General features: G+C 63.3%; 201 protein-coding genes, 1 tRNA gene, 1 other RNA gene and 5 pseudogenes (2 of these 208 cut by a window edge). 75 read left to right on the top strand and 133 right to left on the bottom strand.

Annotation, left to right across the window (positions count from 1 at the left end):
* Together ACWAT4_RS11890 and ACWAT4_RS11885 are read right to left on the bottom strand one after the other, a co-directional pair.
* A protein-coding gene (locus ACWAT4_RS11890; protein WP_449731199.1) for a 2Fe-2S iron-sulfur cluster-binding protein crosses the window boundary here: on the bottom strand, positions 1-166 show its 5' portion. 77 nt of this gene lie to the left of the window's left edge; only the first 166 of its 243 coding nucleotides appear in the window; its start codon is at positions 164-166; the stop codon falls past the left edge of the window.
* A gap of 77 nt (positions 167-243) precedes the next feature.
* Positions 244-414 (bottom strand): hypothetical protein, encoded by a 171-nt coding sequence (locus tag ACWAT4_RS11885; protein WP_449730589.1) that lies wholly within the window; start codon positions 412-414, stop codon positions 244-246.
* Positions 415-588: 174 nt separating this feature from the next.
* On the opposite strand from ACWAT4_RS11885, the gene ACWAT4_RS11880 reads away from it, so the two are divergent.
* Positions 589-2,175 (top strand): phytoene desaturase family protein, encoded by a 1,587-nt coding sequence (locus tag ACWAT4_RS11880; protein ID WP_449730588.1) that lies wholly within the window; start codon positions 589-591, stop codon positions 2,173-2,175.
* Positions 2,176-2,757: 582 nt separating this feature from the next.
* Here ACWAT4_RS11880 and ACWAT4_RS11875 read toward each other — a convergent pair.
* The 3 genes from ACWAT4_RS11875 to ACWAT4_RS11865 form a co-directional block, all read right to left on the bottom strand.
* Positions 2,758-3,243, bottom strand: coding sequence for a MarR family winged helix-turn-helix transcriptional regulator (locus tag ACWAT4_RS11875; protein WP_449730587.1), 486 nt, complete (start codon positions 3,241-3,243; stop codon positions 2,758-2,760).
* Positions 3,244-3,389: 146 nt separating this feature from the next.
* On the bottom strand, positions 3,390-4,376 hold the full coding sequence (locus ACWAT4_RS11870; RefSeq protein ID WP_449730586.1) for a 3-hydroxyacyl-CoA dehydrogenase NAD-binding domain-containing protein: 987 nt from the start codon (positions 4,374-4,376) through the stop codon (positions 3,390-3,392).
* Positions 4,373-5,452, bottom strand: coding sequence for an NAD/NADP octopine/nopaline dehydrogenase family protein (locus tag ACWAT4_RS11865; RefSeq protein WP_449730585.1), 1,080 nt, complete (start codon positions 5,450-5,452; stop codon positions 4,373-4,375). Before ACWAT4_RS11865 ends, ACWAT4_RS11870 begins: the two co-directional genes overlap by 4 nt.
* Before the next feature lie 69 nt (positions 5,453-5,521).
* On the opposite strand from ACWAT4_RS11865, the pseudogene ACWAT4_RS11860 reads away from it, so the two are divergent.
* A pseudogene (locus ACWAT4_RS11860) lies at positions 5,522-5,880 on the top strand (hypothetical protein); the annotation flags it as partial.
* A 521-nt stretch (positions 5,881-6,401) separates the two neighbouring features.
* The gene (locus tag ACWAT4_RS11855; RefSeq protein WP_445083392.1) at positions 6,402-6,767 is read left to right on the top strand and encodes a helix-turn-helix domain-containing protein; all 366 of its coding nucleotides are present in this window, start codon (positions 6,402-6,404) and stop codon (positions 6,765-6,767) included.
* 257 nt (positions 6,768-7,024) lie between these two features.
* Here ACWAT4_RS11855 and ACWAT4_RS11850 read toward each other — a convergent pair whose 3' ends face one another.
* The 13 genes and pseudogenes from ACWAT4_RS11850 to ACWAT4_RS11790 form a co-directional block, all read right to left on the bottom strand.
* Entirely contained in the window at positions 7,025-8,017 is a 993-nt protein-coding gene (locus ACWAT4_RS11850; protein WP_449730584.1) for a transporter, read from the bottom strand.
* A 644-nt stretch (positions 8,018-8,661) separates the two neighbouring features.
* Positions 8,662-8,904, bottom strand: a complete 243-nt coding sequence (locus ACWAT4_RS11845) for a helix-turn-helix domain-containing protein (protein ID WP_338311048.1) — start codon at positions 8,902-8,904, stop codon at positions 8,662-8,664.
* 414 nt (positions 8,905-9,318) lie between these two features.
* Entirely contained in the window at positions 9,319-10,758 is a 1,440-nt protein-coding gene (locus ACWAT4_RS11840) for an MFS transporter (RefSeq protein WP_338311049.1), read from the bottom strand.
* 632 nt (positions 10,759-11,390) lie between these two features.
* Positions 11,391-12,323, bottom strand: coding sequence for an AraC family transcriptional regulator (locus ACWAT4_RS11835; protein ID WP_449731198.1), 933 nt, complete (start codon positions 12,321-12,323; stop codon positions 11,391-11,393).
* Between the two features lie 1,013 nt (positions 12,324-13,336).
* A pseudogene (locus ACWAT4_RS11830) lies at positions 13,337-14,505 on the bottom strand (IS3 family transposase).
* 79 nt (positions 14,506-14,584) lie between these two features.
* On the bottom strand, positions 14,585-15,226 hold the full coding sequence (locus ACWAT4_RS11825; protein WP_338311051.1) for an MSMEG_1061 family FMN-dependent PPOX-type flavoprotein: 642 nt from the start codon (positions 15,224-15,226) through the stop codon (positions 14,585-14,587).
* A 659-nt stretch (positions 15,227-15,885) separates the two neighbouring features.
* Complete coding sequence (locus tag ACWAT4_RS11820) at positions 15,886-16,677, bottom strand: alpha/beta hydrolase (protein ID WP_338311052.1); 792 nt, start codon at positions 16,675-16,677, stop codon at positions 15,886-15,888.
* A gap of 942 nt (positions 16,678-17,619) precedes the next feature.
* Positions 17,620-18,417 (bottom strand): SDR family oxidoreductase, encoded by a 798-nt coding sequence (locus ACWAT4_RS11815; RefSeq protein ID WP_338311053.1) that lies wholly within the window; start codon positions 18,415-18,417, stop codon positions 17,620-17,622.
* Positions 18,414-18,986: a cysteine hydrolase family protein gene (locus tag ACWAT4_RS11810; protein WP_449730583.1), complete on the bottom strand. Its 573-nt coding sequence runs from the start codon at positions 18,984-18,986 to the stop codon at positions 18,414-18,416. Before ACWAT4_RS11810 ends, ACWAT4_RS11815 begins: the two co-directional genes overlap by 4 nt.
* A 29-nt stretch (positions 18,987-19,015) precedes the next feature.
* Positions 19,016-19,549 (bottom strand): aromatic-ring-hydroxylating dioxygenase subunit beta, encoded by a 534-nt coding sequence (locus ACWAT4_RS11805; protein ID WP_449730582.1) that lies wholly within the window; start codon positions 19,547-19,549, stop codon positions 19,016-19,018.
* A 10-nt stretch (positions 19,550-19,559) separates the two neighbouring features.
* Positions 19,560-20,900 carry an aromatic ring-hydroxylating dioxygenase subunit alpha gene (locus tag ACWAT4_RS11800; protein WP_338311056.1) on the bottom strand — a complete coding sequence of 447 codons (1,341 nt, stop codon included), beginning with the start codon at positions 20,898-20,900 and terminating at the stop codon, positions 19,560-19,562.
* Between the two features lie 70 nt (positions 20,901-20,970).
* Positions 20,971-21,102 (bottom strand): hypothetical protein, encoded by a 132-nt coding sequence (locus tag ACWAT4_RS11795; protein WP_449730581.1) that lies wholly within the window; start codon positions 21,100-21,102, stop codon positions 20,971-20,973.
* 13 nt (positions 21,103-21,115) lie between these two features.
* On the bottom strand, positions 21,116-22,366 hold the full coding sequence (locus ACWAT4_RS11790) for an NAD(P)/FAD-dependent oxidoreductase (protein ID WP_338311058.1): 1,251 nt from the start codon (positions 22,364-22,366) through the stop codon (positions 21,116-21,118).
* An 837-nt stretch (positions 22,367-23,203) separates the two neighbouring features.
* Between ACWAT4_RS11790 and ACWAT4_RS11785 the strand changes: the two genes are divergently transcribed.
* Positions 23,204-24,178, top strand: coding sequence for an AraC family transcriptional regulator (locus ACWAT4_RS11785; protein ID WP_338311060.1), 975 nt, complete (start codon positions 23,204-23,206; stop codon positions 24,176-24,178).
* A gap of 88 nt (positions 24,179-24,266) precedes the next feature.
* Here the strand turns inward: ACWAT4_RS11785 and ACWAT4_RS11780 are convergent, their stop codons facing one another.
* Positions 24,267-24,512, bottom strand: a complete 246-nt coding sequence (locus ACWAT4_RS11780) for a 2Fe-2S iron-sulfur cluster-binding protein (protein WP_449731197.1) — start codon at positions 24,510-24,512, stop codon at positions 24,267-24,269.
* Between the two features lie 115 nt (positions 24,513-24,627).
* The gene (locus ACWAT4_RS11775; protein ID WP_338311062.1) at positions 24,628-25,860 is read right to left on the bottom strand and encodes a cytochrome P450; all 1,233 of its coding nucleotides are present in this window, start codon (positions 25,858-25,860) and stop codon (positions 24,628-24,630) included.
* 230 nt (positions 25,861-26,090) lie between these two features.
* On the opposite strand from ACWAT4_RS11775, the gene ACWAT4_RS11770 reads away from it, so the two are divergent.
* The 4 genes from ACWAT4_RS11770 (at position 26,091) to ACWAT4_RS11755 (ending at position 29,525) form a co-directional block, all read left to right on the top strand.
* Positions 26,091-26,585 carry a MarR family winged helix-turn-helix transcriptional regulator gene (locus ACWAT4_RS11770; protein ID WP_449730580.1) on the top strand — a complete coding sequence of 165 codons (495 nt, stop codon included), beginning with the start codon at positions 26,091-26,093 and terminating at the stop codon, positions 26,583-26,585.
* A 452-nt stretch (positions 26,586-27,037) separates the two neighbouring features.
* Entirely contained in the window at positions 27,038-27,766 is a 729-nt protein-coding gene (locus tag ACWAT4_RS11765; RefSeq protein WP_449730579.1) for a LuxR family transcriptional regulator, read from the top strand.
* An 84-nt stretch (positions 27,767-27,850) separates the two neighbouring features.
* The gene (locus ACWAT4_RS11760; RefSeq protein WP_449730578.1) at positions 27,851-28,483 is read left to right on the top strand and encodes an acyl-homoserine-lactone synthase; all 633 of its coding nucleotides are present in this window, start codon (positions 27,851-27,853) and stop codon (positions 28,481-28,483) included.
* 82 nt (positions 28,484-28,565) lie between these two features.
* A complete protein-coding gene (locus tag ACWAT4_RS11755) occupies positions 28,566-29,525 on the top strand; it encodes a LysR family transcriptional regulator (protein WP_449730577.1) in 960 nt (319 codons plus the stop codon).
* Here ACWAT4_RS11755 and ACWAT4_RS11750 read toward each other — a convergent pair.
* The 7 genes and pseudogenes from ACWAT4_RS11750 to ACWAT4_RS11720 all read right to left on the bottom strand — a co-directional run.
* The gene (locus ACWAT4_RS11750) at positions 29,492-29,737 is read right to left on the bottom strand and encodes a DUF2274 domain-containing protein (protein ID WP_128918413.1); all 246 of its coding nucleotides are present in this window, start codon (positions 29,735-29,737) and stop codon (positions 29,492-29,494) included. The two genes, ACWAT4_RS11755 and ACWAT4_RS11750, sit on opposite strands and share 34 nt — an antisense overlap.
* 4 nt (positions 29,738-29,741) lie before the next feature.
* Positions 29,742-30,890 (bottom strand): TraB/TrbI/VirB10 family type IV secretion system protein, encoded by a 1,149-nt coding sequence (locus ACWAT4_RS11745; protein WP_449730576.1) that lies wholly within the window; start codon positions 30,888-30,890, stop codon positions 29,742-29,744.
* Positions 30,887-31,699, bottom strand: a complete 813-nt coding sequence (gene istB, locus ACWAT4_RS11740; protein WP_208764263.1) for an IS21-like element helper ATPase IstB — start codon at positions 31,697-31,699, stop codon at positions 30,887-30,889. Before istB ends, ACWAT4_RS11745 begins: the two co-directional genes overlap by 4 nt.
* Positions 31,696-33,210: an IS21 family transposase gene (istA, locus tag ACWAT4_RS11735; RefSeq protein WP_433995304.1), complete on the bottom strand. Its 1,515-nt coding sequence runs from the start codon at positions 33,208-33,210 to the stop codon at positions 31,696-31,698. Before istA ends, istB begins: the two co-directional genes overlap by 4 nt.
* Before the next feature lie 197 nt (positions 33,211-33,407).
* Positions 33,408-33,602 (bottom strand): annotated as a pseudogene (locus ACWAT4_RS11730) (TrbI/VirB10 family protein); the annotation flags it as partial.
* Positions 33,599-34,555, bottom strand: coding sequence for a P-type conjugative transfer protein TrbG (gene trbG / locus ACWAT4_RS11725; protein WP_449730575.1), 957 nt, complete (start codon positions 34,553-34,555; stop codon positions 33,599-33,601). The gene trbG and the pseudogene ACWAT4_RS11730, both read right to left, overlap by 4 nt.
* A 620-nt stretch (positions 34,556-35,175) precedes the next feature.
* Positions 35,176-36,000 (bottom strand): annotated as a pseudogene (locus ACWAT4_RS11720) (recombinase family protein); the annotation flags it as partial.
* 264 nt (positions 36,001-36,264) lie between these two features.
* Here ACWAT4_RS11720 and ACWAT4_RS11715 point away from each other — a divergent pair.
* Positions 36,265-37,806, top strand: a complete 1,542-nt coding sequence (locus ACWAT4_RS11715) for a DUF2235 domain-containing protein (RefSeq protein WP_449730574.1) — start codon at positions 36,265-36,267, stop codon at positions 37,804-37,806.
* A 190-nt stretch (positions 37,807-37,996) separates the two neighbouring features.
* Here ACWAT4_RS11715 and ACWAT4_RS11710 read toward each other — a convergent pair.
* The 5 genes from ACWAT4_RS11710 to ACWAT4_RS11690 all read right to left on the bottom strand — a co-directional run bounded on the left by ACWAT4_RS11710 (position 37,997) and on the right by ACWAT4_RS11690 (position 42,942).
* A tRNA-Lys gene (locus ACWAT4_RS11710) sits at positions 37,997-38,072 on the bottom strand.
* Between the two features lie 168 nt (positions 38,073-38,240).
* Positions 38,241-38,837 carry a Spy/CpxP family protein refolding chaperone gene (locus ACWAT4_RS11705; RefSeq protein WP_212298758.1) on the bottom strand — a complete coding sequence of 199 codons (597 nt, stop codon included), beginning with the start codon at positions 38,835-38,837 and terminating at the stop codon, positions 38,241-38,243.
* Between the two features lie 238 nt (positions 38,838-39,075).
* Entirely contained in the window at positions 39,076-40,077 is a 1,002-nt protein-coding gene (locus tag ACWAT4_RS11700) for a TRAP transporter substrate-binding protein (RefSeq protein ID WP_212444645.1), read from the bottom strand.
* 276 nt (positions 40,078-40,353) lie between these two features.
* Positions 40,354-41,916 (bottom strand): 2-isopropylmalate synthase, encoded by a 1,563-nt coding sequence (locus ACWAT4_RS11695; RefSeq protein WP_212298760.1) that lies wholly within the window; start codon positions 41,914-41,916, stop codon positions 40,354-40,356.
* A 756-nt stretch (positions 41,917-42,672) separates the two neighbouring features.
* Complete coding sequence (locus tag ACWAT4_RS11690) at positions 42,673-42,942, bottom strand: hypothetical protein (protein ID WP_449731196.1); 270 nt, start codon at positions 42,940-42,942, stop codon at positions 42,673-42,675.
* Positions 42,943-43,267: 325 nt separating this feature from the next.
* Here ACWAT4_RS11690 and ACWAT4_RS11685 point away from each other — a divergent pair.
* Positions 43,268-44,491 (top strand): annotated as a pseudogene (locus ACWAT4_RS11685) (SMP-30/gluconolactonase/LRE family protein).
* Positions 44,492-44,599: 108 nt separating this feature from the next.
* On the opposite strand, the gene ACWAT4_RS11680 reads toward ACWAT4_RS11685, so the two are convergent.
* Positions 44,600-45,763 carry a hypothetical protein gene (locus tag ACWAT4_RS11680; protein WP_449730573.1) on the bottom strand — a complete coding sequence of 388 codons (1,164 nt, stop codon included), beginning with the start codon at positions 45,761-45,763 and terminating at the stop codon, positions 44,600-44,602.
* Positions 45,764-46,049: 286 nt separating this feature from the next.
* On the opposite strand from ACWAT4_RS11680, the gene ACWAT4_RS11675 reads away from it, so the two are divergent.
* From ACWAT4_RS11675 to ACWAT4_RS11630, 10 genes are all read left to right on the top strand, one after another.
* Positions 46,050-46,160 carry an NAD-binding protein gene (locus ACWAT4_RS11675; RefSeq protein WP_212425452.1) on the top strand — a complete coding sequence of 37 codons (111 nt, stop codon included), beginning with the start codon at positions 46,050-46,052 and terminating at the stop codon, positions 46,158-46,160.
* Between the two features lie 95 nt (positions 46,161-46,255).
* Positions 46,256-47,008 carry a 3-deoxy-manno-octulosonate cytidylyltransferase gene (locus ACWAT4_RS11670; RefSeq protein WP_449730572.1) on the top strand — a complete coding sequence of 251 codons (753 nt, stop codon included), beginning with the start codon at positions 46,256-46,258 and terminating at the stop codon, positions 47,006-47,008.
* Positions 47,005-47,520, top strand: a complete 516-nt coding sequence (locus ACWAT4_RS11665; protein ID WP_212298764.1) for a GNAT family N-acetyltransferase — start codon at positions 47,005-47,007, stop codon at positions 47,518-47,520. Before ACWAT4_RS11670 ends, ACWAT4_RS11665 begins: the two co-directional genes overlap by 4 nt.
* A 95-nt stretch (positions 47,521-47,615) precedes the next feature.
* On the top strand, positions 47,616-48,734 hold the full coding sequence (locus ACWAT4_RS11660) for a D-alanine--D-alanine ligase family protein (protein ID WP_449730571.1): 1,119 nt from the start codon (positions 47,616-47,618) through the stop codon (positions 48,732-48,734).
* A gap of 235 nt (positions 48,735-48,969) precedes the next feature.
* Positions 48,970-50,214 carry an ABC transporter substrate-binding protein gene (locus ACWAT4_RS11655; RefSeq protein WP_212425450.1) on the top strand — a complete coding sequence of 415 codons (1,245 nt, stop codon included), beginning with the start codon at positions 48,970-48,972 and terminating at the stop codon, positions 50,212-50,214.
* 103 nt (positions 50,215-50,317) lie between these two features.
* Entirely contained in the window at positions 50,318-51,193 is an 876-nt protein-coding gene (locus ACWAT4_RS11650) for a branched-chain amino acid ABC transporter permease (protein WP_063688885.1), read from the top strand.
* 1 nt (position 51,194) lies between these two features.
* The gene (locus tag ACWAT4_RS11645; protein WP_212444650.1) at positions 51,195-52,121 is read left to right on the top strand and encodes a branched-chain amino acid ABC transporter permease; all 927 of its coding nucleotides are present in this window, start codon (positions 51,195-51,197) and stop codon (positions 52,119-52,121) included.
* On the top strand, positions 52,121-53,602 hold the full coding sequence (locus ACWAT4_RS11640; protein ID WP_449730570.1) for an ATP-binding cassette domain-containing protein: 1,482 nt from the start codon (positions 52,121-52,123) through the stop codon (positions 53,600-53,602). The genes ACWAT4_RS11645 and ACWAT4_RS11640 overlap by 1 nt, the downstream gene beginning before the upstream one ends.
* 40 nt (positions 53,603-53,642) lie before the next feature.
* Positions 53,643-54,881 carry an ABC transporter substrate-binding protein gene (locus ACWAT4_RS11635; RefSeq protein WP_449730569.1) on the top strand — a complete coding sequence of 413 codons (1,239 nt, stop codon included), beginning with the start codon at positions 53,643-53,645 and terminating at the stop codon, positions 54,879-54,881.
* 164 nt (positions 54,882-55,045) lie between these two features.
* Positions 55,046-55,945, top strand: a complete 900-nt coding sequence (locus ACWAT4_RS11630; protein WP_449730568.1) for an SMP-30/gluconolactonase/LRE family protein — start codon at positions 55,046-55,048, stop codon at positions 55,943-55,945.
* A gap of 50 nt (positions 55,946-55,995) precedes the next feature.
* On the opposite strand, the gene ACWAT4_RS11625 is transcribed toward ACWAT4_RS11630, so the two are convergent.
* From ACWAT4_RS11625 to ACWAT4_RS11605, 5 genes are all read right to left on the bottom strand, one after another.
* Positions 55,996-56,976, bottom strand: coding sequence for an alpha/beta hydrolase family protein (locus ACWAT4_RS11625; RefSeq protein WP_249154273.1), 981 nt, complete (start codon positions 56,974-56,976; stop codon positions 55,996-55,998).
* A gap of 185 nt (positions 56,977-57,161) precedes the next feature.
* The gene (locus ACWAT4_RS11620; protein ID WP_212298771.1) at positions 57,162-58,121 is read right to left on the bottom strand and encodes an ABC transporter permease; all 960 of its coding nucleotides are present in this window, start codon (positions 58,119-58,121) and stop codon (positions 57,162-57,164) included.
* On the bottom strand, positions 58,118-59,230 hold the full coding sequence (locus ACWAT4_RS11615; RefSeq protein WP_212425446.1) for an ABC transporter permease: 1,113 nt from the start codon (positions 59,228-59,230) through the stop codon (positions 58,118-58,120). The genes ACWAT4_RS11620 and ACWAT4_RS11615 overlap by 4 nt, the downstream gene beginning before the upstream one ends.
* Complete coding sequence (locus ACWAT4_RS11610; protein WP_449730567.1) at positions 59,223-60,770, bottom strand: sugar ABC transporter ATP-binding protein; 1,548 nt, start codon at positions 60,768-60,770, stop codon at positions 59,223-59,225. The genes ACWAT4_RS11615 and ACWAT4_RS11610 overlap by 8 nt, the downstream gene beginning before the upstream one ends.
* 64 nt (positions 60,771-60,834) lie before the next feature.
* A complete protein-coding gene (locus tag ACWAT4_RS11605) occupies positions 60,835-61,965 on the bottom strand; it encodes a sugar ABC transporter substrate-binding protein (RefSeq protein WP_212298774.1) in 1,131 nt (376 codons plus the stop codon).
* 475 nt (positions 61,966-62,440) lie between these two features.
* Here ACWAT4_RS11605 and ACWAT4_RS11600 point away from each other — a divergent pair, with 475 nt between their 5' ends.
* A complete protein-coding gene (locus ACWAT4_RS11600) occupies positions 62,441-63,751 on the top strand; it encodes an ABC transporter substrate-binding protein (RefSeq protein WP_212298775.1) in 1,311 nt (436 codons plus the stop codon).
* Positions 63,752-64,202: 451 nt separating this feature from the next.
* Positions 64,203-64,382: a hypothetical protein gene (locus tag ACWAT4_RS11595; protein WP_212298776.1), complete on the top strand. Its 180-nt coding sequence runs from the start codon at positions 64,203-64,205 to the stop codon at positions 64,380-64,382.
* A gap of 159 nt (positions 64,383-64,541) precedes the next feature.
* On the opposite strand, the gene ACWAT4_RS11590 is transcribed toward ACWAT4_RS11595, so the two are convergent.
* The 4 genes from ACWAT4_RS11590 to ACWAT4_RS11575 form a co-directional block, all read right to left on the bottom strand.
* Positions 64,542-65,711, bottom strand: a complete 1,170-nt coding sequence (locus ACWAT4_RS11590) for a Gfo/Idh/MocA family protein (protein ID WP_212425442.1) — start codon at positions 65,709-65,711, stop codon at positions 64,542-64,544.
* 43 nt (positions 65,712-65,754) lie between these two features.
* The gene (locus ACWAT4_RS11585; RefSeq protein WP_212298778.1) at positions 65,755-66,069 is read right to left on the bottom strand and encodes a septal ring lytic transglycosylase RlpA family protein; all 315 of its coding nucleotides are present in this window, start codon (positions 66,067-66,069) and stop codon (positions 65,755-65,757) included.
* A gap of 102 nt (positions 66,070-66,171) precedes the next feature.
* Entirely contained in the window at positions 66,172-67,017 is an 846-nt protein-coding gene (locus tag ACWAT4_RS11580; protein ID WP_212298779.1) for a CmcJ/NvfI family oxidoreductase, read from the bottom strand.
* Between the two features lie 330 nt (positions 67,018-67,347).
* Positions 67,348-67,776, bottom strand: a complete 429-nt coding sequence (locus ACWAT4_RS11575; RefSeq protein ID WP_212298780.1) for a hypothetical protein — start codon at positions 67,774-67,776, stop codon at positions 67,348-67,350.
* Positions 67,777-68,121: 345 nt separating this feature from the next.
* Here ACWAT4_RS11575 and glgC point away from each other — a divergent pair, with 345 nt between their 5' ends.
* From glgC to ACWAT4_RS11560, 3 genes are all read left to right on the top strand, one after another.
* On the top strand, positions 68,122-69,384 hold the full coding sequence (gene glgC, locus ACWAT4_RS11570; RefSeq protein ID WP_212298781.1) for a glucose-1-phosphate adenylyltransferase: 1,263 nt from the start codon (positions 68,122-68,124) through the stop codon (positions 69,382-69,384).
* A complete protein-coding gene (gene glgA / locus ACWAT4_RS11565) occupies positions 69,381-70,832 on the top strand; it encodes a glycogen synthase GlgA (RefSeq protein ID WP_449730566.1) in 1,452 nt (483 codons plus the stop codon). Before glgC ends, glgA begins: the two co-directional genes overlap by 4 nt.
* Before the next feature lie 246 nt (positions 70,833-71,078).
* On the top strand, positions 71,079-72,239 hold the full coding sequence (locus ACWAT4_RS11560) for a hypothetical protein (protein ID WP_449730565.1): 1,161 nt from the start codon (positions 71,079-71,081) through the stop codon (positions 72,237-72,239).
* A 303-nt stretch (positions 72,240-72,542) separates the two neighbouring features.
* Here the strand turns inward: ACWAT4_RS11560 and ACWAT4_RS11555 are convergent, their stop codons facing one another.
* Entirely contained in the window at positions 72,543-73,337 is a 795-nt protein-coding gene (locus tag ACWAT4_RS11555) for a DODA-type extradiol aromatic ring-opening family dioxygenase (protein ID WP_449730564.1), read from the bottom strand.
* 161 nt (positions 73,338-73,498) lie between these two features.
* Between ACWAT4_RS11555 and ACWAT4_RS11550 the strand changes: the two genes are divergently transcribed.
* Positions 73,499-73,678 (top strand): hypothetical protein, encoded by a 180-nt coding sequence (locus tag ACWAT4_RS11550; protein WP_027519499.1) that lies wholly within the window; start codon positions 73,499-73,501, stop codon positions 73,676-73,678.
* A 7-nt stretch (positions 73,679-73,685) separates the two neighbouring features.
* Here ACWAT4_RS11550 and ACWAT4_RS11545 read toward each other — a convergent pair whose 3' ends face one another.
* Both ACWAT4_RS11545 and ACWAT4_RS11540 read right to left on the bottom strand, forming a co-directional pair.
* On the bottom strand, positions 73,686-75,158 hold the full coding sequence (locus tag ACWAT4_RS11545; RefSeq protein ID WP_212298785.1) for a carboxylesterase/lipase family protein: 1,473 nt from the start codon (positions 75,156-75,158) through the stop codon (positions 73,686-73,688).
* A gap of 81 nt (positions 75,159-75,239) precedes the next feature.
* Positions 75,240-75,449, bottom strand: coding sequence for a hypothetical protein (locus ACWAT4_RS11540; RefSeq protein ID WP_212425438.1), 210 nt, complete (start codon positions 75,447-75,449; stop codon positions 75,240-75,242).
* A gap of 229 nt (positions 75,450-75,678) precedes the next feature.
* Here ACWAT4_RS11540 and ACWAT4_RS11535 point away from each other — a divergent pair, with 229 nt between their 5' ends.
* The 3 genes from ACWAT4_RS11535 to ACWAT4_RS11525 all read left to right on the top strand — a co-directional run bounded on the left by ACWAT4_RS11535 (position 75,679) and on the right by ACWAT4_RS11525 (position 79,193).
* Entirely contained in the window at positions 75,679-78,366 is a 2,688-nt protein-coding gene (locus ACWAT4_RS11535; RefSeq protein WP_449730563.1) for a flavin-containing monooxygenase, read from the top strand.
* 125 nt (positions 78,367-78,491) lie between these two features.
* Complete coding sequence (locus ACWAT4_RS11530) at positions 78,492-78,755, top strand: hypothetical protein (protein ID WP_212425436.1); 264 nt, start codon at positions 78,492-78,494, stop codon at positions 78,753-78,755.
* Between the two features lie 132 nt (positions 78,756-78,887).
* Positions 78,888-79,193 carry a hypothetical protein gene (locus tag ACWAT4_RS11525; protein WP_212298789.1) on the top strand — a complete coding sequence of 102 codons (306 nt, stop codon included), beginning with the start codon at positions 78,888-78,890 and terminating at the stop codon, positions 79,191-79,193.
* Positions 79,194-79,227: 34 nt separating this feature from the next.
* Here ACWAT4_RS11525 and ACWAT4_RS11520 read toward each other — a convergent pair whose 3' ends face one another.
* From ACWAT4_RS11520 to ACWAT4_RS11485, 8 genes are all read right to left on the bottom strand, one after another.
* A complete protein-coding gene (locus ACWAT4_RS11520; protein ID WP_212298790.1) occupies positions 79,228-79,380 on the bottom strand; it encodes a hypothetical protein in 153 nt (50 codons plus the stop codon).
* 78 nt (positions 79,381-79,458) lie between these two features.
* On the bottom strand, positions 79,459-79,989 hold the full coding sequence (locus ACWAT4_RS11515; RefSeq protein ID WP_212298791.1) for a septal ring lytic transglycosylase RlpA family protein: 531 nt from the start codon (positions 79,987-79,989) through the stop codon (positions 79,459-79,461).
* A 152-nt stretch (positions 79,990-80,141) separates the two neighbouring features.
* Positions 80,142-80,306, bottom strand: a complete 165-nt coding sequence (locus ACWAT4_RS11510) for a hypothetical protein (RefSeq protein ID WP_212298792.1) — start codon at positions 80,304-80,306, stop codon at positions 80,142-80,144.
* Positions 80,307-80,475: 169 nt separating this feature from the next.
* The gene (locus ACWAT4_RS11505) at positions 80,476-82,995 is read right to left on the bottom strand and encodes a M56 family metallopeptidase (RefSeq protein WP_449730562.1); all 2,520 of its coding nucleotides are present in this window, start codon (positions 82,993-82,995) and stop codon (positions 80,476-80,478) included.
* The gene (locus ACWAT4_RS11500) at positions 82,992-83,384 is read right to left on the bottom strand and encodes a BlaI/MecI/CopY family transcriptional regulator (protein WP_148753097.1); all 393 of its coding nucleotides are present in this window, start codon (positions 83,382-83,384) and stop codon (positions 82,992-82,994) included. The genes ACWAT4_RS11505 and ACWAT4_RS11500 overlap by 4 nt, the downstream gene beginning before the upstream one ends.
* Positions 83,385-83,762: 378 nt before the next feature.
* Positions 83,763-85,358, bottom strand: coding sequence for an NAD-dependent malic enzyme (locus ACWAT4_RS11495; RefSeq protein WP_249148991.1), 1,596 nt, complete (start codon positions 85,356-85,358; stop codon positions 83,763-83,765).
* A 387-nt stretch (positions 85,359-85,745) separates the two neighbouring features.
* Entirely contained in the window at positions 85,746-86,744 is a 999-nt protein-coding gene (locus ACWAT4_RS11490; protein WP_449730561.1) for a tripartite tricarboxylate transporter substrate-binding protein, read from the bottom strand.
* A gap of 102 nt (positions 86,745-86,846) precedes the next feature.
* Entirely contained in the window at positions 86,847-89,177 is a 2,331-nt protein-coding gene (locus tag ACWAT4_RS11485; protein WP_449730560.1) for a mechanosensitive ion channel domain-containing protein, read from the bottom strand.
* A gap of 547 nt (positions 89,178-89,724) precedes the next feature.
* Between ACWAT4_RS11485 and ACWAT4_RS11480 the strand changes: the two genes are divergently transcribed.
* Together ACWAT4_RS11480 and ACWAT4_RS11475 are read left to right on the top strand one after the other, a co-directional pair.
* A complete protein-coding gene (locus ACWAT4_RS11480; protein WP_212298797.1) occupies positions 89,725-90,717 on the top strand; it encodes an ABC transporter substrate-binding protein in 993 nt (330 codons plus the stop codon).
* A gap of 102 nt (positions 90,718-90,819) precedes the next feature.
* A complete protein-coding gene (locus tag ACWAT4_RS11475) occupies positions 90,820-91,710 on the top strand; it encodes an MBL fold metallo-hydrolase (protein ID WP_212298798.1) in 891 nt (296 codons plus the stop codon).
* A gap of 244 nt (positions 91,711-91,954) precedes the next feature.
* On the opposite strand, the gene ACWAT4_RS11470 is transcribed toward ACWAT4_RS11475, so the two are convergent.
* The 8 genes from ACWAT4_RS11470 to ACWAT4_RS11435 form a co-directional block, all read right to left on the bottom strand.
* Complete coding sequence (locus ACWAT4_RS11470) at positions 91,955-92,914, bottom strand: polyphosphate kinase 2 family protein (RefSeq protein WP_449730559.1); 960 nt, start codon at positions 92,912-92,914, stop codon at positions 91,955-91,957.
* On the bottom strand, positions 92,874-93,893 hold the full coding sequence (locus ACWAT4_RS11465) for a branched-chain amino acid ABC transporter permease (RefSeq protein WP_449730558.1): 1,020 nt from the start codon (positions 93,891-93,893) through the stop codon (positions 92,874-92,876). The genes ACWAT4_RS11470 and ACWAT4_RS11465 overlap by 41 nt, the downstream gene beginning before the upstream one ends.
* On the bottom strand, positions 93,890-94,771 hold the full coding sequence (locus ACWAT4_RS11460) for a branched-chain amino acid ABC transporter permease (protein ID WP_212298801.1): 882 nt from the start codon (positions 94,769-94,771) through the stop codon (positions 93,890-93,892). Before ACWAT4_RS11460 ends, ACWAT4_RS11465 begins: the two co-directional genes overlap by 4 nt.
* A 7-nt stretch (positions 94,772-94,778) precedes the next feature.
* Positions 94,779-95,483, bottom strand: coding sequence for an ABC transporter ATP-binding protein (locus ACWAT4_RS11455; RefSeq protein WP_449730557.1), 705 nt, complete (start codon positions 95,481-95,483; stop codon positions 94,779-94,781).
* Positions 95,483-96,253: an ABC transporter ATP-binding protein gene (locus ACWAT4_RS11450; protein ID WP_212298803.1), complete on the bottom strand. Its 771-nt coding sequence runs from the start codon at positions 96,251-96,253 to the stop codon at positions 95,483-95,485. Before ACWAT4_RS11450 ends, ACWAT4_RS11455 begins: the two co-directional genes overlap by 1 nt.
* Before the next feature lie 16 nt (positions 96,254-96,269).
* Complete coding sequence (locus tag ACWAT4_RS11445) at positions 96,270-97,592, bottom strand: ABC transporter substrate-binding protein (protein WP_212298804.1); 1,323 nt, start codon at positions 97,590-97,592, stop codon at positions 96,270-96,272.
* A 91-nt stretch (positions 97,593-97,683) separates the two neighbouring features.
* Positions 97,684-98,388 carry an NUDIX hydrolase gene (locus ACWAT4_RS11440; RefSeq protein WP_212298805.1) on the bottom strand — a complete coding sequence of 235 codons (705 nt, stop codon included), beginning with the start codon at positions 98,386-98,388 and terminating at the stop codon, positions 97,684-97,686.
* A gap of 29 nt (positions 98,389-98,417) precedes the next feature.
* Positions 98,418-99,443, bottom strand: coding sequence for an ABC transporter substrate-binding protein (locus ACWAT4_RS11435; protein WP_212298806.1), 1,026 nt, complete (start codon positions 99,441-99,443; stop codon positions 98,418-98,420).
* Positions 99,444-99,582: 139 nt separating this feature from the next.
* Between ACWAT4_RS11435 and ACWAT4_RS11430 the strand changes: the two genes are divergently transcribed.
* Positions 99,583-100,032 carry a cupin domain-containing protein gene (locus ACWAT4_RS11430; RefSeq protein WP_212298807.1) on the top strand — a complete coding sequence of 150 codons (450 nt, stop codon included), beginning with the start codon at positions 99,583-99,585 and terminating at the stop codon, positions 100,030-100,032.
* Positions 100,033-100,076: 44 nt separating this feature from the next.
* On the opposite strand, the gene ACWAT4_RS11425 is transcribed toward ACWAT4_RS11430, so the two are convergent.
* Together ACWAT4_RS11425 and ACWAT4_RS11420 are read right to left on the bottom strand one after the other, a co-directional pair.
* On the bottom strand, positions 100,077-100,862 hold the full coding sequence (locus tag ACWAT4_RS11425; protein ID WP_212298808.1) for an ABC transporter permease: 786 nt from the start codon (positions 100,860-100,862) through the stop codon (positions 100,077-100,079).
* Positions 100,862-101,680 (bottom strand): ABC transporter ATP-binding protein, encoded by an 819-nt coding sequence (locus ACWAT4_RS11420; protein WP_449730556.1) that lies wholly within the window; start codon positions 101,678-101,680, stop codon positions 100,862-100,864. Before ACWAT4_RS11420 ends, ACWAT4_RS11425 begins: the two co-directional genes overlap by 1 nt.
* A gap of 135 nt (positions 101,681-101,815) precedes the next feature.
* Here ACWAT4_RS11420 and ACWAT4_RS11415 point away from each other — a divergent pair, with 135 nt between their 5' ends.
* A complete protein-coding gene (locus ACWAT4_RS11415; RefSeq protein ID WP_212298810.1) occupies positions 101,816-102,598 on the top strand; it encodes an ATP-binding cassette domain-containing protein in 783 nt (260 codons plus the stop codon).
* A complete protein-coding gene (locus ACWAT4_RS11410; RefSeq protein ID WP_449730555.1) occupies positions 102,595-104,154 on the top strand; it encodes a glycine betaine ABC transporter substrate-binding protein in 1,560 nt (519 codons plus the stop codon). Before ACWAT4_RS11415 ends, ACWAT4_RS11410 begins: the two co-directional genes overlap by 4 nt.
* 30 nt (positions 104,155-104,184) lie before the next feature.
* Here the strand turns inward: ACWAT4_RS11410 and ACWAT4_RS11405 are convergent, their stop codons facing one another.
* The 3 genes from ACWAT4_RS11405 to ACWAT4_RS11395 all read right to left on the bottom strand — a co-directional run bounded on the left by ACWAT4_RS11405 (position 104,185) and on the right by ACWAT4_RS11395 (position 107,178).
* On the bottom strand, positions 104,185-104,562 hold the full coding sequence (locus ACWAT4_RS11405; protein WP_212444679.1) for a rhodanese-like domain-containing protein: 378 nt from the start codon (positions 104,560-104,562) through the stop codon (positions 104,185-104,187).
* A gap of 136 nt (positions 104,563-104,698) precedes the next feature.
* A complete protein-coding gene (locus tag ACWAT4_RS11400; protein WP_449731195.1) occupies positions 104,699-106,411 on the bottom strand; it encodes a sulfatase-like hydrolase/transferase in 1,713 nt (570 codons plus the stop codon).
* Between the two features lie 197 nt (positions 106,412-106,608).
* On the bottom strand, positions 106,609-107,178 hold the full coding sequence (locus tag ACWAT4_RS11395) for a TetR/AcrR family transcriptional regulator (RefSeq protein ID WP_449730554.1): 570 nt from the start codon (positions 107,176-107,178) through the stop codon (positions 106,609-106,611).
* 190 nt (positions 107,179-107,368) lie between these two features.
* Here ACWAT4_RS11395 and ACWAT4_RS11390 point away from each other — a divergent pair, with 190 nt between their 5' ends.
* Positions 107,369-107,989: a hypothetical protein gene (locus tag ACWAT4_RS11390; RefSeq protein WP_449730553.1), complete on the top strand. Its 621-nt coding sequence runs from the start codon at positions 107,369-107,371 to the stop codon at positions 107,987-107,989.
* A gap of 7 nt (positions 107,990-107,996) precedes the next feature.
* On the opposite strand, the gene ACWAT4_RS11385 is transcribed toward ACWAT4_RS11390, so the two are convergent.
* The 8 genes from ACWAT4_RS11385 to miaA all read right to left on the bottom strand — a co-directional run bounded on the left by ACWAT4_RS11385 (position 107,997) and on the right by miaA (position 116,454).
* Entirely contained in the window at positions 107,997-108,848 is an 852-nt protein-coding gene (locus ACWAT4_RS11385; RefSeq protein ID WP_449731194.1) for an SDR family oxidoreductase, read from the bottom strand.
* Positions 108,849-109,362: 514 nt separating this feature from the next.
* Positions 109,363-110,382 (bottom strand): ketol-acid reductoisomerase, encoded by a 1,020-nt coding sequence (gene ilvC, locus ACWAT4_RS11380; RefSeq protein WP_092228371.1) that lies wholly within the window; start codon positions 110,380-110,382, stop codon positions 109,363-109,365.
* A gap of 133 nt (positions 110,383-110,515) precedes the next feature.
* Positions 110,516-111,118 (bottom strand): LysE family translocator, encoded by a 603-nt coding sequence (locus tag ACWAT4_RS11375; RefSeq protein WP_212298816.1) that lies wholly within the window; start codon positions 111,116-111,118, stop codon positions 110,516-110,518.
* 7 nt (positions 111,119-111,125) lie between these two features.
* Positions 111,126-112,016, bottom strand: a complete 891-nt coding sequence (locus ACWAT4_RS11370) for an EamA family transporter (RefSeq protein WP_449730552.1) — start codon at positions 112,014-112,016, stop codon at positions 111,126-111,128.
* Between the two features lie 48 nt (positions 112,017-112,064).
* On the bottom strand, positions 112,065-112,760 hold the full coding sequence (locus ACWAT4_RS11365; protein ID WP_212298818.1) for a class I SAM-dependent methyltransferase: 696 nt from the start codon (positions 112,758-112,760) through the stop codon (positions 112,065-112,067).
* 3 nt (positions 112,761-112,763) lie between these two features.
* Positions 112,764-113,306, bottom strand: coding sequence for an acetolactate synthase small subunit (ilvN, locus tag ACWAT4_RS11360; RefSeq protein ID WP_212425418.1), 543 nt, complete (start codon positions 113,304-113,306; stop codon positions 112,764-112,766).
* A 60-nt stretch (positions 113,307-113,366) separates the two neighbouring features.
* Positions 113,367-115,142 carry an acetolactate synthase 3 large subunit gene (locus tag ACWAT4_RS11355; protein ID WP_212425417.1) on the bottom strand — a complete coding sequence of 592 codons (1,776 nt, stop codon included), beginning with the start codon at positions 115,140-115,142 and terminating at the stop codon, positions 113,367-113,369.
* Positions 115,143-115,539: 397 nt separating this feature from the next.
* Positions 115,540-116,454, bottom strand: coding sequence for a tRNA (adenosine(37)-N6)-dimethylallyltransferase MiaA (gene miaA / locus ACWAT4_RS11350; RefSeq protein ID WP_449730551.1), 915 nt, complete (start codon positions 116,452-116,454; stop codon positions 115,540-115,542).
* 11 nt (positions 116,455-116,465) lie between these two features.
* On the opposite strand from miaA, the gene serB reads away from it, so the two are divergent.
* Positions 116,466-117,371 (top strand): phosphoserine phosphatase SerB, encoded by a 906-nt coding sequence (gene serB, locus ACWAT4_RS11345; RefSeq protein ID WP_212298822.1) that lies wholly within the window; start codon positions 116,466-116,468, stop codon positions 117,369-117,371.
* A 116-nt stretch (positions 117,372-117,487) separates the two neighbouring features.
* Here serB and ACWAT4_RS11340 read toward each other — a convergent pair whose 3' ends face one another.
* From ACWAT4_RS11340 to ACWAT4_RS11285, 12 genes are all read right to left on the bottom strand, one after another.
* Positions 117,488-118,993 (bottom strand): Do family serine endopeptidase, encoded by a 1,506-nt coding sequence (locus tag ACWAT4_RS11340; protein ID WP_449730550.1) that lies wholly within the window; start codon positions 118,991-118,993, stop codon positions 117,488-117,490.
* A gap of 143 nt (positions 118,994-119,136) precedes the next feature.
* Positions 119,137-119,343, bottom strand: coding sequence for a DUF2065 domain-containing protein (locus ACWAT4_RS11335; protein ID WP_157331196.1), 207 nt, complete (start codon positions 119,341-119,343; stop codon positions 119,137-119,139).
* 71 nt (positions 119,344-119,414) lie between these two features.
* Entirely contained in the window at positions 119,415-120,311 is an 897-nt protein-coding gene (hflC, locus tag ACWAT4_RS11330; protein WP_212298824.1) for a protease modulator HflC, read from the bottom strand.
* Positions 120,308-121,444, bottom strand: coding sequence for an FtsH protease activity modulator HflK (gene hflK / locus ACWAT4_RS11325; RefSeq protein ID WP_212444687.1), 1,137 nt, complete (start codon positions 121,442-121,444; stop codon positions 120,308-120,310). The genes hflC and hflK overlap by 4 nt, the downstream gene beginning before the upstream one ends.
* A gap of 160 nt (positions 121,445-121,604) precedes the next feature.
* Positions 121,605-122,120, bottom strand: a complete 516-nt coding sequence (locus ACWAT4_RS11320; RefSeq protein WP_212298826.1) for a dihydrofolate reductase — start codon at positions 122,118-122,120, stop codon at positions 121,605-121,607.
* The gene (locus ACWAT4_RS11315) at positions 122,120-122,605 is read right to left on the bottom strand and encodes a GNAT family N-acetyltransferase (RefSeq protein WP_449730549.1); all 486 of its coding nucleotides are present in this window, start codon (positions 122,603-122,605) and stop codon (positions 122,120-122,122) included. The genes ACWAT4_RS11320 and ACWAT4_RS11315 overlap by 1 nt, the downstream gene beginning before the upstream one ends.
* Positions 122,606-122,610: 5 nt before the next feature.
* Positions 122,611-123,405: a thymidylate synthase gene (locus ACWAT4_RS11310; RefSeq protein ID WP_449730548.1), complete on the bottom strand. Its 795-nt coding sequence runs from the start codon at positions 123,403-123,405 to the stop codon at positions 122,611-122,613.
* Between the two features lie 170 nt (positions 123,406-123,575).
* Positions 123,576-124,556 (bottom strand): tripartite tricarboxylate transporter substrate-binding protein, encoded by a 981-nt coding sequence (locus tag ACWAT4_RS11305; protein ID WP_212298829.1) that lies wholly within the window; start codon positions 124,554-124,556, stop codon positions 123,576-123,578.
* Between the two features lie 137 nt (positions 124,557-124,693).
* Positions 124,694-126,208, bottom strand: a complete 1,515-nt coding sequence (locus ACWAT4_RS11300; RefSeq protein ID WP_212298830.1) for a tripartite tricarboxylate transporter permease — start codon at positions 126,206-126,208, stop codon at positions 124,694-124,696.
* Positions 126,209-126,215: 7 nt separating this feature from the next.
* A complete protein-coding gene (locus tag ACWAT4_RS11295; protein WP_212298831.1) occupies positions 126,216-126,980 on the bottom strand; it encodes a tripartite tricarboxylate transporter TctB family protein in 765 nt (254 codons plus the stop codon).
* 93 nt (positions 126,981-127,073) lie between these two features.
* Positions 127,074-127,604, bottom strand: coding sequence for a chromate transporter (locus ACWAT4_RS11290; protein ID WP_449730547.1), 531 nt, complete (start codon positions 127,602-127,604; stop codon positions 127,074-127,076).
* Entirely contained in the window at positions 127,601-128,218 is a 618-nt protein-coding gene (locus ACWAT4_RS11285) for a chromate transporter (protein ID WP_449730546.1), read from the bottom strand. Before ACWAT4_RS11285 ends, ACWAT4_RS11290 begins: the two co-directional genes overlap by 4 nt.
* A gap of 95 nt (positions 128,219-128,313) precedes the next feature.
* On the opposite strand from ACWAT4_RS11285, the gene ssrA reads away from it, so the two are divergent.
* The 7 genes from ssrA (at position 128,314) to feoB (ending at position 133,847) form a co-directional block, all read left to right on the top strand.
* Positions 128,314-128,680: a transfer-messenger RNA gene (gene ssrA, locus ACWAT4_RS11280) on the top strand.
* Positions 128,681-128,794: 114 nt separating this feature from the next.
* The gene (locus ACWAT4_RS11275) at positions 128,795-129,313 is read left to right on the top strand and encodes an SspB family protein (protein ID WP_212298834.1); all 519 of its coding nucleotides are present in this window, start codon (positions 128,795-128,797) and stop codon (positions 129,311-129,313) included.
* A gap of 89 nt (positions 129,314-129,402) precedes the next feature.
* On the top strand, positions 129,403-130,830 hold the full coding sequence (gene fumC, locus ACWAT4_RS11270; protein ID WP_449730545.1) for a class II fumarate hydratase: 1,428 nt from the start codon (positions 129,403-129,405) through the stop codon (positions 130,828-130,830).
* A gap of 278 nt (positions 130,831-131,108) precedes the next feature.
* Positions 131,109-131,297, top strand: coding sequence for a DUF4169 family protein (locus ACWAT4_RS11265; protein WP_212298836.1), 189 nt, complete (start codon positions 131,109-131,111; stop codon positions 131,295-131,297).
* On the top strand, positions 131,294-131,548 hold the full coding sequence (locus ACWAT4_RS11260; RefSeq protein WP_027529561.1) for a ribbon-helix-helix domain-containing protein: 255 nt from the start codon (positions 131,294-131,296) through the stop codon (positions 131,546-131,548). Before ACWAT4_RS11265 ends, ACWAT4_RS11260 begins: the two co-directional genes overlap by 4 nt.
* Before the next feature lie 128 nt (positions 131,549-131,676).
* Positions 131,677-131,952 (top strand): FeoA family protein, encoded by a 276-nt coding sequence (locus tag ACWAT4_RS11255; RefSeq protein ID WP_212298837.1) that lies wholly within the window; start codon positions 131,677-131,679, stop codon positions 131,950-131,952.
* A gap of 23 nt (positions 131,953-131,975) precedes the next feature.
* Positions 131,976-133,847 (top strand): ferrous iron transporter B, encoded by a 1,872-nt coding sequence (gene feoB, locus ACWAT4_RS11250; RefSeq protein ID WP_212298838.1) that lies wholly within the window; start codon positions 131,976-131,978, stop codon positions 133,845-133,847.
* Positions 133,848-134,217: 370 nt separating this feature from the next.
* Here feoB and ACWAT4_RS11245 read toward each other — a convergent pair whose 3' ends face one another.
* The 3 genes from ACWAT4_RS11245 to ACWAT4_RS11235 form a co-directional block, all read right to left on the bottom strand.
* Positions 134,218-134,496: a hypothetical protein gene (locus ACWAT4_RS11245; RefSeq protein WP_349630135.1), complete on the bottom strand. Its 279-nt coding sequence runs from the start codon at positions 134,494-134,496 to the stop codon at positions 134,218-134,220.
* A gap of 26 nt (positions 134,497-134,522) precedes the next feature.
* The gene (locus ACWAT4_RS11240; protein WP_449730544.1) at positions 134,523-134,717 is read right to left on the bottom strand and encodes a hypothetical protein; all 195 of its coding nucleotides are present in this window, start codon (positions 134,715-134,717) and stop codon (positions 134,523-134,525) included.
* Positions 134,718-134,822: 105 nt separating this feature from the next.
* Complete coding sequence (locus tag ACWAT4_RS11235) at positions 134,823-135,662, bottom strand: DUF3313 domain-containing protein (protein ID WP_449730543.1); 840 nt, start codon at positions 135,660-135,662, stop codon at positions 134,823-134,825.
* A gap of 188 nt (positions 135,663-135,850) precedes the next feature.
* On the opposite strand from ACWAT4_RS11235, the gene ACWAT4_RS11230 reads away from it, so the two are divergent.
* From ACWAT4_RS11230 to ACWAT4_RS11210, 5 genes are all read left to right on the top strand, one after another.
* Complete coding sequence (locus tag ACWAT4_RS11230; protein ID WP_212298841.1) at positions 135,851-136,513, top strand: TetR/AcrR family transcriptional regulator; 663 nt, start codon at positions 135,851-135,853, stop codon at positions 136,511-136,513.
* Positions 136,514-136,719: 206 nt separating this feature from the next.
* Positions 136,720-137,001: a hypothetical protein gene (locus ACWAT4_RS11225; RefSeq protein WP_212425412.1), complete on the top strand. Its 282-nt coding sequence runs from the start codon at positions 136,720-136,722 to the stop codon at positions 136,999-137,001.
* A 152-nt stretch (positions 137,002-137,153) separates the two neighbouring features.
* Entirely contained in the window at positions 137,154-138,257 is a 1,104-nt protein-coding gene (gene cax, locus ACWAT4_RS11220; protein ID WP_449731193.1) for a calcium/proton exchanger, read from the top strand.
* Positions 138,258-138,459: 202 nt separating this feature from the next.
* The gene (locus ACWAT4_RS11215) at positions 138,460-138,957 is read left to right on the top strand and encodes a GNAT family N-acetyltransferase (protein ID WP_449730542.1); all 498 of its coding nucleotides are present in this window, start codon (positions 138,460-138,462) and stop codon (positions 138,955-138,957) included.
* 188 nt (positions 138,958-139,145) lie between these two features.
* On the top strand, positions 139,146-139,376 hold the full coding sequence (locus tag ACWAT4_RS11210; RefSeq protein WP_212298845.1) for a hypothetical protein: 231 nt from the start codon (positions 139,146-139,148) through the stop codon (positions 139,374-139,376).
* Positions 139,377-139,572: 196 nt separating this feature from the next.
* Here the strand turns inward: ACWAT4_RS11210 and ACWAT4_RS11205 are convergent, their stop codons facing one another.
* Complete coding sequence (locus ACWAT4_RS11205) at positions 139,573-139,944, bottom strand: cupin domain-containing protein (RefSeq protein WP_212425408.1); 372 nt, start codon at positions 139,942-139,944, stop codon at positions 139,573-139,575.
* A 147-nt stretch (positions 139,945-140,091) separates the two neighbouring features.
* Here ACWAT4_RS11205 and ACWAT4_RS11200 point away from each other — a divergent pair, with 147 nt between their 5' ends.
* Positions 140,092-140,454 carry a hypothetical protein gene (locus ACWAT4_RS11200; protein ID WP_212299193.1) on the top strand — a complete coding sequence of 121 codons (363 nt, stop codon included), beginning with the start codon at positions 140,092-140,094 and terminating at the stop codon, positions 140,452-140,454.
* 70 nt (positions 140,455-140,524) lie between these two features.
* Here the strand turns inward: ACWAT4_RS11200 and ACWAT4_RS11195 are convergent, their stop codons facing one another.
* Together ACWAT4_RS11195 and ACWAT4_RS11190 are read right to left on the bottom strand one after the other, a co-directional pair.
* A complete protein-coding gene (locus ACWAT4_RS11195) occupies positions 140,525-141,073 on the bottom strand; it encodes a sterol desaturase family protein (RefSeq protein WP_249148955.1) in 549 nt (182 codons plus the stop codon).
* On the bottom strand, positions 141,052-144,435 hold the full coding sequence (locus ACWAT4_RS11190) for an AAA family ATPase (RefSeq protein ID WP_212444702.1): 3,384 nt from the start codon (positions 144,433-144,435) through the stop codon (positions 141,052-141,054). The genes ACWAT4_RS11195 and ACWAT4_RS11190 overlap by 22 nt, the downstream gene beginning before the upstream one ends.
* A gap of 160 nt (positions 144,436-144,595) precedes the next feature.
* Between ACWAT4_RS11190 and ACWAT4_RS11185 the strand changes: the two genes are divergently transcribed.
* Complete coding sequence (locus ACWAT4_RS11185) at positions 144,596-145,435, top strand: class I SAM-dependent methyltransferase (RefSeq protein WP_449730541.1); 840 nt, start codon at positions 144,596-144,598, stop codon at positions 145,433-145,435.
* 9 nt (positions 145,436-145,444) lie between these two features.
* Here ACWAT4_RS11185 and ACWAT4_RS11180 read toward each other — a convergent pair whose 3' ends face one another.
* The 5 genes from ACWAT4_RS11180 to ACWAT4_RS11160 all read right to left on the bottom strand — a co-directional run bounded on the left by ACWAT4_RS11180 (position 145,445) and on the right by ACWAT4_RS11160 (position 154,328).
* Positions 145,445-147,064, bottom strand: a complete 1,620-nt coding sequence (locus tag ACWAT4_RS11180; RefSeq protein ID WP_212444704.1) for a di-heme-cytochrome C peroxidase — start codon at positions 147,062-147,064, stop codon at positions 145,445-145,447.
* A gap of 506 nt (positions 147,065-147,570) precedes the next feature.
* Positions 147,571-147,816 (bottom strand): hypothetical protein, encoded by a 246-nt coding sequence (locus tag ACWAT4_RS11175; RefSeq protein WP_212298849.1) that lies wholly within the window; start codon positions 147,814-147,816, stop codon positions 147,571-147,573.
* 25 nt (positions 147,817-147,841) lie between these two features.
* A complete protein-coding gene (locus ACWAT4_RS11170) occupies positions 147,842-148,966 on the bottom strand; it encodes a DUF2336 domain-containing protein (RefSeq protein WP_212444706.1) in 1,125 nt (374 codons plus the stop codon).
* A gap of 364 nt (positions 148,967-149,330) precedes the next feature.
* On the bottom strand, positions 149,331-152,954 hold the full coding sequence (locus tag ACWAT4_RS11165) for an AsmA family protein (RefSeq protein ID WP_449730540.1): 3,624 nt from the start codon (positions 152,952-152,954) through the stop codon (positions 149,331-149,333).
* Between the two features lie 144 nt (positions 152,955-153,098).
* Positions 153,099-154,328, bottom strand: a complete 1,230-nt coding sequence (locus tag ACWAT4_RS11160; protein ID WP_449730539.1) for a cytochrome P450 — start codon at positions 154,326-154,328, stop codon at positions 153,099-153,101.
* 131 nt (positions 154,329-154,459) lie between these two features.
* Between ACWAT4_RS11160 and ACWAT4_RS11155 the strand changes: the two genes are divergently transcribed.
* Positions 154,460-155,080, top strand: a complete 621-nt coding sequence (locus tag ACWAT4_RS11155; RefSeq protein ID WP_212298853.1) for a TetR/AcrR family transcriptional regulator — start codon at positions 154,460-154,462, stop codon at positions 155,078-155,080.
* Positions 155,081-155,130: 50 nt separating this feature from the next.
* On the opposite strand, the gene ACWAT4_RS11150 is transcribed toward ACWAT4_RS11155, so the two are convergent.
* The 4 genes from ACWAT4_RS11150 to ACWAT4_RS11135 all read right to left on the bottom strand — a co-directional run bounded on the left by ACWAT4_RS11150 (position 155,131) and on the right by ACWAT4_RS11135 (position 162,488).
* Entirely contained in the window at positions 155,131-155,826 is a 696-nt protein-coding gene (locus ACWAT4_RS11150) for an alpha/beta fold hydrolase (RefSeq protein WP_449730538.1), read from the bottom strand.
* A 106-nt stretch (positions 155,827-155,932) separates the two neighbouring features.
* Positions 155,933-158,518, bottom strand: coding sequence for an EAL domain-containing protein (locus ACWAT4_RS11145; protein ID WP_449730537.1), 2,586 nt, complete (start codon positions 158,516-158,518; stop codon positions 155,933-155,935).
* A gap of 148 nt (positions 158,519-158,666) precedes the next feature.
* The gene (locus ACWAT4_RS11140; RefSeq protein ID WP_449730536.1) at positions 158,667-159,968 is read right to left on the bottom strand and encodes an MFS transporter; all 1,302 of its coding nucleotides are present in this window, start codon (positions 159,966-159,968) and stop codon (positions 158,667-158,669) included.
* Positions 159,969-160,058: 90 nt separating this feature from the next.
* Positions 160,059-162,488, bottom strand: a complete 2,430-nt coding sequence (locus ACWAT4_RS11135) for a bifunctional diguanylate cyclase/phosphodiesterase (protein ID WP_449730535.1) — start codon at positions 162,486-162,488, stop codon at positions 160,059-160,061.
* A 285-nt stretch (positions 162,489-162,773) separates the two neighbouring features.
* Here ACWAT4_RS11135 and ACWAT4_RS11130 point away from each other — a divergent pair, with 285 nt between their 5' ends.
* Positions 162,774-163,940 (top strand): ABC transporter substrate-binding protein, encoded by a 1,167-nt coding sequence (locus ACWAT4_RS11130; protein ID WP_212298858.1) that lies wholly within the window; start codon positions 162,774-162,776, stop codon positions 163,938-163,940.
* 9 nt (positions 163,941-163,949) lie between these two features.
* On the opposite strand, the gene ACWAT4_RS11125 is transcribed toward ACWAT4_RS11130, so the two are convergent.
* From ACWAT4_RS11125 to ACWAT4_RS11110, 4 genes are all read right to left on the bottom strand, one after another.
* On the bottom strand, positions 163,950-164,927 hold the full coding sequence (locus tag ACWAT4_RS11125) for a hydroxyacid dehydrogenase (protein ID WP_212444710.1): 978 nt from the start codon (positions 164,925-164,927) through the stop codon (positions 163,950-163,952).
* A gap of 12 nt (positions 164,928-164,939) precedes the next feature.
* Entirely contained in the window at positions 164,940-166,793 is a 1,854-nt protein-coding gene (locus tag ACWAT4_RS11120; protein WP_212444749.1) for a TRAP transporter large permease, read from the bottom strand.
* Positions 166,794-166,815: 22 nt separating this feature from the next.
* Entirely contained in the window at positions 166,816-167,847 is a 1,032-nt protein-coding gene (locus ACWAT4_RS11115) for a TRAP transporter substrate-binding protein (RefSeq protein WP_212298860.1), read from the bottom strand.
* Positions 167,848-168,179: 332 nt separating this feature from the next.
* Positions 168,180-168,623: a DoxX family protein gene (locus ACWAT4_RS11110; RefSeq protein WP_212298861.1), complete on the bottom strand. Its 444-nt coding sequence runs from the start codon at positions 168,621-168,623 to the stop codon at positions 168,180-168,182.
* Between the two features lie 96 nt (positions 168,624-168,719).
* On the opposite strand from ACWAT4_RS11110, the gene ACWAT4_RS11105 reads away from it, so the two are divergent.
* The 3 genes from ACWAT4_RS11105 to ACWAT4_RS11095 all read left to right on the top strand — a co-directional run bounded on the left by ACWAT4_RS11105 (position 168,720) and on the right by ACWAT4_RS11095 (position 173,110).
* The gene (locus ACWAT4_RS11105) at positions 168,720-169,640 is read left to right on the top strand and encodes a LysR family transcriptional regulator (protein WP_212444711.1); all 921 of its coding nucleotides are present in this window, start codon (positions 168,720-168,722) and stop codon (positions 169,638-169,640) included.
* Between the two features lie 145 nt (positions 169,641-169,785).
* Complete coding sequence (locus ACWAT4_RS11100) at positions 169,786-171,267, top strand: caspase family protein (protein ID WP_212444712.1); 1,482 nt, start codon at positions 169,786-169,788, stop codon at positions 171,265-171,267.
* 175 nt (positions 171,268-171,442) lie between these two features.
* Entirely contained in the window at positions 171,443-173,110 is a 1,668-nt protein-coding gene (locus ACWAT4_RS11095) for a SulP family inorganic anion transporter (protein ID WP_449730534.1), read from the top strand.
* A gap of 6 nt (positions 173,111-173,116) precedes the next feature.
* Here ACWAT4_RS11095 and ACWAT4_RS11090 read toward each other — a convergent pair whose 3' ends face one another.
* From ACWAT4_RS11090 to ACWAT4_RS11080, 3 genes are all read right to left on the bottom strand, one after another.
* Positions 173,117-173,479 carry a hypothetical protein gene (locus ACWAT4_RS11090; protein WP_212298865.1) on the bottom strand — a complete coding sequence of 121 codons (363 nt, stop codon included), beginning with the start codon at positions 173,477-173,479 and terminating at the stop codon, positions 173,117-173,119.
* 38 nt (positions 173,480-173,517) lie between these two features.
* Positions 173,518-174,870, bottom strand: coding sequence for a Spy/CpxP family protein refolding chaperone (locus ACWAT4_RS11085; protein ID WP_449730533.1), 1,353 nt, complete (start codon positions 174,868-174,870; stop codon positions 173,518-173,520).
* 102 nt (positions 174,871-174,972) lie between these two features.
* Positions 174,973-176,397 carry an FAD-binding oxidoreductase gene (locus ACWAT4_RS11080; protein WP_212298867.1) on the bottom strand — a complete coding sequence of 475 codons (1,425 nt, stop codon included), beginning with the start codon at positions 176,395-176,397 and terminating at the stop codon, positions 174,973-174,975.
* A gap of 87 nt (positions 176,398-176,484) precedes the next feature.
* Between ACWAT4_RS11080 and ACWAT4_RS11075 the strand changes: the two genes are divergently transcribed.
* The gene (locus tag ACWAT4_RS11075; protein WP_212298868.1) at positions 176,485-176,991 is read left to right on the top strand and encodes a thioesterase family protein; all 507 of its coding nucleotides are present in this window, start codon (positions 176,485-176,487) and stop codon (positions 176,989-176,991) included.
* 16 nt (positions 176,992-177,007) lie between these two features.
* On the opposite strand, the gene ACWAT4_RS11070 is transcribed toward ACWAT4_RS11075, so the two are convergent.
* Positions 177,008-177,178 carry a DUF1328 domain-containing protein gene (locus tag ACWAT4_RS11070; protein ID WP_128950323.1) on the bottom strand — a complete coding sequence of 57 codons (171 nt, stop codon included), beginning with the start codon at positions 177,176-177,178 and terminating at the stop codon, positions 177,008-177,010.
* A gap of 240 nt (positions 177,179-177,418) precedes the next feature.
* Here ACWAT4_RS11070 and ACWAT4_RS11065 point away from each other — a divergent pair, with 240 nt between their 5' ends.
* From ACWAT4_RS11065 to ACWAT4_RS11030, 8 genes are all read left to right on the top strand, one after another.
* Positions 177,419-180,019, top strand: coding sequence for an ATP-dependent helicase (locus ACWAT4_RS11065; protein WP_449730532.1), 2,601 nt, complete (start codon positions 177,419-177,421; stop codon positions 180,017-180,019).
* 7 nt (positions 180,020-180,026) lie between these two features.
* Entirely contained in the window at positions 180,027-180,314 is a 288-nt protein-coding gene (locus ACWAT4_RS11060) for a type II toxin-antitoxin system HicB family antitoxin (protein ID WP_212298870.1), read from the top strand.
* A gap of 88 nt (positions 180,315-180,402) precedes the next feature.
* The gene (locus tag ACWAT4_RS11055) at positions 180,403-180,819 is read left to right on the top strand and encodes a hypothetical protein (RefSeq protein ID WP_212444750.1); all 417 of its coding nucleotides are present in this window, start codon (positions 180,403-180,405) and stop codon (positions 180,817-180,819) included.
* Positions 180,816-181,487, top strand: coding sequence for an OmpA family protein (locus tag ACWAT4_RS11050; RefSeq protein ID WP_449730531.1), 672 nt, complete (start codon positions 180,816-180,818; stop codon positions 181,485-181,487). Before ACWAT4_RS11055 ends, ACWAT4_RS11050 begins: the two co-directional genes overlap by 4 nt.
* 173 nt (positions 181,488-181,660) lie before the next feature.
* Entirely contained in the window at positions 181,661-182,179 is a 519-nt protein-coding gene (locus tag ACWAT4_RS11045) for an Mpo1 family 2-hydroxy fatty acid dioxygenase (RefSeq protein WP_212298872.1), read from the top strand.
* A 33-nt stretch (positions 182,180-182,212) separates the two neighbouring features.
* Complete coding sequence (locus ACWAT4_RS11040) at positions 182,213-183,244, top strand: NAD-dependent epimerase/dehydratase family protein (protein WP_449730530.1); 1,032 nt, start codon at positions 182,213-182,215, stop codon at positions 183,242-183,244.
* Between the two features lie 30 nt (positions 183,245-183,274).
* Positions 183,275-183,901, top strand: coding sequence for a methyltransferase family protein (locus ACWAT4_RS11035; RefSeq protein WP_212444719.1), 627 nt, complete (start codon positions 183,275-183,277; stop codon positions 183,899-183,901).
* A 395-nt stretch (positions 183,902-184,296) separates the two neighbouring features.
* Positions 184,297-185,601 carry a PQQ-dependent sugar dehydrogenase gene (locus ACWAT4_RS11030; protein WP_212444720.1) on the top strand — a complete coding sequence of 435 codons (1,305 nt, stop codon included), beginning with the start codon at positions 184,297-184,299 and terminating at the stop codon, positions 185,599-185,601.
* Positions 185,602-185,681: 80 nt separating this feature from the next.
* Here the strand turns inward: ACWAT4_RS11030 and ACWAT4_RS11025 are convergent, their stop codons facing one another.
* Together ACWAT4_RS11025 and ACWAT4_RS11020 are read right to left on the bottom strand one after the other, a co-directional pair.
* A complete protein-coding gene (locus ACWAT4_RS11025; protein ID WP_212425386.1) occupies positions 185,682-186,506 on the bottom strand; it encodes an aspartate dehydrogenase in 825 nt (274 codons plus the stop codon).
* A 37-nt stretch (positions 186,507-186,543) separates the two neighbouring features.
* Positions 186,544-187,461: a LysR family transcriptional regulator gene (locus ACWAT4_RS11020; protein WP_212444722.1), complete on the bottom strand. Its 918-nt coding sequence runs from the start codon at positions 187,459-187,461 to the stop codon at positions 186,544-186,546.
* A 222-nt stretch (positions 187,462-187,683) separates the two neighbouring features.
* On the opposite strand from ACWAT4_RS11020, the gene ACWAT4_RS11015 reads away from it, so the two are divergent.
* The 3 genes from ACWAT4_RS11015 (at position 187,684) to ACWAT4_RS11005 (ending at position 191,386) form a co-directional block, all read left to right on the top strand.
* Positions 187,684-188,835 (top strand): IS4 family transposase, encoded by a 1,152-nt coding sequence (locus ACWAT4_RS11015; RefSeq protein WP_449730529.1) that lies wholly within the window; start codon positions 187,684-187,686, stop codon positions 188,833-188,835.
* 157 nt (positions 188,836-188,992) lie between these two features.
* On the top strand, positions 188,993-190,291 hold the full coding sequence (locus tag ACWAT4_RS11010) for an MFS transporter (RefSeq protein ID WP_212447570.1): 1,299 nt from the start codon (positions 188,993-188,995) through the stop codon (positions 190,289-190,291).
* A 21-nt stretch (positions 190,292-190,312) separates the two neighbouring features.
* Positions 190,313-191,386, top strand: a complete 1,074-nt coding sequence (locus ACWAT4_RS11005) for a tartrate dehydrogenase (protein ID WP_212298879.1) — start codon at positions 190,313-190,315, stop codon at positions 191,384-191,386.
* Between the two features lie 7 nt (positions 191,387-191,393).
* Here the strand turns inward: ACWAT4_RS11005 and ACWAT4_RS11000 are convergent, their stop codons facing one another.
* A complete protein-coding gene (locus ACWAT4_RS11000; RefSeq protein WP_212447569.1) occupies positions 191,394-192,347 on the bottom strand; it encodes a LysM domain-containing protein in 954 nt (317 codons plus the stop codon).
* A 112-nt stretch (positions 192,348-192,459) separates the two neighbouring features.
* Positions 192,460-193,176, bottom strand: coding sequence for a hypothetical protein (locus ACWAT4_RS10995; RefSeq protein WP_212447568.1), 717 nt, complete (start codon positions 193,174-193,176; stop codon positions 192,460-192,462).
* 282 nt (positions 193,177-193,458) lie between these two features.
* Between ACWAT4_RS10995 and ACWAT4_RS10990 the strand changes: the two genes are divergently transcribed.
* Positions 193,459-194,382: an ABC transporter ATP-binding protein gene (locus ACWAT4_RS10990; RefSeq protein ID WP_449730528.1), complete on the top strand. Its 924-nt coding sequence runs from the start codon at positions 193,459-193,461 to the stop codon at positions 194,380-194,382.
* Positions 194,379-195,140 carry an ABC transporter permease gene (locus tag ACWAT4_RS10985; RefSeq protein ID WP_212425380.1) on the top strand — a complete coding sequence of 254 codons (762 nt, stop codon included), beginning with the start codon at positions 194,379-194,381 and terminating at the stop codon, positions 195,138-195,140. Before ACWAT4_RS10990 ends, ACWAT4_RS10985 begins: the two co-directional genes overlap by 4 nt.
* Positions 195,141-195,196: 56 nt before the next feature.
* Here the strand turns inward: ACWAT4_RS10985 and ACWAT4_RS10980 are convergent, their stop codons facing one another.
* A complete protein-coding gene (locus ACWAT4_RS10980) occupies positions 195,197-195,520 on the bottom strand; it encodes a hypothetical protein (RefSeq protein WP_212298884.1) in 324 nt (107 codons plus the stop codon).
* Between the two features lie 372 nt (positions 195,521-195,892).
* Here ACWAT4_RS10980 and ACWAT4_RS10975 point away from each other — a divergent pair, with 372 nt between their 5' ends.
* Entirely contained in the window at positions 195,893-196,690 is a 798-nt protein-coding gene (locus ACWAT4_RS10975) for a L,D-transpeptidase (RefSeq protein WP_449730527.1), read from the top strand.
* Between the two features lie 2 nt (positions 196,691-196,692).
* Here the strand turns inward: ACWAT4_RS10975 and ACWAT4_RS10970 are convergent, their stop codons facing one another.
* Positions 196,693-197,955, bottom strand: a complete 1,263-nt coding sequence (locus ACWAT4_RS10970; protein ID WP_212298886.1) for a hypothetical protein — start codon at positions 197,953-197,955, stop codon at positions 196,693-196,695.
* A 125-nt stretch (positions 197,956-198,080) separates the two neighbouring features.
* On the opposite strand from ACWAT4_RS10970, the gene ACWAT4_RS10965 reads away from it, so the two are divergent.
* Positions 198,081-199,079 (top strand): glycerophosphodiester phosphodiesterase, encoded by a 999-nt coding sequence (locus tag ACWAT4_RS10965; protein ID WP_449730526.1) that lies wholly within the window; start codon positions 198,081-198,083, stop codon positions 199,077-199,079.
* Between the two features lie 22 nt (positions 199,080-199,101).
* On the opposite strand, the gene ACWAT4_RS10960 is transcribed toward ACWAT4_RS10965, so the two are convergent.
* Positions 199,102-201,384, bottom strand: coding sequence for a fused MFS/spermidine synthase (locus tag ACWAT4_RS10960; protein WP_449730525.1), 2,283 nt, complete (start codon positions 201,382-201,384; stop codon positions 199,102-199,104).
* Positions 201,385-201,612: 228 nt separating this feature from the next.
* Here ACWAT4_RS10960 and ACWAT4_RS10955 point away from each other — a divergent pair, with 228 nt between their 5' ends.
* Positions 201,613-203,223: a phytoene desaturase family protein gene (locus ACWAT4_RS10955; RefSeq protein ID WP_212447564.1), complete on the top strand. Its 1,611-nt coding sequence runs from the start codon at positions 201,613-201,615 to the stop codon at positions 203,221-203,223.
* 174 nt (positions 203,224-203,397) lie between these two features.
* Here ACWAT4_RS10955 and ACWAT4_RS10950 read toward each other — a convergent pair whose 3' ends face one another.
* A complete protein-coding gene (locus ACWAT4_RS10950; protein ID WP_212298890.1) occupies positions 203,398-203,610 on the bottom strand; it encodes a hypothetical protein in 213 nt (70 codons plus the stop codon).
* 299 nt (positions 203,611-203,909) lie between these two features.
* Positions 203,910-204,065 carry a Flp family type IVb pilin gene (locus ACWAT4_RS10945; protein WP_433995249.1) on the bottom strand — a complete coding sequence of 52 codons (156 nt, stop codon included), beginning with the start codon at positions 204,063-204,065 and terminating at the stop codon, positions 203,910-203,912.
* 164 nt (positions 204,066-204,229) lie between these two features.
* On the opposite strand from ACWAT4_RS10945, the gene ACWAT4_RS10940 reads away from it, so the two are divergent.
* Entirely contained in the window at positions 204,230-205,117 is an 888-nt protein-coding gene (locus tag ACWAT4_RS10940; protein WP_212447563.1) for a 50S ribosomal protein L11 methyltransferase, read from the top strand.
* Positions 205,118-205,276: 159 nt separating this feature from the next.
* Here the strand turns inward: ACWAT4_RS10940 and ACWAT4_RS10935 are convergent, their stop codons facing one another.
* Positions 205,277-205,456, bottom strand: coding sequence for a hypothetical protein (locus ACWAT4_RS10935; protein WP_212425373.1), 180 nt, complete (start codon positions 205,454-205,456; stop codon positions 205,277-205,279).
* 185 nt (positions 205,457-205,641) lie between these two features.
* Between ACWAT4_RS10935 and ACWAT4_RS10930 the strand changes: the two genes are divergently transcribed.
* Both ACWAT4_RS10930 and ACWAT4_RS10925 read left to right on the top strand, forming a co-directional pair.
* Positions 205,642-207,468, top strand: a complete 1,827-nt coding sequence (locus ACWAT4_RS10930; RefSeq protein WP_212425372.1) for an aminopeptidase P family protein — start codon at positions 205,642-205,644, stop codon at positions 207,466-207,468.
* 221 nt (positions 207,469-207,689) lie between these two features.
* A complete protein-coding gene (locus ACWAT4_RS10925; RefSeq protein WP_212447562.1) occupies positions 207,690-208,970 on the top strand; it encodes a multidrug effflux MFS transporter in 1,281 nt (426 codons plus the stop codon).
* Between the two features lie 102 nt (positions 208,971-209,072).
* Here the strand turns inward: ACWAT4_RS10925 and ligA are convergent, their stop codons facing one another.
* The 14 genes from ligA to murD all read right to left on the bottom strand — a co-directional run.
* On the bottom strand, positions 209,073-211,220 hold the full coding sequence (ligA, locus tag ACWAT4_RS10920) for an NAD-dependent DNA ligase LigA (RefSeq protein WP_212447561.1): 2,148 nt from the start codon (positions 211,218-211,220) through the stop codon (positions 209,073-209,075).
* Positions 211,221-211,316: 96 nt separating this feature from the next.
* Positions 211,317-212,990, bottom strand: a complete 1,674-nt coding sequence (gene recN / locus ACWAT4_RS10915; RefSeq protein ID WP_212425370.1) for a DNA repair protein RecN — start codon at positions 212,988-212,990, stop codon at positions 211,317-211,319.
* A gap of 24 nt (positions 212,991-213,014) precedes the next feature.
* Positions 213,015-213,902, bottom strand: coding sequence for an outer membrane protein assembly factor BamD (locus ACWAT4_RS10910; RefSeq protein WP_212298898.1), 888 nt, complete (start codon positions 213,900-213,902; stop codon positions 213,015-213,017).
* Between the two features lie 244 nt (positions 213,903-214,146).
* The gene (lpxC, locus tag ACWAT4_RS10905) at positions 214,147-215,109 is read right to left on the bottom strand and encodes a UDP-3-O-acyl-N-acetylglucosamine deacetylase (RefSeq protein ID WP_212298899.1); all 963 of its coding nucleotides are present in this window, start codon (positions 215,107-215,109) and stop codon (positions 214,147-214,149) included.
* A gap of 362 nt (positions 215,110-215,471) precedes the next feature.
* Entirely contained in the window at positions 215,472-217,271 is a 1,800-nt protein-coding gene (gene ftsZ, locus ACWAT4_RS10900; protein ID WP_212447558.1) for a cell division protein FtsZ, read from the bottom strand.
* An 87-nt stretch (positions 217,272-217,358) separates the two neighbouring features.
* A complete protein-coding gene (gene ftsA / locus ACWAT4_RS10895) occupies positions 217,359-218,681 on the bottom strand; it encodes a cell division protein FtsA (RefSeq protein ID WP_212298901.1) in 1,323 nt (440 codons plus the stop codon).
* A complete protein-coding gene (locus tag ACWAT4_RS10890; protein WP_212298902.1) occupies positions 218,678-219,694 on the bottom strand; it encodes a cell division protein FtsQ/DivIB in 1,017 nt (338 codons plus the stop codon). The genes ftsA and ACWAT4_RS10890 overlap by 4 nt, the downstream gene beginning before the upstream one ends.
* Positions 219,695-220,041: 347 nt before the next feature.
* The gene (locus ACWAT4_RS10885; protein WP_212447557.1) at positions 220,042-221,028 is read right to left on the bottom strand and encodes a D-alanine--D-alanine ligase family protein; all 987 of its coding nucleotides are present in this window, start codon (positions 221,026-221,028) and stop codon (positions 220,042-220,044) included.
* A 122-nt stretch (positions 221,029-221,150) separates the two neighbouring features.
* Entirely contained in the window at positions 221,151-222,068 is a 918-nt protein-coding gene (gene murB / locus ACWAT4_RS10880) for a UDP-N-acetylmuramate dehydrogenase (protein ID WP_212447556.1), read from the bottom strand.
* A 71-nt stretch (positions 222,069-222,139) separates the two neighbouring features.
* Positions 222,140-223,543, bottom strand: coding sequence for a UDP-N-acetylmuramate--L-alanine ligase (gene murC, locus ACWAT4_RS10875; RefSeq protein ID WP_449730524.1), 1,404 nt, complete (start codon positions 223,541-223,543; stop codon positions 222,140-222,142).
* Between the two features lie 202 nt (positions 223,544-223,745).
* Positions 223,746-224,846, bottom strand: a complete 1,101-nt coding sequence (locus ACWAT4_RS10870; RefSeq protein ID WP_449730523.1) for a UDP-N-acetylglucosamine--N-acetylmuramyl-(pentapeptide) pyrophosphoryl-undecaprenol N-acetylglucosamine transferase — start codon at positions 224,844-224,846, stop codon at positions 223,746-223,748.
* A 144-nt stretch (positions 224,847-224,990) separates the two neighbouring features.
* Positions 224,991-226,142, bottom strand: coding sequence for a putative lipid II flippase FtsW (gene ftsW / locus ACWAT4_RS10865; protein ID WP_212298907.1), 1,152 nt, complete (start codon positions 226,140-226,142; stop codon positions 224,991-224,993).
* 101 nt (positions 226,143-226,243) lie between these two features.
* Complete coding sequence (locus tag ACWAT4_RS10860; protein ID WP_212425366.1) at positions 226,244-226,639, bottom strand: hypothetical protein; 396 nt, start codon at positions 226,637-226,639, stop codon at positions 226,244-226,246.
* Positions 226,640-226,641: 2 nt separating this feature from the next.
* A protein-coding gene (gene murD / locus ACWAT4_RS10855) for a UDP-N-acetylmuramoyl-L-alanine--D-glutamate ligase (RefSeq protein ID WP_449730522.1) crosses the window boundary here: on the bottom strand, positions 226,642-226,823 show its 3' end. The gene runs 1,216 nt beyond the window's last position; 182 of the gene's 1,398 nt are visible here — the last part of the coding sequence; the start codon falls outside the window, past its right edge; the stop codon is at positions 226,642-226,644.

The raw sequence follows: 226,823 nt of genomic DNA, 5'->3' as shown, positions 1-226,823 counted from the left end.
CCTCCGTTCGATGCTGCGAACCATCCAAGAGATCGCGCTCGTCGACGCCTATCGGCGGAAGCTCCTTTGCGGGAGAATTGACATAGACGTGACAAGTTGAGCACGAGCAGCAGCCGCCGCAGATTGCGAGGATCTGCTCTACTCCGCTGTCGCGGATAATCTCCATTACGCTTCGGCCGGCCATCCCTTCACCTGAGAGGTGGTGTTCAACTCCCGATCGATCGACTACTATTAGCTTCGGCATCACCGTTCTTTTTCCTCTGCTTCAACAACGGCGACATCAATCAGACGGGTCGTTGAACGAAATCGCAGAAGCCCGAGGCTCAGCCTCATCGCAGCTTCACTGCTTTCCGACGCCGCTTGTTTTGCCGGCATGCTGCATTTCAAGAAGGGTAGCTGAGCCGCGCTGATCATGACAATCGATCGCCTGCTACAACTGCTCCGGAAACGCATCTAATGAGCCAAAGACGAATACTTCGTACATCTTCTGGAGCGGAGCGACCGCTTTCATATTTTCAAACCGCTGCGGACCCGCGAGCCTTTGTAATCTTGATTTGCTTCCCGCATCGGACAACCGGAGATTGGCGCGTGAATTCTTATGACTACGTGATCGTGGGGAGCGGCATCAACGCACTCGTTGCCGCTGCCGCCTTAGGCAAGAAGGGCGCGAACGTTCTCTTGATCGAGCGCAACTCGACCATAGGAGGCTGCTTGCGCACCGAGGAGATAACTGCGCCAGGTTTCGTGCATGACGTCATGGCAACCACTCTGGTGCTGTTTCGCACCTCCCCGGCTTATACGATCCTCGGAAGGGATCTCGAAGAGAGAGGCTTCGCTTTCGCAGATTCTCCTTTGCCAACGGGCGTCCTTCGCGCCGACGGGTCCAGCGTTCTCTTTGCAATGGATCGCAAGCGCAATGTCGCTACTTTTGAGTCTCTTGCCGCAGGGGACGGCGCGGCCTTCTCGCGAGAAATGGACGCTCTTGGCGCCCACGCTCCTTTCTTGTTCGCTCTGCTCGGCGGCAAGCTATGGTCCTTGAGGACAGCGAAGTTGGTTGCATTGGAAGTCTGGAAGCGCGGCCTGCGCGATCTAGCCGCTTGGGTCGGAGAAGCACTGATGCCCGCGCGCAACCATCTTGAAAGCACCTATCGTTCGGAAGCGGTTCACGCCCTTTGGGCCCCATGGGTATTACATACCGGTCTTGGACCGGAGAGCGCCTATTCCGCCGCGATGGCTAAGGTCATTGCATTCGCCACTGAGAGCGCGGGCTGTCCGATCGCGATTGGCGGCGCGCGTTCTTTGCTTACTGCCTTCGAGCGCCTCATCACTGACCAGGGAGGCACGATCCGCACCTCAACTGAGGCTGTGGGGGTCTTTCCGGGTCCCAAGGGCCGCGCCGCCGGCGTGCGGCTAGCGAATGGCGAGGCCGTGCACGCCCGCAAAGGCGTCATCTGCTCGACCACACCCAAGCAGTTGTATCAGCGGCTGACTGCTGAGTGGGGGCCTCCGCCGGGAAAAGTCCTGGAGGGACTGCGAACCTTCCGGCACGGCAAAGGAAATATGCAAATTCACTACGCCCTTTCCGGAACGCCACGGTGGAAGGGTGACCCAGAGATCGCGAAGGTTGCCCTGCTGCATCTCACCTCGGGACTAGACGGAGTATCGCGCGCCAATAATGAGGCCGAACGGGGCCTATTACCGGCTGAGCCGACGATCTGTGTCGGCCAACCGACGGCGCTCGACCCGAGTCGGGCCCCTCCCGGGGCCGCAATACTTTGGCTCCAATTGCCGGAGGCTCCCCGACTGATCAAGGGAGATGCGGCTGGCATCCTGCCCACGCCGGCTGACGGCCGATGGACGGAGGCTTTGCGCGAAACCTATGCCGATCGCATCGAGGCCAGGCTCGCATCCCATATTGAGAATTTTGCGGAGATCAAACTGGCGAGACGCAGCTACTCGCCCGCTGACTTGGAGGCCATGAACATCAATTTGGAGGGGGGAGACCCCTACGGGGGCTTTTGCGGGCTTGACCAATTCTTCATCTGGCGTCCGTTCAAGTCCAGCATCAACCATCAAACTCATATTCGCGGTCTCTACCATATCGGCGCATCGGTCCATCCAGGGCCTGGCCTGAGCGGCGCCTCCGGTTTCCTGGCTGCCTCCTCGTTGGAATGAACGTCAATGATCTGCCTACCAGGCGCGGCGGGCTCCTCCGTGAAGGCCGCCACGCTATTCAAAGCGATATCAACAGCATTGCACTAATGGGCTCGGCGCAGCATTAGGCGGAACGCGCCCGCTTTCGACGCCGTCGCTCTTGTCCGCCCGTCCCATGAAGTTCGGTCATGTTGCGACTTCCGGCAGCCTCTCCACGGCTCGTCAGCAGAATTCCAGATGACCTCCGACTAGCGTATCGTGACTGAAGTCCCTGCCGCGCGGCGAAGCCCTCATGAGCGAACAGGACCGACATTGATCCAGCCAACTTCCTGTGCGCCGGCCGGCTGACTAGACAAAAGGTGCGCTAACGAGGAGTGCCAACTTTATCCCTGAAGCGACAATATTGGTCGCAAGCCGAAATACCTCAGGACGTTGCTGGGCGAGCCGTCGTTAGCCATTAATGGATCAAAGCGTCGTTCGAGAAAGCGCCGCCACGTCATTGTGAATGCGTGTTGCATTCCGCGAGCAGCCGCCAAGAACTGCGCATTGAGATTTGTGCGGCATACCGGAAGGAGCAATCACACAACAGAATTGTGTGATTGTTCATATTTTCGAGGTGCTCTCGCTCCTCGTCAGGCGTGCCTCGTCAAGATTCTTCTCGATTCGAATTAACGACCGCCGTAACCGCCGAAGATCGTTCTCAGGAATTCCCGCAATAGAAAGTCTTAGTTTGCCCATAGCAAGCGCGAGTGCCTTATGGAACGTGTCACGACCGGGCGGGTGCAGGCAGATGACGATCGACCGACGATCCGAAGCCGCCGGCACACGGGAGATCCAGCCGCGCTGTTCCATTTTGTCCAGTGCCCGCGACAAGGTTGATGCTTCCGTATCGGTTGCGTCAGACAGCGCCAGAATGCTCAGTCCATCTTCTTCATGCAAGAACGCCAGCACCCGCCATTGAGTAAACGTCAACCCGAGCGCTTCCAACTCGAGCTGGAAGTCACTATTGAGCTTCGTCACAACTCGGTTGAGGAGATAAGGAAGAAAATGACTGTGCCCAGGATATTCCTTTTCGCCTTCCTCAATCATCGCGCGTTCGATCTCCTCTCACGGACAAAGCTCCCAAACAGCGTCGGGCCCGATTTGGATAGTAGCCCGACAACGGAGGTTGCAATAAGTGGCGCGAACATGACCACCACTAGGAAGGTCCTTGGGCTGGGTGTTAAGCATTGGTTTCAGTAGGCACTCCGAGGACGCGACGCCTGCTCGGCCCGCATCGCGCGCTCGATGTGAAAGCTAAGATTTTCAAGAAGCAAGCGCCGGTAGCCTGCGAGATCCAAACCTTTCCAGTCGTAGAAGCCGAGACCGGTCTTGAGGCCCAAACGGCCCTCGCGCATGTGCTGCGCAACAATCTCCGGGCTCCCAAAACGGTCTGCCGCAAGGGCACCGGCAAGATAATGACTTGCGTAGTGCAAGATGTCACAACCTCCGAAATCGACGAATTCCAGAACTCCCATACTCGCATAACGAACGCCGAATCCCACCCTGATCGCCTTGTCAATGTCTTGCGGCTTGGCAACCCCCTCCTGCACGATCCGAGCAGCCTCATTCATAATCAGGGTCTGCAGACGTGGCACGATGTAGCCGGCGGACGGGGCGCACATCACCGGCACTTTCTCATTCTCTTCAAGAAATGCAGCGAACTCCGTAACGACGTTCGGATCTGTGTCTTCGTGAGGCGATACTTCGACGAGTGGTATGAGGTAGGCTGGATTAAGCCAGTGTGCATTGAGGCAGCGCCGAGGCCCGGGCACAAGCGCGGCTATATCGGTCGAAAGGAAGGTTGAAGACGTGGAGGCAACAATCGTCTCCTGCGGAAGATATTCGGAGATTGCGGCAAATGCCTCACGCTTGGCTTCCATGGTTTCGGGGACGGCCTCGAACAGCACACGGGCTGACGCCAGCGCAGGACGAATCCCATGGCGCGCCACAACAGTTATGTGATTAGCAAGCGCTTTATCCTGTGCATTGTCCATTTCCCCCAGCACTTGCGCCGTGAGCTCGACTTCCTTGCTAACTTCGGAATATAGGGTTCGGAAGTCAGAGTCAGAGCGCGGCTTGAGGTCAATCAAGACGCTTGACACCCCACGTCTTGCGAAGGCGAGCGCGATGCCACGGCCCATTCGACCGGCACCGAGGATGGCAACCGACGCCTCACTCATGCGACGGCTCCGACCATCAGCATGTCGCAAACTTCCTTTGGTGAGCGTCCGGCCAAACCGAGCGAGGCCATCGTGCGGGGGCCTTTTGCAAGATCCCGCGAGCAAATGGCCGACGCAATAGCAAGCAAGCCAGTGGCGGTCGGCGCAGGCACTCCGACCCAATTCGCCACCGACACCAGAAAGCCCAGACCGTAGTGCACGTCTTCAGTCATGTATCGGTGCTCGGTTAAATTGATCTTCTCACGCCAATCGCCGCTGTCCACCAGCACCTTGTGGGTATCGCCGTACATCCAGCGGTCACTACCATAGGTATCGCGCAAGGGATAATGGTAGGGCCGATATCCAAGCGCTTCGCGAACCGCGATTCGCTCCTGGTCCAGCGCGTCCATCACACGGCGCACCGATGGTTGCGTCCCCTCATTGTGAATATCGTATCGCTCCTGAAACTCCAGGGGACCGGCATTCATCAATATCAGCGGCGGATGAATGATTGGCCCACCGTTCATCAGTGCGGCAGAGAGCCCGTCCTCAATCGGATGAACTGCCGGAAATGCGTTCGCCACCACAGCAAGCCCGCGCTCACTTTGTCTCGCTGGAAAGAAACCGGTCGGCAAGCGAACGGCACGCACGGTGATGGCTACTTCGGACCGGCCGTACTTGCGCGTGAGATAGGGCAAAGTGCCAGTCTCTGCAAAGATGACGTCGGCCTTGCTGCCGCAGGCTCGCACCTGCTGCATCATCGCAAAACTTCCGAAGGTGCCCGGCGGAAGGAAGATGACCTGACCATCTGTCAAATGCGGTGCGATCAGCCGTGCAATCACGTCTTGCGCGAACGCGGGCGTAGGGATGACGATCAATTCGGAACCACGGATAGCTTCACCAATATCCGTGGTGACCAGCGCGACGGGCACTTCTCGCGCTCCCTTCTCATCCTTTAAGGTTATTGATTTTTTTTCAAGCAAAGGGACTAGGCCGGCTGCATCCCGTCGCCAAAGCCGGACACCATGGCCTTGCTCCGAAAGATCGGCAGCGGCGGCATATGATCCATTCCCTCCGCCCAACACTGTGATGTGCATATCGGCCCTCCCTTTATTTGTATGTACATGCAATAATTGTCACGAAAAGTAAAGTGGAGCTTCACCTAGCCGAATGACGGCACGACAGAGGCTTTGCGTGAAGCTTATGCCGATCGCATCGAGGCCAGGATCGCATCGATATTGAGAATTTTTCGGAGATCAAACTGGCAAGACGCAGCTACTCCGCCGTTGACTTGGAGGCCAAGAACATCAATTTGGGGGTAGACCCCTACGCCTACGGGGGCTTCTGCGAGCTTGACCAACTCTTCATCTGGCGTTCATTCAAGTCCAGCATCAACCATCGTACTGGCCTGAGCGGCGCTTCCGGCTTCCTGCCCGTTCCTCGCAGGAATGACCGCTCGGTGAAGATCCTCGTTGATCGGGCTTTAGAGCAACGTCACGGAGAAGGAATCCGCGGCGCGTGCTAGCTAGAGTTAGCAAGGCGCTGAAGCGGCGCCGCACGGAGATCGGGACGACGCTCCTCCACGTCTATCCAATGATACCAACCAGAGATGTGCTCGCATTGCTCCATCGGCGCGATGCGTTTCTATCAGCGTGTTGCGTTTCCGCCCCGAAATAAGACCAAACTTCCCAAAGAGAATAATAGCTCACTTCTGATATCTTCTATTTCGGAAGTGATCCCTGTGTCTCGCAAATGCGACGGTCGTAACTTCAAGTTCGCACACGCGCCTGCGAAGGCTTGTCTACACCCTTCATCGTGCACAAAATGTCGCACTAGCCCGTCGCCAGCCGGCCTTGGTTGAAAACTCGTGAGCAGAAGCATCAAGCCGTTTGGATGAAGGCTTCGATCATTCCGCGAAGGCGCTGATGGTATCCGTCGTTAGCTCTCGTGGTCGCACTAGGAATGTTGTTGCAAGCGATCGGTCAAATTCAGAATTGGCTTGCGAACACGCAACTCTAACTTTGGTTAAGCTTGGTCGTTTCGAAAATGTCCAATAGACCGCATGAAGATGGCACCATCCTTCCTCCGTGGAAGCTCAATCGCGCGATCGAACTACTCTCAGAAAATCTCGCGCAGCCGATTTCAGTCGACGAGTTGGCCCGAACGGTCGGCCTTTCACCCAGTCATTTTTCTCGCGCATTTACCGCTAGCACCGGCGTTTCTCCTTACGAATGGCTCAGCCGTAGGCGTGTAGAGCAGGCTAAACAGTTGCTCGAGACTACGACTAGCCCGATAACGGCCATCGCTCTCGAACTTGGCTATTGCTCGCCCAATCATTTCGCCTCACGTTTCCGCCAGTTCACCGGCATGTGCCCGCGGGATTGGCGCCGGATACGTCCGGCGTCAACATGATCGCTTTGCACGGCGGCAGACCCTCCTAATCATGTTCGCTTGACCAGTCGGTGGTCGTTGAGAGAGAGGCTCGCTGTGGCTCTCGATCGCAAACCTTGAGTGAATAAGCTTTCGATGGCAGGGCGAGCGAAGGGATAGTCCCTTTGCTGTTATATCCCTGCCGTCAAGAGTGATATCGTTCTTCAGCCAATCTCTTCCCTGGATCAAGACAAACGACCGGTCGGGCGCGATGCCCGCCGGCCACTGCGTTCTCTTGACTACTTGCGATAGAGCGGCCGTGTCGGCGACACCGGAGCCTCCGGTGCCCAGAGACGATAACTGAGTTGGGCAAATGCCGTGAAACCCTTCGCAACTGCCGCGGTATCGATGCCGGGAGGACCAGCCGTACCACCAGATGCGCGCGCCGAAAATTCCTGCGTCCCCCAGACATTGAGCTGCACGGGGCCGAAGTTGTAGCCCACTAACGCGCCAGCCGCCCAGATGTCATACCGATTCACATTGATCGCGTTCCCGTAAAAGGCGCTTGAACGATCATTGGTGATTTGCCCGACGTAGTAACCTACAGGACCGAACGTCCAATTCCCAATTGATTTAGTCGCTGTGAATTCGGCATGAAAAATGTCACCAGACTGGTACTGCGTAATTGGATTCTTAGTGTGTATCTCGTCGAAAAGGTTGACTGTAAGATTCCAACCATCCTTCAGATATGAGATCACGAGATTGGGCTGGAACGTCCACCAGGGATCACCGAAGCTTTCAAGCTTGTTGAAACCGGTCGTAGTACCGATAGGCACGTAGATGCCGAGGCCCGCCTTCACGAAAAAGCCGCTGTCCCCGAGGCGCCAACTCAACTCGTTCGCGATGAATGGATTGTGTACTCCCTCGGGGGTGACGTTGATCGGCGAGCCGACGACGCCGGAATTGACGGGCACCACACCGACCACTCCGTAGGTGCCACCGAGGAAGGTCCACCCTGGCACCCACAAGATTCCCTGCGCGGCGACATCGCCTTTCACGGTCGTTGCTTGGCCGTTCGGGCCGACGGGCGCACCAGGCCCGACGAGTTTGGCTTGATAGTGAAAGACTTGATCGAAACCATAGAGGCCTGGCGGAGGAGCAGCCGCGGCAGCTCCGATGACCAAGCCAGGCTTTTGTTCAGCACCCGGCCAACCAAACTCGTAGGCATTCGCCGTCGTGCTCGCTGAAAGAGCCAGCACGGCCAGTGCAAGAAGTCCGTGTCTATTCACCATAGTTTCCCCCATCGGTGGATCTAACAATCCGTCAGACGGGCTTTTGTATAGTCACCACAAATGCGAACATTCAGAAATCCGCTGCAATGTGCATGATCCTATCTCCGAAGGACTTTCGATGCGAAATTGTTGGCAACTGTAACTTCTTTGCTACGGGACGTGAGCGTGACTGCAACCAATCCCCTTGCGACGACAAATGATATTTCCATGCGGTTGCCACGATTTCTGCCTGCGGTCGACCACGTAGCTATGACTTGTTCTTAATAATATCACCTCTGATCTGTTTCAGCGCTCGCAAAGCGGGACGTGATCGGCACTGCGAGGGACCTCTCACGTTCATCTCCCGCTCGATTCTTCTGGACGGCAGTTCGCACCGTTGTAAGTCGACTTGGCTAGGAAGCCGCTCGCCTCTCCGGTTGAGCAAGCTCCGATCTTCGTCGTACATTTGTTACCGCTAGTCAGATGGAAATGCCGCCAGACAATATTCTGGCATCACTCCGATACTAAATTTGCGAGTTCGACAATCCGCTGTGCTTTTCTCGTCGGTGGCCATCGTAGACGTTCCGCCGAGAACTCAAGTGTCCAGCGTCAAGCTTCCGCTCTTTCCCTTCTTGGACTCCTGCGCTACTGGCCTTCGCAGAACACTACTGAGGCTTGGCGATAGTGAGCCGTACTCCGTAGTTCGGACCGTCGATGAAGCTGACGCCTGCCCGTTCAAGCGCGCTGCAGACCTTCGTGACGGTGTCATAATGTGCTTCGATGGATCCATCGGAAGCCTCGAGACGCCGGATGGTCGATATCGAGACGCCGGCCTGTTTGCATAGTTCGAGTTGGTTCCATCCCAGCAGCGCTCGCGCTGCCTTGATCTGATTGGTAACCGTCAGCATGGCAAGACCCGCGGATTGGAGTGCGCAGTGACAGCCATGGAGCTTGACGCTGCGGCGACCTCTGCGATTTCCAGCAAATGCGAAGAATTAGAATTGACGTCCTAGGTCGAGGCGGCCGACGGGGTCCCATCAAGAGCTCTGGCAGGTGCCCAAAGTCCAACGAGCTCCATGGAGCGCACCTCCGGCTTAAGATAATCCGCGAGGTGCCCGATGAGAATGAGCCATGCCAAGACGATTCCGAAGCCACCAATCGCGATCATGAGGTAGTTGAGCCATATTGATCCTTGGAACAGGAGAGCCGCGATTCCGATGGCGCCCAAGAGTGACTAGCATTCGGCCATAGCAGGCCGAGGGGCCAGTTGCTTCGCACTTCGCGCAAAGTGTAGGCACCTCGACGCTGTTATGGCGACTAGTTCAGTTCGCGATCGCGCTATCACGTACAACAATAGCGCTCTTCGCAGAGCTCGCTTCACGTGCCAGCACAAGCAGTACCACTACGAATACGACCTGCAATGCAGAGAAGGCTAAGAATGCGTGAGTAAATGACCCATTCGTTGCGTTTAGAAACAGGCCCATCATCCAGGGAGAAAGAAAGTTTGCAATCATGCCGAATATCTCGGCGTATCCAACAGCGGCTGTAGCGAGAGCGGGTGAATATTTTTCGCTGAGCAACGAAAAGATCGCACCTCCGCTGAGAACGCACATCCCACTAAGTCCCGCAATTACAAAGAGCGACGCTAGACTCATTGGATAAACCGTTGAGACTGTGAAAAGCAATGCTGAGACCAGGCCCAATACGGCGCCGATCCTGATAACGACCGTCTTCCTCACGCGGTCGGAGATGTATCCGCCCACAATCAAGAAGGCCACTTGGGATAGCCCCATAGCCATCCCTATCAGGCCCGCGATTTCCACCGGAACCTGTTGAAATTTGACGTAGGCGGGGACCACCCAAGTCGCCGTGCCAGCGATCGCGGCGACAGCGGCGGAAATTCCTACCGCAGTTACAAAAACCCATCTCTGGGAAACGAGCAGGCGGAAGGCCGCGAGCGAGGATGTCGTTTCGGTCCCCTCCGATGCGAAGCCAGGATGTCCAATCTCGGTGGGGTCATTCTTGACGAATAGCCAATTGGCAAGTCCCGTGATCAATGTCCCGGCGGCAAGTGCTCCAAAAAATGTTCTCCAGCCGAACGCGATGCTGAGTGGAATGCCAAGAGCAAAATCGAGCGTGATTGCAAGACTGTACGCAGCAAGCACTAACCCGACAACGCTTGCCCTGCGTGATTGCGGAAACCATCCGAAAATGAGCTTCATGTTTCCGAGAAAGATGGCGGCGTCGAAAACGCCGATCAACAGCCGTAATGCGATCAACTCAACATAGCTTTGCACGAACGTCTGCAGCACCATTCCAACGCCGGTTCCGACAAGTCCCATAAGCAGCATGCTGCGGGCACTCATCCGCGTGGTGACCTGCGACCAGGCCAGCATGCCGAATGCGTAGGCGAGGGCGAAGATGCCTTGCGCAAAACCAGCTTCGGCAGGATCGAGGTGCAACGTCTCGGAAACAAAAGAGATCACCGCAGCAAACGCATACCAGTCTGCTGCGAGAAACACCTCCCCGACGAGAGCGAGAGTAAGCATCCCTATTTGCCAACGCCGCAATTGCGTTTGGCCTTCCTTGGCGTGCACATTCAAGTTCATTCCGGCCTCCCCTTTCTCAATCTCACACAGCTGTGCGGCTCGTTGTTCGCTCACCTGGAGCGAATGCGCCGTTCTGAATTGGAAGAACCCTGATAAGCCGCTGGCAAATGCGCATTCCACTTGCACGGCACGCACGATGGTGCGCAGGCTCATGGGCCCGTAGTCGGATGATTGCTATCGTGATATGCGAGGACGGCCTCGATTGCCAATCGCAGCGCTATCCTTAGCAGTCGGATTGTTTCGCTTTTTGCATTCTGTCTTCGCTATTTGGGCAGACAGATAGCCTCGCTCAGTTTGCTTACGCCTTCCGCGTGCCTTCAATCGTGCGGTGCCATCAAGAGCGATCAGAATGCCCGTTCTGATAGAGGAGGCTCGCGTGCCTCACAAGGCACCCGGTGGCAATCGGCGCGTCGATGGAGGTGGTGTATCGAGACTGTCAGACAGTGACAAGGTCAACGCATAGATCGAGCCGTCGACGGCACCGTTGGTTCGAGAACGTAGAGCTTAAAAGACCGTTTGGAGAGCTTGCAGGCACTTGGCCAAGCCACGGCGTGGCGATGCGGTACCTCGCGCTTCTTGCTTTCTTGCTGCTCCAATTGCGGTAGTTGCAACGTCCCGTGCCGAAGCAATCATCAGCGCGACAAACAGTGGGCTTCGTAGCGACCAGTGCAGTCCGGGATTCCGGTACGGCGCCAAGCCCCGTTCGAACCGGCCGGCGGCGGCACAACCGCTCTCTCTGGCCTTCGTCGGCTGATGGCGTGTCAGTCGCGCCTGAATAACAGGTCCTAGACGGTAATAGACCTACTTCGCATTGTCTCGCGCGGTGTACGACCGAAGCGCAATCGGTACGCGCGCGCAAACTTGCTCATGTCGACGAATCCCGCACTGCGGGCGAAATCGCCAATCTTTGCCGTGCCGCTGGCGTGCTCGAGCGAACTCATCACTTGATCGAGCCTGTAGTTCCGCAGATAAAGCATCGGCGAAACGCCGCGAAACGCTCTAAAGCCGATTTGAAGGGTACGAGCGCTAACTCCCACGTGGGCAGCAATTTCATCCAAGGAAAGCTGCCTAGATGACTGCGACTTGATGTAGTTCTCGGCGCGCCTCACGTACCAGGGAACGGCTGTCGGCTTCTTTATCTTTGCAAGTTGACCGGAATAGTTGTGCGGTTGTGTCCAAAGCAAAGCAGTTAGGAATGCGTCTTCCAGGCGCTGATGAACTGGAGCCCTATAGCCTTGAGCATCCGAGATACCCGTCTCGGCGAGCAAAACATCAATTAGGCCGCGAAGAGGTCGAACCATATCTGAACCAAAGCGCATCTCCATTTCAAAAAGTAATGGCTTGCGCAAATCAGCACCGGTCAAAGACCTGAGATGTTGCTCGGCTTTCGTACGACTGATCTTAAAAAGGAGCTTGGTGCAATCGGCGGTCCATGTTGACGAGAAGGCCGCTTGTGGCGACATAATGCATCCAGTGCTCGCATTACCCATGACCTTTGCCGTCCCCAGGCGCGTGACACTTTCACCTGATAGAGGTACCTCCATGAAAAAGAGATCATCGCCCATGCCATCGGAATAGACCTCCAGCTCCGCTCCATAGCTCAGATGGCTAATCGAGATTCCCCCGATTTGAGCTCGAGCCAACTTTCCGTGGAACCCCCCCCGATCCTTAACGATTAGTCGGTGATTGCACAAAGACCGAGAGCTTACCGCGATCATTTCGTCGACGTTAGTCGTGTGAAATAAATTTGCTCCATTCATTTGCGCCTCCTCGGCTTATGCCAATTAAACGGTATTGTATGAACCAACGATCGCTGTGAGATCGTACTTACCTTCATGCTTGAACGCTGGCTCGGCGCCGAGCGCCTCGCGCGACATCGGGAGAACAACAGGATGAAGTTTGGGTCCCTGGCTGATGACACTGGAGACCCATCTTGCGCTCGGCTCTTGCCCTGAAGACCTGCCTGATGGCGCTCCCAAGATTGAAGTCGTCTCAATGTTGGCGGCGTTGCCGAAACCCGAGGTTCTGCACGATGACGTCAAATGACACATCACCATTGTCGAACGCTCCGTCTGACTCGTCACGATCGAAGACGATGATGAAGCAGTCTGGACGCCGGCTCTTAGAAGTGCGTTCGAGCAACGCCTTGCCGGCCCGCCATCGGTACCGTCGACCCGCATTCGCTCCTCGCTTTCGCGCCCCTTTGAGATTTTATTTTATACCTAAAGTATTTTGCGGCAAGGGCGTGGCTTGTCAAGCGCTTTCGGCCGCGACGGGCTGTGAGCACCCGCGAAAACGCGCCTCGCTGCGGTGCATTAGGCGTTTCACCGCACGAGCGATCCGACAGGTCCTCCTCAGGTACGCTAGCAGGGATCACTTCGGACCAAGCCTGGCGCCCTTTCAAGCCTCACCAACAACCGGGACGCAACCTGCGCTCAGAATGCTCGGGGTGAACTCTGTGACTGCGGGATCGCCAGGTGTGAAAGAACGTGTGTACCGCACGAACTGACGCATTCACCGCTGACGCTGATCAGATGACGATCAACGACTTGCTCGTGATGGGGCACTAATCGACATTGATTTCCCAAGCCGAGCACAGCTCGGCCGGATAACGCAATCGCCGAGAAACACCTTTTGTGCAGCGCTTGGGGGAGCTTTTCTCGACCGAGAGCCGCAAGTTGACGCGAGGCCGAAAGAGTGATTCTGATCTTCCCCCGAAAAAGTGGACGGGTTAAGCGGCTTTTAGCTCCATCTCGACTGGGGGGATATATCCCAGGGCGGAATGGAGCCTTGTTCGGTTGTAGAAGCCCTCGATGAAGGCGAAGATATCGCGCTGGGCCTCGGCGCGGGTCTTGTAGTTGCGATGATGGACGAGCTCAGTCTTCAGGGTATGGAAGAAGCTCTCCATCGGTGCATTGTCGTAGCAATTGGCGCTGCGGCTCATTGATGCGGTGATGCCGGCGCCCGAGAGCGCGCTGCGATAGGCGTGGGAAGCATATTGGACGCCGCGATCGGAGTGGTGGATCAGTCCGGCGTGCGGCTGTCGCTGCCGGATCGCCATCGTCAGGGCCGCGGATGCGAGTTCGACCTGCATATGATCGCGCATGGCCCAGCCGACGATCTTTCGACTGAACAGATCCATGACGGCAGCCAGATACAGCCATCCCTCCGCGGTGGGGATCTAGGTGATATCGGTGAGCCAGACCCGGTTCGGGGCCTTGGCGGTGAAGTCGCGGGCGATCAGGTTCGGTGCGATCGGCAGGTCGTGATGGCTGTCGGTGGTCCGCACCCTGCGTGGCCGTGCCATGATGGCGCGGATCCCGTGCTGGTGCATCAGCCGCTCGATCCGGCCGCGGCTGGCGCCACGACCCTGCCTGTGCAGGACGGCATGAACGCGGGGACTGCCGTAGCGCCCGCTGCTGTCCCGATGGACCTGCCGGATCGCAGCCAAGAGCGTGGCATTGGATTTTGTCCGCTCACTCACGGGGCGATCGCGCCAGGCGTAATAGCCAGCCGGCGAGACCTCGAGCACGGCGCACATCAATCGTACCGGATAGGTGTCGCGATGATCCTCGATGAAGCGGAAGCTCATGTCCGGGTTCCGGCGAAGATCGCGATCGACTTTTTTAAAATGTCGCGCTCCATGCGCAGCCGTTCGTTCTCCTGGCGCAGCCGGGCGATCTCCGAAGCCTGGTCCGCCGACATCGGCGTCGCCTGCGTGGTGGGGCGCCACGCCACCGATGCCGGCTCGCGCCGGAGCTTATCGACCCAGCGTCGCAGCACCGAGTCGCGAAGACCGAGCTCCTTGGCCACCGACCCGATCGAGCGGCGGCTCGACACCACCAAATCGACGGCCTCACGCTTGTACTCTTCAGTAAATGACCGACGCGGACGTTCCATTCGACACCTCCAGGCTCAACGAGCCTACTACAGGTGTCCACTCATTCGGAGGAGGTTCATTCATCCTCTTTGGATCTCGCTAATAGAGCGTCGCTTGATAGATCACTGGCGTCAATTCCTCCATCTGCTCGTAGCTATAAGGCGCATCGGGGCAGAGATCCTTGGTGATGCGGGCAATACTTGCCATCTCTCCTTTGGCTACTTGAGTTGCCGGATCCCAGAGCTGAGCGCGCATGACCGATTTTCCGCAATGCATGAAGGCTTCATAGACCTTGATGACAACTACCGACTTCGGCAGCTTTTCGCGAAAACTCATGCGCTCGAGTAGATCGGGATCGGTCGAGATGGTCGCCAAGCCGTCCACTCGTAACGTCTCCAGGCGTCCCGGCACGAGAAAGATCAGTTGAACCTTTGGATTGATCGCGATGTTCTGCATCGAAATAATCTGATTATTTCCTGGGCGATCAGGAAAGAGGATCGTGTGCGCGTCGACAACATGAACAAAGCCGGCCTGATCGCCTTTCGGTGACACCGAAGGCCGGCCCTGCAAGTCGCTCGTCCCAAGCAAGCAAAATGGGCTGCGGCGGATGAAGTCGGCATAGTGCATGTGCAGGTGGTCAATGTGCGCCATCAGACCAAGATCGAGAGGGGGACCGTAACGATCCCGCAGCGCCACGCGGGGATCTTCGGTTACGCCGACCGCATCCGATAATTCAGTCATTGGGAGCTCCGCCTTGTGCGAGTCGCGCCGCACTTGCCGTACCTTTGTTCTAAAGAAGTTATCGGTCGCAGGATGCGTCAGCAACTAATCTCACGAGGGCATATTAGCCCTCAAACGAAGCGGATGCTCCAGAAGCGAATAAGGTTGGGGTGAAACGGTCTTCATTGTCGGACTGGCCGAAGCAGCGTAGTGCCAATTGGTATGGGAGTCGGAGCTTTATCATCCTTCACAGACGTTTCTGGCGATCGGGCTAGGCAGAGCTACGCAGCTCGGGCGAGCTGAGACATCTAGGTTCTCGTTCAACGGCCAAGAGAGGCTGATGTAGATTTCCGGCACCCTAGACACCCCCGGCCCCGCCGCATTGCGTTCTTGGTGGCTTCACAGCCAAGATGATCCAATATCGTCGCCTCGCAAACGTCCGGGGTATCAACCCAAGAGCCACGCCCCTCGATTCAACCAAAAAATTTGGCCGCCGCAAAGCGGCGGCCAAGTCTAGGAAGGAGGCAGACAGCCGGTCTGCTAGCGGAGCTCGTTCATCTCAAACGGATGGAGATGGACGTGTGCCTCCACCGTCCAGTATTCGATCGACGCCCTTTAGTGGCGTGCCCTCCGTCAATCGCAATCTCAGATCTGCGGGCCGGCCGGGTAGATTGCAAAGACTAAACCACCGATCGCTCCAGCCATTGGGCAATAAGGCCCGCTGTCTCCTGCCATCCCGGTTCAAGCAGCAAGTTATGACCGCGCCCACGCAGGTATCGGTAGTCTGCTCCATAGAAATCGGCCAGTGCTCGAGAGGTCGACGGCGGCGTCAAGACATCCAGTTCTGCGCCAAGGACGAGGATCGGGCCCGACACGCGAGTCTTGTCGACCGACACGCTCCAGCGAGTGGCTTCGTAGGCCGCTTTGGGCGACTCTGGGCACAAGCGCTCGTAGTAGGGCCGGGCCTCATCTTCGGTGAGCCCTTGGAAGAAGAGCTGCATCGCCAGCTCGAAGGGAGGCGGGCCCCAGGGGCGGCTAAAATCCACCGGCACATCGATTTTCGCACCGCCGACCTCCGAAGGAACGACCGAGGTGCTCAACACCAATCCTGCCAACGAGTTCTGCTCAGCGAACTTCTGAGACGCCAACGCCCCCATGCTGTGGCCGATGAGGATCGGCTTGGCTTCGAACTGGCCGGCCACAAGCGAGATCTCTTCGACGACGTCCGCGATGCTGCGGTGAATGAGGTCGTTCTTCGGATGGGGGTCAGATCCGTTGTGGCCGTACCAGTTGAGCGCGTGGCATTCCCAACCGGCATCGGCAAAATACGGCAGAAACTTCTCCCACGACCAACTTCCATGACATCCCCCATGGACGAACAAAATCGGTGGCCGCGGCTTACCTGCTGACTTCGCTGGAGCCCTGGTTTCAACACGGATACCCTTGATCTTATACTCTCTGCTGTCACTCAATTTTGCGCCCTTTCTATTTCCCAAGCTCTGTTAAAGTTAAAATCAACGAAGCCGACTTCTCCTTGCCGGAATGCCGATCTGCTTGCTGCCGGACTCGCGTGGCGAGTTTCCACGTTCGCCAAACAAGTACGGAACTGTTTGAAGGAGGAAGGAACACCTCTTTGCATCCTCGCAGCCACTACGCAGCGCATCTCAGGTACTCTCGTCAGGCCTCTTGATGACGAGGCAGAAGCGCTGACGTTTGTACTGTTGCACCGGTGACGAATTGGCTATGCGGCGGGCCCGGGTGAATTGATGCAACGATTTCATACTGAATCTCAACGACCAGGGAATTGTCGCGTGCAGCGGAGCGCTCTTTTCACTCTTTCCCAAACCATCGATCCGGATACGACGCAAGCTCGCTATAGAAGCCGCCGCGCTTTGGTTCGCATTCGGTTCATTTGCTGCGCGAGTAGACCAGATGCGCTTGCCGCCACGTCTACCGGGACAACGCGCTCGTCGCCATGGCGGCAACGCGGCTCTAGGATGACGGGACGCAAGCACCGATTGTGAGAACATGGAGGGCCGCCAAAGCGCCTTGGCTTTCGCAACCGTAACGTGGTAGCGCCATTATGACGTCACAGTTTCTCATGATCCGGCGACGCCGATCATCCTTCTGCCGTGTGGGTTTCCCGGGACTTCGCACTACGATCAAACGGATCGTTCTCAGCCTCGAACTGGCTCGGTCTTCGCGGGCGAGCCGCAAACTCGAAGCGCCTGTGCACTGGACATCTAAACGGGACTGCGCGGCGCTTGGCAGCTCGACCGCACAGTATCCCACTACAGCGCTGTTACCTGCTACTCAGCAGCTCTCTTCCGCTATCGCCAGGTCTCCTAGACGTCTTGCATCACGCGATCGATGCGAAATTCTTTCAAGGAAAGCCCGTTTGAACGCGGCTGACACTACTGACGGACAGGCACGCCAGACAACCAGGCGCGCGGTCCTAAACCTTGATCGGGCCCGAGACTGGTGAAGCCGCCATCGACCGCAATGTCGGTACCCGTTACAAAGCTAGCAAATTCCGAACAGGCGAACAGGACAGCGTTCGCCACCTCCCGGCCACGACCGATCCGGCCCAAGGGATGAAGAATAGCGCCCCTTTGATCGGCTTTTTCGATCGACCCCGTAACCGCCTCGACGCTAGGAGACCAAGTCACCGCCGGCGAGACCGAGAGGACTCGGATGTTCCGTGGCGCCAAGGTGACCGCAAGATTCTTTGTGATCTGCAGAATCGCGGCCTTGGAAGCTGGGTACAACATACGGTTGGCAGCACCGGATTTGCCGCCAATGCTACTGATATTCACGACGACACCGCCCTCAGGCGGCATGCTGTCGACTACCTGTGCCGTGAGAATCGCCGGCCCGATCAAATTCACGTCCAGCAACCGATGCCACTGTTCCCGAGTAGCCGTCAATCCGGGATCGTCGTACATGCAGGCGTTGTTGACGAGGCCATCAATGCCTCCGAACAGCCTGATGACATTTTCGACACATGCCTCGATATCCCGATCTAACGAAAGATCAGCCTCTATGAACCGGGCCCGTGGCCCCAGTTTCCGCTCTAATGCCGTTCCCTTCTCCTTACCTCGCCCTACAATGGCAACGAAAGCGCCTGCCTCAATCAAGCATTCGGCTATGTCAGCGCCCAGTCCCTGGGTCGCCCCCGTAACGACAAACTTTCGACCATCCAGACGTATCATTCGAACCCCGCTTCAACGAGGGTGTTGACCGTGACGACTGAGCCGATGAGGCTGATGTTGAATAGCGCGGCCTCGTGCACCTCCGGGCGCGAAGCAGAGCATGCGTCCTCGGCGACGATCACCTCATAACCCATATCGGCGGCGTGTCGCGCGGTGTGCTCCACGCATGAGTTTGTGGCGACACCTGATAGAATCAGACGGGTGACGCCCAACTCGCGCAGGCGCATCTCAAGATTCGAGTCGTAGAAGCCGTTAACTCGATTATGAACCACGACGGTTTCGTCTGATATTGGACCGAGTCCCTCGAAAAATTCCGAACCCCACTCACCTTCTACAACGGCGCCTGCAGCGACAACATTACGGAAAATTGGCGCATTCTCGGAAAAAGTACCCGCAGCACGCGGTCTTGCAGTCCGGACATGTACGATCGGCAAGGACGCCGCTCGTGCCCCAAGCAGCAAGCGCTTAGCTGCGTCCATCACGCCTTTCCTATTTTCTGCATCTTGACCGAATCCGAGCCTGATCCGGCCATCAGGATGAAGGATGTCATTCTGATAATGCAAAGCCACGAGGGCAGTGCTTCGAGGGCTCCGTCTGATCACATGTACACCTCGAGTGCGTGATGAATACCGTCGCAATTTATTAGGTCGACACGCTTCTGCCGTATGCGCCACTTGTTTTCGACAAGGATGAGCGAATGCGTGTAGTGCCCCGCGAGCTGGCGAAGATCTCGCCGCGCGCGCCATTCAGTCAGTTGGAAAGTCGAGCGCACGCTCAACTTGCCCTCGCCCCTCCCTCCCGACAGGATCATCACGTTTCCAAGAACGCGCGCGGTACGAGTAACCGGCAGTTGCGACCACGCGTGGACATGCTCCAACCGTCGCCGCCTCACTTCGCGCATCATGGCATCCTCATAGAACAGCGAGGCGTGATTGAGTGGGTCCGTCTGGCCGTGAGCTAGCGGCGCCCAATAGGTGCCGTCCTCTGCGAACAGCGCTTCCCATCCTTCCCAATCGCGATTGTCCAGGAGTGCCGCCTCGCGGTAAAGATACTGCTCGATCTCGTGCTGAAGCTCCGGTGTCGTCTGTGTTGCAGGACTCGATCCATTATCCTGTAGCTTGATCGCCTTCATCTTTGTGCACCTATTCCGCCGCCGTGACCTGTTCGTTGGGTCTGGGGCTTACCGGTTGCCCCATGTACTTTTTCCAGGCGCCAAATTGATTTCGCATTGGAAGTTCGGTTACGCCCTTTCCGATGGTTTCGTGGTCCCCTTGAATGTCCTTGCCGAAGTTGCGGTGCTGACTGATCCATTGGCCGCCATCCGAAAGCATGCCCTCCTGACAGCGGCGGTAGAGATCGACGTCGTCGACCATCACGACGGATGACGGCGAGTTGACGATGTTGGTGTAGTTGATCGTCCTTTGGAAAAACTCGTCCGTCGTACCCGCCAGCCTAAAGGTGAAGAATTCGATCATGGTGCGGTTGACCGCAATCGGGCGGATAACGCGCATCTGCTGAAAGCCGACATGAGGCGAACAGCTCGGATAGATCACTGTGTTGTGCCGGTTAACCTTCAAGATTTCTTCGGCACGTTCTTCGCCATACGCTTTGACAAGCTGTTCGCGATACTCGAGCGAGATCCTGTCGCCTGGGGCATTGAAGATGGCATCGAAGAAGCTATGGCCATAATCGTAACAGCGAAAGTCGAGTGATTCCCAGAAGGCGTTCGGCTCGCCGTTGCCTTCGATAATGTGGAGCTGGAACGGAGATTTCCCTCCAAAGCGGCTCTTCGCCGTTTGCTTGGCGGCAGTCCACGACGACTCATGCGTGGCGGGCGCGTGCGCCGTATCGTTCATGTTCTCCAGGAATAGCTTCCAGTTGTTTTCTTGCCAGACGCGCTGGACGCCCCCGGCTACTATCACTCTCCCTTCGGGAGCACGGTCGGCGAAGTTGTCGAGCGTACTGATCGCGCCGCCCAGGAATGTCTTCAAGTCCGGGCCTTGTTTGCTCAGGCTTGCAAACACAAACCCCCGATGGGACTGGACACGAGCAACCGATTGCATCGAGAATGCGTCGCCCTTGGGATCAAAACCGGTCCCGTCATACCAGCTACGGTGAGGCACGCCCATCAGAGATCCATCCAGCTTGAATGTCCAAGCGTGGTAAGGACAGCGGAAGATCGGCCCGGTATTCCCGCAGCCCTCAGCTATGACCTTGGCACCCTTGTGCGGGCATCGGTTGTGCAGCACATGAACGCTACCCGCCTTATCGCGCACCATGATCACCGGATGCTTGCCGATCAGCGTTGTCCAATAGTCTCCCGCGTTCGGAACCTGACTCTCATGGCCTACATAGATCCATGCGCGTCCAAAGATCCGGTCCAGCTCGATCTCGAAGATTTCGGGATCGGTGTAGACATCGCGATGAACGTGATCCGGATAAACCAGCTCAGCAATTCGGGATTCGAAGGGTTCTTTCTGCATGGGAATTCCTCCTGATAAGCAGGGATTGTCTGAGCTCATGGACGTGTCCAAGGGGCAGCAATTGGTGGCATTAGAAACCGCCCAAGCCGCTCGTGGTGATGATGGGCAGCACGGTACGCAGTTCCACCAGGTTTCGTTCATCTTGCTGCCTGAGACCGCTTCGCCCTCCAAAGACACTTGCAATCTGGATCGCATGGCCCATGATTTTTCCACTCCTACGAAATGTCACGTAAGGGGAGGTTCGTATCGGATAGAACGTCTGCCGCCGAACGCACTCCGTTCTCGACCAGACGCTTACCCTGCACGTAGTCTTTGGTGGAATTGACGCAGTCCAACGCGATGACCCGGCTATCGCGGAGATAGATCACCGAGAAAGAACGCGACGCCGGGTCCCCGCGTACGACCTCCGCGTCGTAGCCCATCGACAATCCAATTGTCTGAAGTCGCAGGTCGTACTGGTTGGACCAGAACCATGGCAGAACTCGATAGGGTGTCAGTTCGCCCACGACAGCTCTTGCGGCCGTCGCCGCCATGTCATTGGCATTCTGCACTGATTCCAGTCGGATTTCGGCGCCGCCTGCGAATGCGTTGGCATGGAGTGCGCAGTCACCAATGGCATACATGTCGGGAAGCGTGGTGCGGCAGTATTCATCGACGATCACCCCATTGCCGTAGCGAGCACCTGCTGCGATGAGCGCGTCGATGCACGGCGCAATTCCGATCCCGACAATCACCATCCCACAATCCAGGATCTCACCATTGGCCAAGCGTACCCCAACTACGCGGCCGCGTTCGCCAACGATCTCCCTTACGACCGCGTCTACCCTGATGACGACGCCATGTGCTCGGTGCTCGGCTTCGTAAAAGTTCGAGATCGCCCGACCCGCCACGCGAGCGAGCACACGATCCTGCGCCTCCAAAACGGTAATATCTTTGCCGGTCTTTGAAAGGACGGCCGCCGTCTCCAAGCCGATGTAGCCGCCACCGATCACAACGACTTTCTCGACCTCCTCCAGATGTCCCAGAATATTGTCGACATCGGCCCGCGTTCGAACGGAATGGACACCCTGTAAATCTGCCCCGGCGCAGGGCAGGCGTCGCGCACGACCTCCGGCCGCCCAGATCAACGTATTGTAGGCGATGACACTGCCATCGCTTGCAATTACCTTCTTGTCGGACGGATCGACCATGTCGACTTCACGCCCCAGCAGCATGTCGACCTCCCGGTCGTCCCAAAAGCGCGCAGGCCGCAGCAAAATTCGCTCGAACCCCTTCTCCTGTGAAAGATAGTCCTTGGATAGCGGCGGCCGCTCGTAGGGAAGTTCAGCCTCATCGCCGACGATAGCAATCGTGCCAACGAACTGGTGTTGCCTTAACGCAATTGCTGCCTGGGCGCCCGCATGGCCCGCCCCAACGATGACTACATCGTACTGCTTGGTGAAATCCTCGCGCGTCAGCCACTTCATTTGAATTTTCTGGAACCAATGTTGGCAGAATCATCGAAACGCTGAGGTGCAGTTTTCATTGCTACTCTGCGCCGTGGTCTAGGCGCTCTTTCGCCGACAACTGCGAAAGAGACGTTAGCTGAGCCTCACCCTCAATGGCAATCGATCGAGCTCCGCGCGCTGCGCCGAAAACGAAGGGCATAAACCAAGGGCGAATCGTTTGGCTTTCCTGGGCGAACGGAGGACTTTGCATCCGTCACATCACATCCGGCGAGATGACACAGTGCCAGGCATCAATCCGCCGTTCAGGACATCATCAACTGCACGAGTCGTTCTCAGACGACGCTTCTGAGATGGTGTCGACCTGTCGGCGATCGCTGTCCCATGATCCAGGCCGTCCAGCTGACGCTTCTCTACGGTGCATGGGGAGACGCTTTACGAAGCGCGGGGGCGATAGGCATTGCTGGGTCGAGCAATTCGCCCAAAAGCGAAGAGAATGATCCAAATGCGCATCGATATCTTGCGCGAAGCCAACAGGCGTGGCGCGGCGAGCACCTCTCAAGGCATTCTGACGTTTGGTACTGCCAAGGTCCCGGTCCTGGCCCTTCCCAAATCGATGCCTGGAGCGCCTGCTCGGATTCAAACGGTCCTTGTGCGATCTCGACCTGTTGAATCACCTCCATACAGTTTTGGGTGAAATGGGTTCGCAAACTGATGCTTGAAGTGAATGAAATCGTTGGGCTAACCTTCATTGGGCCATTGGCGAATTGGTGCGGAGCCAATAAGCGAGGGTTAAGGTCGCGGGCAATTTGCTCCAATTTTGCGGTATGACGGAGACCTTTTATGGTGCAGCGAAGCATGAGGTCGATCTTCAGCTCTGCCGACGCAGATGAAATGGTCTCAATGACATCTCGGCTTTTGAGCCCGCACAAGCTACTTGTCCGGGATCGCGGTGCTTTTGGCGGACGACTTGTGCAAAGTCAGTTCGCGAGTCTTTCACTCAGCCATTTGGTCTATGGAACCGAACTGGAAGTCCGCGCAGAAAGCATGGGTGACGATGTCTTCCTACTAGCAGTGCTGCTCTCGGGAGAGAGCGTTACCAGGCAGGGCGGACAGCATGTCGTGACTAATTGCGACGTTGGCTGCATTCTAACTCCCAACACGTCGTTCTCTACTGAGTGGAGCCCAGATTGCAGCAAGATTCTGATCAAAGTCGATCGTCGTCGGGCCGAGCGAGAGCTCAGTCGGTTGATCGGGCAAGACCTGCGACGACCTCTCCGTTTCGAGATGGAAGTGGCTTTCGGCTCGGACCATATTCGCACGTTGCGGACCCTAGTCGATGTTATGCGCGCCGAAGCAAGTGCGTCGGTGATCGGACCTGAGAGGTTGCCGATTCATCGGTCCCTGGAGGCCGCTTTCGTGTCAACACTTCTGTTGAGTCAGCCTCACAACTACTCAGATATTTTGAACCATCGGAGATCAGCTGCCGTTCCTTGGTATATCCGCCGGGCAGAAGAGTTCATCAAGAGACATTCCAGTAGACCAGTCTCACTGACTGAAATTACAAATGCGGCGGGCGTTAGCGCGCGATCGCTCCAGGTTGGCTTTCAAAAGTTCCGCGGCGTTTCTCCAATGGAATTTCTCCGTGATTACAGGCTGGATCAAGTGCGAAACGAGATCGAGGCGGCCGGCGGCAAAGGCCTTGTGCGTGAATTTGCCTGCGCGGCGGGCTTCACCAACATGAGCAAGTTCGCACGATCCTACCGGGCCCGTTTCGGTCAAACCCCGCGCGAGACGTTGCGTTTCTCTGGGGAATCCCCGTATTCCCGCTAGTCCCGAGACATTATTTCGACTCCAAGAAGATCGAATTCGGACATTCCGGAGCGGCGGCTCGGTCATCGATTGAAAGGAACGGGCGAGACTATCCCTCTGGAGCGATCGTCAAGCTCAGGCCGTCTAGCGGCTCGGCGAAAATGATCTGACAAGACAACCGGGATGTCGGCTTACGATGGCTCAAGTCGTCCAGCAGTCCATCCTCTAACTCAGTCATAGATCCAAGCAAATGAATCTGTCCGCTATCGACGTAAACGTGACATGTCGCGCAAGAACAGTTTCCACCGCAAAGCGCCAGAAGCTCATCGAACCCGGCGTCTCGGATGATCTGCATAACGGTTCTTCCCGGCTCTGCCGGGAGCTTCGTGGTGCTTCCATCAAGTGCAGTAAGAGAAATCGTTGTCACTGGGTTAGGTTATCCTCAGATTGGTGCGGCAGTTAATCGGATATCAAGCGGGCTTGACGTTGACGGGCATGCTTTTCAGGCCGCGGAGGGTGTTGTTCAGTCGACGAATGGGTTCGCTTGCCAGTTCGATCGTGCGCACTTTCGTAGCCAGCGCCGTCAGCACGGCCTCTCCCTCGAGGCGCGCCAGGAGTTGGCCAGCACAGGCGTGAATGCCATAGCCGTAACCGACATGCCCGGCCGTTTTGCGCGAAATATCGTACTTGTCCGGGTCAGTCCAATGACGAGGGTCGCGGTTAGCAGCCCCCAGAAAGAGCAACACCTTGGCACCGGCTGGCAGAGGATAGCCCGCGAATTCAGTTGGCTTGGTCGTTGTACGAAAGAAGGTCTGCACGGGGCTTTCGAGCCGGACTGCTTCCTCGAATGCAGCCCGCGCAAGGGTGGGCTCGGCGCGAAGTTTCTCCCACTCGCCAGGGAAGCGGCAAAGGCAGTAGAGTGCGGCTCCGAGCCCATTGACGGTGGTATCCACACCCGCCGTGAGAAACGACTTAACGAGCGCTGCGCCATCTTCCTCGCAGATCTCCCCCGCATCGACGGCCTGGTAGATAATGCTTCCGAACCCCCCGTCCGCGAGGTTTGCTCTCAAGGACTGCTCTTTTACCCACGGGTGAGCGATATCAGCGCGCGGCGCCGAATCGCGAAAGAGCTTGTTCGGCGGGCCAAAGGAATTGAACACCATGTCACCATAGGGAAGCAGGTTCTCCCGTCCCTCCTGCTTCATACCGAGCGCATCCGGGAATACTCGCAGCGGATATGCCTCGGTCAGATCGGCGATTGCATCGAACTGGCCGCGCGCCACCAGCGCATCGACCATATCATTTGCAATCTGAAAGAAGCGCCCGCGCAGGGTCTGCATGACCGCGGGCGAAAGAGCGCGCATCAAGATGGTGCGATTCTGCGTGTGGACCGGGGGGTCGACCTCCAGAATGATACTCGGCAGCCGGAAGCGTCCGTGTCGGACATAGTCCGCCATGCCCACGCCGCGAGTCGATGTAAACGTTTCCCAGTCGCTGTAAACCTTCCTCACATCCGCAAATCTCGATACGGCTGCAATGTTGTAGCGCGAGAGCCAGACCATTGGACCGGTCTCTCGAAGCAAGTCGTGCATGGGAACCGGATCCATCAGGTTCTGGTCCGAGAACGGGTCGATGTCCAGCACCGGGATGTTTAGCGGCGGCTTGAAATCATACATCGGGGCGACATCGACACTTGCGGTCATAATCAACTCCAATGGCCAGAGCCATGCTGTGTTCGCAACATGCCATATTGATTACACAGCATGAAATGCGCGTCAACGACATTTCCTCGCTCATGCCAGGTGCCGGTTTGCTATTCTGCATGCGGTGTGATGAATTGTGCGTCGCGAAAGAACCGTCGCCCAGCAGCAACGGGGATGCTCGCAAGAAAGAACAGCTAACTTAGCTGCAAGTAATCCAGAGAAATGGCACGATGGGACGCATCAAAATCGACATTCGGAATTACGTTCCAGCGCTGCTGACGTCGATAAGTGCTATCCACCGGTCGGCACAGGCGGCCGATCTCCGACGACGCTTTCAGATCGGAATCATGGAGTGGCGCGCCATACTAATCCTGTCGTCGCGACCAAACATTTCTGGCCGGAGACTCGCAACAATATTGGGTACGGATACAGCCGCGATTAGCCGCTCTTTGAAGGCTCTGGAAGCGCGAGGTTTCGTCAAAGTAACGCGAGATCCAACTCATGTTCGCCGGCAGAAGATTGCGCTGACCCGCGAAGGTCTGCAGGTCTACGATCGAATGGCGCCCATTGCCATGCAGCGGCAGGAGCATCTCTTGGAAATTCTGACACGAGGCGAGCGCGCCCAGCTTATTGATTTGTTGCAGCGCTTACTCGATCACGCTCCGCAGCTTGAGAAAGCCCCGAGCGCGGGAAAGCCTAATCGTCGTAAACATGAGGCCAACTAGCTAGCCCGCGCCGGGCCACCTTATCAATTTCTCGGAACGAGCAGTTTTGCGTCTCTTGGCGCGATCCTCGATCCACGCCACCATCTGCAGCGCAACCATAGCCCGTGAGGTACCCCGCATTGTGGGGCCACACCTGACCATCGCACCCAAATTGCTCAGCTAGTCCGACTTGTCGACGAGATGCCATCTAATACGTCAATCGAGACCCGAGTGAACGATTATGACACACGAAATTTCCTCAGAGCTTGGCGCGGTGTTCAGGAAGATGACAATCGCTCTGCCACCAAGCGAATACTTGTGCGGGAGCCTGGACATGAATCGAATGCAGATGTTTAGCCGGCAAACCGGGAAATTTCTATTTGCCCGTCCGAACTTGCCGAGATCAAAGATGCCGCCTCATTTTTTCGGACGGACACTTTCCAAGTTCAACCCAACTCTCAACGGTCACAACAATGCACCGGATCTTTCAAACCTTCATCGATCTCCTGTCGGAGGCTGAAAATGCCGAAGGATTTCGCCAAGCTATGGATTCGACCGTGGCCGCGCTTGATCTGTCTTGTTTTGCTTATCTATCTCTGCCCAACGCGTCGCAAAAGCAGCCGCGCGTAATCTCGACATACCCTATCGATTGGACCACTTACTATCTCCGCAATCACTACGAGAGAGTAGACCCTATTGTAATTCAAGCTCTTCAAGACCCAGAGCCTTTCCGATGGGGATCCGGGTTGATGACAAACTCCTATTCATCGGCACAACGGAAGCTACTCGACCAGGCTTCCGAATTTGGCATCCGCTTCGGTTTCACGATCCCGATTCATGATGGTCGCGGTCCAATCGCAGCCCTGACTTTTGCGACCGATCTGCAAAGATTGCCGTTCGAAAAATGCATTGATTCACATGCGCGAGTGCTTCAGCTCATTGCATTGTACTTCCATGCTCACGTTCGACGTAAACTTTCGGGCGATCATTGCATTGGCGAAGTACGCTTGTCTCCCCGTGAACTCGAATGCTTGGAATGGGCTGCACAAGGGAAAAGCGCTTGGGAGATCGGGTGCATTCTTGGCATCTCGCGGAACACAGTCGCATATTACTTAGAGAATGCGAAGAAAAAGCTGGGTGTTCGCACGATCGCACAAGCGGTGACGCGCCTCGCCGCTGCAAATAGAAGAAAGCAAAATTAGGACGTCCCTCCCCTACAACTACAGGTGATGTCTGAAGTCGAGAATCGCGCTTCAAGAGAGCTGATGGACACTCTTGGAGGGACTATGATTCAGTTGATCACACCGCCTTCATATGGAGAGCTTTCCAACACCCTAGTTGAGATGCATCGGTTACGGCATCGTGTTTTCAAGCTGCGCATGGGATGGGAAGTTCAGACCAGTGGCGACATGGAGATCGATGATTTCGATGGGCTGCATCCCGACTATCTAGTACGAATTGGTGAGAACGGAAAAGTGCAAGGTTCCGTACGCCTGCTTCCTACGCTAGGCCCGACCATGCTTCGTGATGCTTTTCCTGCACTCCTTGAAGGACAACCCGCGCCGGCAACTCCTTTCGTTTGGGAGAGTAGTAGGTTCGCAATCGATGTTGCCGCGGACGCCCCGAAAGGCAATCACGGCATCACTTGTGCGGCTTACGAACTGTTTGCGGGAATGATCGAGTTCGCGCTCTCACGACAACTCACCGACATCGTTACCGTCACAGATGTCCGGATGGAGAGAATCCTTCGACGAGCCGGTTGGCCCCTGCGGCGCATTGGCAATCCTTCCGCAATTGGCAACACATTGGCTCTGGCAGGGTACCTCGAGACTTCGCACGAGGTTCTGGCGAACGTTCGTAAGGCCGGCGGACTGTCGACGCCGGTTCTTTGGAGGCCAGTGATCTCCGCGGCCGCCTAGAACCATTCACGCCGGCAAACGAGACATGTGTCCTCGCTCGGAGCGGGGACGTCGTGTCGGGTCTCCCTACGAAGCTCTGAACATGACCGAGATCGGGACCAGGAACGACCAACGAAACGCAGCGAGAGCTATTGACCTGCAACAGCTTCGACTTGCGGTCGCCGCTTGTGACTACGGTAGCTTTCGACGAGCCGCGGAAGCGCTTTCAATTAAGCACACCGCGTTCAGCCGTGCTATCGCTCAGCTCGAGCACCTCGTGGGCACTTCACTGTTTGAGCGCTCAAGCGGGGGAATCAAGCCTACGTTGACCGGATGCGCAATTTTGCGCATTGCACGGCTAATCCTGGAGCAGGTCGACATGCTCGTTGACACCGGAAGGTCCGGTGGCCGCGGCGATACTGGGCATCTTGTCGTCGGTTTCTTCACATCCATGTCCACCGGCAATTTGCGAGCGACGATAGGTGAGCTCAAGAAGCTGCTACCAGGGCTCGAACTGGCAACGATGGAACGCTCACGCTTCCGTCTGATGACTGCCCTCGGTAACGGAACCGTCGACGTTGTCGTTAGCCCAGGACGTCCGCCTTCAAAGGACACAAGATCACTATTGCTCTGGAGCGAACGCATCCTGATCTCGCTGCCGCAGGATCACGTCCTGGCGGCACGCGAGATCGTCTATTGGACAGATTTGCGTAACGAAAAGATCCTTCTAAGTGAGTATGATCCAGGACGAGAGCTTGAGGATCTCTTGATTTCGAAGCTCGTACTACCCGACGATCGCCCCAAAGTAGAACGCCATGACGTAAGCCGTGGCATTATCAAGAGTCTTACGAGTATGGGCATGGGGCTCAGTCTGGCTATGGAATCGGATATTGGTGCAAGCTTCGCTGGCCTTGTGTACCGAGAGTTGCAGGACGGAACGGGACCAAGCCGGGTGGACTTCTATGCGCATTGGCGCGACGACAATGAGAATCCGGCTCTGAAGCGTTTCCTCAATCTGTTGGCAGAACGCTATCCCTCACCCTCGCCGGCCCTTGGGGAATGACCAGATCGTCTCGCTTTTGCAAATCCACGGTCCGTGGCCATAAAGCGCGCCAGCATGGGCGCGATCAGCTTTGCCGGGTCGATACGCTGCCCACTTTCGCGCGCCAAGGCCTCTGCATAGGCGACGAGATCTCGATGTACTGACGCTGGAAGCTCAGTGGCGACCTTGACCGGCTTGTCGTCGGGCAGCGCTCCTATTCTAAGCTTGGGCATGGCGTTACTCTCCGTATGGCACAAGTATGAGGTCGCGATTGACGAGAACGCGGACCGGGAAACCAGGTCGCACAGTCAGCGTGGGCTGGATGTTGAGACTGCGCCGAACTACCTGCTGTCCGGTCTGGTTCAGTGAGTCCGACGCGCCGTGCCGCAATGCCTGAATGATTGCGCTGTCGTTGCTGTTGGTGTCCGAGCCGGCACCCAGTTCGGTCCCGACAGCCAGAAATGTCGATAGTGCTGCAGCCTTGAAGAGTTCGCCCCAGTGATTGTCGACCTGGTCTTCGAGGCCTGCATAACCGGCAGCGTCAGCGCCAAGCTGCCGCTCGAGAGCGATTGAACGTCCATTCGGCATAGTCAGCCGGGTCCAAACGAGCAGAACACGGGACTGGCCGAAAGTGACCTGGCTATCGTAGATCCCGATCAGTCGCGCTCCCTGGGGCACAAGCAGAAACCGGCCAGTCGGCGTGTCAAAAATGTTCTCGGTCACCTGCGCCGTAATTTGGCCTGGCAGGTCCGATCTGATTCCGGTAATCAGGGCTCCCGGAATAACCGTCCCAGCCTGCACGACATATGGTGAAGCTGGCTTGGTGACGCGATCAGGGCTGACTGTGCGACGGTCCACAGAGGCGTTCACGAAGGCAAGCTTGCGGTCCTGACCGTTCTGCGCATATCCGTCGTCATTGGCACCGGTCGGGCTTTGTGATGCGATGCGATCGCCCCCTGCAGCCGCGGGCTCACGCGCTTCTCTCCCAGTGGTCGAAGCAAACAGATGGCTGATGCGGGCTGCTTCGGTCTCTTGATCCCGGCGTTGCTGTTCCGGATCAGCGCCGATCGTCGGCGACTGGCCTTGGGCGGCAAGGATCGGCCGACCGAGGTCCCCGGGAAGTGGCGGACCCAGTTGGGGGATTGGCTGGCGTGGAACGCCAGCATAGTCCTTCGGCAGCGCCGTAATACCGTCGGCGATATTGTGATGGTCGGTACTGTAAAACTCATCGGCCGCCTGGTCTCGAGGGCGAGTGTAGCGCGGCAATCTGGGTAGGAAGTGCGCGGCAATTAGGATGGCGAGGCAGTGTCGCGGCCTGATGATGATTGCCGCGATGATTGTCGCGCGCAAGAGTTTTGTTGAACTCTGATTGTCGCGCAGCGTCAATCAGCGACGGTTTTAGGTGTCGCGTGCGATGGCGGCCGTCCTGGACCGCGTTTTCGTTCGAGGGCGGTTCGTCTGCGATAGCTCTCGACGTTCATCTCGACGATGGTGGCGTGGTGAACGAGGCGATCGATAGCGGCGAGGGTCATGGCGGGATCCGGGAAGACCCTATTCCATTCGCCGAATGGCTGATTGGCGGTGATCAGCATCGAGCGGCGCTCGTAGCGTGCACTGATGAGCTCGAACAGCACGCTGGTCTCGGCCTGATCCTTTGTGACGTAAGCGAGATCATCAAGGATCAGGAGATCGAAGCGATCGAGACGATTGATGGCCGCCTCGAGGTTGAGCTCGCGTCGCGCCAGCTGGAGCTTCTGCACGAGATCGGTGGTCCGGGTGAAGAGGACGCGCCATCCGTTCTCGATGAGGGCCAGGCCAATCGCTGCCGCCAAGTGGCTCTTTCCGCCGCCGGGCGGGCCGAACAACAGCAAATTGGCGCCCTTGCCCAGCCAGCTGTCACCAGCGGCGAGCGCCATCACCTGCGCCTTCGAGATCATCGGCACGGCTTCGAAGTCGAAGCTGTCGAAGGTCTTTCCGGCGGGCAAACGTGCTTCGACAAGGTGCCGTTCGATCCGACGGCGGCCGCGTTCGGCGATCTCGTGCTCGGCGATGGTCGCGAGGAAGCGGCCGGCCGGCCAGCCTTCCTTGTCGGACTGTTCGGCAAATTGCGCCCACAGCACCTTGATGGCAGGCAGCCGGAGCTCATTGAGCAACAGATTGAGGCGCGCGGCATCAACCGTGTTCGTTACGCTCATGCGGCACCTCCGGTCTCGGCGGTACCGATGAGGCATTCGTAGGTCGCAAGCGGCACGAGCTGCACCACGACGTTCGGCAGGTTGGCGGGATCGGGGGCGAAGTGAGCACGTAGCCGGTTGAGGTCGGGCAGTTGGCCGGCCTCAAGGTCGGCGGTGAGCTGATCGGCGAGTTCGGTCTCGCAGCCGCGTTCATGAGCGAGCGCGAGGAGATCGACCATGATCCGGCAGGCTTTTTTGTCCGGCAAGCGTTCGCGCAAGCGATCGAAGGTCTTTCGATAGGCATCGCGCGGGAACAGCCGATCTCGGTAGACCAGATTGAGAAGCGCCATCGGCTTGCGCCGCAGGGAATGGATCACGTGCCGATAATCGACGACCTGGTCGTACTTGCCATTGGGATGCGGCCGCCCACGCGGCAGGGTGACGAGATGGGTGCCGCCGACGAACACGTCGAGACGATCATCGTAAAGGCGCACCCGCAGCCGGTGACCGATCAGGCGCGATGGCACCGTGTAGAACACCTTGCGCAGGGTGAAGCCGCCCGAGGACGTCACGCGGACGATCACCTCTTCGTAGTCCGAGGTGCGCCGATCGGGCAGCTCCTGCAATACCACGCGCTCGCCATCGATCCGCTTGGCGTTGCGGGCATTGCGGCGGCTGACGATCTCGTCGATGAAGCCGCGATAGGTGGCAAGATCGTCGAAGTCGACAGTTCCGCGCAGCAGCAAGGCGTCCGCGATTGCTCGCTTGAGATGACCGTGGGGCCCTTCGATCGAACCATTCTCGTGAGCAACGCCTCGATTGTTGCGGGAAGGCCGCATGCCGTAATGGGCACAAAGGGCCTCGTATCGCTGCGTCAGATCGTCCCGTGCATCACGATCGAGATTGCAGAATGCGGCCGACAGACTGTCGGTCCGATGCTCCCGCGGCGCCCCACCGAGCGACCAGAGGGCATTCTGCAGGCCTTCGGCCAAGGCAACGAAGCTCTCGCCGCCAAGCACGACGTGGGCGTGCTCGAATCCGCAATAGGCCAAACGGAAGTGATAGAGACGATGATCCAACGGTGCACCCGCAATCGTAACACCCAATTCGTCCATGTCTGTGAAGTCGGAGAGGCCGAGTTGGCCAGGCTCGTGGGTTTGGCGGAAGATCACCTCCTGCTCCTCGCCGTGGATCGCCCGCCAGGCACGGATCCGACGTTCCAGGGTACGACGGATACCGCTGCCGAGATCCGGATGACGCCGCAGCATCTCCTCGAACACCGCCACCGGGCGTAAGCCAGGTGCCGCCTTCAGGATCGGGACGATCTCGGTCTCGAACACGTCGCTCAACGGGTCCGGCCGTCGCCGGCCGCGGGGCGCCTTCCTTTGCGATGGAAATCGGGGGTCTCTCTCGATCCGATAGGCGGTCGACGCACTGAATGACGCCTTGGCCGCCGCCACTGGCGGGCTATCGGTCTGACGGTACTTCATGTAGAGCCTCATCTGGTGATCTGTGATGTGTCGGCCGGGCACGCGAGTGATTCCTCTTGGCGGAAGAACCACTTGCATAACCCCGCCGGCCGCGATCACCAGTCGGCGCGGTCCTCCTCGGATCGCGCCGACGCTGGGCTCGTAACTCCGGTCGGGCTACGCCCTCCCTACGTCACGAGCCCAGCGAAACTCTCTCACCTTGATTGACGCTGCCTTCCATCCTGATCGCCGCGCGACAGGCGAGTCTTCTGCAGCGACCACAGCACGGCTCCGCTGATGACAAGCAGAGCGACCGCGCTCCCTCCTGCCAGTACTTTCCGCGACAAGCGTGTCACGCGCGGGTGCTCCGCTCTCAAGCGGAAGCTCCTGGATTGATCCTCGCGTGTGTCAGGCGGAGCAGCTTGCTCCAGATCGTTTCCATTTCGGGTGTTCATGACGACGGCCTCCCGTCGGTCCGGACAATACGGACCTTCTGCTGGTGCTCGCCACCAAGCCGCAGTTCGGCGGCTGCAAAGAGCCGATCCACGATCAGCACGTTGCCGTAGGCGCGGTAGTTGACCAGTTCTGTCTTACCATCCGGGCCAATGACGAAGAGCGGAGGCATCTCGCCCTGCACGATGCCTTGCGGGAATTCGACATAGACCTTGCGGCCATCGTCATATGCGGCGAGCGGCCGCCAGGGAGGACTGTCCCCTTCGATGGCATAGCGGGAGATGCGCTGCACCGGGTCCGGAAGAACGGGTTTCAGGGCAGCTGAGCGCGACCGTTCGCGTACCGTCTCAGGATAGTACCAGGCAACGGATGGCATATACGGCCGCTCGCGGGAACGGAGCTCGATCAGGTAGGTGCGCCGGTCGGTGTTGACGACCAGGTTGGTCTCGATCGACGCACGGGTCGGCTTGACCAGGATATGGACACGCCGTGTGTCGCTGCTCCCGCTCTCGGTATCTCCTACGACCCAGCGTACGGTATCTCCGGCCGCGATCGGCCCCGATCCCGTCAACTGCTCTCCTTCCTCGAGTGCGATATCCGTGATCTGCCCCGGTGCGGCGTAAATCTGATAGAGCGCACCGGGGCTGTAAGCGTAGATCTGCAGCGCATTGAAATACCCTCGCTTGCGCGGTTCGACCCGGGCTGCGCTGTTTGCGGTCTCGACCCGGCTCAGGGGTTCAGCGTCTTCCTTCCCTCCCGACTTGCCGCCGAAAGCCGGCTTCCAGAGGGGTGGAACGTGAAGCGGTCGCGATCTGTCGTCGAGAGCCACCGGCGTCGTCGGCAACGGAGGCACTTCAGCGTCATAGCTGATCTCCGGCGGAATGTAGGTCGCGCACCCGCCGAGCTCGTCGAACACCAGCTTACGCCGGAGCAGGTTCCGGTCTCGCGTGAGCACGAGCTGATATCGTAACGACAGGCTGTAGCAAAGACAGGGCTTGACAGTCGGAGCACCCTCACCTTCGTCTCGGCAAGGTCGGCCGTGGGCAGCAGGTAATAGGCGACGATCTCGGCATTGGACGCATCCATGCGAACGATGAGCGAGAGATCCGATTGAGCCTTGCGATCGGCGTGGACCCGCCAGCGGACCCTGTCCGAGATATAGTTCACGGCGCGCGCCGAGCCGAATGAGATGCAGCAATCATCGTTCAGCCAAAGAAAGCCGTCCGGGTCGATCATTGCTCGGCCACCCAGCCCATTGACTCGCTCGACAATCTCGTCGGCAAGCCGGGCAAGAAGTGTCCTGTATTTATCGGCCGTTTCCGCGAGGCGCTGGCGTGGCTCGGGCTGATAGCCGGCGAGTTGGTAGGCAGCCACGAGGGAGCCAAAGCGACGCCGGTAGCTTTCCGCCGACAGGATATCGTCGGCGGCAGCGATAATGGCGGTCGTCAGGTGCCCTTTCTCCCGCCCAAGGGCGGCAAGGCGATCAATGGCTTCCTGATCGGTCCGTTGCTGCCGGCGCGTGTGCATCATCTCCTGCGCCTTGGTAAAGAGCTCGGGCGCGATCACGGGCGGAAAGGCCTCGTCATGCCTGATCCACATGTCGCGTGGATTGACGACGCGGCGCTGTTTCAACTTGTACGATGACCGGTTGTAGATGAGGCTGCCGATGTAGGCCTCGTTCCCCAGGATCTTTCCAACGGTTTCACCGTTCCAGCGCAGGCCACGCGTGGTTCTGATCTGCTCTGCGTTCAGCTCAGAGGCGATCTCGCCGAGATATTTTCCCTCGGACACGAACGAGGTGAAGATGCGCCGGACGGTCTCGACCTCCCGATCCGGACCGTGAATGATCTTGATGCGGTCAGTCTGGAGATACTTCTTCTGGCCGTATTCGAGCGTCGTCCGGACCGCTCCGGCCTCATCTATCAATTGGCGCCGCAGACCATAACCGGGCATGCCGCCGCGCCAGAAACCCATGCGGGTGACGCGCGATTGGCCGAGGAAGACTTTCTTGGAAAGCTGCCGGCTGAAGTCGGCCGCATTGAACCGTTTGTTGTTCTTGAGCATGAACGACGCGAGGCTGCCGTCATTCTCAAACTCATCGGCGCAGTAATGCACGGTGATGCCCGCCCGCTGGCACATGAATTCGTAATAGGCGCTCTCGTCGAGATTCTGAAAACGGCCCCAGCGGGTGACGTCGTAGACGAGCACGCAGTCAAATTCCGCATGCCCTGACTCGACATCGGCAATCAACGCTTTGAGGCCATCGCGCCAGTGAATGGCAAGGCCGCTGAGGCCTTCATCGGCATAGGTACAAACGATGGTAATGTTGCGATCTCGGGCGTAGGCCGCGATCACCTCTGCCTGGTTTGCCGTCGAATAGCGCTGACTGTCCCGGGACATGCGGACATACTGCGCCGCCCGCGTTGGCAGCATAGAACGACCGGACGCAATCGGTATCTCGTAGGACACGACCGCACCTCGCCATGGATCGGTCAGCGCGACCCAAGCCCCAAGGTAGGCCGCAAAACCGACCGAGCCGTTTACGCGACCGCGGCGAGTTAAGCCTTAGATGACTCAAAATGCGGCGGCAATTGCTACCCTGGGCTGTGCGCAAGTGGGCCAGCTCACATTTCGGAGCCCGCAATCTATGATATTAACTGGCCTTTGGCGCACTTTTGGGGATGGTGTGCAATGCCGAAGAATATTGTGATCTTTTCCGACGGTACAGGCCAGGCCGGCGGCATCAATTTCGACGAAGCGCGGACGAACGTTTACAAGCTCTACCGCGCCTGCCGCGTCGGCCCGGACACGAAGGTCGAACCATCCGAACAGGTCGCTTTCTACGATGCCGGTCTAGGTTCGGCGTCGGACGGCGGTCATTTCAAGATTGGCTGGATGCGTTGGCTCTACAATTTAGCCAGCATGGCGACCGGCCTCGGGATCACGCGGAACATCGTCGATTGCTACGCCGCGATCATTGCCCTCTATGAGGAAGGCGACCGCGTCTTTCTGATCGGTTTCAGCCGTGGGGCCTACACTGTGCGATCGGTTGCCGGCGTTATGACCTATTGCGGCATCCCGCGCCATATGCCCGATGGTTCGCCCCTGCGCCGCGATCCAAAGAGCATTCATAAGCTGGCCGAGCATGCCGTCAAGGATGTCTATCAATTCTGCCCATCCTACTCGCGCAAGACTCTTGGATACCGGCAGTTTCTGTTGGAGACTCGCGACGCGATCGCCTCACAATTCAGACAGCAGTACGGTAGCACAACCACCATCAACGGCGCCGAGCGGGCGAACGTCTTTCCATACTTCATCGGCGTGTTCGATACGGTCGCCGCCCTCGGCCACAAATATCTCGGCACGGCGCTCGTGACCTCCGGCATTGCGCTGCTGATCGGACTGCATTGGCTCGGTGGCTTCCTTCAGCCGATCTTTCCATGGGCGGGATGGGGAGCTTGGATTCTGAGTTACCTCGGCGTCGCCACAGCTCTGATCGCTTTTCTCATGAACTATCTCAAGATCGCGCCATCCTTACCCGGCTACGGGTTCTTGAAGCGCCTCCGGACCGCGCATTTCGCCCCGCCGAAGCATAAATTCTACGACACAACGCTGAATCCGAATGTCGGCTACGCAAAGCATGCGATCTCGATCGACGAGAACCGCGCCGACTTCAAGCGCGTCGGCTGGTCGCCCACGGCCGAGAAGCAGGACGTACGCGACGCGCACGGCAACCTCTACTTCGAGCAGGTCTGGTTTCCGGGCGTGCATGCTGATGTCGGCGGCGGCTATCTGGAAAATGAGGCCCGCTTGTCGGATGTGGCGCTGAACTGGCTGCTCGCCGGAGCCTCGCTCATCCCGGGCGGCCTGAAACATGACCGCAGCGTCCTGCGGCTGTCACCCGATCCTGCCGGCCCCCAACACAATGAACAGGCGGGTGGCTTCCTCAAGGCCGGAGTTCGCGAGCTTCCCATTGATCCGAAGACTGAGGAGTCGAGATCACCCATGCACAAATCGGTCTATCGGCGCTTCGAGGCAGGGTCGGTTCTCCTATACGACCGCATCGCGGCTTATCGACCGGACAACATGAGGGTTCACGTCGACTTCAAACACTATTTCGATGGCAGTGCGGCGCAGCCGCCCCAATGCGTCGCTGACGACATAGAACAGAAGTGGGAAAATGCCGGCTATGTCGGGCGGCTCTGACCCCCAGATTGAACATTGAAAAGCGGTCCTGTCTGGCGGCCTTCGAGTCGGCTTCGCCTCCGCCTCGTCCAGCACAGTAGATCACAATGCCGAGAGTGGACCCGCCGATCGACCGCCGAAATCACCGTTTGAAAAACCGTTTTAGTTCGGTCGTCTCAAACGGTTCGCGAGGGTAAGTCCTTGAAGAACTTGGTGGGCGCACCAGGGCTCGAACCTGGGACCCGCTGATTAAGAGTCAGCTGCTCTACCAACTGAGCTATGCGCCCGAAAGGCGGTCAATGCCTTGCGAGGCCGGTCGTTTAGCAAAGCGATCCGGGTCTGGCAAGCGACGTGGCGCAAGTTTTCCAAGGTTCTTCCACAGCCCCGGAAATGGCGAAAAGCCGCTGGATTCCAGCGGCTTCTCAGAGGTTAATTCCCGGGAAATCCCGGGCTGCTCAAAGCCGCCCTTCCCGATCCGAGCCGCCATCGCGGTCGCCGCCGCGGAAGTGGTCCATCCCGTGCTCCATCATGCGGTCCATGCCGCGCTCCATGAAATGGCGGCGCGGGCCGTCCTCGCCGCCACCGAACGGGCCGCGATGGTGGGTCAGCACGGCAAGGCGGCGCTTCTGGCCGTCGTCGAGGCTCTTGTAGAGCGGGTCGGCGGCGTCGGCGATCTTCTTCAGCGCCGCAGATGTCGCGCCCATGTCGTCGGCCCGCTGGCGCAGCCGGGCGACCGGATCCTCCGGCTTGTCGCCGTTCTTGTCGGCGTCGCCCGGGCCGGCGTTCATCCGCGCATTGGCGCGGTCGATGCGCAGCTTGGCGAAGTCGCGCACGGCGGCCTCGACCGGCGGCCACAGCTTCTCCTGGTCGGCATTGAGCTTCAGCCCGGCATGGACGGCGGCGATCCGCGCGTCGACGAAGGCAGCGCGGTCTTCGGGGTTCATGCGGGTGTGGTGGAAGTGCTCCATCCACGGGCGATGAAATTGGGCATAGACCGCGCCCGAGCCGGCGATGCTGAGCACGGCGATGGCGGCGATGGTAAACTTCCTCATACGAACCTCCTCTGGAAGGATGCCCTGAAGATGGGCGCCGCTAGGCCCCGGCGCAACTTACAACTTGGACAGAGAGCCACTCTTACGAAGATGTAACTCCTTGATCTGCATCAAATCGCGAACTGGAAATCATTTGCAACAAGGGGCTTCCTTGCAGCCCTGCAACGGAAGCCCTTCATTCATCATTCGTTCAATCCAGGCCGCATCGAACCTGGTTCGCCACACGCGCCCATCCTGCTCAATTCGTCGTGCTCTTGGCTTCCTTCTGGAATTCGTCGATCAGCGGCTGGCCGACACGGCTTGCGGCGTCCTTGTAGACCGGCTCCATCGCCTTGCGCATCGCCTCGTCCTGCTCCGGCGTAAGCTTGATGATCTCGCTCTTGCCGCTCTTCTTGATTTCGGCGAGCGCGTCGTCGTTCTCCTTCTGCGACTGCGCGTTGTTGAAGTCGGTCGCTTCCTTCATCGCCTTCGAGAGCTGATCGCGGATGTCCGCCGGCAGATCGTCCCAGAACTTCTTGTTCACGATCACGACGTAGCCGATGTAACCGTGATTGGTCTCGGTGATGTACTTCTGCACCTCGTGCATCTTCTGGGTGTAGATGTTCGACCAGGTGTTCTCCTGGCCGTCGACCACGCCGGTCTGCAGCGCCTGGTAGACTTCCGAGAACGCCATCACCTGCGGCAGCGAGCCCAGCGCCTTGAACTGAGCCTGCAGCACGCGCGAGGACTGGATTCGGAACTTGACGCCCTGATAGTCCGCCGGCGTGATCAGCTTCTTGTTTGCGCTCATCTGCTTGAAGCCGTTGTCCCAATAGGCAAGGCCGGTGATGCCCTTCGGTTCGAGCAGCTTGAGCAGCCGCGCGCCGAGCGGACCTTCCGTCACCTTCCGCAGCGTCTTCAGGTCGGGAAGGATGTAGGGCAGATCGAACACCTCGAATTCGCGGATGCCGAGCGGGCCGAATTTGGAGTTGGACGGCGCCAGCATTTGCACGCTGCCGAGCTGCAGCGCCTCGAGCTCCTCCTTGTCCTTGTACAGCGTCGAGTTCGGATAGACCTCGATCTTGACCTTGCCGCCGGTATACTTCTCGGCGAGCTCCTTGAATTTCTCGGATGCCTTACCCTTCGGCGTGTCTGTCGCGACGACATGGCTGAACTTGATGATGATCGGGTCGGCGCTGGCGGTGCCGGCAAGGCCGAGTGCCAGTGCAGCGACGGACGCCGCGATCGCGAAGGTGCGCATAATCTCTCCCTGTTGTTTTTTGGGCTGTCCGGCATGCGAGCAGCCGATCTTGAGCCGGCAGCATCAATAGCCGCTGGGAGGCAGAGCCGCTATTGGCCGTTAGCAGGGCAGCTATTCATCATGAACGCTGCAAACACCTCTGCGCTCCCTCTCCCGCCTGCGGGAGAGGGTTGGGGAGAGGGTGTCTCCGCAATGGGATATTCCCTGTGAGGAGAGAACCCTCACCCGCCACGCTTCGCGTGTCGGCCTCTCCCGCAGGCGGGAGAGGCGAAGACGTCAGCTCGCTGCCGCCGCCGTCACGGTGTCGCGCTGGCGCTTCATGACGATCTTGTTGAGCGCGCCGAGATAGGCTTTTGCAGACGCCACCAGCGTATCCGGATCCGCCGCGCGGGCCGTCATCGAGCGGCCGTCATGCGACAGCCGCACCGAGACCTCGGCTTGCGCGTCGGTGCCTTCGGTGACGGCGTGAACCTGATACAGTTCGAGCTTGGCCTCGTGCGGCACCAAGCGCTTGATGCAGTTGAACACTGCGTCGACCGGACCGTTGCCCTCGGCTTCCTCGATCTTGATCTGGCCGTCGACGTCCAGCTTCATGGTCGCGCGCTGCGGGCCATGGGTGCCGGCGATCACGGTCAGCGAGGTCAGCTTGATGCGGTCGTGCGAGGCCGCCATCTCCTCGTCGACCAGCGCCTCGATGTCCTCGTCGTAGATGTCCTTCTTGCGGTCGGCGAGCGCCTTCATTCGCGTGAACGCATCTTCCAGCTGGTTCGGGCCGAGCTTGTAGCCCATCTCCTCCAGCTTGTGCACGAAGGCATGACGGCCGGAATGCTTGCCCAGCACCAGCGAGGACTGCTTCAGGCCGACCATCTCGGGCCGCATGATCTCGTAGGTGGAGGCGTCCTTCAGCACGCCGTCCTGGTGAATGCCGCTTTCATGCGCGAACGCGTTCCGGCCGACGATGGCCTTGTTGTACTGAACGGGAAACGAGGTCGCCGCCGACACCACCTTCGAGGCGCGGGTGAGCTGCGTGGTGTCGATCTTGTTCCAGTAGGGGAATTTGTCGTTGCGCACGTTGATCGCCATCACGATCTCTTCGAGCGCCGCGTTGCCCGCACGCTCGCCGATGCCGTTGATGGTGCACTCGACCTGACGCGCCCCGCCGACGATGCCGGCCAGCGAGTTCGCCACGGCCATGCCGAGGTCGTTATGGCAATGCACCGAGAACACCGCCTTGTCGGAGTTCGGCACACGCTCGATCAGTGTCTTCATGAAGTGGGTGTATTCCTCCGGCACCGTGTAGCCGACGGTATCGGGGATGTTCACCGTGGTGGCGCCGGCCTTGATGACGGCCTCGACGATGCGGCACAGATAGTCCATCTCGCTGCGGGTGCCGTCCTCGGCCGACCATTCGACGTCGTCGACCTGGTTGCGGGCGCGCGCGACCATGGCGACCGAGGTCTCGATCACCTGCTCCGGCGTCTTGTTCAACTTCACCCGCATGTGCAGCGGTGAGGTCGCGATCACGGTGTGGACGCGGCCGCGCTTGGCGAATTTCACAGCTTCGGCGCAGCGATCGATGTCAGCCGGGTGCGCACGCGCCAGGCCGGCGATGATCGAGTTCTTGGAGCGGCGGGCGATCTCGCTCACCGCCTGGAAGTCGCCTTCGGAGGTGATGGGGAAGCCGGCTTCGATGACATCGACGCCCATATCATCCAGCAACTCGGCGACTTCGAGCTTTTCCTCGAAGGTCATGGTGGCGCCGGGGCATTGCTCGCCGTCGCGCAAGGTGGTGTCGAAAATGATGACGCGGTCCTTGTCGGACTTGTTCGCGGGGGCCATTGCAAATTTCCTTTTGAGCTTTTGCGCCGTCAGTCTGCTGGGCGCTTGAGGTGTCTGGTGATCTCGACCAACCCCTGAGTGCCCAGGCGCACAGCGCCCAGCCGGCCCTCAGGGGCAAGTAAGAAGAAGCCCGCCAAGAAGGAGCGTGGGCAGCAGCGCGGCCGGGATCGTGGCGGCGGCCAGAGCCACCTCCCCCGAAATCCCATCAATTTGGCCGCGAATCAGCATTGCCAGACCCTTTTGAGCCCCAAATTCTCAGGCAAAACCGTTGACGGTTGGTTGCCGGAAGGCTCGGTGCGTCGTTCTAGACGAGAAATGGCAGCAGCTGCAACGCCAAAAGATGGTCAGGGAAGCTGACCTAGGCGCCGGACCAAGACCACACGGTTTCGCGTACGCCGGCAGATCCTGCTTCGCCCCAGGGGGCCTTGCTGGAGGCACCGTTCGCACAACGCGGCATGCAAGCTGATCACGGGACTCGGCTCAATCCACTGCCCGCCCTGCCACTCACATCCGCGACGACGCTGCCCAGCGTCCACCGCAGCCCGATCGGCGGCTCGCGACGACGTACGATCGGCCCCTTTTCGCGGATCAGGAAGGACAACACATGCGATAAATCCGAATTTCGATAAAGCGGAATATTTTGTCGCAGGCTGATTGTCCCAGCCATCATGTTTTGCACGACCGGGCGGCGGCAGCTCTTATAGTCTTGGGGCCCCGGTGGCCTCATCCGGGCTATGAGAGTCGAGGTGATGTGCCCTACCCCGTCCGCCGGGCGCGCGCCCTGGTCTCCCAGCGATCCAGCATCTGGCCGAGCTCGCCGTTGACCACAGCCGGCCGCGCCATCCGGTTGGTGGCCGTCACCTCGTTGGTGTTGGCGGGCGGGCGCGTCTGGAGCCAGTCGGGTTCCACATAGTCGCGCCAGCGGCGCGCCTGGTGCCGCTTCTTTCGGGACACTTGGTCACGCGTGAGATAGCCGGCCGCAAATGCGATCCCGAGCAATATGACCAGTACGACGACACCTTGTATCACGCGGAACTCCGGCGTTTGGCCCCCGCAAATGTTTCTGCCAGCATGACGGGCGAGGTCAAGACTTGACAGGCCTCGAAGTCAGTTTCGATTCACAACGCCGGGCGAGATGAATTGTCGCTTTCATGCAGAGCGGCACGATCATGCGCAATGCTTCGGCATCATCTTCCGCGACCATCCACAGCGCAGCACGAATTTGGCGACATCAAGGATTTCGCGCGGAGAGGCTGCAACTGTAGCGCTCGCAACCGGACGCGGACCGGACTAACCTTGCACTGCTCGGCCGGATCAACCGGCCAGCCGAACATGACCTGGGAGGACACCAATGACACGCCAACAGCAGCGTGAGCAGGATGTTGCGCTTTCACGACGAACGCTGGTGCAGGGGCTTGCGCTCGGCGCCGCGGCCACGATGGCCGGAACGGGCGCTGCGCTGGCCCAGACCAGTCCCGCCGCCCCACCGACGACGATCACCACACCACCACGCGACTTCGGTCCGCACGGCGCGCCGACCACCTATTTCTGGGACCCCGACATCATCGCGGTCGATCCCTCCTTCAACGATCTGGCGCAGCCCAACACTGCGATCAAGCGGCTCTACACCGGCGTGCTCTAGGCTGAAGGCCCGGCGTGGAGCGCACAGGGGCGGTATCTGTTGTGGAGCGACATTCCCAACAACCGGCAGATGCGCTGGAGCGAGGATGACGGCCGCGTCAGCGTCTTCCGCATGCCCTCCAACAATTCCAACGGTAACTCGTTCGACTTCCAGGGCCGCCAGCTCTCCTGCGAGCATCTGACCCGGCGGGTGACGCGCTACGAGCATGACGGCACCGCCACCGTGCTATGCGACAACTACAACGGCAAGAAGCTGAACTCGCCGAACGACGTCGTCGCGCATCCCGACGGCAGCTACTGGTTCACCGATCCGCCCTATGGCGGCCAGCTGTATGAAGGCGAGCCCGATGCAGCGGGTGGTCCGAGTAATTCCGGCGGCAAGCTCAATCCGCGGATCGGACAACCCGCCGGCTTCACACCGGGCAAGCGCGAGCTGCCGACCAATTGCTATCGTATCGACGCTTCCGGTCGCGTCGATCTCGTCGTCACCGAGGAGCAGGTGCCCGATCCCAACGGGCTGTGCTTCTCGCCCGACTTCAAGAAGCTCTATGTCGTCTCGACCGGCAAGGGACCGGGCGACACCGGCCCCGGCGGCAAAGGCGAGATTTTCGTGTTCGATGTCGGCAGCGACAACAAGCTGTCCAACCAGAAAAGCTTCTCCGATTGCGTGATCGACGGCATCAAATGCGGTCCGGACGGCGTGCGCTGCGACGTCAACGGCAATGTCTGGGCCTCCAGCAATGCGGGGCGCGCGGTCGGCTATAACGGGGTAACGGTGTGGTCGCCGGAGGGCAAATTGCTCGGCCGCATTCGCCTGCCCGAAGTCTGCGGCAACATCTGCTTCGGCGGGCCCAAGCGCAACCGCCTGTTCATGGCGGCGAGCCAATCGCCCTACGCCGTCTTCACGGCGACGCAAGGCGCGGGACCGGGGTGAGAGGGCCCAGCTTCACAAAATGGTGCCGGCGCAATCCGCCGGCACCGGATCTCGCTGACGACTGGGCCGATCCCGGCTGAAGCCGTGGCCGGGGGCCGGCACCGCCTGTCAGTTGTCGCCGCGCTTCGCAGGCGCCGGCACGGCGGTCCGGTTGGCAGGCACGATCTGCGGCTGAAACGCGAACACCTCGCGGCTGCGGTCGTCCACGAACACCTTCAGCCAATGCACGTCGTTGTTGCCGTTTTCCTGATGATCGCCGAACGTCTCGACACGGACAAAGTTTTCGAGCCGCCGGCCTTTTGCATCGAGGAATGGCCGGTCGATCCGGAAATAGTGGGAGTCGCCGTGAACATAGGCGACGGGCCGACCGAAGGCGACCACTTCATCGCGCAACGCAACCAGGAAGGCTTGGAAACCGTCGGGATTCGCATCGGTTTCCACTAGCGTCTTCGGGTCACGCAACGGCGCGCGGGTTCCGTCCGACTGATCCCAGCCCGGGTCCGCCTGCGAGATGAACATGACAGCTGCGGCGCGGTACGTTCTCGCCACGTCAAAGGTCTGCTGCATCCAGAGGATGTTGGCGCTGTTGCGCGCGGCCCATTCGGCGTCGTCGGGTAACGTATCGCAACGATTGTTGCAGGATCCCTGGATATTGAGCGTGGCGTAAACCACGCCCTTCATGATCCAGCGGCGATTCTCGACGCAGCCGGTCAACTGGTTGTTGTGATCGAGACACAGCTTGTCGTGCTGCACCTGCTGCTTGATGGGCCGCTGGCCAAGCGAGAAATCGGTGCTGAAAAAGATCTTCCGCTCGTAGTCGAGCCTTTCGCGCGAGGAGAACGAGCCGTTCGCCGGCCGATCGCAGTCGGTCCAGTCGTTGTCGCCGGGGGTAACCATAGCAGCCGATTTCAGCGCATTGAAATATCCGAGTCCCTGCTGGTACAGCGCATCGCTGCACGTGGTCGGCGTCACCGATCCAGGCGTACCGCTGCCGGCCTTCAAGTCGCCATCATGAACCGTGAAGGCAAGCTTCTGGTCGTTCATGTCGGCGATCAGGTTCGGCACGCCGAGCTGCGCCTGCAGGTCGGAATACGGCAAATCACCCCAGAGCCCGATGGCGTAAGCCCGGCTCTCGCCTCCCCTGTCGCGGTCGTCATCGTCGGCATGCGCACTGACGATCGAACAAATAGCGATGCAGGCGGCAAGCACGAAGCCTGTCCAGTGCCGCTTGCCGTAGACGCCTTCCAACTTCCCTTCACCAAGTCCCGTCATGGTCGCTCCCCAGAACAGCTTTGGACAAAAGACGGCTCACCGCAGGCAGCAACGCGAGTCGTCCTGCGCCGAACCGGTTCACGAAAATGAGAAGAAGCCCGCCCGTGGCTCCAAATTACCGCGGTGAACGTACCGAGGGGTTGTGACGCCCGCGTGAAACATTCTGAAACACGACACAGTGCTGGATCGGCCCCGGCAGGCAGTTCCAATTCCCTGAAACGGGGCTATACGAACTAGGCTGTTTCCGAACGATTGCGAGACGACCGGGCCGAGTCAGGAATAAGCCATGCGCGTTGTGATCTGCGGCGGCGGCGTGATCGGAGTCTGCACCGCTCACTTCCTCCGCCGTCTTAGGGTCGAGGTCTACGTCGTCCCGACCGGCGCGGGACCTGGCTGAGCAGGCGGGAGCTGAATTGCGACGAGGCGCCAGCGCCCCTCGCCGGCGCCTCAGACTTGTGTGCTAATTTGCCCGTTCAGAAAGCGAGAGTTTCGATGCGTCCGATCGTGATCATACCCACCCGGCTTGGTTCAACCAGGCTCCCAGGCAAGGCGCTGACGGATATCAACGGTCAGCCCATGATCGTCCACGTCTGGCGAAGAGGCCTCGAGGCCGATATCGGCCCCGTCGTCGTCGCCTGTGGCGATCAAGCCATCGTGGATGTCATCGGCGATCTGGGCGGCCGGGCGGTCCTGACTGACCCGACGCTCCCGACGGGATCGGATCGTGCACACGCTGCCCTGCAGCTGATCGACGCGGACGCGGCCTACGATGTCGCCGTCGTCCTTCAGGGCGACCTGCCGACCATTGATCCAATGACGATACGGGCGACCATGGAGCCGTTGTCCCGGCATGCCGATTGTTCAATCGCCACGCTCGCCACCGAGATCGAGGATCCCATCGAGCTTCAGGCGCCGAGCGTCGTGAAGATCGCCCTTGCAATCCAGCCGGGAGAGACGATCGGTCGCGCGGTCTATTTCAGCCGGGCCGTAATCCCCTCCGGGGCCGGCAAGCACTATCATCACGTCGGCATGTACACCTATCGGCGCGAGGCGTTGGCGAAATATGTCAGCCTGCCGCGTGGCATCCTCGAGCAGCGGGAGAGTCTCGAGCAGCTCCGGGCGATCGAGCATGGCATGCGGATGGACGCCAAGGTGATCCAGACAGAGCCGCTCGGCGTGGATACGCTGGCCGATCTCGAGCGCGCCCGAGAGCTTTTGGCAGCCAGGGCAAGGACAACCAAATGACCGTCACCGTTCGCCTGATGAATTTGCAGGAAACTGCGGAGATCATCGAATATTTCCACGCAGCGACACCAGAGCATTTGGAAATGCTCGGGGTCGATCCGTCGCGATTGCCGCCGGCATCGCAATGGCAGCGGCTCTATGAGCAGATGTTCGACCAGCCCGTCGAGCAGAGGAGCAGCCTTTTGGTAAGTTGGCTTTACGAAGACAGGTTCCTGGGGTTCTCGACTGCCGACAAGATCCGCATTCGCCAGCAGGCGAACATGCACCTTCACATCACCGATGCCTCACAACGCAAGCAGGGTATCGGCGCAGAGTGCGTCAGACAGACCGTCGAGCTCTATTTCCAGGCCCTCAAACTGAAGCAACTCTTCTGCGAGCCCAACGCGTTCAACGTGGCTCCGAACCGCACGCTCCAAAGGGCGGGCTTCAAATACGTCAAGACGCACATGACCGTTCCCGGCCCCCTCAACTTTCACCAGGCCGTCAACCGCTGGATGATTGAACGAGGCTGAGGGCCTCTCAGCGGCCGCCGACGCATTCATGCGCACACGCCCTCCCCTCCGCAGGCAAGACGTGACTTCCGGACGGAGCGCGTGATAATTGAGCCATGGCAGAGAAAATTCGCGTCGTGGTTCTCTATGGCGGCAGGTCCGGTGAGCATGAGGTCTCGCTGAAATCGGCCGCCTCCGTGCTCAGGCATCTCGACCGTGCGCGCTTCGAGGTGATCCCGGTCTCCATCGACAAGACCGGCCGGTGGCAGTGGAACGATCTTGCGACGATCGACCAGGCGCAGACATCCTTGCCGATCCTGCCCGATGCGCCCGAGATGCGGCTCGCCCGAGGTGCCGATGGACGCGGGGTCCTCATCCCGATCTCCGGCAACGCAACAGGCCCGATCGCGATCGACGTCGTCTTTCCGGTCATGCACGGACCCTTGTGTGAAGACGGCACCGTGCAGGGCCTTTTGGAGCTCGCCGACGTTGCCTATGTCGGGTCGGGCGTTCTTGCCTCTGCCGTCAGCATGGACAAGGACGTCGCCAAGCGGCTCGCTGAATTCGCCGGCGTGCCGGTCGCGCCCTATCGCGTGCTGACCCGCAAGGCTTTCGTCATCGATCGGGCCGCGTCTCTTGCGAAGGTGATCGAGGGGCTGAGCCTCCCGGTGTTCGTCAAGCCGTGCAACATGGGCTCCAGTGTCGGCATTCACAAGGTCAAGACATGGGATGCGCTCGGTCCCGCGCTCGACGATGCGTTTCGCTACGATCTCAAGGTGCTGGTCGAACAGGGCATCGACGCCCGCGAGATCGAGGTCGCCGTGCTCGAGGGCGAGACGCTGTTTGCGAGCGTCGCCAGCGAGCTCAATCCCAACGCCCATCACGAGTTCTATTCCTACGAGGCCAAATATCTCGATCCCGACGGCGCCCGCGTCGATCTCCCGGCCAGGTTAGATGAGGCCCAGATGGCGCGCGTGCGCGCGCTCGCGGTGCAGGTCTTCGCGGCGCTCGAATGCAGCGACCTCGCACGCGTCGATTTCTTCCTCGACCGGCAAACCGGCGAATTCTGCTTCAACGAGATCAACACCCTGCCCGGCTTCACGTCGATCAGCATGTATCCGAAGATGATGGAAGCCTCGGGCGTACCATATGGAGAGCTGCTGACGCGCCTCGTCCATCTGGCGCTGGATCGATATCAGCAGCGGCATGCCCTGGAACGCGGCTATTCGAGCTAGCTGATCGCGACTCGTTGGGCCACCGTCATGTGCCTTCAACCTGTCTGCATGCCCGTAGACGAAATCTGCATGCCTGATTTGCTGGAATATCCAACTGTGCACTCATTTTGCGCAAGCGCTAGACTTTAGTCCCCATCGTACAATCCTGAATACAGTTTTACTTGCCGAGGATTCTCTCACCGTTATAGTCCCGACCCAATAGCTCAAAGAAGCTTGGTTCAAGGGAGAGAACAATATGAATAAAGCACTCTCTGGTGCATTGCGAAGTGCGTTTGGTATGGCCGCGACGGGCGCATTGTTGGCAGCCTCAAGCCCGGCATTAGCGGCCGATCCGCTTCGGATCGGTGTGATCGCGGAAGCGCAGGCGATTGCCGGCGCATCGATCCCGCAGGCAGCACAGCTTGCCGCGGACGAGATCAACGCCGCCGGCGGCGTCGACGGCCGCAAGATCGAGATCATCGGTTACGACAACCACTCCTCCTCCGCCGACTCGGTGCGCGCGTTCCAGCGCGCGGTGAACGAGGACAAGGTCAACGCGGTCATCGCCAGCTACATCAGCGAAGTGGTGCTGGCGCTGGAGCCCTGGGCCGCGCGGCTGAAGACGCCGTTCGTGACGCCGGGCGCGGCCTCCAACGAAATCAGCAAGAGCGTCCACGCCGATTACGAGAAGAACAAATACACCTTCCACGGCTACCTGACCTCGGCGGCGCTGGCGCTCTCGGTCTGCGACGGCGCCAAGGATCTTCTCGTCGACAAGCTTCACATGAAGTCGGCCGTCATCATGAGCGAGGACGCTGCCTGGACCAAGCCACTCGACATCGGCTACGAGGAATGCCTGCCCAAGATCGGGCTGAAGGTGCTCGATCACATCCGCTTCTCGCCCGACACCACCGACTTCACCCCGATCTTCAACAAGATCGAGGGCGCCAAGCCGGACGTGATCATCACCGGCATCTCGCATGTGGGGGTGCAACCGACGGTGCAGTGGAAGAACCAGCAGGTGCCGATCCCGATGTTCGGCATCTCCTCGCAGGCCACCAACGAAACCTTCGGCAAGGACACCAACCAGGCTGCCGAAGGCGTGCTCTATCAGGGCGTCTCCGGGCCCGGCGTCGCGGTGACGCCGAAGTCGGTGCCGTTCGCGGAAAACTTCCGGAAGAAGTTCGGCAATTATCCGTCCTATGCCGGCTACACCGCCTATGACGAGGTCTATTACATCGCCGATGCGGTGAAGCGCGCCGGCTCGACCGATGCCGACAAGCTGGTCGATGCGCTGGAGAAGACCGACTGGGAAGGCACGATCGGCCGCGTCCAGTTCTACGGCAAGGACGATCCGTTCACGCACTCGATCAAATACGGCAAGGGCCTGATCACTGGGCTGATGCTGCAATGGCAGGACGGCAAGCAGAGCGCGGTCTGGCCGAAGGACGTCGCCAAGGTCGATATCAAGTTCCCGAGCTTCATCAAGCTCAGCAACTGATCGGACATGCTCCCGGGACCACCTCCCGGGAGCTTCCGCTTGCGGCATCCCGCAGCAACCTTCCCTCAAAGCGGCAGCCCGGCTGCCACGCGGCCAATCATCAATGCGAGCTTTCCAGATTCTGATTGATGGCTTCGCCATCAGCGCGCTCTACGCTCTCGGTGCCACCGGCTTCACGCTCATCTTCGGCGTCTCCGGCGTGCTCAACCTCTCCCACGGTGCCATCATGGTGGCGGCAGCGGTGGCGGCCTGGGCCGCCGCCAGCGTGCTCAATGTCGGCACCTATGCCGGCGCGCTGATCGGGGTCGGGGTCGCCCTCCTCACCGCGTTCGCCACTTACTTCGCCGTGGTGAAGCCGATCCAGGATTCCCGGCGCATCCCGAATGAGGAGAAGGAGATCTTCGTCCTCACGGGAACGCTGCTCTGGGGCATCATGATCCAGGAGCTGATCGCCTATTTCTTCACCAACAACGCCAAGACCGTGCTGCCGATCGTCGAGGGCGTGGTCGAGATCCTCGGCGTCCGCACGCCGAAGAACGAGATCTTCACCGCGATCGTATGCTGCCTCGTCATTGCGCTGCTGTGGCTGCTGGTGAACCGCACCCGCACCGGCAAGGCGGTGCTGGCGGCCTCGATGAACCCACGCGGCGTCACCCTGCTCGGCCTGGAGCTCACCAACATCTACATCGTGGTCTGGGCGATCTACGGCATCCTGGCCGGCATCGCCGGCGTGCTGCTCGGCATGTTCCTCGGCGTCAGCTCCTACAGCGTCGGGCCGCTGACCGCGAGCGCGTTCTCGATCGTGGTGCTCGGCGGCCTCGGCAGCGTCTCCGGCTCCCTGATCGCGGCCTTCGTGGTCGGCTATCTCGAAACGCTGACCGCCTATCTGGTCTCGCCGGCCTACCGCACCATTCCGGCGCTGCTGCTGCTCGTGTTCGTGATGTACATCCGGCCGCAGGGCCTTCTGGGGAGGCGCTGAGATGGCGGGCTTCTTTACCTCGCGCCTGTTCTTCGTCTCGCTGGCGCTCGTCATCATCGCGGCGACGCTGCCGCTCTATGTCTCCGGCTATGTGCTCGGGCTGCTCACCGTCGCGTTCTATTTCGGCGTGTTCGCGATGGCCTGGGACCTGCTATTTGGCTTCGCGGGCGAAGTGAATTTCGGGCCGACCTTCCTGATCGGCGTCGGCGCCTACACCGCCGGCATTCTCAACGCGCAGTTCGGCTGGTCAGTCTATCTCTGCATCGTGTTAGGCGCGCTCGCCTCCGTCATCGCCGGGCTCGTGCTGGCGCTGCCGGCGCTACGCGTGCGCGGGCCGTATTTCGGCCTGACCACGCTGGTCGCGGTCCTGATGCTGCAGAACTTCATCGTCGTGTTCGCCGATCTCACCGGCGGCGAGATCGGCTTGACCATCCCCGACGTCATCACCATCAATGCCGGCGCGAACTACTGGATCGCGCTCGGCTTCATGACGATCTCGGCAGCGATCCTTTACGGCCTGTCGCAATCGCCGATTGGCCTCGTGCTGCAGGCGAGTGGCCAGGATCCGGTGCAGGCCGGTGCGCTCGGCTTCAACATCGTCAAGCACAAGCTCGCCGCGTTCATCGTCAGCGCGTTCTTCTCGGGGCTTTCAGGCGCGTTGCTGGTGTTCTATTTCGGCACCGCGTCCGTCGGCACCGTCGTCGACGTCGCAGTCGGCGTCAACGTGATCGTCTCGGCCGTGCTCGGCGGCCGGCGCACCGTGCTCGGCGCAGCACTCGGCGCGATCTTCCTGATCGTCGCCGGCGAATTCCTGCGTCCGACCGGCGAGCTTGCGACCTTCATCGTCTCGGCGGTGGCGCTGCTCGTCGTCCTGTTCTTCCCCGGCGGCTTCCTCGGAGCGGCCCTCTCGCGCGAGGCTCGCCCGTAATGGATCAGAGGCTTTCAAACCGGCCCGTGCTCGAAGTCCGCGGCCTGACCAAGCGCTTTGGCGGATTGACCGCGGTGAAGAACCTCGGCTTCGACGTCAATGGCGGCGAGATTTTTGGCCTGATCGGGCCGAACGGCTCCGGCAAGTCGACCGCGATGAAGAGCGTGATGGGCATCGAGCGCCCGACCGCAGGCGACATCGTGTTCGAGGGCGAGAACGTCGCGGGCCTGCCGGCGCACAAGATCGCGCGCAAGGGCTTTGGCATGGTGTTCCAGCACTCGCGGCCGCTGAACCGGCAGACGGTGCTGGAGAACATCATGGTAGCGCTGCTGCCGGACAGCCTGTTCATGCTGTTTCCGGACAAGGCGCTGGTCGAGCGCGCCAAATGGATCGCCGACCGCGTCGGACTGGGCTCCGTGATGAACCGCCGCCCGCCGACGCTGCCCTTTGCCGATCTGCGCCGGCTCGAACTTGCAAAAGCGATCGCGCGCGACCCAAAGGTCGTGCTGGTCGACGAACCCTTCGCCGGCCTGACCCGCGCCGAGGTCGACGTGTTCTCCGACCTGATCCGCAGCTTCCGCGATGAGGGCCGCGCGGTGATGCTGGTCGACCACAACGTCAAGAGCGTCGCGGCGCTGGTCGACCGCGTGCTCGCGATGTATCTCGGCGAGGAGATCGTCACCGGCAAGGCCGACGACGTCATGCGAAACGAGACCGTGCGGCGGGTCTATCTCGGCGGCGCCATCGAGACCCATGCGCGGCCCGAGACCAGCTTCAAGGACAAGGTGCCGCTGCTCCAGGTCGAAAACGTCAGCGTGCATTACGGCAAGGCGCAGGCGCTGGAGAACGTCTCGATCCACATCCACGAGGGCGAGTTCGTCTCCATTGTCGGTCTCAACGGCGCCGGCAAGACCACGCTGTTCAATACCATCTCCGGCTTCCTGCCCTATAGCGGCGAGATCATCCGCGGCGGCAAAAAGCTGCGCGGCACGAGCCCCGCCAGGATCGCCCGCAGCGGCCTCGTGCAGTGCCCGGAATCGCGCGAGCTGTTCGGCGAGATGACGGTGCGGGAAAATCTCGATCTCGGCGGGCAGCACCTCGACGACGACAAGCGCGCCGCGCAGCTCACCTGGCTGTTCGAGCTGTTCCCGATCCTGAAGGAGCGGCAGGGCCAACTGGCGCAGACGCTCTCCGGCGGCGAGCAGCAGATGCTCGCGATCGGCCGCGCGCTGATGATGCAGCCGCAGATCCTGATCCTGGACGAGCCGACGCTGGGGCTTGCGCCGGTCATCCTCGAACTGCTGTCCAAGGCGCTGGAGAAGCTGCGGCAGACCACGTCGATCACCGTGCTGCTCGGCGAGCAGAATGTGACCTTCGCGCTGCCGCATGCCGACCGCGTCTATGTGCTGGAGCACGCCAGGATCGTCTGGGAGGGTGATCCCGGCCGCTTCGCGAGCGAAGCCGGCGCCGATTTTCTCTGAGTCGCGCGTATCAATAACAAACAACGAAAGGGAAACGACCATGCGATCATCGACGCTTCTGGGCTCCGCCCTCCTCACCTCCGCGCTGGCGCTGTGCCTCGCCGCGCCCGCCTACGCGCAGTCGAACGATCCGATCAAGATCGGCGTCATCGCCGAAGTACAGTCGATCGCGGGCGCGGCAACTCCCGGCGGCGCCCAGATCGCAGCCGACGAGATCAATGCCAAGGGCGGCATCCTCGGCCGCAAGATCGAGATCGTCACTTATGACAACAAGAGCTCGTCGGCCGATTCCGTGCGCGCCTTCCAGCGCGCCGTGAGCGAGGACAAGGTCTCGGCGGTGATCGCAAGCTATATCAGCGAGGTCGTGCTGGCGCTGGAGCCCTGGGCGGCGCGGCTGAAGATGCCGCTGATCACCCCGGGCGCCGCCTCGAACGAGATCACCAAGGCGATCCACAACGACTATGAAAAGAACAAGTACACCTTCCACGGCTACCTGACCTCGGCCGCGCAAGCCCAGCTCGTCTGCGACGCCGCGAAGGATCTCCTCGTCGACAAGCTCAAGTTCAAGACGGTCGCGATCATGAGCGAAGACGCCGCCTGGACCAAGCCGCTCGACGTCGGCTACGAAGCCTGCCTGCCCAAGGCCGGCCTGAAGGTCGTCGAGCATGTCCGCTTCTCGCCCGACACCACCGACTTCACGCCGATCTTCAACAACATCGAAGCCAAGAAGCCTGACGTGATCGTCACCGGCATCTCCCATGTCGGCGTGCAGCCGACGGTGCAGTGGAAGAACCAGCAGGTGCCGGTCCCGATGTTCGGCATCAGCGCGCAGGCGCTGAGCCCGACCTTCTGGAAGGACACCAACGGTGCCGCCGACGGCGTGCCGTCGCTGGCGGTCGCGACGCCCGACGTCGCGGTGACCCCGAAGACGAAGCCGTTCGCGGCAGCCTTCAAGGCCAAGTTCGGCACGCCGCCGGCCTATACCGGCTACACCGCCTATGACGAGGTCTACATCATCACCGACGCCATCAAGCGCGCCGGCTCGACCGATCCCGACAAGATGGTCGCCGAGCTCGAGAAGACCGACTTCGAGGGCACGATCGGCAAGATCCAGTTCTACGGCAAGGACGACGAGTTCACCCACGGCATCAAGTCCGGTCCGGGCGCGGTGACCGGCCTGGTCTTCCAGTGGCAGGACCAGAAGCAGGTCGTGGTCTGGCCGGAGAAGATCGCGGAAGGCAAGCTGAAGTTTCCGAACTTCGTGAAGCTGTCGCAGTAGAAAGCGAACGAACGACACCGCGAACGCGTGATGCCCGGGCCCTCCCGGGCATTTCGTTTTGCCCTCAAGGAGCCGAAGCACGCTTGCAAATTTGTCAGGGTCGATCACAGTAAGGACCGCACGCAGGCAGCTTGCAAGAATCTGCGGCTCATCAAGGAGGACACATGCTCCCCTATGTCGCCCACGACCCTCGCTTCGAGCGGCTGGTCATCGGCCATGTCAATCTCGAGAAACTCACCAGCGGCTGCCGCTGGGCCGAAGGCCCGGCCTACTTTCCGGCCGGGCGCTACCTCATCTGGTCCGACATTCCGAACAACCGGATGATGCGTTTCGACGAGACCGACGGATCGGTCTCGGTTTTCCGCGCGCCAAGCTTCAATTCCAACGGCAACACCACCGATCGCCAGGGGCGGCTGGTGACCTGCGAGCATTTCATGCGGCGCGTCACCCGGACCGAGCACGACGGCTCGATCACCGTGCTGGCGGATGCGTTCGAGGGCCGCCGGTTGAATTCGCCCAACGACGTCGTGGTCAAGTCGGACCATTCGATCTGGTTCTCCGATCCGACCTACGGCATCGACAGCGACTATGAAGGGCAGCAGAGTCCGTCCGAGATCGGCGCCTCCAATGTCTACCGGATCGATGGCAATTCCGGTGCCATCACGCGCGTCGTGTCCGACCGGGTGCAACCGAACGGGCTGGCCTTCTCGCCGGATGAAACCCGCCTCTATGTCGCAGACACCGGCGCGACGCATGTGAGCGGGCTGCCGCCGACGATCTGGTCCTATGAGGTCAAGGGACAAGCAGTCGGAGAGGCCTCGCTGTTCGCCACCTGCCCGGACGGGCTCTATGATGGCTTCCGCGTCGATATCCACGGCAACATCTGGACATCGGCGGGCCGCAGCGTGTTCGGCTACGCAGCCGACGGCACCCATCTCGGCACAGTCCCGATCGGCGAGATCGTCGCCAACGTCTGCTTCGGCGGCCCGCGCCGCAACCGCCTCTACATCTGCGGCCAGACCTCGCTGTATTCGATCTATCTCAACACGCGCGCGGCGGTGTAAGGGACGGACGCAGTTCGGGGTCAACCTCACACGTGTCCTGCCTGGGCAGGCTAGTTCGATATGCGATCCGACTCCATCGGCATCGCACGCAAGGTTTGTAGCAAGACCTCGGTCGCCACCCCACTTGCACACATTCCTTCCGCCGCCTGGCCGAAATCAACGAGACTATGATAGGTCGGCCCTCGGGCCTTCGTGAGTGGAACAAGCCAAGCCGCATGTCCATGCGATTTGAGCCCGTTGAAATACAGTTCCTGCGTTGAAAACGGGATGTTGGAATCACGCGGGTCGGAGATCAGGAATATCCTGCGCGCAGGTTGATCCGGTATCTGGTTCACGGAATCGTAGGGATCAAAGAAGACTTCGGTCTTCAAACGGCCGACCCATCCCCTCGCCTTCAATCGCGCGCGATACGCCGCGGCCGGAGAAGAAAGAACGACGCACTGAAGATCGTTGCGCTGAGCAAGGAGCTCTGCCGCAAGCGTCCCGCCTCCGCTATGCCCTCCAAGCACCCAGCGGCCGATATGATAGCGCGACTTCAAGGCATCGACAGCAGAAGCCATCAGCTTCGCTTCCAGTGGCGTGTGCCTGATGTCGTAATGCTTTCCCGCACTTCCATACGTGCCCGGCCTACCCAGGAAAATGAACGGCACGCCGTATCGTCCGAACTGCTCTTGCGATTGCTCGATCATCGCTGCAACGCCGAGCCCTGCTTGATGGCGCACGCCTTTGGGCCCGCCCATCACGTCACCCGGTATCCAGACGACGGCCAGTGGATTTGTCCCGTCCGTCTTCAACCCTGCGGCGTAGTATCTCAGGCAATATCCATTGCTCTCGATGCTGACCCAGACCGCGGTTTCGCGCGCCTCCATCTCTTTGCAGACCTCAGGCGAGATCTGCGTTCCGTTGATGACTTTAATTGGATCGAACATCTCATCGTCGGGCCGGGACTGGGCCAAAGCTTCCGACGACATCAGGAAGGAATTTGCACTCACAATCAAAGAGATGAGGGTTGCGATTCCAGCGAATTTCAACGTTGGCACTCCAGGATATGCAGCAGCGCGTGACCGGCGACGTCGCCTCTGAAAGCGTCGTCGCCACGATCTGGCGGCCTCAGTTACATCTGGAAAGCGGCAGGGTCAGGACCAAAATACGGATGGCAGCGATCTGCCTCGCTTGCCGCGATCGCGCTAGGGCTTCGTATTGATGAGTCTGTGTCCTAGCTCGTCACACGTTCACCGCGGCCATAGACCAGCAGCATGAAGATGATGACGAGGCCGTAGATGACCTGGCGGCCGGCCTCCGGCATGTCCATGATCGACAGCACGCTGTTGAGCAGCACGATCAGCACGACGCCGATCAGCGTGCCGAGATAGCGCCCGCGGCCGCCGAGAATGTTGGTGCCGCCGATCACGACCGCCGCGATCGATGGCAGCAAATAGGCATCCCCCATGCCCTGATAGGCCTTGGTGGAGTAGCCGGCGAGCAGAACGCCGGCGAGCGCGGCTGCGACACCGCACAGGACGAAGCAGATCACGGTGATGCGGCGGGTGTCGACACCGGCCAGATAGGCGGCCGCTTCCTTGTTGCCGATGGCATAGACGTAGCGGCCGAGCGCCGTGCGCTGGAGCACGATTGTGACGAGGACGGACACTGCGGCCCAGACGAACAGGGCGTTGGGAATTCCGAGCGTGCGGTCGCCGGCGAGCATCCGCATCAAATCCGTGGCGGCGGTCTGCGGCGCATAGCCACCGGTATGAGCGACCATCAGGCCGCGCATGACCGCGTTGACGCCGAGGGTGAAGATCATCGACGGCACGCGCAGATACGCGACCCCGATGCCGTTGATGAGACCGACCAGCAGTCCGACCCCGAGCCCGACCGGAATTGCAAGCGGTCCGCCGATCGATGTCGCCATCATCGCGGCGGCGGCGAGCGTCCAAGGCACCGATAGGTCGATCTGCGCGATCAGGATCACCATCATCATCCCGGCGGCGACGATGCCGAGGAAGGCGCCGATCTGGAGCTGCTGCAGCAAATAGGTCGGCGACAACAATGGCGCGCTGCCGAAGCGGGCAAAGGTGTAGATCGTGCCCGCCACCAGGATGACGAGGATGAACAGGGCCGCGATCAGGATCGGGCGGTCATCGCGCGAGAGACTGAGAGAGGCCGAACTCATCGAAACAGCTCCAGCGTATTCTTGACGCGCAGGACGCCGAGCGCGCCGATGCTGACCGCCGCCAGCAGGATCAAGCCCTCGAACAGCGGCTGCAACAGCGGCGCGATGTCGAAGATGCGGAAGAAGAACGAGATGACGCGCAGGACCATAGCACCGAAGATCGAGCCGATCGCGCTGCCGGTCCCGCCGAGCAGCGACGTGCCGCCGATGACGACGGAGGCAATGGAGTTGAGCGTATAGGCGCCAGCCTGCGGGATGTCGGCATTGCCCGAGGAGGTCTGGATGGCCAGGAACAGGCCGCCGCAGCCGGCGAAGAAGCCGGCAAGCGTGAAGGCCGCGATCTTGGCGCGGTCGATCGGAAGGCCGGACATATAGGCGGCACCTTCGGCCGAGCCGACCGCATAGACGGCCCGGCCAAGCACGGAGCGGCGGAACGGCACCCAGACCAGGAGCGCGATCAGGACGAGCAGCACGAACGGCACCGGGATCCAGGCCACCGGCGCAAACCAGCTTGCTGCGCCGTCATCGAAGATATGGACGGTCGCGGCGAAATCCCCGAGCGAATTGGTCATCGCCCAATTGAGATCCTCGTCGATCTTGCCGCCCGGCGTCGGCCGCAGGAACAGCGCGATGCCGATATAGACAGCGCCGGTCGCGAGAGTCGCGATGATCGGCTGGATGCGCCCGTAGACGACGATGCAGCCATTGATGAAGCCGGCCAGCGCACCGGTCGCAAGGCACACGACGATGCCGAGCAGGATTCCGCTTATCCCGCCGGGGAAGGTGCCGAGGCCGAGTTGCAGGCCGAAGATGTCGAGATGCAGCGGCGTGCCGTCCACCGCGCCCGTCAGCAGGTAGCTCGCGAAACATCCCACCATGGTCATGACAGCACCCACGGAGAGATCCAGCCCCGACGCCAGCACCGGCACGGTCTGGGCCATCGCCAGCATGGCGAGCGCAAAAATCTCGTCGCCGTTCTGCACCAGAACCGCCGACGAGAAGCCCTTGGGGTGCGCGAGATTGTAGAGCAGATAGAGGATGGAGAACAACAGGACGGCGGTGACGATGCCGATGTTCTGGCGAATCCTGATGGCGACATCGTCAAGCATGGGCAGCTCCGGGCGTGCCAGGCGCCGCCGCGTCGATGTTCAGCGCGCTCGCGATGATGTTGGTCTCGTTGAGATCGTCACCCTCGAGCTCGCGCACGATGCGCCCGTCATACATGATCGCCACCCGGTCGCAGCAGCCAATGAGCTCGTCATAGTCGGTCGAGTAGAACAGGATGGCCGCGCCCTGGTCCGCGAGCTCGCGCATCAGCCGGTAAAGCTCCTGCTTGGTACCGACGTCGATGCCGCGCGTGGGATCGTTGAGCAAAATGATGCGCGGATCGGTCATCAGCCATTTGGCGAGAACGACCTTCTGCTGATTGCCGCCGGAAAGCGTGGAGACCGCGTCGCCGGGCGCACCGATCTTGATCTGCAGCCGCGCGATGGCGCGCTTGATGGCCTCGTTCTCGCGCGCGCGGTCGACCAGAGGTCCGGTCGAAATCGCGTCGAGTGAGGCGATCACCAGATTGTCTGCGATCGACATCGGCAGCATCAGGCCTTCTGTCTTGCGATCCTCCGGCACCAGCGCGATGCCGACCGACTTCGCCGCTGCCGGTGAGCCCGGGCGCACCTCGCGGCCTTCGACGGTGACCTGCCCGGAGACGCCGCGCAACACACCAAACAGCGCCAGCAGCAGGGATTTCTGGCCCTGGCCATCCAGCCCGCCGAGACCGACGATCTCGCCGGCACCGACGCGGAGCGTGATGCCATCGAGGCTCTTGTCCCAGCTCAAATTCTCGACAGCCAACATGGGCTTCGGCGATCCACGCGCGGGCTTTGGCGGATATTGGGCCGCAATGTCGCGTCCGATCATGAGCTGAACGATATCGGCGGTCGAGCGCCTGCCTTTGTCGAAGGTCTCGATATGGCGCCCGTTGCGAAACACGGAAGCGCGGTCTGCCAGCGCCTCGACCTCGTGCATCCGGTGCGAGATGTAGAGAATGGCAACGCCCTCGGCCTTGAGCCGCGCCAGCATGGCGTACACCTTTTCGACGTCGGCACTGGTGAGAGCCGACGTAGCTTCATCGAGGATCAAAAGCTGTGGCTTCTTGCCGAGCGCCTTGGCGATCTCCACCACCTGGCGGCGCGACAGCGGCAGATCGCGCACGCGCATCAAGGGATTGACGTCCTCGCAACCGATCTCGGCCAGCAGCTCCTCGGCCCGGCGGCGCTGGGCTCGCGCATCGATGAGGCCGAAGCGGCGCGGCGGTGATGCAATCGAGATGTTGTCCGCGACCGAGAGGTCGGGCATCAGCGACAATTCCTGGAAGATGCAGACGACGCCGGCTGCATTGGCGGCGGATGGTGTCGCGAAGCTCACCTCGGATCCGCCGAGCCGCATGGTGCCCGCATCAGGCTGGACGACGCCGGCGATGATCTTGATCAGCGTCGACTTGCCAGCGCCGTTCTCGCCCAGCACCGCATGGATCTTGCCGCGCTCGCATGCAAAATCGACACCTTCGAGCGCGCGCACACCGGCGTAACGCTTGGAGATTCCGGACAAGGCGAGGAAGGCGGGCGAGGTCAGAGCAGCATCCGACATGGCAGGGCTCACGCAGCAGCGGCCCGGCGAAAGCCGGGCCGCAACCGCAACATCTCCAATGCGCTCACTGGGTGTTCTTTTCGCTCTGCGACATGATCTCCGGCGCCGTGAAGTTGACGCCGCAGGGCGTGAACTGGTTCGGCGCGAAGAAGTTCGCGTTGAGGTCCGGCCAGTAGTTGGTGCCGGGCTTCAGGTCCTTGTAGGTCGCAACCGGGATCGGGATCGAGATCAGCTGCGGCATGACGTTGCCTTGCAGCGCGGAGATCGCCGCCTTGGTGGCGATGGCGACCAGCGCTGGCGACTGGCCGTAGGACATGCCCTTGAGCCCGTCCTTGGCGTGATCGGCAATCTGCTTGCGGTACTCGTTCTCGCCCTCGCCCGACATCGGGACGAACGGGTGCTTCGCCGACATCATCGCCTGCACGGTGCCATCGGAGCCACCTTGCGTGAACACGCCATCGAAATGGCCGTGCACCGCGAGCGCGTCCGCCGTCACCTTCTGCGAGGTGCCGGTGTCCCAATTGCCGACCACTTCGGTGATCTTGAAGCTGTTGCCCGGCGCTTCCATGACCTCGCGGAAGCCAAGATGGCGGTCGCGGTCGACCGAATTGCCCGGCAGGCCTCGGACCTCGAGAATGTCGCCGGACTTCTTGCCGCTCTCATCCATCAGCCATTTCGCCGACATGCGGCCCATTTCCTTCTGGTCCTCGTTGACCATCATCACCTTGTCGGTGTCGAGGACGTTGTCGAAGGGGACCACGACGACGTTGTTCTTGTCGGCGAGGCGGATGATGCGGTCGAAGCCGTCAGGCGCCACCGCGATGGTGACGATGGCGTCAAAGCCCTGATTGATGAAGTCCTCCATCGCGCCGAGTTGCGCTGCAACATCGGTGCCGGTCGAGACGACCTTGAACTCCTTGATATTCTCCTTGATGCCGGGCTGCGCGGCGAAGGCCTTCGCGGTCTTCACCATCTGGATGCGCCAGGTGTTGCCGACGAAGCCGTTGACGAGTGCAATCTTGTAGGGCCCGGGCTTCTTGTCCCACTGGAAGAACTTGGTTTGGGACGACCAGGGCTTGAAGCATCCGGGATCGGCACCCGGGCCGGACACGACCTTGGGCCCTGCCAAGGCACTGACCGAGGACAGCAACAGGCCAGCGCAAGCCAGCCCCGCAAAACGAAGCGTCCACACCATGTCTCTTCTCCCTAAGCTTTTGTGTTCCACCCTTAACGTGGCGCGATGGCCAAGCCGGAAATTGGACTTCCCGTGCAATTTGCCCCGCTAGGATGGCACGCAACCTCCGAAGCGCACAAGCCGAATGCCGGTCATGAACCCTGGCCCGCTGCGAACGGATGGAGCAAAACCATCACAATTGCGGGAGACGCTGCCGCACCGGGGACGAAGCTGAAAACGCACGCGTGACAAGTGGATGCTCGCGCCCGAACTGATGCAGCGCCATCGAATGATCCCGATCAAGCGGCAGCAAGGCAGTCGCTCCATCAGCGCATCGCAAAAAGAATGATACTCAGGGAAAAATGCCGGCGTGATCTCGGACGGCTGCGCGTCCGAATTGCCTAGTGCGGCGCATGTTGACTTTCGTGCATGCCATCCAAATACTCGCCAAAAAAGTAAAGCCAGTCGCAAACGACGGTTCGGAGGGAGGGATAGGATGCCGACTTCACGCAGGCAGCTGCTGAAGGGTACGGCGGCTGCCGCCGCCACACTCAGCCTCGATTGGACCCGGGCCCAGGCGCAAGCCGAGAATTTGCGCATCGGCCTGATCTACGATCTCACCGGACCATTCGCCGCCGGCGGCTCGGTCGCCTCCTCGGTCGGCGCGCAGATCGCCATCGATCTCGTCAACGAGAAGGGCGGCATCGGGGGCAAGACCAAGATCGTGCCCGTCTCTGCCGACTCCCAGAGCAAGGCCGACGTCGCCATCAACGAGGCCGAGCGCCTGATCAGCCAGGAAAAGATCGACATCATCAACGGCGTCTATTCCAGCGCGCATGCCGTGCCGATGGCGGCGAAGGTCGAGCAGCAGAAGAAGATCCTCTGGATCACGACCGCGGTCTCGACCGCCGTGTTCAAGGACAAGAACCTGCAATATGTGTTTCGCGCGCAGATCCATTCCGACCAGTACGGCCAGGCTTTTGCCGGCTTCCTCACCGAGCACGCCAAGGGCAAGCTCGGCATGGAGCCGAAGGACGTCAAGGTCGCACTGATCCACGAGGACGGTCCATATGGCGTCGGCGTCGCCGCGGCCGACGAGGCCTATGCCAAGGAGGCCGGCATCCAGGTGGTGCTGCGTGAGGGCTATTCTGCCTCGGCACCCGATCTGTCGGTGCTCGTAACCAAGCTCAAGCGCGCCAAGGTCGATGTGATCTCGCATGCCGGCTACAATCCCGACATCACCCTGTTCCTGCGCCAGGCCCGCGAAAGCGGCCTACGCTTCAAGATGCTGTTCGGCGCCGGCGCCGGCTACAGCCAGCTCGACAAGCTGCGCGCGACCTTCGGCGCCGACATCGACAATTTCTGCAACATCGATCCGGTGCCGGCGCAGCTGCTCGATGCCTCGAAGCTCGCGCCCGGCATCGGCGACCTGATCAAGACCATGGTCACGCGCTACCAGGCCAAGACCGGCGCCACCGACGTGCCGCCGCATTGCTCGATGGGCTTCAACCAGACCTGGGTGCTGCTCAACAACGTGCTGCCGGTGGCGAAAGAGAAGTATGGCAGCTTCGAACCGGAGGCCATTCGCAAGGCCGCGCTCGACGTCGACATCCCGCCCGGCGGCACCATCCAGGGCTACGGTGTGAAGTTCTTCCCGCCGGGCACGCCGCTCTCCGGCCAGAACGAACGCTCGACGCCGGTGGTGATGCAGAACGCTGGCGAGCATATCTCCGTGGTGTGGCCGACCAACATCCGCACGCAAGACCCGGTGTTTCCGCTGCCGAAGGGATCGACTTACGGAGCGTGAGGCGCACGCCGCGGACGCTGTCTCTTCCCCCGCCTTAGCCGGCGCTTAGGCCGTTCTCAAGAACGGCCGCCGACGGCCGCGCGTGCCATCTTCTCCTGCAAGAGCAGAAGAATGGCGGCGCACACTTGGCATTCGCCACGGCCTGGCACCAACCCGACGAACGGCGTTGTAGCGGATGGCGCTTGCATCCAAAGGTAACTCTCTTCGCGCTGTAGTTGGATTTTTGACCGCAAAGGGCTCCGCACAGGTTGTGAGACGAAGTCTTTTTGAAATAAAAATCTTCTAGAGTGTGATCTAGATAATGAGCCCTGCTTCATCATCGTACGTACAAACCAATCAACCAGCCGCGTTCGGCGCTGGTTTGTTTTAGTCGGCACCGGCTCGCATGACCGAGCCCTGCACCGGCGGTTAGCAATTTTCAAATTGTAGATTTGCAACGATGGGGGTCACGATGCCCGCCATATTCGAACTGCTCTACAAGGAATTTTGCCGCGCCCGCCTTGCCGAGATGCGCAAGCAGCTTCTGCTCACGGGTAAACATCCAAAGCTCTTTCTGCCGGACGACGATCCCGCCGATCCGGATGGGGTCGACTCGCAACACGAGGCCGGATTGAAGCGCCCGAGGGAATAATCACGCCCCAGCAACAATATCTGTGAAAGGCATCCGTTTCAGGAGGCAACATTGAATACGCCCGAGTTCTACGCTGCGTCGATTGCCTGCCTCTCCTGCATGACCATTGTCGTGATGATGGCTGTCGGAGCCTGGTAGCAGCGCACGCGCATCGGCATCTTACAATACCACGCGCCGTCCCTCCTCCGCCGCCCAATAGCCGGCGTAGTTGACCTTGATTGTCTCGTAGGCCAGCGCGAGGTCCGACAGTGGCTGCCGTCCCGTGGCGGCGCATTCCATGAAATCCTGGATCTCCTGGAGATAACCGCGCGTCCATTCCTCCTCGAGGCAGACATACTGCCAGCCGGTTTTGCGGTCGACCTTCTCGGTGATGTAGACGCTCGCGAGCTTCTCCTCGGAGGTCTGGTAGCTCATCAGGTGCGTGTTCGGGGTGATGTTGGCGAACAAGGACCCGCCGCTGGTGTAGGTCTCGATCAGATTGCGCACGCCGCCCATGATCATGTCGCCGGAGAACACGGTGGCCTTGGTGCCATCTGAGAAGGTCGCGGTCAGCGTGCCCCAGTCCTCGACATCGACCGGATTGGCCTTGATGTAGCTGCGCTCTTCGGGCTTGAGGCCGGCCGTGACATTGCCGACATCGCCGGTGACGCTGGCAACCTTGATGATCTCGCCGCGCGCCTTGGCTTCGACCTGCTTGAGATAGAGCACGGCCGAAAGCGGATGGCAGCCCATCCGGATCAGCGAGCCGCCGCCGGTCATCGCCCATTGCGCGGCATGGGCGGCATGCGAGCCGGAATGGCTCTCCTCGCCCTTCATGAACAGGATCTTGTCTTTCGTTGCCTTGAGGATTTCGGCGGTCTTGGTCACGGCCGGCGCGTAGATCCAGTCCTCGGCATACATGAAGAGCTTATCCGTGCCTTCGATCGCGGCGCGGGTGCGGTCCATCTCCTCCAGCACACGCTCATACATCAGCGCCTTCGGCACGTGCTTGCCGATCGGCTGCCTGTCGCCGTCGCGACCGAAATAGCCGGCGAAGGGCTTTTCGCAGATGACGTGCTTGCCGGCCTGCATGGCGGCGATGATCATCTCGGCATGAAGATTGGGCGGGGTGCAGATGTCGACGACATCGAGCACGCGGTCGGCGACCAATTCCGCAAAGCTGCGATAGACCCGCGGAATGTTATGGCGGGCCGCGAATTCGACGACATGGTCGCCGCGCGCGGCAACAGCGGCAACCTCGACGTCGACACCATAGACGCGCCGGAACGCATACATGTGCAGCTCCGACACGAAGCCGCAGCCGACGAGACCGACCCTGATCCTGGCCATAGCGCCCCCTTGCTTTGAGCAGCACTATAGCGCGACAGCAGTGCTATTCCACCGAGACCCGCACCACGCCTGCGCTCATCATGCCGAGCGCGCGGGCGGCGGGCACGGATAGATCGACGATGCGGCCGCGGATGAAGGGACCACGATCATTGACACGGCATTGGATCGTCCGCCCGCTGTAGGACACTCTGAGCACGCTGCCGAACGGACGCGTCCGGTGCGCACAGGTCAGCTCGCCGCCCCTGCCGGCTTTTCCATATCCATAGTATGACGCAAGCCCGCTTTCGGCGTGGGCGACGGAAAATGCTGAAAGCGAGAAAGTGGTCAGACAAAACAGTAGCGTCGGCTGCGCTCGCACGGCACCGCTCCCGGTTACCCTGCCCCGCGCTGCAACGTCGCCAGGTTCCCCTTGGTTCCCAAGCCACTGCCGGGCGATGCCCGGCAGTGGCATCACACATTGTTACTGTTTGTGAAAGACCAGCGTGCGCACCTCGATGCTCTCGCGCGGCGCGGCATCCGGCGGCGTGGTCGGATCGACAAAGGCCGTGTGCGGCCCGAAACGGGTGCGGCCATCGCTCGCAGAGTCATAGCATTTGAGCAGCAGCGCCTCGTCCGGCGTCATCTCAGGGAAATAAAACCAGCGATGGTTCGGATTGAATTTCACCGAATAGGTCTCGCCGCGACGATTGGGATAGATGAGATCGGAGGCGACGAGATCCTCGGGCGCAACCGTCGTGCCGTCAGCCATTGCCAGCGGTGAATCGCGCAAGGGTCCGCGGATCGGCCGCCAGAGATTGATCACCTGGACGCGCCCCTTGAGCAGCTCATCGGCCTCGCCGGGCAGATGCTCGCGCACGCGGTTGGCGCCGGAGACGATGGTCTGGTCGACATGGACGCGCGTCGCCGGTTGGCGCGGACCACCGTCGCGGATATCGGCGGCGCCCGCGACGCGCTTGCGCACGGTGTGATCGAAGATGACGACGCGGTCGGCCTTCAGCGTCGCGCGCAGGAAGGCTTCGACCGCGGGATAATAGACGGCGCGGATTTCCTCATCGTTGTAAAAGTCCTTCACCCGGTTCGGATGACGTACCAGCGCAAAGCCTTCGCGATCCAGGGAGAAGTTGTTCGCAATCAATCGCGCATCGAAGATCGGAACCCGATGCGGCTCCGGCAGAGAGGTGCTCTTCGGCTCCCCCGGCGGCGGATCGAAGGCGTAGGTCCGTGGCGTGCCGGACACCGGCGCGAGGTAATTGAGTTCAGCGGTGACGAAGGGAAGCGATTCGATTCTTGTTTCTTGCAGACCCATGGCCGGTCTCCCGATTCTATCGTCCATTTGATCTTGGCGGACGCATCATCGACTGCAAGAGACCGGCTTCGAATAGCAATGCTGCTGTTGTCGGCGTCGGCAAAAGGAGAACGATCGTTTCAACCGGCAGCGACAAGTCAGCGATTTTGTCCTCGCCTCACATTCCCTTGATTACAAACCGAACATGAGCGGCGAGCTTTGCGCTTCCCACTGACACCAAATTCGGTGCCGCGAGATCGTGCTCGCGCATCTCGTCTGCATGAACCTATCTAGAGCATGATCCGGGAAAGAGCGAAGCAGCTTTCCAGGTCATGCCCAGGCAACGACCGCTCACCAATAGCCGCGAAAATAGTGACGGTGATAGACCCGGTACGGCCGATAATAGCCGTAATATGGACGGTAGGGCCGATAGTATCGCGGATAGGCTGGTCCATAGCCGTAGCCATAATAGGCCGGCGCGTAACCATAGCCGTAGCCGGGGTAACCGTAGCCGCCGTAATATGGCCCGCCGCCATAGTAGCCGTAACCATAAGGCGCTCCGCTGGCGATGGCGCCGCCGATGATCGCACCCGCTGCAAGGCCACCGAGACCCCAGCCCCATCCACCGCCGCGCCAATGCACCTGTGTGACGTCATCGCCAGCCGCAGCCTTCATGGTCGCGACATTGGTCGGCATCGGCGCCGCTGCCGCCTGCTGGATTTGGCCGGCCATGACCCCGACCGTCAGCGAGCAGGCAATCGCCACTTTCCAGATACTCATCGTCTTACTCCCTGTCTGACGTTTCGTTCGGAAGAGCATCGCAGCCGTATGATCGAGCATCCTTGCGCCAAGTCAAAGGCTCGAATTCGAGTGCAGCGCACAAGACGGCCGCGTATGCCTCAATTGTGACCAGCGGACGACGCCTCGCCCGCGCCGCTGTCAAGCCGCGGCGTCGGTATGGGCGAGCGGGCGCGCCCCGGCAAAGCGTTAAGCTTCCCATGCATTCGCAACCAACAAGCGTCTTCCCGATTTACTATTCGTACCGCTACTATCGGTTCCAATGGTGCGCGGCCGGAAGGCACTTCGCGAAGGCCTGAGCTTGCGCCAGATAAGTGGGAGGATCACATGAGTGCCGCCGGAAATGAGCCGCTTGCCCGCCAGGCCTTGGCGTTTGTCCTTGCCGGCGGTCGCGGCAGCCGGCTGCTGGAGCTGACCGACCGGCGCGCCAAGCCCGCGGTCTATTTCGGCGGCAAATCCCGTATCATCGATTTCGCATTGTCGAATGCGGTGAACTCCGGCATCCGCCGCATCGCGGTTGCCACCCAATACAAGGCGCACAGCCTGATCCGGCATCTGCAGATGGGCTGGAACTTCTTCCGGCCCGAGCGCAACGAGAGCTTCGACATCCTGCCTGCGAGCCAGCGCGTCTCGGAGAACATGTGGTATGTCGGCACGGCGGATGCCATCTACCAGAACATCGACATCATCGAGTCGCACAACGCCCGCTTCATCGTCGTGCTGGCGGGCGACCACATTTACAAGATGGACTACGAGGTGATGCTGCGTCAGCACGTCGACAGCGGCGCAGACGTGACCGTCGGCTGCCTCGAAATGCCGCGCGCGGAATCTTCGGGCTTCGGCATCATGCATATCGACGAGAACGGCTGGATTATGCAGTTCCTTGAGAAGCCCAAGGATCCGCCGCCGATGCCGGGCAAGCCGGACGTCTCGCTCGCCAGCATGGGCATCTACGTGTTCAACGCGAAATTCCTGTTCGACGAGTTGAAGCGCGACGCCGAGGACCCGAACTCGAGCCACGATTTCGGCAAGGACATCATCCCCTATATCGTGAAGAACGGCCGCGCGATCGCACATCAATTCTCGACCTCCTGCGTGCGCTCGGGCAGCGATCCCCGCGCCTACTGGCGCGATGCCGGCACGGTGGACGCCTATTGGGCGGCCAATATCGACCTCACCGACGTGGTGCCGGAGCTCGATCTGTTCGACCGCGCCTGGCCGATCTGGTCCTATGCGGAGATCACGCCGCCCGCCAAGTTCGTCCATGACGAGGAGAGCCGGCGCGGCCAGGCGGTGAGCTCGCTGGTCTCGGGCGGCTGCATCATCTCCGGCGCGTCGCTTCGCCGCTCGCTGCTGTTCACCGGCGTGCGCATCAACTCCTATGCCAATGTCGAGAACGCCGTGATCATGCCTTACGTCAATGTCGGCCGCGGCGCGCGGCTGAAGAACGTCGTGATCGACCGCGGCGTGGAGATTCCGGAGGGACTCGTCATCGGCGAGGATCCGGAGCTTGACGCCAAACGCTTCCGCACCACCGAACAGGGCATCTCGCTCGTCACCCAGCCGATGCTCGACAGGCTCAATACATGACGCCTGTTCGCGTCCTCGCGGTCGCTTCTGAAGTCTATCCCATCGTCAAGACCGGCGGCCTCGCGGATGTCGCCGGTGCGCTGCCGATTGCGCTGAAGGCCCACGGCATCGAGATGCGCACGCTGATGCCGGGCTATCCGGACGTGATCCGGCTACTCTCGGGCGCGGAAGAGCTGCGGAGCTGGCCGGATTATTTCGGCGGCCCGGGCCGCCTGCTCGCCGGATCCCGTGACGGGCTCGACCTGTTCGTGCTCGACGTGCCCCATCTCTATGTCCGGCCCGGAAATCCCTACGTCACCGCGGAGGGCGTCGACTGGCCGGACAATGGCGTGCGCTTCGCGGCGCTGGCGCGCGTGGCCGCGGACATCGGCCACGGTCTCGTTCCGGCCTTCGTGCCTGACGTGGTGCATGCCCATGACTGGCAGGCCGGGCTCGCGCCGGCCTATCTGCACTACGACGGCAGGCCGCGGCCCGGCACAGTGATGACCATTCACAACATGGCCTATCAGGGCAAATTCGATCGTACGCTGGCGGGCGCGATCGGCCTGCCGCGGGACGCCGCGTTCGACGTCCACGGTCTCGAATATTTCGGCGGCATCAGCTTCTTGAAAGCCGGCCTGCAGCTCGCCGATCGCATCACCACGGTATCGCCGACCTACGCGCATGAAATCCAGAGCGACGAAGGCGGCATGGGGCTTGGCGGCCTGCTGCGCGAGCGCTCGAGCGTGCTCAGCGGCATCCTCAACGGCATCGACGTCGACGTGTGGAATCCACAAACCGATCCGCACATCGCCTATCGCTTCAGCACCCAAGACATCGCATTCCGAGCCGCCAACAAGGCGGTGCTTCAGCAGCAATTCAATCTCGATTCCTCAGACGAAGCGCCGCTGCTTGGCGTCATCAGCCGGCTGTCCTGGCAGAAGGGGCTTGATCTTCTGCTCGAGGCGATCCCGACGATCCTGGACCAGGGCATGCAGCTTGCGCTGCTCGGCAGCGGCGAACGCGATCTGCAGGATCGCTATCAGGCCGTCGCGCGTGCCAATCCCGGTCGGATCGGAGTCTTGATCGGCTATGACGAAATACTGGCCCATCTGATCCAGGCCGGCTCCGACGCGCTGCTCGTGCCGTCGCGGTTCGAGCCGTGCGGGCTGACCCAGCTCTGCGCCTTGCGCTATGGCGCAGTGCCCATCGTCTCCCGCGTCGGCGGCCTCGAGGACACCATCGTCGATATCGGCGAGGCCGGACGCGACGCCACCGGCTTCAAATTCGGTCCGGTGACGGCCGATGCCCTCGCCGGCACACTGCGCAAGGCGAACGCCGCCTTCCATGACAAGGCGACCTGGCGCCGGCTGCAATTGAGCGGTCTTGCGACCGACGTGTCCTGGCGCAACCGCGCGGGCGAATACGCCGCGCTTTATCGCGGCCTGATGGCGTCCCGCCGAATGTGAGGGCGGATTAGCCGATAGCGTGATCCGCCGAGCAGAGCGGACGCAGAACAGGGCTGGCTGCCATAGCCGGTTTTGACCCTAAGCGACTGGTCTCGATTTGTTCTTCGACTTTCCGCACCTGCTGAAAGCGGACTTACGATGCGGTTGCAAGATTTTGTTTGGTCGCGCCGCTTAAGGTAGTAACGAGGCAACTGCCAAGGCTGCGAAAGTCGTGACGCAAATGCTCCTCAATCTCGCAGGCCGTCGATGATCTTGCATTCGACGCAATTGCCACGTCTTTTGGTACCGCTCGCCTGGATTGGCATCGTTGGCGTCGCTGCGATCTCGTCGAATTACTCGGCATTATGGTCGACGGCTAATGAAAGCGTCTTGTTGACGCTCAACGCATGTTTCATCTCGATTTTTTGGCTCGCCGTTGCCATCGCTGGCCTTGACGGCATTCGACGCTGGTCTGGGGATTCAATCCTGGTTCGGATCGAGACTACAATTCTCGTCGTCGCAGCTGTGGCGTTGATGGGAACAACCGCGAGCAACGCAATATCTTTCGGTGCATTGGGATTGCTGACTATCCCGTGGCCGGTTTTTTACACGTCGCATACTGCCGCTCTCACGTCGGTATTCAGTTTGGCTGCGTTGATCGGGCTCTTCGTAACGTCGGATCGAGCAATTACATTCGAGGCAACGGCTGTCCCAGCATTGGCTCTCGTCTTTCCGTTCGCGCTTACAGGCCTTTTCATGGGCAATGACGATGCCCACACAGTTGCGCTGCGGGCGACTGCCGCCAGTGCAGCGGTGTTGAGTATCGCCTTCGCGATCACGCGTGATCGGCTGCATGTTGCGCTCATTGCCGGCATGGGCGGCGTTCTTCTAAACTCAATCGCATACTTGGCCGTGCTGGTACCAACCGCCGCCCTCTTCGTGCCGCCTTTAAGGTCCCGGGCGCAAGCTGCATTTGCCGCGGGCGCAAACCGCGTTACCTTGTTCGGAGCAGGGATCGCACTCGTTACATGTTTCAGCGGTGTCTGGTTTGCGATGTTGTCCCCGACGCTTCGTTCTCAAATGGATAATGCAGCATTCGTGCTTGCCATGCGGCCGCTGCCAACGATCCTGGCTGCTTGCGCGGCTCTCTTCGTGCTCTGCGTCCTCTCATCTCCGCTCGTTGCCTTTTCGCTTCTAGCGGCCGCTTACGCTGCGCCTATCAACAGCGCTCTCACCTACGAAACGCAGTGCAGCGTCATCGGGGGCAGCGTTCCGATCGCAATAGCCGCAATGATTGTTCGTGCTGAATGGCAACGGTCGGCAACTGACGAATGGCGTCGGCGTGCAAATCACATTGCTGCCGCAGCCTTGTTCGTCATCGGATGCATTTGCGCCGCCATCCCGCACCCCCCGTATTTTAGTTTTTGAGCAGCGAAATGCTGCACCCACGCAGCGTCAGCACTCCCTCCAACAGTGACCGCGCCTACCGCTCTTGCAGCGAGCCATCAATGTCTCTCGTTAGCCCATAGCTGGTTTGCTGCGTCGTCCGCCGATTTGTCGGCTTGTGAGGCGAGACCGGACCTCGCGATGACGCAGCCAAAGCCGACGCGATCGCCCCCTCGCGACATACGGTATTCCGCACGAATTTGGTCCCTATTGGAGCAAAGCGACGTGGATGATGCCGCGGGGTTTATCGGTACGCGACCCAATCCGTCCGACGAGTATACGTATTCACCCAAACATATACGACGCCATCGCGACGCTTGCGACCTCGTCGACGAACACGCGCTTGCCGACGTCGCTGCCGGCAGCGCCGGCCGCGACCATCAGCGGCAGCAGGTGATCCTCGCGCGGATGGGCGAGACGCGCGCTCGGCGCATTCTCCCAATCGACCAGCATCGCGTTGCGGCGCGCAGCATCCGGATTGCTGATCGCCTCGTTCAGATAGGCCTCGAAATCATAGGAAACGGGTTTGGACTCGGCCCGCCCGAAGCCGCGCATGTTGTGATAGGTGAGCCCGCTGCCGACGATTAGAATGCCCTCGTCGCGGAGGAGGGCGATGGCCTGCCCGACCTTGATGTGCTCGGCCGCGTCGTAACTCGCCTTCAGCGACAGCAGCACGATCGGCATGTCGGCGTTCGGATACATCAGGCCGAGCGGCACGAAGGTGCCGTGGTCAAAGCCCTGATTGGGATCTTCCCGGCAGTCGAGGCCCGCGTGCTTGAGCAGCGCCCTCACCTCCGCAGCCAGTTCGGGCTGGCCCGGCGCCGGATATGTGATGTGGTAGGTATGCTCGGGGAAACCGTAATAGTCGTACACCATCGGCGGATGCGCCGAGGTCGACACGGTAAAGGCGTCGGCCTCCCAATGGCCCGTGATGACGAGCACCGCCTTCGGCCGCGCGGGCAGAAGCTGCGGCAGCCGGCCGAACTCCGCGGCGGTCTTGGCATATTGCACCCGCCGGTCCTCCATGAAGGGCCAGGGGCCGCCGCCATGGGACAGAAACAGGGTCGGAAATCGCGTCATTTGTGCCGGCTCGTCTCGTTAACAACATGCGCGGATTAAACGCCCGCGCGCTTCGCGGCGAGCATAGGCAAACCGGCATGGTTAGCAAGTCGTTAACGATTTGCCGCCCACAATCGCCCCCGTGGCCGAAGGAATCGGCCAGAAGACAAGCGAGACGTGAGATGAAGAAGTTTGCGCTGGGGGACGTCGTCAACAGTGACAAGGGCCGCCGCGGCGTCGTTCGCGCCGCCTATCGGTCCAAGGAAGGCCAGCAGTTCTATGCCGTCGAGAAGGACGGCGCGATGGACTATCTGGAGGAAGACCGGCTGAGCCCGGCACCGCGCGTCGAGCTCGCGGCCTAACCCCAACTCATCTTTTGCTCTCGCCCGCGAGCCGGTCCAGACGCTCTCCCCAAGGATCGTCGCCGCTCGCGATGCGATCGTTCGTGATCAGCAGCAAATGGTCGCGATCCGCGGCCGCATCCCAATGCGGCAGCTCGGCGTCGTTGGGATCGCCGCTTCTGGCGAAGTTGATCCAGTAGGTGCGCAGGCGGTTGGCAAGCTCGCGATCCCGCCGCGAGAAGATGCCCGCGCCGGGCACGCCCTCGACGCCGAAGATGAACTGCAACTCCCGCCCATGGCCTTCATCGGCATTGCCGCGCCGCGCTTCCGGCACATAGGCAAAGCGATAGCGGAAGGTCGGCGCGCCCGTCGCGGCGTGAAGCCGGGCCAGCATTCGCACCGGCTCGGAGAAGACCTTGTCGGTGTAGAAGCCCGCCGCAAGGTCGGACGGCCTCTTGGCTTCGGGATAGAGCCTGCGCAACTCATCAATGCTTTCACTCGACGATGACAGCGCCTCCTTGACCTCCAGCTCGCTGTCGAAGCGGGTTTCGTCGTCGTTCGAGCCGATGATGAGGGGAATGCGGCTCTCATGACCCGCGGCGAATCCGGCGGCGATGTCTTCCGTCACCAGGTTTCCATCTACCGCCGGCGCAAAGCTGCGCGGCGTCTTGCCCAAGAGACGCTTTTCCGCGGCGAGAAGGCGCGCCGGCGCGACGACGCGCAAATCGGCCTCTTGCCCGAGTGCGGCGACGAACTGCCGGCCCGTAGTCTCGGCCTCCTGCGACGACGGCAGGCGCACGCGGCCGGGCACCGATTGCAGAATGGCTTTCTGGAAGAGATCGCGTGACTGGGTGCACAGCATCAGCAGCGCGATCGATGTCGCCCCGGCGCCGTTGCCGAACAGCGTGACGTTGTTCGCATCGCCGCCGAAGGCCGCGATATTGTCGTGGACCCAGCGCAGCGCCGTGATCTGGTCCATCAGGCCAAAATTGCCGGAGCCGTATTCCGACAGCGCGGGATGCGTGAGCCAGCCGAGTGCGCCCAAGCGATAATTCACGGTCACGATGATGAGCCCGGCCTGCGCGAACCGTGCGCCATCGAACAACGGATCATTGGCGGTGCCGGCGACGTATCCGCCGCCATGGATGAACACCATGACCGGCAGCGGCCCATCGACGCCAAAGGGACGAAACACGTTGAGCGTGAGGCAATCTTCGCGGGCGGTCGGCAGCGACGGCTGGAGGCAGGGCGCGTCATAGTCGTAGGCCGTGCTCATCTCCGAGCTCTCGGGCAAGGCCTGCGGCGGGCGCCAGCGCAGGCTGCCCACCGGCGGCGCTGCATAAGCCAGGCCCTTGAAGGATGCCACCTCGCCTTTGACGGCGCCGAGCATCTGGCCTTCGCGCGTCAACGCAAACGGAAACTGGCCGACCGCCTGCGCGACGGCGGCACCGGCGCAGCAAAGACATGAAGAGGCCGCAACGAGTGCAAACAGCCACCGCATCCAGGGAATCTCGAGGCGCGGAAAGGGTCGTTGGCAGGTTACGTCTGCAGCTCGCGGCGAGGCAAGCTCTGCGATGCCAAGTTAATTGCCCTTGGCTATGATCTCCGCCAGCGCACGTCGCGCGATGATGCCGAGCTCGCCGAGCGTGGAGTGGCCGGACTGTGCGGCCTCGATCAGACGCTCGGCGATGAACTTGCGGCTGTCGTGATCGCCGCCATGCGGCAATTGGCGACACGTCTCCTCCAGGACGACGTCCATGTTGGCTTTGGTTCGCTCGCTCAACTCGGTCATGGCGCCCTGGGTACGCGTGGCTTGTAACCGCAAGCATACACAGCCGGATCGGGCATGATTACCCCGGGCAATCACGGCCATTGTGCGTCGCGATGCGTGCATTGAAGTAACGTTCGCGCCGCCACGATGACGCCGCAAACGGACTACCGAAGATTGCACTTGCTCTGATGACAAGCCGAGCCTGCAGGGCTAGCCTGCCGGCAAAACAAAATGACACGGGAGGAATACCATGCCGGACGCAATGGTCGCCGCACGTGAGTCCAAGGCGGCGAGTGGAACACTCCAGCAGGTCGATGTCGCCGTGGTCGGCGCCGGATTTGCCGGCCTCTACCTTCTCCATCGCTTGCGCAAGGCGGGCCTGTCGGCCGTCGGGCTCGAAGAGGCCGGCGACGTCGGCGGCACCTGGTACTGGAACCGCTATCCCGGCGCGCGCTGCGATATCCAGACCATCGACTACAGCTACACGTTCGATCCGGAACTCGACAAGGCCTGGACCTGGTCGGAGAAATACGCAACGCAGCCCGAGATCCTGCGCTATCTCGGCTTCGTCGCGGATCGCTACGATCTGCGCCGTGACATCCGCTTCAAGACCAAGGTCACCGAAGCCAAATGGGACGAGACGACCGAGCGCTGGCAGCTCACCACTGATAATGGCGCACCGGTCTCCTGCCGCCATTACATCATGGCCACCGGCTGTCTCTCCGCGCCAAAGCCGCCGGAAATCGACGGTGTCAAGGATTTCAAGGGCGAGGTCTATTTCACCGGGCGCTGGCCGCATGACGGCGTCAACCTCGCGGGAAAACGCGTCGCCGTGATCGGGACAGGCTCGTCAGGCATCCAGTCGATCCCGCTGATCGCCGAGCAGGCCGCGCATCTCACCGTGTTCCAGCGCACGCCGAATTTCGCGCTGCCCGCGCATAACGGTCCCGCGCCGGCCGATCGCCGGGACCTGTTCCAGAGCGATCGCGCGGCCTATCGTGAGCAGGCGCGCCAGTCGATGGCCGGCGTGCCCTATCCGCAGCAAACCGTCGTGAGCTGGCAGCTCGGCGATGCCGAGCGTCGTGAGCGGTTTGAACGTGCCTGGGCGGCGGGCGATCTCGTCCACATCCTGACGCAGCTTTGGGCCGACCAGGCCGTCGATGTCGACGGCAACAAGATCGTCCAGGACCTCATTCGCGAGAAGATCTCGGCGGCCGTGAAGGATCCGGAGACGGCGGCAGCGTTGATGCCGCACGATCATCCGTTCGGGGCGAAGCGTCCCTGCCTCGACACCAATTACTACGCGACCTACAACCGCCCGAACGTCACGCTGGTCAACCTGCGGCAGGAGCCGATCAAGGCGATCACCGCAGGCGGCATCACGACGGCTAAGCGCAGCATCGACGTCGACGTCATCGTGTTCGCGACCGGCTTCGACGCCATGACCGGCGCGATCCGCGCCGTGCATCCGATCACCGGCCGGAGCGGCAAGTCGCTCACCGATGTCTGGGCGCAGGGGCCGCAGAGCTATCTCGGCCTCACGGTCGAGGGCTTCCCGAACTTCTTCATGATCACCGGACCCGGCAGCCCGTCGGTGCTGTCGAACATGGCGGTGTCGATCGAGCAGCATGTCGACTGGGTCGTCGACCGCCTCGCTGAGTTGCGCGATGCCGGCTTCACCACGATCGAGCCGACCGCGACGGCGCAGGCCGGCTGGGGCCGGCACATGGCCGACTGCTCGATGCTGACGCTGCACCGGCTCGCCAACACCTGGTACACGGGCGCCAACGTGCCGGGCAAGGTGCAGGGCCTGATGCCCTATACCGGCGGCGTCGGTCCCTATCGCAGCATCTGCGACGAGGTCACGAGCCGCGGCATGCTCGGCTTCAAGCTGACGGGCCCGAACGTTGCCGCACAATGCAATGACGGCGAGGTGGTGAGGCTGCAGCCGGACGTGCGGCTGGTGCTCAACCTGCTGGCCTCGTTGAACCTGCCGCCGATCGAGTCGATGGGCGCAGCCGGCGCGCGCGCCTTCGTCAACGAGTTCAACAAGGGCCGGCCTGCGGGACGGCTGATTGGCGACATCGTCGACGGCACCCTGCCCGGCGCCGGCGGTCCGCTGCCCTATCGCGTCTACAAGCCGGCAACGCCGGGGCCGCATCAGACGGTCGTCTATTTCCACGGCGGCGGCTGGGTGCTCGGCGACGAGCAGTCGGACGAACCGTTCTGCCGCGACATGGTGCGGCGGACCGGCATGATGTTCATCAGCGTCGGCTATCGCCACGCGCCGGAGCATCGCTTCCCCACCGCGGCCGAGGACGGCTATGCGGCGACGCGCTGGATCTCGGAGCATCTGGCGGAGCTCGGCGGCAAGCCGGGCCCGGTGATGGTCGCGGGGTGGAGCGCCGGAGGCAACATCGCCGCCGTCACCTGCCAGCTCGCGCGCGACCGCGGCGGGCCCGAGATTGCTGGTCAGCTGCTGGTGTGCCCGGTCACCGATTGCACCTTGGATCGGCCCTCCTACAACGACAATGCGATCGGCTACTTCCTGACGCGGTCGCTGATGTACTGGTTCTGGGACCTCTACTGCTCGCCGGCCGACCGCGCCGATCCGCGCGTCTCGCCGCTGCGCGGTAACGTCGCCGGCCTGCCGCCGGCGTTCGTCGTCACCTGCGAGTTCGATCCGCTGCGCGATGAGGGCGTCGCCTATGCGGAAGCGATGGCCGCCACGGGCGTTCCGGTCGAGCAGTTGAAGGCGCACGGCCATTTCCACTCGTCCTTTGTGATGGTCGACGTGGTGATCACCGGCGTTCAGGGCCGGATGCAGATGGCCGAGGCCCTGCGGCGCTTTGCCGGCCTTCCGCCGGAGGTCAGTCGCGACGAGACCAGCCAGGGCCATGCGAGCCCAGGGCACAGGATCGCAGCCGCCGCGAGTTAAGCGTCGGCCGGGAACTTTTTCCCGGCCGCCGCGTTGTCGCGGCGTGGCTTTGAGATGCAGCGATGGGTATGGCCCTGGCACGCAGGCTTTGCGTGCCAGGGTTCTTTTTGCGTGAGGCGGGAACGATGGGAGACGCATCGAAGGTCGATTTCAGCGCGCCCGCCGTGCTGCAGAAATGGCCGTCACTCGGAAATCAGCGCCGGCCGGACCGCGAGCCCTATCAAGTGAGCGAGGGCACGCTCGATGCCTGCATTTCGGCTTTCATGGAGAAGCCCGCGCCGACCCGGCATCTCTATGAAATCCGCACGGCGGCGCAGCCGCCGCTGGTCACCGACATCCTCTCGCCCGAGCACGTCATCGAGCTGGCGCGCTTAAGAGAATTTCTCTGACTGTAGGCGGACACCGCCGCACGCCACCGACAAACGTCTTAAGCGCTTCCTGTGATCTGGCCAGGAACCTTCTTCCGGTTTTTCCCGTTAATGGAGATCGGAAGATCGTAAGCAAAGACGTGAGCAACTCACATGCTTGAAGCTGGCGTACCATCCGCGGTCGTGCCCTACGGCGCCGACCAGACCCTGTTCGTGGTGATCGATCGCCTCGACGAGGCAACCGAAATTCGCGTCGAGCGAAGCGATCTCGACACTGCGATCGGCGAGCTCGTCGCCGGCTGCTTCAACGATCCGATCAAGGTGATCTCGTTCAACACGCTCGAGCACTGGATGAAGGACATCTCGACCGATGTTGCCGATGAAATCCAGGCCCGCTGCGACATCGACGGCGTGACGCTGCCCGACTATCTCAGCGATTTCGTCGAGAGCCACAGCTGATCGGGTCGTCGCGACCCGAGCAAAGATGACGGCATTAGCCGCGCCGCCTGCCGGCGATGACCTCGATCTCGCGGCGGCGTTCGCCGGCGAAGGTCAGGAGCTTTTCGATCGTCGGCGTATCCGTGATCCGTTTGGCAAGACGCTCGGCGCGCGCAGCCTGATCTTCGAGATACTGGATCGTGTTCAAGCGCCGTCTCCCCCAAAGCGGCGAATTGCCGGGCACCCATGGTGCGGGAGAGCCGCTAACAGCCGGTTAAGCCGCGCTCTATTGAACGACGTCGAGCCGGACATTGGCGAGGCCCTTGTCGACCATGCCGAGCGCCTCGGCCGCGGACGGCGAGATGTCGACCACACGACCGCGAACGAAGGGCCCGCGATCGTTGACCCTGACGGTCACGAAGCGGCCGGAGGACACGTCGGTGACGCGCAGCCTGGTGCCGAACGGCAGCGTCGGATGAGCTGCGGTCAATTCGTTCTTGTCGAACCTCTCGCCGCTCGCGGTCTCGATGTCCGAGTAGAAGCTCGCCACGCCATGCGAGGCGGTCGGCTTGGCGCTCGCTGTATCGCTGGACCGGTGCGGCCTGAAGATCGGATGCGGATGCAGCGCCGCAACCTTGACCTTATGCGGGCGCTCGATCTCGGCCTGCTTTGTGGCTGGAGCCAGATCGGCCCTCTGCCGGCCCACCGGCGATTGCGCACACGCCGCAAGCGATGCGGCGCCGACGACGGCGAGCAGCAACCGAGACGAGGTTGCCAGCGAAATCCGGGACGTTTCGGCACGTGCAATGCAAGACATGATGCGCCCTCCGAACACGCCTGAGTTTCGGTGGGCAATCGGGGCAGAACCTTGGCTGAACAAAAGCGGCCTTGCGGCCACCATCGTTTCGCGCCGGCTGTGATGAATCCACCACAGTCAGATGTTCTGAATCGACACAAAACAGCGAAAAATCAGCCCGATACGACGCGCCAGATCATCGGACCGGTCTCCGGCCGCGCCTCGCCGGCCTCGGCGTCGCCCTTGATGAGCCGCATCAACTCACGCCGATAGAGCAGCCGCCAGCCGGTCTTCAGGCTGGCGAGAAAGTCGAGCTCCCGTTGCGTCAGCGTGCACATCTTGAACCCGATCCGACTGGAAGGGCCGCGCCGAACTTTCCGGGCCCAGGGCCGCACTGAACGATTGCGTCAGGTTACTTCGCGTAGTGTTACACAACGTAACGCTTGCGACGAGCTGACGCAAGCCGGGATTGGCGGCATCGCGGCCCTATCCCGACTCGCCGCCCATCTAGAAATTCGGTCCGAGCGCGATCTTGGTGATCGTCCCGTTTCTGACGCCGATGCGCCATTCCGCCGAACCGTTGGCGAACTGGGCGACATAGATGTCGCTGTCGAGTGCGGTGACGCCGCGGAACGAGACCGCGCGTAGCGCGCCGAGCCGCGCCAGGATGGCCTGATCGAACGGAAGCTGCTGACGCGCGATGTTGGCGACCTCGGCCGTCATGTGGTCGTAGTCGGGCTGCCCCTTGCCGATACCCTCGATGTAGTGCCGCAGCATCGCCTCGCCATTGGCGATCGGAACGGCCCGGCGCGCGGCGCGCCCCGGCCGGGCAACGAGGTTCGAGGCCTCGACGTTGTGGAAGCGGGTCTGGCGCCCCGGCACCACGATCTCCATGCACTTCCCGGACTTGTCGGCGATCACCCAGGGACTGTTCACGGTGGTCAGCGCGACCCAACTCATGTCTGACCTGACGACGCTCTGCGCCTTGCGCTGGCCGGCCCCGTCGAGATTGAAGACCTGAATGTCGTCCTCGGTCTCGTTGTAGAGCATGATCCTGATCGGCGAGGTGCCGGCGCGGCCGCGTACGCTCGCCTCCTCCGAACAGGAGACGATGCCGCCGAGCTCGTCATTGCCGTCGGGTCGGAAGATCACGTCGCCGGCCTTGCCGTCGGGCTCGAGCAGCAGGCGGAATTCCGCCGTGCCGTTCTCGAACTTGGCGCCGTAGATGTCATAGCCGCCGGGCCCGACGCCGCGGAAAAAGATCGACTCGACCGCGCCGAGCGCTGCAAACGTCGCGCGCAATTCGTCGACCCGACGGTGGATGTTGGCGGCGAGCGGCGCGCTCATGCGATCATAGTTCGGCGTGCCGCGACGCAGATCCTCGATTCCCGTCAGAATCATCTCCTTGCTGCCCGCAGCCGGGACCTGCTCCCTGAACCGATCGGGGACTTCCGCCAGGCGCCGGGCGAAGTCGGCCTCGATCGCCTGGGCCTGCGCCGCATCAATCCGCTGCGCCAGGCGAGCGCCGGACGTCGCGTTCTGGAGCAGCACACGCGAGACGCCGGCCTGCTCGTCGCGCAAGAAGATCAGGAGATGATCGCCGCGGACGGAGAAGGCATCGTTGCCCTCGGCAAGGACCGGCGATCGTCCCCGCCCGGTCTCCTGCACCTGCAAGCGATCGCCGTCGCGCCGCACCGTGAGCACGCGGTTCGGCGCGACCCTGTACCAGCCGACATAGTGATCGAGCGCGACCGGATCCGTGGCCGGCATCGGCATCTCGGCGACGCGAACAGCACGGACATCGCGGCCGTTCATGTGCAGCATCAACTCGGACGAGCGACGTTCCGCATCGATCGGGAACGTGATCTCGCCGAACGACGCCGCGTAGGACGCCGTGCCGTCGCTCGCGACGGTCATTCGCAGCCGGCGCTGTCCGGTGAGTTGCCCGTAGAGCTCGTCGCCCTCGCGGAAGATGGCGAACACCGACGTCGGACCCATGGCGTAGAAATTGACGAACGGATGGTAGTGCTCGGCAGGCAGCTGGCCGAGGTCTGCACCGGCAGGCAAGGGATCCGGCGTGCGATAGGCGATCATGCCCGCCGACACGATCACCACAGGCACGATCGCAGCCGCGATCCACAGCCGCTTCCGCCAGCCGACCGCCACGGGCATGGCGGCGGCCGTGATGATGCGCTCGACCCGCGCGCGCACGGTCGAAACCTGCGCCATCGCAAGCTCCATCGGCCGCGGCTTCACGGTAGCCGCGACGTCGAGCAGGATCTCGGCATAGGACAGCCGGTCGTCGATCATCTCGATTGCGCGGGCGTCGCTGATGATCTCGGCGAGCTCCGCAAGACGCGCAAACTGCCACCAGGCGAACGGGCTGAACCAGAACACGACGCGGTTGAGCGAGGCAAGCAGGAGGACGTAGAAATCGCCATTGGCGACGTGCGCGCCCTCATGGGCGAGCACCGCGAGTCGCTTCTTCGCATCCCAGCGGAAAAACTGCGGCGGCACCAGGATGGTCGAGCCGAAAGTGACGGGACCGCCGACGTCGCGGCTGACGCGCACATCGGCATCGATCATCTCACGGCTCTTCACCGGCTTCGCCGCGCGCGCCAGGCGCCAGGTCAGGCAGAGGCCGATAGCCAGCCGCATCAGCAGCAGGCCGGCGACACAGGCATAGACGGTGGTGGCGACCATCCACCAGTCGATCGAGACACCGTGCTTCACGATCGGCGCGATGGCGGCACCAGGCGCGATCGGCAGGGACGGCTGCGGCCGGTCCAGCATCGGGACGTCGGCCGGCCAGACGTCATCGGCTGTCGGCACGGACAAAGGCAACCGGTCGATGGTGAGCGTCGGCCAATGCATCACGAACGGCATCGCCAGCGACGCCAGCAGCACGACGATCCACGCCGTCATGTGGACGTGGGGATTGCGCACGCGCAACAAAGTGAGACCGATCCAGACGACGCCTCCCAGCGCGAAGGAGCGTAACGCCGCCTCAGCCAGAGCTGCGATCATTCTTTTTTCACTCCCCTCGCCTTCTTCGCCTTGGCCACCTGGTCGGCCAGCGCACGCAATTGCTGCTGGTCGAGCATCGCATTGTCCACCATGCCGACGAGGACTTCCTCCATCGAGCCGTTGCAGAACCAGTCGACGATGCGCTGCACCGCCTTGGCGGCGACGCGGGCGCGCTCTTCGGCGGCGTGGTAGACGTAGGTCCGCCCATCCACGGTGTGACGAGCATAGCCCTTTTCCTCCAGCCGGCGCAGCACCGTCCGCACCGTCGATTCCTTCAGACGCCGCGACAGACGCTCGCGCACGATTTCGGCCGTCACCGGCCCGTGGGCCCATACCAATTGCATGACCTCGTGCTCGAGGTCGCCCAGGTCGGGCAAACGATCGTCCATGGTGACTTACCTAGCGTCTTGGGTTTCTTGTAACGTTACAGACCGTCGCACATCAGGCAACGGCGGACAATTGCGATTCCGGCCGGAATGGTCTCGCCGTGCAGGCCTCATTGGGCGCCGCAAGTCGGACAGGCCTTCGATCTGGCGAAGAGCGTGCCTTGCCCCTCACCCGGACTGCCCCGGACGATGCTTCGCATCGCCGAGGCAATCCGATCTCTCCCCGCAGAGAGCGGGGAGAGGTTAAGAAGCGTCACCGCGAACAATCTGGTAGATCATCCAACGTCAGGAGGCGCCGCTCTCTCACTCCCTCGCCCCGTTCTGACGGGGAGAGGGTGGGGTGAGGGGCTGCCTCCGCAAGTTCGGACCGAACTGTCGACCTCAGTACTTCGGCTCGTACATGTGCGACTGGACCAGGCCCTTGACGTCGTTGGGCGCGGCTCCGCCGGCGAGCCCGCGCTGAAAGGCGACGTCTGCGACGGCGGCCGCAATGAGAGCCGAGACCTCGCGGATGCGGGGCAGCGCCGGATAGAGACTGCCTTGATCCAGGTCCTCCTTGCCGACGCAATTGGCCAGCGTATGGGCAGCCGCCATGAACATCTCGTCCGTCACGAGCCGCGAGCCGCTGGCGATGATGCCGAGGCCGACGCCGGGGAAGATGTAGGAGTTGTTGCCCTGGCGCGGCACGAAGGTCCGGCCGTTGAGCTTCACCGGATCATAGGGACTGCCGCAGGCGAACAGCGCGCGGCCCTCGGTGTAGCGATAGGCATCCTCCGCCGAGCATTCAGCCTTGGAGGTCGGGTTGGATAGCGCGAATACGATCGGCTGCTCGTTGAGCTCGGCCATCGCCTTGAGCACGTCAGGCGTGAAGGCACCGCCGACCGCGGCCACGCCGATGATCGCTGTCGGCTTGAGGGTCTTGATCGCCGTGAGGAAGTCGGCGATCGGCGCCTGATCGGAGTGGGCATAGCGGAGCTTGTGGCCGGAGAGGCCGTCGCGGCCGCTGACGACGAGGCCACGCGAATCCACCAGCCAGTTGCGTCGGAGCGCCTCGGCCTCGGTTGCGCCCTCGGCCATCATGGCGGAGACCACGAGATCGGCGATGCCGGTCGCCGCCTCGCCTGCACCGAGAAACAGGATGCGCTGGTCCCGGAGCTTGCCACCGTTCACCCGCAACGCCGAGAACAGGCCGGCGAGCGCGACCGCCGCGGTGCCCTGGATGTCGTCGTTGAAGACACAAGCTTCATCCCGGTATTTATGCAGCAGCTTGAACGCGGAATGATTGGCGAAGTCTTCGAACTGGATCAGCACACCGGGAAAGGTCTTTCGCGCGGCGGTCATGAACTCGTCGACGAAGCTGTCATAGGCTTCGCCCGTGAGCCGTCGCTCGCGCAAGCCGAGATAATAGGGATCGTTCAACAGCTCTTCATTGTTGGTACCGACATCGAGCACAACAGGCAGGCATTGCTCGGGATGCACGCCGGCGCAGGCCGAATAGAGCGACAGCTTGCCGACGGGGATACCCATGCCGTTGGCGCCGAGATCGCCGAGCCCCAGGATGCGCTCACCGTCGGTGACGACGATCAGCTTGGCCGGATAGGGCCAGTTCTTCAGGATCTCGGCGATCTGGCCGCGATCGCGCGAGGAAATGAACATGCCGCGCGGGCGCTGGAAGATCAGGCCGTATTTCTGGCAGGCGAGCCCGACCGTCGGCGTGTAGATGATCGGCTGGATCTCGTCGATATTGTCGACGACGACGCGGAAGAACAGTGCTTCGTTGCGGTCATGCAGCGCATTCAGTGCGACGTATTTTTCAAGGTCGGTCGGCAGTGCGCGCAAATTGGTCAGCACGCGATCGACCTGCGTCTCGATCGTCAGCACACAAGGCGGCAGCAGGCCTCGCAGACCGAGCGCGGCGCGCTCCGTCTCGGTGAAGGCGGTGCCCTTGTTCAGCAAGGGATCGCGCAGCAGCGTCATGCCATGCGCAGAATCGGATGATGTCGATTGGGCAACGACCCGGGCAGGTCTATTCACGAATTCCCCCAAGAGCTTCACATTGAACCGCAAACATTGTCGGTCAGCGCTCAGCTGAGATCAAGGACCGAGCGACGCGTGGGGTGATTGTGATCTCGCACCGCAGCGAGGTTTTCGCGAACGATCCGCAGCGGCGCACGACACAAAGGTTAACGCGGCCGCTCTTGCACATCATGATGAGGGCTAGGAGCAGCCTGCGCTCCCGGGGCGCGACGAAGTCGCGGGCTACGGTGCGCAATTGCGCACCGTAGCTCGCGCTGACGCGCGCTCCGGAATGACCAGAAAACCTCACAATCCGTCAGGATGAGAAAGCAATATGCGGCGATAGCGCTATTCCGGCTTGATATCCGCAGCCTTCACAACCGGCCACCATTTCTCGGTCTCGGCCCTCTGGAAAGCGCCGAGCGCTGCAGGCGATTGTTGATCGACCGGCGGGATCTCCTGGCTCAGTTCGGCAAAGCGCCGCTTGACCGAGGGATCGGCAAGCGCCGAGACGATGGCCGCGTTGAGCTTTGTGACGATCTCCTTCGGCGTGGCCTTCGGCGCCCAGATGCCGTGCCAGTAGGAGATGTAGAGACCAGGCAGGCCGGCCTCATCGACCGTCGGAATATCGGGCGCAGACGGGAGCCGCGTCGGCGATGTCACCGCGAACGCCTTGATCGCACCATTCTTGTATTGCGGCAGCGAGTTCGAGGCCTGGTCGAACATGATGTCGATCTGTCCAGCGACGAGATCGATCATGGCGGGCCCCGCGCCGCGATAGGGCACGAACTGGAAGTCGGTGCTGGTCTTTTCCTTGAAGAAGACGCCGGCGACATGCGCTCCGGTGCCGGCGCCAGCGGTCCCCGCAGTCGCCTTGCCAGGATTGGCCTTCAGCCACGCAATCAGCTCTTTCAGGTTATTGGCCTCGAGCGACTTCCGGCCCACGATCAGCTGGGTCCCCATCGCGACCAGCGCAACCGGCTCGAAATCGGCGAGCAAATCATAGGGCAGCTTGAAGATCGCGCCGTTGAGCACATGCGTGCCCCAATGGCCGATGGTGATGGTGGTGCCGTCTGGCGTTGCGCGTGCGACGCGAGCGCCCGCGATGCTGCCGGAGGCACCGGCGACGTTCTCGACCACGATCGTCGCGTGCAGCTCGGCCGCGATCCGCTCCGACAGGATCCGCGCCAGCGTATCGGTCGGTCCGCCGGCCGCGAACGGGACCACCAAGGTCATGGGACGCGATGGGAATGGTTGAGCATGGCCGGGTGCGATCCACGCCACGCATCCGACTAACGCGCAAATGACGATCACATGACCGCGCAACGCGCCCCACAGCCCCCGCATCAGCCTCTCCCGAGCTTCTTGTCGCCCGCATGTCATCAGCGGACTGCAGGGCGAGTGAACGCTGCCGGGTGTGCGGTGGCAAGCGGTAAGTTGACCGGGTCGCTACCCGGCCGCCCGCCGCGGCGTGAGATTTGCGGCGTGATCTGCCGGCGGAGCGACATGCATCAAAATGGTCTGGGTCGCGGATGCGACCTCGATGCCGTTCTGCTGGAAGCGCTGCTTCATGCGGCGGTTGAACTCGCGCTGGACCGGCCAGCGGCCGGCCTCGGTGCAGCGGATCTGGCCGACGATCGACACCATGGCGCCGTCGACCTTGTCGATGCCCCAGAGCTCGAGATCGCCGCGGATCAACGGGCGGAATTCGCTCTCGCGGCGCATCTCCTCGACGATCTCCTTGAGGATCTGGCCGGCGCGGTCGGTGTCCTCCTTGTAGGCGACATTGACGCTGACCGACGCATTGCCGGCACCGCGGCTGGCATTGGTGATGGTCGTGACCGCGCTGAACGGCACGATGTGCACGGCGCCGTCGCCGGCGCGCAGGCGAATGGTGCGGATCGAAACATTCTCGACCACGCCTGACAGGCCCGACACGCTGACGGTGTCGCCGACCTGGACCGTGTTCTCCAGCAGCAGGAACAGGCCGGTGATGAGATCCTGCACCAGCTTCTGCGAGCCGAAGCCGATGGCGATGCCGACGATGCCGGCACCCGCGAGCAGCGGCGCGACATTGACGCCGATTTCGCTCAGCGCCGTGAGGCCGACGACGGTCGCGATCAGGCAAAGAAGCGCCGTGCGGAGCATCGGCTGGAACGTGCGCAAGCGTGCCGCGCGGGCATAATGTCCATCGCGGGACAGCGTGTTGATCTGCCGGTCCAGGAGCGCATTGCTGGCTTCCCAGATTGCCGCCGCGATGATGACGGCGACGCCGATCGTCGCCACCGCCGACAGCAGCCTGCTGCCGATCTGGCCGCCATAGAACCAGACGATGGCATCGACGCCCCAGACCTCGAGCACGGCGACGAAGCCGACAAAGGCGATCACGCCGGACACGATCTTGCGCAGCAGCGGCAGATAGCGATTGGCGCGGATCTCCAGTCCGGGAAAGCGATGGAGGATCTCCGGCTGGATGCGGAAGCCGCGGTCGATCAGGCTCAGCGTCACCATGATGGCAACCCGCGTGACCAGCACCACCACGATGGTGCCGACGAAATATTGCAGCAGCAGCGAATAGCCGTTGCGGATATTCAGCGCCCAGACCGCCCACAGCGCGAGATCGAGTGCGATGGCAAGATAATGCCAGCCCCCGGCGATGCGGTTGCGCAGTCGCGCAGCGAAGCCCTGCCGGTCCGCCGGCGCGCGGATGGCATCGGCGACCTGGCGACGGCACTGCAGGATGATGACGACGACGAAGAGATGAACGACCAGCATCACCATGCGGATGAGCGCTGCGTAACCGGCGCGGTGCAGGCCGAGCAACAGCGCCACATTGGCGAAGGCGATGCCTGTCACGGCGACGCCGACGATGCGGCGCGCCCAGATCTCGACATAGGCCGCGGTCTCGGCGCGCACCGGAAACAGGCCGAACGGCCCGGCCAATGCGCGGACCACACAAATGAGCCCGCGCGAGAACGCATAGGCGTTGACCACTGCGAGGATCACGAGACGAACCGTGGCGGGCTCGCCGATTTCCGTTCCGAGCAGCGCGGTCGCGAGACCAACGAAAGCGACCACCGGAAGCAGTTCGAACAGCAACCGTCCCAGTACGAAGGGCAGCCGCAGCAGCAGCTGCCAGACGCGTGCGAGGCTGTGCCGCCGCTTGTGCAATTCGGGTTCGGGGGTGACATCGGCGACCGATGAGGGCGGATCGGCAATGGGCAACGCCTGCGCCGGCAGTCGTGCGGTCTGCGGCATGCGCCCCTCGAGGAAAGCGACCGGACGCCGGATCAGACGCACAATCACCCATTCGGCCGCGAGCGCGCTACCGAACACCAGCGCCAGCTTCCAGGCGATCTCGATCAGCAGATTATAGGCGTCAGGATCATTGGCGGTCCGCACAATCCAATAGTAGAACGCCGAAAAATGCGTGAGCGTCCGCGCCATGTCGGCGACGTCGCGCGAGATCTCGCCGATCTCCTCGGACACCGTAAGCAGAAGCTGCGCGCCGAGACCGTCAGCCGACAGCGGGATCGGTGACTTCTGTTCGGGCGCAGGCAGCTCAGGACCGGACGCATTGGCGATCGCGCGCAACGTATCGATCATTTGTCCGCGCTTCTTGTCGTCCTGAAGCGTCTCCAGCGCGCGCCTGGCTTCGTCAGGCGACAGTGTGGTCGCGTTATTGACGGCTGGCGCAGCCGGCTCGGCGCGGGCGACGGAGAGAGACGAAATGGCAAGAAAGAAGGCGGCGAGAAGCGCCGAGGCAAGCTTATGCGACACGCGGATTCCCCAAAATAAATGAAATGCGCCGGCGGAATCGTGACCGCGCGAAGCACTGCGTCATGTCGGATGGGCGTTATTCGCCCCGAGCCTGTGTCGGAAGTTTGCCAATGCGACGACATTGTCTTGGCATTTCCGCAATACAGGCATGCGTGGAACCGCTCAGGAGCTGACGGCGCAAGAGCGTGCACGCAGAAGAAGGCTTGGTTGCAGCCGGCCCAAAACGCACAGCGCCGGGTAGGTAGGGGCTATGCCTTGCTGATGCAGCCCACTAAACCTTAACCCGGCGTGCCGTTCGCGGTATCTGCCGCTATGCGATAGTCCGAACGAGCTCCATCGCAATTAACGCGGCTGGATTTGCGGAGGTGGAGTCATAGACCTCCCCTTGCTCATGAGGTGGACGCGTCGCTTGTTTGCGACCAAGGGCATGGTCCTCCCGTGACATAAGACTGTCAAGCGGGATCACGGGCGCAGTCGACAAATGTGAAGGCGGCCCTTGGCACTTTGACAGGGAACCGGGGGCAACGCTAGGCTGCCCATCTATTCATTGATTGATTTTTCGGTCCCCATGCACCGGCGCGAATTCGTCGCACTCGCAATTCTCACAGCTGCTGTTCGTCCGCCTGACCTGCACGCCGAAGCGAGGCAGTATCGCATCGCGTTACTGACACTGGATTCCAGCGAACGCGCCGACCTGATCAAGGGACCTTTGCGGGATCTGGGCTACATTGAGGGTAAGAATCTCACTTTCATTCATCGCTCCGCGGACGGCGAGCCTGGACGCCTCGCTACGATCGCGGAGGAGCTCGTGCGCGACGGGCCGGACGTGCTCGTCGCAGGCTGGGGCACACTTGCACCGAAGGCGCTGAAGGCCGCCACCGACAGGATTCCGATCGTGTTCGCGACCGTCGGCGACCCGATCGGCGCCGGCCTCGTGCAAAGCCTCGCGCGTCCAGGCGGCAACCTGACGGGCATGAGTGGGCAGTCCACCGAGTTCAAGAGCAAGCAGCTCGAATTTTTGCTCGGCTGTGTCCCCGGGCAGCGCATTGTCGGTGTGCTGCTGAATCCGGACACACCGTACAGCGCGCTCTCTCTCAAGCAGCTCGAGACGGCCGCGGAGCAGCGGGGCGTCCAGCTCGAACTCCTGCAGGTCAGGCGAGCCGACCAATTCACGCCGGACCAGATGGATCGGCTCGTGCTGAGAGGCGCCACCAGTCTCATGATTGTTGAAGACCCGCTGGCAGCCACCCTCCGCGAGGCAGTCGTGGAGCAAGCGCGGCGGTTGCGTCTTCCCACCATGACGGGCTTGGCCGACTACGCCCGTTCGGGCGGGCTGCTGGCTTATGGATTCAGCCAAACGGCCAATTACCGCCGCGCTGCCGAGTTGATCGACAAGATCCTGAAAGGCGCCCGTCCGGCTGACTTGCCGGTTGAGCAGCCGACCAGGTTCGAGCTGATCGTCAACCTCAAGACGGCGAAAGCCTTCGGTATCGAATTGCCTTCGCTGATCATGGCTGCCGCCGATGAGGTCCTCGAATAGCCGAACAGCAACCTTTCGCGCTCGGAATAATCGCCATTCGCCGGCGTTTGTGCTGCTAGGGTATCCTTCTTCGTAGTCCGATCTTTCGCCGGAAAGCCACAAATGAAGAAATCAATTTGCATCGCCGTGCTCGCGGCCCTCGTCGCCGGACTTGGCTCAGTTGCCGCGCAGAGCCCACCGCAGACCTCGACCAGGAAAGTCGACGGCACCGACAACGTCTACATCTTCCGCTACGGCGGGCATCAATCGATGTTCGTGGTGACGCCAAAGGGCGTGATCGCGACCGACCCGATCTCGTATCTGCGTCCCGCCAAACCCTATATCGACGCGATCAAGGCCGTCACCGACAAGCCGATCAAATACGTCATCTACAGCCACCACCATTACGACCACATAGCCGGCGGCCAGCCGTTCAAGGATCTCGGCGCCACCTTCATCGCGCATCGCCGCACCAAGGAGCGACTGCTCGAGCTGAAGAAGCAGAATGCGCTGCTCGCCGACGTCGTGATGCCCGACCAGGTGGTCGACGACAAGAAGACCATCACGCTCGGCGGCACCACGCTGGAGCTCGACTATGTCGGCCGCAACCATTCCGACAATTCGCTGGTGATGCGGCTGCCGAAGGAGAAGCTCGTCTTCGTGGTCGACTTTGCTCCGATCGAATCCGTCCAGTTCCGCAACATTCCCGACAACGCCTCGCCACTGGAATATATCGCCTCGCTGAAGAAGCTGGCCTCGCTCGACTGGGAGCGGATGATCCCCGGTCATCCCAATGCCGGCGGCCGGCTCGGCACCAAGAAGGATGTCCAGGACGACATCGCCTACATGGAGGATCTCTCCGCCGAAGTGAAGAAAGCGGCCGATGCCGGCAAATGCTTCGATACCGCGATGAAGGAAGTGAAGCTGCCGAAATACGAGAAATGGGCGAATTACGAGGCGAGCCTGCCCGCCAATGTCGAGCGCTTCTGCTACTGGTGGGGCCGGGGCTACTGACGCCTTGCACCGAACTCGCAGGGGGGCAAAGGCGCACTTGCGCCGTGCCCACCACCTCTCTCGGGTAAAGAAGGTGGGCACGCTTCCGTCTTCGCTCTTCGAGCTACGCCGGACAAGTCGCTTTCCCCACTCTACGAGAGCTTTGTCGGGATGATGACATCATGCCCCTGTTTTGCCCGACGGGTCAAGCAAATTGCTATAAATCCGAATAACCGCACCCGACTGTTGATTCCGCTGTCGTCGGCTACTGTGCATGGGGTTGTTTTCGCGTTTTTGGTTTCGCCCGCTTCTTGTCCCCCTTCCCTTCCTTTTCCAGCGCCTTGCGCACGTCGTCGAACTCGGCCAGCGAGGCCTTGTCGGCGCGGGGAAAGCGCAGGTCCAGCTTTTCCAGCTCCGCGATGATGACGGAGCCGATCACGACGCGGGCGAACCATTTGTGGTCGGCCGGCACGACATACCAGGGCGCGTGGGGCGTCGCGGTATGGCGCACGATGTCCTGATAGACCGCCTGGTAGCGCGGCCACAACGCGCGCTCCTTGATGTCGCCCATCGAGAACTTCCACTGCTTGGCCGGCTCCTCCAGCCGGTCGAGGAAGCGCTCGCGCTGCTCCTCCTTGGAGAGATTGAGGAAGAACTTCAGCACGACGGTGCCGTTGCGGCAGAGATAGCGCTCGAAAGCGCTGATGTCCTCGAATCGCTCCTTCCAGATATTCTTGGTGACCAGCCTTGGCGGCAGCTTCTCCTTGGCAAGAAGCTCCGGATGCACGCGCGTCACCAGGCATTCCTCGTAATGGGAGCGGTTGAAGATGCCGATATGACCGCGCGCCGGCAACGCGATGACGTGACGCCAGAGGAAATCGTGGTCGAGCTCTATGCTGCTCGGCGCCTTGAAAGCCGACACCTCGCAGCCCTGCGGATTGATGCCCTCGAAGATCGCCTTGATCGCACTGTCCTTGCCACCGGCATCCATGGCCTGGAACACGATCAGCACCGACCAGCGGTCCTGGGCGTAGAGCTTCTCCTGAAATTCGACGAGACGCTTCTTGTTCGCGTCCAGAATCTGCTGCGCCGTCTCCTTGTCCAGATCGCTCTTCTCGTTGGTCTTGTAATTCTTCAGGTGGAACTTGCCGGATCCGTCATGCCGGAATGGCGTGATGTAGCGGTCAAGTTCCTGGGCGAGCGATTTGGACGGCTTTTTGCTCATGAGCGCGGGGCACCTTGCGTTGCGGCTTCAATCGGTCGAGCAGGCTACCAAGGATGCCCTTGGGAAGGAATATGATGAAAAGCACCAGCAGCACGCCGTAGACGAGGTTGTCCCAGCCGACCGCCTTGGTGCCGAAGCCGATGCGCAAGGTTTCCGCGAGCAGGATGGTGATGACGGCACCAACGGTCGGGCCAAGCGAGACGAACAGGCCGCCGACGATGGCCGCGAACACCATCTGCAGCGACACCGCGATGCCGGAGACGGTGTCGGGCGTGATGAACATCTGGTACTGGCAATAGACGGCGCCCGCCAGCGCCGTCATCACGGCGCTGATCAGCGTGATCTTGAGCTTCTCCGCGGTAACATCGACGCCGGCGGCTGCGGCCGCGTCCTCGTCTTCCGAGATCGCCCCGAGCGCGTGGCGGCTCATGCTGCGATCGATCAGATGCCAGACCACGATGCCGCCGAGCCAGACCGCGAGCGCGATCAGGTACCACGTGGTCTTGTCGTCGAATTGCAGCGCCAGCAGCTTGCTGCCCGAGGCGCGGTTCGGCGTGTAGCCGAGCGAGCCTCCGGTGTAGTCGCGCGTCGCCGTGATGACCTGAAGCACGATGCCTGACAGGGCCAGCGTCACCAGCACGAAATAGTGCCCGGTGATACGGAACCGGAAGCAGGGATAGCCGACGATCAGCGCCAGCGCGCCGGCTGCGATCATGCTGATGGGAATGCCGATCCAGGGTGACAGGCCGAGGTGATTCCACAGCAGCGCGGTGACATAGGCACCGATCCCCATGAAACCGCCATGCCCGAGCGAGACCAGGCCGAACCGCCCCATCATCGACCACGACGTGTAGGCGAACGACCAGATCAGGATCAGCACCAGAATGTGCAGATGATAGGGATCGCGATAGAGGAAAGGCAGCGCGGCCAGCGCCGCCAATCCTATCCCCCATGCCGCAAGCCGCCCCTGCCCCATCATCGGCGCCTCGCGAGCAGGCCCGCGGGCCGGATGAACATCATGACGATGAAGAAGGCGAAGGCGAGCACGTAGCCCCATTCGAGATCGGAGAACAGGCCGCCAAGCGAGATGATCTCGGCGAATACGAAGGCGGCGATGAAGCCGCCAATGAAATTCCCGAGGCCCCCGAGCACGCAGATCAGGAAGGTGATCGGCCCGAAGGAAAGACCGACAAAGGGATGCACGTCGTATTGCAGCACCAGGAGACAGGCGGCGAGCCCGGCAAGGGCGCCGCCGAGCGCGGAGGTGATGAGATAGATGCGTTTGGTATCGACGCCCATCAGCGCCATGATCTGCCGGTCCTGCGAGATCGCGCGGATCGCGGTGCCGGTGAAGGTCCGGGTCATGAACAGATAGACCGCGACCATACCCACCAGCGCCGCCAGGAACGACAGAAGTCGCGCGTAGCTGAAATTCATGTCGCCGAAGGCGAGCACGGGCAGGCGGATGCCGAGATTGCGGAAGTCGATGCCGAAGGCGACGGTGGCAAAGCTCTGCAGTACGAACAGCACGCCGCCGGTCGCGAGCAGCTGGTTGATCGGCGGCGCGGTGAGCAGCGGCGCGATCACGAGGTAATGCAATAGCGCGCCGAGGATCGCGACGAGCAGAATGGTCAGTGGTGCAGCGATGAAATAGCTGACGCCGTAGTACTGCACCAAGAAATACATGGCGTACATGCCGATCATCACGAGCTCGGCGTAGCAGATCCAGGTCACGTCGATGACGCCGAAGATCAAATTCAGTCCGAGCGCGAGCAGCGCCAGCACGCCGCCGAGCAGGATGCCGTTGATCACGGCCTCCAGCAGGTAGATGTCGAAAATATCCAGGAACGCCTGCATATGCCCCTCACACCCCGAGATACGCTTCCTTGACCGTGTCGCTCGCCAGCATCTCGGCCGAGGTGCCGGAGGCGCGGATGGTGCCGGCCTCGATCAGGTAGGCCCGGTCGACCACGCGCAGCACCTGCTGCACGTTCTGCTCGACGATCAGCACCGTCAGCCCGCGGCTGCGGATCCGCTTCACCAGCTCGAACACCTGCTGCACCACGACCGGCGCCAGTCCGGCCGAGGGCTCGTCGAGCAGCAGAAGCTTTGGATTCGACATCAATGCGCGGCCGATCGCGCACATCTGCTGCTCGCCGCCGGACATGGTGCCGGCCATCTGGTGGCGGCGCTCCTTCAGGCGCGGAAACAGGTCGAACACGACCTCCAGCCGTTCGGCATAGTGGGCACGCGCCTCCTTCATGAAAGCGCCCATCTTGAGATTGTCGTCGACCGAGAGCTGCGGAAACAGCCGCCGGTTCTCCGGCACATGCGCAATCCCGAGGCTGACGATCTTGTGCGCTGGCGTCGTCAGGACGTCGACGCCCTCCATGGCTATTGAGCCGTGCGCGGGACGGATCAGACCGGAGATGACGCGCATCAGCGTGGTCTTACCGGCGCCGTTCGGTCCGATGACGCCGACGGCCTCACCGGCCTTGACGTCGAGATTGACCTCGAACAGCGCCTGGAAGGTGCCATAGCCGGCGTTGACCGATCTGAGCTCCAACATCATTGGCCTCCCGCGCGGCGGCGTGCTTCGGCGGCCGCAGCCTGCGTGGTCTCGGCATCGGTGCCGAGATAAACCTCGATCACGCGCGGATCGCCGGCCACCGCACTCGGCAAACCTTCCGAGATCTTCTCGCCATGGTCGAGCACCATGACGCGGTCGACGACGCGCATCAGGACGCCCATGATGTGCTCGACCCAGATGATGGTGATGCCGAGCTCGTCGCGGATATTGCGCAGCATGTCGGCCGCCTGGTCCATCTCGGACTCGTCGAGACCGCCGAGGCTTTCATCAGCAAGAAGAAGCTTGGGCGCGGTCGCGAGCGCTTTTGCCAGCTCGAGCTTCTTCAAGCCGGCCGCGCCGAGGCCATCGACACTGGCGTGGCGATCGGTCGGGAGGCCGACCATTGCGAGCGCACGTTCGGCCGCCTCCTCCGCCTTGACGCGACTATGACGGCCCTGGCCGTAGAAGCCCGCAAGCGCGACGTTCTCGAAAATGGTGAGGCGGCGGAACGGCCGCGGAATCTGGAAGGTGCGGCCGATGCCGCGGTTGATGATCCGGTGCGGCGCAAGGCCTGCGATCTCCGAGCCATCGAACAGGATCGATCCCGAGCTTGGCGCCAGCGTGCCGGAGAGCATGTTGAAGATCGTGCTCTTACCCGAGCCGTTGGGACCGATCAGGCCGAGGATCTCGCCCCGATCGACCTTGAAGGACACGTTGTTGACGGCGGTGAAGCCGCCGAACCGCTTCACCAGCCCGCTGACCTCCAGCACCGCCCCGCTCCCGTCGCTACTGGTTGCTGTAGGTGGTGCCCTTCGGCAGCGGCAGCACCGCTTCGCGCTGCGCCTGGCTCTTGGGCCACACCACCGAGGATTTGTCGTCGATGTACTGGATCACGACCGGGAACGAGCGTTCATTCTGCCCCGCCATCGGCGTGCCCTCGCCGTAGAACTTGACGCCGAAGCCGAGCATGGTGCCCCCCTCGGGGATGTCGGTGTCGAGCGCCGCCTTGCGCAACGCCTCGGGATCGACGCCGCCATACTTCTTTATCGCACGCGGCAGGACGTCATCCATGAAGACGTAGGTGTTGGACGCGCCGATACCGACATGGGCGGAGCGGATGGCGACGCCGGGCCTGATCCTGTCGAACTCCTCGCCGACCATTTTGATGACAGGCGCGAGCTTCGGATTCATGGTCTTCTGGTTGGCGAGCCAGATCGAGATCGGATCCGTGTTGAAGATGTAGTTCGCGTCGGCGCCCATCCCTTCCTTCAATTTCTCATAGACGCCGTAGCCGGCGCCATGACCGACGAGAGCCGCAAACTTCAGGCCCTGCTCGCGGGCCTGGCGCAGCAGCAGCGTGATATCAGGGTTGTAGCCGGTGTGGAAAATCACATCGGGCTTGGCCCGCTTCAGCTTGGTCACCAGCGCGGAGAGATCCGGTGCGGTGGCCGAATAGCCTTCCTTCAGCACGATGTTGAAGCCGGCCTTCCTCGCGCCGGCCTCATTGCCCTTGGAGACGTCGACGCCATAGGCGCCGTCCTCGTGGATGATGGCGACACGGAGATCCTTCGGCTCCTTGCCCAGCTTCTCTTTCGCGTTCTGCGCGATGAAATCCATCGTCATCGCGCCGAACTGGTCGCCGCTCGCCTGCGGACGGAACACGTATTTGTAGTTCTTGTCGGCAAACACGGCGGACGAGATACAGGTCGTCATCCACATGAACTTCTTGAGCTGTTCGACGCGGGCTGCGACCGGCACACATTGCGCCGAGGAGAAGAAGCCGAGCACCATGTCGACCTTCTCCTGCTCGAGCAGGCGAACGGATTCGTTGATGGCGATGTCGGGCTTACTCTGCGCATCGGCATAAACCGCCTCGACCTTGTAGCCTTCGACGCCGGTCTTGCTGAAATGATCGAGGATGATCTTGGTGCCGAGATATTCGAGCTCGGAGCCGCCGCCCGCGAGCGGGCCGGTCAGGTCGAAAATGACGCCGATCTTGATCTTCTTGTCTTGGGCTTTGTCTTGGGCTTGGACCGAAACGGTCGAGCCCATCGCTGCAGTCGCGATCAACAGCCCACGTACCAATCGGGCAGCCATGCGCAGGCGCATCTAAACCTCCCTGGACGATTGTGCATTGCAGTTTTTTGTTTTGCTTTCGCCCATCACATGGGCTGGACCGCGCGATGTCAAGTCTCGCGCGTCAGCGCGAGGCGAACTGCTGCGCGATGAAGGCCGTGACAAATCGCGGCATAGTCGGCGTGAGATCATCCATTCCGCGCACGAGATGGATCGCCGAAAGCTCCGGCTCGTCCTGGCGAGCCAGATTGGCTTCGATCCGCGCGCGAGCCGCCTCACCGGGCATATCCAGGTTGAGGATCTGGATCATCGCAAGTGCGCTACCGGTGACGACGCAGTGCCAATCCGCCTCCGCGGAATAATCGACCGGCAGCAGGCCGGTCTCCTCCTCGAGCTCGCGGACAACACTGCCGGGAATGTCGAGCGCGCCGTCCCTGACATCGTCGAGGTCGGGCGTCCCCGACGCGAAGTAGATGCGTCCGGCATTGGCGGTGTGATGCGCCATCTCGCCCATCACGAAGGCGCCATCGGAGGTACGGAGCGCGCCCATGCCGAACCCATTGAACACGGCCGGATCGGGAAAGCCCCAGTCGCGCCAGGCCAGGAAGCTCGCGAAATCCGTCTCGAAATAAGTCGCAGCGAGATGACCGTCGGTGAAGACGGCATCGCGACCGAGCAGCACCCGGCCGTTCCAGATTTTCGGCCGCGCGCGCTGTTGCTCGGCGAAATGCGCCTCGATCGCCGTGCGTCGCTCCTCGGCGAACGGCCAAACGACGGGGCGCACGGCAAGGTCTAGCGTCGTAACGCGATGAATGGTCAGTGACGTCATGACGCCTGATTACCAAGTCTTCGCGTCAGTTATTTGGCGCTCCCCGTGGTCTTCTTGGCTTGGTCGACAAACTTGTTGGTAAAAGTCTTGCTGACGTCGATCTTGGCGTTCGCCACCTCGGGCGAGCCGATGCTGAACACGGCGAGCACGGCGTCGGCGCCCTTCGGATCCATCTTGCCGGTCTCGGAGAACATCGGGATCGTGTTCTTCAGCGCAGCGAGATAGAGATCCTTGTTCTTGCCCACCATCTCATCTGGCATCTTGGCCATGATATCCTCGGGTGAATGCGAATGGATCCAGGCGATCGTGGCCAGCATTGCGTTGGTCAACGCCTGCGTTTCCTTCTCGTGTCCATTGATCCAGGCCACGGTCGAGTACAGCGCGCCACCCGGATATTCGCCGCCGAAGGTCTCGAGTGTGTCCTTCTGCGTACGGGTGTCGCTGAGGATGCGCAAATCCTTGTGGCTGCCCTGAAGCACGGTGACGGAGGGGTCGAGCATCACCGCGGCGTCGATCTGCCCCTGCTCCATCGCGGCCACCGCCGTGGCCCCGAGGCCGACGCCGATCACGGCGGTGCCGGCCGGATCGAGCCCGTTCTTCTTCAGGAGATACTTCAGGAAGAAGTCGGTGGACGAGCCGGGCGCGCTGACGCCGACCTTCTTGCCGGCGAGGTCCTTGATCGACTTGATGTCGCCCGTATGCGAGGGGGCGACCACCAGCACGAGGCCGGGATAGCGGTCATAGACCACGAAAGCCTGCAGCTCCTGCTTCTTGGCGGCCAGGTTGACGCAATGGTCGAAATAGCCGGAAACCACGTCGGCGCTGCCGCCCAGCACGGCCTTGAGCGCATCCGAGCCGCCCTTGAGGTCGACTAGGTCGACATTGAGGCCGGCCTTCTCGTACTCGCCGAGCTGCTTGGCCAGCACTGTCGGCAAATAGCACAGGCAGGAGCCGCCGCCGATCGCGATCGTGACCTTGCTTTGCGCTGCGGCAAGCGAGGTGGTCAGCGTCAGCGCGAGCAGCGCGCCCGCGAGCCTGGCAATCGTCTTCTTCATTGGTTTCCTCCGTTCGGCTGGCGGCACCATAGAGCAGCGGGACTGGCTTGAGAAGCACCGCTTAAGTGGCACTGGCCATTGGTCTTTCGGCGCAATAGCATGCCCACACGAAAATAATCGTCGACGGGGAGGATCATCCATGAACCGCCTTGCTGCCGGGCTGTCGATCACCGCCGCTTTTGTCGCCGGATGTGGCGCGACCTACCTGCTCGGACCGGCGCTGGCCGCCGAAAACATCACCGCGCAGATCATCCATACCGGCGAAATGGAAGGCGACGCGCTCGGCCCCGCCAACCAGGTCGGCTACCGCTCCAAGACTTTCATGACTGCCGACGGCTCGACCGTGTCGATCCAGGTCGGCAATGTGCCGAAGCACCTGCATGCCAACACCAACGAGATCCAATACATCCTGGATGGCACCGGAACGATCTGGCTCGGCGACAAGGAAATAACGGTGAAGCCGGGCGACCTCGTCATCATTCCGAAGGGCACGCCGCATGGCGGCACCAAGCCGATCAGCGGCCAGATCAAGGCGATCGCGATCAAGACCCCGCCGCAGGCGCCCGACGACGTCAAGCTGCTGGATTGAGCATTGTGATCGGGGCTCGCGCAGATGCGCGGGCCCTTTTGCCGCTAGCCACGACCGTCCACCGTTGGCCGCCAGACCAGGAGACGCCGCTCGACCAGGGTGACACCAAAATCGATCAGGATGACGAAAGCCGACAGCACGAACATGCCGGCGAACACGCCGGCGACGTCGAACACGCCTTCAGCCTGCTGGATGAGATAGCCGAGCCCCGCTGCCGATCCCAGATATTCGCCGACGACGGCGCCGACCACGGCGAAGCCGACCGACGTGTGCAGCGAGGAGAACATCCACGACAGTGCCGACGGCCAATAGACGTGTCGCATCAGCTGCCGCTCGCTCATGCCGAGCATACGCCCATTGTCGAGCACGGTGCGGCTGACCTCCTTGACGCCCTGATAGACGTTGAAGAACACGATGAAGAACACCAGCGTCACGCCGAGCGCGACCTTGGACCAGATGCCGAGCCCCAGCCACAGCGCGAAGATCGGCGCCAGCACGACGCGCGGCAATGCGTTGGCCATCTTTACATAGGGGTCGAAGACCGCGGCAACCAGCGGCTGCCGCGCAAACCAGAAGCCGACCAGCACACCGCCAACCGAGCCGATCACGAAGGCGAGGATCGATTCCCAGAGCGTGATTGCCAGATGCTTCCAGATCACGCCGGAGGCGAACCACTTCACGATCTGGCTGAATACGTCGACGGGATTCGAGAAGAAGAACGGCGGCAGCAGGACTTTGCCGAATACCGGGACGCTCGAAAAGAACTGCCACAGCGCGATGCAGACGACCGCGACCAGGACTTGCAACGCGAGCAGCGTGACACGCGACATCAGACCGCCTCCGCCGCTTGGGTGGATTGCGCGTAGCCCTTCATCACCTCGTCCTTGAGCACGCTCCAGATCTCGCGATGCAGCGCATGGAACTCCTTGTCCAGCCGTACCTCGAAAATGTCGCGCGGGCGGGCGAGCTGCACCCGCCAGTCGCCAATGATGCGCGAGGACGGCCCTGCCGACATGATCACGACGCGATCGGCGAGCGCGATGGCCTCTTCGAGATCGTGGGTGACGAACAGCACGGCCTTGCGGTCGGCGTTCCAGAGGTCGAGCAGCAGGTTGCCCATCACCTGGCGCGTCTGCGCATCGAGCGGCCCGAACGGCTCGTCCATCAGGAGGATTTTGGGGTCGCGGATCAAGACCTGCGCCAACGCCACGCGCTTGCGCTGGCCGCCGGAGAGCATGTGCGGATAACGGCCCGCAAAGGCGCCGAGGCCGACGGAGGTGAGCCATTTCTGCGCCTGCGGCAGCGCCTCTGCGCGCGGCGTGCCCTTGGTCTCGAGCCCGATCGCGACATTGTCGAGCGCGGTCTTCCAGGGGAACAGTGCATCGGCCTGGAACAGGTAGCCGGCGTCCCGGTTCAACCCCGCCAGCGCCCGGTCGAATATCTTGACGCTCCCGGCGGCCGGCTTGAGCAGCCCGGCGGCGGCGTTGAGCAGCGTGGATTTTCCGCAGCCGGTCGGGCCGACGATGGCGACGAACTCGCCCTGCGCGACCGAAAGATGGGCCTTCTCCACCGCCGTATAGACCCGCCCGTCCCCGAGCCGGAACGCAACCTTGGCATCTTCCAGCGCCACTGCCGTGGGCGTTGTCATGTGTTCCCTCCGAACTTGGCTTGATGCCTTAGCCGCTCGCGCGGCCAAGTTCAATCAACCGGCCAAGCGTGCTACGCATGGGGTCTCGACCACCTCCCCTCCCTCTTGAGGGCAAGCGAGCTGAGTGCACGTCCGATGCCTTCCAGGCCGATGATTGGCTATGCGCACGTCACCAAGAGCTTCGGCCCCCTCAGGGCCGTCGACGACGTCTCGCTCGATATCGCCGAAGGCGAGTTTCTGGCCATCGTCGGCGGATCGGGTTCGGGCAAGACGACGCTGCTGCGGCTCGCCAACCGGCTGATCGAGGCCGATGGCGGCACCATCACGGTCGAGGGCGAGGATGTGCGAAACGTCGATCCGGTCGCGCTGCGGCGCCGCATCGGCTACGTCTTCCAGAGCGGCGGGCTGTTTCCGCATTTGAGCGTCGCCGACAATATCGGGATCACGCCAAGGCTGCTCGGCGCGCCTCCGGCCGAGATCACCGCGCGTGTCGACGAGCTGATCGAGCTGGTGCAGCTCGACCGGATCTTGCATCGCGACCGGCTACCCGAGGCGCTCTCCGGCGGCCAGCGCCAGCGCGTCGGCGTGGCGCGGGCGCTCGCAGCCAAGCCCCGCATCCTGCTGATGGACGAACCGTTCGGCGCGCTCGATCCCCTCACCCGCGATGCGCTCGGCGAGGATTTCCGCGAGCTGCACCGCAAGCTTGGCCTGACCACCGTGATGATCACGCACGACATGACGGAAGCGATTTTGCTTGCCGATCGCATCGCGGTGATGCGCAGCGGACAAGTGCTGGCGCAGGGCACGCCGGCGGAGCTCTCGGAGAGCAGCGATGCCTATGTGCTGGAGCTGTTGCGGACGCCGCGACGCCAGGTTGAACGACTGAATTTGCTGCTGCCGCAGGGCGGTGCGGCATGAGCCTCTTCAATGATCCGCGCTGGGGCGAGGCGCTGTCGCATCTGCCTGACTATCTCGGCAATCATGTCCGGGTGAGCCTCGCCGCGCTCGCGCTTGGCCTCGCTGTCAGCCTGCCGCTCGCAATCGCGACGCGCAACCGCCCGGCGCCGCGCGCCATCCTGCTGGCGCTCGCCAGCATCGTGCAGACCGTGCCGGGGCTGGCGCTGCTCGCGCTGTTCTACCCGCTGCTGCTGCTCGCAGCGTCCGTGTCGCTTGCCTGGTTCGGCATCTCTTTCTCCGCATTCGGCTTCCTGCCGGCGATGCTCGCGCTGGCGCTGTATTCGATGCTGCCGGTGTTGCGCAACGGCATCACCGGGCTGAACGGCATCGATCCGGCGCTGATCGAAGCCGCCAAGGGCGTCGGCATGACGGCACGGCAGTCGCTCCTCATGGTCGAGCTCCCGCTGGCGCTGCCGGTGATGATGGCCGGCATCCGAACCGCCGCGGTGTGGGTGATCGGCACCGCGACGCTATCGACGCCGATCGGACAAACCAGCCTCGGCAATTACATCTTCGCGGGCCTTCAGACCCAGAACTGGGTGTTCGTGCTGTTCGGCTGCTTTGCGTCAGCCCTGCTCGCGCTCGCCGTCGATCAGCTGCTCGGCCTGATCGAGCGCGGGCTGCGCCAGCGCGACCGCCTTCGCGCCGGGGTCGGTGCGATCGGGATTGCGGCGCTGGTTGCAGCGACACTGGTGCCGACGATGGGGCGCTCGTCGTCCGGCTACGTGGTCGGCGCGAAAACCTTTGCCGAGCAATATGTGCTCTCGGCCCTGCTTCGAGACCGCCTCCAGGCGGCCAGCCTTTCGGCCACAGCACGATCGGGCCTCGGCTCGAGCGTGATCTTCGGGGCACTGAAGGCCGGCGACATCGACCTCTATGTGGACTATTCCGGCACGCTCTGGGCCAACCAGCTGCATCGCACCGACATCAAACCGCGCGCGGAGCTGGTGGCGGAGTTGAAGACGGCACTCGCCAAGGACAACATCACCCTGCTCGGCGAGCTCGGCTTCGAGAATGCCTATGCGCTGGTGATGCCCAAGAAGCGCGCCGACGCGCTCGGCATCCGCACCATCGCCGATCTCGCCGCACACGCACCGTCGATGTCGATTGCCGGCGACTACGAATTCTTCTCCCGGCCGGAATGGGCGGCGCTGCAGAAAGCCTATGGTCTTCAGTTCAAGGCACAGCGCCAGATGCAGCCGGACTTCATGTATGCGGCAGCCGCCAGCGGCGAGGTCGACGTGATCGCAGGCTACACCAGCGACGGGCTGATCGCGAAATACGACCTGGTGGCGCTCGACGATCCCAAGCAGGCGATCCCGCCCTATGATGCCATTCTGCTGCTGGCACCGAAGCGCGCCGGCGATGAGAAATTGCAGGCGGCGCTCAAGCCGCTGCTCGGCAAGATCGACATCGCCACCATGCGCGAAGCAAACCTCCGGGCCAGTAGCAATGATGCGAATTCATCGCCCGATGTGGTAGCGAAATGGCTGTGGGAGAAGGTGGGGCGGCGCTAGGGTATGCCTCCCGCGTCGCCGCCCTTTTTGCTACGCCTTCTCGGTCGCCCCTCCGGCATCAACCCAGTCCTTGAAGCCGCCGACGTTGTAGACGTGGCCATAGCCCATGTCATGAAGCAGCTTGCCGGCGAGCGCGGACCGGCCGCCGGAGGCACAATAAAGGATCACGGTCTTGTCCCTGGCGAGGGCCTTGTCGTGATAGGGCGAGTCCGGATCGGCCCGAAACTCCAGCATGCCGCGGGAGATATTCAGTGCGCCCGGGATCTTGCCGCTCTTCTCGATCTCCGGCGCATCGCGCACGTCGAGCACGAGCGCGCCCTTCCCGATCATCTCCTTCGCCTGGGCCGGCGAGATCTTCGGCACGGCCGCGTTGGCGGCCTCGAGCATCTGTTTTACGGAAATTGGCAATGATTCCTCCTGTGGTTCGCGGTTGATCGAGCGCCCCGTTAGCCGGCATCGTCCTTGATCGCGTCCCTCGTTCGGACGAGGACGCCGGGCCAAAATATCGACGGATGCGGTGGCGAATGAATGGCCGCGATCGAAACTACAGCCCGCGGATCATCCCGGCATTGATCAATAGCCGGTTCAGGCGCTGCGCTTCCGCGCCGTCCTTGCAGCCGTAGAAGATGCCCTTGCAGCGGAGCATGATCTCCTTCTGCTCGGCAAAGGACGGATCGAGCGGAATGCCGGCCGCCTCCTGGATCACCAGCGGCAGATACGGACCGTCGATCGTGTCCATCACGGCATCGCTCTTCACCGGCTCGAAATTGACGGCGTCGATGGCGTAATAGGTCGCGTAGAGGCGCGGATCGTAGGCATCGAGCTTCTTGCCGATTGCGCCTTCGTCAAGCCCGGGCTCGAGGATGTTCGGCGCGAACTCGGGCTGGTGATCGCCATAGCGCACGATCAGGAAGGGCTGGCCTGGAAAACTCTTCTTCAAGCCTGCGAGGAAGCCCTTGTATTGCTCGGCACTCATCGCCTGGCGGCGCAGATATTCGTCGATGGACGGCACGTTGCCCGGCGCGCGCCAGTTCGGCATCAGATCGGGGCGGAAGCGGGTCTCCCAGGGGAAATGGTTGGCACCGAGATAGATGAAGGTGAACAGCGGCTTGTTCGGCGTCCGCTCGCCCATCAGCCGCAGTGCCTTGTCGTAGAAGAAGCTGTCGGGTTCGACATCCTTGGCGCCGAGATCATGAGAGTCGAGGAAGCGTTCGATACCAGTCGTCAGCTGGAAGCTGCGCGCACCCATGAAGCCGCCATAGGCGGGATAGAGCGACATCGTATCATAGCCGCAGCGGCGCAACGCCAACGGCAGGCCGCGCTCGACCCGACCCGATGCAATGCGCGTCACGAAATAGGCAAAGCGGCCGAACGAGCGCGAGGAGAGACCGGCAAGCACGTTGTATTCGGTGAACCAGCTCGGCCCGCCATTGCTCTCGGCCAGGAAAGTGCGCTCCCTGCCGTCCCAGGACTTGAAGTGGCTGCCATAGCCCGGCGGCACCTTGATGCCCTGTGCGGCGCGGATGTCGAAGCTCGATTCATCATGGATCATGATGATGTTCGGCCGACGGCCGGCAGGATGACAGGCATCTACCAGCGGTATGTTGAGCCGCTCGTCGGTCGAGGCGGCCGACTCCATGAAGCCGTACTGCACGAAATCGGAGACGGCCGAGACGCCGGAGCGGAAGAATTTCGAGAGATAGCCGTCGTCGTAGTAGCCGCGCCAGGCCTCGTCCGGATGATAGGCGGAATAGAACACCAGGGCGGCGAGGCAGGCGAGCTTGCAGGCCAGCGCCGGCAGGCGGCGGATGCGGAATGGATCGAGCCACCACAGCGCGTACATCAGCGGCAGCGTGACGAGGCCGGCGGCGATCACCGACCAGCGCAGGTTCGGAAAGATCGTGAACAGGAACGCGACCGTGTCGCGGTCGATCATCATCAAGTCGATGAAGTTGACCGTCATCTGCACGACGTCGTGCTTGAGCCGCGACAGCAGCACCAGCACCACGACCATGGTCAGCGACAGCGCGCCCGACAGCGCAGGCCGGCGCAACAGCGTGATCCAGAAGAAGTTGAGGATGCCCCACGCCAGCAAGAAGGAGAGCCGCGAGCCGAAATCGGTCTCGGTCTCGTACATCAGCGCCAGCGCAGCGCAATGCGGCGCGGCCACAGCGAGCAGCCGCCAGATGCCGAGCGCGGCAACGCTCGCCAGAACGGCGGTGGTGGCGGAAGAACCGGGATTGGGCGCGGACGCCATCGAGGACACGCTGAACACGGTCCGGCGCGGTGATGCCAAGCCGTCTGGTCGGCCTCAAGACGGCCAGGGCGTCCGGCGCAGCCGGCTGCACCGTGTCATAAAACTGTAATGGAACAGTCACGCGCAAGCAACGCGATCCGCCGTCCGACCTTCGCTTAATGTTAGCGGGCAGCGAAGGACCGCAGCTCGGCAATGGCTTAGAACCTCGCGATCCCGGCGATGAACAGATCGATCACTCCCTCGGCCGTGCGCTCGATTTCGCCCTCCTCCACACCCCAGCGCGGGAAATGGCCATCGAGGTTCATCCGGGCGAAACCGTAGACCAAAGCGCGGCCAGCGATCTGGATGCGCTTCAGGTCCGTCGACCGCAGCAGGCCCTGCGTGGCCGCGTCAGCCAGCATCCGCTCGGTCAGCGCGATCACCTCGGCATTGTCGCGGGTCACCTCGGTCGAGCCGCCATGGGCGAAATAGCGCCCCGTTGAGATGATCTCGAAATGCGCGGGGTTGCACATCGCCCAGCGCAAATAGGCGAGGCCGAAGGCGCGGAAGCGGCCGAGCGGATCGGTGGCCGGTGCATCGCCCAGCGCCACCTCGATCTCGGCGCGAAAGCGCCGCTGCGCCTCCTCGGCCACCGCGGCCATCAAGGCGTCACGGCTGGGAAAGTGCCGGAATGGCGCCCCCGGCGACACCGCGGCCCGGCGCGCAGCCTCACGCACGGACACCTCGGCACCCTCGGCCGCCAGTTGCAACGCAGCATCGATCAGCACGCGACGGAGGTCGCCGTGATGATAGGGCCGGACCTCGGATCTCTCGCGTCGGACGCGCGGCTTGGACGGCTGACGGACAGGCATTGGCGCCTTCTAGCATCACCCGAACGTGAATGTAAGCAGCGATTACAATGTTGACGATAGCGTCACGCGAAATGTAATCGATGATTACATAGAGGAGGAGACTATCATGTCGCAACGTCAAAGCTGGTTCGAAGGCTGGCGGCTGCTCGCCGCCCTTGCGCTGAGCCTGATCGCCTTAAGCCTCTGGATCGCCTCGATGCGGCAGTTCGAAGTCGAGGGCGTGCGCATGGTGATCCGCTTCACGGCGCGCAGCTCGCTGCTGCTGTTCTGCCTCGCCTTCAGTGCTGCAGCGCTCGCGCGGCTCTGGCCCAACGCCTGGACGCGCTGGCAGCGCCGCAACCGCCGCTATCTGGGCTTGAGCTTTGCCGTCTCCCACGCCATTCATGCGGCCGCGATCGTCGCATTCGCCAGGATGGACCCGGCCGGCTTTATGCAGGCGACCTCGCCGGCCTCCTACATCTTCGGCGGCATCGGCTATGCTGCGATTATCGCCATGAGCGCGACCTCGTTCGACCGCACCGCTGCGCTGGTTGGGCCGCGAGCCTGGCGCACGCTGCACCTCGTGGGCGGCTATTACCTCTGGTTCCAGTTCATGGTGTCGTTTGGCAAGCGGGTGCCGGCGATGCCGCTCTATGCCGCCTTCCTCATCCCCCTCCTCGCCGTCATGATGCTGCGCATGATCGCGATGGCCGCTCGTCCACACCAACGGATTGCCGAAGCGAGCTGAACCTTCATCAGCCCTGCGGCAGAAACCCGAGACGCTTGGCGATGATGCGGTCCAATGTCCGCTTCGGCAGCACGGCGGCGATCAGATGGCGCAGAGGGTCCGGCGCGATCTGGTAGCGCACTTTGGGGCTTGCCGCAGTCAGCGCCTCGAACACGATCTCGGCGATCCGCTCGGCGGGCAGTCCGTTGGCGCCGAGCTCCATCATGAAGGCCATGACCTTATTAAGCGCCGGCAGATAGGGCGAGTTCTTGTAGACCGAGAGATCGGTCTGCTCGGCCTTGCTCCAGATCGGGGTCTTCACCGCACCGGGCGCGACGATGATGACGTCGATGCCGAACAGCATCAGCTCGCGGCGCAGGCTCTCCGACAGGCCCTCGATCGCATGCTTGGCGGTGCAGTAAGGCGCCGACAGCGGATTGCCGTTCTTGCCCGCGACCGAACTGATCATCACGATCCGGCCCTTCGGCCCCTTCAGCGACGGGTCAGCGCCGAGCAGCGGCCCGAACGCCTGCGTCGCGATGACCGGGCCGATGACGTTGATGTCCATCTGGCGGCGGAAATCATCGGCCGACAGTTCGAGGACGGGACCGGCGACGGCGACACCGGCGTTGTTGACGAGCCCCGCCAGGGTTTCACCGCCCAGGGCTTCGCGCACCTGCCGTGCGCCGGCCTGCACGGCAGCCTCGTCGGTGACGTCGAACAGCAGCGGCGTGAAGTTCGTCCCGAACTCACCTTGGAGCCGATCAGCATCGGCCTGCTTGCGGACGCTGCCAAAGACGCGATAGCCGCGCTCGATCAGAAATTTCGCGATGGCCCAGCCGATGCCGGTAGACGCGCCGGTGACGACGACAGATCGCATGGTCATTTCCCCCTTCAGTGCCCCGGCGATCATGTAGGAGGAAGCTGCGCCAGCGCAATGCCGTCAGATTCTCAAGCCGTGCACGGGAGATCTCTTTCGAGGTCCGCTAGGCCGCAAGAATCTGAAACAGGTGTCGGTTCTTAAGATGAACCGGCGCGCGAACGTCGCGAAATGCGATCGACTGCGCCTTGAAGGCGCGGATGAAGAGTCGAATCCTAGACTCTGAGGACACAGCGCTTTTGGCGATCGCAACTTCTGATAAAGTTCGAAAAAATGACGCTAGCCCAAGAATGTGGTTTAAGCGTCAATTCTTGGCTCTGTGAGAGCACATCAACTCGCGAAGAATTTGAATGAAGCTGCAACGCTTCGCGCGAGACGGAAAGAGCGAGACCGCTGTTTGCGATCTCGCTCGGATATAATCGCGAAGATTTAAGATTTGGTTTGGCGCGTGAAGCTTCTGCTCCACCCGTCATTCCGGGTTGCGCTTGGCGCCCCCGGAATGACGGCGTAGCCGTCAGTTCTTCGACTTGTCGACCAGCGCGCCCTTCTTGATCCAGGGCATCATGTCGCGGAGTTTCGCGCCGACTTCCTCGATCGGGTGCGCGGCGAGCTTGGCGCGGGTCGCCTTGAACGAGGTCTGGTTGACCTTGTTCTCGAGCATCCAATCGCGGGCGAACTTGCCGCCCTGGATGTCGGCGAGAACGCGCTTCATCTCGGCCTTGGTCTCGGCGGTGACGATGCGCGGTCCGGTGACGTACTCGCCGTACTCCGCGGTGTTGGAGATCGAGTAGTTCATGTTGGCGATGCCGCCTTCATAGATCAGGTCGACGATCAGCTTCACTTCGTGCAGGCACTCGAAATAGGCCATCTCCGGGGCGTAGCCGGCTTCGACCAGGGTCTCGTAGCCGGCCTTGATCAGCTCGACCAGGCCGCCGCAGAGCACGACCTGCTCGCCGAACAGATCGGTCTCGCACTCTTCCTTGAAGGTGGTCTCGATGATGCCGGCGCGGCCACCGCCAACGGCGGAGGCGTAGGACAGGCCGAGATCATGGGCGTTGCCCGAGACGTCCTTGGCGATCGCGATCAGGCAGGGCACGCCGCCGCCGCGCTGATACTCCGAGCGCACGGTGTGGCCGGGGCCCTTCGGCGCGATCATCAGCACGTCGAGATCGGCGCGCGGATCGAGCAGGTTGAAATGGACGTTGAGGCCGTGCGCGAACACGAGGGCAGCGCCCTTCTTCATGTTGTCGTGCAGGTGGTCGCGGTAAATGTCGCCCTGGAGCTCGTCCGGGGTCAGCATCATGACGAGATCGGCCCATTTGGCGGCTTCGGCGACTTCCATCACCTTGAAGCCGGCAGCTTCCGCCTTCTTGACCGAGCTCGAGTCCTTGCGCAGCGCAATCGCCACTTCCTTGACGCCGGAGTCCTTCAGGTTGAGCGCATGGGCGTGGCCCTGGCTGCCATAGCCGACGATGGCGACCTTCTTCCCCTTGATCAGGTTCAGGTCGGCGTCGCGATCGTAATAAACACGCATAGTCGTTTCCTCATTGAGGGCCGGAAATCGGCCGATGGTCAGTGTCCGAAGGGTGGAATTTGCGGATTTCGGGGGCTGTCTAGAGCATTTTCAGCCCTTAGGGAAACCCGTTTCTGCATGGAAATCCGCGACATCATGCATCCATGAAAACGGGGTAGAGGGAGGCGAGCAGCAGGAGCGCCATCAGGATGTTGAAGGCGCGGACCAGCCGCTCAGAGGTCAGCACCGGCCGTAGTGCAGTGCCGAAGAAGGCCCAGACCACGGTTGAGACCGTGCCGACCAGCAGGCTGATCAGGGTCTGGATGGCGATGTTGATCGGGAACTGGGCGATCGCCGCATAGGCCGTGATGGTGCCGATCACGATCACCCAGCCTTTGGCGTTGATCCACTGGAACATGGCAGCACCCCAGAAGGTCATCGGGCCGCGGCCGTCCGCTTCGCCCGGCTTGGCCGGGCCGGACAGGGCAATCACGGCGGCGAGGTAAATCAAGTAAACCGCGCCGGCATATTTCAGGATGATCTGGAGGATCGGATAGGCCAGGAACACGGTGCCGAGCCCGAGGCCAACGGTGGCGACCATGAAGGCAAAGCCGAGGACGATGCCGACGATGTGCGGAATGGTGCGGCGGAAGCCGTAGGTCAGGCCGGAGGACAACAGCATGATGTTGTTCGGCCCCGGCGTGAAATACATCACCACCATGAAGGCGAGGAAAGCATAGAAGAGCGAGTGGGCCATGTTCACCTCACGCGCTCTTCACAAGCGATTCTTTGGGTAACGCCCTGGGCCGCTTCGCAAGCACCATCACCGCGATGCCGCCGACGACGGTCAGCATGCCAGCGAGGCGCAGCGGCCCGAACCGTTCGCCGAACACGATGCTGGAGGCCGCCGAGCCGACGAACGGCACCAGCAACGCGAACGGCACCACTTGCGCGGCGGGATAATCACGCAGCAGCCGCCCCCAGAGCCAGTAGGCGATGCTGGTCGAGATCGCGCCGATTGTCAGCAGGCAGATGAGGCCCATCAGCGACATATGGATCAGCGACTGGAAGGTCGGCCCCGGCCCGTTGACGGCGACCGCGAGCGCGAACAGCGGGACCGCTGCAGTGAGGCACAACCATGCGAACAGGTCGAACATCGGCGCGCCGCGGGCGCCGTGCAGCAGAAGATTGCCGACGGCAAAGCAGATCGGGGCAATCATCAGCACCGCGAAAGCGCCGACGCTGAAATCGTAACCGACGGTGCCGCAGATCATGAGAAGGCCGGCCGCGGCGATGACGATGCCCAGTGTCTGTACCGGCGTCGGACGCTCGCCGAAGGCAATCGCGGCAAAACCGATCGTGAACAGCGCCTGGCTCTGCACGACGACGGAGGTCAGCCCCACCGGCACGCCATGCGCGATGCCGTAGGCCTGGCTCAGGAACTGCCCGAGAAACAGCGTGAAGCTGATCGCGATCAGCAGCGACCAGGCGACCTTCGGCTTGGGAATGAACAGGCACGGCACCGCTGCGATGGAAAAACGCATCGCCGTCATCAGCTCTGGCGAGAACTCGTCGAGCGCGATCCGGCTTGCCACGAAGGCAAGCCCCCAGATGATCGCCACCATGAGGGCGATGAGGATGTCGGCCGGCTTCATTGTTGTTTCCGGTTCTGCCCTGTCGTGCAGCCCTGCTTGTTGTTCTGTCTAGCCTTGCTCGCCGGCTTTCGGTTTGCGGAGGAGATACGTACCGTGCATCGGTGCGTGATAGTCGGCCGAGACCAGCGTGAAGCCGACATCGGTCAGCATCCGCTCCATCACCCAGCCGAAGGTGGAATATTCGTCGCGCATATGCGTCACCACGCTCTCGCGCGAGAAATCGTGGTTCTTGATCTGGCAGTCGGCCCATTGCTCGACGTCGCGCTCGATGGCGTCGGGCATCGAGGCATAGACGATGTCGCGCAGGTAGAAGCTCGCGCCGGGCTTGAGCGCACGAAAGATTCGCGACATCGCCACCGCCTTCCAGAAATCCGGCAGATGGTGCAGCGTGAATTCGCTGACAATGAGGTCGTAGGATTCCGGCCTGTAAGCGAAGCTGAGCAGGCCCGCCGACTGGGTCCGCACCGGCGCCTTGCGGTCGCGGGCATAGATCTCCGCGAGCGCCAGCATCGCCGGCGAGATGTCGATGGCGTCGACCTCGGCGCCCATCAGCGCGGCTTCGGTCGCCAGCACGCCGTTGCCGCAACCGATATCGGCGATACGCCAGCCGCGCTGCACTCCCAGCATTTTCAATGCGGCGCGCGCCCGCAGATCGGCATCGTCGTGGGCGTCGTAGATCGACGCCACGGCGGGCTCGATGCCCATCCGGTTCCGCTCGTTATAGTACCAGTCGCGCGCCAGCATGGTTCACATCCCTTCAGGCCCGCGACCGATCGCGGCAACACCGGTGCGCGACACCTCGACAAGGCCGATCGGGCGCATCAGGTCGATAAACTGGTTGATCTTGTCCGTATTGCCTGTGATCTCGAACACGAAGCTCTCGGTGGTGGCGTCGATGACGCGGGCGCGGAACGCATCCGCCAGCCGCAGCGCCTCGACGCGGTGTTCGCCCTGCCCGCGCACCTTCACCATGGCAAGCTCACGTTCGATCGAGCGCTTGGTCTGAGTCATGTCGACGACCTGGTAGACCGGGATCATGCGATCGAGCTGGTGCTTGATCTGCTGGATCACCATTGGCGTGCCCGTGGTGACGATGGTGATGCGCGAGAGATGCTTCTGCGCTTCAGTCTCCGAAACCGTGAGACTCTCGATGTTGTAGCCGCGGCCCGAAAACAGGCCGATGACGCGGGCGAGCACGCCCGGCTCGTTCTGCACGAGCACCGCAAGCGTGTGCGTCTCGTTCGGATCGTGACGGTCTTCGATGAAATAGGCGGATGCCGGCTGGTTCATTGTCGTCCCCTCAACTGTCTCTCGTCATGCCCGCGCAGGCGCGGATTGTGGCTGCCGTGCTCACACCAGCGCCTTGCCGCCGGCGAACGCCTTCGCGGTCGCCTCGTCGTTGGCCTGCTCGGGCAGCAGCATCTCGTTATGCGCCTTGCCGGAGGGGATCATCGGGAAGCAGTTTTCCAGCGCCGCAACGCGGCAGTCGAACAGCACCGGACGCTTGACCGAGATCATCTCCTGAATTGCGCCATCGAGATCGGACGGCTTGTGCACCTGCAGGCCGACGCCGCCATAAGCCTCCGCGAGCTTGACGAAGTCCGGCAGTGCCTCCGAATAGGAATGCGACAGGCGGTTGCCGTGGAGCAGCTGCTGCCACTGCCGCACCATGCCCATGTACTGGTTGTTCAGGATGAAGATCTTGATCGGCAGCTCGTATTGAACCGCGGTCGACATCTCCTGGATCGTCATCTGCACCGAAGCGTCGCCCGCGATGTCGATGACGAGGCTGTCCGGGTGCGCCACCTGCACGCCGACCGCGGCCGGCAGGCCGTAGCCCATGGTGCCGAGACCACCCGAGGTCATCCAGCGATGCGGCTCCTCGAAGCCATAGAACTGCGCCGCCCACATCTGGTGCTGGCCGACCTCCGTCGTGATGTAGGTGTCGCGGCCGCGCGTCGCCTCGAACAGGCTCTGGATCGCGTGCTGCGGCAGAATGACGTCGTTGCTCTTCTTGTAATAGAGCGAGTTGCGCGCGCGCCACTGCGCGATCTGCTGCCACCAGGTCTTGATGTCGGGCTTCTTCGCCTCGGCCTTGAACACCTGGAGGATGTCGCCGAGGATATTGCCGCAATCGCCGATGATCGGCACGTCGACGCGGATGTTCTTGTTGATCGAGGACGGGTCGATGTCGATATGGATCTTCTTCGAGTGCGGCGAGAACGCATCGACGCGGCCGGTGATGCGGTCGTCGAAGCGCGCGCCGACGCACAGCATGACGTCGCAATCATGCATCGTCATGTTGGCCTCGTAGGTGCCGTGCATGCCGAGCATGCCCAGCCAGTTCTTGCCCGACGCCGGATACGCACCGAGCCCCATCAGCGTCGAGGTGATCGGAAATCCGGTGACCTCGACCAGTTCGCGCAGCAGCTTGGTGGCTTCGGGGCCGGAATTGATCACGCCGCCGCCGCTGTAGATCACGGGACGCTTGGCACCCGCGAGCAGCGACACCGCCTTGCGGATCTGCGTCGCATCGCCCTTCACGCGCGGCGCGTAGGAGCGGTGCACGTCGGATTTGCGCGGCGGATGATAGGTGCCGGTGGCGAACTGCACGTCCTTGGGAACGTCGACCAGCACCGGCCCCGGACGGCCCGTGGTCGCAACGTAGAACGCCTCATGCAGCACCTTGGCGAGATCGTTGACGTCGCGCACCAGCCAGTTGTGCTTGGTGCAGGGGCGCGTGATGCCGACGGTGTCGCATTCCTGGAACGCATCGTTGCCGATCAGATGCGTCGGCACCTGGCCGGAGATGCAGACCAGCGGGATCGAGTCCATCAGCGCGTCGGTCAGCGGCGTCACCATGTTGGTGGCACCGGGGCCGGAGGTCACCAGCGCAACGCCGGGCTTGCCGGTCGAGCGGGCATAGCCTTCCGCGGCATGGCCCGCGCCCTGCTCGTGGCGGACCAGGATGTGCTGGACCTGGCTCTGCTGGAAGATCTCGTCGTAGATCGGAAGCACCGCGCCGCCGGGATAGCCGAAAATGTCGGTCACGCCGTGGTCGATGAGCGCGCGGACGATCATCGCGGCGCCGGTCATCTGGTTCGGATCGTGGCTCTTGTCGCTCATTGGCTTGCTCCGGATGCGCTGTTGTCAGCGGCTTCGTTCGTGTCGGTTTCGGGAAATAAAAAAGGCCCCGAAGAGGGACCCTGCACACCGCCTGTCATGTGGATGGCAGCTAGCCACCCCCGGCGGTGTGCCTGGGTACGACGGCGATAAGGAGTTTGGTAATAATGTTGCGCATGGCAGACGCTCGGCTTCCCAAAGGTTGCGCGAAACATAACGACCAAAGCCTCGATGTCAAGGCAAAGCGGCCGCTTCCGCGCGATTTTGCTAGTGTAGCGGTGTTCCCGGGGTTCGGCGAGAGGTAAAATCGGGAACCCGCGCACAAAAGCGCGTCAGTCCCCTCTCGTCATTTCGGGGCGAAGCGAAAGCATCGAGCCCGGAATGACGACAGAGAGGCCTCTCATCCCGCGAGCCATTCCCTCGCCTCCTCCGGCTTCACCCATTCGAACTCCGGCAATTGGTGCCTGAACCAGGTGAATTGCCGTTTGGCGTAGTGGCGGGTGTCGGCCCGGCCGATCGTGGCGGCTTCCTCGAGGCTGAGCTCACCGCGCAAATGCCGGGTCAGGGCCGGCACGCCATGGGCCTTCATGGCCGGCAGCAGCGGGTCGAGGCCGCGGGCGGCGAGCTGCGCGACCTCGGTCAGGGCGCCGGCACCCAGCATGGCCTCGAAGCGGGCGTCGATGCGGGCATAAAGCTCGTCACGCCCGGGCGCGAGGAACACCGCGCGAAAACTGTCCCTGGGCAGCAGCGGCGGCTGGCCCTCTTGGTGCCAGTCGAGCAACGATCGTCCGGTCGCCTCGATCACTTCGAGCGCGCGCGCGATCCGCGTGCGGTCGCGCAGGTTCAATCGTTCGGCCGCGCGCGGATCGCGCCGCGCAAGTTCCGCATGCAGGGCCTCGACGCCATTCCGCTCCAGTCGCGCGCGCACGTCCTCGCGCACCTCGGCGGGGATCGGGGGCACGACCGAGAGGCCCGCCGTCAGCGCCTTGAAATACAGCCCGGTCCCGCCGACGAAGATCGGCAGGCGGCCCTCGGCCTTCGCCTCTTCCAGCGACTTCGCGGCATCGATCACCCAGGCGCCGGCCGAGAAATTTACGGCCGCATCGACATGGCCATAGAGGCGGTGCGGAACGCGCGCCTCCTCATCCTGCGTGGGACGCGCGGTGATGGTGCGGAGGTCGCAATAGACCTGCATGGAATCGGCATTGATGACGATTCCGCCCGCACTCAGGGCAAGCTCCAGCGCCAGCGCCGACTTGCCGCTGGCGGTCGGGCCTGCGATAAGCACGGCCTTGCTCGAATGCCTCTCGCTCACGAAAACCTCAAATGTCCCTCGTTGCCACGCTGATCTGCAACCCCAATAATCCTGCGCTCGACTCGACCATCGTCGACGGCGCCCGCGCCGTGCTGCCTCAGGCAGCCCCCGCGCACTGGCTATTCGACGGGGTTGCAGTCGACATCCCCTTCGGCGCCAACAGTAACCTCGAAGGCGACCGTCACGCCATCGAACAGCGGCTGCGCGAGCTCCGCGGCGATTTGCCGATCGATATCGTGGTGCAGCCTGCCGGCTTCCGGCGCAAGAAGCTTTTTCTCGCCGACATGGATTCCACCATGATCGGCCAGGAATGCATCGACGAGCTTGCCGATCTCGTCGGGATGAAAGCCCACGTGGCCGCCATCACCGAGCGCGCGATGCGTGGCGAGATCGAGTTCGAGCCGGCGCTGCGCGAGCGTGTCGCGCTGCTGAAGGACCTTCCCGCCAGCGTCGTCGACGAAGTCCTGGCCAAGCGCATTACGCTGAGCCCGGGCGGCCGCGAGCTGGTCGCGACCATGCGCAAGCACGGCGCCTATACCTGCCTCGTCTCCGGCGGTTTCACGCTGTTCACGCGCGCGGTCGCCGCCAAGATCGGCTTCCAGGAGAACCGCGCCAACGAGCTCGTCGTGCGCGACGGCAAGTTCACCGGTGAGGTGAAGGAGCCGATCCTCGGCCGCGCGGCCAAGCTCGCGACGCTGGTGGATTTGATGGAATCGTTCGATCTCGACGACGTCGACTCGGTTGTCGTCGGCGACGGCGCGAATGATCTGGCGATGATCCAGGCAGCGGGGCTGGGTGTCGCGTATCACGCAAAGCCGGCGGTCGCCGCAGCAGCGGCTGCACGGATCGACCATGGCGATCTCACCGCGCTGCTGTATGCGCAGGGCTATCGGCGGGACGAGTTCGTGGAGGCGTAGCCGCCAGTCGTTCCGGGATGGTGCGTAAGCACCAGACCCGGAACCTAGAGATTCTCAGGTGCGCAATTGCGCACCATAGTTCGATGCTATGCATCGCCCCGGAATGACCGAATGTCTTACTGCACGCTCAGCGCCACGAAGCGCAGCTCGCCGTCGCCGTTTGACACCAGCAGCAGCGCGGACTTCTTGCCGTCCTTCTTGAGCTGGTCGATCCGCTTCTGGATGTCGGCGCCGCTGGAGACCGCTTCCTGCGCGACTTCGACGATGACGTCGCCGGCAGAGAGGCGCTTCTCGGCAGCGTCCGAATTGGCGTCGACATTGGTGACCACCACGCCCTTGACGCTGTCCTTGATCTTGTAGCGCGTGCGCAGATCCTTGTTCAGCACGGCGAGATCGAGGCCGAGCGCCTTCTGCGTCACCAGCTTCTCCGGCGGTGGCTCGTCGGTCTTCACCGCGGCCTGAACCTTTTCGGGATCCTGCAGGCGGCCGAGCGTGACCTTCTTGGTCTGCTCCTCGCCCTTGCGGATGATGACGACGTCGACCTCCTTGCCGACGGCCGTGTCGGCGACGACGCGGGACAGGTCCTTCGGGTCCTTGACGTCCTTGCCGTCGAACTTGACGACGACGTCGCCCGGCTCGATGCCGGCGGGCTTGGCCGGACCCTTGTCGTCGACGCCGGCGACCAGCGCGCCGCGCGCCGGCTTGATGTTGAGGCTCTCGGCGATCTCGTCGGTGACGCTCTGGATGCGCACGCCGAGCCAGCCGCGGCGCAATTCGCCGAACTGGCGGAGCTGGTCGACGACGCCCGCGACCGTCTTCGACGGCACCGCGAAGCCGATGCCGATCGAGCCGCCGGAGGGCGAGATGATCAGCGTGTTGACGCCGATGACGTCGCCTTCGAGGTTGAACAGCGGGCCGCCGGAATTGCCGCGATTGATGGCTGCATCGGTCTGGATGTAGCTGTCATAGGGTCCCGAGGAGATGTCGCGGTTCTTGGCCGAGACGATGCCCGCGGTCACGGTGCCGCCGAGGCTGAAGGGGTTGCCGATCGCAACCACCCAGTCGCCCAGGCGCAGCTTGTCGGAGTCGCCGAACTTCACCGAGACGAGCGGCTTCGGCGGCTTGAACTTCAGGACGGCGAGGTCCGTCTTCTTGTCGACGCCGACCAGCTCGGCCTTGATCTTGGTGCCGTCGTTGAGAATGACGTTGATCTCGTCGGCATCGGCGATGACGTGGTTGTTGGTCACCACGACGCCGGAGGTGTCGATGATGAAGCCGCTTCCAAGCGAGTTGGTCTTGCGCGGCTGGTTGTTTTCGCCGCCCTTGCTGCCACCACCGGGGCCTTTGCGGTTCTTGAAGAAGTCGTCGAAGAATTCCTCGAAGGGCGAGCCGGGCGGCAGTTGCGGCATGGTGTTGCTGCCGCCGCCCTTGGCCTCAACCGTCTGCGAGGTCGAGATGTTGACGACCGCGTCGATCACCTTCTCGGCGACGTCGGCGATGCCCTCCGGTCCGCGCGCATAGGTTGGCGGGCTGAACGCGCTGAAAGCGCCGATGGCGAGCGCGGCCAGCCCAAGTCGCGCATGTTGGCGCAAGCGGGTCGGGACAATGGTGGCAGCGGTCATTGTGATCTCCAGAGAAAAAGATTCGGCGCCAAGACTGCGCTCGAACGGGGGCACGGCGCAAGCACGGCGCTTAACGGGCCTCAAGATCCGGATAATACGGCGAAAACCTGCCGCTCGCCTTCACTTTGGCGTTGATGCGTCGTTCAGACGGGCCGGCGCATCACCCAGATCAGGATCAGGCCGGCCACCGCCGAACCAATCCCGACCGCCCGCAGGATATTGTCCGGCGTGGCGATAGCGCTCTTCATGGCCTTGCGCATCCAGGCGGGACTTGCCGCGAACATCAAGCCTTCCAGCACGAACAGGATGCCTAGGCCGATGAGGAAGTCGGCGAACGCAATGGACCTCATCGGATTGGAACCTCCCGGTATGCTGTTCTTGTCTGGACGAAGGGCGGCCAAACCTGCCGCCCTTGTCTAGCTTATGGTTTCGCCGGCGTCTCGGTCGTCGTCTTGCCGGACGGGTTACCAAAATACCGGAAGAAATCCGAGTCCGGCCGCAGCAAATAGCGGGTGTCATCCTTCTTCAGCCCATTCTCATAGGCCGTCATCGACCGGTAAAAGGCGAAGAAGTCAGCATCCTTGCCATAGGCTTCGGCGAACAGGCGGTTGCGCTCGGCGTCGCCGACGCCGCGCGTCTGCTCGGCCTGGGAGTTGGCTTCGGCAATGATCACCGTCGCCTCGCGGTCGGCCTTCGACTTGATCTCCTGCGCCTTCTGACCGCCCTGCGCGCGGAACTCGGCCGCCTCACGCTGACGCTCGGTCTGCATGCGCTGGTAGACCGCCTGGCTGTTCTGCTCCGGCAGATCGGCACGGCGGATCCGGACGTCGACCACCTCGATGCCGTAACCGTCGGCCTCGTGGTCGAGCTGCTCGCGGATACGCCCCATCAGCTTCTCGCGCTCATCACGCACCACGGTGATGAAATTGACCTCGCCGAGCACGCGGCGCAGCGCCGCGTTCAAGAGCGAGGTGAGCTGGAGGTTGGCGGCCTGGATCGAGCCGACGCTCTGATAGAAGCGCAGCGCGTCCTTGATGCGATAGCGCGCAAAGGCGTCGACCACGAGCCGCTTCTGGTCGGAGGCGATGACCTCCTGCGAGGGATTCTCGAGGTCGAGGATCCGCTTGTCGATGTTGATCACGGAATTCCAGGGCGCCTTGAAGTGCAGCCCGGGGTCGGTGACGACGTCCACCGGCTTGCCGAATTGCAGCACGATGGTCTGCTCGGTCTGCTGCACGGTGAACAGCGACATGTAGCCGACGATCACGACCAGAAGCGCCGCAAGCAGCGCGACAATGCCTGTAACGGGAGACCTCATCGTGAGCCTCCGCTCGGCAGCTGGCCCGTCGTCGTGGGCTTCTTGGCCGACAGTTCGTTGAGCGGCAGATAGGGGACGACGCCCTGACCCGACGGGCCACCGTCATAGATCAGCTTGTCCGAGCCGCCGAGCACGCGCTCCATCGTCTCCAGATAGATCCGTTCACGCGTCACTTCGGGCGCCTTCTTGTATTCCTCGTACACTTTCAGGAAGCGCGCGCTCTGGCCCTTGGCCTCGGCAACCGCCTGCTCCTTGTAGCCTTCGGCGGCCTGCAGGATCCGCGCCGCGTTCCCGCGCGCTTCCGGCACGACCTTGTTGGCGTAGGTCTGCGCTTCGTTCTGCAACTGCTCGAGATTGGCGCGCGCCGCCTGCACGTCGCGGAACGCATCGATCACTTGCGCCGGCGGATCGACCTTCTGCATCTGCACCTGGGTGATCTGGATGCCGGCACCGTAGCCGTCCAGCGTCTTCTGCATCAGTTCCTGCACGGTGGTCTCGGTCTGGGTCCGTGCTCCCGTCAGGATCGGCTGGATGTTGGACCGGCCGATCACTTCGCGCATCGCACTTTCGGCGACCGCTTTCACGGTGCCCTCGGGGTTCTGGATGTTGAACAGGAAGTTGCCGACGCCGTTGGGCTTGATGCGCCAGAGCACGGTGAAGTCGACATCGACGATGTTCTCGTCGCCGGTCAGCATCAGGCTCTCTTCCGGCACGTCACGGATCGAGCGGCCGCGCCGGGCCGGATCGTCGATCAGCGTCATGCCGATGGAAATGGTGGAGACGCGCAGCGCCTTCGGCAGCAGCACTGTCTCGATCGGATAGGGCAGATGATAATTCAAGCCCGGATCGACAGTGCGTACATGCTTGCCGAAACGCAGCACGACGCCCTGCTCTTCGGACTGCACGCGGAAGAAGCCCGACAGCAGCCAGAGCGCGACGACGATGAGCAGGATCAGCGTGATGCCGATGCCGGAGAAATAGCCACCCGGCATGATCTGCTGCAGCCGGTCCTGGCCGCGCCGCAGAAGGTCCTCCAGATCCGGCGGCCTCGGCCCGACCGGTTGCGGGCCTGTGCCCCATGGTCCTTTCGGACCCGAGCCCCACGGGCCACCGCCCTGATTCTTCCACGGCATTCGACGCTCTCCTCGGCAGACCGGGACTAGAACTTAAGCCGGCCCGCATTGTCCGGTCCGGCTTTATAGGGGACCGAAAGGGCCCTTACAACGCAAGCCTGACCGTCCCACGAGCTAAGCTCGGGGGTAGAAAAGTCAATGTTAACATTGGCGAATGCGGTTAATGGGACGGCCGCCGACGATATGTCACATAGGAGTAGTCGGCGCTGTCGTCCGCTCCGGCCGGATGGCGGACGCGGTTCGTTTCGTCCCATAGCGCCTTGTCGATGCCGAAATGCGTGTCGCCGTCCGGCCTCGCATGCACTTCCGTGATTTCGAGGCGGTCGGCACGATCGAGCCATTGCCGGAATATTTCGGCACCGCCAATCACGGCGATTTCAGTGGCTGAACGCCGCAGGGCATCACCAAGCGCAACCGCGCCCGCATCCGCCGCCGACGTCGTGACGATGGCACCGGCGGCGCGATAGGCCGCATCGCGCGTGATCACGATGTTGGTGCGGTTCGGAAGCGGCCGACGCCCGGGCAAGGACTCGAAAGTCTTGCGGCCCATGATCACGGGCTTGCCGATGGTGAGCGCCTTGAACCTCGCCATGTCGGATTTCAGTCGCCAAGGCATCGCATTGCCGGCGCCGATGACACCATTCTCCGCGATAGCGACGACGAAAACGATCTCCATCAGGATGCGCTCCCCGCAAGCCGCGTCAGCGCAGGTCCCGTGACGCGGCACAGTGTCCAGTCGTCGAGCATCACGGCGCCGAGCGACTTGTAGAACGCGATCGACGGCGCATTCCAGTCGAGCACCGCCCATTGCAGGCGCGACCAGCCGTTGTCGACGCATTCCTTCGCCAGATAGACCAGCAGCGCCTTGCCGAGACCTTTGCCCCGATGCGACGGACGTACATAGAGATCTTCAAGATAGACGCCGTGGCGTCCGCTGAAGGTGGAGAAATTCAGGAACCATACTGCAAAGCCGACCGCCTCGCCGTTCCACTCGGCGATCGCACAAAACAACCGCGGATCATGGCCGAACAAGGCGTCCGCAATGTCCGCCTCAGTTGCCTCGACCTCGTGCGAGAGCTTTTCGTACGCGGCGAGCTCCCGGACGAAATCAAGAACGAGTCCGGCTTCGCCCGGGCGCGCGCGGCGGATATTCAACGCCATCGGCGTCAGACCGCAACTTCCGCCTTGATATGCGGATGCGGATCATAGCCGACGAGCTCGAAATCCTCGTAGCGGAAGGAGAAGATGTCCGTCACGTCGGGATTGATCCGCATCACCGGCAGCGCACGCGGCGCGCGCGTGAGCTGAAGTCGCGCCTGCTCCAGATGGTTGGAATAGAGGTGGGTATCGCCGAACGAATGCACGAAGTCACCTGGCTTCAGGCCGGTGACCTGCGCGACCATCATGGTGAGCAGTGCGTAAGACGCAATATTGAAGGGCACCCCGAGGAAGACGTCGGCCGAGCGCTGGTAGAGCTGGCACGACAGTTTTCCATTGGCGACATAGAACTGAAACAGGCAATGGCACGGCGGCAGCGCCATCTTGTCGACTTCGGCCGGATTCCACGCCGAGACGATCAGACGGCGCGAGTCCGGATTGCGCTTGATCATGTCAATGACGTTGGCGATCTGGTCGATGCTGCGTCCGTCCGGCGCCGGCCAGGAACGCCACTGATGGCCGTAGACCGGACCGAGATCACCATTGGCGTCCGCCCACTCGTCCCAGATGGTGACGCCGTTGTCGCGCAGATATTTGATGTTGGTGTCGCCCTTGAGGAACCACAACAGCTCATGCACGATCGCCTTCAGCGGCAGCCGCTTGGTGGTGAGCATCGGAAAGCCCGCGGACAGATTGAAGCGCATCTGATGGCCGAACACCGAAAGCGTGCCGGTGCCGGTCCGATCGGTCTTCTCGGCGCCGTCTGAGAGAATCCGCTCGAGCAGGTCCTGATATTGGTGCATGTGCCAATGAGCCTTTGGGAAGGCGGCGAACTTAACGGCCACCCTCGCGCTGCGACAGCGGCGATTCGCTGATCTCGCCGATTATACCCGGAAAAGTGAGTGTTCCCGGCCCAAACGACAAGAGGCGGAACTCACGTTCCGCCCCTCGCCTATCGGCTTGATTGCACTGGTTAACTTGCCGGCTTGAGCACTGGGGTCCACTTCGCGATCTCATCCTTGACCAGGGCCGCCAGCGCCTCCGGGGTGCGTTCCGCAGGCGTGGGGATGACGCTGCCGAGCTCGAGCAGGCGCTTCTTCACGGTCTCGTCGTCGAGCGCCTTGGCGGCGGCGGCGTTCAGGCTCGCCAGGATCGCGGGCGAGGTCCCCTTCGGTGCGAACATCGCGTTCCAGGCCTGGGCCTGGAAGGTCGGAAGGCCCGCTTCGGCCGTCGTCGGGACGTTCGGCAGCGACGGATTGCGCTCCGGCGTTGCGATCGCATAGGCCTTGATGGTGCCGGCGTTGATCTGCGGCACGGCGTTGACGATCTGGTCGCACATGTAGTCGACCTGGCCCGCCACCAGCGCGTTCATGGCAGGCCCCGTACCATTGAACGGCACGCCGACCGGTTTGATGTCGAGGATGGAGTGCAGGAGCTCGCAGGACACGTGCGAGACCGAGCCGACGCCGGCATGCGCGGCGTTCACCTTCTCGGCGTTGGCCCTCACATAAGTCACGAACTCCTTCAGATCCTTCGGCGGGAAATCCTTGCGCGCCAGGATCAGGATCGGCGTGCCCGCGAGCAGGGCAATCGGCTCGAAATCTTTCTCGGGATGATAGGCGAGCTTCGGATAGAGCGGCACGGAAGCGGCGTGCGTGCCCATATGCCCGGTGATCAGCGTGTAGCCGTCATTGGCTGCGCGCGCGGCACGTGTCGTCGCAGTGGTGCCGCCGGCGCCGACCACGTTCTCGATGATGACGCTCTGGCCGAGCGTCTGCGCCATGTGGGCGGTGACGATGCGCGAGATCACGTCGGTGGGGCCACCGGCCGCGAACGGCACGACCATGGTGATGCTGCGCGTGGGATAGGTCTGCGCTTTGCCCGGTGTGACAAAGCCGCACAGCGATGCGAGCACGGCTGCACATGCGCCCGTGAGCGCGCGAATGGACGTCATCTCGATCTTCTCCGACATAAACGAAAAATGCCGGCCACAAGGCCGGCATTTTCATTTCACGAAGACATCACACAAGTCGATTGGACTTCCGAATGCGGCGGGCCGACGCGTGACATGCCGACGCAGGTGCGATGCGATCAGTTCTCGGACTCGGTGAACACCTCGTCGCGCTTGGCGCGCAGCATGGGCATCAGCGTGAGCACCAGCAGGAACGCCGCGATGGCGAGCAGCACGGCCGAGAGCGGACGCGTCAGGAAAACGCTCCAGTCACCACGCGAGATCAGCAATGCGCGGCGCAGGTTCTCTTCCATCAGCGGTCCGAGCACCATACCGAGCAGCAGCGGCGCCGGCTCGAAGTCGTGCTTGATCAGCCAGTAGCCGACGAGACCGAACACGCCTGCAAGGATGACGTCGACCGGCGCGTTGTTCACCGAATAGATGCCGATCGCGCAGAAGATCACGATCGAGGGGAACATCAGCCGGTAAGGCACGCGCAAGAGGCGGACCCAGATGCCGACCAGGGGCAGGTTGATGATGATCAGCATCAGATTGCCGATCCACATCGAGGCAATCATGCCCCAGACGAGGTCAGGCTGCTTCTGCATCACCTGCGGCCCCGGCACGATGCCATGAATGGTCATCGCACCCACCATCAGCGCCATCACCGCGTTCGGCGGGATGCCGAGGGTGAGCAGCGGGATGAAGGAGGTCTGCGCGGCTGCGTTGTTGGCGCTTTCCGGCGCCGCCACGCCCTCGATCGCGCCGCGGCCGAACCGCCGCGGATCCTTAGCCAGCTTCTTCTCGAGCGTATAGGCCGCGAAAGATGCGATCACGGCGCCGCCGCCCGGCAGAATGCCGAGGATCGAGCCGAGCACGGTGCCGCGCAGGATCGCCGGCGTCGAATCGGCCAGATCCTTCCTGGTCGGCATCAGGCCGGTGATCTTCTGTTGCACGAGATCACGGTTCATCTCGGCGCCGGCGTCGAGGTTGCGGATGATCTCGGCAAAGCCGAACACGCCCATCGCCACCGTCGCAAAGCCGAGACCGTCGGCGAGCTCCGGAATGTTGAAGGCCATGCGCGAGGCACCGGTCTCGATGTCCGAGCCGACCATCGACAGGAGCAGGCCGAACACGATCATCGCGATCGCCTTCAGCACCGAGCCCTTGGCGAGCACGACGGCGAAGATCAGGCCGAGCACCATCAGCGAGAAATACTCAGCCGGACCGAACGCCAGCGCAAGCTTCGTCAGCGGCGCGCCGAGCACAGCGATGAGCACGGTCGCGACGCAGCCGGCGAAGAACGAACCGATCGCGGCGATCGCCAGCGCCGGACCAGCGCGGCCTTGCTTGGCCATCGCGTGGCCGTCGATGGCCGTGACCACCGATGTTGCTTCGCCTGGAATGTTCACAAGGATCGACGTGGTCGAGCCGCCATATTGCGCGCCGTAATAAATGCCGGCGAGCATGATCAACGCGCCGACCGGCGGCAGTCCGAACGTGATCGGCAGCAGCATCGCGACGGTGGCGATGGTGCCGATGCCCGGCAGCACGCCGACCAGCGTGCCGACGAGCGCGCCGATCAGGCACATCAGAAGGTTGATAGGAGAAAACGCGACGACAAAACCGTGAGCGAGGTTGGCAAAGAGCTCCATGACAGCCTCACTGAGCCAGGAAACGCGGGAACATCGGCATTGGCAGACCGAGCACGTAGGGGAAGAGAAGCGCGCAGCCGACCGTCAGGCAGGCGCCGACGATGGCTGCCTCCACCCAGCGCGTTTCATGCGATCCGAGGGCGGCGATCATGAAGCTCGCGAACGCCGAGACCACGAGGCCGAGCGGCCGGATTGCCAATGCAAAGAACAGGATCGCGCACATCACGAACAGCGGCCCACGCCATGAGTAATGTGCGAGCGCCGGTCCCTCGGTCAAAAGGCCCGTCAACGCGATGCCGGCGGACAGAGCCACCAATAACCCACCGAACATCCGTGGTGCCGTGCCGGCGCCGAACGAGAAGCCGCGCATGCCCTGCAAATCGCTCGAGGCCCACAGCGCGAACAGCGCGAGCGCCATCAGGATGACGCCGCCGATGTAGTCCTGTGCCGACCTGATCGTCATGAACAGTGTGACGATAGCCACCGCAAACAGCGGATAGGAATAGATCAGCACCAGCAGCACGTCAGATGACGCCTTCTTGGTGTCACCGCCGACCGCGCCGAGCAATGCTGCCGGTGCGCCGACGACCAGTGCCGTGGCGTGGCTGAGCAGAACGGTAGCCGGACCGCGCCCGGCACCCCAGCCGAAAATCGTCCCGATCGACCAGATGAATTCGAATATTTGCGGCGCGAGCGCCAGCAGGCAGAAGCCGAGCGCCACCGACGTGTTTCTGGTGGCAGTCATCGCCGAGTGGCCCGTTGTGTCGGCCATACATGTCTCCTCCGCGACCCGTAAGTCACGAGCACTGTTGTTCTAATCGGCTGGAAGGGATCCCCGGCCCGGATCATTGCCTAGCGATTTTCATCACACAATGCCAGCAAAACCCAACAGCCCCCCTGCGAGCAGAAGCCACAGCGGATTGATGCGCGAGATGCAGGCGATCAGTGCAACCGTTGCGGTCAGAAGCAGCGCAGCAATGCTGCGATCTGTCGACTGTGCCAGGATCAGGGCACTCGCCGCCATCAACCCGATCGACAGTGGAACCAGTGCAGCCTGGATCAAACCGGGCCAGCGCGATTGGCCCGGCCGATTCAGGAGCCGGCTGACATAATAGGCAAGCAGCGCCGTCGGCAGGCACATCGCGAGCGTCGCGGCCAGCCCACCGGGAATGCCGGCCACGGCATAACCGATCAACGTGACGATCAGGACGTTCGGACCTGGCGAGAGCTGCGCGATCGCATAGGCATCCGCGAACTGCTTGTCGGTCATCCAGTGATGCACCTCGACCGCGATGCGGTGCATCTCGGGCACGGCGGCTGCCGCGCCGCCGACCGCGAACAAGGACATTAGACCAAAGGTGGAGATCAGCGCCCAGATCGGGTTCTCGCTGCTCATGCTGCTACCTTCCGCCGCATCAGATAGGTGACGCCGATGCTGAGCGGGATTGCGACCAGCAGCACGGCCTGCAGCGGCAGACGCAACACGCCGATCGCAACGAACACACTGAGCATCAGGATGAGCACGACGACGTCCATCCGCTTCAGCAGCGGCGTCATCATCCGGAAGACCACCGCGATCAAGAGGCCAACCGCCACGCAGGAGATGCCTGCGAGACTGCGACGCAGCACCTCCACATCCCCGAACCGGGCATAGATGATCGCAAGCACGGTCATGATCAATGTCGGCGGCAGCAACAGCCCGGTGAAGGCGGCAACGCCGCCAGCGATGCCGCGCAGCCGCGAGCCGAACACCATCGACAGGTTGACGATGTTGGGGCCGGGCAGGAAATGGCAGAGCGCGAAGGTCTCGTTGAACTCGTCCGCCGTCATCCAGCGGTGCTGGTCGACGATGGCATGCCGGGCAAACACCAGGACGCCGCCGAAGCCGGCCAGCGACATCCGGGCAAAGGCCAGGAACAGCGCGGCGAGACTTGGCGGAGGGGCGTGCGTGGCCGGGAGATCCGGCTCTTGATGCGACTTTTGGGCGGCCGGTGCCGAGTCCGTGGACATGTCAGCAGCTTAGAACGCCCCTCGGGGCGCGGCCAAGGTCAGGTCGTAGACCATCTCGGACCTATCCAAAGGAACCGCCTCTTCCCCGTACGAAACCTCTGTTTTTTGAAACCTTTGCCCCCTATATTGGGAGTGCCGGTTCGCCGGCTATGGAAATAAACGGTCGTCGCAATAAACCATTCGGACCCGGGGGCGGTACCCGGCGCCTCCACCAAAGCCCATCAGCGGGCTATCCCAAAAGCGGGCTTTGGCGGGGGCGAAATAGGATCGACGAGGGCGTAAAGGGCGTGCTTTTTCCCGGTATTGTTCCGCCGTTATCGGGCTACTGCAATAGTTGCCAACGACAACTTTGCTCCGGTTGCTCAGGCTGCGTAACGCAGTTTGAAAGACCATCTTAAAGTCCTAACGGGTTAAGCTCCGTTAGGCGGGGTTCGGAGGCACCTGGCAACAGAAGCCTCCACTTACCTCTGATTTCCTTCCCGGCGGGGACTCCTGCTGACCCGTCAGGCGCGGTACTATTGCGGCTTGGCGAGTCGGGCCGGCAGGGCCCGTCTCCTGGAATGCAACAGGACCACCATGGCGACCGATCATATCCGATACGATGTGCTGGCCCGCGACGCGCTGCGCGGCGTGCTGCGCAAGGTGCTGACCGATGCCGCGGCCCATGGCCTGCCGGGCGAGCATCATTTCTTCATCACCTTCGTATCGAAGGCCGAGGGCGTGAAGCTGTCGTCACGACTGCTCGCACAATATCCGGAAGAGATGACGATCATCCTGCAGCACCAGTTCTGGGACCTGACCGTGCTTGAGGACCGCTTCGAGGTCGGCCTGTCCTTCGGCGGCATTCCCGAGCGGCTGATCGTGCCGTTCAGCGCCATCAAGAGCTTCCTCGACCCGTCCGTGAAATTCGGCCTCCAGTTCGACACCTCCGATGTCGCGGAGGTCGCGGACGAAACTCTGCCGGCGTCCCCGGCTCCGTCAGCCGTTGCGGTCCCCCCGCCGGCCACCGAAACGGCTGAGGCTGCGGAAGAGCCGGCCCCGACGAACCAGGGCGGCGCCGAGGTCGTGCGGCTCGATCGTTTCCGCAAGAAATGATCTAGGTTGGGCGCGAAGGCGTCGCGTCCGGCCAAACTCCCTATATAGATGAGCACCTGAAGAGCCCGCGCGACGTTTCGCGCGGCAGAATGGATGTGCTCATGGCCAAAGCTGCGAAGACCGCCCGCCCCGCGACCCGCACCGAGACCGACAGCTTCGGTCCTATCGAGGTCCCCGCCGATCGCTATTGGGGCGCGCAGACCGAACGCTCGCGGCAGAATTTTCGCATCGGCATCGATCGCATGCCGATCTCGCTCGTGCATGCGCTCGGCATCGTCAAGCTCGCGGCCGCACAGTCCAACCTCGAGCTCGGACTGCTCGACAAGCGCCGCGCCAACGCCATCATCCGCGCCGCGCACGAAGTGATCGAGGGCAAGCTCGACGATCATTTCCCTCTTGTGGTGTGGCAGACAGGCTCGGGCACCCAGAGCAACATGAACCTCAACGAGGTCATCGCCAACCGCGCCAATGAACTGCTTGGCGGCGAACTCGGCGCCAAGAAGCCGGTGCATCCCAACGACCACGTCAACATGAGCCAGTCGTCGAACGACTCCTTCCCGACCGCGATGCACATTGCGGCCGCAAGCCGCCTCAACGCCGATCTCGTCCCCGCGCTCGGCGAACTGCACCGCGCGCTGCGCAAGAAGGAGAAGGAGTTTGCGAAGATCGTGAAGATCGGCCGTACCCACACCCAGGATGCGACACCGCTGACGCTCGGTCAGGAATTTTCCGGCTATGCCGCCCAGGTCGAGAGCGGCATCGCGCGGCTGAAGGTCGCGGTGAAGGACCTCTATCCCCTCGCGCAGGGCGGCACCGCCGTCGGCACCGGCCTCAACTCCAAGCCGCGCTTCGCAAAGCTGTTCGCAAAGCACGTCGCCAAGATCACGAAACTTCCCTTCACCAGCGCCGCCAACAAATTCGAGGCGCTGGCCTCCAACGACGCCTATGTCCTGGCGCACGGCGCCATCAATTCCGTCGCCACAGGCCTGTTCAAGATCGCCAACGACATCCGCCTGCTCGGATCGGGCCCGCGCTCGGGCCTCGGCGAACTGATCCTGCCGGAGAACGAGCCGGGCTCGTCGATCATGCCGGGCAAGGTCAATCCGACCCAGTGCGAGGCGATGACCATGGTGTGCTGCCAGGTGTTCGGCAATCATACCACGATCACAGTCGCCGGCAGCCAGGGCCATTTCGAGCTCAACGTCTACAAGCCCGTGCTCGCCTACAACATGCTGCACTCGATCCGCCTGATGGCCGATGCCGCGCGCTCCTTCACCGAACATTGCGTCAGCGGCATCCGCGCCGACCAGAAGCACATCAAGGAGCTGATGGAGCGTTCGCTGATGCTGGTGACCGCGCTCGCGCCGAAGATCGGCTACGACAACGCGGCCAAGGTCGCCAAGACCGCGCACGCCAACGGCACGACGCTGAAGCAGGAGGCGCTGCGGCTCGGCTTCGTCTCGGCCGACGAATTCGACCGCCTGGTGCAGCCGGAAAAGATGACGCGACCCGGATGAATTCCGAATTCCGATAGCCATCCGTAATGATACGGAGGCCTAAAGCTCATAATTATAGGGTTTAAAGGACAGGATTTGACTACCGTCAATGTGGCGGCGGAGGCACATGCTACGCAAAGCCTCTCTGCCCTTGACGGGGCGAAATTCATCGTTTGATGGCCATGAGGCCGATTGACGAGGACGAGCGAATGACGATCAAGTCTTGTAGGGCGCAATGCGGCACCCTGTTTCTGGAAGTTTCATCCGGCCTGAAGAGGAGAGGATGATGGAGACGCGGCATGGGGAACGTCATCAACCTGAATCGTTTCAGGAAGCGCACCGAGCGGGAAGCCTCGGCGAAGCAGGCGGACGCCAACCGAACGAAGTTCGGCCGCACGAAGGCCGAGCGATCGGCGGAGGAGAAGCAGGCGGACCAGGCGAAGGCGCATCTGGACCAGCATCGGATCGATCGCGAGGAGCAGCCATGAAGTCGCCCGTGGTGAAGCGTTCGATCGTGGTCGCCGGCCACAAGACCAGCGTCAGCCTGGAAGAGGCGTTCTGGAACGGCATGAAGGAGATCTCGGGCCTGCGCAACATGACGTTGTCCGAGCTCGTCGGCGAGATCGACGGCGCCCGTCAGCAGGGCAATCTGTCCTCGGCGATCCGCCTGTTCGTGCTCGACTACTTCAAGAGTCGCGCCATGGCCGCCATCCAGCCGGAAAAGGTCCCGGCTCAGTAGCGCCAAGGACTGGCGCTGAGGCGCGCGCCGCCCACGCCTTCGTGATCTGCACTTTAAAATCACTCTAAGGTGCAGTTTCCATGGGCGCGCGCGCTTGACCTCCATGCTCTGCGTTGAAAATACAGAGCATGACCGACACTCATGATACGCGCCGCAAGATGCCGCTGGGCTTGGCCCAGCGCGGCTACACTGGCGTCATTCAGCACCTCTCCGCCGGGGACGCGGGCTCGGCGCTCTCGGACATCGAGCTCGAGAGCCGGCTGATCGAACTCGGCTTCGTCGAGGGCGCGCGGGTCGAGGTCCTGCACGAGGGACTGGTCGGGCGCGACCCGATCGCCGTGCGGGTTGACAACATCACCATCGCGGTGCGCCGGCGCGAGGCCATGGCCATCATCGTCGCCTGAGATCGCGGCCGGATATCTGATCCATGGAATTACCTCTTCTGCATCTCGCCCTGGTGGGCACGCCAAACAGCGGCAAGACGTCGCTGTTCAATGCCCTGACCGGCAGCCGGCAGAAGGTCGCGAACTATCCGGGCGTCACCGTCGAGCGCAAGGAAGGCTTCTTCGTCACCCCGCTCGGCCGCCAGGTCTCGATCGTCGACCTGCCCGGCACCTATTCGCTGCGCGGCCGCAGCCCGGACGAGGAGATCACCCGCGACTTCGTACTCGGCAAGGCCTCCGGCGAGGCCTTGCCCGATCTCGTGCTGTGCGTGGCCGATTCCACCAATCTGCGCCTGACCATCCGCCTGCTGCTGGAGCTGAAGCGCACCGGACGGCCGATGATCCTCGTGCTCAACATGTTCGACATCGCTAGCCGCCGCGGCATCTCGGTCGACGTCGCGCGGCTCGCCAAGGAGCTCGGCGTGCCCGTGGTCACCTCGATCGCGGTACGCAAGGGCGGCACGGCCGACCTTCTGGCGCTGACCGACGAGATCTCGGCCAAGCTCTCCGCCGAGCCGGCCGAGAACAGCTGGCGCGCGCTCAGCGTCGCCGAGCTGCGCGCCACCCAGCGCGAGGCCGATCGCATCATCGCCGACTGCGTCAGCCTGCCTGCTAGGCCCGACACGTTGACCTCGCGCATCGATTCCGTGGTGCTGCATCCCGTCGGCGGCCTGGTCGTGCTGGCGCTGATCCTGTTCGTGATGTTCCAGGCGGTGTTCGCCTGGGCGCAGCCGCTGATGGAGCTGCTCAACTCCGGCTTCGACGCACTCGGCGACTTCGTCCACGCCACCCTGCCCGCCGGCCTGTTACAGAGCTTCCTTCAGAACGGCGTGATCTCTGGTGTCGGCAGCGTCATCGTGTTCCTGCCGCAGATCATCATCATCTTCCTGTTCATCCTGCTGCTGGAAGATTTCGGCTACATGGCGCGCGCCGCCTTCCTGATGGACCGCATCATGGGCGGCGCGGGACTGCACGGCCGCGCCTTCATTCCGCTGCTGTCGAGCTTTGCCTGCGCCATTCCCGGCATCATGGCGACGCGCGTGATCGACAACAAGCGCGACCGGCTGACCACCATCCTGATCGCGCCGCTGATGACCTGCTCGGCGCGCATTCCCGTCTACACGCTGATCATCTCGGCCTTCATTCCGGCCAAGGACGTCTGGGGCTTCATCAACCTCCAGGGACTCGTGATGTTCGGCCTCTACGCCGCCGGCATCACCAGCGCGCTTGTCGTCTCGTTCCTGATCAAATTCTTCATGCTGCGCGACTATGCGCCGGCGCCGTTCATGCTCGAGCTGCCGGACTACAAGGTGCCGCGGCTGAAATCGATCGCGATCGGCATCTACACCCGCGCAAAGATGTTCCTGCAGCGCGCCGGCACCACGATCTTCTCGATGATGGTGCTGATCTGGTTCCTGGCCTCGTTCCCGCAGCCGCCGGCGGGCGCGACCGAGCCCGCGATCGACTTCAGCCTCGCCGCCATCATCGGCAAGGCGCTGGAGCCCCTGCTCGCCCCGGTCGGCTTCAACTGGCAGATCGCGGTCGCGCTGATCCCGGGCATGGCGGCGCGCGAGGTCGCGGTCGCGGCGCTCGGCACCGTCTATGCGATCGAGGGCGGCAAGGAAGCGGCCGAGCAGATCGGTCAGGTGCTGGCCACCAAATGGTCGCTCGCGACCGCCCTGTCGATGCTGGCCTGGTACATCTTCGCCCCGCAATGCGCCTCCACGCTCGCCGTGATCCGGCGCGAGACCGGAAGCTGGACCTGGATGGCCGTGACCTTCACCTACATGCTGGTGCTGGCCTATGCGGCGAGCCTTCTGACCTACAACGTCGCGGTCGGCCTCGGCGCGGGCTAGTCTCCCTCGACAACCCAAACTGCGAAAACAACCCCATGCACAGTAGGCAGGGGTTGTTAAATCAAGGGGTTAGCATGTGCAAAAATCATCCGACGGCAGCCCGGATGGAGCGCAGCGAAAATCCGGGATCTTCCGCGCGCGGAAAGACCTACCAGCATTGCGCTCCGCTCCATTCGAGCTACAGACTTCGGAAAATCCGTTGACCCGTCGGGCAAAACACTGGCATGATCGCATCATCGGCTTGTGTCGGCTTCCCCTCGATCGTCGTGAAGGCCGCGATGGTCTGACGCTATAGACCGCAGGGAATTGCCCGCCCCCGGCGAGCCGGTCCCGATCGGCTTGCCGCTTTCGAAATCGTCGAAGCACGCTGCTATTTCGGCTTGGCGCTGACGCGCTGCGCCTGGCGTTGCGCCGCGATCAATTCCGCCTTGATCCTGTCCTGCTCCCGGGCAGGGATCAAAGGCTCGTCGCGCTGAGGCGGCAGATCATGGACTGGAAGATAATCATGCGCGGTGCTCCAGCCGGGCTGCCGTTGCGCGGCGTTGATGTCAGTGACATCGTCCCGGGCAAGTGTTGCACATCCGCCGAGCACCGACAGCACGAGCAGGAGGGCATGGCGCACCAACAAGGCGCGGAACTGGATACGCACGATGACGCAACCCGATTGTTGTGACGTCAGACCTCAGCAAAGAACAGCAGGTACAGGCAGCCCAGAACGGTCGGCAGGAACGCCAGCGCGATCCAGATCCAGAAGTCGGCGTCAAAGACCGCCTCTGCCGTACCGCTGTCGTGACTCGCGGGCAGTTGCGGGCGCCGCCAGGCGGCATCGGCCACGAAGAGAGGACGCCGGGGATCGTTTCCCATGCTCATGTCCTTTCGCCCTTCAGCCGGGGAAAAGCGATGCCATCGACAGAACGATGAGCGTGGTGAGGATGCGCCCGAGAGTCGCAAGCAGGATGGTCAGAAGAAAACGCTTCATCGTGAGGCCGTTGGTCCTTCGTTGGCTGGCGTCGGCTGTGGCTGCGCGCCGGAGTCGGTCCATGACGGCGGCATGCCAAGCTGCTGACCGACGAAACCGGTCACGCCCGGAAATCTGCCGAACTGCTCGCAGGCGACGTATTTTGGCGCACCGCCGAAACGTGGTCCCACGCTCTCGACCGGAGGCAGTGGCGGCAAGCCTCCGAAAGGAGACTCACCCGTCAGCACGAGCTTGGAAAAATCCGCGCCAAAGTCCGACGCCAGGTCGTAGGCGTCGCCCTCGTTCGCGATCCGCGGCGAATTGGTGATCGAGTTGGCGCCGCGCGCCCAGACCATCGCCGCCTTCTGGAAGCCCGCGAAGTCCCGTGCCTCGGCCTCGACGGACAAGCTGCCGAGACCGACCGGCAATCGCGGCACCGGCACGGGCACGCCGGGCAACGCCACGGTCTTCGCGACCGCGGCAGCTTTCGAGGCCCCTGCCGCCGTCTCGCTGGTCGGCGTCGCATGCGTCACGGTGGCCTGTATCGTGAAATCCGCATCGTCATCGCTCGCGACGATGCGAAACTTCTCACTCAGCCTGAGACAGAGCTCACGGCTGATCGCATTCGCAACCAGAGCCCGCTCCTTCTCGCTGAGAGGCGACCCGGCCCGCGCCGGAAACGTGGCTGGAGCGATCCGAACGGTCTTTGCCGCGAGCAGGTCCTTCTTGCTCGCCCGGATCTGCGCCTTGGTGATCAGGCCATTGGCCTCCGACAGGCGGTCATAGCTTCGAAGTGAGCCCGCGCGATCCAGCGGAGCTGCCGCGCAGCCCGCGAGCGCTAGGGCAAGCGACGTCATCGTGGCCACGTCCGCCCGGCAGAAACGCGAAGAGAAACGCAGCACAGGAACTCGCAACAATTAATAGACTTATCTCTCTAATAATGGATCCGGACGATCTATCAAGAATAATAGAGTTATCTCTCTATTTTTGACGCTGCCGGCGGTCGAATTGTGGTAGGCGAGTGTCAGAGTTGGAGACCCCGATCGTGCGAAAAGTGGACCCCGTCAAACACGAACAGAAGCGCCGGGACATCCTCGACGCGGCGTTTCGTTGCTTCATCAAGGACGGTTTTCACGGGGCGAGCACGACGGACATCTGCGCCGCGGCGAAGATCAGCCCGGGGCATCTCTATCACTACTTTCCGAGCAAGGAGGCGATCGTCGAGGCGATGGTCGACATGGGCCTGGAGAGTGCCGCGAGGGAGTTTGGAAAGATATCGGCAGCGCCCGACTTCATCGAGGCCCTGATCGACTATCTCGAACGTGGCAGCCTGCGCCATCGCACGGCCCAGGTCCTCAGTCTTGATGCACTGGCGGAGGCTGCCCGAAACCCGCAATTCGCCGGCATTGTCGAGAAGCACGCCAGGGTGTCGCGAAATCTGCTGGTCGATTTCATCGGCACGGCGCAGCGCCAGGGGCAGATCGATCCGGACCTGGACCCGGCTGCCACCGCCAATATTCTGCTCGCCGTCATCGACGGCGCGCGTGCGATGCCGATCCGCACGCCGACATTGGACATCGAGCAGAGCCTGGCCCATCTGCGAACCCTGCTGTCGCGCTTCCTGAAGCCGCCGCGGGAAATGTCCGCCCATATTCGACGCGTCACTCGCAGAACGAATGCGCCGCTCAACGCCAGCCGGAAGAAATAGGCGGCGACAATGGGACCAACACGGAGCGACGATCTGTTCCGACGGATTGGTTCAGCACCGACAGATTGACCGCCGAGCGACTGAGCGGGTTCGGTTTCACCGCCAGCCGTGCGATCGATCCAAAAGTTCGGTGCATTGATTTCGATCAATGGTGGGGCCCATCGGCATGCCACTTTTTCTCGTCGTCCTGCAAAGGGAGGGAGCCGATGACCAGACATGCCAAGCTGATTGGACTGTTTCTAACTGCCGCGGTGTTCACGGCAGCGCCCCTGTCGTTCCGCTACTCGCCGGCGGAGGTGCTCGCCGTGTCCGTTGACACCGCCGACGCCCGCGTCGGGCGCCCGCTCACGCCCGGGAGCGTTGCAGGCGTCAACCGCAGGGTCCATCGGCGCGCTTACTACGGTGCAGCAGCGGCGGGAGCTGCAGCCTACGGTGCCTATGGCTATCGCCGGACTTGTGGATACTACCCCTATCCACCCTGCTATTGAGACATGCGCGAGGCTCGTCGGATCGACGAGCCTCGCTGTTCATGCCCACCATCTGGTTGCGCTCGCCGACTTCCTGCACCATTCCGCGGGGCGCGCAAGCCGTTGCGCTGGATCAATACCGGACGTCGAGGTCTAACCGCAAAGGCCGGACCATGAATGCGCTGCTCAAGGAGATCCGGCACAGCCCGCTTCTGTGGATGCTCATCTTCGTGCCGGTGGTGATCGGGCTCGCGCACATCAAGCCGGACGCACATACGCTGCTGTTCGTGCTCGCCGTGATTGCGATCGTGCCGCTCGCGAGCCTGCTCAGCCACGCAACGGAGGCCGTGGCCGAGAAAACCGGCGATGCAGTCGGCGGGTTATTGAATGCCACGCTTGGCAATCTCACGGAGCTCATCATCGCCATTGCCGCATTGCAGGCCGGTCAATACATGCTGGTCAAAGCCTCGATCGCGGGTGCGATCGTGACCAACTCGCTCTTCATGCTGGGCGCATCGCTGTTTCTGGGCGGATTGAGGCATCGCGTACAGGAGTACAACCGGGCGGGCGGCAGGCTCCAATCCGCGTTACTGCTCATGGCCACGATTGCCCTGTTGTCCCCGTCCGCCGTGGCAGACCTCAACTTTCCCGGACACGAGGCAACGGTGCGGCGCTTGAGCGTCGCATTGGCGGTCCTGCTGATTGCCGCTTACGGTCTCAGCCTGCTGTTCTCGCTGAAGACGCACAAGGATCTGTTTGCGAGCGGCGACCATGGCGAGGCAGGCGGCCCGGTGCTGCCGGTTGCGGTGGCCGTTCCGACCCTGGGGGTGGTCACCGTACTGGTTGCGCTCGTAAGCGAGATCTTCGTCGAGTCGGTGCAGAAGGCCGCCGAAACGCTCGGCATGACCCCGGCATTCGTCGGATTCATCGTCGTTGCCCTGGTCGGCGCAGCGGCCGAGATGACCGTGGCGTTTTCCGCGGCACGCCGCAACCGGCTCGACATGAGCGTGAGCATCGCGCTCGGAAGCGCAAGCCAGATCGCTTTGTTCGTCGCACCCGTTCTCGTGCTGCTAAGCTACCTCGTTGGGCCACAACCCATGGACCTTCAATTCTGGCCGGGAGCGGTGACCATGGTGATGATCGCCGCCGTAGTGGCGTGCTTCATCACCAATGGCGGACGATCGGCTTGGTTCATCGGCGCGCTCCTGCTCTGCATCTACGCGATCTTCGCAACGACGCTCTACATGGTCCCGCCCGGCTCGCACGGCCCGATCTAGGCGATGGGCGGCTTCCTGGCCTCATTGCGAGGAGCTCTCGGGACAGAGCAATTCAGATCACCTTCGCAGAACAGCCCGGATTGCTTCGCTACGCCCGCAACGACGGAGTGCAGGACGCGAGCCGGTTGACCTACCGGGCAAAACTGACATCATCGCCCTCAACGACATCATATCGCGACCGGCTCGCCAGGCGACACTCTGCATGGATCACTTCAGCACCGTACGATTGACCGCCGAACGGCTGCACGACAATCACCTCGCCGACCTCGTCGCGCTCCACCTCGATCCCGAGGTATCCCGCTATCTCGGCGGGGTGCGTCCGGCGGAGGTCACGAAGACCTATCTCACCGTCAACATCGCGCATTGGGACCAGCACGGTTTTGGACTCTGGGTATTGCGGACCAACGACGGCGCGTTCGCCGGGCGCGCGGGCATCAGGCACATTCCGGTGGATGGCATCGACGAGATCGAGATCGCCTACACGTTCAAGCGCGAACTCTGGGGCCGGGGATTTGCGAGCGAGATCGCGACCGCGCTGACCGAGATCGGGCTATCGCAGCTGAGATTGCCGTCCCTCATCGGGTTGGTGGCTGTCGGGCACGGGGCGTCCCGCCGCGTGCTGGAGAAATCGAACTACGTCCTCGAGAAGAGCACGACGCATCACGGCTCAGACGTCGTGATCTACCGTATCAGGCGGTGAACGCGCCTCCTTGATTGCCCTGCGATCCCGCATGTTCCGATCCGTACGGGATGCAACATATTTTGCCTCTCTCGCCGTAGCGAACATGGAAACCTGAACAGGCGTTCAAGAAAGTTTCTTGCAGGTTCCTGCAACAGCCCGCGGGGGCGGAAGTTGTCTCGCAGACGAAGCAGAAGGAGGAGGAACAGATGAAAAAGCTGACTTACGCTCTTGCAGCGGTAGCGGCGCTTGCAATCGGTGCCCCCACCATCGCCAACGCGGCCGGCTTCGGCGTCTATGTCGGCGGCGACCGCGACGATTACGGTCCGCGTGCCCGCATCTACCAGCACGACCGCGGCTGGCATCATGGCTGGTATCACCACGATCGCGACTACGACCGCGGTGTCGTGATCCGTCGCCATACCTGGGACGACGATTAGTTCGTGCCAGCGCAGTGGAACAAGGAGGCCTCGCTTCGGCGGGGCCTTTTTGTATCTGCTGTCGTATCAGTTCACGGGATGAGCATGAGCGGCTTGTCGGCCGCAGCTCGGAAGCGAAACCTATCGACGACTGCCGAGACGATGATGGGTTACTACAGGCTACAGACTATAGCTCCACCCGGACGGGCTGGCCGCCTCACGGCTCCAATGTGTAGGAATGCCCGGGTTCAAGCACGTAGATGGTGAGGAAGCGGAGCGGATGCTCCGGGTCGCAATTGCGAAAGTGCGTATGCACAAGATCCGCCCGGTCCTGCAACGTCTCACCCGCCCGGTATTGCCGCGGCTCGTCGCTGCCATAGGCGGACTCGGCAACGCCCTCGACGATGTAGATCGCGCCGGCAACGGGATGGCGGTGAAGCGGCGCGACGCCGCCGGGCGGATAGGTGACCTCGACGACCATGAGCTCCTGATTCGTGCCGGGCAATGGCAGACGTTCGAGAACCTTGCGTGTGACGCCGGCAAAGCCGGATTGTTGCGCGCGTGCCTGACCGTCGGTTCGTTCAACCATGGGGTGCCCTTCTTCTTCGAGCAAGACTTCTGTATCTCTGCCATGTAGCCCTCGTCCGGCCATACCGCCATGTTGGAGCCGAATTGCAAAATACGTCCCACTCGAATTTGAATGGCTTTCGCGCCATCGACTGTCTATGGTCGGTGCATGTCACGCCTTCTATGTCTATTTGTTGCTGTCATTCTGTCGCTGCTGCCGGTCACTGCACCGGCTGAGCCAATGCACAAAAGGCCCAAGCAAAGCTGGCACGGCTACGGTTTTCTTCCGGGCTATCGTCAGCCGCTGAGCAACAGTCAGCCGCTCTATGCGCAGAAGAACGGGTTCCGACGTTATGCGCGCGAAAACCAGCGCCCCTGGTATATCGATCCCGTGCCGGCCTATTACCGCTACATTGACGGCGAATGGCGCTATTTCGGACGGCCCGGCTTCGGCGGCTCCCGCTACAATGGCGGCAGCTTCGGTCCGTGCTGGACGCGCACGCCGATCGGCGCGATCTGGAATTGCGGCTGATCTCTTCACCTCTCCCTTCGGGAGAGGTGAACCCAGGCCTCCGCTGACTGCGCCTCAATCAGTAGCGCGATCATTCGGAACAATACGTTCCGAAGACGCGATCCCACATGCTGGTGACCACGCCGAAATTGCACGGCCTCTTGCCGTAGTGATGGCGCGTGTGCCGGCGCTTCAGGCGCCAGAGATAGCCGCCGCGCTTCAGGCGATGATGGTGAATGACGTGGTGGAGCGCGCCGAAATAGATGTAGCCCAACATGAGCCCCGCCGTAACGGTGCAGGCGCTGCCGAACCCGACCAATAGCCAGACCGGCAGCAGCGATCCCAGACAGATCGAGCCCAGGCTCAGCCACAGCGGCGACCCCACCAGCGCGCGCGGATCGGAATGGTGCATGTCGTGCAGGGCGGCGAGATAGGCCGGACCATGCAGGGCGAAACGGTGAATGACGTATTCGGCGAGGCTCCAGAGCAGCAGCCCACACGCAAAGCCGATCGCGGCTTCGTCCCAGCGCAGCGGCTCCTTCAGCAGCAATGCGACCGCGACCAGCGCAGCGCTTGCCAGGGGATAGAACACGAAATCGGCAAAGTACAAGAATGTTTTCAATCGCATGGGTTTGCGCATGGGCCTGTCCTGCTGGACCGCTCCATAGCCGCCCTTGCTTCGAATATCTCCGGCAATGCCTGTGCGTCGGCGAACATGCCGACCACCGGGCTGAGCACGCTCAGCGCCTGCGCATCCGTTCCGCTCGCCTGATACAATCTGGCAAGCGAGAGCGCGGCGCGCAGCTCGTAGGTCGCAGCCCGTTGCGCCCGCGCGGTCTCGATGGCCTGGATGAAGGCCGTCTCCGCGGCGACGATATCGATGGGATCCTTGCGCAGCAGCAGTTCGCCGCGCCAGCGCTGGATCTCCGGCGTGAACCACTCCTGTCCGGTCCGCTCCACCGCGACGAGCTGCTCGTCGAGGATCGCGAGCGCCTCGTCGAACTGCCCCTCGCCCGCCTTTGCTTCCGCCAGCAGCGTCCAGGTCAAGGGCACGTAGAGCCCGGTCGCCATCTTGCCGACCAGCGGCAGCGCGATGGAATCCTCCATCTCCTGCAGCCCGGCCGCCCGGTCGCCAAGACGACAGCGGATCCACCCGTTCCAGAATTTGCCTGCGCGCGTGTAGAGCAGAAGGCCGTGCTCGCGACTGAGCTCGATCACGGCATCGACATGCGGCCTGGCGCTTTCAGGATTGCCGCGCACCGCTTCGAGCACGATCTTGTGGAAATGCGCGTAGACCATCGTCGCGATATGGCCGCTGTCGGCGGCACGGCGGATCGCCTCCTGCGCCAGCTGCTCGGCACGATCGACTTCGCCGAGCGGCCACAGCACCAGCGCAAGGTAGATCGCCGCCGCGATACCGTAGTCGTGGCCGTACAGGAACGCGAGATTGCGATCGTGCTCGTCGCGGTAGATGGTGAGCGCCTGCTCCAGGTGCTGCTTGGCGTCGGCGAAATTGCCCTCGAACCAGCGGGTCATGCCGCAGACCCGATGGGCAATCCCCGCCTCCGGCGCGTCGGGCCGGTCGGCGGTATCGTGCAGGAACGCCTGCGCGAGCTCCTGCATCGATTCCAACTCGCTGCGAACCAGGCTGCCGACCCACAGACCGTAAGTGGCGGCGAACCGCTCCGGCGCGCCCTTGAGCCCGGAGGCGAGCTCACGCGCGCGGGCGAAGGCGACCGACGTCTCCGGCGCGCCGTAGCCGCGCGTCGCGATCAGCGCGTTGCCATAAGCGATCTGCAATTGCAGCCGGCGGCTCTGCCCCGCCGGACTCTCGCTCAACCCTTCCGCCAGGCCGATCGCCTTGGTCAGGTGCGCGATCGCCTCCGGATAGGCCGAGCTGCGCAAGGACCGGTCTCCCGCCTTGCCCCACCACTCGACGGCGTCCTCGACGAGACCTGCCTGCGTGAAGTGGTGGGCTGCGATTTCGGGCGCCGTCGCGGCAGCCTCCGGAAATTTCTCCTGGAGCACGGTGGCGATCCGCTCGTGCAGTCGTCGCCGGCTGCTCTTGAGCAGGCTCTCATAGGCGGTGTCCTGCACCAGCGCGTGCTTGAACGTATAGACGCTCTCGGGCGCGGACCTGTTGCGGAAGATCAGTTCGGCGCTTTCGAGCTGGGCGAGCCGGGCATCGAGCTCGGCATCGTCCTTGTCGGCGATGGCGCGCAGCAGCAGGTCGGAGAATTCGCGGCCGATGACGGCGCAAACCTGCGCGACCTCCTTCGCCGGTCCGAGCCGGTCGAGCCGCGCCATCAGCGAATCCTGCAGCGTCGTCGGGATCGACAGGCGCGGCAGGCTTCCGGCGATCCTGTAGCGGCCGCCCGCTCCCTTTTCGAGGACGCCCATCTCCAGCATCGTGCGCGTCAGCTCCTCGACGAAGAGCGGGATGCCGTCGGTCCGCGTCGCGATCTGCGTGACCAGCTCGGACGGGACCGCACGGCTTCCGATCACCTCCGCGATCAGGCGCTGGACGTCGGTCTCCTTGAGTCGTCCGAGCTCCAGCGTCGTCAGGTTCGCCGGGCCCATCCACGGCAGCGTGAATTCGTTGCGGAACGTCAGGACGAGCAGGAGGCGAAGCTGGTCGGCCAGCCTGACCGCGAGCCCGAGCAGTTCGAGCGAGGTCGCATCCGCCCAGTGCAGATCCTCGACGATGCAGACCACGGGCGCCTCGGCGCTGAGGCGCTGCAAGCGCTGGATCAGCGCCGCCAGCGTGTTGCGGCGCAGCTGCTGCGGCGTCCAGTCGAGCGGCGGATAGCGTCCATCGGTCGCGATCGACAAGAGATCCGCAAACAGCGGCACCAGCGTCGGCGTCTTCAGATCGCTGCGCCCCAGCAGCGCTTGCAGCTTGCGCAGCCGCTTTGGGTTGCTGTCGCCGGCGCTGATCTTCGCCGCCCGCTGGAGCTGCGTGATCACAGGATAGAGCGCGCTGGCGCGATGATGCGGCGAGCACTGATAGCGCAAGCGGATGTGCGGCTCCGCGCCGATCCGCTCGTTGAGGAAGTGCTCCGCAAGCCGCGACTTGCCGATGCCGGGCTCGCCGGAGATCAGCACGACCTGGCCGTGGCCGCGCCAGGCCCGCTGCTTGCACTCGGCCAGCCGCTCGAGCTCATGCTCGCGGCCGACGAAGCCGGCAAGGCCCGCGGAGCGATAGGCTTCGAAGCGGCTCGCGAGCGGCGACGGGCGGTCCACCGCCCAGACCTCGACCGGCTCGGCAAATCCCTTGATCGCGCGGGTGCCGAGCTCGCGCAGCTGGAATAGATTGCCGAGCAGCCGGCGCGTCGAGGCCGCGATGATGACCGAGCCTGGTTCGGCGAAGGTCTGCATTCGCGCCGCGAGGTTCGGCGTTTCGCCGATCACCTCGAGCCGGCTGGACGCGCCCTTTGCAATGAGATCACCGACGACGACGAGCCCGGTGGCGATCCCGATGCGGACCTCCAGCCGCAGGCCCGGCTGGATGTCGATGGCCTGGACGGCGGCGGTGATCTCGAGCCCGGCGCGGACCGCGCGCTCGGCATCGTCCTCATGCGCGGACGGGTAACCGAAATACGACAGGATGCCGTCGCCCACCAATCGCGAGACGATGCCGTCATAGCTCGCGATGACCGCGGTCGCGGCCTCGCGATAGGCTTGCAGGATTTCGCGCATCTCCTCGGGATCGAACTGCTGCGACAGCGCGGTCGAGCCGACGAGATCGCAGAACATGATCGTGAGCTGGCGACGCTCGGCACCCGCATCGATCGTCGGTGCGAGCAGACGTGCCTTAGGAACGTCGAGCTCTGCGATCGAACGCAACAGCCTGCGCCGGTGCCCCAGCACGACGCCCATGGTCGCGAGATCGCGATCCGTAATCTCGGAAAGGATGTCGAAATCAATGCCGTGGTCGGAAAAGGACTTCAGGTATTGAGGGAGGCCGACCTTCTCCAACCAGGCAGCAACCTGCCCAGTCATCACGCGGGGTCCAGCATTATTGTACTAAACCTAAAGTATATCCCCCCTCGGAATGAAGTCAATCGTGGCAGGCAAGCGTCGCCATTGTTGACGCATCCAAAGCGCTGGCCCATGCTTCATGGTGGAAGCGTTCCCCATTTTCGCGTGAGAGTATTCATCCGTGAAGCAGGATCCGTATCCGACAGCGGCAAACCCGATACATCAGGCCGTCGTAAAACTGTTTTATTCGCGCGCCGCGCGCCACCTTTTCACCAACGCCTGGTATTCCCTGCTCAGCAACCTCGACAGGGACGCCGCGATCCGGTTCCTCAACTACGGCTATGCCGCGCTGAACGGCGAGCAGGTCGCGCTGCAGGCCGCCGACGAGCCCGATCGCTATGCGATCCAGCTCTACCATCACGTGGCGTCGGGGGCTGCGATCGAAGGCAAGGATGTGCTTGAGGTCGGGTGCGGTCGCGGCGGCGGCGCGTCCTACATCGCACGCTATCTCCACCCGAAGAGCTACACCGGGCTCGACATCTGCAAGCCGGCGATCCGGTTCAGCAAGGCGCGTTATGCCGATCAGGGCAACCTCACCTTCCGCGTCGGCGATGCGCTCAGCCTGCCGTTCGCGGACGCGAGCTTCGATGTCGTGGTCAACGTCGAGAGCGCGCAGCATTATGGCGACATGGGACGCTTTCTGGCGGAGGTCCACCGCGTGCTCAGGCCGGGTGGCGCGTTCCTGATGGCCTGTTTCGAAGACCGGTCGAAGGACGTGTATCCGCGCGAGGCTCTCGCCCAGTCGCGCCTGCGCCTCGTCCACGAGGACGACATCACCGCCAATGTGGCGCGCGCGCTGGAGCTCGACGGGGCGCGGCGAACGGCGCTGGCGGACGAGATCGTGCCACGGATGCTGCTCGGCGTATCGCACGAATTCGCGGGCATTCCGGGCACGCAGCTGCACGCCTCCTTTGCCAACGGCACCTGCCCCTATTACTGCTTCACCTGCCGCAAGGACTGAAGCGGCCGCTCAAAGCGTCTTGAGATATTCGATCAGCGCCTTGCGGTCGTCGTCGGTCATATCGGTTCCGTAAGCATGCCCGGCATTCGAGTTGCCGCGCATGGTGGTGTCGAATTTGAACGCGCCGGGAGTCTCGCTAGCCATCGCATATCCGACGTTGACCGGATCGAACTCCCAATTGCCGACAAAGAATGTCTTGGGCCGCTGCTCCGGCGGAAGCAGGAGATCATGGAGCGACGGAACGGAGCCGTTGTGCAGATAGGGCGCCATCGCCCAGACGCCATTGAGGGGCCTTGCACGGTACTTGAGCTCTCCGCGGTACTCGTTGGGACGTCCGCAATTGATCGCCGCCGCAGCCGCCGCGTTGTCCTTGGATTTGGCGATCCATTGATCGGCGATGTTGCCCGTGACGATCCGTGCGGCCTCGTAGTTGGCAATATCGTCCGCTCCGCCGACCTTCGACAGCGTGACCCTGCGTTCAGCGAACGTGGTCGCCTGCGCAGGATCGGTGCCGATCTCCTTGAGATCGTACGTCCGGACCTGAATCTCGTCACAGGCTCCGGGAGCTGCTGCCGCGGGAGCGGGATCGTGGCAGTTCGCGCAAGCCTTTGCGTACAGCGACGCGCCGACTGCAGCCAGCTTCGGATCGGGCGCATTGAAGAACTTGTCCGGCCAACGCGGCGAGCGTAGGTCCATCAGCGCCCGCTGTCCCCAGATCACGTTATCCATCTCGACTGCATGCGTCACCTGGTTCGTGATCATCGTGGCGTCATGCTTGATCGGCGCCTGGACGCCGAGCGCCTCGATCAGGTTGCGCGTCAACGGCTGGCGGATCGAGGCGTTGTACAGCACCCAGCTGAACCGCGGCGTGTCCCACAGCGGCGGATATCTCACCGGCGCCGTCCGCGGCGCATAGTTCCTGGCGTCATTTATCGGGTAGGCAAGCAACTGGTTCAGCCCTTCCCCGTGCGCGTCCAATCTGCCGGCCCCCGCAGGCGTCTCGGGGTTCTGCGGATCCGGCGGAAACGATGGGAGTGCAGCAAAGCATCCCAACGCCGTTCCCACTTCGGGGAGCGGATGCTGCACACGCGCTACAAAGCGCGCGAGTGCTTGCTGGTCGGTTTTGAGCGTTTGGAGCGCGCCGAAGAGCTGGGCGGTCAGGCCAGCGATGTCGATATGGGACGGCCCGCCCTCGAGGCGGATCTGCTGGCCGCGATAGCTCACCTGCCCGGTGTGACAGCCCGCGCAGCCCAATCCGAGCCAATTGCCCTTCCAGCACTTGTGCTTGCCATCGGGGAAATCGACCTGCGTCTTGTAAAGTCCGACAGGAAGCCCGTCCGGGTTGCCGGTCGGATCCGCAGGATCAGCGAGGAAGCCGAGCCGCTGCAAATTCGCGGGCGCACTGATCAGTTCGGTTTGCCCGGGCTGCTGGCCCGGCTGCTCGAGCCCGAGAAACCATTCATACGGGAAGATCGCCGTCCCCTGCGAGATGAAGTGCCAGCGCTTTGCAGTCTCCGGGCTCCAGCCCTGCGGATAGCCTGACGGCGCCTTGTCTTCCGCCGCCGCGAGAATGAGAACGCCGAGAAGGGCCCCGATGGCAAGCAATGATACGCGCACAGTAAATTTCATATTCGGCTCCAATTGCTATGAAGCGCTCGAATTCGGACTTCCAGCCGGCCACTTCCAGCCGGCCCATGTGCCGCGATCAATCAGCGCGGCCTCGCCGCCCGGCACCGGCAAACAATGACGTCAATACGTTGGCTGCGCAGGCAATCAGCAATCACACAGCCCTGATGCAGCTGCGCCCTGCACCGGAAGCCCTCATCTTCAAGCAAATGACAACGGCGGCCCGCGAAGGGTCGCGTCCCCAGCGCCTGCAGAATAACCCACAAGCATGTCCGTCCGCGTGAAACAGATCACAACGAAGGCACGCCGCTCGCAGCCGCTCCAGACCCTTTGCCTGCCGGCGCCTCGCGGCGTCTGCAAGTGGAGGCTACATCATGCCATAAATTATCGCAAAGGTAGAAATGAGGTCTGTGCTTCGCCGTTTTGGCGAGCTGTAACAAGGTCGGTGGTATCCGGACCCCGCGAATGCCGGTCCCATGGCGGCCGGAATAGGCATCAAGCTCCGAAGCTTAGCGGAAATAGCCCAGCACCAGATCGGTATCCGCGCTGCCCGCAACAGTGCCGTTCAGCTCGGCATCGATGACGCGGCGGCAGGCTTCGATCGCGGCGTGGTCGCCGAGATCGTTGGCGGCTTCCAGCACGAGCCATGCGGCGTCGACCGTCGCCTTCTCCGGAGCCGCGCCGCCGGTCTCGGCGACGAGGGTCTTGGTAAGGCTCTTGCTCTTGCGAACTGCGGTGCCGAATTGAGGCAACATTGCAAATACTCCCTCGATTTCCCGCTCAGTGAACCTGGAGCTCAGGCTGACGACCCGTCGCGGGATCGGTGCCGGCGCTGTTCTTGCGCGACTGGTAGAATTTCAGAATGCTGCGTGAGGTCTCGATCTTGAGCCGGCCGAAGTCGCGCTCGTTGTCGTGAAGCTCGCGCGCCGTGATCAGGTGATCCTTGGCGCCGAGGAACAGCAGCGACATCGTGGTGTCCCAGGAGAAGTCGAGCGCCTTGCACAGCACCAGGATCATCTCGCGATTGCGGTCCATCAGCGCCCGCTCGATCACGTCGACCGGGAGCGACGACAGCAGCGACAGGCCGATCTGCACCTCGTCGAAACGGTGCTGGCGCGCGTAGTTCGAGATCGAGACCTGGTTGAGGTTGCCCTGCCGGTACTGCGTCGTCACCACGCGCTTGGCGACGAAATAGCTGCGCGAGGACGGGCCGAATTTCGACTGCAGATCGCCGGTGACCTCGGTCACCGAGCTCTGGATCTGCGACATCATCTCGGGGCGCTCGGTCTCGAGCCGGCGGCGGACGTCTTCCGACGCCTTGGAGATCAGCTGCTGGAAGATATGGCGCGGCACGTCCTTGCGTAGGCCGAGCTGCTCGGCGAGGATCGAATCTCCCTCGGCGCGGCGGACCATGTGCAGCAGGCCCGAACCGGAGAAGCGCGCGCCCTCGTTCTTGGCGACCGAGGTGACAACCTCCTGGTTACCACGCTTGACGAGCACGTCGGTCACGGCCTCGCCGATCGCATCACGCTGGGAGATCGCGAGCAGGTGCGCCTGGCCCTTGGTCATCGCGCTCTCGACCAGCACCTTTTCGTTGATCCGGTTCGAATCGCGCAGCACGGGACCCGCGACCTCGATCTCGTCGTCCAGAGCGAGCTTCTCGATGACGTTGAGCGGAGCATGATCGCAGCCCGCCATCAGCTCGGAGAGCTGCGTCCGCGCGGCGACTTCGATCTCGTCGGCGAGCCTGCCGATGACCTCGCCGAACATGCTGATCTCGTCGTCGACGTAGCGGCCGGTGATCAGGAGATCAGTCGCATGCCACAACGCCTTCGCGCGGCTCTCGTCCGTACCACGCGCGATTGCGTCGTCCAGATCCTGTAGAAGCGTTTTCGCCCCGTCCATCTCGATAACCCCAGTTCTTGGTCGTTTCTTCGGCGATCCATCCTGCTTGTGCGGGCAGGATTCCGAATTCCTCTGGGAGCAACGCTAGCGATCAAACGCGAGAATCCAGTAAAATCTGCAGTTCAGTTTTGCCGACGAAAATTCATTCAAATGCGAGCGAATGTGGTTACCAGCACGTAACGCGAAAGTGCGCTCCCTCTCCCGCTTGCGGGAGAGGGTTGGGGAGAGGGTGTCACCGCCCCGGGACTGTTGAGGGCTGCGGAAAAAATCCCTGCGTGGTGAGAACCCTCACCCGCCGCGCTCTGCGAGCGCGTCGGCCTCTCCCGCAAGCGGGAGAGGCGGCGCAAGCCCGCGCACACCGGCCCTAAGGATTCTGCGGCGTCAGGACCAGCGGCGGTTTCGGCCGGGGCTTTGCGGGGGGCGGGCCCGGGGCGGGCCGCACGTCGATCGGCGGCGGCAGGGGCGCGACCTGCTGGCTTGCGAGCGGCGGGCTCGGCGCGGCGGGCGCGGCAAGCGGCGCCTTCGGCGTCGGCGCGGCCTTTGGTTCAAGCCTGACCTTCGGCGGCGCGCGGCGCGGATCGCGGCCGGGCATCGGCACGTCGGTCAGCGCCGGCGCGGGCTCGGGCTCGGGCGAAACCAGCGTCGGCAGCGCAGCGGTCGCCGGCGGCGGCTCGCCGCGCTCGATGGCGTCCAGCCGGCGCGTCTCGCGATCGATCGTGCGCACCGCAAGCCACGACGACAGCGGCGTGAGATCGACGGTGCGGCTGAGCTTGTCGGGTGGACCTGCTGCAAACAGCTGGATCTCCGGCGGCGCGCCGGAGAGGCCCGTCATGATCGGCGTCAGGCTGGCGCGAATGTCGGCCTGATCGGCGGGAATGTCGTAACCGCCGGAGACGATGGCGCGGGCGTTCTTCGCTTCGAGCGGGGTTGCGCCGACACGCAGGCGGCCGTCGCGGATCGTGAACGGGATCTGCGCCGAGGCAACCGTGATGGGGGCCGCAGACAATGCGGGCTCGACCAGCTGACGCAGCCGGTTGTCGTCGCTCACTTGCCCGCCATCGCTGGCGCGAATGGCGATCTCGAAGGCGCGCGGATTGAGGCCGACGATCTCAGCCGAGTCCAGCGTCACCGTGCCGTTGCCGGCGAGCGCGCCGGTGAGCGCCGAGACGCTGCGGCCCTGGCTCGTCAGCGTCATCTGCACCGAGGCGCGTCCCTTCGGCAGCGCGAGATCGCGGTAACGCAGCGACGCCGCATCGACATTGGTAAGATCGAGATGCGCGCTCAGTGCGAGACCGTTGGCGCCATTGCGCGCATCAAGGCTTGCGGTCATCTCCCCACCACCCAGGGCGCCCTTGAGGCCATCGAACGCGAGCGATTGGCCGTCGCTCCTGAGCATGCCGCTGAACGGACGCAGCTCGATTCCGCCAGGCAGACTGCCGCGCAAGGCCTGGAACGCGATACGGCCGCGCCAGCCGCTGACGAGACCCGCACTTAACGGCTCGCCGCTGTCGCGCCCGGCGGCGCCAACGGCAAGCGCGAGCGCCGGCGCCAGATCGAGCGAATCCAGCCCGACTTCGCCGTCGACGCTCTTCTCCTGACCCAGCGTCATAGCGAGATGGCCGCGCAGATGCGAACCGGAGGCGGTGCTGTCGAGATCGTCGAAGGTCAGGCGATTGCCGGCAAGCGTGAGACGGGAGGACAGGCTCACATTCTGCGCCGATTTGTCGGTCCCGAACAGCGGCGCCAGATTGGCGTTGCGCACGCGCAGATTCACGCTGCCTTTCGGCTCCGGCGCCGACAAGTCGACGCTGCCTTGCGCATCCGCATCGAGCCCGCCGCCACTGAGCTTCGCGTTCAGTTGCAAGGGACGGCGCCACGCGCCGCTCAGCTTGCCCTCGATCTGCGAGGCGCCCTCGCCTGCGGTGACCATGCGATCGAGGCCGAGCAACGCCGTGAGCGAAGCGGCCTGCGGCGATGACACTCTTGACTCCAGCGTGAAGTCGCTGGCGCGCAGACGGTCGATGTCGATGCCGTTGACGGCGGCCACCGGCATCTGCGCGGCCAGCGTCGCATTGGCCTTGAGCTGCGGCGCATCGAGGTCGAGCATGGCGCGCGCGTCGCTGCGGTCGGCATGTTCGGCATTCTTGTCGAGGCTGAGGTTGAGCGTCAGGCGCGTCGCGCCAGGTAACGCCGGAAGAGCATCGAAGCGCGCGCGCACCGCAGGTGCGATCGGCTCGAGCAGCGCCGTGACATCGCGCAGCGAATTGGCCGAGGATTTCAGCGCGAGCTTGCCGGTGGCCTTGGTGCGATCAAAGCTGCCGCTCGCCTCCGTCGTGACGCCGCTTGACTGGCCGAACCGCAACTGCTCCAGCGACAGCGAGGTCGGACCGTATCCGAGCTTGGCCGCGAACGGCCGCAGCTCCTGTCCCGCCGAAATCGCGCGGCCGATGTCGAGCGAGAGTTTCGTTTCCTCCGGCCATTCACCCTGCGGTCCCGCGAGCGCGCGGACAAAGCTGGCGGCGGCATCGAGGTCGAGACGGTCGGCCTTGAGGTCGGCATCGATCCGCGAGCCTTTGCTGGCGCCTGTTTGCACGAAGGCGATGCGGCCCTCGACCGCGCCGCCTTCGATGTCGGCTTTCAATTTGTCGATGGCGAGATGGTTGGCGGCGATCGTGACGTCGCCGGCAAGGCGCAGCGGCCGCGTGCTGCGGCGGTTGACCTCGTTGCGGCCCTGCAGCCAGGCCACCAGCGTATCGGGATCGGACGACTCGACGCTGAGCCGGCCGCTGAAGCTGTCGGCGCCGGGCGTGGCGCCTTTGAGCGAGAGCTGCGTCATGCCGGGGGCGCGCAGCTCGAGCCGCTGGAAGGTCCAGGACCGGCCGTCGGTCTGCAGCTCGGTCGTGATGTTCTGGAGCGGACGTCCGCCCAGCATGATCTGGTCGGAGTTGAATTCGATCTGTGCCGGGATCGGCGCCTGCGGGATCGCGGCGAGGCCCGCGCGCAGGGCCGGCAAAATGCGCAGCGGCTCGGCATCGTCACGGCCCGCGAGCTTGTCGGCATCGACCTGCCGCGCCGACAGTACCGCGCGCAGTAGCGGCGAAGCACCAAACCTGAGATCGCCGACGCCGCCGACCTTGAGCGTGGTGTCTTCCGCGCCAAAGCTCGCATCGATCTGGTCGAACTTGGCGCCGGCCGGGTCGGCCTTGAGTTTTGCGGTGAGCTTCCACGGCGACGGTCCCGCCTCACCCGGCTTCTTCGTTGGCGGCACGGCGAGCGTCAGCGCGCCGTCGAATTTCGGCAGGCGGTTGTCGAAGGCAAGGACGCCTTCGAGATCGACCAGGATCGCGCGCTCGCCGGGATCGATGTTGAGGTGCAGACGGGTCGCGCTGCCGTCGGGGCTCGGACCGGAGGAGATGCGGAACGGATAGCGGGTGCCGGCGGCGGTGAAATTGCCGTCGCCCCGAACCGAGCCTGCGAGCGAGCGGACGTCGCCGGAGAAGACGATGTCGTTGAGCTCCAGCGTCGAGCGGCTGGCAGCGTCGTGCAGCGCGATGCGGCCGGTGAGGTTCAGCCGCTCGATGGCGAGCGATGCCAGATTGAAGGTGCCGCTCGCGGTAGACGGCAGGTCGACCTTGCCCCTCGCGTCGAGGCCGAGATCCACCGCCATGCCGCCGACCGAAAGCTCGGTGGCCCGCCATTCGCCGCGCATCAGCGAGCCCAGGCTGAACTCGACGTCGAGCTTGTCGGCGCGCAGCCGGCCAAGATCGTTGTTACCGCCGAACGTGACCGAGCGCAGCCGCAGCGTCGGCGCCGGCAAGAGCCGCGCATCGAGCTCGCCCGCCACGCGCACCGGTACACCGATGATCCGGGTCGCCTCCGCCTCGAACTGGGGCCGAAACTGGTTCCAGTCGACGAAATATGGCCCGATCAGCGCGGCCAGCAGCGCCAAGATAAAGGCAATCGCCAATCCGAGCAGCGTCGTCTGCACGGGTCTCCCCTCGGCCAAGCCGGCACCCGGGTCAAACCCAAGCTGACAAACCAAGCTTCAGGCGCGCCGGAACTGCCCCTTATATAAGGGTAAGTGTGGCGAAGTCACAGCGACTGTTGCGCGCGGAGGTTAACGTACCCGGCCTCACCAACTGGCCGGCAGCCGCTTCAAGCCACGCAGCACGAAGGTCGGCCGCCATTCGGGGTTCTCGACGTCGTCGATCCGCAAGTCAGGCAGCCGCCGCAACAGCGTGGCGATGGCGATCTCGGCCTCGATGCGCGCCAATTGGGCCCCCAGGCAGAAGTGGATGCCGCCGCCGAACGACAGTGGCTTGACGTTGGGCCTGGCGATGTCCAGCCGCTCAGGGTGATCGGGATAGACCGCGGGGTCGCGGTTGGCCGAGCCGAGCAGGCACAGCACGGTCTCGCCCTTGGGGATCCTCTTGCCGCCGAGATCTTCGATGTCCTCCAGCGTGACGCGCCCGGTCATCTGCACCGAGGAATCGTAGCGCAGGAATTCCTCGATCGCGTTGACCATCAGCTCCGGCTTCGCCTTGAGCAGAGCTAGCTGGTCCGGGTTTCGATGGAGCGCCAACAGGCCGTTGCCGATCAGATTGACAGTGGTCTCGTGACCGGCGCCGAACAGCAGGATGATGTTGGCGGTCAGTTCCTCGTTGGTGAGCTTGTTGCCGTCTTCCTCGGCCTGCACGAGCTGGGTGGTGAGATCGTCGCCGGGACTGCGGCGGCGCAGTTCGAACAGCTGCTGGAAGTACATCTGCGCCATCATGTTGGCGGCGTTGCCCTTCGCGATCTCCTCGGGCGTCATCGGCACCGGATCAAGCAGCCGCCCACCGTCGCGCGAGCTCTTGTAGAAGACCTCGCGATGATCCTCGGGGATGCCCAGCATCTCGCAGATGACGGTGACAGGCAGGCGAAAGGCGAAATCCTCGATCAGGTCCATGTGGCCACGCTCGATCACGGCATCGATCGCCTGATCGACGATCTCCTGGATGCGCGGCCGCATGTCCTCGACGCGGCGGGCAGTGAAGGCCTTCACGACCAGACCGCGCAGGCGGGTGTGGTCGGGCGGATCGGCCTGCAGCATCCAGTGGCCCATGCTGCGGAACACCGGCTCGTTCATGATCTCGGGGCCATAGCGGCGCGTCGTGCGCTCGACAAAATCCTTGCCGAAACGCTTGTCGCGCATCACGAGGCTGACATCGGCATGACGGCTGGCGACGAACTGGCCGAACGGCGTGATGTGGATTGGATCGATCGTGCGCAGCCGGTCGTAATGCGGATAGGGATTGCGGATGAAGTCCGGCGCCAGCGGATTGAACAGAGGATCGCCCGCGGGTTGCACTTGCTCGTTCATGGTGACCTCACGTCGGTTGCCGCATGACACGATACGCCGATTGCTATCCCGGAGCCCGGCGTAACCATCCCTGTGAATTATCAACTCGATACATTGTTGTATCGAATTGCATTCTGCCCTAACCTGGCCCGATGTCAAGGGTGAGAACCAGGCCGACCAGGGACGACACGCGCGACAAGCTGTTCGAGGCCGCCGCGCGCGTGTTCGAGCGGGACGGCATCGGCGGCGCCAGCATCGAGGCTATCGCGGCGGAGGCGGGCTTCACCCGAGGCGCGTTCTATTCGAACTTCAAGAGCAAGGACGAATTGATCTTCGCCATGCTCGAGGACCACGTCGAGCAATCGATCCGGCGCAACATGGAGATCCTCGCGCAGCACGACAATCTCGACGATTTCATCGCGGCACTGAAGGCGATGGATCGCGGCCGGCAGGATCCCCTCACCCGCTCGCCGCTGCTGCATATCGAGATGATCCTGTTCGTCGCGCGCGCCGAGAAGCGCCGGCCCGAGCTCGCCAAGCGCCTGCGCGCGCGGCGCAAGCTGATCGCCGACATCGTCGAGGCGACGTTGAAGGACAAAGCGAATGGCGAGAGGCTGAATCCACCCTGGATGGCCTCGGTCGTCCTCGCGCTGGAAGACGGCTTCCGCCTGCACCGCCTGATCGACCCGGAGACGACGCCGGCCGACAGCTTCTTGCGCGCGATCACGGATTTGCGGCGCAGGACGGGATTGGCGTCGGACTCCAGCTCATGACAAGAGAAAGGCCGCCTTGCGAGCGGCCTCCTCTGCGCGTCCGCTTACGGTCAGCCTTTTTGAACGGCGGCCGCGGCCTTGCGGATCACGTCGATCACGATATCGGGCTGGGAGAGCATCGGCACGTGGCTGCTCGTCACCTCGGTGACAACAGCGCCCATGCGCTTCGAGACCCAGCGTTGCAGGTCGGGATGCACGGTGTGGTCCTGCGTGGCCAGAACGTACCAGCTCGGCTTCGACCGCCACGCGACCTTGTCCGCACTGAGCTTCTGCTGCAGGAACAGATCGGCGACGGGCGCGTAATGGGTGGCCCAGACCAGCTTCCGCTCTGCCTCTGCGAGGTCACCGCAGAAGAACTCCGTGCCGTTCGGAAGCATCCAGGCACGCCCATCCGCGACCTCGACGCGCGAGAAAATATCCGACGGATATCTGTTGAGCTGGTCCTGCACGGTCTCGCCGGCATCCGGCGCGACCGCCGCGATGTAGACAAGGCCAACTACGCGCTCGTCGGTGCCCGCGCCGGTGATGGTGGCGCCGCCATAGGAGTGACCGACGAGCAGGACCGGGCTGCCGACACGGTTGAGCGTGCGCTTCACCGTCGCCAGGTCTTCTTCGTAGGAATCCAGACCATATTGAACGGCGATCACCTCGTGCCCATCAGCCTGCAATGCCGGAATGACCTTGCTGAAGCACGAGCCGTCGGCCCAGATGCCGTGACAGAAAACAATCGCTGGTTTCGCGGGCATTTGCGCTCCTTTTCACCTGGAGGGCGCAGTATGGGCGAGAAAGGGATTACGTCTTTCGCGTTAGCACGATTGAAGGCGTCAGAACTTCTTCACAAGTCGGGCTTGCCTACGCCGACCGTTTCACCGCGGCCGTGCTCACCGGCCTGACATCGAGCCGCCCCAGCATCGCCCTCGCCTGTTCGGCGCAATGCTCGATCAGCCAGCGCTCGAAGGCGACCGGCGCGAGCGCCGGAGCATAGAGGAAGCCCTGCACGACGTCGCAGCCGAGCTCGGCCAGTATCTTGCGCTGGCCTTCGGTCTCGACGCCCTCGGCAACGACGGTCATGCCGAGGCCCTGGCCGACGCGCACCACGGCGGTGGCGATCGCGAGCGCACCCGCATCCTTGTCGATGTCGCGCATGAAGCTGCGGTCGATCTTCAGCTCGCGGATCGGCAGATGCGCGAGCCGGCTGAGGCTGGAATAGCCAGTGCCGAAATCGTCGACCGAAAGCCCGACGCCGAGTTCGCGGATCGCATGCATCGTCTCCAGCGCGGCCGCACCGTCCTGCATGAACGTGCCTTCGGTGATCTCCAGCATCAGCGCGTCCGGCGGCAGCGCGTATTCGGTGAGGACGTCCTTGAGCCGCGCGGCCAGCGCAACGTTGCGGAAATTGAGCGGCGACAGGTTCACCGACACGCTGGGAATGTTGAGCCCGGCACGGCGCCAGCTCGCCATCTGCCGGCAGGCCTCGCGCACCGACCACAAGCCGATCTGCTCGATCAGGCCGCATTCTTCGGCAAGCGGAATGAATTTCGCCGGCGAGACGTCGCCGAGTGCGGCATCGTGCCAGCGCGCCAGCGCCTCGACGCCGTGGATGGCGCCATCGCAGCTGCGGATCTGCGGCTGGTAGAAGAGGCTCAGCGCATTGTCGGCAATGGCGCGGCGGAGTGCCGCGATCATCGCCAGCCGCTGCTCGGTCAGCCCATTCATTTCGGCGCTGAACATGCGATGGGTCGACCGTCCCGCCTGCTTGGCCATGTACATGGCGGCGTCGGCCTGCTGCATCAGCGTGTCAATGTCGGTGGCGTGGTCGGGATAGAGGCTGATGCCGATGCTGGCCGACATCGGCATCAGCTTCGATCCGAGCCGCAAGGGCGCAGCCAGCGCTTCGGTGATTCCGGCCGCGACGCGCTCGGCGCTCTCGGCATTGCGGTGCGGCAGCAAGATGACGAATTCGTCGCCACCAAGCCGGCCCAGCATGTCCTCGGGCCCGATCTGCTCGCGCAGGCGCTGCGCCAGATGGATCAGCAGTTCGTCGCCGGCGGCGTGGCCGAGCGTGTCGTTGACGTCCTTGAAATGGTCGACGTCGAGAAAAGCCAGCGCGACATGGCCGCCGGTCGGACAGGCATCGATCGCGGTCGTGATCAGGTGCCGCAGCTGCGCGCGGTTCGGCAAGCCCGTGAGGATGTCGTGATAGGCGAGCCGCGCGATCTCGGCCCGCGCCTCCTTGCGCTCGATCGCGAAGGCGCCGAGATTGACGCAGGCCTCGACGATGCGCCGGTGCCACTTGCTCGGGGCGCGGGACTCGCGGAAATAGAAGGCGAAGGTGGCGATGACCCGGCCGTCCTTGGCCTTGACCGGGGTCGACCAGCAGGCGCGCAGACCAATCGCAAGCGGCATCGCCTTGTAGGGCTGCCAGCGCGGATCGGTTTCCAGATCCATCGCCAGCACCGGCTCGCCGTAGAAGGCGGCGGTACCGCAGGAGCCGACATTGGGACCGATCGCGATGCCGTCCAGCGCGCGGGAATAGTCCTCAGGCAGGCTCGGGCCGCCGAGCGGATGGACCAGGCCCGCGGCATCGACATGAAGCAGCGAGCAGACGACATCGGGCGCGATCTCCTCGACCCGGCGGCAGAGCCTGTCGGCGATGTCGCTGATCGGAACCTCGTCGGCCAGCGCGCCCATGATGAGCTGCTGGAGCGAGCGCAGCTGCTTGGTCTCGGTGATGTCTTCGAGCAGCGCGAAGATATGCTTGACCCGCCCCTTCTTGTCGCGGAAGGCGTCGAGGCTGGCGCAGACCCAGATCTCCTCGCCGTCCTTGTCGTAGACCAGCACCTCGGCCTCACCGCGGCGGCCGCCGCGCATCAGGCGCTTGATGAGCCGGGCAACCGCCTTGCGATCGGTATGGCAGCCGGCGATGAGCTCGCCCGCGCGGCGCCCTTCGGCCTCGCTGCTGGTGTAGCCGAACAGCGCCGTGAAGGCCGAATTGACGTAGACGATGTTCTGCTCGACGTCGGTGATGATGACCGCGCGGTTGGTCTGGTCGGAGACGGCGTGGAGCAACCCGATCCTGACGCGGCGCTCGGCGTCCGCAGTGACGTCGCGCGCGAATACGATGTGACGGGTCGCGCCGTCGACGGTCGCCGACGACAACGCGATCGCCGCCTTGATCCGGCTGCCGTCGTGCCTCACCAGGCTGATCTCGTCGCGACAATCCGCGACTGGATCGGCCTCGAGGCATTTGAGGGCGAGACTTGCGGCGTCGCGCCCCAGCACGTCGGCGCGCGCGAGCTTCCAGATCCGTTCCGCGCCGGCGTTGAAATGCGTGATGCGATGCGCGTCATCGACAATGACGATGCCGTCGTCGGCGCATTCGAGCGCCGCGCGCAGCACGTCCGGCATTTCGGTCACTGGGGCGTCGGAGGCGGACATCGTTGGACCCGGCAGCATACGGCAATCGGCCCGAAGCTAACGCTTCGATGGTGTCCAAGACGTTCTTGCAACCGGCTCGCGTTCAGCCAAGCCGCGACATGCTTAACAGTCCGCGAAGGATACGAAGGTAATCCGGTGCAGACGGAACCTATTCAGCGCTGGTTCCGGCCCGCAGCCCGTGCAGCCGGCCGGCCACGGCCCGCACCTTGCCGGGCGAGGCCTGCCAGACCGACACGGCCGAGAGGCCACTGACGACGATGGCGAGGGCAAAAGCGAGCGTGTAGTTACCGGCGCGATCGTAGAGCAAGCCGGTCAGCCAGGGGCCGGCCGCACCGCCCGCGAGTGCCGCCAGCATGATCATGCCGAAGATGCTGCCCTGGTGCCGGCCCTGGAAGATCTCGAACACCACTGCGCCCATGATCGAGGTGAGGCCGTAGCCGAGCGCGCCTTGCGTGAGCACCATCAGCCAGACCAGCCAGAACGCGGGTTGGTATTTCAGCGCGATCAGCGCCGCAAAGCAGATCGCAAAGCCGGCGCAGCTGATCGCCCAGACCCACTCCCGCCCGATCCGGTCGGAGACATGACCGAGGAAGATCTGCCCGGGAATGCCGAGCATGCTGACGGACCCGAGCGCCCACACCGCGACGTTCGGGCTGAAACCGATGTCGAGCAGGAATTTGGTTTGATGCACCTGCACGGCGTACCAGATGTACAGGCCGCAGAAATAGCCGAGCGCGATCCACCAGAAGCGCGCGGTCGCAACCGCCCGCTTCAGCGTCCAGTCGGTCGCGGCCCAGACGGGATCGACGATGTTGGAGACCGGCTTTGCAGTGCCCGCGGCCGGCGCAACGTCGCCGTCCGGCTGCAGGCCGATGTCTTCGGGGCGCTTGTGCAGCAGCAGATTGATCGGCGCCAGCACGATCAGGATCATCAGGCCCATCGCGGTACAGGCGGTGCGCCAGCCGGCCTGCTCGATCATGCGCTGCACCCACGGCAGCAGTGTCATTGAACCGATGCCGACGCCGGCGAAGGCGATGCCGATGGCAAAGCCGCGCTTGCGGATGAACCAGTTCGGCAGGAACAGCGATTGGCCGGAATAGCCGAGGCACACCGAACCGGCGCCGACCATGACGCCGATCGTCACGTAGAGGTGCCAGGGCTGGCTGGTGAGCGGCGCCAGCAGCATGCCGCCCGCCATCAGCACCACGCCGAGCTCCATCACCGCGCGCGGTCCTGCCCGATCCATCAGCCGTCCGATCAGCGGGCTGGCGACGCCCGAGGCGACGAAACCGAATGAGAAGGCGCCCGCGGTGACGCCGCGCTCCCAGCCGAATTCGGACAGGATCGGCGGAAAGAACAGCGAGAAGGAGGTGCGCGCATTGACGCCGATGGCCATGGTGACAAACGTCACGGCCACCACGACCCAGCCGTAGAAGAACGGAAGCCGCATTTTTTTGTTTTCATCCCTGGACGATCCTTCGGACCATCTGGGGCCGCGCGGGTCAAGCCATTTTCGCGGATGCCGCTTTGCGTGGCGCGCTCAGGCCGCGTCGCGCTGCGAGCCCTCGGCAGGCTCATCAAGCTCGATCGCGTCGATCGGCAGCGGGCGGCCGAACAGATAGCCTTGCGCGAAATTGACGCCGAGCGCCTTCAGCCGCTCGAACTCCTCTGCCGTCTCGACGCCCTCGGCGGTGACCGACATGTCGAGCCCGCGTGCCAGCGTCACGATCGAGGAGATGATGGCGGAAGAGCGCGGCTGGTGCGTGAGGTTGCGGATGAACGATTTGTCGATCTTGATCTTGTCGAACGGGAATGCGGTGAGATAGCTCAGCGAGGAATAGCCGGTGCCGAAATCGTCGAGCGCGAGCTCGATGCCGATGCTCTTCAACCGTTCCATGAAGGCGTGGTTCTCGGCGCCACGCTCCAGCAGGACGGACTCGGTGATCTCGATCTCGAGCCGTTGCGGCGACAGGCCGGAATCCTGCAATGCCGCGCAGATGACATCGAACAGATCGGCTTCCTTGAACTGGATCGGCGACAGGTTCACCGCGACCATCAGATCGGACGGCCAGCTCGCCGCATCCGCGCAGGCACGGCGCAGCACGAATTCGCCGAGCGGAACGATCAGCCCGGTCTCCTCGGCGAGCGCGATGAACTGATCCGGCGGGATCAGCCCGCGCACCGGATGCCGCCAGCGCACCAGCGCCTCGAACCCGCGCCGCGCGCCGGTGCCGGCATTCATGAACGGCTGATAGTGCACCTCGAGCTGGCACCGCGCGATGGCGTCGCGCAGATCCCCTTCCAGCGTGTTGCGCGCCTCGAGCTCGGCCGACATCGCTTCGTCGTAGATCGTAAAGCAGTTCCGGCCAGCCGATTTCGAGCGATAGAGCGCAAGGTCGGCCTTCTTCAGCAGCTGCTCCTGGTCGCTGCCATGATCCGGCGCGATCGCAATGCCGATGCTGGTGCCGATCTCGACACGGTGCCCTGGCAACAGAAACGGCTCGGCCACGAGCTTGGCGATCCGCATCGCCAGCTCGGTCGAGCAGGCGCGCTGATCCTCGCAGCTTTCCTGGATGATGGCGAATTCGTCGCCGCCGAGCCGCGCCAGCACGTCGGTGGCGCGCACCGCGGATTTCAGCCGCTGCGCCACCAGGCGCAGCAGCGCATCGCCAGCGCCATGACCGAGGGAATCGTTGACGTTCTTGAAGCGGTCGAGATCGAGCATCAGGATCGAGAAGGTCGCCCCGCCATCTTTCAGCTGGCTGTTGAGCTCGTCGAGCCGGGCGAGGAAGAAGGCGCGGTTCGGCAATCCCGTGAGGACGTCGGTCTGCGCCAGCTCGAGCACGCGCCGGTTGGCCAGCGACAGCCGCCGCGAATTGCGGCTTGCGAGCATCAGATAGGTCGCCAGCGACAGCGTCAGCAGCATGCCGACGATCAGCACGGCGCCGGCGCGATCATACGTCGTCTCCAGCGGGCCGCCGGCGGTCGGAACCGCGCGCACCTGCCAATCGGTGTCGCCGATCCTGAGGCCGCCCGACCAGTGCCGGCCGCGCGCAACATCGCGCATCGATTGCGGCGCGGCGGCTGCCGAGGCGTAATCGGGCAGCGTGCCTTCCAGGCTGACGATGCGCGCGCTGAAGGGCTGATAGACGTTGACGCTGACGGCGGGGCTCGCGCCGGTCCTGGCGCGGATGGCCTGCATCAGCAAAGGCAGGTCGAAGATGCCGACGACGAAGCCCGAGATGTTGCGGCGCCGATCGGTGATCGTGTCGCGCGAAGTGCCCTTGGCGTAGACGGGCACGATCACGAGCACGTTCGGCAACTGGCCCGCTTCGTTCCGGGCGTAGAGCTCGGTGCGGATCGCGGCGATGGTGTCATTGTCCCGGGCGCGTTCGAGCGCCACCTTGCGGTCCGGCACGCTCATGTAATCCATACCGTAGACAGGCGACGTCTTCGGCTGCGTCGAATAGAGAATGGGGAAATACTCCGCGCCCTGCGGCGCGGTCACGAAATCGCTGCCGTCGAGCGCCTTGATATGATAGCCGGACACGCCGTCGGCGATCGCGGCAGCCTCGTATTCGGCGCGCTCCTTGCGCGCGATCCGCGGCAGCCAGCCGACGCGCAGCAAGCCGGGATAGCGCTCGAACAGCCGGCCGCTGAACGTCTCGAACTCGCTCCGCGTGACCCCCTCGTTGGAGGATTCGAACAGGGTTCGCAGCGCCACGAGCCGGCTGATATATTCGTTCATGCCGTTCTGCATGACGATGGACTGCGTTTCGGCCGCGTTCTCGAATTCGATCTTGTTGACGCGGTCTTCCCAGCGCGCCACCGCAGCTGCGCCCGCGAGTGAGAACAGCAGGCCGACGGCAGCCGCGACCAGCGCAGGACGATACAGGCCGAGCAGCGGCGCAACGCGCCACCGTCCAGTCAGTCGCTTTCGATCCAGATCATTCTGATCGCGATCGCCCATCTTGTTTTCCGCAGTTCCCCTCGGCGCGGCGGCCGAACTTAGGGTTGAGCCGCCGTGGCGACTATCGGACAAGGATCGGGGTTAAGAACTGCACAACTTTGGAACCAAGGCATCCCGCATTGCGAAGCGTAGTTAATGATTGACCTGCGCATTCCCGCAAATGTGGTCGTCGATTGCCACATTTCCCCGGAGTCCTACGGATCGATCTCCCGGTGCCGGTTAGTGCCCTGTTCAGCCCGCGGATCTATCGTTGCCGCAACTTTTCCCGCATCGGCGAGCTCTCTCATGAAACGATCGCGCGCAGCGATAGGCATTGCGCTTGCCGCCATGGTGCTGGCGGCGGCAACGCTGACGGCAAGAGGCGACGAGGTCGGCGTCAGCGAGGACGCGATCCTGTTCGGCCAGGCTGCCGCGCTCGAGGGGCCCTCCGCCGTGCTCGGACAACGCATGCGGCACGGCATCGTCGCGGCGTTCACCGAGATCAACGCCAAAGGCGGCGTCCACGGCCGCAAGCTCCAGCTCATCAGCCGCGACGACGGCTACGATCCCGACCGCTCGGTGGCGCAAACGCTGAGGCTGATCGAGGACGACAAGGTGTTCGCTTTGATCGGTGCCGTTGGCACGCCGACTGCGATCGCGACCATCCCGGTGACGAGCGCCCGCAACATCCCCTTCATCGGCCCCTTCAGCGGCGCCGAATTCCTGCGCGACCTCGAACTCCCGAATGTCGTGAACATCCGCGCAAGCTACAGCGCGGAGTCGGAGACCCTCATCAAGCATCTGACCGAGGACCGCCACTTCAGCCGGATCGGCATCTTCTACCAGGACGATTCCTTCGGCCGCGACGGCCTCGCCGGCGTCAAGAACGCGCTGGCCAGGCGCGGACTCGAACTCGCCGCTGAAGGCACCTTCGAACGCAACACCCGCGCGGTCAGCGCGGCCTGGCGCACCATCAAGCGCGCCGAGCCCGAGGCGATCGTCATGGTCGGCACTTACGGTCCGAGCGCCGAGTTCATCAAGCTCGCGCACCGCAACGGCGTCTTTCCGACCTTCGTCAACATCTCCTTCGTCGGCGCCAACGCGCTCGCCAAGGAGCTCGGCCCGGACGGCGAAGGCGTCGTCGTCGCCCAGGTCGTGCCGTTTCCATGGGACCGCTCGATCAAGCTCGTCGCCGACTACCAGGCCGCGCAGACGGCGTTCGATCCGACGCTGGCACCGGACTTCGTGTCGCTCGAGGGCTATCTCTCCGGTCGTCTCGCGGCAGCGGCGCTGGAAAAGGCCGGGCCGAACCCGACCCGTGCGAACCTGCTGCGCACGATCAACGATATCGGCCGCTTCGATATCAGCGGCAGCATCGTCACCGTCGGGGCGCGCGCCGTCGACATGCCGCCAAAGGTGTTCCTGACGGTGATCCAGAAGGACGGGACGTTCACGGCCGTGGACCGGCTGTAGAGCAGCAGCTCACGGCCGCCGTGTCCAGCGCTCGGCGTTGACGGCGCCCCGCGGGGCTTCGCCCTTGATGATGGCGTCGACCTGCCGCACCGTTTCCAGGGACTGGTATTCGATCGCCTGCGGCGTCAGCCCGCCGACATGGGGCGTCGCGACGACGTTGGGAAGCTTTGCCAGCTCCGGCGTCGGCATCTGGTCGGGCGCGCGGCCGACGTCCATCGCCGCACCCGCGATGCGGTTCTCAAGCAGCGCCTTGGCGAGTGCCGCCTCGTCGACGAGATTGCCGCGCGAGAGATTGATGAAGACGGCATGCTTCTGCATGCGCGCCAGGGCCGCCTCCCCGATCAGCTTCTCGGTCTGCTCATTGGCAATTGCGAGGCAGACGACGTAGTCGGACGCCGCAAGGAGGTCGTCGAGACCGACCTGCCTGATCGCGCCGTCGCTGACATCCGCAAAGGGATCGGCGACCAGCACATCCATGCGCATGACCTTGGCGATCTCGGCGAGGTAACGCCCGATGCTGCCATAGCCGATGATGCCGATCGTGCTGCCGGCAAGCTGACGGCCCATCCGCGCCTCCGGCTTGCGGCCGGCCTGGTAGTCGGCCGTGGCCCGCGACACGCCGCGCGACAGATCGACCATGAAGCCGAGCGCGAGCTCGGCGACGGCCTGCACGAAGCCGGGACCGGCACGCGTCACCAGCACACCGGCTTGCGAAGCGGCCTCCACATCGACATTGCGGATGTCGACGGCACAGCGGACGAAGGCGCGCAGGCGCGGCAGCTGCGCGAAGATTTCGCCGCGGCCTTCGGTCATGCGGTCGGCGACGATGATGTCAGCATCTTTTGCCGCAGTCACGAGGCCTGCGGCATCGAGCGCATGGTCGCCCTCGTGCAGGATCACGTCGGCAATGGCGCGCAGGCCGTTCAGGCTCCGATCGCCGTAATAATTGCGGCGCATCTCCGGCGTGTGGGCCAGCAGGACTTTCACGGCAATACTCCTTCAGTAACCGAACGCGCGCGGCAAGGCGGTGCTCAGCCATGGCACGAAGGCGATGACGAGCAGGCAGAGGAACAACAGGCCAAGATAGCCCAGGATCGGTTTCACCGTCTGCTCGATCGGGACGTTGCCGATCAGGCAGGCGCCGTAGAGCCCGAGCCCCAGCGGGGGCGCGAACAGGCCGATGCCCATCGCAATGACGAGCACCACGCCGAAATGCAGGGGATCGATGCCGAGCTGCACGGCCACCGGCAGCAGCAGCGGCCCGAAGATGATGAGCGCCGCCGCGCCTTCCAGCACCGAGCCCATCACGATCAGCACGGCGATCGCGAGCAGGATGAACAGCCAGACGCCGGAGGTCTTGGACAGGCCCAGCATGAAATCGCCGACCGCATGCGGCACCTGCTGCAAGGTCAGCGTGAACGCCAGCGATTGCGCGGCGGCGACTATGAACAGCACCAACCCCGCGCGCGTCGCTGCCTGCACGAAACAATGCGTCGCCGATGTGAAGCTGAGCTCGCGGAACACCACGCTGCCGACAACAAGTGCATAGGCGACCGCGAACGCGGAGATTTCCGTTGCCGTGGCAAAGCCGCTCTTGAAACCGAAGAAGATCATGAAGATCAGGCCGAACGAGGCGATTGCGCCGCTCCAGAGGCCCGACACCGGCACTTGCGGCTCGACCGCCTCGGTCTGCGCCGGCTTCTTGCCGAAGATGATGGAGAAGGCGATCAGGACCGTCGCCATCAGCGCCGCCGGCAACAGGCCGGCGACGAACAGGCCACCGATCGAGAGGTTCGCGACGAACCCCAGGATGATCAGATTGATGCAAGGCGGAATGGTCTCTGCCATCACCGCGGACGCCGCGAGCAGCGCCACGGCGCTGCCTGGATTCTGCCTCGAGCGGCGCGCCGCCGGAATCAGCACGGAGCCGACGGCCGCGACATCGGCCATCTTCGAGCCGGAGATGCCGGAAAACAGCACCATCGAGGCCACCATCACGACATTCAGGCCGCCGCGCATGCGGCCGACCGCACGCTGCAGCAGCTCGATCAGGCGCACCGACATGCCGTTGGCTTCCATCAGGTAGCCGACGAGAATGAAGAACGGGATTGCGAGCAACACGAAATTGTCGATGCCGCGCGCCATCTGCTGGGCGAAGATCACGCCCGGCAGCGCACCCTCGACCCAGATGAAGATCAGCGCGGCCAGCGCCAGCGCAAAGCCGATCGGCAAGCCGCCGAACAGGGTTGCGAAGAAGCCGATCAGCATCAGCACGCCCGCCGACGGCACTGATGACGGCGACAGATAATCCCAGACAAGATAGAGCCCGGTGACGATGACGACCGCGACAAGGCCTCTGACCATGTCAGGCAGCGGCCGCGCGCGGAGATGGTCGATCGCGAACACCGTCATGAACAGTGCGCCGATGCCCATCGGATAGAAGGTGAGCTCAAGTGGCAGGCCCGAGCCGGTGGTCTGTCCCGACGTCAATGCGCCCAGCTTGATCGCGTTGTAGGCGACGTAGCCCGAGACCAGCACGACGAGCACGGCGCTCGCGGCGTCGACCAGTGTACGCAACCGTTGCGGCAGCAGATCGCGAAAGAAGGACACGCCGACATTCTCGCCGCGCGCCAGCGCGCTCGCCGCGCCGAAGAAGGCCGAGCCGACCATCAATCCGCGCGCGACGTCGTCCGACCATTCGACCGGCGCGTTGAAGAAAAAGCGCAGCAGTACGGAGCCGCAGACGACCGCGAGATCTGCGGCCAGCAAGATCGCCGCGATCGCATCACTAAGGCGAAGCAGCAGCGCGATGCTCCCGTGGCGGCCGCCCGAGAGAGACAACGCGCCGGTCATCGCCATCTCGGATTTGGCCATCTCAAGCTTGCGTCGAACGAATGATGTCGATGACCGCCTTGGATTCCGGCCGCGCCTTGATGAAGTTCTCGGTCTGCGGCGCCACGCGCTTCTTGAAGGCCTCACGGTCGCACTCGGCCACCGTCACGCCCTTCTCGGTGAGCGCCGCGAGCGCCTCCTTCTCGACTGCGAGCCCATGGGCGCGGGTATCGACCGCGGCCTTCTTCGCGGCGTCGAGAAATCCCTCCCGCAGCTTCGGATCCATGCGGTTGAAGGTCATGTCGCTGAAATAGATCGCGAGCGGCGAGAAATTGTGCTGCGTCAGCGCGTAGAACTTCGCGGTTTCGAAGAACTTGCTGGCGAGGATCGTCGGCGGATCGTGCTCGAGGCCGTCAAGCACGCCGGCCTGCAATGCCGTGTAGATTTCGCCGAACGCCAGCGGCGTCGCAGCAGCGCCCATCAGCCGCAGGCATTCCGTGATGACGGGATTGGGCAGGGTGCGGATCTTGAGGCCGGCGAGATCCTCCGGCGTCTTCACCGGTTTCTTCGCGAATACGCTCCGCGAGCCGAAATTATAGGCCCAGGCGATGATGCGGATGTTGCTGCCCTTGAGCAGGGCGTCCTCGATCGGCTTGGCGGCGCCGGCGTCGAACGCCTTGGTTTGCTGCGGGAAGCTCGAGAACAGGAAGCCGAGATCGTAGGTGCCGACCAGCGGCACCAGATTGGCCGAGATCGACGAGCCCGACACCATGAGGTCGATGACGCCGAGCTTCACCGAATTGATGACGTCGATTTCCTGACCGAGCTGGTTGTCCGGGAAGAAGGCGACCTCGACCTGCTCGCCGAGTCCGTTGCCCTTCAGATTCTTGACGAGATTGTCGTAGTAGACGCGGCCGTTGGCGAATTTGGGATCGTTCGGCAGCGAGGAGGAGCATTTCAGCTTCAGCGTCGCCGCCTCAGCGCGGCCGATGATGGCGGGAGAGAGCACGAGGCCGGCGGTCACCGCCGTCGACGACTTGAGGAACGTGCGACGGCTGACGGGCACGAAAGTCATGGTGTCTCTCCCCAGTATTTTTTTCGCGGCCGCGGTCACAGCCGCAGCTTGTTGCGCGGACTGTATGGCCAAAGCGACGGGGCAGGCAAGGCTGGCAGTTGGGGCGATGCGAGCGCGCGAGCGGCAGGCGCACCGGCAGAGATTGCAGGGAACGCCTGCGTTTGCTGATGTTTTCGCTATGCCGCATCGGGACGGACGACGGGCTATGCAAGATTGACGCAGATCGATCCAATTCAGGTATGGATCAATGCCGAACGCAGATTGATGGGAGCGCAGCAAAACGCTGCGGGACCGGGATCCCGCAGCGCTCTCATTCCTGCGTTAGATGAGGTTCAGCGCGACGGCGCGACGCTCAGCTGTCCATTCGCCGCCTCGACATCGCGCGAGGGCCGCAGCGCGAAGGCACCATCGCCGAGCAGCGCCTGTGCGACCAGCGCAATGGCCCAGAACGCGGGATATTCCCAACCGCCCTTCGGGTTCGTGAAGAAGAAGCCGGCCGCACCGTGCACGGTGAAGATCGCGCCGAGCAGGATCGGGATGCCGGCGAGCGCCGCGTAGCGGGTCCAGACACCGAGGATCAGGGCAATGCCGCTGAGGACCTCCACGGTCATCACGAGGTAGGCGAGTTCAGGCGGGAAGCCGAGGCTGCCGAAGAACTTTGCAGTCCCTGCGGGGGTGAAAACGAACAATTTCAGGCTGGCATGGGCCAGAAACAGCGCACCCAACGTCACGCGCAGCACCAGCGCGGCGTAGGGAGCGGTACGGGAATCGATCATGGCGGTCTCCATTGTTGCGGCGAGCTATGATCTATTCTCAATCGAACGACAATCAGCTATAATGGAAAAATACCTCACACTCATAGAGTGAGATGGATGCTCGACCGGCTGACCAGCCTGGAAGTCTTTGCCAAGGTGGCGGCGAACGGCAGCCTGTCGGGCGCGGCCCGGGCGATGGGCCTGTCGCAGACCATGGTCACCAAGCATGTGGCCTCGCTGGAGACGCGGCTCGGCATCAAGCTGTTCCATCGCACCACGCGTCGGCTGTCGATCACCGAGGCAGGGCGTCTCTATCTGGAATCGTCCGAGCGGATCCTCGCCGACATGGAGACGGCCGATGCCGCGGTCGCGCGCGAGCGCGCCGAGCCGCGCGGATTGTTGCGGGTCAACGTACCCGTCGTGTTCGGCACACGGCAGATTGCGCCGCTGATCGCGGACTTCTCGGAACGCTACCCCGAGGTCACGATCGAGCTCGGCCTCAACGATCGCCTCGTCGATCTCGCCGAAGAAGGCTGGGATCTCGCGATCCGCATCGGCAAGTTGCGCGACTCCAGCATGGTGGCCCGAAAGCTCGCGCCGAACCGCCTGGTGGTCTGTGCCGCCCCTTCTTATCTGGCCAAGCACGGCACGCCGCGCAAAGTGGCCGACCTCGCCGCGCATAATTGCCTCGGCTACACGCTGACGCAGCAGGGCAGCGCTGCGGAATGGCCATTCGGTGTCGACGGCGAGATCCGTATCCAGATCAGCGGAACCTTGCGCGCCAACAATGGCGATGCGCTGCGCGCAGCGACGCTGGCCGGCCTTGGCATCGCCCGGCAGCCGACCTTCATCGTCGCCGATGATTTGCGCGCGGGCACGCTGGTCGCGCTTCCGCTCGACCAGCCGGAGATCCAGTCCTCCGCGGTGCATGCGGTCTACCTGCCCGATCGCCGGCCGCCGGCGAAGGTGCGCGCCTTCATCGATTTCCTTGCGGCGCGCTTTGCGCCGGTTACGCCCTGGGACCGTGGACTGTCCTGACGTTTCGCGGCATGAGGCGTCAGCTCCGGCAGAGCTCCTGCCCATTTTGCCGCATGCGCAAGCGTGAGCTAGCGCACAGACAGAGTCTTGGCGGGCGACTAGAAAAGGTGACATCCTCGCGCCCATTGCCGATGGAGGTGACACCATGCGCCGTCCAGCCCTTTGCAATTTGATTCTTGCCTCCGGTCTCCTTGCACTTGCGCGGTTGATGACACCGACACAGGCCGCGGCCGAAACGCGGCTTGCGCTGGTGATCGGCCAATCCGCCTATCGCACGGTTCCCGAGCTGCCCAACGCCGCCAATGACGCGAAGGGCATGGCCGAGCTGCTCGGCAATGCCGGCTTCACCGTCACAGCGGCGCCGAACCTCGCGCAGAACGAGATGCGCCAGGCGATCTCGGATTTCGCCGGCAAGGTCAGCGCCAGCGGCGCCGACACCGTCGCGCTGGTGTTCTATGCCGGCCACGGCTTGCAGATCGACGGTGAGAATTATCTCGTGCCTGTCGATCTCGACCCCAAGCGTGAGGCCGACATTCCGCTGCAGGGCGTGCGGCTGAACGATCTGCTCAACACGCTCGGCGCGCTGCCGACGCGGGCGCGCATCTTCATGCTCGATGCCTGCCGCAACAATCCGTTCCCTGCGCTCAGCGGCGCCGGCCACGGGCTCGCCATCGTCGACACCAAGGCCGGCGCGCCCGGCTCCTTCATTTCCTACTCGACCTCGCCCGGCGCTGAAGCCGAGGATGGCTCGGGTGCCGACAGTCCCTACACCACGGCCGCGCTGACGGTCGCCAAGCAGCCGAACATTCCGATCGAGGAAGTGTTCAAGCGCATCCGCATCGCAGTCGCGCAATCGACCGACGGGCGGCAGATCCCCTGGGAAAGCTCCTCGCTGACAACCGACTTCAAATTCTTCGGCGACAGCAGCGGTCAACCCCCTGCTCCGGGTGCGAACGCGATGGCGCTCGCCAGCACCCCGCGCAGTGTCGCGGACTGGCGCAAGGATTTGCAGGGCAAGGATGCCAAGGTCGCCTATGATCTCGTGATCTCCGACGACACCGTGGAAGCCTATCAGGCCTATATCGAGCTCTATGCGCAGGCCTCCTACACGCCGCGGCTGCGCACGGTGCTGGAGCGCCGGCGCCAGATGCTGGCGTGGGACCGTGCGGTCACGATCAACACCCGCGCCTCCTTCGAGGCCTATCTCGCGAATTGGGACAACAGCGATCTCGCCGCGACCGCGCGCCGGCTGCTGCTGCGCGTACAGAATCGCAATTATGCCTTGCCGGTTGCGGCCGCCGCGGTGCCGGTCGCCGTCGCCATGGCGCCGACCTGCCCGTGCTCGACACCGACGCCACCGGCAACGCCGATCAACCCGACGGTTGCGCCGGTCATCAAGAAGCGCGTCGACGACACGCCGCCCAAGCGCAAGGTCGTCGACACGCCGCCGAAGCCGCGCCGGCCGCCGCCCGACGACGTCGTCGTCGAGCGCGCGCCGCCTCCCGGCCCACCGCCCGAAGCCATCGGCGTCGGAATCGGGATTGGCCTCGGCATGGGTATGGGCATGGGTGGCCGCGGCGGTGGAAGCATGGGACACGGCGACTACGGCAACCGCGGCAGGTATTGAGAGCACGTCGTGCGATACGGAGGACCGATTTGTCCTCCGTCATTGCGGAGAGGCCGCAGATGACCAACCCCCATCCGGATATCCCTGTTGATGGCTGAGAAGTTGCGCGGTCTGCCGCCTTCCACCCCGGAAATGCTGTAGTCTGATCGACTGACACAGGCTTTCCGGGGACTCGATGCCGCAAGATTCGCACGCCAAGCACGCATGGCCACTGTTCCGCTCACTGGCATCTTACTCCCTGCCCGGCGACCTGACGGCGGGACTGACGCTGGCAGCCATCGCGATCCCTGAGCAGATGGCGACCGCACGGCTTGGCGGCTTCGCGCCGCAGGTCGGCTTCTTTGCCTTCCTGGCGGGCTCGCTCGGCTTCGCGCTGCTCGGTGGCAACCGCTTCCTGTCCTGCGGCGCCGATTCCACGATCACGCCGATCTTCGCCGGCGGGCTCGCGGCGATCGCCGCCACCGGGTCACCTGAATATCAGGGGCTCGCACTCGCGCTGGCCTTGATGGTGGGCGCCATGATGCTCGCCGGCGGCGCGTTCCGGCTCGGCGGCATCGCCAACCTCTTGTCGATGCCGGTGATGGTCGGTTTCCTCGCCGGCATCTCCGTCCACATCATCGTGTCGCAGCTACCGGGCGTCCTGGGACTGGAGTCACCGAGCGGTCCCACGCTCGATCGCATCGGCGTGCTCGCAACCGAGATCGGCCGCACCAATCCCATCACGTTTTGCATCGGCTTCGGCGTGCTGGCGGTGGTCTTCATCTCCGAGACGATCAGCGCGAAGATCCCCGGCGCGCTGATCGGGCTCGTCGCCGCAACGCTGGCCACGATCGCGCTTGGTCTCGAGAGCAAGGGCGTCAACGTCGTAGGTAGCGTGCCCGGCACGCTGCCGCGCCCGACCTTCCCCGATCTTGCGCCCGAGCTCTGGGTGCGCCTGGTGCCGCTCGCGTTCGTGGTCACGGTCGTCGTGATGGTGCAGACTGCGGCCACCACGCGATCCTTCCCATCCGATCCCGACAAGCCCGCTGATGTCGATCGCGACTTCCTCGGCGCCGGCGCCGGCAGCGTGTTGTCAGGCCTGTTCGGCGCATTTCCGGTCAATGCCAGCCCGCCGCGCACCGGCATCGTCGCCGAGACCGGGGGGCAATCGCAGCTTGCGGGCCTAGCAGCAGCGGCGATCGTGCTGGCGCTGCTCGCGTTCGGAACGGGGCTGCTGCGCCATGTTCCGGATGCAGCCCTCGGCGGCATCCTGCTGTTCGTGGCGCTGCGGATCATCCGCACCAAGCAGATCGTCACGATCTATCGCCAGTCGTTCAGCGAATTCCTGCTCATCGTCGCCACCGCAGCGCTGATCATCGTGCTGCCGATCCAGCAGGGCGCGTTCCTCGGCATCGTGCTGTCGCTGCTGCATGGCATCTGGAGCACGACGCGCGCACGGCTCGTCGAGTTCGAGCGCGTGCCGGGCACCACGATCTGGTGGCCGGCGCATCCGCACATCACCGGCGAGCGCATCGCCGGCGTTGCCGTGATCGGGCTCCAGGCGCCGCTGTCCTTCCTCAACGCGCCGGGCTTCCGCAGCGATGTGACGAAGGTGCTGGGCACGGCGACGCCGCAGCTGCTGGTGCTGGAAGCGAGCGGCATGGTCGAGATCGACTTCACCGCCGCGCAGATCCTGCTCGACGTCTTCAAGGTGTGCAACGCGCAAGGCGTCACGGTGGCGCTGGCGCGGCTGGAATCGGTGCGCGCACAGGACGCGTTCGAGCGCTTCAAATTGTTCGATGTGCTGCCGAGGGAGCACGTCTTTCACAGCGTGGATGAGGCCGTGCACAAGCTGGCGAAGTAGCTGCCGCTACTGCACCAGTGCCGGATGGTCCCGCTGCACCATCTCGCGGATCCAGCTGGCTTGGATCGCGCGGAACAGGATCTGCGCCGTCTTGATGTCGTTCGCCATCATGCAGAGGTCGACGATGCGATGCACCGCGTCGTCGCGCACCAGCCCGTCGGAGATCTTCATCGCGATCTCCATCGCGACCCTGCCGGCGCGTTCATAGCGCTCGCTGTCCTGTCTGTCATTGCGCGCAGAGCCCGCCGCGCTCGCAGTCGCAGCCGCGCAGATCGCGCGAATGCGCTCGGCGGCTTCGATATCGCCGAGCGGCCCTTCGATCGCTTCGTCCCAGATATCCGCCGGCTTCTGCTTGGCGAACCACTTCATCGTCCACCCACCCCTGGTCTTTACAGCCACCGATGCATTCAGGACGTCCGGCGCGGCCCGATCGACTCGAACTGCTCCTTCTGCTCGTCATTGAGCGTCGCGTAGAAATCCTCCAGCGCCGCTCGAACCGACTTGACGCCGTCGAGCATCGTGTCGAGCCGTGTGCGGATTGAGGCCATTCGCGCCGGCGGCGTCAACACCTCGCTCGGCTGGCAGGCCGCCTTGAGCGATGCGCTGACCTTGGCGCTGGTATCCTGGAGCACCTGTAGCGCAGCACGCTGGGTATCGTTGGGATGAAGCCTCGCCTCGATGTCGGCGCCGGGCCAATCGAGCGCCGCGGTCGCTCCGCAATTCTGCACCAGCGATCGCTCGCCGGTGCTGGACGCCGTCGCGCGGCGCTGATCCTCGGCCAGCGCATTGAAGCGCGCCTTCTGCTCGTCCGTGAGCAGGCCGTAGAATTTATCCAGTGCGGGCTGAACGAGGTCGACGGCCTTCTCCATCGCCTCGATGCGCTGTTGCATCGCCATCAGCCGACCGGGCGCCGTCGCTGCGACCTGCGCCGGACAGGACGCGCGGATCATCTCCGCCGCCTGGATCGAGGCGTTGCCGAGCTCGTCGAGGCTCGCTCCTTGTGCCTCGGTCGGCTGCACCGCGGCTGCGATCTGGTCGATCGGCAGACCGACGATCTCGCGCCGGTCGCTACCGCAGAGCTGATCGAGCGCGACGCCACGCGCTTGCCGCCGTCCATAAGGACGCTGCGGCAGATAGGTTGCGAGGCCGTCATAGCCATAGGGCCCGAAGATGCCGGCATAGATGTCCGGGTAGCCGTAGCCCCAGAAGCCGAGACCATCGCCCCAGATCGCGTAGTCGTAGAGGTCGTTATAGGCGAACGGCCAGAACAGCGGCCCGACCCAGCCATAACCACCCCCGGCATGTTGCCACCATCCGCCGCCGGCACCGTGCCAGCCGGCGAGCGCGGCGGCGGCCGCGATCTGGGCGCGCGCCGCCGGATTGCCGATCAGCCGGCCGTTGCCGAAGGTGCTGGCGTGGAAATTGAAGGCGTTGCGAAAATTGGCGGGATGAACGGCCGCATTGCGGATCTGACCGAAGCTCGGGCCGCCATGTCGCGCTGCTGTTGCGAACCGGAACCCACCACCATGATGCCCGCCACCGCCGTGCGCGTGCCGGACACCATGACCGCCAAAATGACCGCCACCAAAATGGCCGCCGCCATGACCGCCACCGAAATGACCGCCTCCATGACCGCCTCCGTGCCCACCGCCATGGCCGCCACCGCCGTGACCGCCACCGCCGCCACCCTTCCCCAGAGCCGTGCCCGCCACCAGGCAGGCGAGCGCCATCACGGCAATTCCAATGACCGGTCGCAACATCGTATCCTCCCGCTGAGCCGCGCCATTGAGGCATCGGAAGTTGACGGGAATTGGAACCGGCCGGGGGGCCGAAAGTTCCGCAACCGCGACGCAGCAGGCGCGCTACGCCTCCGGCACGATCTTGCCGGGGTTGAAGATGTTTTGTGGATCGAGCGCCTTTTTCAGCGCGCGCATCGCGTCCAGCGCCTCGGGGCCGAGCTCGGCCTTGAGATATTTCTGCTTGCCCTGGCCGATGCCGTGCTCGCCGGTGCAGGTGCCGTCCATCGCCTGCGCGCGCTCGACCAGGCGATGCATGAACTCCTCGCCGCGCGCCATCTCGGCCGCATCGTTGGTGTCGCACACCAGCGAGCAGTGGAAATTGCCGTCGCCGACATGGCCGACGATCGGCGACAACAAATTGAGGCGCTTGAGATCTTCCTCGGTCTCGCTGACGCAATCGGCAAGCCGCGAGATCGGCACGCAGACGTCGGTTGCGACCACGCCGATGCTGTCGCCGGGCCGCAGCGCCTTGACGGACCAGTACGCATCGTGCCGCGCCTGCCACAGCTTCGTGCGATCCTCGGGCTTGGTGGTCCAGGAGAAATCGCCGCCGCCGCATTCTTTCGCAATCTCGCCGAACGCCTTCGACTGCGCATCGACCTCGATCTCGCTGCCGTGGAATTCCAGCAGCAACAGCGGCGTCTCCGGCAGCGTCAGCTTCGAATAGGAATTGCAGGCCTTCACCTGCGCGGCATTGAGCAGTTCGATGCGCGCCACGGGAATGCCGGTCTGGATCGCCAGGATGACGGCCTGACACGCCCCATGCACGGTCTCGAACGACACCGCCGCTGCCGCGATCGTCTCGGGAATGCCGCGCAGACGGATGGTCAGCTCCGAGATGACGCCGAGCGTACCCTCGGCGCCGACGAACAGATGCGTCAGGTCATAACCGGCGGATGATTTCTTGGCGCGCGTGCCGGTCGTGATGATCTCGCCGTCGCCGCGCACGACTTTCAGCGCCAGCACGCTGTCGCGCATGGTGCCGTAGCGCACCGCGTTGGTGCCGGAGGCGCGCGTCGAGGCCATACCGCCGAGCGAGGCGTCCGCACCGGGATCGATCGGGAAGAACAGGCCCTGGTCGCGTAAGTGCTCGTTGAGCGCCTTGCGGGTGACGCCGGGCTGGATCACGCAGTCGAGATCCTCGGCATGCACCGCGAGCACCTTGTTCATGTCGCGCAGGTCGATGCAGATGCCACCGGCCGGCGCGTTGACCTGGCCCTCGAGCGAGGTGCCGGTGCCGAAGGGAATGACGGGCACGCCGTTCTTCGCGCAGATGCGCACCACGTCCTGGATGTCGGCGGTCTCCTGCGCCATCACCACGCCGTCGGGCGGCTGGTTGACGATCCATGTCGTGGTGTGGCCGTGCTGCTCGCGGACGGCCTGCGAGGTGACGAGGCGGTTGCCGAAACGTGCGGCAAGCTGCTCCAGCGCGCTTGCGAGGGCTTTCGGCTCGACCCGCGGCGGATTATTGGTGATGGTCGTACCCACGGACATTCCTCCCGACAGAAGAAACCGTGGCAAAGGACATCTCACCGGTCAAGTCAAGCGACCGGACGCATAGCTGGGGAAGGACACATGCCGGAGACTGCCGCTCACGCGCCCGAGGCAGAGCCGTTCCGCGCCTCGATCATGCAGATCGAGCCGCAATGGATCGACTATAACGGCCATCTCAACATGGCCTATTACAACGTGATGTTCGACCGGGCGATCGACCAGATGTGGCTGCAGCTTGGGATCGGGCCGGGATATATGAAGGAGCGCAACGGCTCGACCTTCACCGCCGAATGCCATGTGCGCTATCTGCGCGAGATCCATCTCGGCGATCCCGTGCAGGTCTCGGTGTGGCTGCTGGAAGCCGACGACAAGCGCCTGCACACGTTCCAGGAGCTGCGGCACGCCACCGAAGGCTGGCTCTCGGCCACGTCCGAGAACATGTCGCTGCACATCGACATGGGCTCGCGCAAGGTGGCGGCGTTTCCGCCCGACATTCGCGAGCGCATCGCGGCCGTCGTAGAGGCGCACAGCGCCGTGCCGCGGCCCGAGGGCATCGGACGGAGCGTGGCGATGCCCTCGAAGCGGTAGTGCATGATCCGTCGCGCTATATCCTGCGGCCGCGGGCGAGGCCGACCACGGCCGAAACCAGGAACAGAACGACCGCGACGAAGAAGATGATCTTGGCGATTTCGATCGACGCACCGGCGAGGCCGCCAAAGCCCAGGATACCGGCGATCAGCGCGATAATCAGAAACGTCACAACCCAGCTCAGCATGGTCAAAACCTCTGTTTCGATGTCTGTCTGCGATCGGCGCGGCTGAGGCGCCTCACTTGCAGAAACAAGTGCCGGCTCGGAACATTGGTTCCGGCCGGCCGCCGCTGGAAATTCGTCCCGTGCCGAGGAACAAATCGGCCCGCCGCGCACGTGGAAAACCCCTCGCGGCCGCCCCATATAGGCGGCAATCCCTGTTATGAAGGCTCCCTTCCGCATCCCCGCGGTGCCATCGTGGGGCCAATGATTCGCATGACCGAGCCGAGCAAGATCACAAGCGTCCCCGACCACCAGCCCGCCGCCGGCGGCATCGCCGCGCGTGCGCGCGCCTCCGTGGGCCCGAAATACCTGACCGGGCTCAATCCGGAGCAGCGCGAGGCTGTGGAGACGCTGGACGGCCCGGTCCTGGTGCTGGCCGGCGCCGGCACCGGCAAGACCCGCGTGCTGACCACGCGCATCGCCCATATCCTGAGCCAGGGCCGCGCCCGTCCTGCCGAGATCCTGTCAGTGACCTTCACCAACAAAGCCGCGCGCGAGATGAAGCACCGGCTCGGCCAGATGCTGGGCCACGCGGTCGAAGGCATGCCGTGGCTCGGCACCTTCCACTCCATCGGCGGCCGCATCCTGCGCTTCCATGCCGAGCTGGCACAGCTCAAGTCGAACTTCACCGTGCTCGATGTCGACGACCAGGTGCGTCTGTTGAAGCAGCTGCTGCAGGCCGAGAACATCGACGACAAGCGCTGGCCGGCGCGCATGCTGGCCGGCCTGATCGACGGCTGGAAGAACCGCGGCCTGATGCCCTCGCAGGTGCCGTCAGGCGAAGCCGCGATGTTTGCCAATGGCAAAGGCGGCAAACTCTATGCGAGCTACCAGGAACGGCTGAAGATCTTGAACGCCGCCGATTTCGGCGATCTCTTGCTGGAGAACATCCGCATTTTCCGCGAGCACCCGGATATCCTGCGGCAGTATCAGCAGCGCTTCAAATTCATCCTGGTGGACGAGTATCAAGACACCAACGTTGCGCAATATCTGTGGCTGCGGCTGCTGTCGCAGGCACCGGCGACGACCAAGGCCGTCATTCCGGGGCACGTCGAAGACGCGAACCCGGAATCCAGCAGTGAGTCCGACGATCGAGATTCCGGGTTCGATGCTGCGCATCGCCCCGGAATGACGGAGCAAACGGTCAGCGCGCCGATGGCCGCCCCCCATGTCAAAAACATCTGCTGCGTCGGCGACGACGACCAGTCGATCTACGGCTGGCGCGGCGCCGAGGTCGACAACATTCTGCGCTTCGACCACGATTTTCCCGGTGCCAAGGTGATCCGCCTCGAGCGCAACTACCGTTCGACCGGCCACATCCTTGCGGCCGCCTCGCATTTGATCGCGCACAACGAAGGCCGGCTCGGCAAGACGCTGCGCACCGAAGACCACGACGGCGAGAAGGTCACGGTAACAGGCTCGTGGGACTCGGAAGAGGAAGCCCGCGGCATCGGCGAGGAGATCGAGCAGATCCAGCGCGGGGGCGAGAAGCTCAACGAGATCGCGATTCTCGTGCGCGCCTCCTACCAGATGCGCGAGTTCGAAGACCGTTTCGTCACGCTCGGCCTGCCCTATCGCGTCATCGGCGGCCCGCGCTTCTACGAGCGCGCCGAAATCCGCGACGCGCTCGCTTATTTGCGTGTCATCAACTCTCCCGCCGACGATCTCGCCTTCGAGCGCATCGTCAACGTGCCCAAGCGCGGGCTTGGCGATGCCACCATACAGATGCTGCACGACCACGCCCGCAAGCGCCGCATCCCGCTGTTCGAGGCCGCGCGTGCCGTGGTCGAGACCGACGAGCTGAAGCCGAAGGCGCGCGGAAGTCTGCGCGACGTCGTCGCCCAGTTCGATCGCTGGCGCGCCCAGCGCGAGGTCACCGCGCATACGGATCTCGCCCAGATCGTGCTCGACGAGAGCGGCTATACCGAGATGTGGCAGAAGGACCGCTCGGCCGACGCCGCGGGCCGGCTGGAGAACCTGAAAGAGCTCGTGCGCTCGATGGAGGAGTTCGAGAACCTGCAAGGGTTCCTGGAGCACATCTCGCTGGTGATGGACCGCGAGGGCGGCGCCGAGGACGACGCGGTGTCGCTGATGACGCTGCACTCGGCCAAGGGTCTCGAATTCGACAACGTGTTCCTGCCCGGTTGGGAGGAAGGCCTGTTCCCGAGCCAGCGTACGCTGGACGAACAGGGCCGCGCGGGCCTCGAGGAAGAGCGCCGGCTCGGCCATGTCGGCCTGACCCGCGCCCGCCGCCGTGCCATGATCTATTTCGCGACCAACCGCCGGATCCATGGCACCTGGTCGACCACGATCCCGTCGCGCTTCCTCGACGAATTGCCGGCGGCGAATGTCGAGATCACCGAATCCAAGGGCGGCTCGGCCTGGGGCGGCACGGGCGGCTACGGCGCCTCGCGCTTCGACGACATGGAGGCGTTCGGCTCGAGCTATTCGACGCCGGGCTGGCAGCGCGCCCAGGCGAACCGCAACCGGGGCGGCGGCCGCAATAGCGGTGGTGGTGACGGTCGCGGCGGCTTCGAGGAAGAGGCCGCGACCTTCTCGTCGACTTCATCATCCGGCCCCGATTTCGGCAGCTTCTCCTCGCGCCGCCGCGGACCGCTGACGATCGAGGGCGAGCTGGTCGCCAAATCCACCGGCACGACGTCGGAGTTCTCGCTCTCCGACCGCGTCTTCCACCAGAAATTCGGCTACGGCCGCGTCACCAAGATCGACGGCAACAAGCTCACCATCGCCTTCGACAAGGCCGGCGAGAAGAAGGTCGTGGACAGCTTCGTGCAGCGGGCCTGAGCCCAAGATGCCTCACTACGTCGCCATCATCGAGGACGCCGGCCCGGACGACGTCAGCCTGTGGTTTCCGGACCTGCCTGGCTGCATCTCCGGCGGCGACGACGTCGAGGAGGCTCTGGAGAGTGCACCCGAAGCGATCGCGTTCTACGCGCAGGACCTGATCGAGGACGGCCGCCAGCTTCCCCCGCCGAGGACGCTGGACGAGCTCAAGGCCGATCCGGAGTTTGCCGACGACATCCGGAACCACACGGCCGTCCTGATCGAATTTCCGCCGAGCGACGCCGCCGAGGAGTGAGGACTGTTCGCCGCACTGGCGCAACTCTCGACAGTTCTGGTCCGAACAGCCCTTGACCATGGCGAACTTCCCCGTATCAGATGCAACCATGGTCCGGGGCTTCGTCACACTGATCGTGCTTGCATTGGGGATGCCGTCGCTTGCGACGGCGGAGACGATGAGCTTTGGCGATTCGATCGGGCTTCTGGCGAAAAGCTGCGGCGCGGAAATCGTCGCGAATTGCCGCGGCGTCAATCCGGACTCCACCCGCCTGAAAGAGTGTCTGTCCCGCAACCGGGACGTGCTCTCGCAGCAGTGCCAGAGGGATTATCTCGCGGCGTTCGATGCCATTCAGAAACGCATCGCCGCCCGCGTCGCGGTCGCGAACGCCTGCCAGCGCGAGATCGTCAAGGTCTGCGGCGGCTCGACCAAGGAGACCAGCAAGTCGATCCCTTGCCTGATCTCGACGCCAAAGGGCATCAGCAACAACTGCCTGAAGGCCGTCGACGACGCGGGGTATCGATGACGCGCGCAACCGGGCACGTCACCGCCGGAATGGGCCTCGCATTGGGCCTGGCCCTGCTCGCTGGGGCAGCCGGCGCGCAGACGGCGCCGACCCGAGACGACATCGTCGGCAAGCTCAATCATTTCGAGGAGGCCGCCGAGGTCGACATTCCCGCGCTGAAGCAGCAGGTGATGGAGCGGGCAAAGGCCAGGATCAAGAATGATCCGGGCCCGGTGAACCGGCCGCCGATCGCGCCTGATCTGGCCAAGCTGCCCGCCTTCAACGCTCAGATCCAGTTCGACGCCGACACGCCGATCATCCAGCCGGAGTCCTACCAGACCGTCGGCCGCATCGCCGACGCAATGGTTCACGCCTCGCTGCTGCCCTACACGTTCCTGATCGTCGGCCATGTCGAGTCCAGTCAGAAGACGCGCGAGGCCAACGCGATCCTGAGCCAGCGCCGGGCGGATGCGATCCGCGACGTGCTGGTGAACACCTTCAAGATTTCGACCAAGCGGCTTCAGCCGATCGGGCTAGGCGAGGAGCAGTTCCTCGACCGCGCCAAGCCGACCTCGGCAATCAACGGCCAGTTGCAAATCCTGACCTTTGCCAAGGTACCCGAGGAAGCGCCGGCGCATCCCGCAACAGCACCTGCGCCTGCGACGAAAAAGCCCGCCAAGAAGCGTTGAGCGCATCCATTCCGGCAGCTGTTGGAACCCTTTGAACTCCCGATTGTTTTGTAACCTGTCCCAGGGCGCGACAGCATGGTCCTGCGCGACAAAAGCGCCGGTTTGTGCACTGCTCTATCAGGTGCTATAGCCACTGTTCGTCCTTACCCGACCCTGTGCTGCATGAGACCGAGATGGGTGGCTTTTTTCAACGCCAACTTGCCGTTTATGTCGAGTACCATCGCGATCCCCGGAACACGGCGATGCATGTGGTCGGCATCCTCCTGCTGTTCACCGGCGCCGTGATGCCGCTGACACTGGTGAAGCTGCCACTGTTCGGTGTCGAGATCAGCCTGGCAGTGATCCTGGCAACGCCGGTTCTGATCTATTGGCTGCTGCTCGACGTGGCGCTCGGGTTCGGGATTCTGGCCGTCTCTATTTTATTATTTTCGATCGCATCGACCATTGCCGCGCAGGTCAGCACCCTGACGATGTGGGCGATTTTCAGCGCCCTGGTCGTGCTCGGCCTCGCCGCGCAGACCATCGGCCACAAGGTTTTTGAGGGGCGCGAGGCCTCGTTGTTCACGTTTCCGTCGCACCTTTTGCTGGGACCGATGTTCGTGATGGCAAAATTGTTCATTGCACTGGGTTTTCGTCGTGACCTTGCCGCGATTCTCGCGCCTCTTCCGACCAACTCCCTTTCAACCCGATAGGCTTCCCGAAGCGGAATAGTAGCAACCTTCTTCATGACTCTCGCACTGGTTACCGGTGGCAGCGGCTTCATCGGACATCATCTCGTCGAAGCGCTCCGCAGCAGGGAGCAGCGGGTGCGCGTGCTCGACGTGCGGCCGCCGGCCACACCCTGTTCCGACGTCGACTATGTGACAGGCTCCGTCCTCGATGGCGCCGCGGTCGATGCTGCGCTCGCCGGGGTCGATCAGGTCTATCACCTCGCCGGCCTGCCCGGCATGTGGGTCGCCAACAAGCAGGACTTTCACGAAGTGAATTGCCGCGGGACCGAAGTGGTGCTCGCAGCAGCAATGAAGCACGGCGTGTCGCGCTTTCTGCACTGCTCGACGGAATCGATCCTGTTCCCCTATTCCAACCTCAACGGCGTTGCCGCCGAGGAGGCGCTGCAGCCGGCCGACGCGATGCCCGGCGCCTATACGCGCTCGAAGTCGCTCGCCGAGCATCACGTCGCAAAGGCCGCGGCCGGCGGCTTCCCGCTCGTGATTGGCACGCCGACCATGCCGATCGGCGCCGCTGACCATAACCTGACGCCGCCGACGGCGATGCTGTGGTACTTCCTCCAGAAGAAGGTGCAGCCGCATCTCGACTTCCTGGTCAACCTCGTCGACGTCCGCGATGTCGCCATGGGCCTCGTGCTGACGATGGAGCGCGGCCGCATCGGCCAGCGCTACATCCTCGGCGGCGATTGCGTCAGGCTCGGACAGATCCTGCGGATGATGTCGGCGATGAGCGGACGGCGGCAATATCCGGTTGTCGTTCCCGGCAAGATCGCCGAGCTCTCCGCCATCATGCTCGAATCGATCTCTAATCGCATCACGCGCCGTCCTCCCAACGGCACTGCCGAAGGCGTGCGTATCGCACTCGCCGCAAGCGACCTCTCGATCGGCAAGGCGCGCACCGAACTCGGCTATGCACCGCGCCCGATCGAGCCGGTGCTGCGCGAAACCATCACCCATCTGCTCGCCCGCGGCGGCCAGGCCGCGTCCAATGCCATCAAGCATCACGCGCTCTCGTCGCGCGCGAGCTGATCTGCAGCCCAAACCAAAGAACCTTTCCGCATGTCCTACGATTTCAGCAAGCTTCTTTCCGTCGCCTGGGGCGGCTGGACCACGACCTGGCCGACCGAACTCCTGGCCCTGATCTGGCTCGCCTTCCTCGCCAGCTGGGTGGGGGCCTCGTTCTGGCAGGGGCGGACCAAGAAGCAGGTCATGACGCTGGAGTCGCAGCGCTATCGCCTGCCGATCCTGATCGGCGGCATTCTGTACACGCCGTGGATTGCGGAGATCCTGGGCTGGAAGCCGCTCTGGGTGCTCGGCAACACCGGCATCACCATCGCCGCGGTCCTCTCGGTCGCCGGCATCGCCTTCGCCTGGTGGGGCCGGCTGCATCTCGGAAAATTCTGGTCCAACACCATCACGCATAAGGAAGATCACCGCGTCATCGACACCGGCCCCTACGGCATCGTGCGTCACCCGATCTATACGGGACTGATCTTCGGCATGCTCGTCACCGGCGTCGCGATCGGCTTCGTCACGACGATCCTCGGCGCGATCCTGATCTCGCTGGGCATGTGGCAGAAGGGCCGGATGGAAGAGGTGTTCCTGTCGAAAGAGCTCGGCGAAGACGCCTACGGCGCCTATTGCCGCCGCGTGCCGATGATCATCCCGTTCACGTCGCCACGGTAAGATAAGAACCCACCCCATCCTCGGTGTCGTTCCGGCGAAGGCCGAGACCCATAACCACAGGGCGATGTCTGGCGAAGATTCGTCGTTCGGTACCTCGACCATCCACAATCGATAGATCACGCGGTGGGTCCCGGCCTTCGCCCGGACGACGCTGAGAGTCTTGCGCGGTCGTATTCTTGCCATGCAAATTCGGCGTGCTGCCATTTGCGCCGTGAACGGCCCGATCCGAGCCCACACAGGTTGACCTTTTTACCGCGACCCAGTTGGATGCGCGCACAAAAGGCACGACGGCATCCATCGTCGATCTGGAGAGGTCGACGATCTGGCCTGAGCCCGCGCGGGGCTCGGTGCGATCCGGCGTTGGACAGTGCCACAGGATTCGACAGGGGCGTCTCATGACTTTTTCCAGCATCTTCGCGCAGTTCGTCGCAGTCCTCGGCGGCATGGCGCTGCAATGGCGGAAGCTCACGGGCACCGAGGCGGCACCGGCCTGGGGCCAGGCGCCCGCCATTCCCGAAGCCAAACCGCAAGGCGCGATCCCGACACTGAAGATGCCGACCGCACGCGGCTGGAGCGAGGGCCAGAAGCCGGCGGTCGCGCCCGGGCTCAAGGTCAATGCGTTCGCAGGCGGCCTCGACCATCCGCGCTGGATCGAGGTGCTGCCCAATGGCGACGTGCTGATTGCGGAAGCGACGCAGATCGCCGGTGCCCCGCGCAGCGTGTTCCACTACGCGATGCAGGCGACGATGCGCCGCGCCGCCGCGCTCGGCGTGTCGGCCAACCGCATCACGCTGTTGCGCGACAAGGACGGCGACGGCGTTGCCGAGGTTCGCGGCGTCTTCATGGAAAACCTCAACCAGCCCTTCGGCATGGCGCTGGTCGGCGACACCTTCTATGTCGGCAACACCGACGGCGTGATGGCCTTTCCTTACGTCGCCAATGCCGATCGCATCACCGCGCCGGGCAAGCGGCTCACCACCTTCAAGCCGAGCGGCCATTGGACGCGCAGCCTGCTCGCCAGCCCCGACGGCAAGAAGCTCTATGCCGGCGTCGGCTCGCTCAGCAACATCGCGGAGATGGGCATGGAGGTCGAGGAAGGCCGCGCCGCGGTCTACGAGCTCGATCTCGCCGCCGGCACGCACCGCATTTTTGGCGCGGGCCTGCGCAATCCGGTTGGATTGGCGTGGGAGCCGACGACCGGCGTGCTCTGGACCGTGGTCAACGAGCGCGACGGTCTCGGCGACGAGACGCCGCCAGACTATCTGACCTCGGTGCGCGACGGCGGCTTCTACGGCTGGCCCTATTGCTACTGGGGCAAGACGGTGGACGACCGTGTGCCGCAGGATCCGGCGATGGTCGCCAGGGCGATTCAACCGGACTACGCGCTCGGCGGCCACACCGCCTCGCTCGGCCTGTGCTGGATGCCGGCGGGCACCCTGCCCGGCTTTCCCGACGGCATGGTGATCGGCCAGCACGGCTCGTGGAATCGCAGCACGCTGTCCGGTTACAAGCTGGTGTTCATCCCGTTCGCGAACGGAAAACCCTCCGGCCCCGGCCGCGACATCCTGTCGGGCTTCCTGTCCCCCGACGAGAAGGAATCCTATGGTCGCCCGGTTGGCGTCGTGATCGGCCCCGACAAGAAGTCGCTGCTGATGGCCGACGACGTCGGCAACGTGATCTGGCGCGTGACGGGCGCGTAGCGATGATTCTTCGCCTCTCCCCGCAAGCGGGGCGAGGGAGCCGACCGCCGCTTGGGGCGGTCGCTCTAGTCCGATCCGCTCTACGTCCCCACGCAAAGCGTGGCGCGCTGCTTGCGTAGCAGCGCGATCACGGACAGCGCGGTGATCATCCCCGTCTTTGGATTTTCTGACGGGATGTTCTCGATGCCCATCGAGAAGCGCGCCGAATCCGCTTCGACCTCGATGCGATGAACATTGCGCGTCACGGTGGGGTCGGCCCAGACCTGCATCTGGGTGCGATCGGGCCCGATGCCCGCCAGCGACAGCGCAACAGCGACATTGACGTTCGCCGGAAAACCCTTCGCCGCCTCGCGCGCGCTACCCTCGAACAGCTTGAGCGGCTCGCGCAGATTGTCGATGTCGATGTTATTCTCGACGATGAACGGCGCGCCCTTCAGCCCATCGACCGGCTTGCGCGTCACCATCTTCACCGAATGAATGGTGCCGACCGCGGCGGCGTTGACGGCATCGAGCCCGATCAGCGCACCTGTTGGCACGAGGATGCGGCCACCCTTGGCGCGGGCGAGATCGATCAGATCGAAATTGTCGAGCAGTCCGCCGACGCTGACCACGACGGCGGACTTGCCGCGCTTCACCGCGGGCTCGACGATCGCGCGCAGCCGGCTGCTCGGCGCGCACTCGACCACGATGTCGGCGGCATCGCCGAGCTGGTCGATCGGCAAAATCTTTGGCGGACGGCGCAGGCCGTTGAGGAACGCCCGGTGCTTGACGGGATCGCGCACGGCCACGGCGGACAAGCTCAATCCTTCGATGCCCTGATCGAGCGCCGTTGCGATCTTGCTGCCGATCGAGCCCAGCCCTGCGATGGCCACCCGCAATTCGTTCGAAGCTTTCTGATCAGTCATCGCATCCACCTTCTCGCCGGGCCCAAGTCATAACCGCTCACGCCTCCCGCGCATAGCTGCGCAGGCGCGCGTCCAGCACCGCCAGCATGGCATCGCGGGCCGGATCGCGCGAGCCGCGCAGCCATGCCGCCGCCAGCGGCAGCCGGCCGACGGGGCCGCTCTGCTTGGGACGGAGCGGCACGAAGCGCACGCCCGTCACCGCCATCCGCGCGGTCCAGCGCGGCACGATGGCGACACCGAGCTTCGTTGCCACCAGATTGATGATCGTCTGCTTTTCGTCGGCGACCTGCACGATGCGCGGCGTCAAGCCAGCCTGCTCGAACAGTTGGATGGTGAGGTCGTGGCTGTGCGGCCGCGAGCGGCGGTCCGGCACCAGCATCGCCTCGTCGGCGATGTCTGCCAGCGTGATCGACTTGCGCGCAGCGAGTGCGTGGCGCTGCGGAAAGGCCACGATCGCGGTTTCCTGAAGCAGAGGCCGAAACTCCAGCCGCTTGTCCGGCCGGTCGGGCGGACGAACGAAGGCGAGATCAAGCGCACCCGTCAAAATCTTGGGCAGCAGCCGGATCGTCTTGTCCTCGAGCAACTGAACCGCGACTTCGGGATGCCCGGCGCGAAAGTCGCGCAAGAGCGACGGCAACAGCCCGGCTGCGGCGCTGTCGATGGCGCCGACCCGCAGCCGCCGCGCAGCGCCTGCGCGCGAGCGATTGCGCAAATTGCTCTCGACGGCCTCGACCCGGGCGAGGATGGCGCGGGCGTCGCGCAGCAGCGTCGTGCCGTCCTCCGTCAGCGAGACGGCGCGGGTGGTGCGCGCGAACAGCCGCGTACCCAGATCCTCTTCCAAGAGCCTGATCTGGCGCCCGAGCGCGGACGGCAGCATCTGCAGGTGCTGCGCGGCGCGGCCGAAATGCAGCTGCTCGGCCGCCGCCACGAAACATCGAAGCTGATGCAATTCCATCCTATGTCCTCGTCTCACCTGGAGCAAAAGATCTCTATGAGGTCGTCATGCCCGGGCTTGTCCCGGGCATCCACGTGCTTCGCGCCGCGGTCAAAAGGCGTGGATGGCCGGGTCAAGCCCACGGCTGTCCGGTTTAAATTTATTGGACGAAGCGCATGGCGTTGATTCTACTCGATCCTGGACGTCTGCAAGCGTTCCGGGACACGAATGGAGATCAGCGCCATGCCGCACCACAATACAGTATTTCGCGATCTGCTGAAGCTTGTGCCGTGGCATCGGTTCGAGGCGCTTGTGGACGATCATGATGCCGACGCGCGGGTTCGCCGGCTCTCGACCAAGGGCCAGTTTGTGGCACTGCTCTACGGCCAGCTGTCGGGCGCCTCGGGCTTGCGCGAGATCGTGACCGGGCTTTCGAGCCACGCGGCCCGGCTCTATCATCTGGGCGCGGATCCGGTCCGCCGGTCGACGATGTCGGATGCCAATGCCAAGCGGCCTGTTGCGGTGTTCGGCGAACTGCTGGAAGTCATGATGAAGCAGGCCCATCGCGGGCTGCGCCGCAAGCTCGCCGAGACGACCTATCTAATTGATTCCACGAGTGTGCGTTTGAACGAGCACAGCTCCGGCTGGGCCCGGTTCTCGTCCGGGGTCTGCGGCGCCAAGGTGCACGTGATCTACGATGCCGACGCCGATCGTCCGATCTATGCCGCGGTCAGTGCTGCTAACGTCAACGACATCACTGCAGCCCATCAGATGCCGATCACGCCGGGTGCGACCTATGTCTTCGACCTCGGATATTACGATTATGCCTGGTGGGCCGAGCTTGATGCCGTCGGCTGCCGCATTGTCAGCCGGTTCAAATCCAACACCCCGATCGATGTGGTCAAGGAGCTGCCGGTCACCCCGGGCAGCAACATCCTGTCCGATCGCATCGGCTTCCTCCCGGCACGCCAGGCCAGATGCCGCCGCAACCCGATGCGGGATGCGGTGCGCGAGGTGCGCATCACCACCGAGACAGGAAAGGTGCTGCGCCTGCTGTCGAACGATCTCGATGCCAGCGCCGAGGACATCGCCGATCTTTACCGCCGCCGCTGGGCCATCGAGCTGTTCTTCCGCTGGGTCAAGCAGACCCTCAAGATCACTCGCTTCGTTGGCACCTCAGAAAACGCCGTGCGAATCCAGATTGCCGTTGCCTTGATCGCCTTCCTGCTGCTGCGCCTCGCTCAGGCCACGCAGCAAGCCATTCGAAGTCCGCTCGTCTTCGCAAGGCTGGTTCGCGCTAATCTCATGCAACGCCGCCGTATCGACAACTTGCTCGCCCCGCCGCCGACCGTCCAAGATCAGCGGCAGATGTGCCTAAGTCTTCCTCAAACCTAAACCGGACAGCCGTGGGTCAAGCCCGGCCATGACGTGCGGCGGCCTTCCGAGGATTATATCATTTTTTTGTATAAATCAGCGCCAATTGAGTGCGCCTGCCGCCTCCGCCTAGGCTCACTGCCACACAAACCAAAACCGGAGCTTGAGGGAGGCGAGAGTGGCGAGCGAGATTCAGACGCGCGTGCTGCGCAAGATCACCTGGCGTATCGTTCCCTTCATCATGCTGCTGTACTTCGTGGCCTTCATCGACCGCGTCAACATCGGCTTCGCCTCGCTGACCATGAACAAGGACATCGGCCTGTCGCCGACCGTCTATGGCTTTGGTGCCGGCATCTTCTTCTGGGGCTATTTCCTGTTCGAGGTGCCCTCCAACATCATCCTGCACAAGGTCGGCGCGCGGATCTGGATCGCGCGGGTGATGATCACCTGGGGCCTGGTCTCGGCGGCGATGGCGTTCGTGCAGGGCGCGACCAGCTTCTACATCCTGCGCTTCCTGCTCGGCGTCGCGGAAGCCGGCTTCTTTCCCGGCATCATCCTCTACCTCTCCTACTGGTTCCCGGCACGCCAGCGCGCCGCGGTGACTGCACTGTTCATGGCGGCCGCCCCGCTCTCGACTGTGCTGGGCTCGCCGGTCTCCGGCGCACTTCTCGAGATGGACGGCCTGCTCGGCTTCAAGGGCTGGCAATGGCTGTTCGTGCTGGAGGCGCTGCCGGCCGTGCTGCTCGGTTTCGTCGTGCTGGCCTTCCTCACCGACCGCCCCGAGAAGGCGAAATGGCTGGCCGAGGACGAGCGCCGCTGGCTGGTCGAGACCATGAATGAAGAGACCACGCGCAAGGCCGCAACCGCGAGCCACAGCATCTGGCGCGGGCTCGCCGATCCGCGCGTGCTGGCGCTGTCGCTGATCTATTTCGGCACCTCGGCCGGCCTCTACACGCTCGGCGTCTGGGCGCCGCAGATCATCAAGCAGTTCGGCCTGTCGTCGCTCCAGGTCGGCTTCCTCAACGCGCTGCCGGCCACGGCTGCGGTCGTCGCCATGGTGCTGTGGGCAAGGCATTCGGACCGTACCGGCGAGCGCACCTGGCATGTCGTGCTGGCCTGCCTGATCGCCGCCGTGGGCCTCGCCTATGCCGGCCTTGCATCCGGCGTCGTCGCCGTGCTGGTCGCACTGACGCTCGTCAATATCGGCATCTCCTCGGCAAAGCCGCCGCTGTGGAGCATGCCGACGCTGTTCCTGTCCGGCCCCGCAGCCGCCGCCGGCATTGCCACCATCAATTCGATCGGCAATCTCGGCGGCTTCGCCGGTCCCGCCATGATCGGCTGGATCAAGGACCAGACCGGCAGCTTCGTCGGCGGCCTCTATTTCGTCTGCGGCCTGCTCGTCCTCTCCGCGGCCCTCACCCTGCTATTGTCGCGGGCGAAAACCGCGCCCGTCGAACCCGTCCCGCAATCCCACTGATCTCTCAAACGGAGCACTCCCATGCGCACCCATTCGATCGCAGCCATTCCCGCCGACGGCATCGGCCCCGAGGTGATCTCGGCCGGCGTCCGTGTGCTGGAGGCGCTGGCCAAGCGCAGCGGCGACATCGCCTTCAACGTCAAGACGTTCGACTGGGGCTCGGACTATTACAAGAAGCACGGCGTGATGATGCCGGCCGATGGCCTCGCCGAGCTCAAGAAGTTCGACGCGATCTATTTCGGCGCGGTCGGCGCACCTGACGTGCCCGACCACATCACGCTGTGGGGCCTGCGCCTGCCGATCTGCCAGGGCTTTGACCAATACGCCAATGTGCGCCCGACCAAGATCTTGCCGGGCGTGGCCTCACCGCTGCGCAATGTCGGCGTCGGCGATCTCGACTGGGTGATCGTGCGCGAAAACTCGGAAGGCGAGTATGCCGGCATGGGCGGCCGCGCACACAAGGGCCTGCCGGAAGAGGTCGGCACCGAAGTCGCGGTCTTCACCCGCGTCGGTGTCACCCGCATCATGCGCTACGCGTTCCAGCTCGCGCAGTCGCGCCCGCGCAAGTTCCTCACCGTCGTGACCAAGTCGAACGCGCAGCGCCACGGCATGGTGATGTGGGACGAGATCGCCGCCGAAGTTGCGACCGAATTCCCCGACGTGACCTGGGACAAGATGCTGGTCGACGCCATGACGGTGCGCATGACGCTGCATCCGAAGAGCCTCGACACCATCGTTGCGACCAATCTTCACGCCGACATTCTCTCCGACCTCGCCGGCGCACTCGCCGGCAGCCTCGGCGTGGCGCCGACCGGCAACATCGATCCGCAGCGCCGCTTCCCCTCGATGTTCGAGCCGATCCACGGCTCGGCCTTCGACATCACCGGCAAGGGCATCGCCAACCCGGTCGCAACCTTCTGGACCGGGGCGCAGATGCTCGAGCATCTCGGCGAGAAGGATGCCGCCGCTCGCCTGATGAAGGCGGTCGAGCAGGTCTGCGCCGCCGGCGTGCTGACGCCCGATGTCGGCGGCAAGGCCACGACAAAGGAAGTCACGGACGCCGTGATCGACGCGATCCACGGCTCGAACGTGTGAGAGAAACCTACTTCTTCCGTCCCGAAGGTGCCGCCGGCGGCGGCACCGCCATCGCAGCCGCGGCTTCCGGCGGTGTCAGATGCCGCGGCACGATGATCGACTGGCCCGGAGTGAGCGTCGCGTTCTCCGGCAGCGAGTTGCTCTGTAGGATCGCCCAGACCGGCACGCGATGGGTTGCCGCGATGCTCTCCATCGTGTCTCCGGCACGTACCGGCAAACGTACGCCGCTATCCCACAATTCGACCAGCGTATCGGCGGGCACGAGATAGCGCAGCGGCACGGCATCGGCCTGGGTCTGCACCTGGATGCGCGGCAGCTGGGTCACCATGTCGACGATCTGGCGATGGATGTCGTCCGACTTCTCGATGTTGATGTGCGTGACGCGACTGTTCAATTTCAAATCGTAGCTCGCGTAATGGCCGCGAAAGCCGGGCACGGCCACCACGTCGCCGCCACCGAGCACGCTGTCGGACAGGAAGATGTTGATGAAGCGCTCGACATTGAGCGGCACGTCGTCGGTCGCATGCGCGGGGTCGATGGTGATGACGAGACTGATCGGGATGTTCTCCTTGGCCGCCATCTCGGAGATGAGGACCGAGCACAGCCCGCCCATGGAGTGGCCGATCAGCACGATCGGCGCCGGGCTCTCCTTGTAGCTGGCGATGGCGCGGTTGCCGATCAGCCGGCACAAGGTGAATTCGTAGACGTCGGCCGAGAAGCCGGCCTTGGTCAGCTTCTCGCTGAGCCGGTCGATGCCGGTCGAAAAGAACGGTCCCATGGCGCCGCGGAACAGGTAGATCTTCGGCGGCGGCAGAGGTTCGGCGGGCGGCTCAGGAGGCGGCGGCGCGACAGAGGGGATTGCAGCCGGCTTTGATTTGGCGGGCGAAGCTGCGGCCAGACCGGGATTCAAGGCGAGCAGCGCAAAAGCTGCCAGCACCACAAGTCGCCTTGGATCAATCATCAAGTCCCGCAGTCCCACCACGAGAGGCACACGGCCTCCCCTGCGGCGCTTAGTGACCAGCGATTGGGTGGAATTTGGGGCACGGAACCTGCCCCGCCGCCCAAGCCCGCAGCTAGTTCCGAGCCGGCGCCGTTGCTGCCGCTGAATGCGCAGCCCGCGGCGCGCCTGGCTGGGCGATCGGGCCAGCCGGCCCGCGCGAGCGGGCGATCGCAGCGTCGATCTCGGCGATGACGCGGCGCTGGATCGCGTCGTTCTTGTCGATGGTGATGTGGCCGACGCCGCTGCCGCGCACATCGACATTGTCGAGCTTGCCGCGAAGACCGGACGCAGCCCGCACCGGCTCACCCGGACCATCGCCGATATAGATGTTGATATAGCGCTCGGCGCCGGTCGACAGCCTGGTCTTGAATACGGAATCGAGCCCGATCGCGAGCTTCACGGGCACGCCGAGCTGATTGAGCTTGGCGATCATGTCGGGCAGCGCGGTTGCGCCGGAGGAATGCCCGACCAGCACGATGGTCTTGATGCGGCCGGCCTTGTAGGCGGTCGCGGCTTCATCGGCGAGCGAGGACCAGGACACGAAGTTGGCGACAGTCACCGGGATGCCCTGCGCCTCGAGTCGGGCGCCGATCGTGTCGAGCCCGAGCGAGAAGATATTGAGCACGCCGCGGAGCAGATAGACATGCGTCGTCGCCGCAGCCTGGCTCGGCGCCGCCTTGGCGGTGGTCGGGCTCATGGCAACAGCTGACAGCAGGAGCAGGCAGGTCGCCCAGATGCGGAGAGTGGACAACTGGCTGGCGCCGGCGGTGTGACGGCCGTTCGGTCTCATCGATTGTTTCCCTGGGGACATACGCTTCGCGATCGGCCGGAATCGTAGCCACGGCGCGCTCGCAGACGCAACAAAGAGCCGCGTGAATGGCGATCTTAGCCGCAATCCGTGACCATCGCGCAACACTTGCCCGAAACCGGCCACTTAAGGGCCTGTTTTGAGACGATTTTTCTCTCGCCAATTGCGACCGGGCAAGGCCATTCCTATTTCAGGGCTCCGCCGGTCGTCCGCCCGCCAGAGGACGGATTCCGGCCCCTCCCTCCCCACCCCCGACCGGCCCTCATGTCCTCCATCATTTCCGTCGCCAATTTGTCGAAGACCTATGGGTCCGGCTTCAAGGCGCTCAAGAACGTCAATCTCGAGATCAAGCGCGGCGAGATCTTTGCGCTGCTCGGCCCCAACGGCGCCGGCAAGACCACGCTGATCTCGATCATCTGCGGCATCGCCAATCCCAGCGAAGGCCGTGTTCTGGTCGGCAGCGAGGACATCCAGACCTCCTACCGCAAGGCGCGCTCGCTGATCGGCCTCGTCCCGCAGGAATTGCACACCGACGCCTTCGAGAGCGTGTGGGCGACCGTGAGCTTCTCGCGCGGCCTGTTCGGCAAGCCGAAGAATCCTGCGCATATCGAGAAGGTACTGAAGGACCTCTCGCTCTGGGACAAGAAGGACAACAAGATCATCACGCTCTCCGGCGGCATGAAGCGCCGCGTGATGATCGCGAAAGCGCTCTCGCACGAGCCGCAGATCCTGTTCCTGGACGAGCCGACCGCCGGTGTCGACGTCGAGCTGCGCAAGGGCATGTGGGAGGTGGTGCGCACCCTTCAGCAATCCGGCGTCACCATCATCCTCACCACGCACTACATCGAGGAAGCCGAGGAGATGGCCGACCGCATCGGCGTCATCAACAAGGGCGAGATCGTGCTGGTCGAGGACAAGACGACCTTGATGCAGAAGCTCGGCAAGAAGCGGCTGACGCTGCATTTGCAGGGCAAGATCATTTCGCTGCCGGAGAGTCTCAGCCAATACGAGCTCGATCTTTGTGACGGCGGCGCGACGCTGGTCTACGACTACGACACCAAGGGCGAGCGCACCGGCATCACCAGCCTGCTCAGCGACCTCCGCACCGCCGGCATCCGCTTCAACGATCTCGACACGACCCAATCGTCGCTCGAGGACATCTTCGTCGACCTCGTGAGGACGTCATGAACCACCGCGCCATCCGCGCCATCTATCTGTTCGAAATGGCGCGCACCTGGCGCACGCTGCTGCAAAGCATCGTTTCGCCCGTCGTCTCGACATCGCTCTATTTCGTGGTGTTCGGCGCCGCGATCGGCTCGCGCATCAGCCAGGTCGAGGGCGTCAGCTACGGCACCTTCATCGTGCCGGGCCTGATCATGCTCTCGGTGCTGACGCAGAGCATCGCGAATGCCTCGTTCGGCATCTACTTTCCGAAATTCACCGGCACGATCTACGAGATCCTGTCGGCGCCGATTTCCTATTTCGAGATCGTGCTCGGTTATGTCGGCGCCGCCGCGACCAAGTCGATCATTTTGGGCTTGATCATTCTGGCGACAGCCGGGCTCTTCGTCCCATTGCATATCCACCATCCGGTCTGGATGCTGGCCTTCCTGGTGCTGACGGCGGTGACGTTCAGCCTGTTCGGCTTCATCATCGGCATCTGGGCCGACGGCTTCGAGAAGCTGCAGATGATTCCGATGCTGGTGGTGACGCCGCTGACCTTCCTCGGCGGCAGTTTCTATTCCATCGACATGCTGCCGCCGACCTGGCGCACGGTGGCGCTGCTCAACCCGGTCGTCTATCTGATCTCCGGCTTTCGCTGGAGCTTCTACGAGATCGCCGATGTCAGCGTGTCCGTCAGCATCGGCATGACCGTGGCATTCCTCGTGATCTGCCTGACCGTGATCTGGTGGATCTTCCGGACGGGATATCGGCTGAAGAACTAACCCTGATTGTCATTCCGGGGCGTGCGAAGCACGAGCCCGGAATGACGGCGGTAGACTTACCGATAGCAGTGGAAGTGGTGATAGCCGTCATAGTAGCCGCGGCAATGACGGCGGCCGTGATAGGGAATGCCGAGGATGCCGTCGACCGCACCCACGGCGCCTCCTACCCCGGCACCGACGACGCCGCCGACCGCACCGCCCACGGGCCCGGCAATCCGGTTACCTTCATAGGAGCCCTCCTGGGCGCCGCGCACGATGCCCTGGGCGTGTCCGGCGTGCGGCAGCGACATCAACGCGAGAAGGACGGCAGCAGCTGCGAACAGCAGGCGGACAGGTAAGCCGGCCGGCAAGGTTGCGGCGGCGATACGGGCTTTGTTCATCTTCGGTCCCAAAGGATAGCTGGCGGCGAAGGCCGCCTGTCAGGGTGGGTCACGATCAACGCCCGAAGCGGCCAAATGGTTGCGCCTTTGTGACGAATTGTCGGCGTTGTGAACGCAGCGCCCGCTCGCGAAAATGTCAGCATCGCCAGGACATGCGCGGCACAAAGCGGCCTTGCTTACGCCCGGCATCGCGTTAACGATGGCAGGAAGGTTAGCTTGGCAGGCCGCTGGAACGAAAGCCGGACTGCAGGCATAGTGCACGCCGGGGACGGAGAGCCGCGGTGTTATTGTTCGAGCATGATCTTTCGGAAAACCGCTACGCACTTTTCCGGATCCTGCTCTAGCGTGAACAGGCCGGAGGCCAGACGTCAGATGCGTTCATTTTTTATCGCTTTCATTTCGCTGATGCTTGTGAGCGCGGGCACCGCGCAGGCCAAGGTCGACATTACCGTCGACAAGGACAATCAGCAGATGACCGTCGTGGTCGACGGCGTCGCGCGCTACCACTGGCCGGTGTCGACCGGCATCCCCTCGCGCGAAACGCCGAATGGCGCATTCCGTGCCTTCCGCATGGAAGAGGACCACTACTCCAAGGAATTCGACGACGCACCGATGCCGCACTCGATCTTCTTCACCAAGATCGGGCACGCCATCCACGGCACCGACTCGGTCGGGCGACTGGGCACGCCTGCGTCGCATGGCTGCGTGCGGCTGTCGCGCCAGAACGCCTCCACGCTCTACGCGCTGGTGCAGGAGCAGGGTGTGCTCAACACCACGGTGACGTTGACCGGCTCGGCGCAGGTGGCGCTGGCCCGCAACCCGCGTGGCCGCACCAACAATGCGGTCGCCCGCGCCCAGCAGCCGGCTGAGGAGCAGTACGCAACGACAGGCGATCCCGTAAATCTGACGCCGCCGATGCAGCCCGCTCGCCGCTACGTGTCGCAGGACGACAACTACATCTATCCCGCCGACGGCAGCGACACCGGCGCGCGTTACCCGGCGCCGCGTCCGATCACCCGCCCCTCTGGCACGCAGGTCTACCAGCAGCTGCCACAACCGCAGCCGCAGCCGAGCTACGGCTACGATCCGGCATATAGCCAGCAGGGTTACTACTATCAGCAGCAACAGCCGCGCCAGTACTATCAGCCGCGTTATTATTACCAAAACTGAGATTATCTGAACGCGGTGTCGCCGCGTTCGACGATTTTCCGCACGGCATCGACGAAGGCGCGGGCGACCGGCTCGAGGATTTCGGGCCCGGTCGCGCTGAGATCGTCCGCGGGCGTGTGGAAGGTTTGATGACGGCCGGCCATTCCGAGAAAATTGGCGTAGCCCGCCGCATGCACGTCGCGCAGTTCGCCGACCGCCTGCTTCTCCGTCACCAGCCGTTTGGCCGCAACCGCGACGAAGGCCTCGTCGGTCAGCGCAACGGCTGACTTGCTCAGCACGAGATAGCGCTCCTCCTCGGGCCGGCTGGTGCGCGCGCCTTCCGCAAACGCGTAGCAGGCGTTCGACGAGCCGAAGTGGATCCAGGCCAGCGTCTCCTTTGGCGCAGGCGCGCCGTCCTTCAGAAACAGCTCCATGCCGCCATGGCCGATCTCGTGGCCTGCGGTGGCAATGAAGACGAAATGCGCAGGCCATTTTTCCGCCGCCGCCGTGCGTGCCAGCGCGAGGAAATTGGCGATGCCGGGGCCGCGCTCACAGACGCAACTGTACCAGCCGGTCATAGGGGTGGAGACGACGATGGTCGGCCCGCGCCCAATGCCGGTCTCGGCGATGACGTTGCGGCCGGAGACGTTGCGCTCGTAATGCCCGGCAACATCGAACGTCACCGGCGCGCCTGATGCGAGAGCCACCTCGAACGTCGCCCGCGCCTTGGCGCCGACCACGATCACCGGCACCGGCCAGGGCGTATCCTCCTGCGTGACATTGTAGGCGAAGCGGTCGTCAGCGGGATTGCCGATCATCAGCAGGATGGCGGCAGGCTTCCTGGCCACGGCCTCGGAGATCGCGGCACGATGCGCTGGGCCAAGATAGGCGCCGCGATCGAACGGCAGATCGACCCAGAGAATCTTGCCGGCAACGTCGCCCGTGCGCACCAGCGGAGCCGAGAGATGGAAGCTTGCCTTGTCCTCCGGCGGCCACCAGAACGGCGTCGCTTCGACGCTCGTGCCGCCCACTTCCGCGCTGGCCCGCTCCACGACATATTGCCGGCCGAGCACGACAGGCTGGAACCTGATGGCGTAGCCGGCCTCGGACAGCTCGCCAGCGAGCCAGTCGGCCGTTGCGCGATCGCCGGGTGAGCCGAAACGGTGCAGGCCAAAGGAAGCATAGCGCGCCACATCGGCCAGCAGGCCAGCCCCCGACAACACATCCTTGGCCGCTGCCTGTCCGACCATCAAAGCCGCCATCGTTGCGAGGAAGACAAACCGCATGTCGATCACTCCCGATCTTTTTTGAAGGCCAGTTTCGGCTTTCTTCAGCCGCCGTCAACCGCAGCACTGGACGAAACGAGCGAAGATTTCATATGCTTTCCCTTTCACTTGGGCTGCAAATTGTGATGCCGTCACCTGTTGCGACAATTCTGGCCGTGCTTTCGGTTCTCACGACGGGACAAGCCATGATAGGACAAACCATGGCTTTCGATCTCGAGGCGCATCGCGGCGGACGCGCGCTGTTGCCGGAAAACACCCTGCCGGCCTTTGCCAATGCGCTCACGATGGGCGTGGATACGCTCGAGCTCGACGTCGGCGTGACCGCCGACGGCGAGGTCGTGGTGTCGCACGAGCGCGGACTCAACCCCGATCTCGCGCGGGATGCGAATGGCGGCTATGTCGCCGTGCCCGGCACGCCTTTCGTCAAGCTGCGCCTGGCCGATGTCAGGACTTGCGATGTCGGACAGATCCGGCCGGGAAGCGCCTATGCGAAACAGTTTCCCGACCAGCGCGCCGTACCGGGGACCGGCATCCCCACGCTGAAGGAGCTGTTCGCGCTGGTGCGCAAATCCGGCAACGACAAGGTGCGCTTCAATATCGAGACCAAGATCGATCCGGGTCATCCGGATGAGTCGCTGGAGCCGCAGGGCTTCGTCGCGAAGCTGCTCGGGGTGATCGAGGACGCAAAATTCTCCGACCGCGTCATGATCCAGTCGTTCGACTGGCGAACGCTGCTTCTTGTCCAGCAGCAGGCCCCGACAATTCCGACGGTGTATCTGACGATCCAGCGCGGCTCGGCACCGACCATCGCCCTCGACAAGGCCACCAGCTGGACTGCGGGCTTCAGCCCGGCCGATCACGGCGACTCGCTGCCGCGCACGATCAAGGCCGCGGGTGGTGCGGTGTGGTCGCCCTATTTCGGCGACGTGACAGCAGCGCTTGTCGCTGAGGCCCATGCGCAGGGATTGCGCGTCGTGGTCTGGACAGTCAACAAGCCTGACGACATGGCGCGGATGATCGAGATCGGCGTCGACGGAATCATCTCTGATAGGCCGGACCTGTTGCGGCAGGTCGCCGGCGAGAAGGGCCTTGCGCTCCCGGCGGGGACGCCGGTCGAGCCTTAAGCCTGTATTTGCCGCCGGAGGGCTACTGCTCTCCGTACCGTAAGCGCCGATACAGCGCGCCCAGGATGTTGGAATAGTCGTCGGTCCAGACCCGCACCTTCTCGTTTGCGTCAGTCTCCTCCCATTGCTTGGAGGACGCCAGCTTACCGACGTCATCCGCCTCGCGCGCGGAAATGACGACGTCGGTCGAGAAGATATAGTCGGCGTCGCGGCCGGAATCCTCGTCAAAGACCCAGCTCTTCAGGTCATTGGCATCGGCAATGCCGACCACGACCGGCTCGAGATCGAGATGCCGGTTGGAGACGTGCATCACCACGGCGCCGTGCGGGGCGAGCTTGTCCTTGTAGATCTTCATCGCTTCTTCGGTCGCGAGGTGAATCGGGATCGCATCCGACGAATAGGCGTCCACGATGATGAGATCGTAGGCGCCGTCAGGCTCCCTGGCGAAGGTGAGGCGTGCGTCCCCGATCACCGGCTTCAGCTCCGGCTGGCAACTGGAGATGTAGCGGAAATTCTTCGGATCGCGTGCGGCGTCGACCATGGACTGGTCGATCTCGAAAAACTTCCAACTCTCGCCGGGCTCAGCGGCGCAAGCCAGCGTGCCGGAGCCGACGCCAATCGCCGCGACCTTCAACGGTGCGCCCTTGCGCTCCCGGATCGCAGTGATGGCCTGACCGATGCCGCCGTCCTTGTGATAATAGGTGATCGGCTCGGGCCGGCCGGTGACCGGCGTGCCGTCATTATTGCGGAAGCGCTCGGCGCCGTGAATCGTGGTGCCGTGCATCAGCACGTGGAAATAGCCGCCCGGCGTCACCACGATCTTGTGGACGCCGAAGAAGCTGCGCACGGTGGTAACGCGGCCCTCGTCGGCCGGATAGATCCGAGTCAACGCCAGCGCCAGCGCGACCGTGGCAAAAATCTTCCAGCGGTCGGCATTGAGCGCCAGCGCCAGCAACGCCGCGAGCACACCGACGGCGCCGGCAATCCAGACGCGGTGATCCTCGAACCAGGTCGCCAGATCGCCCGTCATGTAGGACGGCGCAACGAGCACCGCTGCGAGGGCGGCAAGCGCCGGCCAGTACCATTTGACCACGCCCGCGAGACGTTCGTTCGCCGGCGGCCGGCACAGCGCGGCGAGCGCGACCAGGATCGGATATTCGGCGATCCATGAGAAGGTGAAGGGCGCGACGAGGCCGGCAAAGAGACCGCCGACCATGCCCCCGAACGACAGCGCGACATAAAAGCCGGTGAGATACTTCGCGGCAGGTCGCGTCCGTGCCAGCTCGCCATGGCAGGCCATGGCGATGACAAAGAAGCACAATTGATGACCGCCGAGCGTGAGCAGCAAATTCTGCTCGCCGCCAAAGGCGAGCAGGAAGATGACGCCCGCGATCGCGACCGGCTGCAGCATCAGCATCCATTTGTGTGGCAACAGCGGCCGCGACTGGAACACCACCACCCAGGTCAGAAGGTAAAGCGACAGCGGCAGCACCCACAACAGCGGCGCCGCCGCGACGTCGGTCGAGATGTGTGCGGTGACTGCGATCAGCAGGCCGGACGGCACCGCGGCAAGGAAAATCCAACGCAACCGTGTCACCAGGGGCGGTGTCGGTACGCTTGGGTCGTCGGTCCGCGCATCGGTCACCGCAAGCCGCGGCGAACGCAACAGCAGCACGCCGCAGCACGCGATCAGCAGGATCAGCAGGCCATAGCCGCCGGTCCAAAGCCGGTTCTGCGCGTGCAGCGTGAACATCGGCTCCAGTAGGAAGGGATAGGACAACAGCGCGAGAAAACTGCCGATGTTGGAAGAGGCATAGAGGAAGTACGGATCGCGCCCGTCGGGATGCCCGGTGCGCACGAACCAGGCTTGCAGCAGCGGATTGTTGGCAGCGAGCGCGAAGAACGGCAGGCCAATCGACATCACGAACAGGCCGAGCAGCCAGAATGCATATCCGGTGCTGGGCGGCTCGCCATAGGCGCTGGCGATGCCGAGCGGCAGCGTGACGAAGGCCGCGCCGAGCAGGCCCAGATGCACCACGACCGCCACCACGCGATTCCTGACCTGCATGAGGAGATGCGCGTAGGCATAGCCCGCCAGCAGTAGCGACTGGAAGAACACCATGGCCACCGACCACACCGCCGGCGAGCCGCCGAGCCGCGGCAGCACCATTTTCGTGAACAGCGGCTGCACCGAGAACAGCAGCAGCGCACTGACGAAGATCGCGGCCGTGTAGACCGTCAGCAGCAGCCGGTTGCGCGACGAGGACGGCTGCTCCGTGGCGGCGGGTTGCACGATCGAATCCATGGGAGCTCCGGCATTCCCCCGGCGGGCGCCGGGCGCGCGCAATGGAGCACACCGCGCCTGAACCGGCAATAAATGGTCTCGTGATGTTGCCGCAGCGACTGCTTGATATTAGACGGTCATTCCGGGGCGATGCAAAGCACCCAACTATGGTGCGCAATTGCGCACCTGGGAACCTCGAGATTCCGGGTCTGGTCCTTCGGACCATCCCGGAACGACGCCAGGAACATCATGAGCGAAACCGACGTCGTCATCATCGGCGCTGGCCATAACGGCCTCACCTGCGCGGCCTATCTCGCGATGGCGGGCTTGCGCGTGCATGTGGTCGAGCGCCGCAAGGTGGTCGGCGGAGCCGCGGTCACGGAGGAGTTTCATCCGGGCTTCCGCAACTCGGTCGCGGCCTACACCGTGAGCCTGCTCAATCCGCAGGTCATCCGCGACCTCGGGCTTGCCGAGCAGGGCCTGCGCGTGGTCGAGCGGCGCGCGCAGAATTTTCTGCCCGCGCCCGACGGCAACTATCTCCTCACCGGCGAGGGCCGGACGACAGCGTCCGTGGCGCGGCTCAGCATGCGCGATGCCGATGCGCTCGACGGGTTTTCGCGCGAGCTCGAAGAGATCGCCGACGTGCTGCGACAGTTCGTGCTCCGCGCGCCGCCGAACCTGCTCGCCAATTTTGGCCTTGGCGCGATCCGCGAGGCCGCGAACGCGCTGACGACGGCCAACATCCTGCGCGGGCTCACGCTGGAGCAGAGCCGCAGCCTGCTCGATCTCTTCACCCGCTCCGCCGGCGAGATGCTGGACGAGCGGTTCGAGCACGATCTCGTCAAGGCGCTGTTCGGCTTCGATGCCATCGTCGGCAATTATGCGAGCCCATACGCCGGCGGCTCGGCCTATGTGATGCTGCATCACGCCTTTGGCGAGGTGAACGGCAAGAAGGGCGTCTGGGGCCACGCCATCGGCGGCATGGGTGCGATCACGCAGGCGATGGCGCGCGCCGCGCGCGCCCGCGGCGTCACGATCGACCTGGATACCGGCGTGCGCGAGGTGATCGTCGAGCGCGACCGCGCCGTCGGCGTGATCCTGGAGAACGGCGAGACCATCCGCGCGAAATACGTCGCGGCGAACGTCAATCCCAAACTGCTCTACACGCGGCTCGTGGCGGCTGATGCCTTGCCGGCGGATTTCCTCGCCCGCATCCGTCACTGGAGGAACGGCTCCGGCACCTTCCGCATGAACGTGGCACTCGACCGCCTACCCTCCTTCACGGCGTTGCCGGGCAATGGCGATCACCTCACTTCAGGCATCATCCTGGCGCCGAGCCTCGGCTACATGGACCGTGCGTATCTCGACGCGCGGGCACAGGGCTGGAGCCGACAACCGATCGTCGAGATGCTGATCCCCTCGACGCTCGACGACACGCTGGCACCCGCGGGGCAGCACGTTGCGAGCCTGTTCTGCCAGCATGTCGCGCCCGAGCTTCCCGACGGCAAATCCTGGGACGACCACCGCGATGAGGTCGCCGATCTCATGATCGCGACGGTGGACGGCTACGCGCCGGGCTTTGCGGCAAGCGTGCTCGGCCGCCAGATCCTCTCCCCGCTCGATCTCGAGCGCCAGTTCGGGCTGCTCGGCGGCGACATCTTCCACGGCGCGCTGACCTTGAACCAGTTGTTCTCGGCACGGCCGATGCTGGGCCACGCCGATTATCGCGGCCCCTTGAAAGGCCTCTATCACTGCGGCTCCGGCGCCCATCCCGGCGGCGGCGTCACCGGCGCCCCCGGCCACAACGCGGCGCAGGCCATTCTGAGAGACCATCGCAGCCTGTTCGCAAGCCGTGGATAGGCCTGTGGATAGATATTTGACAGTGCTGTGGGGAAGCCGTGGAAGCTTGGCTCGATCGCTTGGGATATGCGCGAGCAAGGCTGTGGAGAAGCGACAGGATAAACCGGGTATAGGCCGGTGGATGACGCGGCGATCATGAGTGGGCATCCGGTAATGTCTCAGTTTGAAATTTCGTCACTTGCGATCTGAAGAAATCACGTAGGGCGCAACCAACCCGCTCACACAATCATCAAAATCCTTCCCTTTGGCCTCGGGATATAGTCCTTTGCAGGTGCTCCAAGCGTCTCTGAAATGAGCGCTAAACTTCGCGTCAGGTTTGTTAGCTGTCAGCTTCAAAGCGAAGATTGCACCAAATATCACGGCGGCGGCGATCGCGACTCGTTTCATTGCTGCGTCCATCCCTTGCGAAGCTTACCGCTAAATGCCGCCGATACCCCGCCGACCAACTGCGGCCAAGACCTTATGATTGATGTCTTCGCGTGTTTCCGCGCCTAACGGAAAGAACCCGCTTGAGCTTAGTATCTTGTAAGAATCTGTGAGACACTACCGGGCATCCGCAGCGACAACTGCCTTGGTCGCTCCCCCAAAAACGACTTCGCCCGCCGGAGGGCAATTCCTCAGCGGGCGGTCGTCGAAAAAGCCGTCTATGAAGAAAGGAGCCCCCGTTGGGAAATGGGAGGCAGAAATTACTTCAAGGAGCTGCTAATCGAACCGAACTTGTCGTTCATCGTGGAGCCGAGGTTGTTCACCACGGTGATGATCGCCAGCGCGATGCCGGCCGCAATCAGGCCGTACTCGATCGCGGTCGCGCCGGACTCGTCGGACCAGAACTTCAGAACCATGCGCTTCAAGATTTGCCTCCATTCCATTCCAGGGTGTGTCGGGTGGTTCCAACACTCCGGAAATGTACGGAGCACAACCTACGGCCCAGTTAACCGGGGAACCGCAAGTTATACGGAAAATTGGGAACAAAAGTTCCCCAAATTGAACCCAACGGAACCCTATAATGCAGCCTTCTCCTACCCATCGCGCCAGCTTTTCAATCGGCAATGAGGCTGCTGCCAGGCGTGTCGTCGACGTTCTTACGGAGGTGTTTTTCGAGGGCGATGCGGCGGTTGCCGCCTTCGAGCGGCCGGACGGAGAATGGGACGTCACGCTGCATTTTGCCGAGGCGCCGGACCAGGCCTTGCTTCGCGAACTCGTTGCAACCTCAGCAGGAAATGACATCGCAGCGAAGCTTGCCTTCGACACGGTCGAGGCCAAGGATTGGGTCAAGGCGAGCCTGCAGGACCTCGTTCCCGTGCCGGCCGGACGGTTCGTCGTCCACGGCAGCCACGATCGCGATCGCGTGGCGCCAAACAAGCTCGCCATCGAGATCGAGGCAGCGCTCGCCTTCGGAACCGGACACCACGGCACCACGCGTGGCTGTTTACTTCTGCTTGACCATGTCCTGAAACATGCACGGCCGAAACGCGTGCTCGACCTCGGCACCGGAACGGGCGTGCTGGGAATCGCCGCCGCCAAGGCGCTGCATCGTGCGGTGCTGGCCTCCGACATCGATCCGCCTTCGGTGCGGGTCGCGGCCGAGAACGCGGCCCTGAACGAAGCCGGACAATATGTGCGGGTGATCCGGGCCACCGGCTTCGCTGCACCGGATTTTGCCAAAAGCGGCCCGTTCGACCTGGTGCTGGCCAACATCCTTGCCAATCCGTTACGCCAATTGGCAGGTCCGATGGTCCGGCACCTTGCGCCCGGCGCCCGCGTCATTCTCTCCGGCCTGTTGACCCACCAGGCGCCCGCCGTGATCGCGGCCTATCGCGCACGCGGCCTCGTGCCGCTCCGGCATCTGCGGATCGAGGGATGGAGCAGTTTGTTGCTGCGGAAGATGGGATGAGCGAGGTGGGTGCTCTCTCGCCCCGCTTGCGGGGAGAGGGTTGGGGTGAGGAGGAGTCTCCACGGCGATGGTGAAAGTTGAACCCGTGGAAAGTCCCCCTCATCCGGATTGCTTCGCAATCCGACCTCTCGCCGCAAGCGGGGCGAGGTGAACAACGCCCTACTCCGCCGGCTTGTCGTCCTGGCGCAATGCGCGCTCGCCCTGCAAGGACCGCCTGGCGCGACGCTCGGCGAAACGGTCGATCATCTGGCTGATGATGCCGCGCGGCTTCTTCGGTGTCGTTACGGCCGGTGCGCGGCGCACCGGCGGCGAAATCTTTTCAAAGGTGAAAGATGGCATCGTGTGTCCCCTCGCCGTTGAGATGAACCACCCGCGCGAATTTCCCTGTTATCCGGACGAAGCGCAACTGCCGCATCCACTACTCCACTCAATTCGAACGGAACATTTTCAAGCACAGTCCATGCCAGATGAGATGGCAATTGCGTCCACATTGCGGACTGATCCCCATGATCCTAAACTGAGCCATGTTCGAAGCACACTTCCAGACATTCGAGGAGCCCGAGGCCGGTGTCGCATTGACGGCGCGCCTGGCTGCACTCCGTGAAGAACTCGCCCGCCGCAAGTTGACCGGCTTCGTCATTCCGCGCGCCGACCAGCAGCAGAATGAATATGTGGCGCCCTCCGAAGAACGGCTCGCCTGGCTCACCGGCTTCACCGGCTCGGCGGGGCTCGCGGTGGTGCTGGCCCAGGAAGCCGCATTGTTCGTCGACGGTCGCTACACGATCCAGGCGGCCAAGCAGGTCGATGCCAAGGCGTGGTCAGTGGAATCGCTGATTGATCCGCCACCGGAGAGCTGGGTCTCGGCACATCTCAAATCCGGCGATCGCCTAGGATTTGATCCGTGGCTGCACACTTTTACGGCAGCTGAGCGGCTCTCTGCCGCCTGTGCCAAGGCCGGCGCCGAACTGGTGGCGGTCGACAGCAACCCGGTCGATACGGTCTGGCAGGACCGGCCTCAAGCCCCGGTCGCGCCGGTCGCGATCCACGGCCTGCAATATGCCGGCGTCGCCGAGGCCGAGAAGGTGGCGCAGATCAAGAGCGAGATCGAGAAGCTCGGCGCCGACGCGCTGGTGCTGTCGGACAGCCATGCGGTCGCCTGGACCTTCAACATCCGTGGTGCCGACGTCGCGCATACGCCGCTGCCGCTGTCCTACGCGCTGGTGCCCAAGGTCGGCCGTCCCACGATCTTCATCGACCACCGCAAGCTCTCGAACCTGACGCGCGATCATCTCGAGCAATCCGCCGACGTGCGCGAGCCCGATGCGCTGACGCCGACGCTGATGGCGCTCGCCAAGAGTGGCGCTGCGATTGCGCTCGACAGCGCCACGGCGGCCGATGCCCTCAGCCGCTTGATCGCCGGCGGCGGCGGCAAGCCGGTGCGCGGCAGCGACCCGATCGCGCTGCTGAAGGCCGTGAAGAACGCGACCGAGATCACGGGCACCCAGACGGCACACCGGCGCGATGCAATCGCACTGGCGCGGTTCCTCGCCTTCATCGATCGCGAGGCGGGAAGCGGCAAGCTCACCGAGATCGACGCCGTGGAAGCGCTGGAGACCTTTCGCCGCGACACCGGCGCGCTGAAGGACGTGTCATTCCCGACCATCTCCGGCACCGGCCCGAACGGCGCCATCGTGCACTATCGCGTCACGCGCAAGAGCAACCGGCGCATCGTGCCCGGCGACCTCCTGCTGATCGATTCAGGCGCGCAATATGAAGACGGCACCACCGACGTCACCCGCACCATGGCCGTGGGTGAGCCGACGGACGAGATGCGCGACCGCTTTACCCGCGTGCTGCGCGGCCATATCGCGATCGCGCGCGCAATCTTCCCCGACGGCACCACAGGCGCGCAGCTCGACACACTGGCGCGGCAATATCTCTGGGCCGCGGGCGTCGATTTCGAGCACGGCACCGGCCACGGCGTCGGCAGCTATTTGTCGGTGCACGAGGGACCGGCGCGGATCTCGAAGCTCGGCACCACGCCGCTGAAGCGCGGCATGATCCTCTCCAACGAGCCCGGCTATTACAAGACCGACGGCTTCGGCATCCGCATCGAGAACCTCGAGCTCGTGGTCGCCGCCGACATCAAGGGCGCCGAAAAATCGATGAACGCGTTCGAGACGCTGACGCTGGCGCCGATCGATCGGCGCTTGATCGATGTTGCGATGCTGGGCAAGGACGAGCTCGACTGGTTGAACGCCTACCACGCCCGCGTGCGGGCCGAAGTCGCGCCGGCGCTGGATGAGGCGACGAAGGCGTGGCTCGACCAGGCGACGGCGGCGCTGACGTAGCGCCGCGCATGGCGCTACGCGACCGGCGCAAGGCTTGACCGCTTTCGCCCGTACTCACGACGGACTTTGTACGTTCCTGACGCAGTTTGCCCGTAAAATAACGGCCTCCTGCACACTGTTATTTTGACAGTCCCGGAATCGGTATAGCCGCATTCCGAAACGCCGATGTCCGTCTTGTGTGAGCACGCTACAGTCGATTCGACTTCGAAAGACGGACACTTATGCACGGCATGATCAGCAGGCCGCCGGACGCGGCAATGAAGAACATCGCGACCTCGCACGTGGTGTTGCTGCTGCTGGTCGTCATGACCGGGATCGCGCCGATCTCGCTTTACATCCTGGTTCCGGCGCTGCCCGTGCTGGCGACGACGTTCGGACGCGACATCTCGATCGCGCAGATGACGGTGTCGCTCTACATGGTCGGCATCGCGCTGTCGCAGCTGATCATGGGGCCGCTGTCGGACAAGTTCGGCCGGCGCCCGGTGCTGCTTGGCGGCCTCGCGCTGATGGTCGCGGCGAGCATCGCCTGCATCTTTGCCGAGACCCTGCCGCAGCTGATCGCGGCGCGCTTCTTCCAGGCGCTCGGCGGCGCGTCCGGCATGGTGATCAGCCGCGCCATCATCCGCGACATCTATGAGCGCGACCGCGTCGCCTCCATGATCAGCCTCGTGGTCGCCGCCCTGATGATCGGCCAGATGGTCTCGCCGCTCACCGGCGGCCTGATCGAGACCGCGTTCGGCTGGCGCGCGATCTTCTACGCCGTCACGATCGGCGCGATCGCCGTTGCTGTCGGCATCGCGTTGGCGCTGCCCGAGACGCGGCGCGATCGCGCGGTCGGCAGCGGCGGCTTTCGCAGCGACGTCGGCACTCTCATCAAGAGCCGTGCCTTCATCGGCTATGTGATGTGCCAGGTGCTGGCATCGCAGATCATCTTCACCTTCGCCGGCGGCGGCCCATACATCGTCGTGACGCAGATGGGCCGCAGCAGCGCCGAATACGGCGCGTGGTTCGCCACGACCGGATTTGCTTATCTGGTCGGCAACCTGCTCTGCGTGCGCTTTGCGCCACGCCACTCGCTGGAAAAGCTGATCTGGTTCGGCCTCGGCCTGCAACTCTGCGGCAGCCTGTTGAACCTGCTATGGAGTTTAACCGGCTGGAACGAAGCGCCCGCCTGGCTGTTCGGCACGCAGATGATCGTGATGGTCGGCAATGCCTTCGTGATGGCGAATTCCGCCGCCGGCGCCATCAGCATTCGCCCCGAAGCCGCGGGCACCGCGTCGGGCGCGATGGGCTTCCTGCAGCAGGGCATCGGCGCGCTTTTGTCGCAATTCGGCGCCTATCTCGGTGGCCACTCCGCAACGACGCTGCCGCTGACCTCCGCCGTGCTCGCCATCTCGCTGCTCTGCGCCTCGACAATGCTCTTCATCGTCCCCCGCCGGGAGATAGTGGTGAGCGAGGAATTGATCGAACAGGCGGAAGAGGAAGAGACGGGGATGATGTGAGACTTTTTCTTCGTCATTCGGGGGCGCCTTAAAGAGGCGAACCCGGAATCTCGAACTTCCGGGTTCGATGCTTCGCATCGCCCCGGAACGACGGCACCGACTTCACTCCCCGATCAGCGTCAGCCACTCGTCCTCGGTCAGCACCTTGACGCCGTGCTTGTTGGCATCGGCGAGCTTCGAGCCTGCACCGGGGCCGGCGACGACGAGGTCGGTCTTCTTCGACACCGAGCCCGAGACCTTGGCGCCGAGTCGCTCGGCGGTGGCCTTGGCTTCGTCGCGCGTCATCTTCTCCAGCGAGCCCGTGAACACCACGGTCTTGCCGGCAACCGCCGAATTGCTCTTCGGCTTCTCAGCGTCGACGATCTCGATCTCTTTCGTCAGCCGCTCGACGATGCCGCGATTGTGGCTCTCGCCGAAATAATCGGCGATGCTCTTGATCACGGTGTCGCCGATCTGGTCGAGCGCGTCCATCTCCGCCATCGCCTCCTCGTCGCCCTTGGCGACCTTGAGGCAGGCGTCGTGGAAGGCCTCCCAGGATCCATAGCCGCGCGCGAGCGCCAGCGCCGTGGTCTCGCCGACATGGCGCATGCCGAGCGCATAGACGAAGCGCTCCAGCGCGATTCTGCGCCGGCTCTCGATCGCGCCGAACAGATTGCGCACCGAGGTCGCGCCGTAGCCCTCGATCTCTTCGAGCTTGAGCTTGGCGTTGCGCTTCTCGAGCGTGAAGATGTCGGCCGGCTCCTTGACCCATCCTTCGTCGAAGAAATACTGCAGCTGCTTCTCGCCGAGACCGTCGATGTCGAAGGCGCGCCGCGACACGAACAGTTTCAAGTGCTCGATCTTCTGATAGGGGCAGGCGAACTCGCCCGAGCAACGGGCACGGGATTCCTCTTCGCCGGCCGCCGTCTCCCCGCGCACGACGTCGGTGTGCAGCGGGCACGGGCACTTCTTCGGGAAGTGATATTCCTTGGCACTCTTCGGCCGCTTGTCGAGGACGACGTCAACGACCTGCGGAATCACGTCGCCGGCGCGCTGGATCACGACGGTGTCGCCGATCCTGATGTCACGGCCCTCGCGCAGAACCTCGCCCTTGTTGCCGATGCCTTTGATGTAGTCCTCGTTGTGCAGCGTCACGTTCTGCACGATCACGCCGCCGACGCCGACCGGCTCGAGCTTGCCGACCGGCGTGAACGAGCCGGTGCGGCCGACCTGGATCTCGATGTCGCGCAGCACCGTCATGGCGCGCTCCGCCGGGAATTTGTGGGCGATGCCCCAGCGCGGCGTGCGCGAGACGAAGCCGAGACGCTCCTGCCAGTCGATGCGGTCGACCTTGTAGACGACGCCATCGATATCGTAGTCCAGCTCGGCGCGCTCCTCCTCGATGCTCTGATGGAACGCGATCAACTCCTCGACAGAGTGGCACAGCTTGGTCAACGGATTGGTCTTGAAGCCGCAGCGCTCGAACCAACGGATCATGCCGCTCTGCGTCGCTTCCGGCATCGCACTCATCTCGCCCCAGGCATAGGCGAAGAAGCCCAGCGGACGCGAGGCGGTGATGGTCGGGTCCTTCTGCCGGAGCGAGCCCGCAGCCGAATTGCGCGGATTGGCGAAGATGGTGTCGCCGGCGGCCTTCTGGCGCTCGTTGAGCGCAAGAAAGGCCTTCTTGGTCATATAGACCTCGCCGCGTACCTCGCAGATGTCGGGGACGTCGCGCCCCTTCAGCTTCTGCGGTACGTCTTCGAGGGTGCGGATATTGGCGGTGACGTCTTCGCCTTCCGCCCCATCGCCGCGCGTCGCCGCGGTGACGAGTTCGCCGCCCTCGTAGCGCAGCGACATCGACAGGCCGTCGATCTTCGGTTCGGCGGAGAAACTGACCCTGTCGTCGTCGAGCTTCAGGAAGCGCACGATCCGGCCGACGAAGTCGCGCACGTCCTCGTCGGCAAAGGCGTTGTCGAGCGACAGCATCGGAACGGAGTGCCGCACCTTCCTGAAGCGCCCGGATGGCGCCGCGCCGACCTTCTGCGACGGCGAATCTCCGCTGACGAATTCCGGGAAGCGCTTTTCAATCGCATTGAAGCGCTGGCGCAGCGCGTCGTACTCGGCGTCTGTAACGGTGGGCGCATCCTCTTGATAGTAGCGCCTGTCATGCTCTTCGAGTTCGAGCGCGAGCCGCATGTGCTCGACCTTGGCCTGCGCCTTGGTGAGATCGGCAACGTCACGAAGCGTTCTGGATTTTGCTGCTCTGGCCATGGTGCTTGGATACGACGGAGCGGGCGGGAGGGTAAAGGCGGGTTAGTCTCTTTGTTCCCCGGATGCAGCGCAACGCGCCACGTCCGGGATACACAACTACGCCGTCGCCGCCTTGAGCAGTCGCTCCGCAGCCGCCCTCGCCTCGGCGGTGATCTCGGCGCCGGCGAGCATGCGGGCGATCTCTTCGCGGCGGTGGTCGGCGGCGAGCGCATTGACGCGGGTGGCGACGCGCTTGCCCTTGTCCAGGGCGTCCTTGGAGATCAGGAGATGCTGGTCAGCGCGCGCGGCGACCTGGGGGGCATGCGTCACCGCCATCACCTGCACCTTGCCGGCGAGCCGCGCCAGCCGCGCGCCGATGGCGTCCGCCACCGCGCCGCCTACACCGGTGTCGATTTCGTCGAACACCAGCGTCGGCGCCGACCCGCGGTCGGACAGCACCACCTTGAGCGCCAGGAGGAAACGTGAGAGCTCGCCGCCCGAGGCGACCTTCATCATCGCCCCCGCCTTGGTGCCCGGGTTGGTCTGCACCCAGAACTCGACGCGATCGAAGCCTTGCGGGCCCGGCGCGGCTTCGTCGGTCGCGACCTGGGTCATGAATTTGGCGCGTTCGAGCTTGAGCGGCGCGAGCTCGGCGTTGACGGCCTTGTTGAGTTTTTCGGCCGATTTCTGCCGCGAGGCGGAGAGCTTTTTCGCGGCCGCCGCATAGCGGCTATCTGCCTCGATCGCGGCCTGCTCCAGCTTCTTCAAGCGCGAGGCACCGGCATCGATCAGCACGACGTCGGCGGCGTATTTGGCGGCAAGCGCGGCCAGGCCGTCGACCGGCGTCGAATATTTGCGCGAGGCGGCGCGCAATGCGAACAACCGCTCCTCGATGCGTTCGAGCTCGGCCGGGTCGAAATCGGTTGCGGCGAGCGCCGCCTGGAGATGCTGGTCGGCCTCCTCCAGCGCGTTGATGGCGATGTCGATCGCCTTCACCGCGGGCTCGACCAGCGCCGGCGAGTTGACGCCGCGGCGTTCCAGCCGGCGCACGGCGGCCGACAGGGCCGCAACCGGCGAATTATGGCCGCCGACAACCTCCTGGGCCTCGCGCAGGTCGGAGGCGATCTTCTCGCCCTGCATCATGGTGGTGCGGCGTTGGGCCAGCGAGGTCTCCTCGCCGTCCTTGGGCGCGAGCTGCTTCAGCTCGCCGGACGCGTGGCGGAGATAGTCGGCCTCCCGCGCGGCGCGCTCCATGCCGGCGCGATGCTCTTCCAGCTCGCTATTGGCGCTACGGCGCGCATCCCAGAGGGTTTCGACGGCCGCGACGTCCTTCTCGAGGCCGGCAAAGGCATCGAGCAGGCGGCGATGGGTGGTGGCATCGACCAGCGCGCGCTCGTCATGCTGGCCGTGGATCTCCACCAGGGCGGCGCCGACGGCCTTCAACGTCTGCACGCTGATCGCCTGGTCGTTGATGAAGGCGCGGGTGCGGCCGTCGGCGAGCTGCACACGGCGGAGAATCATCTCGCCGGTGTCGTCGAGCCCGTTCTCGGCCAGAATTTTCGTCGCAGGGTGATTCTTCGGGATATCGAAGACGGCGGTGACCTGCCCCTGCTCCGCGCCGTGGCGCACGAGGCCGGCGTCGCCGCGGCCGCCAAGCGCCAGTGCAAAGGCATCGAGCAGGATGGATTTGCCCGCACCAGTCTCGCCGGTCAAAACCGCAAGTCCGGTGGCGAATTCGATATCGAGCCGTTCGATCAGGACGATGTCACGGATCGACAGACGCGCCAGCATGGAACCAGATTTCCTAGCCGAGACCTATAGGCCTATCTTCTTGAAGGTCCGGCTGATCCAGGACCCCTGATTCTCGCTCGGCTCGAGACCACCGGATTTTACAAGATTATAGGCGTCCTTGTACCACCGGCTGTCGGGAAAATTATGCCCGAGCACGGCGGCGGCGGTCTGGGCCTCGCCCACGATGCCGATCGACATATAGGCCTCGGTGAGACGGTAGAGCGCCTCCTCGACGTGGCGCGTGGTCTGATACTGGGTCACCACGGCCTTGTAGCGGTTGATCGCGGCCGTGTAGTCACGCTTCTGCATGTAGTAGCGGCCGACATTCATTTCCTTGCCGGCGAGCTGGTCGCGCGCACCCTCGATCTTGGCCTTGGCGGAGGTCGCATATTCGGACGTCGGATATTTGCGTACCACCTCTTCCAGCGAGGCGATCGCCTTCTCGGTCCGGCCCTGGTCGCGGCTGATATCCGGGATCTGGTCGTAGTGCGAGGCCGCGATCAAATATTGCGCGTAAGCAGCGTCCGGGCTGCCGGGATGCAGGGTGACGTAGCGGGTGGCAGCGCCGATGCAGCTGTCATAGTCGCCACCCTGGTAGGACGCGTAGGCCGACATCAGCAGCGATTTGCGCGCCCAGTCGGAATAAGGATGCTGGCGGTCGACCTCTTCGAACTTCTTGTTCGCCGCCTTCATGTCCTTCTTTTCGTTCATGAGGTACAAGCCCTCATTGTAGATCTTGTCGGCAGGCTCCTCGACGAATGTATCGTCCTTGTTGGTGAACTTGTCCCACAGCGAGCCGGTGCCGCAGCCGGCCAGCGGCAACGCGAGCACAAAGAGGGTCGCGGCCTGAAGCAGCCCCCGGGCTCGCGGTGAAACCAAGAGATATCCGCGCGTCATACGCTGTGCCGACATGAATTTATGACCTGACGCCCTGTGATGCGGTGCCCGCCAGCCCATGATCCCCGTCACGGGCGCGAAATGTGACCGTGGCGCCTGCCGCGCGACCACGTCGGTGTAACCGAAAACGATTGTTAACCCATCGGATAGGCAGGCATTCCGCCCGGATTAAGGCGAAAGCGCCGCAATCCTAGTCGATCATGGTTACCAGGAGTTTCCCGGAGAAAGCGCCGCTTTGGCCGCCTGCCGCAGCAGGCGATCAGGACACGTCCGGCCCGTAGGCCGCGGCGATCCGGCCGCCAACGATACCGCTGCCGACCTCGACCACGTTACGCGTGGTGCGGCGGGCCGCCTCGCCTTCGACCACCCGCCAGGCGGTACGATCGGCCAGCAGCGCGGTCAGGACGGCGTGGTTGAGCTTGTGGCCGCCCCGCACCGAGCGATAGGCGGCGAGCAGCGGCAGGCCAGCCAGCGCGAGATCGCCAATCACGTCCAGCACCTTGTGGCGGGCGCATTCGTCGGCGTAGCGCAGGCCCTCGGTGTTGAGCAGCCGCTCGTCGTCGAACACGACGGTATTTTCGAAGGAGGCGCCGAGCGCATAGCCCGCGCTCCAGAGCCGGGCAACATCACCCATCAGGCCGAAGGTCCGGGCGCGGCCAACGTCGCGGCGGAAGCGTTCCGGGCTGACGTCGAAAGCGTAGCTCTGCTGGCCGATGACGGGATTGGTGAAGTCGATCTCGACCTCGGCGCGGAAGCCATTGGCGTACGGACGGATCTCGCCGAAGGAGTCGCCCATCTTGACCGAGATCGGCTTCAAAACCTGGATGAACCGGCGCTGCGCCGGCTGGCTGACGACGCCAGCCTGGTCGATCGCCGCGACGAAGGCTGCGGCGCTACCGTCCATGATCGGTACTTCGGGACCGTCGATCTCGATGGTGGCGTTGTCGACCCCCATGCCGCGCAGCGCAGCCAGCACATGCTCCGCGGTGGACACCAGCGGACCGCTGCGATCGCCGAGGACGGTAGCGAAATCGGTCGCAACCACCTGCTCGGCGGTTGCCTGGATCTCGCGGTCACTTCCCTCAAGGCCGGTACGGACAAAAATAAAACCCGCATCGACAGGTGCAGGTCCGAGCGTAAGGGTGACGGGAAGACCGGAATGAACGCCGACGCCAACCACGGTGGCTTGCGCGCGAAGCGTTGTTTGCCGGCTAAATTTCATTAGGAACCGCCCCACTACGACCCACTGCGACTTATACGAGACCCGATTGATCGATCGAGATCGACCGTCCGAATCTCCGTATCCCCAAGTCACGTCGAACCATAGTCACTGCCCCAAACAGCGCCAACTCACGCTTTTTTACCGATTGTTACCCCAAACCCGCCGTATTCGCGCCAAGGCTTAACCAAATTGCGCCGAGGTTTTGGGTCGTTACCGTCAGCTTTACTGAAGCACCGAACAGGTAATTAATGATTTAAAATCAGTTGCTTGAATGCGCAATCCGGATATGCACGGGACAAAAGGAAAGGTCCCGGCAAGCTTCCCGCCGGGACCTTTTTTCGTCTGCCTTATTGTAACAATTCTTAGGTCGCCTGCCGCCGCAGGAAGGCCGGGATATCAAGATGGTCGTCTCCCTGTGGCGCCGGCGCAACAGGTGCGGGGCGGCCATGAGCGTCGAGACCCTGCGGCGCGGGCCGGCGGGCATATTCGGATACCGGCTCGCTGGCAGCGATCTGCTGCTGCACCGTCCGCTGCGGCTTGCGCTCGGGCAGCGCCGGCATGGCGGGACCGGCGGTGCGGGCAGCGATCGGAGCCTCGGTCTCCTCGTCACGACGGCCGAGGCCGACATTGGCAAGGCGCTGCAGCAGGGACAGACGGGTCTTCTGCGGGGTCTCCTCTTCCACCTCGCCACGGGCCTGGCGAAGCTCGGCCTGGGCCGGCATCGGCAGCTCCTCAAGGCGCGGCATCCGCGGCGCGCGCGCCGGGGCCCGCTCGGCCTGCGGCGGGATGAAGGTGTCCGGCGTCATCGGCTCATGCATGGCGACGGGGGCCTGCTCGGGCTCCGGAAACAGCGTGGGCTTCTGCGCAATCGGGCGCACGGTGACGTCACCATAGGTCTGCGGGGCGGGCGCCTGCGGCACTTCCGCAACAGCAGCGGCGATGGCGGCCAGCGCCGCACGTTCGACATTCGGACGCGGCGCGACGGGCGCGGCTGCGACCGGCGCAGAGGCCGGGATCTGCGATTCCAGCTTCTGGGCGCGCTCGGCCAGGCGCTGGTTGTCGGCGCGGAGACGTGCGGTCAGGTCGGCGAGACGGCTCTCGGCAGCGGCGGCCGGAACAGCGGGAGCCTGCTGCAGCTGCTGCGGCGCGACATTCGCGACCGGAGCGGAGGTGGCCTGGCTGTTGCGGGCGATTGCATCCTTCTCGATGCCGGTCGCAACGACCGAGACGCGGATCAGGCCGTCGAGTGCTTCGTCGAAGGTGGCGCCAACGATGATGTTGGCATCCTGGTCGACTTCCTCGCGGATGCGGGTCGCGGCTTCGTCGACCTCGAACAAAGTGAGGTCCTTGCCGCCGGTGATCGAGATCAGCAGGCCCTTGGCACCTTTCATCGAGCTGTCATCGATCAGCGGATTGGCGATCGCGGCTTCAGCGGCGGTCAGCGCGCGCTTGTCGCCGGAGGCTTCGCCAGTGCCCATCATCGCCTTGCCCATCTCGCGCATGACGGCGCGGACGTCGGCGAAGTCGAGGTTGATCAGGCCTTCCTTGACCATCAGGTCGGTGATGCAGGCCACGCCCGAGTAAAGCACCTGGTCGGCCATCGCGAAGGCGTCGGCGAAGGTGGTCTTCTCGTTGGCAACCCGGAACAGGTTCTGGTTCGGGATGATCAGCAGCGTATCGACCACCTTGTGCAGCTCGGCAATGCCGGCTTCAGCGGTGCGCATGCGGCGGCCGCCCTCGAAGTGGAACGGCTTGGTCACGACGCCGACGGTGAGGATGCCCATGTCACGCGCGGTCTTGGCGATGACGGGAGCTGCACCGGTGCCGGTGCCGCCGCCCATGCCGGCGGTGACGAACACCATGTTGGCGCCCGAGAGATGATCGCGGAGCTCGTCGATGACTTCTTCAGCGGCGGCCGCGCCGACGTTCGGCTGCGAACCTGCGCCGAGCCCTTGCGTCACCGCGGTGCCCATCTGCACGATGCGCTGCGCCTTCGACATCGTCAGCGCCTGCGCGTCGGTGTTGGCGACCACGAAGTCGACGCCCTGGAGGCCCGCCGTGATCATGTTATTGACGGCGTTGCCGCCGGCGCCGCCGACGCCGAACACGGTGATGCGGGGCTTCAACTCGTGAATATCAGGAACGTTGATGCTGATGGTCATGTTTGCCTCTCGATCACGCGCGCGTGGGTTCGCCCCGGCCTGCGGCCGCGGGAGTTGGTGAAAATCGATAATTGCGGAAAGCGGTCATCAAAAGCCCTCGCGTAGCCATCGTCCGACCTTTCCGAAATAACCGCCGGTCCCTGTCCTGACCTGCTGCCGCGTATGCCGCGGTTCGACATGTTCGTGATGAACATATTGCGGGTAGACGAGAAGTCCGGCCGGCACCGCGAACGCGGCGTTCTTCGCCTCGTTGGGCAGCCGGCCAAAACCGAGCGGACGTCCGACCCGCACGGGCCGGCCGAGAATTTGTGTGCCAAGCTCGACGAGGCCGGTGAGCTGCGAGGCGCCGCCTGAAAGCACGACGCGGCCCTTGGGCTCTGCCGCGAAGGGCGAATCCTTCAGCTTGTCCCGAACCATTTCGAAGACTTCCTCGGCACGATGCTTGACGATGTTGGCGATGGTGGCGCGCGAAACGATCTGCGGCAGATCCTGGTCGTCACCGGCCGTCGGCACAGACATCAGCTCACGCGAGTCCGATCCGCCCGTGATGACGGTGCCGTATAACGTCTTGATTCGCTCGGCATCGGCAATGGTCGCCGAGAGTCCGCGCGCGAGATCCATCGTGATGTGTTGCCCGCCGACCGCAAATCCGGCCGCGTGCACGAAACGGCCGCCGGAATAGACCGCGATCGTGGTGGTGCCCGCGCCCATTTCGACCACGGCGGCGCCAAGATCGGCCTCGTCGTCGGTCAGCACCGAAAGGCCGGCCACATAGGGGCTCGCCGCCATGGCCTCGACGTTGATGTGACAGCGTTCCACAGCCAGCATCAGGTTCCGCGCCACGGTGGCGTCACAGGTGACGACATTCATGTCGACACCGAACTGATGTGCGACCATGCCGCGGGGATCACGAATGCCCTTGACGCCGTCGAGCGTGTAGCCGACGGGCAGCGCATGCAGCACGGTGCGGCCCTCGCCGGTGGCGTGGCGCATGCCGGTGGAGGTGACACGGCTGACGTCGGCCGGCGTGACCGCGCCACCGCGAATGTCGGCCGCGGCTTCGACCAGCTGGCCCGAGAGACGACCGCCGGAGACCGACAGCAAAACAGAGTCGACCCGGACCTTGGCCATTTTCTCGGCAAGCCCGACGGCCTGGCGCACCGCCTGCTCGCATTCAGTGAGATCAACCACCGCGCCGGCCTTCATGCCGCGCGACTGGATCTGGCTGTAACCGATCAGTTCAACCGCATGGGTGCGGCCGCGCAGCGCTTCGCTCGGCGCCGACGGCTTCAGCCGCGCGATCATGCAGGCGATCTTGCTGGTGCCGATGTCGAGGCAGGCGACGAGGCCGCCGCGCTTGTGCGGCATCGGGCGGGTCTTCGGCGTCTGGGTGCGATCAAGACCGGTCATGCGGCGTCCCCGGCCTTCTTTTTCTTCTTGTCCTTGAACAGATCCTCGCGCGCCTTGGCGGCGTCGTCGGACAGCTGCACCACCAGACGGTCGGGCAGGCGCATGTCGATCGCGACGATGTCCTTCGAGAACAGCCGGTCGTCCTTGTCGAGCTTGGAGAGCGCAGCGAGCGCGTTACCGACATCCTGCTCCGGCAGGCGGATGTCGAGGCCGTCCTTCAGCCTCAGGTTCCAGCGCCGCTCACCGACATAGATCGCAGCCTTGGTCACCGCATTCACCTGCGGATAGCGCGCGAGCAGCGCCAGGAAGTCGCGCGCTTGCGTGTCGGCGCCCTTGCCGACCACGAGCGGCAGCGACAGGAACCGGCGCGAGACATAGGGTTCGAGCAGCGCACCGTCGTCGGCGATGACGGAGAGCCGGCCGGCCTCCTGCCACAGCGCGAACGCCTTGCGCTCGGTGATCTCGATCATGAGCTGGCCCGGATAGAGCTTCAGCACGGTCGCGTCTGCGATCCAGGGATTGGCCTTGAGCTTGTCGCGGACGTCGTCGGCATCGAGGAACAGCAGCGATGAGCGGCCGCTGACGCCACCGATCGCGAGGATCTCGTCCTGGCTGAGCTGCTTGCGACCGTTGATCACGACCGAGGTGATGCGGAAGCCGGCCGAATTGGCCATGGCGTTGCGCGCATCGCTGACTGCGGTGACGAAATCCTGGAGATGGCCGCCCTTGACGATGCCGAGGCCGCAGCTGCCGATCAGCAGCAGCACGGTCAGGGTGATCCCGACCCGGCGCGGCGCATAGCGCTCGACCAACGCGACGATACGCGGCGGCGGCTCGCGCTCGACGACAGCCTTGGCCTTGATTTTCTGCTTGGCGATGGCGCGCTTCTCAGCGCGCTTGTCTTGTACCCACTCGCGCAGAAGCACGACCGCTCCGATAGCGGCCGCCTTCAGGTCAGCTTGGGGCCTCAGCGATCTCACAAACGACCGGGTGAGGCTTCCTGCACCATCCATTGCACGAGCTCGTCAACAGTTTGCCCACGACACTGCGCGGGTCCTGGCGAACATGACGTCTCGGACTTGCCGGGCCGGGTGATGGTCTTCGGTAGAAGAAGCCGCTCCCCTTCAAAGCGTTCGCCGGCCGGATACATCCGAGACGGCTCACGCACCGGCAGCCAAAACGCCATATGCGCCGCCAGCGTTAACCTTCGGACGTCCTGGTAAACAAAAGGTAAAATTCGTTAACGCGGGATGCTTTTTGCCGAGGCCAGTGAGGCAGTTGCGTCACAATATCCGGCATTTTACCGGTTTTGGCCGCCAAACCGGGCGTTTTGGCCGATCCGGCCGTTAACCAGTCCTAACTATTTCCCCACCCGCCGCACCGCCAGCTCGATCAGGTCGCGCAGGAAGTCGACGAATTCGATGCCCTCGGCTTTCAGCGCCTTGGGGTAGAGCGAGGACTTGGTCAGCCCGGGCAGCGTGTTGGTTTCGAGATAGACCAGCCCCTTCTCCGAGACGATGAAGTCGGAGCGGGAATAGCCGGTGCAGGACATCGCGCGATGCGCCAGCATGGCCTGAGCCTTGAGGGCGGCGGTGACCTCGGGGGTGAAGCGGCCGGGGCAGATCTCCTGGGTCGACTTCAAGAGATATTTCGCCGCGTAGTCGAAATTGCCCTCGCCCGGAATGATCTCGATCGGCGGCAGCGAAATGATCGAGCCGTCGGTACGCTCCAGCACGCCGCAGGTGGCCTCGATGCCGGCGATGTAGGGCTCGATCACATATTCTTCGTGCCCGGCTGCGTTGCGGACGGCGACGAGATCCTGCTTGGCGTTGACGAAGATCAGGCCATAGCTCGAGCCATCGCGCGCGGGCTTTGCGATCAGCCCGCCGTATTCGGCGAAGGCGTCATCGATGTTCTCGAGCGCGATGTTTGCCGGCGGCGTCACGCCACCGAGCGCGGCAAAGCGCTTGGCCGCGATCTTGTCGAAGGCGAGATGCGAGGACGCCGAGCCGGAGCCGGTGAACGCCACGCCGCGCGCCTCACACATCACCTGCAGTTCGCCGTTCTCGGCGCATCCGCCATGCAGGCTCAGCACCAGCACACGGTCTTCCGCCTTGGCCTGGTCGAGCGCCTGCGCGAGCGGGATGCCGCGCGTTCCCGGCATAAACTCGTCCTCGAACGGACGGGCATGTTCGAGCAGCTGCTTCGACTGCACGACATGCACCTTGTCCTCAATATCCCAAAACCAAAGATCGGCCTCCGGCAGCGCCTGATGCAACGCCTGGGCGGACGCGACCGAAACCAGGCGTTCGCGGTTAGAGCCGCCGAAGAGGATGGTGATGCGCATTCGTACCCTCATACTTGGTCATTCCGGGGCGCGCGAAGCGCGAACTATGGTGCGCGGTTGCGCACCTGAGAATCTCGAGATTCCGGGTTCGATGCTAACGCATCGCCCCGGAATGACGGTGATCATGAAACCCCGACCCGCTTGATTTCCCAGTGCAGCTCAATTCCGGAATTTGTCTTCACGCGCTCGCGTACGGTCTCGCCCAGCGTCTCGATGTCGTGCGCGGTGGCATCGCCCGTGTTGATCAGGAAATTGCAGTGCATCTCCGAGACCTGCGCGCCGCCGACACGCAAGCCGCGGCAGCCGGCGGCATCGACCAGCTTCCAGGCGGAATGGCCGGGCGGATTCTTGAAGGTCGAGCCGCCGGTCTTTTCGCGGATCGGCTGCGCGGTCTCGCGATGGCTTTGCACCTCCGCCATGCGCGCGCGGATCGCATCAGCGTCCCTGATCTCGCCGCGAAAGCGCGCGGAGGTGAAGATGATGGAGGGATCGACGCCGCTGTTGCGATAGTCGAATTTCATGTCGGCGTTGGAAAAGACGTGCTTGGTGCCGTCGCGCCCGACGCCGCGCGCCTCGATCAGCACGTCCTTGGTCTCGCCGCCATTGGCGCCCGCGTTCATGCGCAGCGCGCCGCCGATCGTGCCAGGAATGCCAAAATAGAATTCGAGCCCGCCGATATTGGCGCCGGCGGCCACCTCCGCGACGCGCTTGTCGAGCGCTGCCGCACCCGCGGTGACGATGTCACCGTTCGCAGTGGCCTCACCAAAAGCGCGCGGCGCGAGCCGGATCACCGCGCCCGCAATGCCGCCGTCGCGCACGATGAGGTTGGAGCCGACACCGACGACATAGACGGGAATATCGCTAGCGAGATGCGCGAGGAAATAGGCGAGATCATCCTCGTCCGCGGGCGTGAACAGCACCTGCGCCGGCCCGCCGACACGAAACCAGGTGAGCTCGGCCAGCGACTGGTTCGCAAGCAACCGGCCGCGCAGCTCCGGCATCGCAGCTTTGAGTGAGGGGGTGATATCGGGGAAGCTCATAACGCTTCCTCGAGTGCGGCGGGAGGGAGCGCAGTGTGCTGTGCGGCGAATAGCCGATGCGACATCAGCATTCACCCCAGCGCCTTCAACTGGTCCGGCAGCGCATACGCCCATTGCGTGATGTTGCCGGCGCCGAGACACACGACGAGATCGCCCGACTTCGCCACGCCCTTCACGATGCCCGCAAGCTCCGGCGCTGCCGGCAGCGGAATCACCTCGCGGTGGCCATGCGCACGCAGACCGGAGACGAAATGATCGCGGTCGACGCCATCGATCGGCGTCTCGCCCGCGGCATAGACGTCGGCAACGATCACCGCATCGGCATCGTTGAAGCAGGTGCAGAATTCCTCGAACAGCGATTGCAGGCGGGTGTAGCGATGCGGCTGCACCACGGCGATGATCTTGCCGTTGGTGGATTCCCGCGCGGCCTTCAGCACCGCCGCGATCTCCACCGGGTGATGGCCGTAATCGTCGATCACGGTGACGCCGTTCCACTCGCCGGTCTTGGTGAAGCGGCGCTTGACGCCGCCGAAGCCGGCGATCGCCTTGCGGATTGCGTCATCCGAAACGCCGAGCTCGCGCGCGACCGCAATCGCGGCCGTCGCGTTGGAGGCGTTGTGACGGCCCGGCATCGGCAGCATGAGATCGGCGATCTCGTGCACGGCGCCGGTCTTGCGATCGCGGAACGCGACCTTGAATTTCGAGCCGCCGCCCGTCGGAGTGAGATCAAGCAGCCGCGCGTCGGCCTGTGGATTCTCGCCGTAGGTGACGATGCGGCGATCCTCGATCTTGCCGACGAGGCTTTGCACCACAGGATGATCGATGCACATCACGGCAAAGCCGTAGAACGGCAGGTTCTCGACGAAATGCCGGAACGCATCCTGCACGGCATCGAACGTCTTGAAGTGATCGAGATGCTCGGGGTCGACATTGGTGACGATCGCCACGTCCGTCGGCAGCTTCAGGAACGTGCCGTCGCTCTCGTCGGCCTCCACCACCATCCAGTCGCCGGCGCCGAGACGCGCGTTGGAGCCGTATGCATTGATGATGCCGCCGTTGATCACGGTCGGATCGAGCCCACCAGCATCGAGCAGCGTTGCGACCATCGTGGTGGTCGTGGTCTTGCCGTGCGTGCCGGCGATCGCGACGCAGCTCTTCAGCCGCATCAATTCGGCCAGCATCTCGGCGCGGCGCACCACGGGGATGCGCCGCTCGCGCGCCGCCATCAGTTCCGGATTGTCGCGCTTGATCGCGGTAGAGACCACGACGACCTCGGCGCCGCCGACATTCTCGGCCTTGTGGCCGACGGACACCTTCGCGCCCTTCTTGCGCAGACGGTCGAGATTGTAATTGTCGGAGGCATCCGAGCCCTGCACGGCATAGCCGAGATTGACCAGCACCTCGGCGATGCCGCTCATGCCGATCCCGCCGATCCCGACGAAGTGGATGGGTCCGATCTCGCGCGGCAGTCTCATGCTTTGTCCTATGGTTCCGTCGTCATGCCCGGGCTTGTCCCGGGCATCCACGAATCCCAAGCTACTTCATGCAAGACGTGGATGCACAGGCACTCGGTATACCGAGTGCCGTCTCTTTTTAAAGGACCAAGTCGGATAAATCCGACTTGGATGGACAAGCCCGGCCATGACGGCAAAAATACGAAAATCCGTCCGTTTAGACTCAGATTCCCGCGACTTTGACCACCAGATCGGCCAGCCGCTCGGCGGCGTCGAGCCGGCCTGCCCCCTTCGCTGCGGCGGCCATGTCGGCAAGGCGCGCCGGCTCGGCGGCGAAAACGGAGATCTCGGCAGCAAGGCGGTCAGAGGTGAACTCGGGCTGAGGAATGCGGATCGCGCCGTCGACCTTGGCCAGCACGCCGGCATTGGCGAACTGGTCCTGGTCGATCGAGCCGGGCAGCGGCACCAGGATTGAGGGCCGGCCGATCGCGGCGAGCTCGGCCACCGTGCCGGCGCCGGAGCGCGACACCACCAGATGATTGGAGGCGAGCCGCGCCGGCAGATCGGTGAAGAACGGCGCCAGTTCGGCCTTGATCTTGAGCTTGTCGTAGACCGCGCGGACGCGGCCCATGTCTTCGTCGCGGACCTGCTGGGTCAGGATGAGCCGGCCCCACAATGCGGGCTCGAGCCGTTCGATCGCGCCCGGCACGATATCGGCCATGATACGCGCGCCCTGGCTGCCGCCGACGACGAGAAGGTGCAGCGGGCCGTTCACTTCGGGGGCGGCATATGGCACCGCCGCAGCGGCAAGCACCGCTGGCCGCATCGGCGTGCCGACCGTCGTGGTCTTGCCTGCCAGCGCTGGATCGCGGTCGAGCACGCCCGGCAGCGACGTCGCGATGGCGCGAACGCGGCCCGACAGGAACCGGTTGGCGCGGCCGAGCACGGCATTGGCATCGTGGATGATGCCGGGCACGCCCGCGAATTTCGCAGCGACCAACGGCGGCAATGTCGGATAGCCGCCGAAGCCGACGACGGCAACGGGCTTCAATCGCTTGATCAGGCCGTAGGCGGACAGCGTGCCGGTGGCGAGCGTGAGCCCGGCATAGGCGATCTGAAGCGGATTGCGGCCGCGCGCGGTCTCGCTCGCAACGACGTCGATCATGTCCTTGCTGAACAGCCCGCTATAGCGCAGCGCGCGCTCATCCGTAACGAGGCGTACGCGAAATCCACGCCGGATCAGCTCGACACCGAGCGCCTCAGCCGGAAACAGATGGCCGCCGGTGCCGCCCGCGGCGAGAAGAATCAAAGGGGAGGTGTCCATAGAGAGGCCTTTTACAAGGTCTTTCTCGTCATTGCGAGCGCAGCGAAGTAATCCAGACTGCGTCCGCGGAGACACTCTGGATCGCTTCGTCGCTCCAGTGCAAAATTGCTTTGCAATTTTGTCACGAGCTCCTCGCAATGAGGCTTACGCGTAACTCCGCATCGCGTCGGCGTGGCCGCTGGCCTCGACCTCGGTGCGCGGACGCAGCCGTGTCAGAGCCAGCATCATGCCAACGCCGTAAGCCAACGACACGATCGAGGAACCGCCATAAGAGATGAACGGCAGCGTCATGCCTTTGGCGGGGATGAGCTGGAGGTTGACCGACATGTTGATCGCCGCCTGCACGCCGAACAGGATGGCGAGGCCCGAGGCGGCAAAGCGCGAGAACATGTCCTCGTTGGCATAGGCGCGCGACAGCGTGCGGATCACGACGAAGGCGAACAGCGCCAGCATGGCGAGGCACAGGATGATGCCGAACTCTTCGGCGGCGACCGCGAACACGAAGTCGGTGTGGCTGTCCGGCAGGCTGCGCTTGGCGATGCCCTCGCCAGGCCCCAAGCCGAACCAGCCGCCGTTGTAGAAGGCCTCCATCGCGGTATCGACCTGGAAGGTGTCTCCGGAGGCCGGGTTCATGAAGCGCTTGATGCGGCCCGCGACGTGCGGAACGAACAGGTAAGCGCTGAACAGACCGGCCGCGCCGAGACCCGCAAGGCCGAACACCCAGATCATGCGCATGCCCGCGATGAAGAACAGCGAGCCCCAAACCATCAGGATCAGCATGGTCTGGCCGAAATCCGGCTCCATCACCAGCAGCGACACCAGCATCAACAGCAGCACCAGCGCCATCGACGTCGCCGGCATTTCCGGCCGCTTGGTCGATTCCGCGAACAGCCAGGCCGCGATGACGACGAACGAGGGCTTTGCGATTTCGGAGGCCTGGATGTTGACGCCGAGCAGCGTGATCCAGCGCCGCGAGCCCTTCACCTCGGGGCCGATGGCGAGTGTCACGACGATCAGGATGATGCTGACGGTGAAGATGATCAGTGCGCTGCGCCGGATCGAGCGCGGCGACAGGAAGGAAACGCCGACCAGCACCATGAAGGACGGCGCCAGGAACATCACGTGGCGGCTGAAGAAGTGGAAGGGATCGAGGCCGATGCGGGTCGCGACCGGCGGGCTCGCCGCCAGCGACAGGATGACGCCGGTCAGCATCAGCACCAGGATCGCGCCGAGCAGCGGCTTATCGACGGTCCACCACCACTCGGTAAAGGGGGTGCGTTCTTCACGGGAGAGCATGGGCGGCCGCTTTCGGACAGAGGTCAGCCCATTGGTCGCCGAGGTTGGTTACCGGGGGGTTAAGGGAATGGATATCTTTGGCGGTAGATCCGCCCGCGGCCCTATTCGTAGTCGATCGCGATATCCCCGGCACGCTGCTCGCGCTTGTAGATCTGGTCCGGCTCCGGAATGAAGCCGATCCTGACTGCCCGCTCGCTGCTCCAGGCGACGACGACCTCGAGATGCCCGCGCACGCTGACAAAGGTCGGCGTGCTCTCGGGCGAGAACGTCCGGCCGCGCGCAATGATGCTGGCTTGCGTGCTCTCCGGTACCGTCGTTCCGCACGTCTTCCAGACCACGACGACCAGCTTGGCGCCGCTCGGAGAGGCGAACAACTTCTGGCGAACGACGCGGCACGCGCCGAACTCGTGCATGACGCTATCGAAGAGGACGACACAGAGGAAACCGACCGGCACAGCCAGAGCGACGACAAGTCCGATCCAGCGTCGCCGCGGCATCCTCACACCACCGGCTTCACGCCCGGCAGCGCCTGCACCAATTCGCGGAACTTGGTGCCGCGGATCTCGAAGTTGCGGTACTGGTCGAAGGAGGCGCAGGCCGGCGACAGCAGCACGACTGCGTCGGCAAACCCCGAGGCTTCCGCGTCACGCGCGGCATGGTCGACCGCGACATCAAGCGTCT

It is taken from the genome of Bradyrhizobium sp. T-1, from assembly GCF_053592855.1.
The sequence above is the reverse complement of the archived record's forward strand: the minus strand, read 5'-3'. Positions and strand labels throughout refer to the sequence as shown.

What these genes read in the sequence shown, in the direction of transcription:
- ACWAT4_RS11635 (WP_449730569.1), top strand. Translation starts at nt 53,643, where the DNA reads ATGCGATCATCGACGCTTCTGGGCTCCGCCCTCCTCACCTCCGCGCTG.
- ACWAT4_RS11885 (WP_449730589.1), bottom strand. Translation starts at nt 414, where the DNA reads ATGATCAGCGCGGCTCAGCTACCCTTCTTGAAATGCAGCATGCCGGCA.
- ACWAT4_RS11845 (WP_338311048.1), bottom strand. Translation starts at nt 8,904, where the DNA reads ATGCTGACGGTTACCAATCAGATCAAGGCAGCGCGAGCGCTGCTGGGA.
- ACWAT4_RS11420 (WP_449730556.1), bottom strand. Translation starts at nt 101,680, where the DNA reads ATGACAACGCCCACGGCAGTGGCGCTGGAAGATGCCAAGGTTGCGTTC.
- ACWAT4_RS11430 (WP_212298807.1), top strand. Translation starts at nt 99,583, where the DNA reads ATGAACCGCCTTGCTGCCGGGCTGTCGATCACCGCCGCTTTTGTCGCC.
- cax (WP_449731193.1), top strand. Translation starts at nt 137,154, where the DNA reads ATGAATGCGCTGCTCAAGGAGATCCGGCACAGCCCGCTTCTGTGGATG.
- ACWAT4_RS11095 (WP_449730534.1), top strand. Translation starts at nt 171,443, where the DNA reads ATGCCGCAAGATTCGCACGCCAAGCACGCATGGCCACTGTTCCGCTCA.
- ACWAT4_RS11470 (WP_449730559.1), bottom strand. Translation starts at nt 92,914, where the DNA reads ATGAGCAAAAAGCCGTCCAAATCGCTCGCCCAGGAACTTGACCGCTAC.
- ACWAT4_RS11000 (WP_212447569.1), bottom strand. Translation starts at nt 192,347, where the DNA reads ATGATTGATCCAAGGCGACTTGTGGTGCTGGCAGCTTTTGCGCTGCTC.
- ACWAT4_RS11670 (WP_449730572.1), top strand. Translation starts at nt 46,256, where the DNA reads ATGCGTCCGATCGTGATCATACCCACCCGGCTTGGTTCAACCAGGCTC.
- ACWAT4_RS11785 (WP_338311060.1), top strand. Translation starts at nt 23,204, where the DNA reads ATGAGGTCGATCTTCAGCTCTGCCGACGCAGATGAAATGGTCTCAATG.
- ACWAT4_RS11175 (WP_212298849.1), bottom strand. Translation starts at nt 147,816, where the DNA reads ATGTTGCCTCAATTCGGCACCGCAGTTCGCAAGAGCAAGAGCCTTACC.
- ACWAT4_RS11560 (WP_449730565.1), top strand. Translation starts at nt 71,079, where the DNA reads ATGATCTTGCATTCGACGCAATTGCCACGTCTTTTGGTACCGCTCGCC.
- ACWAT4_RS11475 (WP_212298798.1), top strand. Translation starts at nt 90,820, where the DNA reads ATGAAGAAATCAATTTGCATCGCCGTGCTCGCGGCCCTCGTCGCCGGA.
- ACWAT4_RS11525 (WP_212298789.1), top strand. Translation starts at nt 78,888, where the DNA reads ATGCTTGAAGCTGGCGTACCATCCGCGGTCGTGCCCTACGGCGCCGAC.
- ACWAT4_RS10950 (WP_212298890.1), bottom strand. Translation starts at nt 203,610, where the DNA reads ATGAAACGAGTCGCGATCGCCGCCGCCGTGATATTTGGTGCAATCTTC.
- ACWAT4_RS10890 (WP_212298902.1), bottom strand. Translation starts at nt 219,694, where the DNA reads ATGGATGGTGCAGGAAGCCTCACCCGGTCGTTTGTGAGATCGCTGAGG.
- ftsW (WP_212298907.1), bottom strand. Translation starts at nt 226,142, where the DNA reads ATGCTCTCCCGTGAAGAACGCACCCCCTTTACCGAGTGGTGGTGGACC.
- ACWAT4_RS11545 (WP_212298785.1), bottom strand. Translation starts at nt 75,158, where the DNA reads ATGCGGTGGCTGTTTGCACTCGTTGCGGCCTCTTCATGTCTTTGCTGC.
- ACWAT4_RS11370 (WP_449730552.1), bottom strand. Translation starts at nt 112,016, where the DNA reads ATGAAGCCGGCCGACATCCTCATCGCCCTCATGGTGGCGATCATCTGG.
- ACWAT4_RS11775 (WP_338311062.1), bottom strand. Translation starts at nt 25,860, where the DNA reads ATGACCGCAAGTGTCGATGTCGCCCCGATGTATGATTTCAAGCCGCCG.
- ACWAT4_RS11030 (WP_212444720.1), top strand. Translation starts at nt 184,297, where the DNA reads ATGACTTTTTCCAGCATCTTCGCGCAGTTCGTCGCAGTCCTCGGCGGC.
- ACWAT4_RS11210 (WP_212298845.1), top strand. Translation starts at nt 139,146, where the DNA reads ATGAAAAAGCTGACTTACGCTCTTGCAGCGGTAGCGGCGCTTGCAATC.
- ACWAT4_RS11760 (WP_449730578.1), top strand. Translation starts at nt 27,851, where the DNA reads ATGATTCAGTTGATCACACCGCCTTCATATGGAGAGCTTTCCAACACC.
- ACWAT4_RS11825 (WP_338311051.1), bottom strand. Translation starts at nt 15,226, where the DNA reads ATGACTGAATTATCGGATGCGGTCGGCGTAACCGAAGATCCCCGCGTG.
- ACWAT4_RS10885 (WP_212447557.1), bottom strand. Translation starts at nt 221,028, where the DNA reads ATGCGCATCACCATCCTCTTCGGCGGCTCTAACCGCGAACGCCTGGTT.
- ACWAT4_RS11385 (WP_449731194.1), bottom strand. Translation starts at nt 108,848, where the DNA reads ATGCGATCTGTCGTCGTCACCGGCGCGTCTACCGGCATCGGCTGGGCC.
- ACWAT4_RS11675 (WP_212425452.1), top strand. Translation starts at nt 46,050, where the DNA reads ATGCGCGTTGTGATCTGCGGCGGCGGCGTGATCGGAGTCTGCACCGCT.
- ACWAT4_RS11795 (WP_449730581.1), bottom strand. Translation starts at nt 21,102, where the DNA reads ATGGGCCATGCGATCCAGATTGCAAGTGTCTTTGGAGGGCGAAGCGGT.
- ACWAT4_RS11600 (WP_212298775.1), top strand. Translation starts at nt 62,441, where the DNA reads ATGCCGACTTCACGCAGGCAGCTGCTGAAGGGTACGGCGGCTGCCGCC.
- ACWAT4_RS11170 (WP_212444706.1), bottom strand. Translation starts at nt 148,966, where the DNA reads ATGGACGGGGCGAAAACGCTTCTACAGGATCTGGACGACGCAATCGCG.
- ACWAT4_RS11055 (WP_212444750.1), top strand. Translation starts at nt 180,403, where the DNA reads ATGGTCCGGGGCTTCGTCACACTGATCGTGCTTGCATTGGGGATGCCG.
- ACWAT4_RS11605 (WP_212298774.1), bottom strand. Translation starts at nt 61,965, where the DNA reads ATGGTGTGGACGCTTCGTTTTGCGGGGCTGGCTTGCGCTGGCCTGTTG.
- ACWAT4_RS10990 (WP_449730528.1), top strand. Translation starts at nt 193,459, where the DNA reads ATGTCCTCCATCATTTCCGTCGCCAATTTGTCGAAGACCTATGGGTCC.
- ACWAT4_RS11875 (WP_449730587.1), bottom strand. Translation starts at nt 3,243, where the DNA reads ATGATTGAGGAAGGCGAAAAGGAATATCCTGGGCACAGTCATTTTCTT.
- ACWAT4_RS11400 (WP_449731195.1), bottom strand. Translation starts at nt 106,411, where the DNA reads ATGGCGTCCGCGCCCAATCCCGGTTCTTCCGCCACCACCGCCGTTCTG.
- ACWAT4_RS11320 (WP_212298826.1), bottom strand. Translation starts at nt 122,120, where the DNA reads ATGGAGATCGTTTTCGTCGTCGCTATCGCGGAGAATGGTGTCATCGGC.
- ACWAT4_RS10870 (WP_449730523.1), bottom strand. Translation starts at nt 224,846, where the DNA reads ATGGACACCTCCCCTTTGATTCTTCTCGCCGCGGGCGGCACCGGCGGC.
- ACWAT4_RS11500 (WP_148753097.1), bottom strand. Translation starts at nt 83,384, where the DNA reads ATGGACGATCGTTTGCCCGACCTGGGCGACCTCGAGCACGAGGTCATG.
- ACWAT4_RS11195 (WP_249148955.1), bottom strand. Translation starts at nt 141,073, where the DNA reads ATGCGCAAACCCATGCGATTGAAAACATTCTTGTACTTTGCCGATTTC.
- ACWAT4_RS11305 (WP_212298829.1), bottom strand. Translation starts at nt 124,556, where the DNA reads ATGACGTCCATTCGCGCGCTCACGGGCGCATGTGCAGCCGTGCTCGCA.
- ACWAT4_RS11540 (WP_212425438.1), bottom strand. Translation starts at nt 75,449, where the DNA reads ATGACCGAGTTGAGCGAGCGAACCAAAGCCAACATGGACGTCGTCCTG.
- ACWAT4_RS11120 (WP_212444749.1), bottom strand. Translation starts at nt 166,793, where the DNA reads ATGACCGGCGCGTTGTCTCTCTCGGGCGGCCGCCACGGGAGCATCGCG.
- ACWAT4_RS10935 (WP_212425373.1), bottom strand. Translation starts at nt 205,456, where the DNA reads ATGCCATCTTTCACCTTTGAAAAGATTTCGCCGCCGGTGCGCCGCGCA.
- ACWAT4_RS11705 (WP_212298758.1), bottom strand. Translation starts at nt 38,837, where the DNA reads ATGAGGAAGTTTACCATCGCCGCCATCGCCGTGCTCAGCATCGCCGGC.
- ACWAT4_RS10930 (WP_212425372.1), top strand. Translation starts at nt 205,642, where the DNA reads ATGTTCGAAGCACACTTCCAGACATTCGAGGAGCCCGAGGCCGGTGTC.
- ACWAT4_RS11435 (WP_212298806.1), bottom strand. Translation starts at nt 99,443, where the DNA reads ATGAAGAAGACGATTGCCAGGCTCGCGGGCGCGCTGCTCGCGCTGACG.
- ACWAT4_RS11610 (WP_449730567.1), bottom strand. Translation starts at nt 60,770, where the DNA reads ATGTCGGATGCTGCTCTGACCTCGCCCGCCTTCCTCGCCTTGTCCGGA.
- ACWAT4_RS11315 (WP_449730549.1), bottom strand. Translation starts at nt 122,605, where the DNA reads ATGGCGTTGAATATCCGCCGCGCGCGCCCGGGCGAAGCCGGACTCGTT.
- ACWAT4_RS10965 (WP_449730526.1), top strand. Translation starts at nt 198,081, where the DNA reads ATGCCGTCACCTGTTGCGACAATTCTGGCCGTGCTTTCGGTTCTCACG.
- ACWAT4_RS11070 (WP_128950323.1), bottom strand. Translation starts at nt 177,178, where the DNA reads ATGCTGAGCTGGGTTGTGACGTTTCTGATTATCGCGCTGATCGCCGGT.
- ACWAT4_RS11455 (WP_449730557.1), bottom strand. Translation starts at nt 95,483, where the DNA reads ATGTTGGAGCTCAGATCGGTCAACGCCGGCTATGGCACCTTCCAGGCG.
- ACWAT4_RS10925 (WP_212447562.1), top strand. Translation starts at nt 207,690, where the DNA reads ATGCACGGCATGATCAGCAGGCCGCCGGACGCGGCAATGAAGAACATC.
- ilvN (WP_212425418.1), bottom strand. Translation starts at nt 113,306, where the DNA reads ATGAACCAGCCGGCATCCGCCTATTTCATCGAAGACCGTCACGATCCG.
- ACWAT4_RS11135 (WP_449730535.1), bottom strand. Translation starts at nt 162,488, where the DNA reads ATGGGCGATCGCGATCAGAATGATCTGGATCGAAAGCGACTGACTGGA.
- glgA (WP_449730566.1), top strand. Translation starts at nt 69,381, where the DNA reads ATGACGCCTGTTCGCGTCCTCGCGGTCGCTTCTGAAGTCTATCCCATC.
- ACWAT4_RS11275 (WP_212298834.1), top strand. Translation starts at nt 128,795, where the DNA reads ATGGCGACCGATCATATCCGATACGATGTGCTGGCCCGCGACGCGCTG.
- ACWAT4_RS11215 (WP_449730542.1), top strand. Translation starts at nt 138,460, where the DNA reads ATGGATCACTTCAGCACCGTACGATTGACCGCCGAACGGCTGCACGAC.
- ACWAT4_RS11145 (WP_449730537.1), bottom strand. Translation starts at nt 158,518, where the DNA reads ATGTCCGCCTCCGACGCCCCAGTGACCGAAATGCCGGACGTGCTGCGC.
- ACWAT4_RS11750 (WP_128918413.1), bottom strand. Translation starts at nt 29,737, where the DNA reads ATGCCCAAGCTTAGAATAGGAGCGCTGCCCGACGACAAGCCGGTCAAG.
- hflK (WP_212444687.1), bottom strand. Translation starts at nt 121,444, where the DNA reads ATGCCGTGGAAGAATCAGGGCGGTGGCCCGTGGGGCTCGGGTCCGAAA.
- ACWAT4_RS11415 (WP_212298810.1), top strand. Translation starts at nt 101,816, where the DNA reads ATGCCTTCCAGGCCGATGATTGGCTATGCGCACGTCACCAAGAGCTTC.
- ACWAT4_RS11240 (WP_449730544.1), bottom strand. Translation starts at nt 134,717, where the DNA reads ATGAGCATGGGAAACGATCCCCGGCGTCCTCTCTTCGTGGCCGATGCC.
- ACWAT4_RS11190 (WP_212444702.1), bottom strand. Translation starts at nt 144,435, where the DNA reads ATGACTGGGCAGGTTGCTGCCTGGTTGGAGAAGGTCGGCCTCCCTCAA.
- ilvC (WP_092228371.1), bottom strand. Translation starts at nt 110,382, where the DNA reads ATGCGTGTTTATTACGATCGCGACGCCGACCTGAACCTGATCAAGGGG.
- ACWAT4_RS11075 (WP_212298868.1), top strand. Translation starts at nt 176,485, where the DNA reads ATGCCGGAGACTGCCGCTCACGCGCCCGAGGCAGAGCCGTTCCGCGCC.
- ACWAT4_RS11090 (WP_212298865.1), bottom strand. Translation starts at nt 173,479, where the DNA reads ATGAAGTGGTTCGCCAAGCAGAAGCCGGCGGATATCTGGGACGAAGCG.
- ACWAT4_RS11285 (WP_449730546.1), bottom strand. Translation starts at nt 128,218, where the DNA reads ATGTCCACGGACTCGGCACCGGCCGCCCAAAAGTCGCATCAAGAGCCG.
- ligA (WP_212447561.1), bottom strand. Translation starts at nt 211,220, where the DNA reads ATGGCCAGAGCAGCAAAATCCAGAACGCTTCGTGACGTTGCCGATCTC.
- ACWAT4_RS11200 (WP_212299193.1), top strand. Translation starts at nt 140,092, where the DNA reads ATGTCACGCCTTCTATGTCTATTTGTTGCTGTCATTCTGTCGCTGCTG.
- ACWAT4_RS11085 (WP_449730533.1), bottom strand. Translation starts at nt 174,870, where the DNA reads ATGTTGCGACCGGTCATTGGAATTGCCGTGATGGCGCTCGCCTGCCTG.
- ACWAT4_RS11840 (WP_338311049.1), bottom strand. Translation starts at nt 10,758, where the DNA reads ATGAGCCTGCGCACCATCGTGCGTGCCGTGCAAGTGGAATGCGCATTT.
- ACWAT4_RS10910 (WP_212298898.1), bottom strand. Translation starts at nt 213,902, where the DNA reads ATGTCGGCACAGCGTATGACGCGCGGATATCTCTTGGTTTCACCGCGA.
- ACWAT4_RS11800 (WP_338311056.1), bottom strand. Translation starts at nt 20,900, where the DNA reads ATGCAGAAAGAACCCTTCGAATCCCGAATTGCTGAGCTGGTTTATCCG.
- ACWAT4_RS11790 (WP_338311058.1), bottom strand. Translation starts at nt 22,366, where the DNA reads ATGAAGTGGCTGACGCGCGAGGATTTCACCAAGCAGTACGATGTAGTC.
- ACWAT4_RS11365 (WP_212298818.1), bottom strand. Translation starts at nt 112,760, where the DNA reads ATGCTGGCGCGCGACTGGTACTATAACGAGCGGAACCGGATGGGCATC.
- ACWAT4_RS11255 (WP_212298837.1), top strand. Translation starts at nt 131,677, where the DNA reads ATGACCGACACTCATGATACGCGCCGCAAGATGCCGCTGGGCTTGGCC.
- ACWAT4_RS11630 (WP_449730568.1), top strand. Translation starts at nt 55,046, where the DNA reads ATGCTCCCCTATGTCGCCCACGACCCTCGCTTCGAGCGGCTGGTCATC.
- ACWAT4_RS10955 (WP_212447564.1), top strand. Translation starts at nt 201,613, where the DNA reads ATGAGCGAAACCGACGTCGTCATCATCGGCGCTGGCCATAACGGCCTC.
- ACWAT4_RS11615 (WP_212425446.1), bottom strand. Translation starts at nt 59,230, where the DNA reads ATGCTTGACGATGTCGCCATCAGGATTCGCCAGAACATCGGCATCGTC.
- ACWAT4_RS11140 (WP_449730536.1), bottom strand. Translation starts at nt 159,968, where the DNA reads ATGCGGCTTCCGTTCTTCTACGGCTGGGTCGTGGTGGCCGTGACGTTT.
- ACWAT4_RS10975 (WP_449730527.1), top strand. Translation starts at nt 195,893, where the DNA reads ATGCGTTCATTTTTTATCGCTTTCATTTCGCTGATGCTTGTGAGCGCG.
- ACWAT4_RS11340 (WP_449730550.1), bottom strand. Translation starts at nt 118,993, where the DNA reads ATGACCGCTGCCACCATTGTCCCGACCCGCTTGCGCCAACATGCGCGA.
- ACWAT4_RS11440 (WP_212298805.1), bottom strand. Translation starts at nt 98,388, where the DNA reads ATGACGTCACTGACCATTCATCGCGTTACGACGCTAGACCTTGCCGTG.
- ACWAT4_RS11105 (WP_212444711.1), top strand. Translation starts at nt 168,720, where the DNA reads ATGCTCGACCGGCTGACCAGCCTGGAAGTCTTTGCCAAGGTGGCGGCG.
- ACWAT4_RS11660 (WP_449730571.1), top strand. Translation starts at nt 47,616, where the DNA reads ATGGCAGAGAAAATTCGCGTCGTGGTTCTCTATGGCGGCAGGTCCGGT.
- ACWAT4_RS11530 (WP_212425436.1), top strand. Translation starts at nt 78,492, where the DNA reads ATGGGAGACGCATCGAAGGTCGATTTCAGCGCGCCCGCCGTGCTGCAG.
- ACWAT4_RS11110 (WP_212298861.1), bottom strand. Translation starts at nt 168,623, where the DNA reads ATGATCGATTCCCGTACCGCTCCCTACGCCGCGCTGGTGCTGCGCGTG.
- serB (WP_212298822.1), top strand. Translation starts at nt 116,466, where the DNA reads ATGTCCCTCGTTGCCACGCTGATCTGCAACCCCAATAATCCTGCGCTC.
- ftsZ (WP_212447558.1), bottom strand. Translation starts at nt 217,271, where the DNA reads ATGACCATCAGCATCAACGTTCCTGATATTCACGAGTTGAAGCCCCGC.
- ACWAT4_RS11550 (WP_027519499.1), top strand. Translation starts at nt 73,499, where the DNA reads ATGAAGAAGTTTGCGCTGGGGGACGTCGTCAACAGTGACAAGGGCCGC.
- ACWAT4_RS11695 (WP_212298760.1), bottom strand. Translation starts at nt 41,916, where the DNA reads ATGGCCCCCGCGAACAAGTCCGACAAGGACCGCGTCATCATTTTCGAC.
- ACWAT4_RS11505 (WP_449730562.1), bottom strand. Translation starts at nt 82,995, where the DNA reads ATGATCGCAGCTCTGGCTGAGGCGGCGTTACGCTCCTTCGCGCTGGGA.
- ACWAT4_RS11495 (WP_249148991.1), bottom strand. Translation starts at nt 85,358, where the DNA reads ATGACGCTGCTGCGCGATCCCTTGCTGAACAAGGGCACCGCCTTCACC.
- ACWAT4_RS11645 (WP_212444650.1), top strand. Translation starts at nt 51,195, where the DNA reads ATGGCGGGCTTCTTTACCTCGCGCCTGTTCTTCGTCTCGCTGGCGCTC.
- ACWAT4_RS11680 (WP_449730573.1), bottom strand. Translation starts at nt 45,763, where the DNA reads ATGACGGGACTTGGTGAAGGGAAGTTGGAAGGCGTCTACGGCAAGCGG.
- ACWAT4_RS11225 (WP_212425412.1), top strand. Translation starts at nt 136,720, where the DNA reads ATGACCAGACATGCCAAGCTGATTGGACTGTTTCTAACTGCCGCGGTG.
- ACWAT4_RS11155 (WP_212298853.1), top strand. Translation starts at nt 154,460, where the DNA reads ATGTCAAGGGTGAGAACCAGGCCGACCAGGGACGACACGCGCGACAAG.
- ACWAT4_RS11640 (WP_449730570.1), top strand. Translation starts at nt 52,121, where the DNA reads ATGGATCAGAGGCTTTCAAACCGGCCCGTGCTCGAAGTCCGCGGCCTG.
- hflC (WP_212298824.1), bottom strand. Translation starts at nt 120,311, where the DNA reads ATGAGGTCTCCCGTTACAGGCATTGTCGCGCTGCTTGCGGCGCTTCTG.
- ACWAT4_RS11260 (WP_027529561.1), top strand. Translation starts at nt 131,294, where the DNA reads ATGAAGTCGCCCGTGGTGAAGCGTTCGATCGTGGTCGCCGGCCACAAG.
- ACWAT4_RS11835 (WP_449731198.1), bottom strand. Translation starts at nt 12,323, where the DNA reads ATGATCGCGGTAAGCTCTCGGTCTTTGTGCAATCACCGACTAATCGTT.
- ACWAT4_RS10970 (WP_212298886.1), bottom strand. Translation starts at nt 197,955, where the DNA reads ATGCGGTTTGTCTTCCTCGCAACGATGGCGGCTTTGATGGTCGGACAG.
- ACWAT4_RS10995 (WP_212447568.1), bottom strand. Translation starts at nt 193,176, where the DNA reads ATGAGACCGAACGGCCGTCACACCGCCGGCGCCAGCCAGTTGTCCACT.
- ACWAT4_RS11375 (WP_212298816.1), bottom strand. Translation starts at nt 111,118, where the DNA reads ATGGCCCACTCGCTCTTCTATGCTTTCCTCGCCTTCATGGTGGTGATG.
- ACWAT4_RS10985 (WP_212425380.1), top strand. Translation starts at nt 194,379, where the DNA reads ATGAACCACCGCGCCATCCGCGCCATCTATCTGTTCGAAATGGCGCGC.
- ACWAT4_RS11130 (WP_212298858.1), top strand. Translation starts at nt 162,774, where the DNA reads ATGAAACGATCGCGCGCAGCGATAGGCATTGCGCTTGCCGCCATGGTG.
- murB (WP_212447556.1), bottom strand. Translation starts at nt 222,068, where the DNA reads ATGAGCTTCCCCGATATCACCCCCTCACTCAAAGCTGCGATGCCGGAG.
- ACWAT4_RS11755 (WP_449730577.1), top strand. Translation starts at nt 28,566, where the DNA reads ATGACCGAGATCGGGACCAGGAACGACCAACGAAACGCAGCGAGAGCT.
- ACWAT4_RS11425 (WP_212298808.1), bottom strand. Translation starts at nt 100,862, where the DNA reads ATGTCGCGTGTCACGCTGCTCGCGTTGCAAGTCCTGGTCGCGGTCGTC.
- ACWAT4_RS11870 (WP_449730586.1), bottom strand. Translation starts at nt 4,376, where the DNA reads ATGAGTGAGGCGTCGGTTGCCATCCTCGGTGCCGGTCGAATGGGCCGT.
- ACWAT4_RS11780 (WP_449731197.1), bottom strand. Translation starts at nt 24,512, where the DNA reads ATGCAGATCATCCGAGACGCCGGGTTCGATGAGCTTCTGGCGCTTTGC.
- ACWAT4_RS11355 (WP_212425417.1), bottom strand. Translation starts at nt 115,142, where the DNA reads ATGAGCGACAAGAGCCACGATCCGAACCAGATGACCGGCGCCGCGATG.
- ACWAT4_RS11290 (WP_449730547.1), bottom strand. Translation starts at nt 127,604, where the DNA reads ATGAGCAGCGAGAACCCGATCTGGGCGCTGATCTCCACCTTTGGTCTA.
- ACWAT4_RS10960 (WP_449730525.1), bottom strand. Translation starts at nt 201,384, where the DNA reads ATGGATTCGATCGTGCAACCCGCCGCCACGGAGCAGCCGTCCTCGTCG.
- ACWAT4_RS11865 (WP_449730585.1), bottom strand. Translation starts at nt 5,452, where the DNA reads ATGCACATCACAGTGTTGGGCGGAGGGAATGGATCATATGCCGCCGCT.
- ACWAT4_RS11490 (WP_449730561.1), bottom strand. Translation starts at nt 86,744, where the DNA reads ATGCGGGGGCTGTGGGGCGCGTTGCGCGGTCATGTGATCGTCATTTGC.
- ACWAT4_RS11655 (WP_212425450.1), top strand. Translation starts at nt 48,970, where the DNA reads ATGAATAAAGCACTCTCTGGTGCATTGCGAAGTGCGTTTGGTATGGCC.
- ACWAT4_RS11035 (WP_212444719.1), top strand. Translation starts at nt 183,275, where the DNA reads ATGTCCTACGATTTCAGCAAGCTTCTTTCCGTCGCCTGGGGCGGCTGG.
- ACWAT4_RS11045 (WP_212298872.1), top strand. Translation starts at nt 181,661, where the DNA reads ATGGGTGGCTTTTTTCAACGCCAACTTGCCGTTTATGTCGAGTACCAT.
- ACWAT4_RS10945 (WP_433995249.1), bottom strand. Translation starts at nt 204,065, where the DNA reads ATGGTTCTGAAGTTCTGGTCCGACGAGTCCGGCGCGACCGCGATCGAG.
- ACWAT4_RS11025 (WP_212425386.1), bottom strand. Translation starts at nt 186,506, where the DNA reads ATGACTGATCAGAAAGCTTCGAACGAATTGCGGGTGGCCATCGCAGGG.
- ACWAT4_RS11390 (WP_449730553.1), top strand. Translation starts at nt 107,369, where the DNA reads ATGTCGCAACGTCAAAGCTGGTTCGAAGGCTGGCGGCTGCTCGCCGCC.
- ACWAT4_RS11410 (WP_449730555.1), top strand. Translation starts at nt 102,595, where the DNA reads ATGAGCCTCTTCAATGATCCGCGCTGGGGCGAGGCGCTGTCGCATCTG.
- ACWAT4_RS11040 (WP_449730530.1), top strand. Translation starts at nt 182,213, where the DNA reads ATGACTCTCGCACTGGTTACCGGTGGCAGCGGCTTCATCGGACATCAT.
- ACWAT4_RS11300 (WP_212298830.1), bottom strand. Translation starts at nt 126,208, where the DNA reads ATGGAGCTCTTTGCCAACCTCGCTCACGGTTTTGTCGTCGCGTTTTCT.
- ACWAT4_RS11650 (WP_063688885.1), top strand. Translation starts at nt 50,318, where the DNA reads ATGCGAGCTTTCCAGATTCTGATTGATGGCTTCGCCATCAGCGCGCTC.
- ftsA (WP_212298901.1), bottom strand. Translation starts at nt 218,681, where the DNA reads ATGACCGGTCTTGATCGCACCCAGACGCCGAAGACCCGCCCGATGCCG.
- glgC (WP_212298781.1), top strand. Translation starts at nt 68,122, where the DNA reads ATGAGTGCCGCCGGAAATGAGCCGCTTGCCCGCCAGGCCTTGGCGTTT.
- ACWAT4_RS11015 (WP_449730529.1), top strand. Translation starts at nt 187,684, where the DNA reads ATGCCGCACCACAATACAGTATTTCGCGATCTGCTGAAGCTTGTGCCG.
- ACWAT4_RS11805 (WP_449730582.1), bottom strand. Translation starts at nt 19,549, where the DNA reads ATGAAGGCGATCAAGCTACAGGATAATGGATCGAGTCCTGCAACACAG.
- ACWAT4_RS11510 (WP_212298792.1), bottom strand. Translation starts at nt 80,306, where the DNA reads ATGTGCACGCTGACGCAACGGGAGCTCGACTTTCTCGCCAGCCTGAAG.
- recN (WP_212425370.1), bottom strand. Translation starts at nt 212,990, where the DNA reads ATGCTGGCGCGTCTGTCGATCCGTGACATCGTCCTGATCGAACGGCTC.
- ACWAT4_RS11335 (WP_157331196.1), bottom strand. Translation starts at nt 119,343, where the DNA reads ATGAGGTCCATTGCGTTCGCCGACTTCCTCATCGGCCTAGGCATCCTG.
- ACWAT4_RS11620 (WP_212298771.1), bottom strand. Translation starts at nt 58,121, where the DNA reads ATGAGTTCGGCCTCTCTCAGTCTCTCGCGCGATGACCGCCCGATCCTG.
- ACWAT4_RS11770 (WP_449730580.1), top strand. Translation starts at nt 26,091, where the DNA reads ATGGGACGCATCAAAATCGACATTCGGAATTACGTTCCAGCGCTGCTG.
- ACWAT4_RS11850 (WP_449730584.1), bottom strand. Translation starts at nt 8,017, where the DNA reads ATGGTGAATAGACACGGACTTCTTGCACTGGCCGTGCTGGCTCTTTCA.
- ACWAT4_RS11575 (WP_212298780.1), bottom strand. Translation starts at nt 67,776, where the DNA reads ATGAGTATCTGGAAAGTGGCGATTGCCTGCTCGCTGACGGTCGGGGTC.
- ACWAT4_RS11150 (WP_449730538.1), bottom strand. Translation starts at nt 155,826, where the DNA reads ATGCCCGCGAAACCAGCGATTGTTTTCTGTCACGGCATCTGGGCCGAC.
- ACWAT4_RS11115 (WP_212298860.1), bottom strand. Translation starts at nt 167,847, where the DNA reads ATGACTTTCGTGCCCGTCAGCCGTCGCACGTTCCTCAAGTCGTCGACG.
- ACWAT4_RS11555 (WP_449730564.1), bottom strand. Translation starts at nt 73,337, where the DNA reads ATGACGCGATTTCCGACCCTGTTTCTGTCCCATGGCGGCGGCCCCTGG.
- ACWAT4_RS11465 (WP_449730558.1), bottom strand. Translation starts at nt 93,893, where the DNA reads ATGATGGGGCAGGGGCGGCTTGCGGCATGGGGGATAGGATTGGCGGCG.
- ACWAT4_RS10940 (WP_212447563.1), top strand. Translation starts at nt 204,230, where the DNA reads ATGCAGCCTTCTCCTACCCATCGCGCCAGCTTTTCAATCGGCAATGAG.
- lpxC (WP_212298899.1), bottom strand. Translation starts at nt 215,109, where the DNA reads ATGAAATTTAGCCGGCAAACAACGCTTCGCGCGCAAGCCACCGTGGTT.
- ACWAT4_RS11460 (WP_212298801.1), bottom strand. Translation starts at nt 94,771, where the DNA reads ATGCAGGCGTTCCTGGATATTTTCGACATCTACCTGCTGGAGGCCGTG.
- ACWAT4_RS11005 (WP_212298879.1), top strand. Translation starts at nt 190,313, where the DNA reads ATGCGCACCCATTCGATCGCAGCCATTCCCGCCGACGGCATCGGCCCC.
- ACWAT4_RS11700 (WP_212444645.1), bottom strand. Translation starts at nt 40,077, where the DNA reads ATGCGCACCTTCGCGATCGCGGCGTCCGTCGCTGCACTGGCACTCGGC.
- ACWAT4_RS11205 (WP_212425408.1), bottom strand. Translation starts at nt 139,944, where the DNA reads ATGGTTGAACGAACCGACGGTCAGGCACGCGCGCAACAATCCGGCTTT.
- ACWAT4_RS11160 (WP_449730539.1), bottom strand. Translation starts at nt 154,328, where the DNA reads ATGAACGAGCAAGTGCAACCCGCGGGCGATCCTCTGTTCAATCCGCTG.
- ACWAT4_RS10980 (WP_212298884.1), bottom strand. Translation starts at nt 195,520, where the DNA reads ATGAACAAAGCCCGTATCGCCGCCGCAACCTTGCCGGCCGGCTTACCT.
- ACWAT4_RS11595 (WP_212298776.1), top strand. Translation starts at nt 64,203, where the DNA reads ATGCCCGCCATATTCGAACTGCTCTACAAGGAATTTTGCCGCGCCCGC.
- murC (WP_449730524.1), bottom strand. Translation starts at nt 223,543, where the DNA reads ATGAGACTGCCGCGCGAGATCGGACCCATCCACTTCGTCGGGATCGGC.
- fumC (WP_449730545.1), top strand. Translation starts at nt 129,403, where the DNA reads ATGGATGTGCTCATGGCCAAAGCTGCGAAGACCGCCCGCCCCGCGACC.
- ACWAT4_RS11265 (WP_212298836.1), top strand. Translation starts at nt 131,109, where the DNA reads ATGGGGAACGTCATCAACCTGAATCGTTTCAGGAAGCGCACCGAGCGG.
- ACWAT4_RS11060 (WP_212298870.1), top strand. Translation starts at nt 180,027, where the DNA reads ATGCCTCACTACGTCGCCATCATCGAGGACGCCGGCCCGGACGACGTC.
- ACWAT4_RS11855 (WP_445083392.1), top strand. Translation starts at nt 6,402, where the DNA reads ATGTCCAATAGACCGCATGAAGATGGCACCATCCTTCCTCCGTGGAAG.
- ACWAT4_RS11180 (WP_212444704.1), bottom strand. Translation starts at nt 147,064, where the DNA reads ATGAAATTTACTGTGCGCGTATCATTGCTTGCCATCGGGGCCCTTCTC.
- feoB (WP_212298838.1), top strand. Translation starts at nt 131,976, where the DNA reads ATGGAATTACCTCTTCTGCATCTCGCCCTGGTGGGCACGCCAAACAGC.
- ACWAT4_RS11665 (WP_212298764.1), top strand. Translation starts at nt 47,005, where the DNA reads ATGACCGTCACCGTTCGCCTGATGAATTTGCAGGAAACTGCGGAGATC.
- ACWAT4_RS11295 (WP_212298831.1), bottom strand. Translation starts at nt 126,980, where the DNA reads ATGGCCGACACAACGGGCCACTCGGCGATGACTGCCACCAGAAACACG.
- ACWAT4_RS11445 (WP_212298804.1), bottom strand. Translation starts at nt 97,592, where the DNA reads ATGCGCCTGCGCATGGCTGCCCGATTGGTACGTGGGCTGTTGATCGCG.
- ACWAT4_RS11235 (WP_449730543.1), bottom strand. Translation starts at nt 135,662, where the DNA reads ATGACGTCGCTTGCCCTAGCGCTCGCGGGCTGCGCGGCAGCTCCGCTG.
- istB (WP_208764263.1), bottom strand. Translation starts at nt 31,699, where the DNA reads ATGAGCGTAACGAACACGGTTGATGCCGCGCGCCTCAATCTGTTGCTC.
- ACWAT4_RS11020 (WP_212444722.1), bottom strand. Translation starts at nt 187,461, where the DNA reads ATGGAATTGCATCAGCTTCGATGTTTCGTGGCGGCGGCCGAGCAGCTG.
- ACWAT4_RS11765 (WP_449730579.1), top strand. Translation starts at nt 27,038, where the DNA reads ATGCACCGGATCTTTCAAACCTTCATCGATCTCCTGTCGGAGGCTGAA.
- ACWAT4_RS11100 (WP_212444712.1), top strand. Translation starts at nt 169,786, where the DNA reads ATGCGCCGTCCAGCCCTTTGCAATTTGATTCTTGCCTCCGGTCTCCTT.
- ACWAT4_RS11535 (WP_449730563.1), top strand. Translation starts at nt 75,679, where the DNA reads ATGCCGGACGCAATGGTCGCCGCACGTGAGTCCAAGGCGGCGAGTGGA.
- ACWAT4_RS10860 (WP_212425366.1), bottom strand. Translation starts at nt 226,639, where the DNA reads ATGCCGCGGCGACGCTGGATCGGACTTGTCGTCGCTCTGGCTGTGCCG.
- ACWAT4_RS11310 (WP_449730548.1), bottom strand. Translation starts at nt 123,405, where the DNA reads ATGCACCAATATCAGGACCTGCTCGAGCGGATTCTCTCAGACGGCGCC.
- ACWAT4_RS11590 (WP_212425442.1), bottom strand. Translation starts at nt 65,711, where the DNA reads ATGGCCAGGATCAGGGTCGGTCTCGTCGGCTGCGGCTTCGTGTCGGAG.
- ACWAT4_RS11515 (WP_212298791.1), bottom strand. Translation starts at nt 79,989, where the DNA reads ATGTCTTGCATTGCACGTGCCGAAACGTCCCGGATTTCGCTGGCAACC.
- ACWAT4_RS11815 (WP_338311053.1), bottom strand. Translation starts at nt 18,417, where the DNA reads ATGATACGTCTGGATGGTCGAAAGTTTGTCGTTACGGGGGCGACCCAG.
- ACWAT4_RS11065 (WP_449730532.1), top strand. Translation starts at nt 177,419, where the DNA reads ATGATTCGCATGACCGAGCCGAGCAAGATCACAAGCGTCCCCGACCAC.
- ACWAT4_RS11580 (WP_212298779.1), bottom strand. Translation starts at nt 67,017, where the DNA reads ATGGGTCTGCAAGAAACAAGAATCGAATCGCTTCCCTTCGTCACCGCT.
- ACWAT4_RS11050 (WP_449730531.1), top strand. Translation starts at nt 180,816, where the DNA reads ATGACGCGCGCAACCGGGCACGTCACCGCCGGAATGGGCCTCGCATTG.